191 protein-coding genes and 3 pseudogenes (2 of these 194 cut by a window edge) are annotated in these 229,638 nt (G+C 71.2%); 75 read left to right on the top strand and 119 right to left on the bottom strand.

Translation table 11 applies throughout. The features are described from left to right. Positions 1-513: the 5' portion of an SCO0930 family lipoprotein gene (locus ACIA8X_RS15450; RefSeq protein ID WP_393445593.1), read on the bottom strand. 468 nt of this gene lie to the left of the window's left edge; only the first 513 of its 981 coding nucleotides appear in the window; its start codon is at positions 511-513; its stop codon lies beyond the left edge, outside the window. Between the two features lie 237 nt (positions 514-750). On the opposite strand from ACIA8X_RS15450, the gene ACIA8X_RS15445 reads away from it, so the two are divergent. The 3 genes from ACIA8X_RS15445 (at position 751) to ACIA8X_RS15435 (ending at position 2,855) form a co-directional block, all read left to right on the top strand. Continuing rightward, complete coding sequence (locus ACIA8X_RS15445; protein ID WP_393445595.1) at positions 751-1,410, top strand: hypothetical protein; 660 nt, start codon at positions 751-753, stop codon at positions 1,408-1,410. 15 nt (positions 1,411-1,425) lie between these two features. Next, positions 1,426-2,190 (top strand): hypothetical protein, encoded by a 765-nt coding sequence (locus ACIA8X_RS15440; protein WP_393445597.1) that lies wholly within the window; start codon positions 1,426-1,428, stop codon positions 2,188-2,190. Positions 2,191-2,351: 161 nt separating this feature from the next. Beyond that, complete coding sequence (locus ACIA8X_RS15435; protein WP_393445599.1) at positions 2,352-2,855, top strand: hypothetical protein; 504 nt, start codon at positions 2,352-2,354, stop codon at positions 2,853-2,855. Positions 2,856-2,971: 116 nt separating this feature from the next. Here ACIA8X_RS15435 and ACIA8X_RS15430 read toward each other — a convergent pair whose 3' ends face one another. After that, the gene (locus ACIA8X_RS15430) at positions 2,972-3,478 is read right to left on the bottom strand and encodes a hypothetical protein (RefSeq protein ID WP_393445601.1); all 507 of its coding nucleotides are present in this window, start codon (positions 3,476-3,478) and stop codon (positions 2,972-2,974) included. A 331-nt stretch (positions 3,479-3,809) separates the two neighbouring features. Here ACIA8X_RS15430 and ACIA8X_RS15425 point away from each other — a divergent pair, with 331 nt between their 5' ends. Further along, positions 3,810-4,478 carry a class F sortase gene (locus ACIA8X_RS15425; RefSeq protein ID WP_393445603.1) on the top strand — a complete coding sequence of 223 codons (669 nt, stop codon included), beginning with the start codon at positions 3,810-3,812 and terminating at the stop codon, positions 4,476-4,478. A 75-nt stretch (positions 4,479-4,553) separates the two neighbouring features. Here the strand turns inward: ACIA8X_RS15425 and ACIA8X_RS15420 are convergent, their stop codons facing one another. Together ACIA8X_RS15420 and lysX are read right to left on the bottom strand one after the other, a co-directional pair. Next, a complete protein-coding gene (locus ACIA8X_RS15420; protein WP_393445605.1) occupies positions 4,554-5,408 on the bottom strand; it encodes a polysaccharide deacetylase family protein in 855 nt (284 codons plus the stop codon). 120 nt (positions 5,409-5,528) lie between these two features. Next, entirely contained in the window at positions 5,529-8,807 is a 3,279-nt protein-coding gene (gene lysX, locus ACIA8X_RS15415; protein WP_393445607.1) for a bifunctional lysylphosphatidylglycerol synthetase/lysine--tRNA ligase LysX, read from the bottom strand. Between the two features lie 98 nt (positions 8,808-8,905). On the opposite strand from lysX, the gene ACIA8X_RS15410 reads away from it, so the two are divergent. Beyond that, positions 8,906-9,367 (top strand): universal stress protein, encoded by a 462-nt coding sequence (locus tag ACIA8X_RS15410; RefSeq protein WP_393445609.1) that lies wholly within the window; start codon positions 8,906-8,908, stop codon positions 9,365-9,367. A 17-nt stretch (positions 9,368-9,384) separates the two neighbouring features. Continuing rightward, entirely contained in the window at positions 9,385-9,822 is a 438-nt protein-coding gene (locus tag ACIA8X_RS15405) for a pyridoxamine 5'-phosphate oxidase family protein (RefSeq protein ID WP_393445611.1), read from the top strand. 12 nt (positions 9,823-9,834) lie between these two features. Here ACIA8X_RS15405 and ACIA8X_RS15400 read toward each other — a convergent pair whose 3' ends face one another. Continuing rightward, complete coding sequence (locus tag ACIA8X_RS15400) at positions 9,835-10,662, bottom strand: alpha/beta fold hydrolase (RefSeq protein WP_393445613.1); 828 nt, start codon at positions 10,660-10,662, stop codon at positions 9,835-9,837. A gap of 57 nt (positions 10,663-10,719) precedes the next feature. Here ACIA8X_RS15400 and ACIA8X_RS15395 point away from each other — a divergent pair, with 57 nt between their 5' ends. After that, positions 10,720-11,193: a MarR family winged helix-turn-helix transcriptional regulator gene (locus ACIA8X_RS15395; RefSeq protein WP_393445615.1), complete on the top strand. Its 474-nt coding sequence runs from the start codon at positions 10,720-10,722 to the stop codon at positions 11,191-11,193. 20 nt (positions 11,194-11,213) lie between these two features. On the opposite strand, the gene ACIA8X_RS15390 is transcribed toward ACIA8X_RS15395, so the two are convergent. After that, the gene (locus ACIA8X_RS15390) at positions 11,214-12,356 is read right to left on the bottom strand and encodes a CapA family protein (RefSeq protein WP_393445617.1); all 1,143 of its coding nucleotides are present in this window, start codon (positions 12,354-12,356) and stop codon (positions 11,214-11,216) included. Positions 12,357-12,567: 211 nt separating this feature from the next. Here ACIA8X_RS15390 and ACIA8X_RS15385 point away from each other — a divergent pair, with 211 nt between their 5' ends. The 3 genes from ACIA8X_RS15385 to ACIA8X_RS15375 all read left to right on the top strand — a co-directional run bounded on the left by ACIA8X_RS15385 (position 12,568) and on the right by ACIA8X_RS15375 (position 14,583). After that, positions 12,568-13,116: a sigma-70 family RNA polymerase sigma factor gene (locus ACIA8X_RS15385; RefSeq protein ID WP_393445619.1), complete on the top strand. Its 549-nt coding sequence runs from the start codon at positions 12,568-12,570 to the stop codon at positions 13,114-13,116. Positions 13,117-13,262: 146 nt separating this feature from the next. Then, positions 13,263-13,778 (top strand): hypothetical protein, encoded by a 516-nt coding sequence (locus tag ACIA8X_RS15380; RefSeq protein WP_048580100.1) that lies wholly within the window; start codon positions 13,263-13,265, stop codon positions 13,776-13,778. A 151-nt stretch (positions 13,779-13,929) separates the two neighbouring features. Continuing rightward, entirely contained in the window at positions 13,930-14,583 is a 654-nt protein-coding gene (locus ACIA8X_RS15375) for a zf-HC2 domain-containing protein (RefSeq protein WP_393445621.1), read from the top strand. 11 nt (positions 14,584-14,594) lie between these two features. Here ACIA8X_RS15375 and ACIA8X_RS15370 read toward each other — a convergent pair whose 3' ends face one another. From ACIA8X_RS15370 to ACIA8X_RS15360, 3 genes are all read right to left on the bottom strand, one after another. Continuing rightward, the gene (locus tag ACIA8X_RS15370) at positions 14,595-15,458 is read right to left on the bottom strand and encodes an Fpg/Nei family DNA glycosylase (protein WP_399458449.1); all 864 of its coding nucleotides are present in this window, start codon (positions 15,456-15,458) and stop codon (positions 14,595-14,597) included. A 44-nt stretch (positions 15,459-15,502) separates the two neighbouring features. Beyond that, positions 15,503-17,596 carry a SpoIIE family protein phosphatase gene (locus tag ACIA8X_RS15365; protein WP_399458448.1) on the bottom strand — a complete coding sequence of 698 codons (2,094 nt, stop codon included), beginning with the start codon at positions 17,594-17,596 and terminating at the stop codon, positions 15,503-15,505. 90 nt (positions 17,597-17,686) lie between these two features. Further along, a complete protein-coding gene (locus ACIA8X_RS15360; RefSeq protein ID WP_399458447.1) occupies positions 17,687-18,961 on the bottom strand; it encodes a DUF6777 domain-containing protein in 1,275 nt (424 codons plus the stop codon). Positions 18,962-19,111: 150 nt separating this feature from the next. Here ACIA8X_RS15360 and ACIA8X_RS15355 point away from each other — a divergent pair, with 150 nt between their 5' ends. After that, on the top strand, positions 19,112-20,533 hold the full coding sequence (locus ACIA8X_RS15355; RefSeq protein WP_399458446.1) for a lipase maturation factor family protein: 1,422 nt from the start codon (positions 19,112-19,114) through the stop codon (positions 20,531-20,533). A 42-nt stretch (positions 20,534-20,575) separates the two neighbouring features. Here the strand turns inward: ACIA8X_RS15355 and ACIA8X_RS15350 are convergent, their stop codons facing one another. From ACIA8X_RS15350 to ACIA8X_RS15315, 8 genes are read right to left on the bottom strand one after another with little or no spacing between them, the layout of a single operon-like run. Continuing rightward, entirely contained in the window at positions 20,576-21,415 is an 840-nt protein-coding gene (locus tag ACIA8X_RS15350; protein ID WP_399458445.1) for an amidohydrolase family protein, read from the bottom strand. After that, complete coding sequence (locus tag ACIA8X_RS15345) at positions 21,400-21,714, bottom strand: L-rhamnose mutarotase (RefSeq protein WP_399458444.1); 315 nt, start codon at positions 21,712-21,714, stop codon at positions 21,400-21,402. Before ACIA8X_RS15345 ends, ACIA8X_RS15350 begins: the two co-directional genes overlap by 16 nt. Beyond that, positions 21,711-22,658, bottom strand: a complete 948-nt coding sequence (locus tag ACIA8X_RS15340) for an aldo/keto reductase (RefSeq protein ID WP_399458443.1) — start codon at positions 22,656-22,658, stop codon at positions 21,711-21,713. Before ACIA8X_RS15340 ends, ACIA8X_RS15345 begins: the two co-directional genes overlap by 4 nt. Beyond that, a complete protein-coding gene (locus ACIA8X_RS15335) occupies positions 22,655-23,410 on the bottom strand; it encodes an SDR family NAD(P)-dependent oxidoreductase (RefSeq protein ID WP_393445637.1) in 756 nt (251 codons plus the stop codon). Before ACIA8X_RS15335 ends, ACIA8X_RS15340 begins: the two co-directional genes overlap by 4 nt. After that, positions 23,407-24,792, bottom strand: a complete 1,386-nt coding sequence (locus tag ACIA8X_RS15330) for an L-fuconate dehydratase (protein ID WP_399458442.1) — start codon at positions 24,790-24,792, stop codon at positions 23,407-23,409. The genes ACIA8X_RS15335 and ACIA8X_RS15330 overlap by 4 nt, the downstream gene beginning before the upstream one ends. Before the next feature lie 37 nt (positions 24,793-24,829). Continuing rightward, positions 24,830-25,855, bottom strand: coding sequence for an ABC transporter permease (locus ACIA8X_RS15325; RefSeq protein WP_393445641.1), 1,026 nt, complete (start codon positions 25,853-25,855; stop codon positions 24,830-24,832). After that, the gene (locus ACIA8X_RS15320) at positions 25,848-27,362 is read right to left on the bottom strand and encodes a sugar ABC transporter ATP-binding protein (RefSeq protein WP_393445643.1); all 1,515 of its coding nucleotides are present in this window, start codon (positions 27,360-27,362) and stop codon (positions 25,848-25,850) included. The genes ACIA8X_RS15325 and ACIA8X_RS15320 overlap by 8 nt, the downstream gene beginning before the upstream one ends. After that, positions 27,359-28,429: a sugar ABC transporter substrate-binding protein gene (locus ACIA8X_RS15315; protein ID WP_393445645.1), complete on the bottom strand. Its 1,071-nt coding sequence runs from the start codon at positions 28,427-28,429 to the stop codon at positions 27,359-27,361. Before ACIA8X_RS15315 ends, ACIA8X_RS15320 begins: the two co-directional genes overlap by 4 nt. 196 nt (positions 28,430-28,625) lie before the next feature. Between ACIA8X_RS15315 and ACIA8X_RS15310 the strand changes: the two genes are divergently transcribed. Beyond that, a complete protein-coding gene (locus ACIA8X_RS15310) occupies positions 28,626-29,354 on the top strand; it encodes a FadR/GntR family transcriptional regulator (protein ID WP_393445647.1) in 729 nt (242 codons plus the stop codon). Positions 29,355-29,451: 97 nt separating this feature from the next. On the opposite strand, the gene ACIA8X_RS15305 is transcribed toward ACIA8X_RS15310, so the two are convergent. The 7 genes from ACIA8X_RS15305 to ACIA8X_RS15275 all read right to left on the bottom strand — a co-directional run bounded on the left by ACIA8X_RS15305 (position 29,452) and on the right by ACIA8X_RS15275 (position 39,928). Beyond that, on the bottom strand, positions 29,452-30,267 hold the full coding sequence (locus tag ACIA8X_RS15305; RefSeq protein ID WP_399458441.1) for an N-acetylmuramoyl-L-alanine amidase: 816 nt from the start codon (positions 30,265-30,267) through the stop codon (positions 29,452-29,454). 99 nt (positions 30,268-30,366) lie between these two features. Beyond that, a complete protein-coding gene (locus ACIA8X_RS15300) occupies positions 30,367-33,381 on the bottom strand; it encodes an alpha-mannosidase (protein WP_399458440.1) in 3,015 nt (1,004 codons plus the stop codon). Between the two features lie 26 nt (positions 33,382-33,407). Beyond that, a complete protein-coding gene (locus ACIA8X_RS15295) occupies positions 33,408-35,414 on the bottom strand; it encodes an endo-beta-N-acetylglucosaminidase (protein WP_399458439.1) in 2,007 nt (668 codons plus the stop codon). Then, positions 35,411-36,667, bottom strand: coding sequence for a glycosyl hydrolase (locus ACIA8X_RS15290; RefSeq protein WP_399458438.1), 1,257 nt, complete (start codon positions 36,665-36,667; stop codon positions 35,411-35,413). Before ACIA8X_RS15290 ends, ACIA8X_RS15295 begins: the two co-directional genes overlap by 4 nt. A gap of 230 nt (positions 36,668-36,897) precedes the next feature. Continuing rightward, positions 36,898-37,749, bottom strand: coding sequence for a carbohydrate ABC transporter permease (locus ACIA8X_RS15285; RefSeq protein WP_399458437.1), 852 nt, complete (start codon positions 37,747-37,749; stop codon positions 36,898-36,900). Then, entirely contained in the window at positions 37,746-38,633 is an 888-nt protein-coding gene (locus tag ACIA8X_RS15280; protein ID WP_399458436.1) for a carbohydrate ABC transporter permease, read from the bottom strand. The genes ACIA8X_RS15285 and ACIA8X_RS15280 overlap by 4 nt, the downstream gene beginning before the upstream one ends. A 2-nt stretch (positions 38,634-38,635) precedes the next feature. Continuing rightward, positions 38,636-39,928, bottom strand: a complete 1,293-nt coding sequence (locus tag ACIA8X_RS15275; protein ID WP_399458435.1) for an ABC transporter substrate-binding protein — start codon at positions 39,926-39,928, stop codon at positions 38,636-38,638. Between the two features lie 207 nt (positions 39,929-40,135). On the opposite strand from ACIA8X_RS15275, the gene ACIA8X_RS15270 reads away from it, so the two are divergent. After that, entirely contained in the window at positions 40,136-41,182 is a 1,047-nt protein-coding gene (locus ACIA8X_RS15270) for a LacI family DNA-binding transcriptional regulator (protein WP_393445663.1), read from the top strand. Positions 41,183-41,212: 30 nt separating this feature from the next. Here the strand turns inward: ACIA8X_RS15270 and ACIA8X_RS15265 are convergent, their stop codons facing one another. From ACIA8X_RS15265 to ACIA8X_RS15255, 3 genes are read right to left on the bottom strand one after another with little or no spacing between them, the layout of a single operon-like run. Then, entirely contained in the window at positions 41,213-42,319 is a 1,107-nt protein-coding gene (locus tag ACIA8X_RS15265; RefSeq protein ID WP_399458434.1) for a serine hydrolase domain-containing protein, read from the bottom strand. Between the two features lie 44 nt (positions 42,320-42,363). Further along, complete coding sequence (locus ACIA8X_RS15260) at positions 42,364-43,908, bottom strand: alpha-L-fucosidase (RefSeq protein WP_399458433.1); 1,545 nt, start codon at positions 43,906-43,908, stop codon at positions 42,364-42,366. Between the two features lie 51 nt (positions 43,909-43,959). Beyond that, the gene (locus ACIA8X_RS15255) at positions 43,960-45,795 is read right to left on the bottom strand and encodes a family 20 glycosylhydrolase (RefSeq protein WP_399458432.1); all 1,836 of its coding nucleotides are present in this window, start codon (positions 45,793-45,795) and stop codon (positions 43,960-43,962) included. A 248-nt stretch (positions 45,796-46,043) separates the two neighbouring features. Here ACIA8X_RS15255 and ACIA8X_RS15250 point away from each other — a divergent pair, with 248 nt between their 5' ends. Then, entirely contained in the window at positions 46,044-47,387 is a 1,344-nt protein-coding gene (locus tag ACIA8X_RS15250; RefSeq protein ID WP_393445671.1) for an amidase, read from the top strand. Here ACIA8X_RS15250 and ACIA8X_RS15245 read toward each other — a convergent pair. The 4 genes from ACIA8X_RS15245 to ACIA8X_RS15230 all read right to left on the bottom strand — a co-directional run bounded on the left by ACIA8X_RS15245 (position 47,384) and on the right by ACIA8X_RS15230 (position 49,996). After that, on the bottom strand, positions 47,384-48,586 hold the full coding sequence (locus tag ACIA8X_RS15245) for a GDSL-type esterase/lipase family protein (protein WP_393445673.1): 1,203 nt from the start codon (positions 48,584-48,586) through the stop codon (positions 47,384-47,386). The genes ACIA8X_RS15250 and ACIA8X_RS15245 overlap by 4 nt on opposite strands. 16 nt (positions 48,587-48,602) lie before the next feature. Next, entirely contained in the window at positions 48,603-49,181 is a 579-nt protein-coding gene (locus ACIA8X_RS15240) for a TetR/AcrR family transcriptional regulator (RefSeq protein WP_393445675.1), read from the bottom strand. Between the two features lie 93 nt (positions 49,182-49,274). Continuing rightward, complete coding sequence (locus ACIA8X_RS15235) at positions 49,275-49,769, bottom strand: GNAT family N-acetyltransferase (RefSeq protein ID WP_393445677.1); 495 nt, start codon at positions 49,767-49,769, stop codon at positions 49,275-49,277. 53 nt (positions 49,770-49,822) lie between these two features. Beyond that, positions 49,823-49,996, bottom strand: a complete 174-nt coding sequence (locus ACIA8X_RS15230) for a hypothetical protein (protein WP_003996074.1) — start codon at positions 49,994-49,996, stop codon at positions 49,823-49,825. A gap of 473 nt (positions 49,997-50,469) precedes the next feature. Here ACIA8X_RS15230 and ACIA8X_RS15225 point away from each other — a divergent pair, with 473 nt between their 5' ends. Both ACIA8X_RS15225 and ACIA8X_RS15220 read left to right on the top strand, forming a co-directional pair. Further along, entirely contained in the window at positions 50,470-50,859 is a 390-nt protein-coding gene (locus ACIA8X_RS15225) for an HD domain-containing protein (protein ID WP_399458431.1), read from the top strand. A gap of 25 nt (positions 50,860-50,884) precedes the next feature. Next, a complete protein-coding gene (locus ACIA8X_RS15220; protein WP_399458430.1) occupies positions 50,885-51,691 on the top strand; it encodes an SDR family oxidoreductase in 807 nt (268 codons plus the stop codon). A 60-nt stretch (positions 51,692-51,751) separates the two neighbouring features. Here ACIA8X_RS15220 and ACIA8X_RS15215 read toward each other — a convergent pair whose 3' ends face one another. From ACIA8X_RS15215 to ACIA8X_RS15200, 4 genes are all read right to left on the bottom strand, one after another. Continuing rightward, positions 51,752-53,269 carry an SDR family NAD(P)-dependent oxidoreductase gene (locus ACIA8X_RS15215; RefSeq protein WP_393445683.1) on the bottom strand — a complete coding sequence of 506 codons (1,518 nt, stop codon included), beginning with the start codon at positions 53,267-53,269 and terminating at the stop codon, positions 51,752-51,754. Positions 53,270-53,393: 124 nt separating this feature from the next. Then, positions 53,394-54,731 (bottom strand): wax ester/triacylglycerol synthase family O-acyltransferase, encoded by a 1,338-nt coding sequence (locus ACIA8X_RS15210; protein WP_399458429.1) that lies wholly within the window; start codon positions 54,729-54,731, stop codon positions 53,394-53,396. A gap of 145 nt (positions 54,732-54,876) precedes the next feature. Beyond that, complete coding sequence (locus ACIA8X_RS15205; RefSeq protein WP_399458428.1) at positions 54,877-57,501, bottom strand: PA14 domain-containing protein; 2,625 nt, start codon at positions 57,499-57,501, stop codon at positions 54,877-54,879. 156 nt (positions 57,502-57,657) lie between these two features. Beyond that, positions 57,658-58,260, bottom strand: coding sequence for a TetR/AcrR family transcriptional regulator (locus ACIA8X_RS15200; RefSeq protein WP_399458427.1), 603 nt, complete (start codon positions 58,258-58,260; stop codon positions 57,658-57,660). 75 nt (positions 58,261-58,335) lie between these two features. Here ACIA8X_RS15200 and ACIA8X_RS15195 point away from each other — a divergent pair, with 75 nt between their 5' ends. Together ACIA8X_RS15195 and ACIA8X_RS15190 are read left to right on the top strand one after the other, a co-directional pair. Further along, positions 58,336-59,247: a DMT family transporter gene (locus tag ACIA8X_RS15195; RefSeq protein ID WP_393445691.1), complete on the top strand. Its 912-nt coding sequence runs from the start codon at positions 58,336-58,338 to the stop codon at positions 59,245-59,247. Positions 59,248-59,406: 159 nt separating this feature from the next. Beyond that, positions 59,407-60,078: a hypothetical protein gene (locus ACIA8X_RS15190; RefSeq protein WP_399458426.1), complete on the top strand. Its 672-nt coding sequence runs from the start codon at positions 59,407-59,409 to the stop codon at positions 60,076-60,078. A gap of 52 nt (positions 60,079-60,130) precedes the next feature. Here ACIA8X_RS15190 and glgC read toward each other — a convergent pair whose 3' ends face one another. Genes glgC through ACIA8X_RS15175 form a run of 3 tightly spaced genes read right to left on the bottom strand, consistent with a single transcriptional unit; the run spans position 60,131 to position 63,352 of the window. Then, on the bottom strand, positions 60,131-61,351 hold the full coding sequence (gene glgC, locus ACIA8X_RS15185; protein WP_393445695.1) for a glucose-1-phosphate adenylyltransferase: 1,221 nt from the start codon (positions 61,349-61,351) through the stop codon (positions 60,131-60,133). Between the two features lie 51 nt (positions 61,352-61,402). Continuing rightward, a complete protein-coding gene (gene glgA, locus ACIA8X_RS15180; RefSeq protein WP_393445697.1) occupies positions 61,403-62,554 on the bottom strand; it encodes a glycogen synthase in 1,152 nt (383 codons plus the stop codon). A gap of 42 nt (positions 62,555-62,596) precedes the next feature. Continuing rightward, entirely contained in the window at positions 62,597-63,352 is a 756-nt protein-coding gene (locus ACIA8X_RS15175) for a (2Fe-2S)-binding protein (RefSeq protein ID WP_399458425.1), read from the bottom strand. A 210-nt stretch (positions 63,353-63,562) separates the two neighbouring features. On the opposite strand from ACIA8X_RS15175, the gene ACIA8X_RS15170 reads away from it, so the two are divergent. Beyond that, positions 63,563-64,708, top strand: a complete 1,146-nt coding sequence (locus tag ACIA8X_RS15170) for a DMT family transporter (protein ID WP_393445701.1) — start codon at positions 63,563-63,565, stop codon at positions 64,706-64,708. On the opposite strand, the gene ACIA8X_RS15165 is transcribed toward ACIA8X_RS15170, so the two are convergent. Next, complete coding sequence (locus ACIA8X_RS15165) at positions 64,698-65,903, bottom strand: transglycosylase family protein (RefSeq protein WP_393445703.1); 1,206 nt, start codon at positions 65,901-65,903, stop codon at positions 64,698-64,700. The two genes, ACIA8X_RS15170 and ACIA8X_RS15165, sit on opposite strands and share 11 nt — an antisense overlap. Positions 65,904-66,217: 314 nt before the next feature. Here ACIA8X_RS15165 and gndA point away from each other — a divergent pair, with 314 nt between their 5' ends. Continuing rightward, on the top strand, positions 66,218-67,657 hold the full coding sequence (gene gndA, locus ACIA8X_RS15160; RefSeq protein WP_393445705.1) for an NADP-dependent phosphogluconate dehydrogenase: 1,440 nt from the start codon (positions 66,218-66,220) through the stop codon (positions 67,655-67,657). Between the two features lie 673 nt (positions 67,658-68,330). Here gndA and ACIA8X_RS15155 read toward each other — a convergent pair. The 3 genes from ACIA8X_RS15155 to panD are packed head-to-tail and all read right to left on the bottom strand — an operon-like array spanning position 68,331 to position 69,790. Next, entirely contained in the window at positions 68,331-68,969 is a 639-nt protein-coding gene (locus tag ACIA8X_RS15155) for an aspartate/glutamate racemase family protein (protein ID WP_399458424.1), read from the bottom strand. Further along, on the bottom strand, positions 68,969-69,313 hold the full coding sequence (locus tag ACIA8X_RS15150; protein ID WP_393445708.1) for a GNAT family N-acetyltransferase: 345 nt from the start codon (positions 69,311-69,313) through the stop codon (positions 68,969-68,971). The genes ACIA8X_RS15155 and ACIA8X_RS15150 overlap by 1 nt, the downstream gene beginning before the upstream one ends. A 54-nt stretch (positions 69,314-69,367) precedes the next feature. Further along, positions 69,368-69,790 carry an aspartate 1-decarboxylase gene (panD, locus tag ACIA8X_RS15145; protein WP_362383386.1) on the bottom strand — a complete coding sequence of 141 codons (423 nt, stop codon included), beginning with the start codon at positions 69,788-69,790 and terminating at the stop codon, positions 69,368-69,370. Positions 69,791-70,056: 266 nt separating this feature from the next. On the opposite strand from panD, the gene ACIA8X_RS15140 reads away from it, so the two are divergent. Then, the gene (locus ACIA8X_RS15140; protein ID WP_399458423.1) at positions 70,057-71,304 is read left to right on the top strand and encodes an MFS transporter; all 1,248 of its coding nucleotides are present in this window, start codon (positions 70,057-70,059) and stop codon (positions 71,302-71,304) included. Between the two features lie 172 nt (positions 71,305-71,476). On the opposite strand, the gene ACIA8X_RS15135 is transcribed toward ACIA8X_RS15140, so the two are convergent. Next, positions 71,477-71,719: a DUF5302 domain-containing protein gene (locus ACIA8X_RS15135; RefSeq protein ID WP_393445713.1), complete on the bottom strand. Its 243-nt coding sequence runs from the start codon at positions 71,717-71,719 to the stop codon at positions 71,477-71,479. An 80-nt stretch (positions 71,720-71,799) separates the two neighbouring features. Beyond that, positions 71,800-73,215: a DEAD/DEAH box helicase gene (locus ACIA8X_RS15130; RefSeq protein WP_399458422.1), complete on the bottom strand. Its 1,416-nt coding sequence runs from the start codon at positions 73,213-73,215 to the stop codon at positions 71,800-71,802. Between the two features lie 409 nt (positions 73,216-73,624). Here ACIA8X_RS15130 and ACIA8X_RS15125 point away from each other — a divergent pair, with 409 nt between their 5' ends. Then, positions 73,625-75,508, top strand: coding sequence for an ATP-binding cassette domain-containing protein (locus tag ACIA8X_RS15125; RefSeq protein ID WP_399458458.1), 1,884 nt, complete (start codon positions 73,625-73,627; stop codon positions 75,506-75,508). Between the two features lie 24 nt (positions 75,509-75,532). Here the strand turns inward: ACIA8X_RS15125 and ACIA8X_RS15120 are convergent, their stop codons facing one another. Continuing rightward, positions 75,533-76,606, bottom strand: a complete 1,074-nt coding sequence (locus tag ACIA8X_RS15120; protein ID WP_399458421.1) for an alkene reductase — start codon at positions 76,604-76,606, stop codon at positions 75,533-75,535. Positions 76,607-76,722: 116 nt separating this feature from the next. Between ACIA8X_RS15120 and ACIA8X_RS15115 the strand changes: the two genes are divergently transcribed. Then, a complete protein-coding gene (locus tag ACIA8X_RS15115) occupies positions 76,723-77,100 on the top strand; it encodes a MerR family transcriptional regulator (protein ID WP_393445719.1) in 378 nt (125 codons plus the stop codon). A 47-nt stretch (positions 77,101-77,147) separates the two neighbouring features. Here ACIA8X_RS15115 and ACIA8X_RS15110 read toward each other — a convergent pair whose 3' ends face one another. The 3 genes from ACIA8X_RS15110 to ACIA8X_RS15100 form a co-directional block, all read right to left on the bottom strand. Further along, the gene (locus ACIA8X_RS15110) at positions 77,148-78,572 is read right to left on the bottom strand and encodes a Gfo/Idh/MocA family protein (RefSeq protein ID WP_399458420.1); all 1,425 of its coding nucleotides are present in this window, start codon (positions 78,570-78,572) and stop codon (positions 77,148-77,150) included. 221 nt (positions 78,573-78,793) lie between these two features. Continuing rightward, a complete protein-coding gene (locus ACIA8X_RS15105; protein ID WP_399458419.1) occupies positions 78,794-82,717 on the bottom strand; it encodes a glycoside hydrolase family 2 TIM barrel-domain containing protein in 3,924 nt (1,307 codons plus the stop codon). 94 nt (positions 82,718-82,811) lie between these two features. Then, positions 82,812-84,785 carry an ABC transporter ATP-binding protein gene (locus ACIA8X_RS15100; RefSeq protein WP_399458457.1) on the bottom strand — a complete coding sequence of 658 codons (1,974 nt, stop codon included), beginning with the start codon at positions 84,783-84,785 and terminating at the stop codon, positions 82,812-82,814. A gap of 174 nt (positions 84,786-84,959) precedes the next feature. On the opposite strand from ACIA8X_RS15100, the gene ACIA8X_RS15095 reads away from it, so the two are divergent. The 3 genes from ACIA8X_RS15095 to ACIA8X_RS15085 all read left to right on the top strand — a co-directional run bounded on the left by ACIA8X_RS15095 (position 84,960) and on the right by ACIA8X_RS15085 (position 88,190). Then, positions 84,960-85,925, top strand: a complete 966-nt coding sequence (locus ACIA8X_RS15095; protein WP_393445725.1) for a YbhN family protein — start codon at positions 84,960-84,962, stop codon at positions 85,923-85,925. Positions 85,926-85,971: 46 nt separating this feature from the next. Continuing rightward, positions 85,972-86,736: a crotonase/enoyl-CoA hydratase family protein gene (locus ACIA8X_RS15090; RefSeq protein WP_393445727.1), complete on the top strand. Its 765-nt coding sequence runs from the start codon at positions 85,972-85,974 to the stop codon at positions 86,734-86,736. 359 nt (positions 86,737-87,095) lie between these two features. Further along, a complete protein-coding gene (locus ACIA8X_RS15085) occupies positions 87,096-88,190 on the top strand; it encodes a mechanosensitive ion channel family protein (RefSeq protein WP_393445729.1) in 1,095 nt (364 codons plus the stop codon). Positions 88,191-88,205: 15 nt separating this feature from the next. Here ACIA8X_RS15085 and ACIA8X_RS15080 read toward each other — a convergent pair. Beyond that, positions 88,206-89,769, bottom strand: a pseudogene (locus tag ACIA8X_RS15080) (M1 family aminopeptidase). A gap of 232 nt (positions 89,770-90,001) precedes the next feature. Between ACIA8X_RS15080 and ACIA8X_RS15075 the strand changes: the two are divergent. Then, positions 90,002-92,221 (top strand): NADP-dependent isocitrate dehydrogenase, encoded by a 2,220-nt coding sequence (locus ACIA8X_RS15075; protein WP_399458418.1) that lies wholly within the window; start codon positions 90,002-90,004, stop codon positions 92,219-92,221. A gap of 138 nt (positions 92,222-92,359) precedes the next feature. Next, complete coding sequence (locus ACIA8X_RS15070) at positions 92,360-93,157, top strand: N-formylglutamate amidohydrolase (RefSeq protein ID WP_393445733.1); 798 nt, start codon at positions 92,360-92,362, stop codon at positions 93,155-93,157. A gap of 9 nt (positions 93,158-93,166) precedes the next feature. On the opposite strand, the gene ACIA8X_RS15065 is transcribed toward ACIA8X_RS15070, so the two are convergent. Genes ACIA8X_RS15065 through ACIA8X_RS15055 form a run of 3 tightly spaced genes read right to left on the bottom strand, consistent with a single transcriptional unit; the run spans position 93,167 to position 95,747 of the window. Next, positions 93,167-93,667, bottom strand: a complete 501-nt coding sequence (locus tag ACIA8X_RS15065; protein ID WP_393446405.1) for a hypothetical protein — start codon at positions 93,665-93,667, stop codon at positions 93,167-93,169. Between the two features lie 8 nt (positions 93,668-93,675). Further along, positions 93,676-94,251, bottom strand: coding sequence for an RNA polymerase sigma factor (locus tag ACIA8X_RS15060; RefSeq protein WP_217208097.1), 576 nt, complete (start codon positions 94,249-94,251; stop codon positions 93,676-93,678). A 59-nt stretch (positions 94,252-94,310) separates the two neighbouring features. Beyond that, positions 94,311-95,747 carry a S8/S53 family peptidase gene (locus tag ACIA8X_RS15055; protein ID WP_399458417.1) on the bottom strand — a complete coding sequence of 479 codons (1,437 nt, stop codon included), beginning with the start codon at positions 95,745-95,747 and terminating at the stop codon, positions 94,311-94,313. Positions 95,748-95,895: 148 nt separating this feature from the next. Between ACIA8X_RS15055 and ACIA8X_RS15050 the strand changes: the two genes are divergently transcribed. Next, positions 95,896-98,463 (top strand): CHAT domain-containing protein, encoded by a 2,568-nt coding sequence (locus tag ACIA8X_RS15050; protein WP_393446407.1) that lies wholly within the window; start codon positions 95,896-95,898, stop codon positions 98,461-98,463. Between the two features lie 51 nt (positions 98,464-98,514). On the opposite strand, the gene ACIA8X_RS15045 is transcribed toward ACIA8X_RS15050, so the two are convergent. Beyond that, on the bottom strand, positions 98,515-100,398 hold the full coding sequence (locus tag ACIA8X_RS15045) for a LuxR C-terminal-related transcriptional regulator (RefSeq protein ID WP_399458416.1): 1,884 nt from the start codon (positions 100,396-100,398) through the stop codon (positions 98,515-98,517). A gap of 97 nt (positions 100,399-100,495) precedes the next feature. On the opposite strand from ACIA8X_RS15045, the gene ACIA8X_RS15040 reads away from it, so the two are divergent. The 4 genes from ACIA8X_RS15040 (at position 100,496) to ACIA8X_RS15025 (ending at position 104,361) form a co-directional block, all read left to right on the top strand. Continuing rightward, positions 100,496-101,581 carry a M12 family metallopeptidase gene (locus tag ACIA8X_RS15040; protein ID WP_393445739.1) on the top strand — a complete coding sequence of 362 codons (1,086 nt, stop codon included), beginning with the start codon at positions 100,496-100,498 and terminating at the stop codon, positions 101,579-101,581. A gap of 225 nt (positions 101,582-101,806) precedes the next feature. Then, positions 101,807-103,036 carry an MFS transporter gene (locus ACIA8X_RS15035; RefSeq protein ID WP_399458415.1) on the top strand — a complete coding sequence of 410 codons (1,230 nt, stop codon included), beginning with the start codon at positions 101,807-101,809 and terminating at the stop codon, positions 103,034-103,036. A gap of 95 nt (positions 103,037-103,131) precedes the next feature. Continuing rightward, on the top strand, positions 103,132-103,521 hold the full coding sequence (locus ACIA8X_RS15030; RefSeq protein WP_399458414.1) for a VOC family protein: 390 nt from the start codon (positions 103,132-103,134) through the stop codon (positions 103,519-103,521). Positions 103,522-103,608: 87 nt separating this feature from the next. Next, positions 103,609-104,361: a maleylpyruvate isomerase family mycothiol-dependent enzyme gene (locus tag ACIA8X_RS15025; RefSeq protein WP_399458413.1), complete on the top strand. Its 753-nt coding sequence runs from the start codon at positions 103,609-103,611 to the stop codon at positions 104,359-104,361. A 17-nt stretch (positions 104,362-104,378) separates the two neighbouring features. On the opposite strand, the gene ACIA8X_RS15020 is transcribed toward ACIA8X_RS15025, so the two are convergent. After that, positions 104,379-104,768 (bottom strand): MarR family winged helix-turn-helix transcriptional regulator, encoded by a 390-nt coding sequence (locus tag ACIA8X_RS15020; RefSeq protein WP_393445746.1) that lies wholly within the window; start codon positions 104,766-104,768, stop codon positions 104,379-104,381. 84 nt (positions 104,769-104,852) lie between these two features. On the opposite strand from ACIA8X_RS15020, the gene ACIA8X_RS15015 reads away from it, so the two are divergent. Then, positions 104,853-106,331: an MFS transporter gene (locus ACIA8X_RS15015; RefSeq protein WP_399458412.1), complete on the top strand. Its 1,479-nt coding sequence runs from the start codon at positions 104,853-104,855 to the stop codon at positions 106,329-106,331. 73 nt (positions 106,332-106,404) lie between these two features. Next, positions 106,405-106,710, top strand: coding sequence for a DUF6332 family protein (locus tag ACIA8X_RS15010; RefSeq protein ID WP_393445750.1), 306 nt, complete (start codon positions 106,405-106,407; stop codon positions 106,708-106,710). On the opposite strand, the gene ACIA8X_RS15005 is transcribed toward ACIA8X_RS15010, so the two are convergent. The 3 genes from ACIA8X_RS15005 to ACIA8X_RS14995 form a co-directional block, all read right to left on the bottom strand. Then, positions 106,671-107,336 carry a response regulator gene (locus tag ACIA8X_RS15005; RefSeq protein ID WP_393445752.1) on the bottom strand — a complete coding sequence of 222 codons (666 nt, stop codon included), beginning with the start codon at positions 107,334-107,336 and terminating at the stop codon, positions 106,671-106,673. The genes ACIA8X_RS15010 and ACIA8X_RS15005 overlap by 40 nt on opposite strands. Next, positions 107,333-108,577, bottom strand: coding sequence for a sensor histidine kinase (locus ACIA8X_RS15000; RefSeq protein WP_399458411.1), 1,245 nt, complete (start codon positions 108,575-108,577; stop codon positions 107,333-107,335). The genes ACIA8X_RS15005 and ACIA8X_RS15000 overlap by 4 nt, the downstream gene beginning before the upstream one ends. Before the next feature lie 101 nt (positions 108,578-108,678). Next, the gene (locus tag ACIA8X_RS14995) at positions 108,679-109,374 is read right to left on the bottom strand and encodes a TetR/AcrR family transcriptional regulator (protein WP_393445756.1); all 696 of its coding nucleotides are present in this window, start codon (positions 109,372-109,374) and stop codon (positions 108,679-108,681) included. A 146-nt stretch (positions 109,375-109,520) separates the two neighbouring features. On the opposite strand from ACIA8X_RS14995, the gene ACIA8X_RS14990 reads away from it, so the two are divergent. After that, positions 109,521-109,970: a nitroreductase family deazaflavin-dependent oxidoreductase gene (locus tag ACIA8X_RS14990; protein ID WP_393445758.1), complete on the top strand. Its 450-nt coding sequence runs from the start codon at positions 109,521-109,523 to the stop codon at positions 109,968-109,970. A gap of 12 nt (positions 109,971-109,982) precedes the next feature. Here ACIA8X_RS14990 and ACIA8X_RS14985 read toward each other — a convergent pair whose 3' ends face one another. Beyond that, a complete protein-coding gene (locus ACIA8X_RS14985; RefSeq protein WP_393445760.1) occupies positions 109,983-111,224 on the bottom strand; it encodes a geranylgeranyl reductase family protein in 1,242 nt (413 codons plus the stop codon). A gap of 133 nt (positions 111,225-111,357) precedes the next feature. Between ACIA8X_RS14985 and ACIA8X_RS14980 the strand changes: the two genes are divergently transcribed. Together ACIA8X_RS14980 and ACIA8X_RS14975 are read left to right on the top strand one after the other, a co-directional pair. Continuing rightward, positions 111,358-112,713, top strand: a complete 1,356-nt coding sequence (locus ACIA8X_RS14980; protein WP_399458410.1) for a dipeptidase — start codon at positions 111,358-111,360, stop codon at positions 112,711-112,713. Between the two features lie 25 nt (positions 112,714-112,738). Further along, entirely contained in the window at positions 112,739-113,797 is a 1,059-nt protein-coding gene (locus ACIA8X_RS14975) for a protein kinase family protein (protein WP_399458409.1), read from the top strand. Here the strand turns inward: ACIA8X_RS14975 and ACIA8X_RS14970 are convergent. The 3 genes from ACIA8X_RS14970 to ACIA8X_RS14960 form a co-directional block, all read right to left on the bottom strand. Beyond that, on the bottom strand, positions 113,767-114,807 hold the full coding sequence (locus tag ACIA8X_RS14970) for an NUDIX domain-containing protein (RefSeq protein WP_393445766.1): 1,041 nt from the start codon (positions 114,805-114,807) through the stop codon (positions 113,767-113,769). The two genes, ACIA8X_RS14975 and ACIA8X_RS14970, sit on opposite strands and share 31 nt — an antisense overlap. A 146-nt stretch (positions 114,808-114,953) precedes the next feature. Beyond that, positions 114,954-115,283 (bottom strand): hypothetical protein, encoded by a 330-nt coding sequence (locus ACIA8X_RS14965; RefSeq protein WP_393446437.1) that lies wholly within the window; start codon positions 115,281-115,283, stop codon positions 114,954-114,956. 52 nt (positions 115,284-115,335) lie between these two features. Then, positions 115,336-116,322, bottom strand: coding sequence for a TIGR01777 family oxidoreductase (locus ACIA8X_RS14960; protein WP_399458408.1), 987 nt, complete (start codon positions 116,320-116,322; stop codon positions 115,336-115,338). Between the two features lie 212 nt (positions 116,323-116,534). On the opposite strand from ACIA8X_RS14960, the gene ACIA8X_RS14955 reads away from it, so the two are divergent. Next, positions 116,535-118,583 carry an NPCBM/NEW2 domain-containing protein gene (locus ACIA8X_RS14955; RefSeq protein WP_399458407.1) on the top strand — a complete coding sequence of 683 codons (2,049 nt, stop codon included), beginning with the start codon at positions 116,535-116,537 and terminating at the stop codon, positions 118,581-118,583. Positions 118,584-118,720: 137 nt separating this feature from the next. Here the strand turns inward: ACIA8X_RS14955 and ACIA8X_RS14950 are convergent, their stop codons facing one another. After that, on the bottom strand, positions 118,721-119,668 hold the full coding sequence (locus ACIA8X_RS14950; RefSeq protein WP_399458406.1) for an ROK family protein: 948 nt from the start codon (positions 119,666-119,668) through the stop codon (positions 118,721-118,723). A gap of 304 nt (positions 119,669-119,972) precedes the next feature. On the opposite strand from ACIA8X_RS14950, the gene ACIA8X_RS14945 reads away from it, so the two are divergent. Both ACIA8X_RS14945 and ACIA8X_RS14940 read left to right on the top strand, forming a co-directional pair. Next, positions 119,973-121,046 (top strand): LacI family DNA-binding transcriptional regulator, encoded by a 1,074-nt coding sequence (locus ACIA8X_RS14945; RefSeq protein ID WP_399458405.1) that lies wholly within the window; start codon positions 119,973-119,975, stop codon positions 121,044-121,046. Positions 121,047-121,052: 6 nt separating this feature from the next. After that, the gene (locus ACIA8X_RS14940; RefSeq protein ID WP_399458404.1) at positions 121,053-121,838 is read left to right on the top strand and encodes a hypothetical protein; all 786 of its coding nucleotides are present in this window, start codon (positions 121,053-121,055) and stop codon (positions 121,836-121,838) included. A gap of 45 nt (positions 121,839-121,883) precedes the next feature. Here ACIA8X_RS14940 and ACIA8X_RS14935 read toward each other — a convergent pair whose 3' ends face one another. Then, positions 121,884-124,244 (bottom strand): protein kinase, encoded by a 2,361-nt coding sequence (locus tag ACIA8X_RS14935; protein ID WP_399458403.1) that lies wholly within the window; start codon positions 124,242-124,244, stop codon positions 121,884-121,886. Between the two features lie 118 nt (positions 124,245-124,362). Then, positions 124,363-125,667, bottom strand: a complete 1,305-nt coding sequence (locus ACIA8X_RS14930) for a DUF6986 family protein (RefSeq protein WP_393445780.1) — start codon at positions 125,665-125,667, stop codon at positions 124,363-124,365. A gap of 204 nt (positions 125,668-125,871) precedes the next feature. Here ACIA8X_RS14930 and ACIA8X_RS14925 point away from each other — a divergent pair, with 204 nt between their 5' ends. Continuing rightward, positions 125,872-126,780, top strand: coding sequence for an endonuclease/exonuclease/phosphatase family protein (locus ACIA8X_RS14925; protein ID WP_393445782.1), 909 nt, complete (start codon positions 125,872-125,874; stop codon positions 126,778-126,780). A 58-nt stretch (positions 126,781-126,838) separates the two neighbouring features. Here ACIA8X_RS14925 and ACIA8X_RS14920 read toward each other — a convergent pair whose 3' ends face one another. The 4 genes from ACIA8X_RS14920 to ACIA8X_RS14905 form a co-directional block, all read right to left on the bottom strand. Further along, positions 126,839-127,801: an electron transfer flavoprotein subunit alpha/FixB family protein gene (locus tag ACIA8X_RS14920; RefSeq protein WP_393445784.1), complete on the bottom strand. Its 963-nt coding sequence runs from the start codon at positions 127,799-127,801 to the stop codon at positions 126,839-126,841. A 75-nt stretch (positions 127,802-127,876) separates the two neighbouring features. Next, on the bottom strand, positions 127,877-128,665 hold the full coding sequence (locus ACIA8X_RS14915) for an electron transfer flavoprotein subunit beta/FixA family protein (protein WP_393445786.1): 789 nt from the start codon (positions 128,663-128,665) through the stop codon (positions 127,877-127,879). 242 nt (positions 128,666-128,907) lie between these two features. Continuing rightward, positions 128,908-129,417 (bottom strand): flavin reductase family protein, encoded by a 510-nt coding sequence (locus ACIA8X_RS14910; RefSeq protein WP_393445788.1) that lies wholly within the window; start codon positions 129,415-129,417, stop codon positions 128,908-128,910. 209 nt (positions 129,418-129,626) lie between these two features. After that, positions 129,627-130,040 (bottom strand): thioredoxin family protein, encoded by a 414-nt coding sequence (locus tag ACIA8X_RS14905; RefSeq protein ID WP_393445790.1) that lies wholly within the window; start codon positions 130,038-130,040, stop codon positions 129,627-129,629. Positions 130,041-130,117: 77 nt separating this feature from the next. Here ACIA8X_RS14905 and ACIA8X_RS14900 point away from each other — a divergent pair, with 77 nt between their 5' ends. Continuing rightward, entirely contained in the window at positions 130,118-130,534 is a 417-nt protein-coding gene (locus ACIA8X_RS14900) for a DUF4395 domain-containing protein (protein ID WP_393445792.1), read from the top strand. 197 nt (positions 130,535-130,731) lie between these two features. Continuing rightward, a complete protein-coding gene (locus ACIA8X_RS14895; protein WP_393445794.1) occupies positions 130,732-131,460 on the top strand; it encodes a lysophospholipid acyltransferase family protein in 729 nt (242 codons plus the stop codon). Between the two features lie 100 nt (positions 131,461-131,560). Here the strand turns inward: ACIA8X_RS14895 and ACIA8X_RS14890 are convergent, their stop codons facing one another. The 5 genes from ACIA8X_RS14890 to ACIA8X_RS14870 all read right to left on the bottom strand — a co-directional run bounded on the left by ACIA8X_RS14890 (position 131,561) and on the right by ACIA8X_RS14870 (position 136,180). Beyond that, the gene (locus ACIA8X_RS14890; RefSeq protein ID WP_393445796.1) at positions 131,561-132,247 is read right to left on the bottom strand and encodes a B3/4 domain-containing protein; all 687 of its coding nucleotides are present in this window, start codon (positions 132,245-132,247) and stop codon (positions 131,561-131,563) included. Between the two features lie 8 nt (positions 132,248-132,255). After that, positions 132,256-132,849 (bottom strand): transglutaminase family protein, encoded by a 594-nt coding sequence (locus ACIA8X_RS14885; protein ID WP_393445798.1) that lies wholly within the window; start codon positions 132,847-132,849, stop codon positions 132,256-132,258. A 75-nt stretch (positions 132,850-132,924) separates the two neighbouring features. After that, positions 132,925-133,995: a threonine aldolase family protein gene (locus tag ACIA8X_RS14880; protein ID WP_393445800.1), complete on the bottom strand. Its 1,071-nt coding sequence runs from the start codon at positions 133,993-133,995 to the stop codon at positions 132,925-132,927. Next, on the bottom strand, positions 133,992-134,741 hold the full coding sequence (locus ACIA8X_RS14875) for an SDR family NAD(P)-dependent oxidoreductase (protein ID WP_393446409.1): 750 nt from the start codon (positions 134,739-134,741) through the stop codon (positions 133,992-133,994). Before ACIA8X_RS14875 ends, ACIA8X_RS14880 begins: the two co-directional genes overlap by 4 nt. Positions 134,742-134,782: 41 nt before the next feature. After that, complete coding sequence (locus ACIA8X_RS14870; RefSeq protein WP_393445802.1) at positions 134,783-136,180, bottom strand: DUF6421 family protein; 1,398 nt, start codon at positions 136,178-136,180, stop codon at positions 134,783-134,785. A gap of 388 nt (positions 136,181-136,568) precedes the next feature. Between ACIA8X_RS14870 and ACIA8X_RS14865 the strand changes: the two genes are divergently transcribed. Further along, positions 136,569-137,252, top strand: coding sequence for a glycerophosphodiester phosphodiesterase (locus ACIA8X_RS14865; protein WP_393445804.1), 684 nt, complete (start codon positions 136,569-136,571; stop codon positions 137,250-137,252). 18 nt (positions 137,253-137,270) lie between these two features. Here ACIA8X_RS14865 and ACIA8X_RS14860 read toward each other — a convergent pair whose 3' ends face one another. Continuing rightward, complete coding sequence (locus ACIA8X_RS14860; protein ID WP_393445806.1) at positions 137,271-137,822, bottom strand: GNAT family N-acetyltransferase; 552 nt, start codon at positions 137,820-137,822, stop codon at positions 137,271-137,273. Between the two features lie 82 nt (positions 137,823-137,904). Between ACIA8X_RS14860 and ACIA8X_RS14855 the strand changes: the two genes are divergently transcribed. Further along, the gene (locus ACIA8X_RS14855; RefSeq protein WP_393445808.1) at positions 137,905-138,297 is read left to right on the top strand and encodes a VOC family protein; all 393 of its coding nucleotides are present in this window, start codon (positions 137,905-137,907) and stop codon (positions 138,295-138,297) included. A gap of 235 nt (positions 138,298-138,532) precedes the next feature. Here the strand turns inward: ACIA8X_RS14855 and ACIA8X_RS14850 are convergent, their stop codons facing one another. Then, positions 138,533-139,447 (bottom strand): GNAT family N-acetyltransferase, encoded by a 915-nt coding sequence (locus tag ACIA8X_RS14850; RefSeq protein WP_399458402.1) that lies wholly within the window; start codon positions 139,445-139,447, stop codon positions 138,533-138,535. 203 nt (positions 139,448-139,650) lie between these two features. Between ACIA8X_RS14850 and ACIA8X_RS14845 the strand changes: the two genes are divergently transcribed. Then, complete coding sequence (locus ACIA8X_RS14845; RefSeq protein WP_399458401.1) at positions 139,651-140,421, top strand: VOC family protein; 771 nt, start codon at positions 139,651-139,653, stop codon at positions 140,419-140,421. 7 nt (positions 140,422-140,428) lie between these two features. Here the strand turns inward: ACIA8X_RS14845 and ACIA8X_RS14840 are convergent, their stop codons facing one another. From ACIA8X_RS14840 to ACIA8X_RS14830, 3 genes and pseudogenes are all read right to left on the bottom strand, one after another. Continuing rightward, positions 140,429-143,005: a cellulosome protein gene (locus ACIA8X_RS14840; RefSeq protein WP_399458400.1), complete on the bottom strand. Its 2,577-nt coding sequence runs from the start codon at positions 143,003-143,005 to the stop codon at positions 140,429-140,431. 136 nt (positions 143,006-143,141) lie between these two features. After that, positions 143,142-143,678 (bottom strand): MarR family winged helix-turn-helix transcriptional regulator, encoded by a 537-nt coding sequence (locus ACIA8X_RS14835; protein ID WP_393445816.1) that lies wholly within the window; start codon positions 143,676-143,678, stop codon positions 143,142-143,144. After that, a pseudogene (locus tag ACIA8X_RS14830) lies at positions 143,675-145,214 on the bottom strand (FUSC family protein). The gene ACIA8X_RS14835 and the pseudogene ACIA8X_RS14830 overlap by 4 nt, the downstream one beginning before the upstream one ends. Before the next feature lie 173 nt (positions 145,215-145,387). Here ACIA8X_RS14830 and ACIA8X_RS14825 point away from each other — a divergent pair. From ACIA8X_RS14825 to ACIA8X_RS14805, 5 genes and pseudogenes are all read left to right on the top strand, one after another. Continuing rightward, on the top strand, positions 145,388-145,945 hold the full coding sequence (locus ACIA8X_RS14825; RefSeq protein ID WP_393445818.1) for a DUF5134 domain-containing protein: 558 nt from the start codon (positions 145,388-145,390) through the stop codon (positions 145,943-145,945). Positions 145,946-145,964: 19 nt separating this feature from the next. Beyond that, a pseudogene (locus ACIA8X_RS14820) lies at positions 145,965-146,916 on the top strand (M56 family metallopeptidase); the annotation flags it as partial. Positions 146,917-147,071: 155 nt separating this feature from the next. Then, on the top strand, positions 147,072-147,743 hold the full coding sequence (locus ACIA8X_RS14815; RefSeq protein WP_393445820.1) for a phosphatase PAP2 family protein: 672 nt from the start codon (positions 147,072-147,074) through the stop codon (positions 147,741-147,743). Between the two features lie 94 nt (positions 147,744-147,837). Next, the gene (locus ACIA8X_RS14810; protein WP_393445822.1) at positions 147,838-148,584 is read left to right on the top strand and encodes an HAD family hydrolase; all 747 of its coding nucleotides are present in this window, start codon (positions 147,838-147,840) and stop codon (positions 148,582-148,584) included. A 152-nt stretch (positions 148,585-148,736) separates the two neighbouring features. After that, positions 148,737-149,423 carry a TetR/AcrR family transcriptional regulator gene (locus ACIA8X_RS14805; RefSeq protein ID WP_393445824.1) on the top strand — a complete coding sequence of 229 codons (687 nt, stop codon included), beginning with the start codon at positions 148,737-148,739 and terminating at the stop codon, positions 149,421-149,423. On the opposite strand, the gene ACIA8X_RS14800 is transcribed toward ACIA8X_RS14805, so the two are convergent. Further along, the gene (locus ACIA8X_RS14800; RefSeq protein ID WP_393445826.1) at positions 149,411-150,913 is read right to left on the bottom strand and encodes an LVIVD repeat-containing protein; all 1,503 of its coding nucleotides are present in this window, start codon (positions 150,911-150,913) and stop codon (positions 149,411-149,413) included. The two genes, ACIA8X_RS14805 and ACIA8X_RS14800, sit on opposite strands and share 13 nt — an antisense overlap. 135 nt (positions 150,914-151,048) lie before the next feature. Between ACIA8X_RS14800 and ACIA8X_RS14795 the strand changes: the two genes are divergently transcribed. After that, positions 151,049-151,666: a DUF305 domain-containing protein gene (locus ACIA8X_RS14795; RefSeq protein ID WP_393445828.1), complete on the top strand. Its 618-nt coding sequence runs from the start codon at positions 151,049-151,051 to the stop codon at positions 151,664-151,666. 51 nt (positions 151,667-151,717) lie between these two features. Here ACIA8X_RS14795 and ACIA8X_RS14790 read toward each other — a convergent pair whose 3' ends face one another. After that, entirely contained in the window at positions 151,718-152,176 is a 459-nt protein-coding gene (locus ACIA8X_RS14790; protein WP_393445830.1) for a DUF6214 family protein, read from the bottom strand. Positions 152,177-152,394: 218 nt separating this feature from the next. On the opposite strand from ACIA8X_RS14790, the gene ACIA8X_RS14785 reads away from it, so the two are divergent. Then, positions 152,395-153,738 (top strand): FAD-dependent oxidoreductase, encoded by a 1,344-nt coding sequence (locus ACIA8X_RS14785; RefSeq protein ID WP_399458399.1) that lies wholly within the window; start codon positions 152,395-152,397, stop codon positions 153,736-153,738. 106 nt (positions 153,739-153,844) lie between these two features. Beyond that, on the top strand, positions 153,845-155,254 hold the full coding sequence (locus ACIA8X_RS14780) for a nucleobase:cation symporter-2 family protein (protein WP_399458398.1): 1,410 nt from the start codon (positions 153,845-153,847) through the stop codon (positions 155,252-155,254). On the opposite strand, the gene ACIA8X_RS14775 is transcribed toward ACIA8X_RS14780, so the two are convergent. After that, complete coding sequence (locus ACIA8X_RS14775; RefSeq protein ID WP_393445836.1) at positions 155,174-155,527, bottom strand: ArsR/SmtB family transcription factor; 354 nt, start codon at positions 155,525-155,527, stop codon at positions 155,174-155,176. The two genes, ACIA8X_RS14780 and ACIA8X_RS14775, sit on opposite strands and share 81 nt — an antisense overlap. Before the next feature lie 120 nt (positions 155,528-155,647). Between ACIA8X_RS14775 and ACIA8X_RS14770 the strand changes: the two genes are divergently transcribed. After that, positions 155,648-156,727, top strand: coding sequence for an NADH:flavin oxidoreductase/NADH oxidase (locus tag ACIA8X_RS14770; RefSeq protein ID WP_399458397.1), 1,080 nt, complete (start codon positions 155,648-155,650; stop codon positions 156,725-156,727). Between the two features lie 3 nt (positions 156,728-156,730). On the opposite strand, the gene ACIA8X_RS14765 is transcribed toward ACIA8X_RS14770, so the two are convergent. Both ACIA8X_RS14765 and ACIA8X_RS14760 read right to left on the bottom strand, forming a co-directional pair. Continuing rightward, complete coding sequence (locus tag ACIA8X_RS14765) at positions 156,731-161,131, bottom strand: HAD-IC family P-type ATPase (protein ID WP_399458396.1); 4,401 nt, start codon at positions 161,129-161,131, stop codon at positions 156,731-156,733. A gap of 148 nt (positions 161,132-161,279) precedes the next feature. Further along, a complete protein-coding gene (locus ACIA8X_RS14760) occupies positions 161,280-162,593 on the bottom strand; it encodes a PHB depolymerase family esterase (protein WP_399458456.1) in 1,314 nt (437 codons plus the stop codon). Between the two features lie 431 nt (positions 162,594-163,024). Here ACIA8X_RS14760 and ACIA8X_RS14755 point away from each other — a divergent pair, with 431 nt between their 5' ends. After that, entirely contained in the window at positions 163,025-164,005 is a 981-nt protein-coding gene (locus ACIA8X_RS14755; RefSeq protein WP_399458395.1) for a polysaccharide lyase family 1 protein, read from the top strand. A 44-nt stretch (positions 164,006-164,049) separates the two neighbouring features. Further along, positions 164,050-164,832 carry a pectate lyase gene (locus ACIA8X_RS14750; protein WP_399458394.1) on the top strand — a complete coding sequence of 261 codons (783 nt, stop codon included), beginning with the start codon at positions 164,050-164,052 and terminating at the stop codon, positions 164,830-164,832. Between the two features lie 180 nt (positions 164,833-165,012). On the opposite strand, the gene ACIA8X_RS14745 is transcribed toward ACIA8X_RS14750, so the two are convergent. Next, a complete protein-coding gene (locus tag ACIA8X_RS14745) occupies positions 165,013-165,804 on the bottom strand; it encodes a PaaX family transcriptional regulator C-terminal domain-containing protein (RefSeq protein WP_399458393.1) in 792 nt (263 codons plus the stop codon). 74 nt (positions 165,805-165,878) lie between these two features. On the opposite strand from ACIA8X_RS14745, the gene ACIA8X_RS14740 reads away from it, so the two are divergent. After that, positions 165,879-167,585 carry an acyl-CoA dehydrogenase family protein gene (locus ACIA8X_RS14740; protein WP_399458392.1) on the top strand — a complete coding sequence of 569 codons (1,707 nt, stop codon included), beginning with the start codon at positions 165,879-165,881 and terminating at the stop codon, positions 167,583-167,585. 524 nt (positions 167,586-168,109) lie between these two features. Here ACIA8X_RS14740 and ACIA8X_RS14735 read toward each other — a convergent pair. Continuing rightward, positions 168,110-168,697, bottom strand: a complete 588-nt coding sequence (locus ACIA8X_RS14735; protein WP_399458391.1) for a hypothetical protein — start codon at positions 168,695-168,697, stop codon at positions 168,110-168,112. 278 nt (positions 168,698-168,975) lie between these two features. On the opposite strand from ACIA8X_RS14735, the gene ACIA8X_RS14730 reads away from it, so the two are divergent. The 4 genes from ACIA8X_RS14730 to ACIA8X_RS14715 all read left to right on the top strand — a co-directional run bounded on the left by ACIA8X_RS14730 (position 168,976) and on the right by ACIA8X_RS14715 (position 172,844). Then, positions 168,976-170,061 carry a WD40/YVTN/BNR-like repeat-containing protein gene (locus ACIA8X_RS14730; RefSeq protein WP_393445852.1) on the top strand — a complete coding sequence of 362 codons (1,086 nt, stop codon included), beginning with the start codon at positions 168,976-168,978 and terminating at the stop codon, positions 170,059-170,061. Between the two features lie 73 nt (positions 170,062-170,134). Beyond that, positions 170,135-170,812, top strand: coding sequence for a uracil-DNA glycosylase (locus ACIA8X_RS14725; RefSeq protein WP_393445854.1), 678 nt, complete (start codon positions 170,135-170,137; stop codon positions 170,810-170,812). Next, positions 170,809-171,801, top strand: a complete 993-nt coding sequence (locus ACIA8X_RS14720; protein WP_393445856.1) for an N-acetylglucosamine kinase — start codon at positions 170,809-170,811, stop codon at positions 171,799-171,801. The genes ACIA8X_RS14725 and ACIA8X_RS14720 overlap by 4 nt, the downstream gene beginning before the upstream one ends. Positions 171,802-171,920: 119 nt before the next feature. Then, the gene (locus ACIA8X_RS14715) at positions 171,921-172,844 is read left to right on the top strand and encodes a sirohydrochlorin chelatase (protein WP_393445858.1); all 924 of its coding nucleotides are present in this window, start codon (positions 171,921-171,923) and stop codon (positions 172,842-172,844) included. Positions 172,845-172,926: 82 nt separating this feature from the next. Here ACIA8X_RS14715 and ACIA8X_RS14710 read toward each other — a convergent pair whose 3' ends face one another. From ACIA8X_RS14710 to ACIA8X_RS14700, 3 genes are all read right to left on the bottom strand, one after another. Beyond that, the gene (locus ACIA8X_RS14710; protein ID WP_393445860.1) at positions 172,927-173,979 is read right to left on the bottom strand and encodes a lactonase family protein; all 1,053 of its coding nucleotides are present in this window, start codon (positions 173,977-173,979) and stop codon (positions 172,927-172,929) included. Positions 173,980-174,219: 240 nt separating this feature from the next. After that, the gene (locus ACIA8X_RS14705) at positions 174,220-174,948 is read right to left on the bottom strand and encodes an SDR family oxidoreductase (RefSeq protein WP_399458390.1); all 729 of its coding nucleotides are present in this window, start codon (positions 174,946-174,948) and stop codon (positions 174,220-174,222) included. Positions 174,949-174,987: 39 nt separating this feature from the next. Further along, positions 174,988-175,653 carry a nitroreductase gene (locus ACIA8X_RS14700; RefSeq protein ID WP_393445864.1) on the bottom strand — a complete coding sequence of 222 codons (666 nt, stop codon included), beginning with the start codon at positions 175,651-175,653 and terminating at the stop codon, positions 174,988-174,990. A gap of 145 nt (positions 175,654-175,798) precedes the next feature. Here ACIA8X_RS14700 and ACIA8X_RS14695 point away from each other — a divergent pair, with 145 nt between their 5' ends. After that, positions 175,799-176,449, top strand: coding sequence for an FMN-dependent NADH-azoreductase (locus ACIA8X_RS14695; RefSeq protein WP_393445866.1), 651 nt, complete (start codon positions 175,799-175,801; stop codon positions 176,447-176,449). Positions 176,450-176,543: 94 nt separating this feature from the next. On the opposite strand, the gene ACIA8X_RS14690 is transcribed toward ACIA8X_RS14695, so the two are convergent. Next, positions 176,544-177,029, bottom strand: coding sequence for a MarR family winged helix-turn-helix transcriptional regulator (locus ACIA8X_RS14690; RefSeq protein ID WP_393445868.1), 486 nt, complete (start codon positions 177,027-177,029; stop codon positions 176,544-176,546). 95 nt (positions 177,030-177,124) lie between these two features. Continuing rightward, positions 177,125-178,621: an FUSC family protein gene (locus ACIA8X_RS14685; protein ID WP_399458389.1), complete on the bottom strand. Its 1,497-nt coding sequence runs from the start codon at positions 178,619-178,621 to the stop codon at positions 177,125-177,127. A gap of 194 nt (positions 178,622-178,815) precedes the next feature. Here ACIA8X_RS14685 and ACIA8X_RS14680 point away from each other — a divergent pair, with 194 nt between their 5' ends. The 3 genes from ACIA8X_RS14680 (at position 178,816) to ACIA8X_RS14670 (ending at position 182,958) form a co-directional block, all read left to right on the top strand. Further along, positions 178,816-179,295: an Lrp/AsnC family transcriptional regulator gene (locus ACIA8X_RS14680; protein ID WP_393446413.1), complete on the top strand. Its 480-nt coding sequence runs from the start codon at positions 178,816-178,818 to the stop codon at positions 179,293-179,295. 19 nt (positions 179,296-179,314) lie between these two features. Then, on the top strand, positions 179,315-179,995 hold the full coding sequence (locus ACIA8X_RS14675) for an HAD family hydrolase (protein ID WP_393445872.1): 681 nt from the start codon (positions 179,315-179,317) through the stop codon (positions 179,993-179,995). A 119-nt stretch (positions 179,996-180,114) separates the two neighbouring features. Continuing rightward, entirely contained in the window at positions 180,115-182,958 is a 2,844-nt protein-coding gene (locus ACIA8X_RS14670; RefSeq protein WP_399458388.1) for a beta-L-arabinofuranosidase domain-containing protein, read from the top strand. A 52-nt stretch (positions 182,959-183,010) separates the two neighbouring features. Here ACIA8X_RS14670 and ACIA8X_RS14665 read toward each other — a convergent pair whose 3' ends face one another. Beyond that, the gene (locus ACIA8X_RS14665; RefSeq protein ID WP_393445876.1) at positions 183,011-183,799 is read right to left on the bottom strand and encodes a LysR family substrate-binding domain-containing protein; all 789 of its coding nucleotides are present in this window, start codon (positions 183,797-183,799) and stop codon (positions 183,011-183,013) included. A gap of 58 nt (positions 183,800-183,857) precedes the next feature. Here ACIA8X_RS14665 and ACIA8X_RS14660 point away from each other — a divergent pair, with 58 nt between their 5' ends. Then, positions 183,858-184,238 (top strand): DUF5997 family protein, encoded by a 381-nt coding sequence (locus tag ACIA8X_RS14660; protein ID WP_393445878.1) that lies wholly within the window; start codon positions 183,858-183,860, stop codon positions 184,236-184,238. Positions 184,239-184,295: 57 nt separating this feature from the next. Here the strand turns inward: ACIA8X_RS14660 and ACIA8X_RS14655 are convergent, their stop codons facing one another. After that, positions 184,296-185,246: a Dyp-type peroxidase gene (locus ACIA8X_RS14655; protein ID WP_393445880.1), complete on the bottom strand. Its 951-nt coding sequence runs from the start codon at positions 185,244-185,246 to the stop codon at positions 184,296-184,298. 168 nt (positions 185,247-185,414) lie between these two features. Between ACIA8X_RS14655 and ACIA8X_RS14650 the strand changes: the two genes are divergently transcribed. Continuing rightward, positions 185,415-187,580: a TerD family protein gene (locus ACIA8X_RS14650; protein WP_399458387.1), complete on the top strand. Its 2,166-nt coding sequence runs from the start codon at positions 185,415-185,417 to the stop codon at positions 187,578-187,580. A 102-nt stretch (positions 187,581-187,682) separates the two neighbouring features. Here ACIA8X_RS14650 and paaE read toward each other — a convergent pair whose 3' ends face one another. The 25 genes from paaE to ACIA8X_RS14525 form a co-directional block, all read right to left on the bottom strand. Then, positions 187,683-188,798: a 1,2-phenylacetyl-CoA epoxidase subunit PaaE gene (gene paaE / locus ACIA8X_RS14645; protein WP_393445883.1), complete on the bottom strand. Its 1,116-nt coding sequence runs from the start codon at positions 188,796-188,798 to the stop codon at positions 187,683-187,685. Continuing rightward, the gene (paaD, locus tag ACIA8X_RS14640) at positions 188,799-189,311 is read right to left on the bottom strand and encodes a 1,2-phenylacetyl-CoA epoxidase subunit PaaD (protein WP_399458386.1); all 513 of its coding nucleotides are present in this window, start codon (positions 189,309-189,311) and stop codon (positions 188,799-188,801) included. Next, complete coding sequence (paaC, locus tag ACIA8X_RS14635; RefSeq protein WP_393445887.1) at positions 189,305-190,132, bottom strand: 1,2-phenylacetyl-CoA epoxidase subunit PaaC; 828 nt, start codon at positions 190,130-190,132, stop codon at positions 189,305-189,307. The genes paaD and paaC overlap by 7 nt, the downstream gene beginning before the upstream one ends. A 10-nt stretch (positions 190,133-190,142) precedes the next feature. Beyond that, on the bottom strand, positions 190,143-190,436 hold the full coding sequence (gene paaB, locus ACIA8X_RS14630; protein ID WP_393446415.1) for a 1,2-phenylacetyl-CoA epoxidase subunit PaaB: 294 nt from the start codon (positions 190,434-190,436) through the stop codon (positions 190,143-190,145). An 8-nt stretch (positions 190,437-190,444) separates the two neighbouring features. After that, the gene (gene paaA, locus ACIA8X_RS14625) at positions 190,445-191,392 is read right to left on the bottom strand and encodes a 1,2-phenylacetyl-CoA epoxidase subunit PaaA (protein WP_393445889.1); all 948 of its coding nucleotides are present in this window, start codon (positions 191,390-191,392) and stop codon (positions 190,445-190,447) included. A gap of 139 nt (positions 191,393-191,531) precedes the next feature. Beyond that, the gene (locus ACIA8X_RS14620) at positions 191,532-192,419 is read right to left on the bottom strand and encodes a peptidoglycan-binding protein (protein WP_393445891.1); all 888 of its coding nucleotides are present in this window, start codon (positions 192,417-192,419) and stop codon (positions 191,532-191,534) included. Further along, positions 192,419-193,966: a DUF6519 domain-containing protein gene (locus tag ACIA8X_RS14615; protein ID WP_393445893.1), complete on the bottom strand. Its 1,548-nt coding sequence runs from the start codon at positions 193,964-193,966 to the stop codon at positions 192,419-192,421. Before ACIA8X_RS14615 ends, ACIA8X_RS14620 begins: the two co-directional genes overlap by 1 nt. A 78-nt stretch (positions 193,967-194,044) precedes the next feature. Then, on the bottom strand, positions 194,045-196,231 hold the full coding sequence (locus tag ACIA8X_RS14610; protein WP_393445894.1) for a hypothetical protein: 2,187 nt from the start codon (positions 196,229-196,231) through the stop codon (positions 194,045-194,047). Beyond that, complete coding sequence (locus ACIA8X_RS14605; RefSeq protein ID WP_399458385.1) at positions 196,231-200,043, bottom strand: putative baseplate assembly protein; 3,813 nt, start codon at positions 200,041-200,043, stop codon at positions 196,231-196,233. Before ACIA8X_RS14605 ends, ACIA8X_RS14610 begins: the two co-directional genes overlap by 1 nt. Next, positions 200,040-203,141, bottom strand: a complete 3,102-nt coding sequence (locus ACIA8X_RS14600; protein ID WP_399458384.1) for a putative baseplate assembly protein — start codon at positions 203,139-203,141, stop codon at positions 200,040-200,042. Before ACIA8X_RS14600 ends, ACIA8X_RS14605 begins: the two co-directional genes overlap by 4 nt. Next, the gene (locus ACIA8X_RS14595; RefSeq protein ID WP_393445899.1) at positions 203,138-203,530 is read right to left on the bottom strand and encodes a GPW/gp25 family protein; all 393 of its coding nucleotides are present in this window, start codon (positions 203,528-203,530) and stop codon (positions 203,138-203,140) included. Before ACIA8X_RS14595 ends, ACIA8X_RS14600 begins: the two co-directional genes overlap by 4 nt. Next, positions 203,527-203,871, bottom strand: coding sequence for a hypothetical protein (locus ACIA8X_RS14590; protein WP_393445901.1), 345 nt, complete (start codon positions 203,869-203,871; stop codon positions 203,527-203,529). Before ACIA8X_RS14590 ends, ACIA8X_RS14595 begins: the two co-directional genes overlap by 4 nt. Before the next feature lie 20 nt (positions 203,872-203,891). After that, complete coding sequence (locus ACIA8X_RS14585) at positions 203,892-204,428, bottom strand: phage baseplate assembly protein V (protein WP_393445903.1); 537 nt, start codon at positions 204,426-204,428, stop codon at positions 203,892-203,894. Between the two features lie 60 nt (positions 204,429-204,488). Next, positions 204,489-205,628: a hypothetical protein gene (locus tag ACIA8X_RS14580; protein WP_399458383.1), complete on the bottom strand. Its 1,140-nt coding sequence runs from the start codon at positions 205,626-205,628 to the stop codon at positions 204,489-204,491. Next, a complete protein-coding gene (locus tag ACIA8X_RS14575; protein WP_393445906.1) occupies positions 205,621-205,992 on the bottom strand; it encodes a hypothetical protein in 372 nt (123 codons plus the stop codon). The genes ACIA8X_RS14580 and ACIA8X_RS14575 overlap by 8 nt, the downstream gene beginning before the upstream one ends. Before the next feature lie 12 nt (positions 205,993-206,004). Next, a complete protein-coding gene (locus ACIA8X_RS14570) occupies positions 206,005-206,691 on the bottom strand; it encodes a hypothetical protein (RefSeq protein ID WP_393445908.1) in 687 nt (228 codons plus the stop codon). Continuing rightward, complete coding sequence (locus ACIA8X_RS14565; protein ID WP_393445910.1) at positions 206,688-207,353, bottom strand: hypothetical protein; 666 nt, start codon at positions 207,351-207,353, stop codon at positions 206,688-206,690. The genes ACIA8X_RS14570 and ACIA8X_RS14565 overlap by 4 nt, the downstream gene beginning before the upstream one ends. A gap of 15 nt (positions 207,354-207,368) precedes the next feature. After that, complete coding sequence (locus ACIA8X_RS14560; protein ID WP_399458382.1) at positions 207,369-214,277, bottom strand: DUF4157 domain-containing protein; 6,909 nt, start codon at positions 214,275-214,277, stop codon at positions 207,369-207,371. Next, positions 214,274-214,594, bottom strand: a complete 321-nt coding sequence (locus ACIA8X_RS14555) for a hypothetical protein (RefSeq protein ID WP_393445914.1) — start codon at positions 214,592-214,594, stop codon at positions 214,274-214,276. The genes ACIA8X_RS14560 and ACIA8X_RS14555 overlap by 4 nt, the downstream gene beginning before the upstream one ends. Continuing rightward, the gene (locus tag ACIA8X_RS14550) at positions 214,585-216,600 is read right to left on the bottom strand and encodes an ATP-binding protein (RefSeq protein ID WP_399458381.1); all 2,016 of its coding nucleotides are present in this window, start codon (positions 216,598-216,600) and stop codon (positions 214,585-214,587) included. The genes ACIA8X_RS14555 and ACIA8X_RS14550 overlap by 10 nt, the downstream gene beginning before the upstream one ends. 33 nt (positions 216,601-216,633) lie before the next feature. Next, entirely contained in the window at positions 216,634-217,629 is a 996-nt protein-coding gene (locus tag ACIA8X_RS14545; protein WP_393445918.1) for a DUF4255 domain-containing protein, read from the bottom strand. A gap of 33 nt (positions 217,630-217,662) precedes the next feature. Then, on the bottom strand, positions 217,663-218,409 hold the full coding sequence (locus tag ACIA8X_RS14540; protein WP_399458380.1) for a hypothetical protein: 747 nt from the start codon (positions 218,407-218,409) through the stop codon (positions 217,663-217,665). Then, positions 218,402-219,256 carry a hypothetical protein gene (locus ACIA8X_RS14535; RefSeq protein ID WP_399458379.1) on the bottom strand — a complete coding sequence of 285 codons (855 nt, stop codon included), beginning with the start codon at positions 219,254-219,256 and terminating at the stop codon, positions 218,402-218,404. Before ACIA8X_RS14535 ends, ACIA8X_RS14540 begins: the two co-directional genes overlap by 8 nt. A 26-nt stretch (positions 219,257-219,282) precedes the next feature. Continuing rightward, positions 219,283-219,807: a phage tail protein gene (locus ACIA8X_RS14530; protein ID WP_004003113.1), complete on the bottom strand. Its 525-nt coding sequence runs from the start codon at positions 219,805-219,807 to the stop codon at positions 219,283-219,285. A gap of 33 nt (positions 219,808-219,840) precedes the next feature. Beyond that, positions 219,841-221,706 (bottom strand): phage tail sheath family protein, encoded by a 1,866-nt coding sequence (locus ACIA8X_RS14525; protein WP_393445924.1) that lies wholly within the window; start codon positions 221,704-221,706, stop codon positions 219,841-219,843. 660 nt (positions 221,707-222,366) lie between these two features. Between ACIA8X_RS14525 and ACIA8X_RS14520 the strand changes: the two genes are divergently transcribed. Genes ACIA8X_RS14520 through ACIA8X_RS14500 form a run of 5 tightly spaced genes read left to right on the top strand, consistent with a single transcriptional unit; the run spans position 222,367 to position 227,750 of the window. Further along, complete coding sequence (locus tag ACIA8X_RS14520) at positions 222,367-223,701, top strand: ABC transporter substrate-binding protein (RefSeq protein WP_393445926.1); 1,335 nt, start codon at positions 222,367-222,369, stop codon at positions 223,699-223,701. After that, positions 223,698-224,618, top strand: a complete 921-nt coding sequence (locus ACIA8X_RS14515) for a carbohydrate ABC transporter permease (protein WP_393445928.1) — start codon at positions 223,698-223,700, stop codon at positions 224,616-224,618. Before ACIA8X_RS14520 ends, ACIA8X_RS14515 begins: the two co-directional genes overlap by 4 nt. After that, the gene (locus ACIA8X_RS14510; RefSeq protein ID WP_393445930.1) at positions 224,615-225,559 is read left to right on the top strand and encodes a carbohydrate ABC transporter permease; all 945 of its coding nucleotides are present in this window, start codon (positions 224,615-224,617) and stop codon (positions 225,557-225,559) included. The genes ACIA8X_RS14515 and ACIA8X_RS14510 overlap by 4 nt, the downstream gene beginning before the upstream one ends. A gap of 26 nt (positions 225,560-225,585) precedes the next feature. After that, positions 225,586-226,494, top strand: coding sequence for a 5-dehydro-4-deoxyglucarate dehydratase (locus ACIA8X_RS14505; RefSeq protein WP_399458378.1), 909 nt, complete (start codon positions 225,586-225,588; stop codon positions 226,492-226,494). Then, positions 226,491-227,750 (top strand): glucarate dehydratase family protein, encoded by a 1,260-nt coding sequence (locus ACIA8X_RS14500; protein ID WP_399458377.1) that lies wholly within the window; start codon positions 226,491-226,493, stop codon positions 227,748-227,750. The genes ACIA8X_RS14505 and ACIA8X_RS14500 overlap by 4 nt, the downstream gene beginning before the upstream one ends. Positions 227,751-227,761: 11 nt before the next feature. Here ACIA8X_RS14500 and ACIA8X_RS14495 read toward each other — a convergent pair whose 3' ends face one another. After that, positions 227,762-228,508, bottom strand: coding sequence for a dienelactone hydrolase family protein (locus tag ACIA8X_RS14495; RefSeq protein WP_399458376.1), 747 nt, complete (start codon positions 228,506-228,508; stop codon positions 227,762-227,764). Between the two features lie 7 nt (positions 228,509-228,515). Beyond that, on the bottom strand, positions 228,516-229,250 hold the full coding sequence (locus tag ACIA8X_RS14490) for an NADPH-dependent F420 reductase (protein WP_399458375.1): 735 nt from the start codon (positions 229,248-229,250) through the stop codon (positions 228,516-228,518). Between the two features lie 143 nt (positions 229,251-229,393). Between ACIA8X_RS14490 and ACIA8X_RS14485 the strand changes: the two genes are divergently transcribed. After that, positions 229,394-229,638, top strand: the beginning of a protein-coding gene (locus ACIA8X_RS14485; protein ID WP_393445940.1) for a TetR/AcrR family transcriptional regulator. It continues 349 nt past the right edge of the window; the window shows 245 of its 594 coding nt (coding positions 1-245); its start codon is at positions 229,394-229,396; its stop codon lies off the right edge, out of view.

The raw sequence follows: 229,638 nt of genomic DNA, 5'->3' as shown, positions 1-229,638 counted from the left end.
GACGTCGCCGGCTTGGGTGTCCTTCGCGAAGCGGTAGGCCGGCCAGCCGTCGATCGTCAGCTGCTTGGTGCCGTCGGTGCGGGTGACCGAGCCCAGCAGCGCGTCGTCGATGCCGGCGCCGGCCTTGGCGTCGTCCGCGGGGACCGGCGGCCACTTCTTCGCGCAGTCGCCGTCGCAGTTCGACTTGGGCGGCTCCGCGACGTCCTTGTCGAAGCGGTAGAGCGTCAGACCGGCGCTGTCGGTCAGCACCTCGCCGAGTTCCTGGTTGGTGGAAACGGACAGCTCACCGGCGTTGGCGCTCGGCGTGGCCGTGCTCTCCTGGCCGGCCGCTCCGGCGTCGTAGCCGGATCCGTTCCCAAGGCTCGTACCGCTTCCGTAATCGCCTGCCGCGGCCGTGGCACCCACGTTCTGGCTGCTCGCCGGCGGGGCGGTTTCCGAGCCGCAAGCCGTCGTCAGCGCCAGCACTGCCACGGCGCTCACCACGAGCGAGGCGCTCCGCCACGAGGTATTCATCGTCAACTCCCCATACTCACAAGGGTGTTGCAGCGCCCTGCTGCGCCGCCGCACGACAAGGGGTACGCACGGGAGCCACGCTCGTGTTCAACCGAGGCACAAATTTCTTTCCGAAAGCTGTGACACCACCCGCATCACAACGCGCATCACACCGGCGAGGAAGGTCCTGCGCGGTCGCACGGAAGTGCGCTTCGGCGGTCACACCCGCACCCGGCGGACAAACCTATCGAGGGCCAAATGTCCCCCGTTCGGAGCAATCTGCCCGCGCTCGGGTTCGCGCGCGCGGGGACTGGCCTCAAGATCTTCGTCGTGTATGGACTCGAACCGACCCAATCCACCCTGACGACAAGGGTGTTGACGGTGGTGACGCTGACCTGGCTTCTGATGGCGGCACCGGCCGAGGCGGCCGTGGCCACGGTCTGCGCGTCCGCCGACACCGGCCCGGACGGTGCGCATGCGGTGGCCGTGGTCGGAACCCTGACCTGGCCCACTCCCACGCAGTGCCCGACACCGACACCGACCCCCACTCCCACGCCGACTCCGACGCCCACACCGGACCCGGAGCCGAAGCCCACACCGGATCCCACGCCCACGCCGTCACCGACGCCCACCCCGAAACCCGAGCCACCGCCACCCGCACCTCCCCCGCCCCCGCCCCCTCCGCCGCCGGCTCCACGGCCCGCGCCACCGCGCCCGCAGCCGACGCCCACCCCGGCCCCCACGCCGAAGCCCTCGGTCAAACCGACCCCGAGTCCGTCCACGACCCCGGTCGACTACCCGCCCTACCGCGCCACCCCACACCGGCGGGCGGCCCACGACGCCCCGTCGCCCCTCACCTTCGTCCTGCTCATCGCGGCGCCCGCGATCGCCGCCGTCGCCGCGCTGCGTCCGCGCTGAACCTGGAGGCTTCCCTTGCCGGAATGGCTTGTTCTCACCCTCGCGATGCTGGCCGCCTGCTCCGTGGTGGTCATCATCACCCTCGTACGGCACCGCACGGCCCCCGAGGACGAGGATCCCTCCGAGACCCCTGACGTCATCGAGTACATGACGATGTGGATCGGTGTGGTGTACGCCATCGTCCTGGGCCTGGCCATCGCCGGCGTGTGGGAGGGCCGCAGCGCCGCCGAGGACCACGTCCAGGCGGAGGCCGTGGCACTGCACGAGGTCTCGGAACGCGTCCGGGTCTATCCGGCCGACATCCGCGACCGCATTCGGGACGATGTCAACGCCTATGTCGGACACGTCGTCACCACCGAGTGGAAGACGATGTCCGAGGACGGCCGGGTCACCGAGCGCGGCACCGAACTCCTGCAACGCGTGCGCGAGGACGTCACCGACTACGAGCCGAAGACGGACTTCCAGGCGCAGGCCTATCAACCGCTCCTCGACCAGGTGACCGCCGCCGACCAAGCGCGCAACGCCCGTGCGAGCTCGACCGGGGAGACCATGCCGGGGGTGGTGTGGTTCGGGCTGATCGCCGGCGGCATCGTCACCATCGGGATGGTGTTCGCCCTGCAGATCCGGCGCACACCCCGCGAGCTGATCCTCGCCGGGGTGTTCTCCGCGCTGATCGCCTTCCTGCTCTTCCTCATCTGGGACTTCGACGCGCCGTACAGCCGTGGCGTCACGGCGTCGGCGGAGCCGTTCCTGGACCTCTTCCCGCACATCAAGGGCTGACGGCCCTCATCGTCCCCTGAGCGGCCCAAGCGCTTGCCCCATTCGTACGACAGCGATCGCGCAGGCGGGCGCGTCTTCCTAGCGTTCCGACCATCGAGGTGCACTTCCGGCGCACACGGACAGAGGTCCGCGGCCGCTCCTCGGGGACCGGAGGGAACACCATGCGCCCGATACCCGTCGCTTCGGCCGTTGTGCTGAGCCTCAGCACCTTCGTCCTGTCCCCGCCCGCTGCCCAGGCCGGTGGGGACACCGAGGGTTTCCGGGTCGCGGTACTGCCTTCCACCGTCGCCCCCGGTGAACGGGTCGTGCTGCTCACGAGCGGCTGCGAGCAGAGTGTCAGCGTCTCGTCGGGGGTCTTCGACACGGTCATCATTCCCCGCGGGCGGACGATGGCCCGGTCCGTGGTCGACCGGGACGCCCGACCGGGTGCCGTGTACGAGGTGTCGTTCCACTGCGGCACCTTCTGGCAGGACGTCGACCTCACCATCGCCGGCGGCCGGGAGGCCGCTCCCCCGCACTGGCACAAGGGCGTGGACGCCGGTGAGGGAGGCGGCCCGGGCGACCTCGACCTCCGGCAGATCGGCATGGGCGCCGCACTGATCACGGCCTCACTGGGGACGGCGTACCACCTCTCGCGCCGCCGCGACGACGAGAACGCCGGCTGACACCACCGGCCGCACACACAGGACAGTCCGCACACACAGGATTTCGCCCCGGATCCCCCCAAGGGGGCCGGGGCGACGTCCTGTTGAACGCGTGAACCTGTCCGAGACGGCAACGATCAGATCCGCTTCTCCGCTCGCCGCCGCATCCAGAACACCCCACCACCGACCACGGCCAGGGCGATGAGCCCGCCTCCGATGGCCATGTCGGTCGGCGTCGCACCCGTGGAGGTGCTGCCGCCGAGACCGCCGCGGACACCGCCGATGACGGTGAACGCGTTCGGGTGGGTCAGGGGCCTGCCCGAGTTGCTGCAGCGGACCGTGACGCTGTGCGCACCCGGCCTCGCGCGGTTGTCGACCGTCGCGCTCCCCTTCGCGGTGCTGCCGCCCACGGGGAACAGCGACGTGCGCCGGAACGCGTCCGAGGTGGCGGTGCCGCCCTGCGGGCAGCCGTCGACGGTGATGGTCAGCTGCCCACCGCGCGCGATGACGCTGGGCAGGGCAACGATGTTGCTGGGTCCGACAGGTCCGACAGGCACGCCGTCCCGGGCCGTGGCCGCCGGGGCGGCGAGACCGAGAGCGGCGACCGCTGTGGCAGCGGCCGCCAGGGCTCGAGTAGTACGCATGTGATCCTCCGCGGAAGACACCCCGGGAACCGTCCCCGGTCGAGTCGGCGAGAAAGCGCCTCCCAGAAAAACCCTCAGATGCCGTGCCCCAGGCCGCATTTCGACGATGGTCCGTCCTGGTGAGACGACACGCCGACCGACAGCCCCGCAATCGGAATTGCCGCAGGTCACGGACCGTCAGATTTTTCCGGTCGATGGCAACTCGGATGGCGCACCGAACGGGAGCGGGCCACCCATTCGTATGCGCCCCGTCGCCGGTTTCCCGTGCGGGACTTAGCGTTTTACTATGCGCGATTTCCGGGGCGACGGCCGCGTCAAGAGGGGAAGTCGAATGTACGGGACCGAGCTGGCCGAAGACGAGGAGGAGCGGCGCAAGAAGCGCGCTCCTTGGGGCGTGCTGGCGCTTGTGCTGCTGACCGGTCTCGCGCTCGTCCGCAATGGCTCGGGGGAGTTCGACGTGGGGCCGCCGCAGCCCGCGTCGGCAGCCGCCGCCGCGGACGGCCAGGTGTCCGGCGGCATCTTCGCCGGTGCCGCGCAGCCGCTGCCGTACGCCCTGCCGGACCGGGTCAGGATCCCCTCGATCCAGGTCGACGCGCCGATGATCCCGGTGGGTCTGGACATGGACGGCTGGGTCGGCGCACCGCCGCCGGAGGACCCGAATCTGGCGGGCTGGTTCACCGGCTCGGTGTCGCCCGGGGAGAAGGGCACCGCGGTGGTCGTCGGCCATGTCGACAACGCTCTGGGCCCCGCCGTGTTCTACGGTCTCGGGGCGCTCAAGCCCGGAAGTCGCGTCGAGATCGCCCGCCAGGACGGAAAGACGGCCGTTTTCGAGGTCTACGGCGTGGAGGTGTTCGCGAAGAACGACTTCCCCGGCGACCGGGTCTACGCCTCCAAGGGGAGCGCCGAATTGCGGGTCATCACCTGCGGCGGCGGTTTCTCGAAACAGAACGGATATGACGGGAATGTGGTCGCTTTCGCCCGCCTGGTCGAAGTCCGCTGAGTCCGCTGAGCGTGACCGGCCGGTGAATGCGACCGGCCGGGCCGGCGAAATCCGTCCCGGCTTTTTCCGTTGCCGTCAGGTGTACTTCCGTTCGGGGACCGTGACGAAATATCCGGAGTCCAGCAGCTGCGGCAGATAGGCGCGCAGGGCCAGGACGCTCTGGGAGCGGTCGCCCCCGGCGTCGTGGGAGAGCACCACGACGCCGGGGGCTGCGCCGTCCTCGACCCGGTCGACGATCGTGCGGGTACCGGGGGTGGTCCAGTCGAGGGTGTCGACGGTCCAGGCCAGCGGCTCCATGCCCAGTTCCGCGCCGAGTTGGAAGGTGGCGCGGTTCCAGGCGCCGTAGGGCGCGCGGAACCAGAGGGGGCGCTCGCCGTACGTGCCCTCGATGACGTCGCAGGTGCGCTCCATCTCGGCGCGGATCCGGCGCCGGCTGAGCCGGGTGAGCAGCGGGTGGGACCAGGTGTGGTTGCCGACGACATGGCCCTCGTCGGCCATCCGCGCCAACAAGTCCCCGCCGTTGTCGGCGACCATCTCGCCGCACACGAAGAACATGGCGCGCACGTCGTACTCGCGCAGGGTGTCCAGGATGTACGGGGTGTAGCGGGCGTCGGGTCCGTCGTCGAAGGTCAGCACCATGGTGCGGCCGCGCCCGGACACGCGCAGGAGCGGCTCGCGCCGTACGAGGGTCCGCCGGGAGGCCGCGCGGGGCAGGCCGTACCCCGTCACGGGCTGGAGCCGGTAGGTGGAGGGCTTCAGCGCGCGGTGCGCCTGTGGGCCCGCGGCCGGGGCGGCGGGCCGGATCGGCTCCTCGCCCGCGACCGTCGCGAACAGTCCGGCGGTGGCGCCGGCGGCTCCGACGGCGGCGGCACCGGCGAGCAGCGCGCGGCGGCGCGTGAGCGGACGGATGAGCGACTGATCCTTCGTCATGAATAATCAGTCGCCCGGCGAGAGACGGACGCTGCTCGGCGACACCGGTACGGCGGCAGGAAAACGCCCGACCGGCCCACCCGGCGTGCACAGGGCCGTCGCAGGCCTTATGACGCCCTGTCAGCGACGGCGTACCAGCGGGAACGGCAGGGTCTCCCGGATGGTCAGGCCGGTGAGGAACATGACCAGCCGGTCGACTCCGATGCCGAGGCCGCCGGTGGGCGGCATGGCGTATTCGAGGGCGTCGAGGAAGTCCTCGTCGAGTTCCATCGCCTCGGGGTCTCCGCCCGCCGCGAGCAAGGACTGGGCGGTGAGGCGGCGGCGCTGTTCGACGGGGTCGGTGAGCTCGGAGTAGGCGGTGCCGAGTTCGGTGCCGAAGGCGACCAGGTCCCAGCGTTCGGCGAGCCGGGGGTCCACCCGGTGCTGGCGGGTGAGCGGGGAGACATCGGTCGGGAAGTCCTTGTAGAAGGTGGGCAGCTGGGTCTTCTCCTCGACGAGCCGCTCGTACATCTCCAGGACGACGTCGCCGGGGCCGTCGTCGGCGGTGTACGGCACGCCCACGCGGTCGCAGTGCCGGTGCAGCCTGAGCAACTCGGTGTCGGGGTCGATCTCCTCCCCCAGCACCTCGGAGATCGCTCCGTACACCGTCTTGACCGGCCACTGCCCGGAGATGTCGTGCTCCTTGCCGTCCTTGCGGGCGATCGGCGAGCCGAAGGCGGCGGTCGCGCAGCCCTGGATCAGCTCGCGGACGAGGTCGAGCATCACGTCGTAGTCGGCGTAGGCCTGGTAGGCCTCCAGGATCGTGAACTCGGGGTTGTGCTTGTAGTCGACGCCCTCGTTGCGGAAGGTGCGGCCCATCTCGAAGACCTTCTCCAGGCCGCCGACGCACAGTCGCTTGAGATACAGCTCGGGGGCGATGCGCAGATAGAGGTCGAGGTCGTAGGCGTTGATGTGGGTGGTGAAGGGGCGGGCGTTGGCGCCGCCGTGGATCTGCTGCAGCACCGGCGTCTCGACCTCCAGGTAGCCGCGCTCCAGCAGGCCCTGCCGCAGCGCCTGCACGGCGACGGAGCGGGCGCGGACGACGTCGCGGGCGGCGGGGCTGGAGACCAGGTCGAGGTAGCGCATACGGACCTTGGCCTCGGGGTCGGCGAGGCCGCGGCGCTTGTCGGGCAGCGGGCGCAGGCATTTGCCGATGAGCTGCCAGGAGGTGACGAAGACGGTCGGCTCGCCCTTGTCGCTGACGCCGGCCAGGCCCGTCGCGCTGATGAGGTCGCCGATGTCGGTGTCGGCGGTGAAGCGGTCGAGGGTGGCGCCGGAGTCCCCCCGGGTGAGGGCGAGTTGGTGGTCGCCGGACCAGTCGCGCAGGACGGCGAAGACGATGCCGCCGAAGTCGCGGACGAGCATGATCCGGCCGGCGACGGTGACCCGCTCGCCCGCGCGGACGTCGGCGAGGGTGTGGGTGCGGGCCGGGATGCCCACCGGGTAGGGGTCAAGGCCGCCCGCGCGCAGCCGGTCGAGGGTGTGGTGCCGGATGCGGACCTGCTCGGGCAGGCCCGCATCCGGCCCGGCCGCCCCGGCCTCGTCCCCTCCATCGAGACCGAGCGCCGCCAGCGAGGGAAGTCCTTCGGTGGTCGCCGGACGCGGTCCGTTCCTCGGGTGCCCCTTTCTGCGGAGTTTGCGCAGCGACGGTACGGAGACGAAGCCTTCGGCGATGGCGGAGGCGAGGCCGATACGGGCGAGGGAGGCGGCCTCGCCGTAGCAGAGGAAGCGGGGGAACCACTGCGGCCTGTACTTGGCGTTGGATCGGTAGAGGGCCTCCAGTTGCCACCACTTGGAGAAGAACAGCAGCAGGCGCCGCCACAGCCGCAGCACCGGTCCGGCGCCGATGCGGGCGCCCTCCTCGAAGACCGAGCGGAACACGGCGAAGTTCAGCGAGATCCTGCGGATGCCCATCTTCGGAGCCACGGCGCACAGTTCGTCGACCATGAACTCCATGACGCCGTTGGGGGCGAGGCGGTCCCGGCGCATGAGGTCCAGGGAGACGCCCTCCTTGCCCCAGGGCACGAAGGAGAGCAGGGCGAGCAGTTCGCCGTCCTCGCCGAGCGCCTCGACAAGGAGACAGTCGCCGTCGGCCCGGTCGCCGAGGCGGTCGAGGGCCATGGAGAAGCCGCGCTCGGTCTCGGTGTCGCGCCAGGCGTCGGCCTTGCCGGTCACCTCCTCCATCTCCGCCTCGCTGAGGGCCGCGTGGCGGCGGATACGGCAGTGGGCGCCGGTCCGGCGGACGCGGTGCACGGCCTGCCGGGTGACCCGCATGTCGCGGCCGTCGAGGTCGAAGTCCTGGACGTACAGGATCGCCTCGTCTCCGAGTTGGAGGGCGCCGAGTCCGGCGCGCGCGTAGGCCTTGGCCCCGTCCTCGGAGGCGCCCATCGCCGCGGGCACCCAGGCGTGTCTGCGGGCGGCGTCCAGCCACCCGGCGATGGCGTGCGGCCAGGCCTCCCGGTCGCCCACCGGGTCCCCGCTGGCCAGGCACACGCCGGCCTCGACGCGGTAGGTGACGGCGGCCTTGCCGCTGGGTGAGAACACGACGGCCTTGTCGCGCCGGGTGGCGAAGTAGCCGAGGGAGTCCTGGGCGCCGTAGGCCTTGAGGAGGGCGCGGATGCGCGCCTCCTCGTCGTCGTGCAGGGCGGCCTCCATGCGCTGTGAGCGGAACAGGGTCGCGGCGGCGTTCAGCAGGGCGAGGGCGCCGAACAGGCCCAGCAGGAAGTACAGGGGGCGCGGTGGCCGGCCGTCGTAGGTGGTGCCGGAGACGAGGCCGCCGCAGACCCGGTCGGCGGCCCAGGCCAGCCGCTGGCCGCGCGGCAGCGTGCCGGGGAACAGCTCGACGAGGCCCCAGCCGACGAGGATGCCGACGGCGAGACCGACGACCAGGACGCCGAGCGCCCGGCGCAGGGCGGCGCGGCGGGAGGCGGCGTAGAACTCCTTGCGGGCGACGATCAGCAGCGCCAGGGCGAGGGCGCACACGATGAGGGACGGGACGTTGTCCGAGTAGTCGCCGAAGGCCGTGCCGAGGGCGTCGGTCAGGACGAGCAGGCCCAGATAGACGACGACCAGCCACCAGGCGATCTTCTTGCGGGCGGCCGTCGCGGCGGCGAGCAGGAACAGGAAGACGGCGTAGGCGAGGTTGGCGCTGACGGGGACGATGATCTGGTCCAGGGCGTTCACGACCGGGCGCAGCGCGGTGCGCAGCGGCGGGATGAACGCCAGCAGGACGCAGAGCAGTCCGAGGGCGCCGAAGAAGGTCGCGAAACCCTCCGGCACTCTGCTTAGAAAGCGGTTCCCGGGCGGCCGTGTCCGGCCCGTGGTGTCCTTCGCCGGGGCGGCCTCCACGGTGGCACTCATGTTCCGACTGTAGGAAGCACTCGGCGTCCTCGCCCGTCGAGAGCCCCGTGCCTGCCCTCCCCGGCGGCGGGACCTGCGCTTCCGATAGCCTCCCTGCCGTGACGGAACAGCACGCGCACCGGTTCGAGCGGGGCACGGACGGGCCCAAGGTCATCGTGGTCGGGGTCGACGGCTCCGACTCCTCACTGCGCGCGGCGGCCTACGCGGCCGGGCTGGCCCGGCGGCAGCGCGCCCTGCTCGCCATCGTGTACGTGCAGCCGGTGATGGCGGCGGGCGCGGCCCTCGGGGTGCCGGTCGCGGAGACCACCGACGAGATCGCGGAGGACCTGATCGCCCAGATCCGGGACGCGACGGAGCGGCTCAAGGGGATATTCGACGTCCGCTGGGAGTTCCACACCTTCCCCGGCGACCCCTACAACGGGCTGGTGAAGGCGGCGGACGACCTCAAGGCCGACGCCGTGGTCGTGGGCGCCTCCGAGCAGGCCGGACACCGGATCATCGGCTCCGTGGCGGTGCGGTTGGTCAAGGCGGGGCGGTGGCCGGTGACGGTGGTGCCGTAAGGGCGTAGACCTGGGTGATGACTTCTCACGCCTTTGACGTGGAGGCCTTCCTCCGGCGGCCCCTGACCGCGCGCATCGCGACGAACGGGCCGACGGTGCGCCCGGTCTGGTTCCTCTGGGAGGACGGCGCCTTCTGGATCCTCACGGGGCCGTGGGCCCGGCTCCTGAAGCGGGTCCGGGACGACCCGGCGGTGGCCCTCGTCGTCGACGAGTGCGAGCCGGCGACCGGTCAGGTGCGCCAGGTGATCGCGCGGGGCCGGGCCGACGTCGTCCCGTTCGACGTCCCCCGGGGCCGGCGCAAGCTCGTCCGCTATCTGGGAGCGGACGAGAGCCATTGGGACCCGAGGTTCGTGCACTATCTGCACGACGACCCGGCCGAGCGCGGCACGGTGTGGCTGCGGCTGGAGCCCGCGTCGCTCAGTGTGCAGGACCTGAGTTACGCGGTCGCACACTGAATCGACGGCCCGTCAGAGCGTCCGGAGGAACTCCAGCAGCAGCTCGTTGAAGGCCTCGGGCCGCTCCAGGTTCGGGAAGTGTCCGGCGTCCTCGATCGTCACCGAGCGGCCGTCGGGCACGGTCCGGACGAGACGCTCGGCCATGTCGAGGGCGTCGGCCGCGTCGAGCGCGCCGTGGACGGCGAGGACGGGCACGGCGATCTCCGGCACCCGGCTCCAGGGATCGGCGAGGGGCACGTGCCAGTCCGTCTCGCCGACGGTGTGCTTGGCGACGGTGTGCGCCGCCATGTCGCGCATCCTGCGCACCGCGTCGGGGTCCACCTCGTCCACGGCGCGGTGCGGCCCGGCCACGTTCTTGGCGAAGGCCTCGACCCAGCCGGCGACATCGCCCGCGCCCAGCATGCGGGCCGACTCGGCGGCCCGCTCTCGCGTCCATGGATCGGAGTGCTCGAAGGCGCTGGTCCCCCCGCCGATGACAACCACCGCGCGCGCCAGCTCCGGGTACTCCAGCACGGTGTCGGTGACCACCGCCGCGCCCATGCAGGAACCGACCAGGACCGCGGGCCCGGCATCGAGGTGGCGCAGCAGTCCCGCGAGGTCGTCGGCCCAGCGGAACGGCTTGCTCGCGTTGGCGGAGAAGCCGTGGCCGCGCACGTCGGGCGCTATGACCCGGTAGCCGGCGGCGGCCAGGGCCGGTGTCTGGTCGTCGAAGACGCGGTGGTCGACGTATCCGGGGTGCACCAGGACCACGAGGTCCCCGGCACCCGTGTCGCGGTAGGCGATGTCGCCGTCGGCGGAGGCGAAGAAACGCAGATCCGAAGCTGTCGCTGCTGTCGTCATGACAACCAAGGTGTCATCTTCCGAGCAATTTGGCAACCAAGGTGTCATGATGGCCCGGTGAGCGACTCCGACAAGCCCCTCTCACCCGACGATCTCGGCCACCGGGTCAGCGAGGTGTTCGACCTGATCGGCGCCCTCTACCGACGCGGCCTGCGCAAGCTCGAACAGGGCGAGGAGATCGAGGGGGTGTCCGTCGGCGTGCGCTCCGTCCTGGTCCTGCTGCACAGGTACGGCCCCATGACGGTCCCTCAGATGGCCCGGGTCATGGCGCTGACCCGGCAGTTCGTGCAGCGCATGGTCAACGACGCGATGGCCAGGGGCTGGGCCGAGGCCACCGCCAATCCCGCGCACCAGCGGTCCTCGCTGATCCGGATCACGGCCGACGGCGAGGCCGTCATCACCGCGATCCTCGCGCGCGAGCACGCCCTGAACCGGCAGGTCGGCGGCGGGCTGACCGAGGACGAACTCCGGGCGTGCGTGCGCGTACTGAAGGAGATGCTGCGGACCTTCGACCACGCGGAGGGGGACTGACCCGCCGATCCACCGGCGCCCTACTCCCCCATCCGCAGCCCGTCCTCCGCCGCCCCCCGGCTCAGCACGACATCCCGGATCCGGTCCCGCACCCCGCGCAGCTCGGCGCCCTTCGCCAGCGCCCGGTTGAGGTTGATCACCCGGCCCGCGTCGATGTCGAACAGCTGCGGAACGAACTCGGCCTTCTCCACCTCCCAGCGACCGCCGGGCCTGGTGGGCGGGGCGAAGGAGAAGCGGGCGAGGGTTGACTGGTTGCCCCGCGGGTCCTGGATGCCCTGCTCGTTGTACATCGCGCCCGCGACCTGGTCACCCATGCCGTAGACCACCCAGGTGCCGTTGACCTTCTCGTACGCCTGCGGGACATGGGCGTGGGTGCCGAGGATCAGGTCGATGTCGGGGCGCTCGCCGTCGGCCGCGGCAGTGAGCTCACCGGCGAGGGACACCTGCGCGTTGTCGGGTTCGTCCTGCCATTCGGTGCCCCAGTGCAGCGATACGACGACCACGTCGGCGCCCCCTTTCCGGGCGGCGCGGGCGTCCGCCAGGATCTTGGCCTCGTCGATCAGGTTGACCGCCCAGGGCTGCCCCGCCGGCAGCGGGAAGCCGTTGACGCCGTAGGTGTACGCGAGATGCGCGACCTTGGCCCTGCCCGCACGCAGCACGGTCACGGAGCGCGCCTCGCCCTCGCTGCGAGCCGTCCCCGCGTGCCGTACGCGCGCCTCGTCCAGGGCGTTGAGGGTGCGCAGGATGCCGGCCGCGCCGTCGTCGAGGCTGTGGTCGGAGGCGGTGGAGCAGCCGTCGTAGCCGGTGGCGGCGACGCCCCGGGCCACTTCCTGCGGGGACTTGAAGGTGGGGTATCCGGTGTACTCTCCCGGCTCTCCGAAAACGGTTTCCATATGACACAGCGCCAGATCGGCGCGGGATACGACGGACTGGACGCCGGCCAGCATCGGGCGGAAGTCGTAGCCGGAGCCACCCGCGTCGAATCGCGCACGGTCGATGACCGAGGTATGCGGGAGGATGTCGCCGGAGGCGACGAGCGTGAAGCCGCGAGGGCCGGCGGAGGCACCCGGTTGCCCCGCCTTGCGGTTGTCGGCCTGGCAGGCGGCGCCCGCGGCGAGGGCGGCCGTCAGAGCCAGGGCCACAAGTCGACTGCGTGCAATCATCAGCTCACCCCGTGTGGTCGTATTACCCACCAATACGTATGAAACCGGGCCCGATCGCAAACAATCCGGCTGCTTCCGTTAGCCCGTCCGGCCTGTCCCGAATAGGCGGAAGGGACCGTTCGTCGTACCGTTCGCCGACGCGATCGACCGTCCGCCGCAGATCCGTGTGTGTGCTCTGTCCCACAGCGGCAGCCTGCGATGCCATACGGCCATGACGGCCGGAACCACCCTCACGAACGGGACGACGACCGCCGAGCACGAGCTCGCCGCACTGCAGCGCGAGCACGGCCGGCCCCTCTTCGCATTGCTGCTCCGGCTCTGCGACGGTGACCGGCAGCGCGCCGAGGACCTCGTGCAGGAGACGCTGGTGCGCGCCTGGCAGCATCCCGAGGCATTGCGCGCGGACGACTTCGACTCCGTACGGCCGTGGCTGCTGACCGTCGGGCGGCGGCTCGCGATCGACGCGCGCCGCGCCCGGCAGGCACGTCCCCCGGAGGTCGGGGACGCGATCCTGGAGAACGCTCGGGTGATGTCCGACCACGCCGAGCGGGCCGCGGAAGTGCTCGATGTACGCGAGGCTGTGAAGACACTCACTCCGGAGCACCGTGAAGTCCTGGTGCTCGTGTACTTCCAAGGGGCGAGTGTTGCGGAGGCCGCGGAAACACTTGGAATTCCGCCCGGTACCGTGAAGTCCCGCGCTTACTATGCGCTGCGCGCCCTGCGCAGGGTGCTTCCCGGATACGCGGCCGACCTGCGGTGAAACCGAAGACTTAGTCAAACCTCCGTAAAGCGCCTTGCTGAAGACACCGGTTGAGTAATCGGCTGTCCTCATCCGTGTTCCGGATTGGGCCAGGGCCCTCGGGTCCCGGGTCGGGCGACGCACTCACCGGAGGAAGGCAGGAAGGGATGCTGCACAGAGGTCAAGAGAGCACGGACGGCACCGGCGGCGGTGAACTGACCGTCCCCATGGCGTGGTTGTACGCCGAGTACATCGCCGACGAGCTGCTGCGGACCGGCGATCTCATGCCGCCGACGTCCTTCGAGTTCCGCGCCGGGCGCGATGCCCTGGCGCTGACCATCTTCCTGTCCGACACCGACGGCGAGCTGTCCGGCATCCGGGTCGTCACCCAGCTGGAGACCTGGCTGTCGCTGACGGCCTACGACCAGCCGTGGCAGGAGTGGGTGCGCGAACGCATGGCGGGCCTCGCGGCCGAGGCGGTCGAGTCCGGCGGGCCCGCGCCCGATCTGGAGCTGGCCGAGGCGGCCTGGCGTTGGCTGCAGGAGACCGAGCTGCTCGCGCCCGATCTGAACGCGGTGCCGGGCGGTGGTGCGCTGGTCGGCGAGGACGAGGGGCCGAAGGTGTGGACGCCGGCGTGGCAGCTCGGGCTGCCGCTCGGGCACCTCGCCATCCATCTTTTTTAAGTTCTTTTCTTCCCGGACCAATCCTCGGCACCGACCGCTCCGAATCCTTAGGTTGCGATTCTGTGTAGGCCTTGAGTGATTCGACTGCCTGGTGCGTACCTGTGGGCGCAAGGAGTAACACACCCCACACCCAACGGCACGAGGATTCGGCATGAGGTCCCTGGAGAGGCACCGCGACGTCGCCGCGTACGCGCTCGGCGTGCTGAACGAGGCGGAGGCATTCCGCTTCGAGGACCACCTCATGGAGTGCCCGCGCTGCGCGGCACACGTGACCGAGTTCGGGCCTGTGACCCGCCAGTTGATGCTGTACCGGCGGTCCACGCCCCAGTTCGTGCACCCCCTGGCCAAGCCCGGCCCGCAGCTGCTGACCCGGCTGCTGGAGGCGGTGGCGGCCCGCCATCGCGCCCTGCGCCGGCGCACGCTGTACGCCGTGGCGGCCTCGGTCGTGATCGCCCTGGCCGGGCCCGCCGTCGCGATGATGGCGGGCGGCGACGACGCGCCCGTCCAGGTCGTCCAGGCGACCGACGCACGGTCGGGTGTGTGGGCGCAGGTCACGACCGAGGACGAGGCCTACGGCAGCCAGGTGGAACTGAAGGTGAAGGACGGCGCGGGTCCGCGCGGCTGCCACCTGGTCGCCATCGCCCGGGACGGCTCGGAGGAGACGGTGACCAGCTGGCACGCGGCCGACCACGACGCCCGCGAGAACACCATGATGGGCGCCTCGACCATGCACCCCGACGAGGTCCTGCGCTACGAGGTGCGGACGACCGGCGGGGAGCATCTGGTGACGCTCAAGCCGCGCTAGCGGGTGCCTACCTACTTCAGCAGCCTCGACATCCTCCGGTCCGCCAGTGGCTTTCCGCCCGTCTGGCAGGTCGGGCAGTACTGGAGGGAGGAGTCGCTGAAGGAGACCTCGCGGATGGTGTCGCCGCACACGGCGCATGGTTCGCCGGTGCGGCCGTGGACGCGCAGGCCGCTCTTCTTCTCGGCCTTCAGCCGCCCGGCCGCCACCCCGCGCGAACGCTCGACCGCCTCGGTGAGGGTCGTCCGCAGGGCCTCGTACAGCCTCGCCGTCTCCTCGGATGTCAGTGACGACGCGAGCTTGAACGGGGACATCTTCGCCACATGCAGGATCTCGTCGCTGTAGGCGTTGCCGACCCCGGCGATGAGGCTCTGGTCGCGCAGGGCGCCCTTGAGCCGGCGGCGCTCGTCCTTCAGCAGGGCCGCGAACCGCGTCTCGTCGAAGTCCTCGGCGAGCGGGTCCGGGCCCAGCCGGGCCACGCCGGGGACCTGCTGCGGGTCCTGGACGAGGTAGACCGCGAGGCGCTTCTGCGTGCCGGCCTCCGTCAGGTCGAAGCCCGCGCCCGTCTCCAGGGCCACGCGCAGCGCGAGCGGGCCCTTGCCGGGGCGGGGCATGCCGCTCGGGAGTTGGTCCTTCCAGTGGAGCCAGCCGGCCCGGGCCAGGTGGGTCACCAGGTGGGGGCCGTCCGCCGTGGCGAGGTCGAGGAACTTGCCGTAGCGGTGCATGGCGGTGACCTCGTGGCCCTCGACGGCGGTGACCGGTGGGTCGTACGTCTTGAGGACGCTGATCGCGACGGGCAGCACGCGGACGATCTCGTGGCCGACCAGGTTCTCGGTCAGGAAGTCCTTGAGCGCTTCGACCTCGGGCAGTTCCGGCATAGGTCCAGAGTGCCACCCGGCACCGACAGCGCCAGGCGGTTCGCTCACAGGCCGGGGCGCTCCGGCGCCAGGAACTCGCACCACACCGCCTTGCCGCCGCCCCGCGCCTCCACGCCCCAGACATCGGTGAGCAGGTCGACGAGGAGCAGGCCGCGGCCGGAGACTCCGGACTCCCCGGCCTCCCGGCGGCGTGGCAGGGCGCTGGAGGAGTCCTCGACCTCGACGCGCAGCCGGCGCTCGGAGCCGGTGAGGACGCGCAGGGTCACGACGGCGGAGCCCTCGGTGTGCATCAGGGCGTTGGTGATCAGCTCGTCGGCGACCAGTTCGATCTCGTCGGCCCGGTCCGCGGCACCCCAGGCGCGCACGGCGGCGCGGATCATGTGCCGGGCCGCCGTGAGGGCCTCGGGATCGCCGGGGGCGACGTGCTGCTGGAGGCGGCCACCGGTCTGCGGGGCGTCCAGGACGCGGCGGCGCAGCAGGAGCAGGGCCACGTCGTCGTCGCCGCCGCGTTCCTCCGCCACGTCGATGAGGCGGTCCGCGAGGTCCCGTACGTCCTTCGGGCCGGTGGCGATGAGCGCGGTGAGGGTCTGCATGCCGTCGTCGAGGTCGGCGCCGGGCTGTTCGACCAGGCCGTCGGTGCACAGCAGCAGGGCGTGGTCGTGGTCCAACTCGATGGTGCCGACCGGGTATTCGAGCCGACCGAACTCCGCGGACAGCCCGAGCGGCAGCCCGCCCTCGACGGGGACGCGACGACAGGCGCCGCCGGGCTCCCGGATCAGCGGGTCGATGTGTCCGGCGCGGACCACCTGCATGACCCCGGTGGACAGGTCGGCCTCCGCGTACAGGCAGGTCGCGAAGCGGTCGGTGTCCAGCTCGTGCAGGAACACCGAGGCCCGGGCCATCACCGTGGCCGGGGTGTGCCCTTCGGCGGCGTAGGCGCGCAGGACGATGCGGAGCTGGCCCATCACGGCGGCGGCGTGGGTGTCGTGGCCCTGGACGTCCCCGATGACGGCGCCGACCCGGCCGCCCGGCAGCGGGATCAGGTCGTACCAGTCGCCGCCGATGTCCCGGCCGAGGGAGCCCGCGGCATTGCCGGCACGGTAGCGGACGGCTACGTCGGCGCCGGGCACGCTGGGGATGGTGCGCGGCAGCATGGCCTGCTGGAGGCCGGTGGCGAGGTCCTTCTCCTGCTCGTAGAACATGGCCCGCTGCAGGCTCTGCGCGATGCTGCTGCCGAGGGCGACGAGCACGTTGCGGTCCTCGGTGGAGAAGCCATCCCGGTCGCTGTAGAGCAGTCCGATGGCGCCGATCGGCCGGGCCTGGGCGATCAGCGGCAGATAGGCCGCGGCCGTGATGTTCAGGTCGGTGATGTGCGGCCAGAGGACCGGGTAGCGGTCGGCGAACTCCTCCGGCGACTCGATGAACCGCGGGATGAGGGTTCGTACGACCTCGCTCATCGGGTACTGCTCGTCTATTCGGGTGACCAGGGTCCCGGGCACGAAGCTGCCGGCGGGCCCCTCGGCGACCAGCCGGATCCGGCCGGCCTCGACCAGGCCCATCACCAGGCTGGTGGCGCCGAGGTTGCTCAGGCCGTGGGTGTCCTTGAGGACGTCGATGACGTCCTGGACGGTGCGGGCGTGCGCCAGGGCGGCAGTGGTGAGCTGGACGACGTTGGTCTGCCGGCGGCGGGCCTCGTCCTCGGCGGCCTGCTCGCCCCGCTCCTCGCTCTCGGCGAGTTCGTCGGTGGCGTCGCGGACGATGCCGATGATGCGGCGCGGGCGGCCCGTGTCGTCGCGGCGGATGTAGCCCTGGGTGTGGGTCCAACGCAGGGTGCCGTCGCGGCAGCGGATGCGGAAGTAGACGCCGTAGTTCTCGCTGCCGTCCTTCATCGCCTTGGAGACGAGGCCGTCCAGCCGGTAGGCCTCCGGCGGCGGGACCCGGATGGCCAGGGTCGCGGGGTTTCCGTCGTATTCCTCAGGGCGCAGATCGAAGACCTCGTGGGCCTGGGCGTCCATGTGGAACACACCGGTGTCAAGGTCCCAGTCGAACGTGCCCATGCGGTTGAGCGCCAGAATCGGGTCCGGGTGGGCGGGCCAGTCGTCCGGGAGAGACAGGGCGCTCGCTCCCCGATCAACCATGGGGCCACCTTGCCAGGATTTGCTGGAATCTTCGACTGGGGCGACGGAACTGGTTCCGCTCGGCTCCCGGGGCCTGTCCACTCCCGTCGGTCAGCCGTCGAAGACGTCGGTGGGGCTGCCGAAGACGCTGTCGGTGGTGCGCGGCTCGTCGGGGATCAGCCCGCCGCCGTCGGGCAGGTCGGGGGATTCCGGGACGGTTTCGGGGCCGGTCTTCTCCGGGGATTCGGAGGTGGCCGGGGGGTCCGATGCGGCCGGGGAATCCGGAGCGTCCGGTGGCTCTGGAGCGTCCGGTGACTTCGGGGACGGCTGCGGTTCGGTGCCGGGGGCGGAGGGGCAGCCCGATTCATCCGATGCATCCGACGTGCCCGACCTGCCCGACGCGTCCGACGTGCCCGACGCGTCCGACGTGCCCGACGCGATCTCGGTCAGCGAGTCTTCGGCGGCGCCCGGTACAGCGGGCGCCTTTGGAGTCACGCAGTCGGTCGGCGCCCCCTCCGGTGAGGTGCGCTCGCCGGGCGACGCGCTGTCGTCCGGGTGCGACGGATCCGGGACCGGTGTGGGCGTCACCGGCTGCGGTCGCGGCAGGACATGGTCGCGGTCCTGCCCCCGGTGGCCGACCGGGCGCTCGATCCAGGTGTTGTCGACGACGTTGATGATCGTGATGTCGGCGATCACCTGGGGTGTCGGGGCCACCACGACCACACGGTCCGGCCGGTATCCGGACCAGGGCCGACCACTGGTGCCGGGACTGCCCGAGCCGCCCGAGCCGCCCGAGCCGCCCGGCAGATCGTCGGCCGCCGGGGCGAGCGGGTTGCCGCAGGCGCAGCGGACGCGGGGCACACCGTGGCTGTCGACGAGGACGGCGGTGCCCGCCTGCAGGACGGACTGGTAGCCGATCCCGCGGCCGTCGCGGAAGCCGTGGTTGGTGACCCGGGTGTCCGCGCGCAGCACGACCGAGGTCAGCCCCCGCAGATAGCCGGGGATCGAGGCCTGGCCGATGCCGGACGCCTCCGCGAAGACACGACCCCTGACCTGGTCGGAGGTGAGGTGCTCGATCTGCCGCCGCACGTCACAGCTGCCGGCTCCCCGGGTGCCTCCGTAGAGGCCGGGCATGCCGCCGGACAGGTGCTGTGGCCCGGTCCGGCCCGACAGCGCGGGCTGTGGCGTCCGGGGGCCCGAGGACGCGGCGGCCGTCGCCGACACGGTGGAGCCCGTGAAGGGATCCGGTCCCTTGGCCATCGCGGGCTCAAGGAGGACTTCCGCGCTGGATGCCGTTCCCTTGTTCCCGGCATCGCCGCAGCCGGAGACGAGGGCCGCCGCCGAGAGCGCGCAGGCCGTGACGATGGCTCCGATGGATGTCCGCACCACGACCTCCCGCCTCTTTCGGGCAGTTCGGCACCATTGTCTGCTTCACTCTCTCGGGTTACGCAAGCGGAGGGGTGATATACGGAGAGTCACGCACATCTCGGCACGCCATGGTTCTCGGCGCGACAATGAGGAAGGGAGGAAAAGGCCGTGGACTGGTTCAGCGCACCGGACTTCTGGACGAGCCGGCTGGTCTTCCAGCAGGCTCTGGCCGGCGTGTACCTCGTCGCGTTCCTGACGGCCGCCCTGCAGTTCCGGGCGCTGATGGGTGAGCGGGGCATGCTGCCCGTGCCGCGCTTCGTCGCGCAGGTGCGTTTCCGGGCCGCCCCGAGCCTGTTCCAACTCCACTACTCGGACCGGTTCTTCGCGGCCTGCGCCTGGTCGGGCTGCCTGGTGTCGGCGGCGCTGCTGGCCGGGCTGGACGCGGTGGTGCCCCTGTGGGGCTCGATGCTGCTGTGGCTGATCCCGTGGGTGCTGTACCTGTCGATCGTGAACGTCGGCCAGACCTGGTACTCGTTCGGCTGGGAGTCCCTGTTGCTGGAGGTCGGGTTCCTCGCCGTCTTCCTGGGCAACGACGAGGTGGCGCCGCCGATCGTGGTGCTGTTCCTGCTGCGCTGGATCCTGTTCCGCGTCGAGTTCGGCGCGGGTCTGATCAAGATGCGCGGCGACGCCTGCTGGCGGAAGCTGACCTGCCTCGACCACCACCACGAGACCCAGCCGATGCCCGGCCCGCTGAGCTGGTTCTTCCACCACCTGCCCAAGCCCCTGCACCGCGTCGAGGTGGCCGCCAACCATGTCACCCAACTCGCCGTGCCCGTCCTGCTCTTCACCCCTCACCCGATCTCCACGGCCGCCGCCTGCCTGATGATCGTGACCCAGCTGTGGCTGGTCCTGTCGGGCAACTTCTCCTGGCTGAACTGGATCACCATCGTGCTGGCGCTGTCGGCGGTGCGGTTCCCGAGTGATCCGCCCGCCGTGGCGGACGCCCCGCTCTGGTACGAGGTCGTGGTCCTGGCGGTCGCCGCGCTGCTCCTGGTCCTGAGCTACCACCCGGTCGCCAACATGATCTCCCGCCGCCAGATCATGAACCGCTCCTTCGACCCGCTCCATCTCGTCAACACCTACGGCGCCTTCGGCAGCGTCAGCAGGATCCGCTACGAGGTCGTCATCGAGGGCACGGCCGACGACGTTCCGCGTGAGGACTCGGACTGGCGGGAGTACGAGTTCAAGGGCAAGCCGGGCGATCCCCGGCGCTGGCCGCGCCAGTTCGCGCCGTACCATCTGCGGCTGGACTGGCTGATGTGGTTCGCCGCACTGTCGCCCGCGTACGCCGGATCATGGTTCGGCGCGCTGGTGGAACGGCTCCTGGAGAACGACCGCGACACGCTGAAGCTGCTGCGCCGCTCACCGTTCCCGCCCGACGCACCGCCCCGCTACATCCGCGCCCGCCTCTTCCGCTACCGGTACACGACCTGGCGCGAGCTGCGGGAGACGGGCGCGTGCTGGGAGCGGACGTATGTGCGGGAGTATCTGCCGCCGACCCGGTTGGCGGGGGTGGCTCAGAGGTCGTAGCGGCCCCCCGGTGATTAGAGGTCGTAGCGCCCCCCCCGGTGCTCAGAGGTCGTAGACCCGGGTCGCGGTCCCCTCGAAGATCTGGGTGCGATCGGCGTCACCAGTCAACTCCTGTGCCGTGGCGAGCACTTGACCGTACGACGCCGCCAGGTCGCACACCGGCCAGTCCGAACCGAACATCAAGCGATCCGGCCCGAAGGCGTCCAGGACCACATCGGCGTACGGGCGCAGGTCGTCCACGGTCCAGGAGGCCAGGTCGGCCTCGGTGACCATGCCGGAGAGCTTGCAAACGGTGTTGGAGAGGGCGGCAAGGGAGCGCACCGCGGTCTCCCACGGTTCCCGCTCGCCGGAGGCGATGGGCGGTTTGCCCAGGTGGTCCAGGACGAAGGTGAGGTCGGGGTGGTCCGCGGCGGCCTTGACGCAGGCCGGCAGCTGATGCGGCAGCACGACCAGGTCGTAGACCAACCCCGCCTCCGCGACGGCGGACAGTCCGCGCCGTACGTCCGCCCGCAGCAGCCACTCCGGGTCGGGCTCGCCCTGCACCTGGTGGCGGATGCCCTTGAGGTACGGCCCGCCGGGCAGCTTCCGCAGCCGGGCCAGCTCGTCGGCCACGTCCGGTCGGGTGAGGTCGGTCCAGCCGACGACGCCCGCGATCAGGTCGTGTTCCGCCGCGAGCGAGAGGAACTCCGGGGTCTCCTCAGCGACCGTGATCGTCTGGACGAGCACGGTCCGGTCGACTCCGGCGGCGTGGGCCTCGGGTGCGAGGTCGTCGACCGTGAAGTTCCGCCGGATCGGGCTGTCCTCGGCGATCCAGTCCTGATCGCGTACCGACAGGTCCCAGACGTGATGGTGGGCGTCGACGACCGTCACGGCAGCTCCCATACGACGGGCAGCCCGGCGTCCGCGCCCTCGCCGGAGTAGTCGTGGACCACGTCGAGCAGCTCGGCCATGCGGGCCTGCCAGACCACGTTGACCGGCAGTTTCTCCAGTTCGGCGAGGAGGCGGCCGTAGTCCTCGCACTCCAGGACGTGGAAGAGGTCGGTGCCGCTGCGCCAGATCGTCCAGGAGGCGGCCCCGGCGCCGCGGATCGCATCGGTGAGCTCGACCGGCACCTCCCGGTGGGCGGCCTCGTACTCGGCGACGCGGTCCGCGCGGACCTTGGTGTGCAGGGCGACTCTCATGTCGGCTCCTCGGTGACCAGGAGTCCGGTGTCCCGCAGCTCCTGCCAGAAGGCGGCGGGTACCGGTGTGGCGAACTGATCGGCGCAGTCGTGGACTTCGTCGGCCGAGCGGGCGCCCACCAGCACGCTCGTCACCGCCGGGTGGGCCGCGCAGAAGGCCAGCGCGGCGGCGCGCAGGGTGATGCCGTGGCGCAGGGCGATCTCCTTCATGCGCAGGGCCTTGTCCAGCAACTCACCCGGCGCCTCGGCGTAGTTGTACGTCGCCCCCGGCTTCGGATCCGCGAGCAGACCCGAGTTGAAGGCACCGCCGATCACCACCGAGACGCCTCGCTCCACGGCCGCGGGCAGCAGTTCCGTGAGCGCGCTCTGGTCGAGCAGCGTGTAGCGGCCCGCGCACAGGACCACGTCGACGTCCGTGTCGCGGACGAAGCGGGTGAGCATCTCCGCCTGGTTCATGCCGGCGCCGATCGCGCCGACGACGCCCTCCGAGCGGAGCTTCTCCAGGGCCGGATAGCCCTCCCGGAAGGCCTGCTCGGCGTGGTCGTCGGGGTCATGGAGGTAGACGATGTCGACGCGGTCGAGGCCGAGCCGTTCCAGGCTGGCGTCCAGGGTGCGCCGTATGCCGTCCGCGGTGAAGTCCCAGACGCGGCGGTGCGTGGCGGGCACGGCGAAGCCGTTGGCCAGGTCGTCGCCGCCGTCGGTCTGTGGCTCCAGGCGGCGGCCCACCTTGGTGGAGAGCGTGTACTCCTCGCGCGGGTGCTCGCGCAGGGCCGCGCCTAGGCGGCGTTCGGACAGACCGAGGCCGTAGTGGGGTGCGGTGTCGTAGTAGCGGATGCCGCGCTGCCAGGCGGCGGACAGCGCCTCGTGCGCCTGCTCGTCGGTGACCTCGGTGTAGAGGTTGGCGATGACGGCGGCTCCGAAGCCGAGTCCGCGAGGGGTGCTCACCGGCCCACCGGCCGCAGGCGCAGCCCCTGCATACCGCCGTCCACGGCGAGGGCGGTGCCGGTCGTGGCGCCGGAGAGCGGGCTCGCCAAGTAGGCGACGGCGCCCGCGACTTCGGCGGCCGAGACAAGGCGGCCGGTGGGCTGACGGGCCTCCAGGGCGGCGCGTTCGGCAGCGGGGTCGCCGGCCGCGTCGAGCAGGCGCCCGACCCAGGGGGTGTCCACGGTCCCCGGGTTGACGCAGTTGACGCGGATGCCCTCGCGGACGTGGTCGGCGGCCATGGCGAGGGTGAGCGAGTACACGGCGCCCTTGGTCGCGCTGTACAGCGCCCGCTGCGGGAGCCCGGCCGTGGCGGCGATGGAGCAGGTGTTGACGATCGCCGCGTGCGACGACTCGCGCAGATGGGGCAGGGCGGCCCGCGCCACGCGCACCATGCCGACGACGTTGACGTCCATGACCCGGTGCCATTCGGCGTCGTCGTTGTCCTCGACGGTGCCCTGCGCGCCGATGCCGGCGTTGTTGATCACGACGTCCAGTCCGCCGAGGTCGGCCACGGCGGCGGCCACGGCCGCACGGACGGAGGCGTCGTCGGTGACGTCGGCCCGGTGCCCGAGCAGCGGCTTCTCGACCGTCGACGGATCCAGATCCAGTACGGCGACCAGGGCGCCCCGCTCGGCCAGCAGCTCGGCGGTGGCCCGGCCGATCCCGGAGGCGCCGCCGGTCACCAGAGCCCTCAGGCCTTCGAAGTCGGTCATGCCGCGTGCCCCTTCTTCTGCGTCTTCGTCTGCGTCGTCTGCGTCGTCTTCTGCGTCTGGAGGTCGGCGGCCCAGAAGTCTCCGCCGGGGAAGGTGTACCGCGCGATGGACTCGGGACGCATGGCGGCCGAGAAGCCCGGCGCGGTGGGTGCCGTGTAATGACCTTCCCTGATCACCACCGGGTCGAGGAAGTGGTCGTGCAGATGGTCGACGTACTCGATGACCCGGTCCTCGGTGGTGCCGGTGACGGCCACGTAGTCGTACATCGACAGGTGCTGGACGAGTTCGCACAACCCGACGCCGCCCGCGTGCGGGCAGACCGGGACGCCGAACTTGGCGGCGAGCAGCAGGATGGCGAGGTTCTCGTTGACGCCGCCGACGCGGGCCGCGTCGATCTGGAGGATGTCGAGGGCGCCGGCCTGGAGGAGCTGCTTGAAGACGACCCGGTTCTGCACGTGCTCGCCGGTGGCCACCTTCACCGGGGCGACGGCCTCCCGGATGGCGGCGTGGCCGAGGACGTCGTCGGGGCTGGTGGGCTCCTCGATCCAGTACGGGTCGAACTCGGCGAGGGCCTTGGTCCAGCGGATCGCCTCGGCCACGTCCCAGCGCTGGTTGGCGTCGATCGCCATGCGGATGTCCGGCCCGACGACCGAGCGGGCGACGCGGCAGCGCCGTACGTCGTCCTCCAGGTCGGCGCCGACCTTCAGCTTGATCTGCTTGAAGCCGTCGGCGACGGCCTCGGCGGCGAGCCGGGTGAGCTTGTCGTCGTCGTAGCCGAGCCAGCCGGCGGAAGTGGTGTAGGCGGGGTAGCCGCGCTCCAGCAGCCGGGCCGCGCGCTCGTCCGCCCCCTCCCCGCCCCGGCGCAGGATCTGCAGGGCCTCCTCGGGCGTGAGCGCGTCGGTGAGGTACCGGAAGTCGATCTGGCGCACGATCCACTCGGGGTCGGCGTCGGCCAGCAGCTGCCACAGCGGCTTGGCGGCGCGCTTGGCGGCGAGGTCCCACACGGCGTTCATGACCGCGCCGATCGCCATGTGCATCACGCCCTTCTCAGGGCCGAGCCAGCGCAGCTGGCTGTCGCCGATCAGGTCGCGGTTGAGGGTCCCCGGGTCGGCGCACAGCTCGTCGACGGACCGGCCCAGGACATGCCCGCGCAGCGCCTCGATCGCGGCGACCTGGATCTCGTTGCCCCGCCCGATGGTGAACGTGAACCCGTGCCCCTCGTGGCCGTCCGCCGCGTCGGTGCGCAGCACCACATACGCCGCCGAGTAGTCGGGGTCCGGGTTCATCGCGTCGGAGCCGTCGAGCTCGCGCGAGGTGGGGAAGCGGATGTCGTAGGTGTCGAGCGCGGTGACACGAACGAGGGGGTCGGGGGTCGGGGACACAGGGGGCCTTTCGGTCGATGGTGGGGACGGCGCCGGGTCAGTCCTGCGCCCGGCCCGTCGTCACGCGGGCGATCATGAGGGCCACCAGGATGATTCCGCCGTAGATGGCCTGGATCCAGAACGACGGGACCTGGGCGAGGGTGAGCAGGTTCTGTACGACGCCCAGGAGGAGTACGCCGGTGAGGGCGCCGAACATGGTGCCCTTGCCGCCGTCCAGGCTGATGCCGCCGATCACCGCGGCCGCGAAGACGGTGAAGATCATGTTGTTGCCCTGGTTGGCACTGATCGCGCCGACGTAGCCGGTCTGGATGATCCCGCCGACGGCCGCGAGGGTGCCCGCGACGACGAAGACGCCGAGCATCACGCGCTCCACCCGGATACCGGCGGCGCGGGCTGCGTCCGCGTTGCCGCCGATGGCGTAGAGGGCGCGGCCGATGCGGTGGTACTTGAGCACGAACCCGGCGATGGCGAAGGCCGCCGCCGCGAGCCACACCGACATCGGGATGTTGAGGAAGGTCGTCGTCGCGAGGGAGTAGAAGCTGTCGGGCATCCCGAACAGCGTCTTGCCCTTGGTCGCGCCGACCAGCAGGCCGCGCAGGACGATCAGCATCGCGAGCGTCACGATGAACGCGTTGAGCTTGAACTTCACGACCAGGATGCCGTTGAAGGCACCGACGGCACCGCCCACCACGAGGACCGCCAACAGGGCGAGCGCGGCGGGGAGTTCGGTGCCCCAGCCGGAGGAGGCGACGGGCAGCACCAGCAGTGCTCCGACGGCGGGCGCGATGCCGACGACCGATTCGAGGGAGAGGTCGAACTTGCCGGTGATGAGGACGAGCGACTCGGCCAGCACGACCATCGCCAGCGCGGCCGAGGCGCCGAGGATGGAGATCAGGTTCCGCTCGGTGAGGAACGAGTCGTTCACGACCGCACCGAGCACCATGAGGACCAACAGGGCTGGGACCAGGGCGAGTTCGCGGGCGCGGCGGAGCAGGACCGTCCTGGCGGCACGGGCGTCCGGCACCTTCACGGGCAGGGCCGGTGGGGCCTTGGTGTCAGCCATGGTTGTCCACTCCTTCAATGGAGGCGATCAGCTCGTGGTCGCGCCAGCCCGCCGGGTGCTCGGCGACGACACGGCCGTGGAACAGGACGAGGACGCGGTCGCAGCGGCGCAGGTCGTCGAGCTCGTCGGAGACGACCAGTACGGCGATGCCGTCCTCGCGGGCGCTGTCCACGCGGGCCAGCAGGGACTCCTTGGACTTCACGTCGACGCCCGCGGTGGGGTTGATCAGCACCAGCAGCCGGGGTTCGGAGGCGAGCGCGCGGGCCATGACGACCTTCTGCGCGTTGCCGCCGGACAGGTCCGAGACGGGCTGGTCCGGCCCCTCGGTGTGGATGTCGAGGCGCTCGATCAGCGCCGTCGCGAAGCCGCGCTTGCGTTCGGTTCCGACGAAGCCGAAGCGGCCGAGCCGGTCGAGGACGCTCATGGTGGCGTTGTCGCCGATGGTCATCCCGGCGACCAGGCCCTGGTCGTGCCGGTCGCGGGGGACGCAGGCGACACCGGACTTGAGAGCGGCCTGCACATCGCCGAACGGCAGCCTCTCGCCGCCCAGTTGGGCTGTTCCGCCGGTCGGGGTGTGCAGCCCCGCGAAGGACTCGGCGAGCTCCACCTTGCCGCTGCCGCTGATCCCGGCGAGTCCGACGACCTCGCCGCGCCGCACGGTGAGGTCGATGTTCTCGTACGACGGTGAGGTGAGCCCGCGGGCTTCGAGCAGGACGGGGGCGTCGTGGTCGACGTCCCTCGGGTCCACGGCCTGCTCGGCGATGGCCTCCAGGGACTCCCCCGCCATGGCCTCCACCAGCGCCCGGCGCGGGAGTTCGGCGACCGGCGCGGTGGTGATCCAGCGGGCGTCGCGCAGGACCGTGACCGTCTGGCAGACCTCGTACACCTCCTGGAGGTGGTGCGAGATGAACAGGAAGGTGACGCCGGAGTCCTGGAGCGCCCGCATCCGTGTGAACAGCCGCTCGATCTCGCGGTTGTCGAGCTGGGCGGTGGGCTCGTCGAGGATGATGAAGCGGGCGCCGAAGCTCAACGCCCGTGCGATCTCCACCATTTGGCGGTCCTCGACCTTGAGGTCGGCGGTGCGGGCCTCGGGGTCGACGTGCACGTCCCAGGTGGCGAGGAGTTCGGCGGCCTCGGTGCGCAGCCTGCGCCAGCTGATGAAGCCGCGCTGGAGGGGCTGCCGGTTGATGAACAGGTTCTCGGCGACCGTCAGCTCGGGGACGACGGTGGGCTTCTGGTAGACGCAGGCCACCTTGCGGCGCCAGGCGTCCCGGTCGGCCAGCGCGGGCGCGGGCTCGTCGTCGAAGCGGACCTCGCCCTCGTCGGCGGCCTGGAGTCCGGTGAGGATGTGGACCAGGGTGGACTTGCCGGCGCCGTTGCGGCCGACGAGGGCGTGGGACTCGCCGGGCAGGACGGTGAGCCGTCCGTCGGCGAGGGCGGTGGTGGGGCCGTAGCGCTTGACGACGGCCCGCGCTTCGACGAGGGGTGTGATCACGGCCGTACTCATTTGACCGTGTTGCCCCAGAGCTTGGGGTCGTCGACGTTGTCCTTGGTGACCAGCGGGGCGGGCAGCTGGTCCTCAAGGATGCCGCTGGGGAGCTTGACGATGGTCGAGTCGTGGTCCGTCGGGCCGGGCTTGAAGGTCTTCCCCTCCATCGCGGCCTTGATGTAGTACATGCCGTACTTGGCGTACAGGTCGGCGGGCTGGGAGACGGTGGCGTCGATCTCGCCCTTGCGGATGGCGTCGAACTCCTGCGGGATGCCGTCGTTGGAGACGATCGTGATGTGCCCGTCCTGCCCGGCCTTCTTCAGCATCCCCTTCGACTTCAGGGTCTGGAGGGTCGGCGCGAGGTAGACGCCGCCCGCCTGCATGTAGATGCCCTTGATGTCCGGGTTGGCGTTCAGGAGGGTGTCCAGCTTGGAGGCCGCGGTGTCGGACTCCCACTTGGCCGGTATCTCCAGGACCTTCAGCTTGGGGAAGTTCTTCTTCACGCAGGCGCGGAACGCCTCGGAGCGGTCGCGGCCGTTGACGGAGGCCAGGTCGCCCATGATCTGCACGACCTTGCCGGACGGGATCTGCTCGCCGAGGTACTGGCAGGCCTTCTCGCCGTAGGCCACGTTGTTGGCCCGCACCACCATCGCGACCTTGCCCTTGTCCGGCGCCACGTCGACGGCGACGACCGGCACGCCCTTGCGCTCGGCCTGGTCGAGGCCGGCCTCGATGGCGGCGCTGTCCAGCGGGGCGACGACGAGGCCCTTCACGCCCTGGTTGAGCTGGTTGTTGATGTCGGTGATCTGCTGGGAGGGGTCGCTGTTGGAGTTGACCGTCTTGAGCGTGTCGACGCCCTCGGAGTCGGCCATCTTCGGCACGTAGTCGTTGTACGACTGCCAGAACGGCGAGGTCAGCAGGGGCAGGATCACCCCGACCTGGCCGCTTCCGCCGCCTTCGGCGCTCGCGGCGCCGGTGTCCTTGGTGCTGCCGCACGCGGCGAGCACGAGCGAGGCACCGGCCACCGCACACACCGCCCTCACCATCCGTGACCTGTTCTGCTTCCGCGCTGTTGTGCCGGGCATCTGGCGGCTCCTCGTTGAGCGTGTTCGAGCACATGGTTCGAGCAGATGCCCGCATATTTATCAGACCACTTCGGCGATGCAACACCCTTAGGAGGCAGTTTTTCGCCGTATCCAGCCGTAGTGGTCGGACCACCTTGGTGATTACACTGCCGGTCACCGGGTGCCCGCAGGCACCTCGGGCGACGGGAGGAACGGCGTGGACGAGACAGCCCCGCACAAGGGCACCGCCGAGACGGCCCCGCAGAAGGGCACCGTGACGCAGCGCGCCATCGAGGCGGTCAAGGCGATGATCGCGGAAGGGCGTCTTGAGCCCGGCCAGCGCCTGCCGACCGAGCGTGATCTGGCGGCCCGGCTGGGCATCTCCCGCAGCTCGATGCGCGAGGCGATCCGCGCGCTGACGGTGCTGGGGGTGCTGGAGGCCCGGCACGGTTCGGGCATCTACGTCACCCAGCTGGAGGCCGGCGATCTGCTGGAGACGTTCGGCGTGGTCGCCGACCTCTCCCGGGGCCCGCGCCTGGTGGAGCTGCTGGAGGTGCGCCGCATCCTGGAGTCGACGGCGACCGCGCTGGCGGCGGCGCGGATCACTCCGGACCAGCTCGCCGAGGTCGAGAAGCACCTCACGGCGATGAACGCCACGGACGACCCCGAGGAGATCCTCGCCCACGACCTCGCCTTCCACCGCGAGATCGCGGCAGCCGCGGGCAACGACACCATGGCCGCCATCCTGGAGGGCCTGTCCTCCCGCACCTTCCGCGCTCGCGTCTGGCGCGGCTACCAGGAGGAGGGCGCCTTCACCCGCACCCGCCGCGAGCACGCCGCGATCCATCGCGCCCTGGTCGCCCACGATCCGGAGGCGGCCCGGGCCGCGGCAGCCGCGCATGTGGGCGAGGTGGAGGAGTGGCTGCGGACGCAGCTGGGCGGCTGAGCGCCGCCCAGGCGTACAACGTCGTTCTTCCACGGCTTCACATCGAAGCCGCGCTCCCGTCTTCTACGGCCTCACGTCGAAGCCGCGCTCCCGTCTTCTACGGCTTCACGTCGAAGCCGTACTCTCGTCCGAGCTTCTCCAGGGACGTCTGGCCGGGAATGCCGTTGGCGTCGTCACCCGAGAAACCGCAGCGCCGCTGCCAGGCGGCGTACGCCTCGACCGTCGTCGTGCCGAAATGGCCGTCCGCGAACTTCGATTCGAGCAGGCCCTCCGCGACGAGCGCCTTCTCCACGGTCTTCACTCCGGCGTACGACACAGGCGTGCCCGCCTTGGCAGGGTCGTGCGCGGCTGCGGCGATCACCTTGGACACGTCGATCACCGGGCGCGGCCCGGGAACGGTCGTCGAACCACCGGGCCGCGGGGCGCCCTTCTTCACCCACGCGTACAGGTGGTCGCCCGGGCAGGCCGTGGCGAGGCCGTCCCGGTGCCCCTTGATCTCGTCGCCGGCACCGTGCCGGCGCAGCAACTCGATGCCGTCGCGGATCGCGCCGAGCATCGCGTCCGTCGGCTCGGTCAGCCCCTTGTCGCCGACCAGGCCGACGATCGCGTAGTGGCCGCGGTTGAGGGCCTGGTTGCCGTTGGCCCCGGTGCGCTTGCCGAGGCCGCGGCCCTCCAGGAGGTAACCGTGCGGACAGGTGCCGTAGTTGTAGGCGATGTCCGAGTAGTTCTCCTTCTCGTTCGCCAGGTGTGACTTCCTGATCGACTTCCACTCGGCGATGCAGAGGTCGTGGTCGTCGAGGAGTTTGGCGCTGACCGTCGTGCCTTCGTAGTGGACTTTCACGCCCTTGGTCGACGTCTGCGTGGGTGCGGCGGAAGCGGGCCAGCCGAGCTGGGCGCGCGTGACAAGCTTCAAGTCTGCCTCCAGGACGCTTGCTGAACGCCAATCGCCTTGATTGTGAGTCCAGTTGCTGTCCGATTCACGACGACGCGCCGCAGCACTCCGCACGTGGCCCTAGGCCCGCCTCAGCCGCACCGTCACGAGCTCGAACGGCCGCAGACGCAGGGCGACTTGACGTCCGTCGTACGACGGCGTCTCGGGCAGCGGGCGCTCCAGCAGGTCGGTCGCCGTGACGTCCACGACCTCGAAGCCCGCCGTCAGCGTGGCCCGCGCCCGGCCGCCGTGGGCCTCGTGCAGGCGCACCACCACGTCCCCGCTGCCGTCGTCGGCCAGCTTGACGGCCGTGATCACGACCGCGTCCCGGTCCACCGTCACCAGCGGGGCCACCTCCCGGGCACCGGTGATCCGCCGCTCCGGCAGATTGATCCGCCAGCCCTCGCGCACCGCGTCCCCGATGCCCGCGCCCGGCACGAGGGCGTGCCGGAAGCGGTGGACGCCCTGGTCGGTCTCGGGGTCGGGGAAGCGTGGGGCGCGCAGGAGGGAGACGCGCACCGTGGTGGTCGTGCCGCGGTCGCCGTCGGTGCGCACCGTGCGGGTCACGTCGTGGCCGTACGTCGAGTCGTTGACGACGGAGACACCCCAGCCCGGCTCCTCCAGGTGGACGAAACGGTGGTTGCAGGCCTCGAACTTGGCCGCTTCCCAGCTGGTGTTGGTGTGCGTGGGGCGGTGGAAGTGCCCGAACTGGGTCTCCGAGGCGTACCGCTCCGCGTGCACGTCGAGCGGGAAGGCCAGCTTGAGGAACTTCTCCGTCTCGTGCCAGTCGACCTCGGTGTCGATGAGCAGCCGCCGCTCCCCCGGCGCGAGCGAGAGGTGCTGGGTGACACGCGAGGCGCCGAAGGACCGGACGATCCGCACCGAGGCCCCGTCGTCACCGGGGACGATCTCGTCCACGTCGGTCAGGTCGGTGACCGTGTGGCGGTAGAACTCGTCGACGTCCCAGGCGTCCCACATGTTCGGGAAGTCGGGGTGGAGCTGGAGGAGGTTCGCGGACCGGTCCGGAGCGATCGTCTCGCGGTCGGCCTCGATGTCGTACGCCGATACGACCAGGCCCTGGGCGTCGATCTCGATGCGCAGAAGGCCGTTGTCGAGGACGAAGCCACCGTCCCGGCGTTCCGTGCGTGCCGTCCGCCCGTCGGTCACCGGGGTGCGCGCACCGCCCGCCGGTACCCCCTCGCGCGCGTGCGGCGCGGAGTTGAAGACGAGCTCGGTCCCGCCTTCGCCCGCCAGGGCACGCTGGGCCGATTCGATGATCGCGGTCAGCTCCCCCGCGAGGCGCTCATACGTGGCGCGTGCCTCCCGGTGCACCCAGGCGATGGACGAGCCGGGCAGGATGTCGTGGAACTGGTGCAGCAGCACCGTCTTCCAGATGCGGTCCAACTCCTCGTACGGGTAAGGGAATCCGGCGCGTACGGCGGCCGTCGCGGCCCACAGTTCGGCCTCGCGCAGGAGGTGTTCGCTGCGGCGGTTGCCCTGCTTGGTCTTGGCCTGGCTGGTGAGGGTGGCGCGGTGGAGTTCGAGGTAGAGCTCGCCGACCCAGACGGGCGGGTCGGGGTACTCGGCCTCGGCCTTCCTGAAGAACTCCTCCGGGGTCTCCCAGACGACGGTGGCAGAGCCTTCGAGGTCCCGCAGCCGGGCCGCCTTGCCGATCATCTCGCGGGTGGTGCCGCCGCCTCCGTCACCCCAGCCGGTGGGAGCGAGCGAGTGCCGGGCCACTCCCTTGTCCTTGAAGTTGCGGGCCGCGTGGGCGATCTCGCTGCCCTTCATCGAGCAGTTGTAGGTGTCGACGGGCGGGAAATGGGTGAAGATCCGGGTGCCGTCGATGCCCTCCCAATGGAAGGTGTGGTGCGGGAACCTGTTGGTCTGGGACCAGGAGATCTTCTGGGTCAGCAGCCACTTGGAGCCCGCCGCCTTGATGATCTGAGGAAGTCCGGCGGCGAAGCCGAAGGTGTCCGGCAGCCATGCCTCGTCGTTCTCGATGCCGAACTCGTCGAGGAAGAACCGCTTGCCGTGCACGAACTGCCGGGCCATCGCCTCCGAGCCCGGCATATTGGTGTCCGACTCCACCCACATACCGCCAGCCGGCACGAACCGCCCCTCGGCCACCGCCTTCTTCACCCGCGCCCACACCTCGGGCCGGTGCTCCTTCACCCACGCCCACTGCTGGGCCTGCGACATGGCGAACACGAACTCGGGCTCGTCCTCGATCAGCGCCGTCATGTTGGACGTCGTACGGGCCACCTTGCGCACCGTCTCGCGCAGCGGCCACAGCCACGCCGAGTCGATGTGGGCGTGCCCGACGGCGCTGATGCGGTGGGCGGACGGGACGGCGGGCTCGGACAGCACCGTCTCCAGCCGTACCCGCGCCTGCGCTGCCGTTCCGTTCACGTCCTGAAGGTCGATCGCGTCCAGCGCCTTCTCCACCGCCCGCAGGATCTCCCAGCGCCGCGCCGACTCCACCGGCAGCTCGGCCATCAGCTCGCCGAGCACCTCCAGGTCGAGCACCAGCTGCCACACCGTCTCGTCGAGGACGGCCAGGTCCATGCGGGTGAGCGTGTACTGGGGTGCGCTGCCTGCGGTCTCCTTGTCACCCAACTGCGTGGGCAGGAAGGGGTGGTAGTCGAGGATGACCGGATTGGAGGCGGCCTCGATGTGCAGCCGCACCTCCTCGCCGCCCTCGACCGGTGCGCCGACGCGCACCCACTGGTTGCGCGGGTTGAGGCCCTTCACCGGGGTGCCGTCGGGCCGGTAGACGAGGCCCTCGCACTGGAAGCCGGGCATGTTCTCGTCGAACCCGAGGTCGAGCAGCGCCTCGACCGTCTTCCCGGCCCACGCCTCGGGCACGGTCCCGGTGACCCGGAACCAGCTGGTGCCCCACGGAGCACCCCAGCGGGCGCCCACCTCGATCGGCTCGGGTTCGGCCGCGAGTCCCTCGGCGACCGGCACCGGCTCGCCCGGCGCATGCCACACCGCGACGTCCAGCGGCACGGACTCGGGGTACACGGCGGGTCGGATGCGCTCGTCGAGGACGCGCTTGAGGCGGGCTTCGACCAGGCTGCGGTCGTCATGCATGCGGGGTGCTCCAAGGGTGAGGGTGGTTACCAGGTGTGCGTCACGGTCACGGGAGCCGACGAGGTGTAGAGCTCCCCTACGGCACGCAGTTCCAACCGTGTGGCCTGCTCTCCCTGTTCGGGTTGCAGCCCAGCGGCGAAGTAGGCCGGCTGGCAGGTGCCGCCGAGGAAGCGCCGGGTGCCGTCGGGCAGGACGCGGTACAGGGTGTGGTGGCGTACGTCGCCGGGGCCGCGGTTCCAGGCGAGGCGCAGGTCTCCGCCGGACGCCGCGGTGATCCGGAATCCGGTCGGCGCCGCCGGCGTGGCGACGGCCTCCCGGACCGCGATCCCGCCCAGCCGCCACTTCACGGCCCCGCCCGTCGCGGTGAGCCGGACGCCGATCGCGTGCGCGGTGCCGGTCAGGCCTGTGAGTCGTACGGTCGAGGTCTGCCACGTGCTGCCCGAGTTCACGGGGAAGTACGTGTACGGCGGTGTCGCCCCCGGAGTGCTCGGGTCGGCCGTGGCCACCGCCAACTCGACCCGCACGCTGCCCGCGTCGGTCCGATGCGTCAGCTCGACAACCGTGTCGGCGGTGATCGGCAGGCGCGTCGCGTACGCGTCCACGATCGCCGGCTCGTCCAGTTCACCGTCGACGAGCACACTGCTCCCGCCGCGCCACGCGTCCGCGAAGTCGAACGTCACGGCGGGGCGTTGTCCGTCGGTGTGCACGACCCAGCGCCGGGACGGCAGCCTGTCCTGGAGACCCAGATGATTCCACGGCTTATCCGACGTCACCTTCCCGTCCTCGTACCACCGCAGCCCGTGCCCGGTGTTGAACACGCTCGCGAAGGGGACCGCCATGACCGTCGACCGGTCGGCCACCGACACAGCTGGCGCCCGCCAGGCGTCCGCACCGTCCGGCCGCGACGGATCCAGCGACCGCCCGGTCCAGAACCGGTCGTCGGCGGCGTGGAACTCCCCCGGCCCCCGCCCGTCGGCCGGAAGGTGATTCCGCGTCCACTCGGGCCGATAGAAACCGACCGACACGACGTGCGCCTTGTCTCGCGGCACGATCGCGTCCCAGTTCACGGACGAGTTCCAGCCGTTCGCCTCGACATCGACCCCCGCCCACAACTCGTAGCGATCACGCCCCAGTTGAGCGGCCCGCTGCCCGGACGACGTGAGCTTCGCAGCCGTCCACCGGAAGTCGACGAACATGTCGTCGGCGGCCTGGAAGAACGCCTCGTTCTGGGAGTTGAGCGCTCCCTGCCAGCTCACGGACCCGTTCACGGTCATCGAGTCGTACCAGGTGACCCGCTGCCCCTTGGCCTTGGCGAGCGTCTTCAACTCACGCATGAAGCCGAGCATGTCCGCGCCCAGCGCGGCGTTCCCGCCACTCGTCTCGGCGTTCACGAACCACCCGTCGAAGCCGTACGCCTCCGCGACCGCGACGAGCTGCGCAGCCAGGGGATACCGCCCGGCCGCGTCCTTCTGCACCAGGTCACGGGTCCACTGCAACTGCCCGCCATAGGCGACGGGCGGCAGGAAGATGTTGCCGAGGACGGGCACTCCGTGGCGGTGGGCGGCGTCCACGATCGGTGCGTTCGGCGCCAGGATCAGTCCCTCGCCGGAGGAGCCGCCCCAGAACACCAGCTCGTCGATGTACGCCCAGTGGGCGAGGGCGTAGTAGTCGGCGGTGGCCGAGCCCTGGGAGGGGTTGGAGGCGGTGGGCCCGAAGGACACCAGGGACTGGATGCGGGCCTGGCCGGCGCGGGCGGTCGGGTTCGCCGGGGTCGGGGTGAAGCGCGGGGCGAGCGGGACGGTCGCGGCGTTGAAGGCGAGGTCCGGGTCGTCGGCCGGGCGCCAGGGCTTCAGGCTGCGCCAGGTGATGCCGGTGCCCGGGGTGCCGGAGGGCAGGGAGTCCGGGTACCAGTAGGAGGCGTACGGCTGGAGGGCCGCCGCAGCCTTCGGGGCCGCCGCAGCGGGCGGCGAGGGCAGCAGGGCGGCAGCGGCGCCGGCCCCTGCGAGCAGGACGGTACGTCTGGTGGGGTTCACGTGCGGGTGCCTCCTTGTGGGGTGGGGAGTACCTGGTCGGACGTGACGACTTCGGTGATGCCACGGGCGGCGAGGTGATCGGCGTCCGCGGCGCGCGTGTCGAGAACGGTGGTGGGGCGGGCGCCGTCGGCGACCAGCCGGAAGAAGGCGTCGTAGACGGGACCGCCCGGCGCGCAGACGGAGCGGACGCCCGGGTCGGCCGGGACGACGAGGGCGGTGGTCCGGGGCGCGGGCACGGGCGTGGGCCCGCTCGCCGCGCGGGCGAGCACCCGAGCGGTGTCTTTCGGCTTCCGGTCGTTGGTCAACAGGCCGAGCCCGTATTCGAGTTCGGGGAAGTCGGCCAGGTCGCGCGAGACGTCGTGGGAGCACCACCAGGTGATGCCCCACAGGTCGGGGCAGTCCAGGGCGTTCGCGACGGTCGCCTCGGTGAAGGCGGCGGCATGCTCGGGCGGGACCAGGGGCGCGGGTGCGCCGACCTCCTGGAGCCAGACGGGGCGGTGTGGGTCGTCGGCCCAGGCCTTGCTCAGCTCGACGAGGTACGCGGCGTGGTGCTCGGCCGGGACGGAGGTACGGCCGTGGCGCTGAGCGGTGCCGTTGAAGACCCAGGAGTGCACGGCCGTGACCGTGCCGAGGCGCGCCGCCTGGGCCGGCGTGAACGGCTGGTCGTCCTGGTACCAGGTGGCGTCGTACTCGGCGTGCAGGTGCAGCTTCCCGGGAGCGCCCTCCTCGCAGGCGGCGAGCATGCGCGTCAGCCAGCGGTCGATCTCGTCCTCGGTCGCGCGGTCGGGGTCGGGATGCGGGCCGGCCGAGAACTGGTTGACCTCGTTGCCGAGGGTCATGCCGAGGAAGTTCGGCCGGTCGTCGAGGGCGGCGGCGAGAGTGCGCAGGTAGGCGGCCTGGCCGTCGAGGACGTCGGGGTCGGTGAAGAGGTTGCGGCGGTGCCAGGTCCGGGTCCAGGCCGGGAGGAAGTCGAAGCTGCTCAAGTGCCCTTGCAGAGCGTCCACGTTGACGTCGAGGCCGCGTTCGGCGGCGGCGTCCACGAGCTGGACCAACTGCTCGACGGCCCTGGGTCGGATGAGTGAGCGGTTGGGCTGGAAGTACGGCCACAGCGGGAAGACCCGGACGTGGTCGAGGCCCAGCGCCGCGATGGAGTCGAGGTCGGCGCGTACGGAGTCGAGGTCGAAGTCGAGCCAGTGGTGGAACCACCCTTCGCTGGGCGTGTAGTTGACGCCGAAGCGCACGGCAGAAGGCATGCGGTGTCCTTGACTTCAGTGGGGGAGGTTCAGAGCCTGTGTCATCTCCCCGGCCGGGCGCGCGACGCCTGGCACGCACGCTCGCCGCGTTGCCGAACCGCCCACGTGGCTCCGCCACGAGGGCGCTCCGGCGCCTTGCGATCGCACGCGCCCCCACGCTCGAACAACCTCGCGCGGGGGGACCCCCATGACGCCGCGCGCTGATCCGGCCGGGGAGATGACACAGGCTCTCAGCCCTTCACCGCGCCCTCGCCGACGCCCCGGAAGAAGTACCGCTGGAGACAGGCGAAGAGGGCGATCAGCGGCGCCACCGCGATGATCGTGCCGGCGGCGACGAGGCGTTCGTCGTTGGCGAAGGTGCCGTGCAGATAGTTGAGGCCGATGGTCAGCGTGAACTTGGACGGATCGCTCAGCACGATGAGCGGCCACAGGAAGTCGTCCCAGGCGCCCATGAAGGCGAAGATCGCGACGACGGCGAGGGTCCCCTTCACGGAGGGCACTGCGATGCGCAGGAACCGCTGCCAGACGTTGGCGCCGTCGACGTAGGCCGCCTCCTCGATCTCGTAGGGCAGGTTGAGGAAGGCGTTGCGCATCAGCAGGACGTTCAGGGCGCTGACGCAGCCGGGCAGCACGACACCGACGAGGGTGTTGTTGAGGCCGAGCTCCCGCATGGTCGTGAACTGGGCGATGATGATGCCCTCCACGGGCACGAGCATCGCCAGGATGAAAGCGAGGGTGGCCGCGCGGCGGCCCCGGTAGCGCAGCCGGGCGAGGGCGTAACCCGCGAGTGCCGCACCGACGCAGTTGGTCACGACGTTGGCGGTGGCGACCTTGAGCGAGTTGAAGGCGTAGTCCCAGACGGGGATGGTGTCGGCGACCCGCTCGTAGTTGTGCAGCGTGGGCTCGCCCGGCAGGAACTTCGGCGGGGAGCTGAAGATGTCCTCGGTGGGGCCCTTGAGGGAGGTCGACAGCTGCCAGAGGAACGGGCCGACGGTGAGGGCGAGGACGCCGAGCAGGAGCAGGTAGCGCAGGGCGAGTTCCCAGAGCCGGACGCGGCGGCCGTGCTCGTCGGTGATGCTCACGCCTCGTCCCTCCGATCCGCCCGCAGCACGAGCAGCATCAGCGCGACGGTGACGACGAAGACGACGACCGAGATCGCGGAGGCGTACCCCACGCGGCCGGTGAGGCCCGTGCCGGTGCGCTGGACGAGCATCACGAGGGTGGTGTCCTCACCCGCGGGGCCACCGGTCGGGCCCGCCATCAGATAGACCTCCGAGAAGACCTTGAAGGCGGCCACCGACGAAAGAGCTCCGACCAGCACCATGGTCGACCGGACAGCGGGCACCGTGACCGTGAGGAAGCGGCGGATGGCGCCCGCACCGTCCACGGCTGCGGCCTCGTGCAGCTCACGCGGCACATTCGCCAGCGCGGCCAGATAAATGATCATGTAGTAGCCGAGGCCCTTCCAGACCGTCACGGCCATGGCGCTCAGCAGGAGCAGCCACTGATCGCTGAGGAAGCCGATCCGGCCGACCCCGATGCTCTCCAGCAGCGAGTTGACCAGTCCGCGTTCGTCGAGCAGCCACACCCAGATCAGTCCGACGACCACGATCGAGGCGACGACCGGGGTGTAGAAGGCGGACCGGAAGAAGGTGATGCCGGGGATGTTCTTCTGCACCAGGAGCGCGAGCAGGAGCGGCAGGACCACCAGCGCGGGCACCACTCCGACGACGTACAGCGTGCTGTTGCGCAGCCCGATCCAGAACATGTCGTCGTTCAGGAGCTCACGGAAGTTCGCCAGGCCCACGAACTCGCCCGGGATCAGGGTGCGGCGGTCGGTGAAGGCGTTGACCAGCGTGGAGACGAACGGGTACAGGATGAAGGCGCCGGTGATCAGCAGGCCGGGTGCGGCGAACAGCCAGGGACTCACCGGCAGCTGGCGCCGCACCCGGGTCATGGTGGACATGACTAACCCTGCTGCTGAAGCAGCGTGTTACAGGCCTCGATAGCGTTGTCAAGAGCTTGCTTCGGACTCTCCTTGCCCTGGAGCGCCTTGGCGACCTCGTTGCGCAGGGCGGTCTTCATCTGCTCGCTGAACAGCACGGGCGTGTAGTTGACGGCGTTCTTCAGCGACTTGGCGGCGGCGACCCGCACCCGCGTCTCGTCGGTGCCGTCCTCCTTCGTGAAGTAGGGGTCGTCCAGCGATCCGGCGGTGCTGGGGAAGATGGCGACCTGCTTGGCGAACGACATCTGGCGCTCGGCGTCGGTGACGAAGTGGGCGAAGGCGACCGCGGCGGGCGTGCGCTTGGTCTGCGCGTTGACCATCACGCCCATCACGTACATGTTGACGTGGCCGGTACTGGTGATCTGGTCGGTGATCCCGATGTTCTTGTACAGGTTCGGCGCCTGCTTCTTGAAATTGCCGAGGTCCAGCGCGCTGCCGGGGTTCATGGCGACAGCACCGGTGAGGAACTTCTTGCCGGACGACTCGGGGGTCGCGGTCAGTGCTTGCGGATCGAGTGCCTTCGCGTCGTACAACTCCTTGTATTTGGTGAGGAGTTCGACACCCTTCGCGTCGTTGAAGGTGAAGGCGGTGCCCTTCTTGTTCATCAGCTCGACGCCGTAGCGGCCGAAGTCCTCGATGGTGGGGACATTGGCGAGGGTGGCGACCTTGCCGTCGGTCTTCTCCGCCACCTTGAGCGCGGCGTCGAAGACTTCGTCGTACGTCTTCGGCGGCTGCTCGGGGTCGAGTCCCGCCTCCTTGAAGAGGGACTTGTTGTAGAAGAGCGGGCCGGTGTTGAGGTACCAGGGGAAGGCGTACGTGCCCGTCATGCCCGGTATCCGATGGCTGGCCCAGGCCCCTTCCAGATACTCCTTCTTGTACTGGCCGGCGGCCTTGTCAAGGTCGAGGGCGAGGCCCGCCTTGGCGAGCGGGGCGACCAGGTCGGGCGAGACGTTGACGACGTCCGGGAGCGTGCCGCCGGCCGCGTCGGCGCTGATCTTGTCGGCGTAGCCCTCGGCGGGCTGGTCGATCCACTTCACGTCGGTGCCGGGGTACTTCTTCTCGAAGTCGGCGATCAGGCCCTCGAAGTAGTCCTTGAAGTTGGCGCGCAGGTTCCAGGTCTGGAAGGTGATGTCCCCCTCGACCTTGCCGGAGGCGTCGGCCGAGCCGCCGTCGCCGCCTCCCGAGCCGCAGGCGCTGAGCGGCAGGACGACACAGACGGCGAATGCGGCAGCGAGGGCTCTACGGGAAACAGGCACGGCGAACCGGCCTCCTTTGCGGACGAGTTGGCGAACGAGGCAGACCCTGCACGCCGATCCGGCAGCCCGTCAATGCCTCTCGCGCAGCTAATTTCTTTAGTGACTAATACGCATTAGGATCACCAAGCTGAACCGCATTAGGTGTTCAGCCCTGAACCGCATTAGTGCATACTGCTCCGGAATGTGTCGCCGGAATGGGGAATCACCATGTCAGGCAAGCGGTCACCGGCCCGACGGCCGACGATGAAGGACATAGCGCGGCACGCCGGGGTCTCCCAGAGCGCGGTCTCCTTCGCCCTCAACGGCCGGCCCGGCGTCTCGGAGGACACCCGCGACCGGGTGCGGCGGGTCGCCGAGGAGCTGGGCTGGCGGCCCAGCACGGCGGCGCGGGCCCTGTCCGGGGAGGGTGCGGCGACGGTCGGCTTCGTGCTGGCGCGCCCCGCTGACACCCTCGGGGTGGACTCCTTCTTCCTGCAACTCGTCTCGGGCATCCAGCAGGTGCTGGCCGAGCGCCATCTCGGGCTGCTGTTCCAGGTGGTGGAGGACATCGCCGACGAGTGCGCGGTGTACCGGCGCTGGTGGGCCGAGCACCGCGTGGACGGCGTCCTGGTCGTCGACCCGCGCACCGACGATCCCCGCCCCGACCTCCTCGACGAACTCGGCCTGCCCGCCGTGGTGATCGGCGGCGCGCCCGACGACCGCCACCCCGGCCTGTCGACCGTCTGGGCCGACGACGCGGGCGCGATGGCCTCGGTCGTGGACGGCCTGTACGCCCTCGGCCATCGCCGGATCGTGCACATCGCCGGTCTGCCGGGACTCGCCCACACCGAGCGCCGTATCCGCACGCTGCGCGCCGAGGCGGGGCGCCGCGGCCTGTCCGAGGTGACGTCGGCGACGACCGACTACTCCGACGCCGAGGGCGCGGCGGTCACCCGCCGGGTCCTTCAGGGCCCCACTCCCCCGACGGCACTGATCTACGACAACGACGTGATGGCCGTCGCCGGTGCCGCCGCCGCGGCCGAACTCGGCTTCTCGGTACCGGCGGACGTGTCGGTGGTGTCCTGGGAGGACTCGGCGCTGTGCCGCATGGTCAAGCCGTGGCTGTCGGCGCTGTCCCGGGACAGCGTGGAGTTCGGGCGCACGGCGGCGCGGGAGCTGACCGCGCTGCTGGACGGTGGGGCGGCGCGGGCGGTGCGGGTGCCGGTGCCGCGGTTGGTCGAGCGGGGCAGTACGGGGGTGGCGCGGGGCGCGTGACGGCCCCGAGCCACCCCCGTCGAACGGATGCTAGGCGCGCAGCCCCTGAAGCCCCTCGTAGGCCGCCGTCACGATCTCCATGCCCCGGGTGTCCTCCGCGGGCTCACGCATCTGGTTCGTCACATACGCCACGACCATCCGGCTGTCGGGCTCGATCATCACCAGGGATCCACCCCAGCCGCCCCAGCCGTACGTGGTGCCGAACCGTCCGTACCCCAGGCCCCAGCTCATCGGCATGCCCAGGACCCGGTCGTCGCCGGTGAACTGCTCCTCCCAGGCACGGTCGCACCCAGCCCGGGAGAGCAGCCGTACCCCGCGTACCTCTCCCCCGCAGGCGAGCAGGGACTGGACGAGGGCCACCGAGCGGGCGTTGCCGTAGCCGCTGGCCGCGGGGATCTGGGCGCGGCGCCAGGCCAGGCCGTTGCCGTCCCGGACGCGCACGCCGTTCCCCGCCTCGGAGCCCTCGGGGTTGCCGGGTGCGCTCGCCGCGTAGTCCTCGCCCTGTCCCGTCGGCGGGATCGTGCGCGCGACGCGGTGGTCGTGTTCGGCGGCCAGCCCGATGTGGAAGTCGGCGCCCAGCGGACCGGCCACCTCCTCGGCGAGGAACTCGCCCACGCTGCGGCCGGTGATGCGCCGCACGACCTCGCCGACCAGGAATCCCTGGGTCATCGAGTGGTATCCGGCCGCGGTGCCCGGCTCCCAGCGGGGCGCCCGCGCCGCGAGCCGTGCCGTGACGGCGGGCCAGTCGTAGAGGTCCTCGACCGACCCGTCCCAGTCGGGCAGGCCGGCCGTGTGCGCGAGGAGATGCCGTACCAGCACCTTCTCCTTGCCCGCCGCGCCGAACTTCGGCCAGTAGCGGGAGACCGGCGCCGAGAGATCGAGTTCGCCCCGGTCGGCGAGGACGAGGGCGCACAGCGCCGTCATCGTCTTGGTCACCGACCAGACGTTGACGATCGTGTCGCGCTCCCACGGGACGGTGCGGCCCGCGTCGGCGTACCCGCCCCAGACGTCCACGACCGGCTCGCCGTCCACGAAGACCGCGACGGAGCCGCCCGCGTCCCCCGCGTCCACCATGGCGGCGAGCGCGTTCGGGACGGCGATGAACAAGTTGTCGTACGAGCCCTGGATGTCGGCCATGTGCCCCATCCAGCCCGCGCGGCCCCGCCCCGGTCAACCGAATTTCAGACCCGTGACCGGTACAGCCCGAACTCCACGAGCCGCGTCGCCGCCCGTGAACCGGTCACCCGGACCCGCCACCGCCGGGCCCGCACCGGAGCCGCCAGCAGCAGGATCCGGCTCGCGCCGATCACCCCGGCCCGGGTCACCTCCGTCCAGGCACCGTCGCGCTGCACTTCGACGACGAAGCTCTCCACCTGCTGGCCGAGCCGGATGTCCTCGGCCAGCCGGATCCGGTCCACCTCCCTCTCCCGGCCGAGGTCGACGGTTATCCGGCCGGGCGAGCTGGTCCGCCGCGCGTCGCGCGCCAGATCCTCGGGAAGCTCACGGTCCACGCGCTCGCGGAACTCCCGCAGCCGCGCCACGTCGGCGGCGGGCAGCAGGCCGTCCGTGTCCGGCGGGATGTTGAGCAGCAGCACCGAGTTGCGGCCCACGGACCGGAAGTAGATGTCCGTCAACTGCTCGACGCTCTTGGGCTGTTGGTCGGCGTGGTAGAACCAGCCGTCCCGGATGGAGACGTCGCACTCGGCCGGCCACCACTGGAGGAAGTCGGCCACCGGCTGGGCCTTGACGAGGGCGTCACGGCTGCCCATGTCGGCGGCGTCGTAGGAGAGGGCGTAGTCGGTCCGGCCGTAGTCCTTCTCCTGTACCGGTACGACGCTCCACTCGTCCTCCCGGGCCAGCCCGCCCTCGTTGCCGACCCAGCGCACGTCCGGCCCGGACACGGCGACCACCGCGTCCGGCGCGAGCGACCGGACGAGCGTGTACCAGCTGTCCCAGTCGTACTTCTCCACCTTGTCCGGCGGGATGTGCCCCTGGGCTCCGTCGAACCACACCTCGTCGATTGGCCCGTACTCGGTGAGCACCTCGTAGAGCTGGTTGAGCATATGGGCGCCGTAGTCGGTGCCCGGGAGGGTGTACGACCGTGACGGTGTGCGGTCGTCGCCCTCGACGAGGGTCGGGATGGTGTGGTCCGTGCGGGCGCTGCCGTTGGCGTAGACGCCGTGGAGGTATTGGTTCTCGTCGGCGGGTGAGACATAGACGCCGACCTTCAGTCCGTACCGGCGCATGGAGTCGGCGAAGGACCGCAGGACGTCGCCCTGGCCGTCGCGCCAACTGCTCGACGCCACCGAGTGGTCGGTGTAGCGGGACTGGTGGAGCACGAAGCCGTCGTGGTGCTTGACGGTGAGGATGGCTAGCTTGAAGCCGCCGTCGCGCAGGGCGCGGGCCCACTGGTCGGTGTCCAGGCCGGTCGGCTGGAACACGTCCGGGTCCTCGTCGCCGGTGCCCCACTCCAGACCGGTGAAGGTGTTCACACCGAAGTGCAGGAACGCGGTCCGCTCCAGTCGCTGCCAGGCGATCTGCCGTGCGGTGGGGCGGACTTGGGAGGCCTTGCGGACCAGGTCGGTCTGGGTGTCGTCGGGGCTGACGGGGATGCGGTAGTGCGGGTCATCCGCGGCGGGGGTGGGTGCGGCGAGGGCGGGTCTCGCGGCGCCCGTCACGGCGAGGGCGGCGGCTGTCGCGACGAAGACGCGTCTGGATACGGCCATGGGGGCGACTCCTCGGGTCCAATCCTCAGGGCAAGTCCTCAGTGCAAATCCTCAGGTCAGGTGCCATACGGCGGGCGTGCGCAGGTCCGGTGGATACTGCACGAGCCGCCCGTCGTCCGTCACGCTCACCGTCATGCGGGTGATGGCGTTGACGAGCCGGTAGCCGCCCCCGGTCGGCTCCAACTGCCAGCGCTGGAGGGTGTTCGCGGTGTCGCAGGTCTGCGGTGCCGCCTCCACTCCGGGCTGGAGAGGCACGTTGAGTGTGAGCTTTCCGCCGCGCACCTCAAGGCAGCCGTCCGCCGCCCGTACGGTCACGTAACCGTCGGCCGTGCGCCTGACCTCGGCGTCGAAGGACTGACCGCGCGTCCGGAAGGTGTACGACCCGTCCGACACCGGCACCCGGGTCAGGTCACGCCACCCGGGCGCGTGCCCGACCGCCGTGCCGCGTGCGGTGAACTCGGCGTAGGTGCCGTCGGGGTGCGGATCACCCCAGGTGGCCTGGGCGATGTGCCGGAGTGCGGGCCACAGGGCGACGGCGACCTCGTTCTCGGTCTCGCCCCGGCCGTTGTCGGGCCAGAGGCTGATCTTCGCGCCGGTGATGCCGTCGGAGGAGGCCAGCTTCTCGCCCTCGAAGCTGCGCGGGTCCCAGCTCTGGTCGTAGAGCCCCTTGGTGTCGCTGTGGAAGCCACCGCGGACCAGGTAGAGGGCGTAGGCGGCGTTCATCAACGGATATCCCTGAGCGCGGAGTCGGCTCGGTTTGGTCGCCACGTTCAGCCAGTGCTCGACTGTGGTCCCGGCGGTCACGGGGACGGTGTTGGCGCCGGTGAGCCCGTCGTTCCAGATGCGCAGCTTCTTGCCCTTGCCCGCCGCGTAGGCGTGCACGCGGTTGACGAAGTCGATGAAGGCGTCCTGGGGTGTGGCCTCGGGGCCGTACCGGTCCTGGGCGTACTTGAGGATCTGCGGGTACTTGGCGAAGTCGGAGCCGAGCATGTACTCGTCGGCGCCCATGTGCCAGGACGTGGCGGTGAAGACCTGGGCGTACTCGTCGATGAGGCTCGTGTAGTAGGCGAGGGCCTCCGGCCGGGTGATGTCGAGGCGCGAGGGCTGCTTGTTGCCGTCGGAGTCGGTGAGCTGCAGGTCGGGGCGGTTCTCGATCCACGGGTCCATATGGCCCGGGGAGTTGATCTCGGGGATGATCTCGACGTGGTAGCGCTTGCCGAGGGCGACCAGCCGGCGTATCTCGTCCTTGGTGTAGTAGCCCCAGGTGTTGGCCTCGGGATGGGCGTCGCTCTTCACCTTCAGTTCGAGGAGGAGCTGGTTGAGCTTGTGGTACGCCATCTCGCGGACCAGGTTCTCCAGCCAGGGCAGGGAGATGTTGATGTAGCAGGCGCAGACGCCGACGCCCCGCTCCTTGTAGCGCGGTACGTCGACCGTGCGGCCGGCGGGGATCCGGTCGCCCTGGGCGAGGAGCTGGAGGACGGTGCGGGTGCCGTAGAAGGCGCCGGTCTCGGTCGCCGCGGTCACCGACAGCCGCTGGTCGGCGCGGAGTTCGTAGCCCTCCGTGCCGAGGGAGGCCTGCGAGGACTGGACGTCGATAACGATGTCACCGGGCCGCGCGCCGCCCCGCACCACCGCAACCCTGCCGTGTCCCGCGTCGCGGAGATCGTCGGCGAGGGTGTCGGCCACCCGACGTTCGGTCGCGCTGTCGGCCACGAGGCGGGCGGAGCGCTCATACGTGTAATGGCCGGATGCCGGTGTCCAGTCGGCGAGGGCGGGCACCGTGACCGGCGCCGCGGCCTGCTCGTCGTCCGCGAGCGCCGGCACCGGCGCCGTGAAGAGCAGCATCAGTGCCGCCAGGACACCGGCCGATCTCAAGCGTCTCCTCATGAGGCACTCCCATTCATCGGATGTCTGATGATTGGGCGACCCCCAGGGGCTGTCAATGGAACGCGAAGTGAGCGGAGTTGGCTCATTGATCGGATGATGTGCAGGTCAGCAGGGCTGCACCGAGGGGAGGCGGCGTGAAAAGTCCAAGAAGACCTTCCCGAATATCCAAGCCGGGCGCCCTCTCGACTCCGGGCCCGCCGCCCGGCAGAGTGCTCCTACATACTCGCGAGTAAGCCCGAGGAGCGCCCGTGACCAGCTGGGTCGGCAGGACCGCCGCCGAGATCGCCACCGCCGTACGGGAGAAGCAGGCCACGCCGCGGGAGGTGGTGGCCGAGCACCTGGCCCGTATCGAGCGGCTCGACGGCCGCATCGGTGCCTTCCGCGTGGTCCGGGCCGAGGCGGCGCTCGCCGAGGCCGACCAGGTGGGCGCACGGGCCGACCTGGCCGAACTGCCGCTCGCCGGCGTGCCGGTGGCGATCAAGGACAACCTCGCGGTGCGCGGCGAGTCCAACCGCGTCGGCTCCACGGCCACGCCGGACACCCCGGCCGACGACGACCACATCACCGTGGCCCGGCTGCGGGCCGCCGGCGCTGTGGTCGTGGGGCTGACGAACGTGCCGGAACTGTGTGTCTTCGGCACCACGGAGGGGGTGCACGGCACAGCCCGCAACCCGTGGGACACCTCGCGCACGGCGGGCGGCTCGTCCGGCGGCAGCGCGGCCGCGGTCGCCGCGGGCATGGTGCCGATCGCCCTCGGCAACGACGGCATGGGCTCCCTGCGCATCCCGGCGGCCAACTGCGGCCTGGTCACCATCAAGCCGGGGCACGGTGTGGTCCCGGCCGGCATCAGCGACGGCGACTGGTTCGGCATGTCGGAGAACGGCCCGCTGGCCACCACGGTCGAGGACGCCCGCCTGATGCTGTCGGTCCTCGCCGACACCGAGGTCGCCGTGCCGGAACCGACCGGCACACACAGGATCGCCGTGTCCCTGCGCAGCCCGCTCGCCGGGGTCACCATCAGCAAGCCGTACGCGACCGCCGCCCGCGAGGCCGCCGGAGTGCTCATGAAGGCGGGTCACCAGGTACGACGCGCTGACCCGCCGTATCCGATGTCGCTGGGCGTCACCTCGCTGACCCACTGGACGGCGGGTACGTCGGTGGACGCCCAGGGCCTCGACCCACGGCAACTCACCCGCCGGACCCGGGTCCACGCCGCGGTCGGGAAGCGCTTCGTCGAGCGGGTGCGGGCAGGCGCGAGCCGGGAAGAGCTGCGCCGCCGGCTGGAGCCGTTCTTCGCCGAGTACGACGTGCTTCTCACCCCGGCCCTCGCCCGCCGCTCCCCCAAGTCCGAGCCCTGGCACGAGCGGGGCTGGCTGCGCAACGTGATGGCCAACACCAACTACTCGCCGCTGACCCCGCCGTGGAACCTCACCGGCTGGCCCGCGATGGCGATCCCGTTCGGCACGCTCCCGTCCGGCGCCCCCACCGCCGTACAACTGGTCGGGCGCCCCGGCTCGGAGGCGGAGCTGCTGGCAGTGGCGGAGCGGATCGAAGCGCTGCGTCCGTGGCGGCGGACGGCGCCGCTGGATTAAGGCCGTGTCCCACGTGGTGAGGCCGTCGCGGCGAAGGGACCGTCGGCGGTGAACGCCAGGTGCGCGAAGCGTTCGCCGATACGGCGGTGGGTGGCTGCGTCGGGGTGGAGGTCGTCGGGCAGGGGCAGTTCGGCGGAGTCGGTCTCGCCGTAGAGGTCTCGGCCGTCGAGGTAGTGCAGGTTCGGGTCGTCGACGGCCCGCTGCCGCACGATGCGGGACAGTTCCTCCCGGATGACGCCCAACGTCAGCTTCCCGCTCGCGCGTTCCGCCGGGTCGCCCATGGCGACGAACCGCAGTCGTCCGCCGCGAAGGCCGCTGAAGTCGGGGGCGCAGGGTCCGGGTGTGTCCTCGTGGATCGGGCACAGGATGGGCGACACGACCAGCAGCGGTGTCGTCGGGTGCCCTTCCCTGATGGTGTCGAGGAAGCCGTGGACCGCGGGGCCGAAGGCGCGCAGCCGCATCAGGTCGGCGTTGACCACGTTGATGCCGATCTTGACGCTGATGAGGTCGGCGGGCGTGTCGCGCAGGGCGCGGGCGGTGAACGGGTCGAGCAGGGCGCTGCCCGCCAGGCCCAGGTTGATCAGCTCCACGCCGCCGAGGCGGGCGGCGAGCACGGGCCAGATGCCTGTGGGGCTCGCGGCGTCGGAGCCGTGGCTGATCGAACTGCCGTGGTGCAGCCACACCCTGCGGCCCGGATCCCGTGCGGGCTCGACGGGGAGGTCGGTGCGCAGGGCGATCAGTTCGGTGGTCTCGTTGTGCGGCAGCCAGATCTCGACGTCCTTGTCGCCGTCGGGCAGCCCGGCGAAGCGGACGGTGCCGGCCGGGCCGGGACGGTGCTCGGCGGTGCCGGCCATCATGTCGATGGTCACGACGTTGCCGCTGGTCACGCTCCCCTGCCCGGCGGGGCGGCCGTCGACGATCAGGTCGTATACACCGTCCGGGCGGGGCGGGGCGCCCACGTAACTCCGTTTGGTGGGCAGCGTGTCGAGTTCGACGGCGGTGGCGCGGGTACGGAAGGCCAGCCTTACGCCGGAGGGCTGTGACTCGGCCATGGCCAGCTGGCCGTCGGTGTTCTGGGCGCGCGCCCTGGCGGGCAGCCGGTGCGGCAGCATGCCGTACTCGGTGCGCTCGACGTCGAGGGCGCCGCGCAGGAGGTCGGCGGTGACGGGCGTGGTGATCCAGTCGTGTGGGGTGTCCATGTCCTCGGCCGTTCGATCAGGGGGCGGGCGCGGTGGGCCAGTTGCGCAGCAGGGCGTCGAGGGCGTCCAGGATCCGGGTCCAGGTCTCCTCGGAGTCGGGCGCACTGTGGCTGAAGCCGCCCGCCGACTCCAGGCTGGCGTAGCCGTGGAAGACGCTGCCCAGCAGCCGTACGGCGTGGGTGGCGTCCGGTTCCGTCAGGTCGTAGCCGCGCAGGATCGCCCGCGTCATCTGCGCGTGCCGTACGCCCGCACTGGCGACCGCCGTCTCGGGGTCCAGCCGCATGCGCGCGGCGGCGGCGCGGCCGGGATGCTCGCGCTCGTAGTCGCGGTAGACGTTCGCGAAGGCGACCAGGGCGTCCTTGCCGGCCCGCCCGGCGATGGCGTCGGCGGCCCGGTCGGCCATTTCCTCCAGCGCGAACAGGGCGATCCGGGTCTTGAGGTCCTGGGAGTTCTTCACATGCGAGTACAGGCTCGCGACCTTGACGTCGAACCGCCGGGCGAGCTCCGAGGCCGTCACCTGCTCGAAGCCGATCTCGTCGGCGAGCTCCGCACCCGCCCGGACCAGACGTTCCGTGGTCAGCCCCACACGCGCCATAACCATCCCCTCGATTGCCATAACCGAGTATGCATTCACCTAAAGCCTTTAGGCAAATGCCGATGGTGCAGTGTCAGGCTGCCAAAACTCCCGCTAAAGCTCCCGGTACATGACGTGCAGCCCCACCGGCCCGTACCGGGGATGGTCGTACGCGCCCGGGACCGTGCCGAGGATCGTGAAGCCGAGGGAGGTCCACAGCCGCACGGCCGGGTTGGTCTCGACGACGGCGTTGAAGACCATGCCGCGGTAGCCGTCGGCCTTCGCCGCGGCCAGCAGGTACTCGGCGAGGGCGCGGCCGATGCCACGGCCGCCGTGGTCGGGGTCCACCATGAAGCCGGCGTTGGCGATACGGGCGGCGGGGCCGCCGTAGTTGGGGGTGACGTAGGCGGAGGCGACGACCGTCCGAGCCTCGCCCTCGTTCTCGTCCTCGACGACGAAGACGTGCTTGGCCGGGTTCATCCACAGATCCCGGGCGGCTTCCTCGGAGGTGTCCGGATCCCAGGCGTAGGTCTCGCCGGCGGCGACGATCCGGTGCCAGAAAGGCCAAATCCGCGGCCAGTCGTCGGCCGCGGCTTCTCTGATCAGCATGGGCGTGAGTCTCGCACGCCCATGCGGTCGGCGATCGCGAAGCTTCTGCCCCGTCAGTCGACGCTGGGCAGGATGTGGGGCTCGGCGAGGTCGTCCTCGTAACCGGCCAGGCGAATGGGGGCGGACCTGGCCCACACATCGAGACTGCCGATCTCCTTGGACCGGCGGCCCGAGCGCTCCGTGCGTTCCTTGGGGCGCTGTTCGCGATTCGTCTTCTCAGGTGTCACCGCGCACTCCTTCTGTGTCGGATCACCCTCGGGGCGGGCCGGGCCAGTCTGCGGTCCGGTACCTGACGCCCGCTCGGGTCTTGCTCAAAGTCGGCTCGGACGCGGTGGCGCCGGTAACTGGTGCGCAAGCAGGCCGTTGTGCACCGGCTTGTCCCGGGACGGACCATGGGTGTGGGTTGGGACCCGGTAGTGATGTCCGTCCGCTACAGATTAACCAAATGAGCGGGTGCCCGCTCGATGGGGCTGCAAACAAGCTGTAACTATCCGGAGTCAAGCAGCATTCGGCCATTCCGTTATTCACGTGTTTGTTACGGAATGCGGTGATTACAAATCACTCGTTCGGCCCAACATCATCTTCCCGCCCGACTAGCGACCCCGTCACGCCGGGCAGTTCAAGTCCCGTTGGCCGATTCGCAAGGCGGCCATGATCTGCTGACGAACGGCAACGGCTTGTCCGGCGGGAGGACTGACGCATGGAGCTGCGCAGTGTCGAAGAGCTGATGGATCTGCTGTACGCATGCCCGCACCAGCGCGCGCTGCGGACCGCCGCGCTGCTGCGCCGCAGCCGCCCCGCCGACAAGGAACTCCAAGTGGCGGGGCTGGTACACGACATCGGGGAGCTGCTGCGCCCCGGCGACGAGATCCGCCGCACCGAGAGCGCGGCCGAAGCCGTACGGCCACTGCTGGGCGAGCGCGTCTACCGCCTCGTACGCGGCCACGGCACCGACGAGGACGTGCTCCGCCTCAGCCTGGCGGACGAGGAGAGCCGGGCCACCAGGTTCGACGCCGGTGTGCTGGAGGACTGGCGCACGGTCCTGGAGCTGGTGGCGGCACGGCACTCGCGTCTTGGGGCTGTCGACTGACGGTCCGTCATGAGACGGTACGGCGATGAGGCCGTCGTACGGACTTCAGGGCAGGGCCGCCGTCGTCACCGGCGCCACGCGCGGCATCGGGCACGCCGTCGCCCGGGAACTGGCCGCCGCGGGGGCGCTGGTGTGCGTGACAGCGCGGGACGCCGACGAGGTTCGGCGGACAGCTGCTGAGCTGGGCGGTGTGGGGGCGGCGGGCAGCGTGGCCGACCCGGACCATCTGCGGGCGGTCGTGGACCTGGCCCTGCGCGAGTTCGGCCGGATCGACGTCGTGGTCAACAATGCCGCGACGAACCTGCCGTACGGCCCCCTCATGGACGTAGATCCATTGGCATGGCGCGAGGCCTTCACCGTGAACGTCGAGGCACCGCTGCGACTCGTGCAGTGCGCCTGGCGGGCCTGGATGCGGGAACACGGCGGCGCCGTGATCAACGTCTGCACGGAGGGCGCCACCCATGTCGGCCCCAACATCGGCGCCTACGGCACCAGCAAGGCGGCCCTCCTCCACCTGACCCAGCAGCTCGCGGGCGAACTGGCCCCGAAGGTGCGGGTCAACTCGGTGTCCCCCGGCCTGGTCCGCACGGAAATGGCACGGTTCGTGTGGGAGCCGGGCGAGGAGGAGATCGCCGCCGGCCTACCGCTCGGCCGCATCGGGGAACCGGAGGACGTGGCCCGGGCGGTGGCGTGGCTGGCGTCGGACGCGGCGGAGTGGGTGACGGGGGCGGACCTGTTGGTGGACGGCGGGACAAGGGTGCGGGCGGCACAAACGGCAACGGGATACGCAGTGCACGAGCACTTACGATCACACGGTCCTGCAACCCCCTAGGGGCGCGGGGAACTGCGCGACCAGCCCCCACCCACCCGCAGACGCACCACCGGCCCCCGCCTACCACTTACCGGGCGCGTAATCCTTCAAGAAGACCCCGTACAGATCCTCACCCGCCTCACCCCGCACGACCGGGTCGTACACCCGAGCCGCCCCATCCACGAGATCCAGCGGCGCATGGAACCCCTCCTCCGCAAGCCGCAACTTGTCGTAGTGGGGCCGCTCGTCCGTGATCCAGCCGGTGTCGACGGACGTCATGAGGATGCCGTCGCTCTGGAACATCTCCTGCGCACTGGTCCGCGTGACCATGTTCATCGCGGCCTTGGCGGCATTCGTGTTCGGATGCCCCGCACCCTTGTAGCCGCGCCCGAAGACGCCCTCCATGGCCGAGACGTTCACGATGTACGCCCGCCCGCTCGCCGCCTTCTTCGCGGCCTCGGCCATGGCCGGCCGCAACTTGCTGATCAGGATGAACGGCGCCGTGTAGTTGCACAGTTGGGTTTCGAGGAGCTCCACCGGGGAGATCTGCTCGATGGTCTGCACCCAGGTGTTGGTGTCGACGACGTCAGGAACGAGCCCGCCCGCGTCGATCGCGGTGCCGTCGAGGTGCCGGGCGACGCTGGCGTTGCCCGCGACCAGGGCGAGGTCGGCGACCTGCTGGGCGTCGAGGCCGGAGATCCCGACGGGCAGCGCGGCCAGGCCGTCGACGGCACCGGAGCCGAAGGCGCCGATGACATGGTGGGCGGGCAGCTCACCGGCGGGCAGCGGCGCGCTCTCGCCGTCGACCAGGGCGGCGTAGGCGGCGGGCAGCCGGCGTACGGTCTGCGTCGCGTTGTTGATCAGGACGTCCAGCGGGCCCGCCTCGGCGACCTGGTCGGCGAGGGCCACGGCCTGCGCCGGGTCGCGCAGGTCGATGCCGACGACCTCCAGGCGGTGCAGCCAGTCCGCCGAGTCGTCCATGGCCTTGAAGCGGCGGATGGCGTCCTTGGGGAAGCGCGTGGTGATCGTCGTGTGCGCGCCGTCGCGCAGCAGCCTCAGCGCGATGTACATGCCGATCTTGGCGCGGCCGCCGGTGAGCAGGGCGCGCTTGCCGGTGAGGTCGGCGCGGACGTCGCGCTTGGCCCGGTTCAGGGCGGCGCAGTCCGGACAGAGCTGGTGGTAGAAGTAGTCGACTTCCACGTACCGGGCCTTGCAGGTGTAGCAGGAGCGCGGGCGCTGGAGTATCCCCGCGATCTTGCCCGCCTCGGTGACCGACGACGGCAGGATGCCTTCCGTCTCGTCGTCGATGCGCTGGGCGGAGCCGGTCGCCGTGGCCTCCGTGACCGCCTTGTCGTGGGCGGTCTTGGCGGCCCGGCGCTCCTGGCGGCGGCGCTGCTTGACCGTGCGGTAGATCCCCGCGGTGGCGCGGCGTACGGCGATCGCGTCGGGGTGGTCGACCTCCAGCTTGTCGAGCTCGTCGAGCACGCCGAGGCAGACGGCGAGCCGTTCGGGGTCGATGCCGGGGCCGTGGACGACCTCGTCGCCGGGCTCGTACGCGACCTCGTCCGTGGTCGCCGGGCCGTCCTCTGTCACCGTCATCGCGCTGCCGTTTCCCTGATCACCCGCGCGGCGCTCCGACCGCGCCTGCTTTCGAACGCGGAATTCTACGGAGCGCCGGGCCACTCCTCCAAAATCCGGCGAAAGGAGAGCCGAGAAGTGGGGCTCAGGGAGCGCAGGCGGTGATCAGCGACCGCACCTCCTCGGACACGGCCTTGGCGAGAACCTCCAGGTCCGGTACGGCCTTGGCGTCGGCGACGAGCCCGTAGTGGACGCGTCCGCGGTACGTCGAGATCGCGATCGCCAGGGACTGGCCGCGGGCCAGCGGGGCGAACGGGAAGACCTCGGTGACCTGGTGGCCGCCGAGCTTCAGGGCGATGCCGGGCAGCGGCACGCTGGTGACCAGGATGTCGAACCAGAGCCGGGCGGCCCCTCCGACCAGCGGTCCGCCGAGCCGGTGGCCGAGCGCGGGGACGTGATCGGCGAGCAGGGCGACGGCACCCGCGCCCCGGTTGGGGCCGGCGTCCTTGTTGCGGTCCATGGCGGTGCGGACCGTGGCGAGGCGGCGCAGCGGGTCGGGGTCGTCGACAGGGAGCCGTATCAAGTAACCGGAGAGCCGGTTGCCCTGAGGGTGCGCGGTGCGCGGGCGGCGCTTGGAGACGGGGATCAGGGCACGCGGCGCGACGCCCTCACTGCCGTCGCCGCGCTCGTCGAGCCAGCGGCGCAGGGCGCCCGCGACGACCGCGATGAGGACGTCGTTGACGGTGCCGCCGACGGCCTTTCGGATCACGTGCACGTCGTCGATGTCGACGACGACCCCGGCGGTACGGCGGGTGCCGCTCGGCTCGGCGGTCAGCGCGGACGACGACTGCATCCCCAGGGTCGACACGGCGACGGAGGCGCCGATGTCGAGGGCCCGGCCCACGTCGGACAGAGCGCCGCGCACCAGCCCCGACAGCCTGCGCACATCCGGAAGCCGGCTGCGTCGGGGCTCCTCGGGGCGGGGTTTGCGGGCGGGCATGTCCATGGGGTCGAGGACGGCGGCGGCGAGCGTCAGCGCCCGCAGTCCGTCGGCCAGGGCGTGGTGGAACTTGAAGAGCACGGCGAACGACACACCGTCCTCGCCCGGCAGCACATGCGCCTCCCACGGCGGCCGGCCGCGCTCCAGCGGGCACTCCATGAGGCGGCCCGCGACCGTCTGGAAGTCGGCGGTCGGGGCGTGCAGCCGGACGTGGTCGAGCGGGTCGAAGTCCGGGGCGGGCTCACGGGTGGCGCCGCCGAAGGAGAACGGCTGGAGGAGGCCCTGCGGCTGCCATGCGTCGCGGATGCGCATCCGCAGCCCCGGAACGGCTGCGGCACGCGCGGCGAGCAGGTCGGCCGCGTGGGCGCCCGCGGTGGGCGAGTGCGCCGTGAACACGCCCAGCGCGCCCAGGTGCATGGGGTGTTCGGCGGACTCGATGTTCCAGAACGCCAGGTCGAGAGGTGCGAGCAGGTCAGACGTCAATGGCTTGCCTCGCGTCGGCGACGGGTGGATCAGCAGTCAATCGCCCTTGAGCGATTACGGTCAAGTACGATCAAGCTACGCACAGTTAACAGCAGATTAAGTCCCGCCCCTGATGAAAGGGGCGGGACTCATGGTGCATATGAGGTCACTTCAACACAGGTTGCGGCGCCGGGCATCCCGTGGGAGTCACCCGGGAGGCGTCACGGATCAACGCCTCGTGCGCGGCCTTGAGCCGTGCCGTGTCCGGTTTCAGTACTGCCCGGTCGTAGGTCAGGAAGCCGTTCAGCTCCCCCTCGACATCCGAGATCTGGGTGTACACGGCGCCGTTGCTGCCCCGGCAGACCAGGGCACGCACCTCGTCGAGCTTGGTGAGGTAGTCGTCGGTGTAGGCGGCCGGGTCGACGTCGACATACGACATCTGCACCGACCAGGCGTGCCCGGGCACCGCCAGACCGAGGCCGCCGTACTCGCCGCTGACCAGTGCCCGTTCGCCGTCTGGGCGCGGTGGCAGTGCCGGGCTCGGATAGCCGTGCTCGTCCATGATGTCGCCGGCGTCGCCGTCGGCCCCGAGGTTCAGACCTGACTGGTTGTTGACCAGCCGGGTCGGGTCCCAGGCCTTCGCCTGCTCGGCGACGCGACCGACGTCGTACTGGCCCCAGCCCTCGTTGAAGGTGACCCACATGACCACCGACGGGCTGCTGATGTGCTCGTCGATCATCTGCTTCATCTCGCGCTCGTACTGGGCGCGCGCCCCGTCGCCCGGGTTCACGCCAGCGGTCATCGCGGGCATGTCCTGCCACACCAGCAGGCCCAGCCGGTCGGCCCAGTAGAACCAGCGGTCGGGCTCGACCTTGATGTGCTTGCGCACGGCGTTGAAGCCCAGTTGCTTGTGCACCTTCAGGTCGTAGGCCAGGGCGTCGTCGGTCGGCGCGGTGTGCAGACCGTCGGGCCAGAAGCCCTGGTCGAGGGTGGCCATCATGAAGATCGGCTCGCCGTTGAGGACGGTGCGCGGCACACCGTTCAGCTTCTCGACGGCGATGGAGCGCATACCGAAGTAGCTGCCGACCCGGTCGGCACCGACGGTCACCTTCAGGTCGTACAGGAACGGGTCGTCGGGCGACCACAGGTGCGGATCGTCGATGGTCAGGGTCAGCGGCCGGCCGGTGCGGCCGCTCGCGGTGGCGACCTTGCGCCGTCCGTCGTACGCCGTCGCCGTGACGGGTAGGCCGTCGCGCACGCCCTGCGGCTCGACGGTCAGGGTGCCCGCTTCGATGTCCGGGACCAGCTTGAGCCCGTCCACGTGATCGGCGGCGACCGGCTCCATCCACACCGTCTGCCAGATGCCGGAGGACGGGGTGTACCAGATGCCGCTGGGGTCCAGGCGCTGCTTGCCGAGCGGCGGGTTCTCGCCGTTCGCCGCGTCGGTCGGGTCGTACACGCCGACGATCAGCTCCTGGGTGCGGCCGGGCTTCAGCGCGTCGGTGATGTCGGCGCCGAACTTGTCGTAGCCGCCGGTGTGCTCGGTGACCTTGGTGCCGTTGACGTAGACCTCGGACCGCCAGTCGACGCCGCCGAAGTTGAGCTTCAGGCGCTTGCCGGAGCCGATGCGCCAGTCGGCCGGGACCGTGAAGGTGCGGCGGTACCACATGCGGTCCTCGTGCCGCTCCAGACCGGAGAGCTGGGACTCGACCGGGTACGGGACGAGGATCCGCTCGGCGAGGTTCCTGCCGACCGGGGGCCGCTCCCCCGCCTCGGCCGCCGCGAACTGCCAGCGGCCGTTGAGGTTGCGCCAGGCGTCCCGGATCAGCTGCGGTCGTGGGTATGCGGGGAGGGCGTTGTCCGGGCCCACCTCGTCGGCCCACTTCGTGCGCAGCTGGTGCGTCGACCGGTTGGGGCCGCTGCTCCAGAAGGCTTTGACAACGTTGCCTTCGGCGTCGGCGAGGGCGCCCTGACCGTCGTAGCGGACATCCGCCGTGCCCCGTGCCGTCCCGGTCTTGTTGCCGACCACGGGCTCCTTGAGCGCGATTAGCAGGGCCTTGGCGTCGGCCGGGTCCACCTTGGCGGCCCCGAGCGGCCAGGCCGCCCCGCCGATGACCGCGTCCAGGTGGTCGGTGACGTCGGGCGGGGGCGCGGCGAGCCTCCGCGCGAAGTCCAGCTTGAGCGTACGGCCCTCGCCGAGGACCGTGGCCGCGATCGCCCCGTCGTAGTCGAAGCCGTCGGGGAGCCGGAACGCGGACTGCGGGACGGGCTCCTTGCCGCCGCCGGGCTCGGTCCAGCGGAGGTGGAGGTTGGAGCCGCCGTAGTGCTCGAAGTACTCGACCTTGATGTCGTGGGCGGTGCCGGCGGTCAACTCGACGGGGGCGGCGGTCTGTTCGCGGTCCCAGTCGTCGACCCAGTGGTCGATGGCGAGCCTTCCGTCGATCCAGAGGCGGAAGCCGTTGTCGCCGATGATCGAGAAGGTGTGCGGGCCGGTCTTCTCCGGCACGATCTTTCCGGTCCAGCGGACGCTGACGTCGTCCGACCGGCCGGTGGCGAAGGCCAGACGCGGCTCCAGGTCGTCGAAGTCGAGGTCGGGGTCGAATGCGGTCGCCTTCAGCTCGTGGAAGTCGAAGGCGCCGGGGGCGGACTGGGTGTAGTACTCGCCCTTCAGACCGTGGATCTCCACGGGGTCCTCCCCTGCGGCGCGGGCGGGCGTCGCGCTGAGCCCCGCGACGCCCAGGGCCCCGGCGAGCAGTAACACGAGTCGGTTTCTGAGACGTTGTATGCGCACAGAGCCTCCATAACAACGTTGTCATGGACAGTAGTTGGCATAACAGCACGGATTCCAACACCCGTCCAGGTGCATGACAAGAGGGCCCACCTCGTGACGCGCGGGAGTCCCGGTGCCGCGCAGGAGCCCCAGTGCCGCGCAGGAGTCCCGTCAGCCTCACGTCACCCGCGCTTCGGCGGCCGCCAGGAGGGCCTGGGCCTGTTCGCCGGCGTGACCGATGGGGTCCGCGAAGACGTTCAGGCCGTGGGCGACCAGCGCTCCTTCGTGAAGGAGCATGAGCGTCCGGCCCACTCGGTCGGCCCCGTCCGGGGTGACGTCCCTGGCGAGGTCGGTGAACAGGGCGAGCATCCACTCCTTCTGCCCGGCGATGATCGGGTAGGCCGGATGGGACGGATCACTGATCTCGGCGTGCGCGTTGACCATGCTGCACCCCTTGGAGCTGTGCTGCGCCGACCAGGCGCGCGAGGCCTCGAAGACGGCCTTCAGACGTGCGGCCGGAGTCGGCCGGGCGGCGCCGAGGCGCTGGGCGAGGAAGGCCCGCCAGCGTTCATCGCGATCCGCGAGGTACTCCACGACGATCTGCTCCTTGGAGCCGAACCGGTCGTAGAGGGTCTTCTTCGTCACCCCGGCTTCGGCGGCGATCAGGTCCACCCCGACGGCATGGATGCCGCGCTCGTAGAACAGCCTCCCGGCGGCCTCCAGGGCGCGCCGTGCACCAGGCGTCATCGTGATCCGTCGTGGCGTCTCGGTAGTCCCCATACCCAGCGAGTATACCGATCTGTATAGTGGACGGAAGTAGACCGATCTGTTTAGTCGAGTCGAGGAGGGTGAGCCGTGAACTTCCTGCTCTCGATCGCGTTCGTGCTGTGCTGGAGTTCCGGGTTCATCGGCGCCAAGCTCGGCGCGGGAAGCGCGTCCGCGGTCACGATCCTGATGTGGCGGTTCCTGCCGCTGGCCGTCGCCCTGATCGGCGTGGCCATCGCCTCCAGAATGTCGTGGCGGGGACTGTCGGCGCGGGACGTCGCCCGGCAGGCGGCGATCGGCGTGCTGTCGCAGAGCGGCTACCTGCTCACCGTCTACTACGCGATCCAGCTCGGCGTCTCCAGCGGCACCACCGCCCTGATCGACGGAGTCCAGCCCCTCGTCGCCGGTGCGCTTGCCGGGCCGTTGCTGCGTCAGTACGTCTCGCGCAAGCAGTGGCTGGGCCTGTGCCTGGGGGTGAGTGGCGTCGCCGTCGTCACCGCGGCCGATGCCACGGCCGGTACCGGTGCGGCCTGGTGGGCCTATCTCATTCCCTTCGTCGGCATGTTGGCGCTGGTGGCGGCGACGTTTGTGGAAAGCCGCTCCCGCGCGCGGGTTGCCCCCACGGTGTCCATGACCATCCACTGCGCGACCAGTGCGGTCATCTTCACGGCACTCGCCGTGGGCGCCGGAGCCGCGGCACCGCCCGCCGAGCTGTCGTTCTGGACCGCGATCACCTGGCTGGTGGTCCTGTCGACCTTCGGCGGGTACGGCCTGTACTGGCTCATCCTGCGGCGCTCCGGGGTGACCAAGGTCAACACGCTCATGTTCCTCATGGCTCCGGTCACAGCGGTCTGGGGAGCCCTCATGTTCGGCGAACCGTTCGGCCCGCAGACCGCTCTCGGCCTGGCCGTCGGCCTCGCGGCGGTCCTCGTCGTCCATCGCGGCGACACCACCTCGACTCGCCCCGCGCCAGCCAATTCGCCTCATTGCAAAGCTAATTGACGGTTCACCAGTTGCCGAATCAAGTACAACTTTACGAGTTCTTGGTGTAGCTCGGCCGTGGACTACGTGAGCCTCGTGGGCACCACGAGGTGACTGCGGGCCCAGTGAGAACAACGGGCGGCGTCACCGTTCCCCCACGTACGGCGAGAGGCAACAACCATGACGAGGAACCGCGCCCTGCGGTACGGCGGCCGCACCCTGGTGCTGGCGGCCACGGCGTTCGGGATGATCGCGACGGCCGTGCCCGCTGTGGCCGACGACCAGCCCACCACGGAGCAGATCATGGCCGACTGCGCTTCCGGGGAAGGCAAGTGCAGCTTCAACTCCCCGGAGATCGGCCAGGCTTACCTCGGCGCGCCCCGTCAGGTCTCGGAACTGCTCTACAACTGCACCGCCTCGCCCGCCGCCCAGACCATGTCGTGGGCCGACACCGTGGGCTCCTCCCAGTCGGTGGGCGGGTCGGTGACCGTCGGTGGGGGAATCGAAGGGATCATCACCGCCAGCGTGACCGCGACGTTCGACTACACATGGCAGAGCTCGCACACGGAGACGAGTTCCTTCACCGTGAACGTCCAGCCGGGAGAGGTGGGCTGGGTCTCCCGCGCCCAGGTGATGCAGCGGATATCCGGCACATGGCAGACGCACTACGACGACCCCAAGTGGGGCCACTACTACTGGTTCGTCCCCGACGTGATCACCGGCCCGGCCCCGAACGGCACCGACGGCAAGCACAACGCGGTCGTGGTCAAGTCCCGCAAGATGACGGCCGACGAGAAGAAGCTCTGCTCCGACGGCTCCACCCGGGGCGAGGTCTTCACCCGCGCCAGCTGACGAGCCGGCCCGCCGCTCTCCTTCGTAGCGGCGGGCCCACGATCGCCGACGGCTAGGAGACCTGCTGCCCCTTCCCCAGCGCGATCACTCCGCCCTTGGAGACGGTGTACAGCTCGGAGTCCCGGTCCGGGTTGACGCCGATCGTCGCGCCGGGCGGCACCTCGACGTTCTTGTCGAGCACGGCCCCCCGCACCACCGCGCCCCGCCCTATGCGCACGTTGTCGTGCAGCACCGCCCCCTGCACCACCGCCCCCGGGTCGACCACCACCCCCGGCGAGAGCACGGACCGCGTGACCTGCCCGCGGATCAGGCAGCCGGCGCTGATGATGGACTCACTCGCCATGCCGCCCGCGTTGAAGCGGGCCGGGGAGAGCTGGTTGGAGTGGGTGTAGATGGGCCAGCTGCGGTTGAAGAGGTTGAAGGCGGGGCGCTCGGCGATGAGGTCCATGTGGGCGTCGTAGTACGCGTCCAGGGTGCCGACGTCCCGCCAGTAGCCGCGGTCGCGGTTGGTCTCGCCGGGGACGTGGTTGGCGCTGAAGTCGTACAGCTGCGCCTCGCCCAGGTCGGTAAGCTGGGGCAGGATCGAACCGCCCATGTCGTGCACGGAGTTGCGGTCCTCGGCGTCCCGCTGGAGCGCTTCGATGAGGGCCTTGGTGGTGAAGATGTAGTTGCCCATCGAGGCGTAGACGGTCTCCGGGTCGTCCGGGAGTCCGGGCGGGTCGGCGGGCTTCTCCAGGAAGCGTTCGATCGTCTGGCCGTCCGAGCCGGGGCTGATCACGCCGAAGGACGACGACTCGACGCGCGGCACGCGTATGCCCGCCACGGTGACGCCCGCGCCGTTCTCGATGTGCTGGGCCAGCATCTGGCGCGGGTCCATGCGGTAGACGTGGTCGGCGCCGAACACCGCGACGTACTCGGGGCGTTCGTCGTAGATCAGGTTCAGGGACTGCAGGATCGCGTCCGCGCTGCCCAGGTACCAGCGCGGGCCGAGGCGCTGTTGGGCCGGGACCGGGGTGACGTAGTTGCCGAGCAGGCTCGACATCCGCCACGTCGTGGTGATGTGCCGGTCCAGCGAGTGCGACTTGTACTGCGTGAGGACGCAGATGCGCAGGATGTCGGCGTTGACGAGGTTGGAGAGGACGAAGTCGACGAGACGGTAGGTGCCGCCGAAGGTGACCGCGGGTTTCGCGCGGTCCGTGGTCAAGGGCATCAGGCGTTTGCCTTCTCCGCCCGCGAGTACGATTCCGAGCACCGAAGGTCCGCCACGACGCATGGCCGCTCCCCTCACCGTGGTTGCTCCCAGCCTGCCCCTGTGCAGCGCGCACTAAGCCTGTTTGAGGATCTCCCCGTAGAGCCGGACCGTTCGCCGTGCCACCGCGTCCCAGCCGAACTCCCCCACCGCGCGCTCCCGTCCGGCCTCGCCCATCCGGCGGGCGGCCTCCGGGTCGCCGACGACCGAGTCCAGGGCCTGCGCGAGGCCGGTCTCGAAGTCGTCGTCCAGTGGGACGAGCAGGCCCGTCTTGCCGTCCTCGACGACCTCGGGGATGCCGCCGACCCGCGAGGCCACCACGGGAGTTCCGCAGGCCATCGCCTCCAGGTTGACGATGCCGAGGGGTTCGTACACCGAAGGGCAGACGAACACGGCGGCGTGCGTGAGGAGTTGGATCACCTCGGGCCGCGGCAGCATCTGCGGGATCCAGTGCACGCCCTCGCGGACGCGGCTCAGCTCCTGGTAGAGGTCGCGGAACTCCTGGTCTATCTCGGGGGTGTCGGGCGCGCCCGCGCACAGCACCACCTGCACGGCGGGGTCGATGTGCCGTACCGCGCGGAGCAGATGGGGCACGCCCTTCTGGCGGGTGATGCGGCCTACGAACAGCACGTACGGGCGGTCGGTGTCGAGGCCGAACCGGTCGAGGACGTCGGTGCCGTGGTCCGGTCGGTACAGGGAGGTGTCGATGCCGTTGTGCACGACGTGGACCCGCCCCGGATCCAGCGCCGGATAGCAGCCGAGGATGTCCTCGCGCATCGCTCCGGAGACGGCGATCACCGCGTCGGCGGCCTCGATCGCGGTGCGCTCGGCCCAGCTGGACAGGGCGTATCCGCCGCCGAGTTGCTCGGCCTTCCAGGGGCGCAGGGGCTCCAGGGAGTGGGCGGTCATCACATGCGGGATGCCGTACAGGAGTTTGCCGAGATGGCCGGCGAGGTTGGCGTACCAGGTGTGGGAGTGGACGAGTTCGCGGCCTTCCAGGCCGGCGGCCATGGCGAGGTCCACGGAGAAGGTGCGCAGCGCGTCGTTGGCGGTGTCGAGCGCGGACCAGGGGCGGTGCCGCAGCACGCCGACCGCGCGTCCCTCACCCCAGGTGTGCACCTCCAGGTCGACGAGGTCCCTCAACTCCCGGGCGAGGAACTCGACATGGACGCCCGCGCCGCCGTACACGTCCGGCGGGTACTCCCGGGTCAGCAGTCCCACACGCACCCGGAACCCCCTGTTCTCAGCGGCTGGTTGCCCTTTCCATGGTCACCCAGATGGGGCGCGTGGGGAAGAGCGCGGGGCTCGTGTGAAGCAACAGTCACCGCATACGCCCCCGCCCGGCACCCGGTAGTAGAGGCAGCAGCTGCGGCGCCGGAACGCGGTTCCGGTGAGGGTGCCGGTGCCGGCGAGGAGGGGGTGGGTGAACAGTTCCGCGGTGAGGGCGCGGGCCCGGTCGGCGGTGTCGGTACGGCCGTGGGCGCTCGCCCACTGGTCCAGTTGCCGGGCGGCGCCCGCGAGCGCGGAGCCGGCGTTGCCCCACAGGAGGCCGGTGGCGACGCGGTACCGGGTGTGCAGGGCGGCGGTCAGGGGCTCCAGGTGGCCGTGCAGGACGACGTCCGCGAGGGTCGCCGGGTCCGCGGACAGCGGGCGCACCTCGGTGAGCCACAGGTCGTCGGGGGCGCTGCCGTCGGGATCCCAGTGCAGCAGGCGCGGGTCGAGGTCGGGGATACGGCCCTGCAGGGCGGCGCAGCCGAGCGTCACCGACCACAGGCGGGCCGCGAGTCCCTGCTGGGCCACCGAGGCGGCGATGCGCAACTCGGGGGCGCGCAGGGCGTTCGCGACTTTCCGGACGCGCAACCCCAGGGGGTCTTCCTGAGGGTCCGCCGAGGGCTCGGCGTACGCCTGAGCCAGGGTCGGATGTGGCCGACTTGCTTCCCCTGGTGTGCGTAGTACGAAGAAGCCCCCGAGGGGCCTGAGCGCGACGAGTTCGGGGTCGAGGTCCACGAAGAGCAGTAGTACCAAGGCCGGTCGGGGTTTTCACCTGGGGGTCTGCACCCGGGGTCACCCGACCAGAGGATGAGATGGGCCCCCGGATACTCCATCGGCAGTACGACACGGTGGGTGCTCTGGTACGACGACGGGAAGAGCTTTTCGCGGCATCGTGTTGATTATGAGAGCCGACCGTTCGCCGCGCCGGGGCCTCCGCCCCCGCCTCACGCAGAGGAGCAGCTCATGAGCGCCCTCGCGTTGTCCGTGCTCCTGTCGCTCGTCTCCGCCGTCGCGTACGCGGGCGGGGCGATCGTGCAGGAGCGTGTCGCGGTGTCCTCCCCGGGTCAGCAGTTCGCGCCGATGCGCCGGCCGGGCTGGTGGGCGGCGGTCGCGCTGAACGGCCTCGGTGGTCTGCTGCACGTGGTGGCGCTGGCGTTCGGTCCGCTGAGTCTGGTGCAGCCGCTCGGTGCCCTGACGATCGTGTTCGCGCTGCCGATGGCGGCGCTGTTCGTGGGCCGCAAGGCCGGGTCGACGGCCTGGCGCGGCGCGATCATGGCGACCGTGGGTCTCGCCGGGCTGCTGTCCCTGGTCGGCTCCTCCGAGTCGCAGTCGCTGGCCACGGCGGAGCGGGCCGGCGTGGCCCTGGTGACCGGCGCCATCGTCGTGACGCTGATGGTCGCGGGCCGCGCGGCCCACCGGCACCCGGCGGTGCGCAGCATGCTGCTCGCGACCGGCTCCGGCATAGCCTTCGGCATGTCCTCGGTGTTCACGAAGCTGGTCGCGGTCGACTGGAACGGCGGGGTGTCGGCGGCCGACATTCCGGCCCTGGCCACGATAGGCGTCTTCGCCACGGCCGGCCTGCTGCTGTCCCAGGCCGCCTACCGGGGCGCGGGCCTCGCGGCACCGCTGGCCACGCTGACGGTGGTGAACCCGGTGGTGGCGGCCGCGGTCGGCATCACGATGTTCGGCGAAACCTTCCGCTACGGCACCACGGGCACCGTGCTCGCGCTCGGCTGCGGTGTGGTGGCGGCGGGCGGCCTGATCCTGCTGACGACGGAGCGGATCGCACGCACCGAGGCGCAGGCCCCGCAAGCCCTGCCCGAGATGGTCACCCCGGCCGAGCCGACGGTGGCCCCGGTGGGTGCCGAGGAACTGCTCGCCGGCCTTCCGGAGCAGCCCGCGGCGCTGCCGATGCCGCGCGAGGAACTCCTCGTACCCGACCGGATCGACGACATCCTCATCCCGGCCCAGGTCGCGGACAGCGCGTACGGAGACGGCGAGCCGCCGCACCCCGACAGCGCGCCCCCGAACCTCTACGGCCCCTTCTACGGCGGCCCGTACGTACCGATGCCAGTCCTGGACCGGCACCGTACGCGCGTCAAATCCTGACGCCGCCGGCCCGGAGATAGGCGACCGGGTCGATGTCCGCGCCGAATCCGGGCCCCGTCCGCACCTCGAAGTGCAGATGCGGGCCCGTGCTGTTGCCCGTGGACCCCGAGCGGCCTATGCGCTGCCCGGCGCCCACCGACTGCCCGGACTTCACGGAGATGGCCGAGAGGTGGGCGTACTGGCTGTAGCGACCGTCGGTGTGGCGGATCACCACCTGGTAGCCGAAGGAGCCCTCCCACCCCGCGCTGACCACCTGACCTGCCCCGACGGACTTCACGGACGTGCCGGTCGGGACGGGGAAGTCGACGCCGGTGTGGTAGCCCTTCGACCAGGAGGAACCGGCCTTGCGGTAGGGGGTGCCGGCGGCGGAGCTCACCGGGGCGACCAGCGAGCGAGTGGTGGTCGCGGCCTGCTCGTCGCGGTCCGAAGAGGTCTTCTCGGGCGCGGACTTGGGTGGGGTCTTGGGCGCCGACTTGGGCGGGGCCTTGGTGGCGGCCTTGGGCGGGGCCTTGGTGGCGGTCTTGGGGGCGGACGTCGCCCCGGTCCCCGTCGTGGGGGCCTTGCCGCGCAGCGCGAGCCGCTGGCCCGGCAGGATCAGGTCGGGGTCCGCTCCGACGGCCTCGCGGTTCGCGGCGTACAGCCCCCGCCAACCGCCCCGGACCTTCTGCGACTCGGCGATCCCCGAGAGGGTGTCGCCGCGGACGACCGTGTACATCTCGGCGGTGCCCGCCCGTGACTGCGGTGTGGTCTGCGGCTGGACGTCCTGGACCGAGGTCTTCTTCGGGCTGCCGGCGGGGTGGACGTCGGGTGTGTCCCCGCCCTGGGTCAGCCCCGCCCGCACCGAGCACACCGGCCAGGCGCCGGGCCCCTGCCCGTCCAGCACCTTCTCCGCCACGGCGATCTGCTGGTCCTTGGTGGCCAGGTCCGCCCGGGCCGCGTACCGCGCGCCGCCGTACGCCTCCCAGGTCGACTGGGCGAACTGCAGGCCGCCGTAGTAGCCGTTGCCGGTGTTGACGTGCCAGCGGCTGGTCGACTCGCACGCGGCGACCTTGTTCCAGGTGTCCAGGTCGGCCGCCTGCGCGACGCCGGTGCCGATGAGGGGGAGCGCCATTCCGGCGCCGCCCGCGGTGACGGTGAGTGAGGCGCGGTTGATCCTGTTCGGCTGGTACCGGCGGTGCCGGCCGCGTGCGGCCATGTCGGAGCCTCCCCGTCGACCATCGACATGCGTCAGGAGGGGCAAAAGTAAGCGCTGCGAACAGGCCATGACAAGACGGCAATTCAGCCTCCCGTTCATGCCAAGTGGCGAGGAATCGGCGTACGTTGCCCGTCGTCTCCGTGTCGACGGGCGGGACGGCTGAGTGCGGCGGGGCCTTCCGTGCGTATCTGCCTGCGACATCACGCCACCCCGGATGTGCGGTCGGACAACCAGCACGTCAGGATGGACGATGGGGCAATACTGGCGGGCATGACCGGCACCGCTGATATATCGAGGTCACTAGGAGCCAACGCATGAGCACTTCGGCGCAGATCGGCGTCACGGGTCTCGCGGTCATGGGCCGCAATCTCGCCCGTAACTTCGCCCGCAACGGATACACGGTCGCGGTGCACAACCGGACGTCGGCACGCACGCACGCGCTGGTGGAGGAGTTCGGGAGCGAGGGCGACTTCATCGCGGCCGAGACCGCCAAGGACTTCGTGGCGGCGCTGGAGCGCCCGCGGCGGCTGGTCATCATGGTGAAGGCCGGTGAGCCGACCGACGCGGTGATCCAGGAGTTCGCGCCGCTGCTGGAGCCCGGCGACATGATCATCGACGGCGGCAACGCGCACTTCGCCGACACCCGGCGCCGCGAGCGCGACCTGCGCGAGCAGGGCATCCACTTCGTCGGCATGGGCGTCTCCGGCGGCGAGGAGGGCGCGCTGCTCGGGCCGAGCATCATGCCGGGCGGCCCGAAGGAGTCGTACGACTCGCTGGGCCCGATGCTGGAGAAGATCTCGGCGAAGGCGGCGGACGGGGCGCCCTGTGTGACGCACGTCGGTCCGGACGGTGCCGGGCACTTCGTGAAGATGGTGCACAACGGCATCGAGTACGCCGACATGCAGCTCATCGGCGAGGCGTACCAGCTGCTGCGGGATGTCGCCGGGTACGAGCCCGCGCAGATCGCCGAGATCTTCCGGACCTGGAACACGGGCCGGCTGGACTCCTACCTGATCGAGATCACCGCCGAGGTGCTGTCGCACGTGGACGCGGCGACGGGCAAGCCGTTCGTGGACGTGGTGGTCGACCAGGCCGAGCAGAAGGGCACGGGCCGCTGGACCGTGCAGATCGCGCTGGACCTGGGCGTGCCGGTGTCCGGCATCGCGGAGGCGGTCTTCGCCCGCTCCCTGTCCGGGCACGCGGCACTGCGGGATGCGTCCCGCGGGCTGGCCGGGCCCAAGGCGTCCCCACTGAGCGAGTCGGAGGCCGCGGCCTTCGCGGACCGGGTCGAGCAGGCGCTGTACGCCTCGAAGATCGTGTCCTACACGCAGGGCTTCCACGAGATCGCGGCCGCCCGCGAGGAATACGACTGGGACATCGACCTGGGCGCCGTCTCCGCGATCTGGCGCGGCGGCTGCATCATCCGCGCGGCCTTCCTCGACCGCATCCGTGCCGCCTACGACACGCGGGCCGACCTGCCGAGCCTGCTGTCCGACGAGACGTTCGCCCGGGAGATCGCCGACGCGCAGGACGACTGGCGTGAGGTGATCATCGCGGCGACGCGGCAGGGTGTGCCCACGCCGGGCTTCGCGGCGGCCCTCGCCTACTACGACGCCCTGCGCGCCGAGCGGCTCCCCGCAGCGCTGACGCAGGGGCAGCGGGACTTCTTCGGAGCGCACACCTACCGGCGCACCGACCGGGACGGCTCGTTCCACACGCTGTGGGGCGGGGACCGCTCGGAGGTCTCCGCCTGAGCGCTCCGCTGGAAGTGCGGTGATGAGGCTGCGGGCCGGTGGGGGCCGGCCGCGCCCACGCGGCGGAGCCGCACATCGATACAGCCCCGCGCCCCTTACGGGGCGTGGTACCGCACCGGAATTCGGCAGGCCGCTCAGGACCTGTCCGGTCCGTCCTGTCGACCGCCCCGTGCCCGGTCCTTCACCTGGGCGCGGGGCGGCGTGCTGTCCGGATGCGTGAGGGCCATGGCAGACAGCCCTCACGTCAGGTGAGCGGCGGACCGGGTTCGGGGTTCGGCACCGGATCCGGGCCGGGCGGGATCGGGGACGGGGAGGGTTCCGGGGGAGGGGTCGGACCCGGTGGCGGGGTCGGCGTCGGACCCGGTGGTGGGGGCGGTGTCGGGGTCGGGCCCGGGGGTGACGGCGGGGGCGGTCCCGGGGCCGGAGGCATGGGCGGGACCGGCGTGGGGGGTGGCTCGGGGGTCGGCGGTGGCTCCGGGGGCGGGACCGGATGAGGCTCCGGGGGCTGCGGATCCGGGCCCGGCGTCGGCCCCGGGGAGACGGGGTCCGGGAACGGGTTCGTCATGGCGTCCTCCAGCCAATCGGTGCGCGTCGGCTCTGGACTACTCCCCCGCGTACCCGACGGCCGCGCCGCCAGTCACTCACCCGCGTCAATGCCGAGGCCCAGGTGGGCCTACCTCGGGTGCGCCGCCCGCGCTCCCGCAGCCAGCCCCGGGCGAGGGCTGGACAGTACGGGCACCTGTGTCGTGACCAGCTGCTGGGCCGGGGCGATGGAGACCTGGGCGAGGACGATCGCGTCGGCGTCCGTGACCTCGTCCGCGGTGGCTGCCACCAGCCGGGCGCAACCGTCGACGTCACCCGCGTCGAAGCGCTCCCACGCGCCCGCGACGAGGCGCGCCCGCACCTCCACCGGTCGTCCCGTACGCCGGGCCTCGTCCTCGATCAAGGAGGCCGTCGGACCGAGCGTGCTCTCCACCGTGGCGAGGACGACGACGCGCTCCCCCTCGGCCACCGCGGCCGACGCCATCGGGCGGTCGACGCGCAGCACCGGCACCCCGGCCTCGGCGGCGGCCACCTCCGCGACGCCGCCGATGGTCGAGCAGGTGCACAGCACGGCCCGCGCCCCCTCGGCGACGGCCCTGTGCAGCTCCTTGCGGACGTCGTCCGCGACGGCTTCGGGCCCCTCGCGGCGGGCCCGGGCCAGTAGTTCCCCGTCGACGAAGTGCCGTAGTTCCAGGTCGGGGTGGTGCTCCTGGCGAAGGGCCTCGAAGACCGGGATGTGCAGCGGTGAGGTGTGCAGGAGGGCCAGCATCAGAATCGCCCGGGGTGTGCCCTCAGCCAGTCCTCGGCCGCCGCCAGCAGGGCGGGGGCGGCCGCCGGGGCCTCGTCGGGGTGGCGTTCGGCCCACTTCACGACGTACGGGCACAGCGGCGCCACGACGACTCCCTCGCGCGCCGCCATGCCGTACAGCTCGCGTGCAAGGGAGCCCGCGACGCCCTTCCCCTCGTGGGCCGGTTCGACGATGGTGTGGACCGGGACGAGAGCGCGGGCCGGCGCTTCGAGGACGAAGTACTCGATGTGGCCGGTGACTTCGCCGCCTTGGAGGGCCTCCAGGCGGCCCGCCGCCCGGTCGTCGCGGATCTCTGTCTCGCTCATGGCACCCTCCTGGGCGGTCTTCCGTTGTTCGTTCGCGCTCGGGGCGGAGTGCCGTCAGGCCACCGGCACGGCCTGCGGGCTGCGCTCCTGGTCGGAACCCGGCACCGGCTCGGACGGATCTGCGCCCAGCGCCACGATGCGGTTGGCGCCGTCCACGTGCACGACCCGCGGCTCGAACTCCCGCGCCTCGGCGTCGGTCATCTGAGCGTAGCTGATGATGATCACCAGGTCGCCGGGGTGGACGAGATGGGCGGCGGCGCCGTTGATCCCGATGACCCCGGAGCCGCGCTCACCCTCGATGACGTAGGTCTCCAGACGGGCGCCGTTGGTGATGTCCACGATGTGGACGAGCTCGCCGGGCAGCAGGTCGGCGGCGTCGAGCAGATCCGCGTCGATGGTCACCGATCCCACGTAGTGCAGGTCGGCCTGGGTGACGGTGGCGCGGTGGATCTTGGACTTGAACAGAGTACGCAGCATTTGGACTCCTGGAAGACGGCTCCCTGCCTGCTTGGCGCAGGTCAAAGGCGTGCCTCACTGTACAACGGCATGCGGCGGCAGGGCCTGGGCCTGGTCGGGGAGCTGCTTGTCCAGCCCGCGGTGGCCGTCGTCGACCTTGGCCTGGACGTCGGTGAACTGTTCGAACGGGTCGGCGATGCCCTCGGTGCGGGCAGCCGCACACCTGGCCCGGTGCCAGTCCTATAACTCGTTGACCGGCGCCCCGCCCAGCTCCGACGATCAGGCGCATGCCTGCCGCCCTGGCGCCTTTGCGCCACCGCCCGTTCCGTCACCTCTTCATCGGTACGACGGCCAATCTGCTCGGCAACGGGGTGGCGCCGATCGCCCTGGCCTTCGCCGTGCTCGACGCCACTGGCTCGGTCGGCTCGCTCGGGTTGGTGGTCGGCGCCCACTCCCTCACCAGCATCCTCTTCCTGCTGTACGGCGGAGTGCTGGCGGACCGGCTGCCGCGCGGTCCGCTGCTGGTCGGCAGCAGCGTGGTCAGCGCCGCGAGCCAGGCGGTGATCGCCGCCCTGGTCCTCACCCACAGCGCCGCCATCCCCCTGCTCATGGCGCTCGCCGCGGTCAACGGGGCGTCAAGTTCCTGCTACCAGCCCGCCGCCCAGGCCCTGCTGCCCCAGACCGTGCCGGCCGAATCCCGCCGCGCCGCCCTCGCGCTCTCCCGGATCGCGGGCAGCAGCGCGACGATCGTGGGCGCCTCGCTGGGCGGCGTACTGGTCGCCGCGGTCGGCCCCGGCTGGGGCCTGGCCGTCGACGCGCTCAGCTTCGCGCTCGCCGCCGCGTCCTTCGCGCTGGTCCGCGTCCAGGTCGCGCCGCCCGCGCCCAGCCCCGGCGTCGTGCATGAACTCCGCGTCGGCTGGCGGGAGTTCACCTCCCGCACCTGGGTGTGGGTGATCGTGGTGGCCTTCTGCTTCCTCAACGCAGGCATCACCGCCTCGTTCACCGTCCTCGGCCCGGCCGTCGCCGACAGCACCGGTATCGGCCGCACCGGCTGGGGCCTTGCCGTCGCCGCGGGCTCGCTAGGCGCGGTCGCCGGCGGCGTACTGTCGCTGCACTGGCGGCCCCGGCGCGCGATCCTGGTCGGCTGCGCGCTGATGAGCCTGACGGCGATGATCCCGCTGCTGCTCGCGCTCGCCCCTTACACCTGGGCGCTGGTCGTGGCCAACTTCGTGGCGGGCGTGGGTATCGAGCAGGCCGGCGTCGCCTGGTACTCGACCCTCAACGAGCAGATCCCCGAGGACCGCCTGGCCCGCGTCTACGCCTACGACGACCTCGGCTCCTACCTCGCGCTCCCGCTCGCCCAGTTCGCCGCCGGCCCCGCCGTGCTTCTCCTCGGCCTGCACGCCACCCTCTACGCGGCCGCCGCGCTCATCCTCCTCGCCACCCTCGCCATGGTGGCCACCCCCTCCATCCGCGCGCTGGTCCCGAAGACCGCAGAACCGCTGCCCGCCTCCGAAGATCCGGTGCCGCGCTGAGCTCGACTCGGGTCCGGGCCGCAGTTGGGCGCTCCCACAGGCGAGACCGCCGACTATGCCTCGCCCGCAACGCGCACACGGACATGCGCACGTTGCGGGCCACGGCACCGGGCGCGCGCGTGGTCAGCGCGCAGGGTGCCGGTAAAGCGGCCGGACCGCGGGACTGATCGACTCAGCCGCCGCTCTTACGCCTGAACGACCGCTGGCTCGCAGCCGGACCGTGCGCCGCACGCACCTTCGACGCATCCGGGTTGGCGGCAACGTCGGCCGCGTCCGCCTGCGCACCGCGCTTGCGCGCCAGGGCTTCACGGAACTTGCGCTTGAGGTCGTAGTTGCCTTCGCTGTCCGGCGCCAGAGGGGACGTCTCGGGGTCAGCCGGCTCCGAACCTTCCGTAGTGACGGGCTCTGCGGTCATGGTGACCTCCTGGGTTCGGGGGTGGGCCAGCACAGCTTGTCATGCCGGGCGCAGTGCTGAGCGCCGGCAACATCATGCTCTCAGCCGTTGCGACGCACCTGGGCGGCCTTGCGGGCCTCGGCGAGCTTGCGGGCCTCGCCGGCCTTTCGGGACTTACCGCCGGCGCCGCGGGAGGTGTCCTTGCTCGTGCCGAGGCCGCGGAAGGGAGCGTTGCCGTTCTTGGGTCGAGGGACGGCGGGCCCGCCGTCGAGCGGGGTGCCGGAGGGAGCCTTGGCGCCGGTGATCCGGCTCAGCTCCGCCTCGCCCGAGCGCACCTTGGTGACGGTCGGCTCGATGCCGGCCCCGGCCATCATGCGGCTCGTCTCACGGCGCTGGCCCGACAGCACGAGCGTGACCACGGTGCCGGACTCACCGGCGCGGGCGGTGCGGCCGGCCCGGTGCACGTAGTCCTTGGGGTCGGTGGGCGGGTCGACGTTGACCACGAGATCGAGGTCGTCGACGTGCAGGCCACGGGCCGCGACATCGGTCGCCACCAAAGCGGTGATCTGGCCGTTCTTGAACTGCGCCAGGGTCCGTGTGCGCTGTGGCTGGGACTTGCCGCTGTGCAGGGCCCCGGCGTGCACCCCGCTGGCCCGCAGATGCCGGGTGAGCTGGTCGACGGCGTGCTTGGTGTCGAGGAACAGCAGTACGCGGCCGTCGCGGGCGGCGATCTCCGTGGTGACGGCGTAGCGGTCAGGGCCGTGGACGACCAGAACGTGGTGTTCCATCGTCGAGACCGTGCCCGCGGACGGGTCGACCGAGTGGACGACGGGGTCGTGGAGGTAGCGGCGGACCAGCTGATCGACGTCGCTGTCCAGAGTGGCCGAGAAGAGCATCCGCTGACCGTCGGGGTGCACCTGGTCGAGCGCGTCGGCGACCTGCGGCAGAAATCCCAAGTCGCACATCTGGTCGGCCTCGTCCAGCACGGTGATCCTTACCCGTCCCAGGCGGCAGGCGTTGCGCTCGATCAGGTCGTGCAGGCGTCCGGGGGTGGCGACGACCACCTCGGCTCCCTGGCGCAGCGCGGCGACCTGCCGGCCGATCGACATGCCGCCGACGACCGTGACCATCCGCAGCCGCAATGCCTCGGCGTACGGCGCCAGCGCCTGGGTGACCTGTTGGGCCAGCTCCCGGGTGGGCACGAGGATCAGAGCGTGGGGCTGCTTCGGTTCGGCGCGCCGCCCGGCCGTACGTGTCAGCAGCGGCAGGCCGAAGGCGAGCGTCTTGCCCGATCCGGTGCGTCCGCGCCCCAGGACGTCGCGCCCCTTCAGGGCATCAGGCAGTGTGGCGGCCTGGATCGGAAAGGGTTCGCGTACCCCGAGTTCGCTCAGTGTCCGCAGCACCTCCACCGGCAGTGCCAAGCCGGCGAAGGAGACGGCCGGGGGCAGCGCCGGAGTCGTGGCCTCTGACTGGGCGGGACCGCCGTGAGCGATGCCGGAGTCGTCGGGATGCTTCATGAACAGCCTTCCGCAGGGGGACGTACCGAGGAAGGCCCGGCAGGATTGGACAGCCCACGCACCAGCGGAACCGAACAGGCAGATCGCCCACCGCGACGACCACGCAAACGCATGACACTAACACAGGGCATTTCATCGCGCCGTGGTAGCGATCGCCCCACCCACATCGGGGCTCACGCACGGCGAGATCGTGACGGCCGTCACTCGCGTTTCAGGCAACGGCGATTCGGCCAACCCAGGGCGTTCGCCGACCGCCCCAGCACCGCGTCTACGCGTTCGAGCCCTTGCTGTGTCCGGGATCGCACACGTCCGGAATCGAGTGCGTTCGATTCGCGCGTCACGTCGTTATGCCGTGCACCGCCGAGCCATCCAGGTGCGGCACCCGACCCCAGGAGGGATCCCGGTGACAGTGACTGACGCCTCGACCAATAGCGCGGAAACACCGCCCCCTCCGCCTCCGGCCACCATCAACTTCGAGGGCAAGTTCGGGAAGAACCCGCTCGCAGACGCCAGTTTCGGAGCCATGTGCCGACGCCTTCCCGCCGTGCTCGGCCACACCGCGCGGATGGCCTGGGCCGTCGACCGGACCGGCGTCCTACTGCTCCTCGTCTGCCAGGCGCTGACCGGCATCGCGGCCGCTGTCGTCCTGGCGTTCACGGCACAGGCGATGACCCACATCCTCGGCAACGGCACCGTGCCCGAACGCCTGCACGCAGCCCTTCCCGCCCTGATCATCGTGACGGCGGCCGCAGCCGTCGGCCGCATCAGCAGCGCCCTGTCCTCCTACGCCGACGGTCGCATCACGCCCCTCCTGACGAGCGAGGCGGACATCGCGCTCGTGACCGCCGTATGCCGCGTCGAGTCGAGCGCGTACGGCGAGGACGGGTTCGCCGACCGGCAGGAGGCCGCCGAGATCGGCGTCACCCGGACCCGGCTGATGGTGCAGGACGCCCAGCGGTACATGTCCGCCCTGATCCGCATGATCGCCGCGAGCGGAGTCATCACCACGCTGCACCCGTTGATGCTGCCCCTTCTCCTGCTGGCGGTCCTCCCGGCCGGCGCCGGGGCCGTCCTGTCGGCACGGGTCGACTACGAGACCCACTATCTCAACGTCGGTGACAGGAACGTCAGGTCGATGATGCGCTGGTGGGCGACCTACTCCCGCTTCGGCGACGAGGTCCGCGCCAACGGCATGACGAGCTATCTCACCTACTGGTACCGCGCCCTGTCCGACCGGATCGACCAGCGCACCCTGACCGCCGCCCCACGTATGCTCCGCATCACGCTGACCACCAACGCCCTGGGCGGCGTCTTCCTGCTGGGCACCTGGGCCACCCTCGCCTGGCTGGCCACGACCGGCCGGGTCGCCCTGCCCGTCGCTGCCACCGCCGTGGTCGCCGTCCAGAGCACACTGGCCGCGCTCTCCCAGTTCGTCATCCACGGCGCCGCCATGTTCCACACCTCGCTCTACCTGGCCGACATGCGCTCCTTCCTCGACATGGCCGGTGAACGCGCCCCCAGGCGCGGCGAGTCGACCATCCCTGAACGCGTGGACGAGATCCGTCTCGACGAGGTCGTGTACCAGTACCCCGGCAAGGAAGAACCCGCCGTCGCGAGCGTTTCGCTCACCCTGCGCCGCGGCGAGATCCTCGCCATCGTCGGCGAGAACGGCTCCGGCAAGTCGACCCTGGCCAAACTCATCACCGGCATCCTGCTCGCCGACAAGGGCCGCGTCCGGTGGGACGGCACCGACCTCGCGCACGCCGATCCCGACGCCGTGTGGAAGCGCACCGCGCTGGTCCCCCAGAACTTCGCCTGCTGGCCCCTGCGCGCACGCGAGAACATCACTCTGGGCCAGCCACGGACGTACGACGACGCACCGGTGTGGGACGTCGTCGACGCCGTCGGTATGCGCGAGGCGATCGAGAAACTGCCCCAGCAACTGGACACTCTCCTCGCCAAAGAACTGTGGGGCGGGGCCGAGTTGTCCGGCGGGCAGTGGCAACGCCTGGTGTGCGGCCGCGCGCTCTACCGGCAGACCCCGCTGCTGATCCTGGACGAGCCGACCTCGCAGATGGACGCGCGTGGCGAGCACGCCATTTTCCTGGAGATCAAGCGGATCGCCGCCGAGCGCATGACCATCGTCGTCACCCACCAGCTCGAGAACACCAGGCTCGCCGACCGCATCCTGGTGATGGACAAGGGCCGCGTCATCGAACAGGGCACGTACGACGACCTGGCCGGCGGCGGGGGTCTGTTCGCGGAGCTCGTCGCTCTGGCTCAGGACCGGTGACGCCCGGGTACGAGCGTGAGCTGATCACGCCGAGTACTGGTACGCCGAGTAGGTGAGATAGCCGTCGTCGCCGCCCTCGAAGTACGTGGCCTCGTCGCCGGGAGCGAGCGGGAGATCGGCGCGCAGGCGTTCCACCAGGTCGGGGTTGGCGAGGAAGGCGCGGCCGAAGCTGATGAGGTCGGCGCCGAGGCCGAGCCAGTGGTCCGCGTCGGCGCGGCCGGTCTGCTTGGGGCCCAGCGGCAGGACCGGGTTCATCACGAGGGTGCCGGGCCAGGTCCGGCGTAGACCGAGGAGGGTCTCTTCGTCCGTCGTGGCCTCCAGGTGAACGTAGGCCAGGCCGAGCCGGGACAGTTCGGTCAGGAGCGCGGTGTAGAGCTCGGCGATGTCGGTCTCCTCGATGCCCCAGAAGGGGCCCCCGGGCGAGAGCCGGATCCCGGTCCGCTCCGCGCCGATGGCCTCGGCGGTGGCGGTCGCCGCCTCGACGGCGAAGCGGATCCGGTTGGTCACCGGGCCTCCGTAGCGGTCCGTGCGCAGGTTGGCGTTGGAGGAGAGGAACTGCGAGATCAGGTAGCCGTTGGCGCCGTGGAGTTCCACTCCGTCGAAGCCGGCGTCGACGGCCCGGCGCGCGGCATCCGCGTAGGACTGGGCGTGGTCGGGCACCTCGGCGGTGTCCAGGGCGCGCGGAGTCGGCGCGGGCTGCGGGCCGTTGGGCGTGAACACCTCGCCGACGGCCGGGACGGCCGAGGGCCCGACGGGCCGCAGCCCGGTGGTGTCGGGGTGCGAGACGCGTCCGCCGTGCATGATCTGGGCGAAGATCCGGCCGCCGTTGGTGTGCACCGCGTCGGTCACCGGGCGCCATGCGGCCACCTGCTCGTCGGTGTACAGCCCCGGAGTGCCGGGGTTGGACTGGCCGATCAGGCTCGGCTGCACGCCCTCGGCGACGATCAGCCCGGCCGTGGCCCGCTGGGCGTAGTAGCGCGCCATGGACGGCGTCGCCAGACCGCCCGCGGCGGCTCGTACCCGCGACATCGGCGCCATCACCACGCGGTTGGGCAACGCGAGTTCGCCAAGCCGGTAACCGGAGAAGAGGGTCGTCACGTCATGTCTCCTTCGTGAACCGTCGTGCCCGCGTCCCGGGCACGACGGTTACGCTAAAACCTGACATTGACGTCAGAGGCAAGGGTTGTGCTCCGGATCACAACGGGGAGGGCGGCATGCGTATCGGCGAGCTGGCGGCACGGGCCGGAGTCAGCGTCCGGTCCCTGCGCTACTACGAGGAACAGGGCCTGCTCACGAGCGCCCGCAGCGCGAGCGGGCAGCGGCACTACACGGAGGCCCACGTCGAGCGGGTCGCGTTCCTCCAGCGGATGTACACCGCGGGTCTGTCCAGCCGGACGATCGCCGAACTGCTGCCGTGCGTGGACTCACCCAGCGAGGCCACGTCCGACGCCGCGCTGGAACGGATGGCCGAGGAGCGGGACCGCCTCTCCGAGCACATCGAGGACCTCGTACGTACCCGGGAGGCGCTCGACCGGCTGATGGCCACGAATCGGGCGCACCGCGCGAGCCTGAGGCCGACGGTGCCGGGGTGACCCGACGACGCTCCCGCCCCTGAACCTTGGGCTCGACCGGACCCGGGTCAGCCGACGGGCGGCATGTCCGTGGGGCTGGAGTCGAGTCCGGGTCGTTTGCCCGCCCAGGCGCCGCGGGTGAAGTCCGGGATCTCGACCGGGCGGCCGCCCCTCGCAAGGGACGCGGCGCTCAGCGGGACCGCCGAGCACCAGGCGGCCGAGTCGTACACGTCGATGTCGGGCACCAGGCCGGCGCGCATCAGCTGGACGGTGCGCCACTGCAGGACGTAGTCCATGCCCCCGTGACCGCCGTTGTTCGCGGCGTCGTCGCCGACCTTCCGCCACAGCCAGTGGTCGTACTCCTTGCGGTAGTCGGCGAAGTCTCGCCAGGAGTGGCCGGCGTGGTCCGGTTCCAGGTAGACGCGTGCGCCGGTCGGGGTGGGACCGGCGTAGTCCTCGACGATTCCGCGGCTGCCGGCGAGGGTGTTGATCCTGCTGTACGGCCTGGGCGAACTCACCTCGTGCTCGGCCCGGATGATCCTGCCCTGCGCGGTCTCGATGAGGCAGGTGACCAGGTCACCGTTGATGTACGTCTCCTTCCAGGACGGGTGGTCCCGGGGGATGAAGCGCTCGCGGTAGTCGGCCAGTCCCTTCGGGGCGGTCGCGGTGGCGCTCAGGGTGGTCATCCGGTCGCCGCGGTTGACGTCCATGGCCGCCGCGATGGGGGCCAGCCCGTGCATGGGGTAGAGGGACGCGGTGCTGCGGGTGTGCCACAGGCGCCGCCAGGAGTCGGTGTAGTAGGTGTCGGAGAAGAGGAGTTCACGCAGGTCGTGGAGGTAGCCGCCATGGCCGTTGGTGATGTCTCCGAACAGGCCGGCGTGCGCCATCCTCAGCATGGCCAGTTCGTTGCGCCCGTAGCTGCAGTTCTCGGCGAGGAGCAGGTGCCTGCGGGTGCGCTCGGAGGTGTCGACCAGGTCCCACAGCTGGCGCAGTTCCGTCGCGACGGGGAGCTCCACCACGGCGTGTCTGCCGCTCAACAGCGCGGCTCTGCCGTGTTCGTGGTGGAACTCCCAGGGCGTGGCGACGTACACCAGGTCGATGTCGTCGCGCCGGAGCATCTTGGCGTAGGAGTCGGCTGATCCGCCGTATTCGGCGGGTCGGGGCTCGCCCTTGCTCACCAGCCGGTCGGCGGCGCTTCGCGCGCGGTCGGCGCGGATGTCGCAGACGGCGGTCACGGTGCAGCCGGGCACGGCCGCCCAGCCCGCGACCATGCCTCCGCCGCGGTTGCCCAGGCCGATGACTCCGACGCGGACGGTTCTGTGGACCTCGAACGGCACGCCGATCATCGACTTCTGCCCGGGGCGGCGGCGGGGCGCCTGCTCGGTCGCGGCGGACACGGCCGGAGCCGCCGCGGTCATCCCGGCCGCGAGCGCGCCGGTGGCGACGGCTCCGCCCAGGAGCAGTCGGCGTGAGACAGCGGGTATTTCGGACATGACGGCAACACTCCTCGATGGGGTGGCTTGCATCACTGCCGGTGCACTGTCGGGACAGCGGGGACTTTCGGGGCATGACTCTGGGGGCTCCGACCGCGCATGTCAATATGTGCTCGATAGAGGGGAGTTCCGAGCACGATCAAGCATCAGCAGATTGCTGACGGATCATCCGTCGAGGAGTGGCGTGCCGCGCCGGGCACACCCCGAGAGTCATGCGGGGATCACTCCACCGCCGTCGGCCTCCGCGACGCCGCCATCGCCTCGTCCACGTCGGTCAGCGGGCGCAGCCGGTACGTGTACGAGTAGTCGCGGCTCGCGAACAGCTTGTACTCGTCGTGGGTGTGGGCGCCCCAGCTGTTGTCGCCGCCCAGGCCCATCTGGCGGTGGTTGACGCGCAGGACGACCTCGTCGCGCGGGGTGAGCTGGTAGTCGTGGCGGACGCCGGACGACAGGTCCTCCGGGGTGAAGTGGGAGGCGTTGACCTCCAGCAGGGGTTCGCCGGAGACGAGGAGACCGGTGCCGCCGGCGTCGGTGAGGGCGATCCAGCGGACGTCGGTCTTGTTGCCGTTCTCCTGCGGGCGGATGTACGGGGTCCACTGCTCGGAGACGGTCCCGGAGTACACGCCCACGTCGGTGGCGTCGTTGCGGTCGACGTAGTTCTCCTCGGGCCCGCGGCCGTAGTACCGCAGCCGCTCGAAACGTCCGGGCAGGCACAGCAGCGTGCCGACCTCCGGGATGTATGGCAGGGACGCGGCACCGGGGCGCAGGGTGTTGTCGACCTTGATCTCGCCGTTGCCGAACACCGTGTAGGTGGTGGTGTACGTCGACTCGACGGAGGTCGGCAGCGTGCCGCTGACCTTGATCTCCACCGCCTTGTCGCGCAGGGCGCGCACCGCCACGGCGGCCACCTTGCGGCCGGTGCCCGCGTCGCGCCAGGTCTGGTTGCGGGTGTGCTGGCCGTTGCCGCGGTCGTTCTCGGTGGGCGCCCGCCAGAAGTTCGGCACCGGTCCGGAGGTGATGAGCCGCTTGCCGGAGGCCTGGTACGAGGTGATGACGCCGCTCTTCTTCTCGACGGTGACGGAGAAGGCCTGACCGGTGACGGTCACCGCCGCGGCGGTGTCCTCGAACGTCAGCGCCGGGACGCTGTCCAGCGGCGCCGGTGTCACGGCCGGACCGCCCGCGTCGACGGCGAGTTGCTGCTTGGCCACCTCGAAGCCGGCCTTCGCCCAGGGGGTGGATTCCTTGGTGGTGAAGGACAGTTGGAGGAAGTACTCGGCGCCCGGTGCCGGGTCGTCCGGCAGCTTCACCGGCACGGTGATGTCCTTGCTGCCGAGCGGCGGGACGTCCAGCTGGGCGCGGCTCAGCTTGCCGCGCCGCACCACCTCACCGTCGGCGACCAGCGCCCAACGGCCGTCGAACTCACGGAGGTTGGTGAACAGGTACTCGTTGGTGAGGGTGATGGCCGCGTCGGCGGTCAGTGAATCGCCCGAGGCCGGTGCGGCGTTGACGGCCTGGTAGATCTGCTTGATCTCGGCCGCCTTGCCGGTGTGGCGGCGGTCGGCGGTGACGATGCCGTCGGCGTTGGAGGTGCCGTCGTTGGGGTTGTCGCCCCAGTCGCCGCCGTAAGGGAAGAACGTCTTCGCGCGGGGCCGCTTCTCCGTGACACCGGCGGTGGCCGCGTCGAACCAGAACCGTACGCCCTCGTCGGCGGGGCCGCGGCCGCCGGAGTCGAGCTCGTCGGCGCTCAGCGCACGGGCGTACACATGTGCCCGGCGGATCGTGCCGCTGAACTCCCGGGTGGTGTTGTCCACGTCGGTGGCGAGGGCGAGGGGCGCGGTGTTGGAGGCGGGCCTGCGCGTGGTGGTGCGGGTGGCCTTCACCGCGCCGTCGACGTAGAGGGTCAGTGTGCCCGCGTCCGCGTCGAAGACACCGGCGATGTGGTGCTCGCTGCCGGTCCAGTCGGCCGGGAGGGCCCAGTTGGCGGTGATCCACTGGCCGCCGCCGTAGATGAAGAACTCCAGGGTGCCGTCGGACTGCTTCAGGGCGTACTGGGTGTCGCCCTTGGCGAGAATCGGCTGGTGGTAGCCGGTGTAGTGCGGGGTGACCCAGGCTTCCAGGGTGAGCGAGCCGGTGAGGTCGAGGCGCTCGTCGCGGGGGAAGACGGTGGCGCCGGAGACACCCTTGGCACGGTCGAAGGTGCCGCTCGCGGTGAGGACCTCGCCGCGCAGGCCGCCCGGCCCCGACTCGGTGAGAAACGTGCGCGCGGGCACGGGCCAGCTCAGCGACTGGTCGACGAAGTCCCAGATCCAGCCGCCCTGGAGGACGTCGTAGCCGCGGACGAGGTCCCAGTATTTCCTGAGGTTGCCGTTCGAGTTCCCCATCGCGTGCGCGTACTCGATCATGACGTACGGCCGGGTGTCGGCTGCGTCCTTCGCGCGCTGCTCGACGCGGGACGGGCTGTCGTACATCTCCGAGCGGATGTCGCTGATGGTCGGCCGGTCGTCGCCCTCGTACTGGATGACGCGCGTCGTGTCGTAGGACTTGATCCAGTCGTGCATGGCGACGAAGGTGCTGCCGCCGCCCGCCTCGTTGCCGAGCGACCAGATGACCACCGAGGCGTGGTTCTTGTCGCGGTGGACCATGCTCTGGGCGCGGGCCACGCAGGCCTTGGTCCAGTCGGCGTGGTTGCCGGGGTACTCGCCGCGGATGCCGTGGGTCTCCAGGTTGGTCTCGTCGACGAGGTAGAGGCCGTACTCGTCCGCGAGTTCGTACCAGATCGGGTTGTTGGGGTAGTGCGAGGTGCGGACGGAGTTCATGTTCATCCGCTTGATGATCTCGATGTCCGTGACCATGTGCGCGCGGGTGAGTGCCATGCCGCTGTCGGGGTGCATCTCGTGCCGGTTGGCGCCGCGGAAGGACACGGGCTGCCCGTTGATCCGCATCAGGCCGTCCTTGAGCGCGAACTCGCGCAGGCCGACGCGGTGCGAGAGGGTCTCGATGACCTTCCCGGCCGGGTCGCGCAGCCGCAGCACGGCGGTGTAGAGGTTCGGGTGCTCGGCGGACCACAGCTTCGGCTCGGGCACGGCTCTGCTCGCCCGGACGGTCACGTCCTCACCGGCGGGGGCGGACGCGAGGTCGACGGCCTGCTGGAGGGGCCTGGACCAGACGGCGTGGCCGCGGGAGTCGTACAGCTGCGTCTCGACGGAGTAGCCGCCCTCGCTCGCGCCGCCGTACGAGCGCACGCTCGCGGTGACGGACAGTTCGGCGGCCGTGTAGTCGTCGCTGAGCGGGGTGTCCAGCTTGAAGTCGCGCAGCCGGACTTCGGGCGTGGAGTAGAGATAGACCGAGCGGAAGATTCCGCTCAGCCGGATCATGTCCTGGTCCTCCAGCCAGTCGCCGTCGGAGAAGCGGTAGACCTCGACGGCGATCTGGTTGGTGCCGGGCTTGAGGTGCGGGGTGATGTCGTACTCGGCCGGGGTGAAGGAGTCCTCCGCGTACCCCACCAACTCCCCGTTGATCCACACGTAGTGCGCGGACTTGACGCCCTCGAAGTGCAGGAAGGTGCGCCGCCCCGACCAGCCGCGCGGCACGGTGAAGGTACGCCGGTACTGCCCGACCGGGTTGAAGCGGGTGGGCGCGGCCGGGGGCTGCGCCTCCTCGCCGAGGCCGTTCGGCCCCCACCAGGGGTAGGTGATGTTGACGAAGATCGGGCGGTCGTAGCCGTGCATCTGCCAGACGGAGGGGACGGGAATGGTGTCCCAGTCGCTGTCGTCGACGTCGGTGCGGTGGAAGTCGGCGTCCCGGTCGTCGGGGCGGTCCGCGTAGGCGAACTTCCACTTGCCGTCGAGGCTCAGCCGGTACGGCGAGCGGGTGCGGTCGGCGTCCAGCGCCTGCCTGACGTCCGCGTACGGCATGAGGGTGGTGTGCGGCGGCTGGGTGCCGATCCGGAAGACGTCGATGTTGCCGTTCCACTCCGGGGTGCCGGCCGCCGCCCCGGCGCCGTCGGCCGCGTGCACCGTGGCGGACGATCCGGAGACGGCGAGCGCCCCGAGCAGGGCGGCTCCTCCCTCCAGCAGACGGCGGCGGCTGACCGGCATACCCGGCGAGCGGGACGGGCCGACGGGGGGCACGGGAGAGAGCGGCATCGACGGTGGCCTTCCTCGGGACGACGGTGCGGCGCTGCACGGCATTGAGGGAGCGTCAGATCATGTGCGGTGCTGTTGGGAAACCGAACGCACACTAGGTTGTGAACACCTGTGAAGCAATGATGTTGTCGATGTTTGTGTGTTCCTGATGGCTACGGTCGTCATCCTTGGCCGAATCCGGCTGCTCAGCCGAATCCCGCCGCTCGGCCGGATCCAGCTGCTTGAACTGTGTCCGGTACAGCTCGGCGTAGCGTCCCTCGGCCGCCAGCAACTCCTCGTGCGTGCCACGTTCCACGATCCGGCCGGCCTCGACCACCAGGATCTGGTCCGCCGCCCGCACGGTGGACAGCCGGTGGGCGATGACGACCGCCGTCCTGCCCTCCAGCGCCTCGGTGAGCGCCTCCTGGACGGCGGCCTCCGAGGTGTTGTCGAGGTGGGCGGTGGCCTCGTCGAGGATGACGACGCGCTGGCGGGCCAGCAGCAGCCGGGCGATGGTCATCCGCTGGCGTTCGCCGCCGGAGAGCCGGTAACCGCGCTCGCCGACCACGGTGTCGAGGCCGTCGGGCAGGGACCGCACGAGTTCGTCGAGGCGGGAGCGGCCCAGGGCGTCCCAGAGTTCGGCGTCGGTGGCGGTGGGGCGGGCCAGCAGCAGGTTGGCGCGGACGGTGTCGTGGAAGAGGTGGCCGTCCTGGGTGACCATGCCGAGGGTGGCCCGCAGGGACTCGGCGCCCAGATCGCGGACGTCGACGCCGCCCACGCGTACGGCACCTTCGTCGACGTCGTAGAGCCGCGGGAGGAGTTGGGCGACGGTCGACTTGCCCGCGCCGGACGAGCCGACGAGCGCCACGGTCCGGCCCGGCTCGGCGCGGAAGGAGACGCCGTGCAGCACCTCGGCGCCGCCGCGCGTGTCGAGGGACGCCACCTCCTCCAGGGAGGCGAGGGAGACCTTGTCGGCGGAGGGGTAGCCGAAGCGGACGTTCTCGAACTCGACCGCCACCGGGCCCTCGGGGACCTGCCGCGCGTCCGGCTTCTCCTCGATGAGCGGCTTGAGGTCCAGCACCTCGAAGACGCGCTCGAAGCTGACCAGGGCGCTCATGACCTCGACGCGGGCACCGGCGAGCGCGGTGAGCGGCGCGTACATACGGGTCAGCAGCAGAGCGAGCGAGACGACGGCGCCCGGCTCCAGCGTGCCGCGCAGGGCGAACCAGCCGCCGAGGCCGTAGACCAGGGCGAGGGCGAGCGCGGACACCAGGGTGAGCGCGGTGATGAACACCGACTGGGCGGTGGCCGTCCGTACGCCGATGTCGGCGACCCGGCGGGCCCGGGCCGCGAACTCCTCCGACTCCTGCCCCGGACGCCCGAACAGCTTGATCAGCGTGGCGCCGGGGGCCGAGAAGCGCTCGGTCATGCGGGTGCCCATCGCGGCGTTGAGCGCGGCGGCCTCCCGCTGCATACCGGCCATGCGGTGGCCCATCCGCCGGGCCGGGATCACGAACACCGGGAGCAGGACGAGGGACAGCAGGGTGATCTGCCAGGACAGGGTGAGCATGACGGCGAGGGTGAGCAGCAGCGTGACGAGGTTGCTGACCACTCCGGACAGCGTGTTGCTGAAGGCGCGCTGGGCGCCGATCACGTCGTTGTTGAGACGGGAGACCAGCGCTCCCGTACGAGTGCGTGTGAAGAACGCGACCGGCATGCGCTGCACATGATCGAACACAGCCGTCCGCAGATCGAGGATGAGACCCTCGCCGAGAGTCGCCGACAGGCGCCTCGCGAGGATCCCGAGGGCCGCCTCGGCGACCGCGATCAGGGCGATCAGCAGGGCGAGGCGGACGACGGTGCCCTCGTCGCCGCCCGTCACGATCGCGTCGACGACGCGTCCGGCCAGGACGGGGGTCGCGACGGCGAGCAGCGCGGTCACCACCCCGAGCACGACGAAGAGCGCGATCCTGCGGCGGTGCGGGCGGGCGAACGCGCCGATACGGCGCAGCGTCGCGCGGGCGAAGGGGCGGCGCTCCTGCTCGGCGTGCATGACGCTCTGGAGCTGCATCCAGGCTGTGGTCTCCATACTCATGAGAGGGACCGTAGAACCTCAAGCATTGTTGAGGTCAACATCAGCGGCAGTGGGGGCGGCGATATCGTCGGCTTCGCGAAGATCGACAGTCGTCCGCAGCCGGTCCGTAAGGCCCCGTCTCCGCTGCCGCAACCCGCCGTTGGCGCAACGCGGAGAACCTCTCCGAATGTGACAGCGGTACGACTCTCCCTGGGACGCCTGCTCCGGCGCGTCCCGCTCCGCCAGATACTGGTCCTGCTTCCGCTCGCCCTCGTCGTCGTGGTCGCGGTGCGGCACCGGGCCGTGCTCGCCGAAGGCATCGGCCATATGGCGACGGCCAAGTGGCCCTGGCTGCTCGCCGCGGCCTGCGCCACCTGCCTCACCTGGGTGGCGGCGGCGGTGACCCGGCAGGGTGCCGTGGTCGACCGGCTGCCCAAGCTGCGGCTGCTCGTCACGCAGTTCGCGGCGGGCTCGGCCAACCACCTGCTGCCCACGGGGCTCGGCGCGAGCGCGGTCAACCTGCGCTTCATGACGGTGTGCGGGCTGCCGCTCGCCCGCTCCTCTGCCGCGCTGGCGCTGTATCTGCTCGCGGAGAGCGTGGCCCGGGTCGGCCTGCTGGCCGCGCTGCTCATCGCCTTCCCGCACGCGCTGCAACTCGGGCCCCTCCTGCCGGAGGGTGCCTGGGGCCCGCTGCTGCTGGTCATCGGCGCGGTGGCCGTCCTGGTCGTGGTCGTCTTCGCACTCGTACGACGGCTGCGCGCCGCCGTGACGTCGTTCCTGCGCACCGCGCTGGGCGAGGCCCGCTCGGTGCACACCCGCCCCTCCCGGGCGCTGGCGCTGTGGGGCGGCTCGCTGGCCTTTCCGGCGCTCCAGGCGTCCGGGCTGGTCCTGGTCGGGCTCGCGCTGGGGCTGGATGTGCCGCCGGCCCACATGGCGCTCGCGTATCTGGCGGCGACCGTCGCCGTCGCCCTCGTGCCCACGCCGGGCGGCCTCGGCTCGGTCGACGCCGCGCTGATCGTGGCCCTGGTCGCGGCGGGCGGCCCGGTCGCGGTGGCCACGGCGGTGGTGCTGGCGTACCGGATCATCACGGTGTGGCTGCCGCTGCTGCCGGGGGCGTTGACGCTGGGGGCGCTGGTGCGGTGGAAGGTCATCTGACCGATCAGTAACGTTCGGGGTCCGACCCACCGAAAGGACCCCCGCCATGCCGGTCCGCGTCGAGCGCCAGGGACCCGTCACCACCGTCGTCCTCTCCCGCCCCGAGGTCCGCAACGCGGTCGACGGCCCGACGGCCGCCGAACTCGCCACCGCCTTCCGGGAGTTCGACGCGGACGACGAGGCGCGGGTGGCGGTGCTGTGGGGTGAGGGCGGCACGTTCTGCGCGGGTGCCGACCTCAAGGCGCTCGGCGGCGAGCGGGGCAACCGGGTCACCGAGGACGGTGACGGCCCGATGGGGCCGACCCGGCTGCGGCTGTCGAAGCCGGTGATCGCCGCGGTCGCCGGGCACGCCGTGGCCGGAGGCCTGGAGCTGGCACTGTGGTGCGATCTGCGGGTGGCCGAGGAGGACGCCGTCTTCGGGGTGTTCTGCCGCCGCTGGGGCGTACCGCTGATCGACGGCGGCACGGTACGGCTGCCCCGGCTGATCGGCACGAGCCGCGCCTTGGACATGATCCTGACCGGGCGGCCGGTCGAGGCACGCGAGGCCTACGACTTGGGGCTCGCCAACCGCGTCGTGCCGACCGGACGCGCCCGCGCCGAGGCGGAGGAGCTGGCCGCCGTGATCGCACGGTTCCCGCAGGGCTGCCTGCGCGCCGACCGGGCGTCCGTGCTCGACCAGGACGGGCTGGACGAGACGGCCGCGATGCGGGGTGAACTCCGGCACGGCATGGGCGTGCTGGCGCAGAGCCTGGAGGGCGCGGCCCGGTTCGCCTCCGGTGCGGGGCGGCACGGGTCGTTCGGGGACCTCTGAGTCGACGGGCGACGCACGCAGGCCGGTGTGCCCTGTTCGGCCGCCGGTGCGCGCCGGCGAGCGACCCGCGTGCGGCGCTCACGCATCAAGCGCGCCTCGGCGGGCGGTCGTTCACCCCTCACGGCGGTACGAGTCCGAGGGAGAATGCCCGAAAGTGGCCGAAGAGGCCGTCCGCCCGACGGTCCTGGTGCGAACACGTGTACCCGATACGGCAGGATGAGCCCTCGCGTCGGTCACGGGGGATGGGGTGGCCGGCGCGACGGCACATCGCGGAATCGAGCAGGTGACAACGTGACGAGACTTCACATCCGGCCGTCGGCGAAGGGGTTCGCCGCCGCTTTTCTCCCCGGAGGTGACCGGTGAACCGGGCGCTCACTGTGGACGACCTGGTCGTCGCCGGGATCGCGCTGGCGGCGGGCCTGCTGGCGGCCTTCCTGCTGCGGATGCTGCTGCGCTGGCTGGGCAAGCACGCCGACCGCACCCGCTGGAGCGGTGACGACCTCATCGTGGACACGCTGCGGACGGTCGTACCGTGGGCGGCGTTCCTCGGCGGCGCGGCCTCCGCCGGAGCGGCGCTGCCGCTGACCCGGACGGTGCAGCACAACGTCAACCAGTGCCTGACCGTGCTGCTCATCTTCGTCGTGACGCTGGCGGTGGCCCGCGGGATCGCCGGACTGATGCGGACCGTCACCCAGTCCCGCCCCGGTGTCGCCGGCTCCGCCACGATCTTCGTCAACATCACCCGGATCCTGATCCTGGCCATCGGTTTCCTGGTGGTGCTGCAGACCCTGGGCATCTCCATAGCGCCGCTGCTCACCGCCCTGGGCGTCGGCGGTCTGGCGGTCGCGCTGGCCTTGCAGGACACGCTCGCCAACCTCTTCGCGGGCATCCACATCCTCGCCTCCAAGACCGTCCAGCCCGGCGACTACATCCGGCTGAGCAGCGGCGAGGAGGGCTACGTCGAGGACATCAACTGGCGTCAGACGACCGTGCGCGCGCTCTCGAACAACCTGATCGTCATCCCCAACGGGGAGCTCGCCAAGACGAACATGACCAACTTCATGCGTCCCGAGCAGGAGTTGACGATCCTGCTCCAGGTCGGCGTCGCCTACGACAGCGACCTCGACCACGTCGAGCGGGTGACCAACGAGGTCATCGCCGAGGTGATGACCGAGGTCGAGGGCGCCCTGCCGGACCACGAGCCGATCATCCGGTTCCACACCTTCGGCGACTCCCGGATCGGCTTCACAGTCATCCTGGGCGTCGGCGAGTTCAGCGACCAGTACCGGATCAAGCACGAGTTCATCAAGCGCCTGCACAAGCGCTACCGCAAGGAGGGCATCCGTATCCCGGCACCCACCCGGACGGTGGCGATCCAGCAGGGGGCGCTGGCGATACCGCAGCAGCGCGGCCCCGAGGAGGCAGACGAAGTGGCCTCCGTCCGCCTCGACTGAGCGACCCGAACCTCCCTACAGGGTGGCCGAGTTGTCGTGGTAGTGGCCGCCCCGCAGGCTGTGCGGCGCGACGAGCGAGGTGTTCACCGGGGTGACCGTCCAGTCCGGATGCCCCGGCATCCGCGGCGTCTTCGTGCCGTACAGCCAGTCCCGCAGGAATCCGGACAGATCCTGCCCCGAGACCTCCGAGGCGACGGCGATGTAGTCCTCCGTCGTCGCCGAGGAGTTGCGGTACCGGGCGAGGAAGGCGCGCTCCAGGGCGTTGAAGGCCGCCTCGCCGACGAGGTTGCGCAGCGCGTAAAGGACCAGGACGCCGCCCAGGTAGCGCTGGCTGTCGAAGAGGTTGACCGCGTTCGGCGCCGCGACCGGTCCCGAGTCGTGGCGCCACTGGTCGCCGCGTGCGTAGGTGTCCTTCATGCGGGCTTCCATGGTGGTGAGGCCCAGGGAGTCGGCCCAGCCGCGCTCGTAGCGGTAGAGCAGTCCGTAGAAGTCGGCGTGGCCCTCGTTCAGCCACAGGTCGGCCCAAGTGGTGGGCTGAGCTGTGGCTGAACGAGGAGCAGACCACCTTGTACATCACGTGCAAGCCGACGCTCTTTCCTGCCTGGAGCAGGAAGTTCGGCTTTTGGAGCTCTCTCCCGAGTAACCCCGGGAGACTCCCTCCTGGATTGCTCCGGTGGGTTTGACGGCGCTTACGTCCGTCCGGCGACGATCCTCCCGACCGCCGGGCAGGTCTGTGACCCACCAAGTCTCGGCGGCTTGGTTGTCGCCGCCAGACGCCGTAACGCTACCGGGTAAGGGCGACGCTCTGCGCCACAGCGCCAAAACTCACCGCCCGCCGGTCCCTGACCGCGTAATGGCCGACCATGATCTGCACGAGCTCCGTGGCCATCGGCTCGCGTGAGCGGTACGTGTACGCCGTCCGGTCGCCGCCCAGGGTCTCGGTGCGCACGAGGAGGCCGGTCGCGACACCGCGCAGGCCGCTGGGGACGGTGAGGCGGAAGGAGAAGTCGGCCTTGTCGGACGGGTGGTCGTTGCAGGGGAAGACGGTGTGCGCCGAGTTCGGCTGGCAGCAGACCGCGAACCCGTCCGGCGTGTCGACCCAGCCGGTGTGCGCCAGGTCGCGGCGCGGGTCCGCCGAGTACTCCACGCGGAGGGTGACCGAGGCCTTCGCCGGGAGGGCCCGTGCGGGCGTGATGCGCAGCTTCTCGGCCACCTGCTCGAACGTCGCCGTGCGGCCGCCGACGCGGACGGCGCGGATGTCGAGGCCGAGGGCGTCGAGGGAGAGGCGGGTCAGGGCCTGGGGGGTGCAGATCTTCAGGGTCGCGGTGGCTTCGACGAGCCGCGTCGTGGCGTCGTAGGTGAAGTCGAGGTGGTAGGCGGCGACGCGGTAGCCGTCGTTGCCGAGGTCCGGGAAGACCGGGTCGCCGAGGGTCTCGGGGCCCGGGGTGCCGGAGGTCTTGGCGGCCGGCGACGTCCCCGTCGGTGCCGGCGTCGCGTGGGCGGAGGGGGCGGCGGTCAGGGCCGCCGCCGTGCCGATCAGGGCGGCCGCGGGGGCCGTCACTCGGGTGCGATATCTCATGGTCCGCTTTCGCTCGGGCGGCCGGATGGTCAGTGCCGGCCGCCGGATCGGTGATCTCCCTACATGACTGTGGGAGCAGGCGATCAGGTTGCACGGAAGCGGCAGCTCCGTTTGCGTGGATCCAAGATCTCGGCACACATCCCGCACCACTGTGCGGACCCCTGTCGAGCCGAGGTCGATCACGAGATATCTTGATGTCGAGCAATGTTGCAGACGTGGAGCGGAGCACCCGGTGACTGACTCGACCATCATCTATACGCACACTGACGAGGCCCCGGCCCTGGCGACGTATTCCTTCCTGCCGGTGGTCCAGGCGTACGCCTCGCAGGCGGGTGTCGACGTGAAGACGCGTGACATCTCGCTGGCCGGCCGCATCATCGCGGTGTTCCCGGAGTACCTGACCGAGGACCAGCGCATCCCGGACGCGCTCGCCGAGCTCGGTGAGCTCGCCAAGACGCCCGCGGCCAACATCATCAAGCTGCCGAACATCTCGGCGTCGATCCCGCAGCTCAAGGCCGCCGTCGCCGAGCTGCAGGGCCAGGGCTACGCGCTGCCGAACTACCCGGACGACCCGAAGACCGACGAGGAGCGGGACATCCAGGCCCGCTACGACAAGATCAAGGGTTCCGCCGTGAACCCGGTGCTGCGTGAGGGCAACTCCGACCGCCGCGCCCCCGCCTCGGTCAAGAACTACGCCAAGACCCACCCGCACCGCATGGGCGCCTGGACCCCCGAGTCCAAGACGAACGTGGCGACCATGGGCGAGAACGACTTCCGCTCCACCGAGAAGTCCGTCGTGATCTCCGAGGCCGGCGCGCTGAAGATCGAGCACGTCGCCGCGGACGGCACCACCACCGTCCTGCGCGAGTCCGTACCGGTCCTCGCCGGTGAGGTCGTCGACGCCTCCGTGATGCACGTGGCCCAGCTGCGCGAGTTCCTCACCGCGCAGATCGCCCGGGCCAAGGCCGAGGACGTCCTGTTCTCCGTGCACCTCAAGGCCACGATGATGAAGGTCTCCGACCCGATCATCTTCGGTCACGTGGTGCGCGCCTTCTTCCCGAAGACCTTCGAGAAGTACGGCGAGACGCTCGCCGCCGCCGGCCTGTCCCCGAACGACGGGCTGGGCGGCATCCTCAAGGGCCTGGACGCCCTGCCGAACGGCGCCGAGATCAAGGCGTCCTTCGAGGCGGAGATCGCCGAGGGCCCGGCGCTGGCCATGGTCGACTCCGACAAGGGCATCACCAACCTGCACGTGCCGTCCGACGTGATCGTCGACGCCTCGATGCCGGCCATGATCCGCACCTCCGGCCACATGTGGGGCCCGGACGGCCAGGAGGCCGACACCCTCGCGGTGCTGCCGGACTCGTCGTACGCCGGTGTCTACCAGGTCGCGATCGACGACTGCCGCGCCAACGGCGCCTACGACCCGTCGACCATGGGCTCGGTCCCGAACGTCGGTCTGATGGCGCAGAAGGCCGAGGAGTACGGCTCCCACGACAAGACCTTCGAGATCAAGGCCGCCGGCACGGTACGCCTGGTCGACCAGGCCGGCAACGTCGTCATCGAGCAGCCGGTCGCCGAGGGCGACATCTTCCGTGCCTGCCAGACCAAGGACGCGCCGATCAAGGACTGGGTGAAGCTGGCCGTCACCCGCGCCCGCGCCACCGGCGACCCGGCGGTGTTCTGGCTGGACGAGACCCGCGCCCACGACGCCAACCTGATCGCCAAGGTCAACGCGTACCTGCCGGAGCACGACACCGAGGGCCTGGACATCCGTGTCCTCGCCCCGGTCGACGCGACGAAGCTCTCGGTGGAACGCATCCGCCGCGGCGAGAACACGATCTCGGTGACGGGCAACGTCCTGCGTGACTACCTCACCGACCTGTTCCCGATCCTGGAGCTGGGCACCAGCGCCAAGATGCTGTCGGTCGTCCCGCTGATGGCGGGCGGCGGCCTGTTCGAGACGGGCGCCGGCGGTTCCGCGCCGAAGCACGTCCAGCAGCTGGTCAAGGAGAACTACCTGCGCTGGGACTCCCTCGGTGAGTTCTTCGCGCTGGTCCCCTCCCTGGAGCAGTACGCGACGGCCACCGGCAACCCCAAGGCCAAGGTCCTCGCCGACACCCTCGACCGTGCCACGGCGACCTTCCTCAACGAGGACAAGTCCCCGACCCGTCGCGTCGGCGGCATCGACAACCGCGGCAGCCACTTCTTCCTGTCCCTGTACTGGGCGCAGGAGCTGGCCAGGCAGACCGACGACGCGGACCTGGCGAAGGCCTTCGCCCCGCTCGCCGAGACGCTCACCGCGAACGAGCAGAAGATCGTCGACGAGCTGAACGCCGTCCAGGGCAAGCCCGCCGAGATCGGCGGCTACTACCAGCCCGACCCGGCCAAGGCCGCCGCGGTCATGCGCCCGTCGGCCACCTGGAACGAGGCGCTGGCTTCCCTGAGCTGACGCCCGTGGCCTGAGGTCCCGGCCTCCCGGCCCGACGGCCCTGAAGTCTCCGCCCCGGCAGGCACACGCCCGCCGGGGCGGAGCCGTCTGAGCCGATGGTGCACCACCCCACCCACCACGCCCCCGGAGCCGCCCCCCATGCCCCCTGCCGTGCCGTCGTTCGAGTTGCTCCCCGGGGCCGAGGAATCGCCGGTGATCCTCCATGTGCCGCACTCGGCGCGGGAGATGCCGCCCGAGGCGCGCGCGGGGATCGTGCTGGACGACTCCGCGCTGGAGCGGGAGCTGGACCACATCGTCGACGCGCACACCGCGCGCCTCGCCGAGGAGGCGGCCGGGGCGTCGGAGGTCACCCCGTGGCGGTTCGTGAACCGGCTGTCGCGGCTGGTCGTCGATCCCGAGAGGTTCCCGGACGAGCGGGAGGAGATGCTCTCCGTCGGGATGGGCGCCGTATACACGCGCACAACGCATCGGGAGGCGCTGCGGCCCGACGACTTCGACCCCGCGCCGCTGATCTCGCGCTATTTCGAGCCGTACGCCCGCGCGATGACCGACGCCGTCATGCAGCGCCTGGCCGCCACGGGGCGGGCCGTGATCATCGACGTGCACTCCTATCCCACCGCGCCGCTCCCCTACGAGCTGCACGGCGAGGGCCCGCGCCCGACGGTCTGCCTGGGCACCGACTCCTTCCACACGCCGCCCGAGTTGCTCGGCGCGGCCCGGGAGGCGTTCGCACCGTGCGGGGAGACGGGGCTGAACAGCCCGTTCAGCGGTACGTACGTGCCGCTGGAGTTCTACGGCGGCGAACCGCGCGTCAGTGCCCTGATGATCGAGATCCGCCGGGACACGTACATGGCCGAGCCGGGCGGTCCGGCCCATCCCGGACTCACCCGGCTCGCGCAGGCGCTGGCGGCGCTGGTGGACGTCGCTTCACGCTGACCGGGTGGGTCAGGCGCGCAGCCACTCCGTGACCACGACCTCGCCGCCGGTGCGCAGCCGTAGGGCGAAGGGGCCGTTCGGCGGGGCGTCGCTGGTGAAGCGGCCCATGGCGTCGGCCTCGACCGGCGTGGCCGACTGCGGACCGACGAGCACCTCGATCCGCGCCTGCTGCGGGGGCAGCACCTGCCCCATCAGCCCCTGCGCGGTCACCTCCACGTCGACGGTCACCTCGCCCGCGCGGAAGGTCAGCATCCGCGGCACGTCCGTCGCTCCTCTGACCGGAATGGCGTCCACCACCGAGTCGAACGTCAACTCGGCGATACGGGCGTCGAGGTCGTGCAGCGCGAACGCCTCGACGGCGAGCTGCCGCAGCTGGGCCGGGACGGGGTCCAGGATGGCGGCGGCCTGCCGCAGCTCCTCCTCCAGCAGTTCGATGTCGAACCCGTCGTCGCCGAGGGGCTCTTCGCCCGACCCGCCCGTCACTTCCTCGCCCGTCACTTCGTCGTGCATGTCGTCGTTCACAGCGCTCCCCGTGCGTCGAGTCGGGCCCGAAGTCGGCGCAGACAGCGTTGGCGCAGCGGCCCGATGCTGCCCACGGCGATGCCCAGTGCGGCGGACACCTCCTGGTAGCTGGGCGGCGGCGAGGCCATGAGCACGCGCAGCAACTGGCGGCAGCGGTCGCCGAGTTCCTCGAACTCCTGCCACATCCAGCGGATGCGCTCCGACTCCGCGGCGGCCTCCTCCGAGTCCAGGACCGACTGTTCGGGCGTACGGTCCTCGCTGACCCGGTCGAGCAGTTGCGGATCGCTCGTCACCGTCAGCCGCCTCAGGCTCTTGAGCACCTTCAGGCACTCGTGCCGTGCGGTGCTCGCGAGCCATGACCCGGCCTTCTCGGGTTCACGGATGCGCCCGAGGTGCTGGGCGAAGCGGAACCAGACGGTCTGATAGACCTCATGGGCGTCGGCGTCACCCAGCCGGTGCGCGCGCACGACCGACCACACCAGTGGGCTCAGCCCCTCAACGAGCGCCTTCCAGGCCGCCGCGTCGCCGTCGACGGCGGACTGGACCAACGCACCGACATCTGCTCGGTCCACAGTCCCACCCCTCGTGTACGGCAAGTCATCGTACGCCGCGGAGGGGACGGTTCCGACCCTCATGACCGAGGAGCCGACGGTACGACGGGGACAGGGCGCCAGGTCGGGGGGCGAAGTGCCGGCACATGCGCCCCCCGCACCTCCGCGTACCCGGAGTTCGCCGCGAGCATCTTGTACCGGGCGACACGCGGGTCGGTCTCCTGCTGTGCGGTCATGTGGGCGGCGATCATGCCGGCGACGAGCGGGGTGGCGAAGGAGGTGCCGCTCCAGTGCGCGAACCCCTCGAACATCACCTGGTCGGGCTCGGTGGTGCCGCCCTGCTCGCTCAACACGCCAGTGTGGCGCGGGGACACGCAGGTGCAGGAGTAGCCGAAGCCGTAGCGGCAGGTGTCGTAGGTGGAGTGCTGGTAGACGTACGGCATGGGCGCGTCGAAGCCGGTGAGGACGCTGGTGAGCCGCTCGCCGGGCGCGTAGGCCTTCACCCAGGCGCCGTGGTTGCTGAAGCAGGCGCCGAACTCGCCGTCGCCGCGCAGCGCTCCGACCGACAGCACGACGTCCTGGTAGTCGGGCAGGTCGGCGTAGGCGGCGGGCCAGAACGGCGTGGCGCTGCCGTTGTTGCCGGCTGCGGCGACCAGCAGGGTGCGCTGTTCGCGCAGCTCCCGCATGAAGGCCTCGACGCCGAGCAGGCCGTCGGTGCGGCCGTTGGAGGTGCCGGCGGAGAGGCTGAGGATGTCGGGCCAGCCGCCCGCGTCGACCGCCTCGAAGAGCTTCTCGCCGAACTCGGACTCCAGGATGGCGCCCGCGTCGTTCAGGGAGTTGCGGACGGTGATGTTCGTGTTGGGCGCGACGGCGGCGACGAGTCCGGCGATGAACGTGCCGTGACCGACGTACTGCTGGAGGACGCCGTCGTCGTCGCACTCCTTGATCTGCGCGTCGCCGTCGGTGTGGGCGAGCAGCGGGGAGGAGCGGAAGTCGCGCATGAGGCCGGTGTCGATGACCAGGACGCCGACGGCGCTGTCCGCGTCGTGGGTGCCCTCGGCCGCCGTGGGGTTGGTGCCGTCGGCGAGCGGGGCGGGCGCGGGTTCGTCGCCGGGACAGGAGTTGACGCCCCCCGTGATCCCCACGAGGTGGTTGCGGCTGACGAGCCGTCGTCCGGCCCGGCCCTCGGTCTCCCGCAGGGCGCGCAGGGCGTGCACGACGGTGGGGTCGCCGCTGCGGTCGCCCTCGCCGGGGTCGCCGACCCGGATGCGGGTGATGCCCGAGCGGTTGGTCTGCGGGCTCGCGCGGCGCACGTTGTCCTGCACCAGGTCGGGGTCGGCGGTGAAGTGCGCCCGCACGGTGTCCTCGACGATGCGGGCGTCGTCGCCGTCACGGACCAGCACATAGCCCTTCTCGTAGATGAACTCGGCGGAGTCGTCCGGTCCCATCGCGAGGGGGACGTCGGGCATGGAGCGCTGGATCTGGTCGAACTGCTCGTGGAATCGCTGTGGTGCCATGGCGTGTCCTCCCACTGAGGCGACGGTCGTCAGTCAGAGCCGCGGGGTGGCTGATTGATACAGCACCAAACCCGTGTGGCACGGTCCCGCGGCAACTACCATCCGTGGAGTGACAGCGGGAAGCGACTCGGTTCTCCAACTGCTGCCGATGGTGTTCGCCGCCCCGAACGACGCGCTGGCGAAAGCGGAACGGGTGCTCGACGCCGATCCGTCGCCGTTGCACGCCTCCGTCGCCCACCAGGTGATTGGCATCTGGCAGCGGGACTGGGGCGACATGCGCATCGCCCTCCATCATCTGCGGCGTGCCCGGGATCTCGCGGCACGGGCGGAATCGGCCGACCGGGAGGCGGACGTCCTCGCGGCGCTCGGGGTCGCGTTGGTGCATGCGGGGCGCACTCAGCAGGGGCTGGCCGCGCTGGAGCGCGGGGTCGAGCGCGGGAGCGGACACACCCGCGCGCGCGTGCTGTTCCGCCGGGCCTACGCCCGCTGGGTCCTGGGCCACCATCGCGAGGCGCTGGACGATGTGCGCAAGGCGATTCCCGTGCTGCGGCAGGCCGAGGACGTCATCTGGACGGCGCGGGCGCTGACGCTGCGGGCGACCGTGCATCTGGCGGTCGGCGCCGTCGACCGCGCGGATGCCGACTTCACGGCGGCCGAGGCGCTGTGGGACACCACGGGCCAGGAGCACGACAAGGCCGACGCGGTGGAGAGCCGGGGGCTCGCGGCGTTCCGGTCGGGCGACATCCCGGCGGCGCTGCGGCTGCTCGACGAGGCCGAGGAGCGGTACGCCAAGCTCGGCACGCCGACCTTCATGCTCAACATCCGCCGCTGCGAGGTGCTGATGGCCGCGGGGCTCGCCCCGGAGGCGCTGGCCGAGGCCGACGCGGCGATCGCCGTGCTCGACGGCATCGGCGGCCAGTCCACCCGCAAGGCCGAGCTGCTGCTGGCCGCGGCACGTGCCGCCCGGCTGGCGGGCGAGGCGCACACCGCGATCGCGCGCGCCGACATGGCCGTACGGCTGTTCGCGGGGCAGCGGCGCGGCTGGTGGGAGACGCATGCCCGGCTGGTGCTGATCGAGGCGCGGGTCGCCGCCGGGCGCAGTTCGGGCCGGCTGGTGGCCGACACGGCGGCGGTGGCCGAACGGCTGGCCTCCTTCGGTGCGCCGGCCGCGCCGGAGGCCTCGCTGCTCGCGGGCCGGATCGCCCTCGGTCTGGGCTGGCGGGCCGACGCCGAGCGGCATCTGGCCGTCGCCGCACGCAGCAGGCGCAGCGGGCCGCCGCTGGCCCGGATGACGGGCTGGGCGGCACAGGCGCTGCGGGCACAGGCGGCAGGTTCGGGGCGGGGTGTCCTGGAGGCCTGCCGACGCGGCCTGGACGTGCTCGACGCCCACCGGATGACGCTCGGCGCGTCGGAGCTCAGGGCCCGCGCCACCGCGCAGGGCGCTGAACTGGCCGCGCTGGCCCAGCAGGCGAGCCTCGACTCCGGCAGTCCGCGGCGGCTGCTGGTGTGGAGCGAGCGCTGGCGGGCCACCGCGCTGTCGACGCCGCCGACCCGGCCGCCGGCCGATCCGGAGCTGCAGAGCGACCTGACCGCGTTCCGGGAGATCGCGGCCCGCGCGGAGGCCGCCCGCATGGAGGCCCGGCCCGTTCCGGCGCTGGAGCGCGAACAGCGGCGCCTGGAGCGGGAGATCCGCTCCCGGACCCTGCACCTGCGCGGCGACACGCCCGGCGACGGCTACCGCTTCGATCCGCGCCGGCTGCTTCAGCGGCTGGGGGACGACGTACGGCTGGTCGAACTCGCCGTGCTGGACGGGCGGGTTCAGGTGCTGCTGTGCGGGCAGGGGCGGGTGCGCCGGTTCGAGGCGGGGCTGCTGGCCGAGGCGGAGACCGAGGCCGAGCACGTCCAGGCCGGGCTGCGGCGGCTGGCCCACCCGGGTGCGGAGGGGCGGCTGCCGGTCGTCGAGGCCGCGGGGCGGCGCCTGGAGGAGTTGCTGCTCGGTCCGGCCGCGGCTCATCTGGGCGACGGACCCGTCGTGGTCGTACCCCCGGCCCGGCTGCACCGGGTGCCGTGGGCGCTGCTGCCGTCGCTGCGCGAGCGGGTGCTCAGCGTGTCGCCGTCGGCGAGCAGCTGGCTGCGCGCGCGGGAGACCGAACCGCCGCCCGGTGGACGCCAGGTGCTGGTGCGCGGGCCGGGTCTCGCGACCGGCGGCGCGGAGGTGCCCCACCTCGCCTGCCGGTACGGCGGCGCTGTCGTCCTGGAGCACGCCGACGCGCGCGTGCCGCGGGTACTGGAAGAACTGGACGGGGCCGAACTGGCCCACATCGCGGCCCACGGCACGTTCCGCGCGGACAGCCCCCTGTTCTCGTCGCTGCGGATGGCCGACGGGCCAATCGTCGTGCACGACTTCGAGCGCCTGGACCGCAGCCCGTACCGGATCATCCTCTCCTGCTGCGACACCGCCCGCTTCGCCTCCGTCGGCGCCGACGAACTGCTCGGCCTGGTCACCGCGTTGCTGCCGCTGGGCACGGCGGGCGTGGTGGCGGCCAGCGCGCCCGTCAACGACGCCGCGGTGGTGCCCCTGATGCTGGCCCTGCACAAGGGCCTGAGCGAAGGGCTCTCCCTGGCGGAGGCACTGCGCGACGCCCGGGCGGCACTGCCGGGCGACGCGCTGCACCAGGCGACGGGGTGGGCGTTCTCGGCGTTCGGGGCGGACTGATCGGTCGTAACCGAGGGGCGTGCCCATGGGTGCCTTCCCAGCTCAACTCCCTTACGCCGACTGCGTGTCCGGCAGTTCCACCAGCCACGGCAGCGCGCCGCGGTCGCTGGCGCCGAGGCGGGCGTAGGCGCTGTAGAGGTGGTTGCCGACCGTGCGGACGGACAGGGTGAGCTTCTCGGCGATCTGCCGGTTGCTCAGTCCGGCGGCGGCCAGCGTGACGATCTGCCGTTGCCGGACGGTCAGTTCGCCGAGGACCAGCCCGGACAGTGCCGGGGTTCGGGCGCCCTGGCAGCGGCGGGCCAGGGCGACGGCACGCGTGCGTGCGGTGCGGGCGGCGCGCGGGTCGCGGTGGGCCCGTACGGCCTGGGCGTGCGCCTCGGCAGCGAAGAGCAGGAAGCCGCGCTCCTCGAACTGTGCGGCGACCCGGTCGAGCGCGGCGCCGTCGCCCTGGGCGAGCGCGTCGGCGTGCGCGGCGAAGACGCCGGTCAGGCGACCCTCGGCGAGCTGGGGGGTGCCAAGGCGGACGGCGTCGTAGGCGTCGCCGGAGAGCGCCTCGACAGCCGTGCCGCCACCGCCGGTGAACGCGCCCACGGCCCCGCCCGCATCACCGGTGCTCGCCGGGGCACCCCCGTCGGCGCAGCGAGCCGTGACAGGCCGGGTGACCGCCCCACCCCCGTGGGGGCGGCCACCCAGGATCTCGTGCGCGGCCGTTGTGTCGCCCGACTGCGCTGTGGCGAGGGCGAGTTCGAGGCGACAGGACGGATCGCCGCCGCCGTCCCGCAGCCCCTCCCGCGCCCACGCCGCCGCCTCCCGCAGCGCGCCGCGCAGCCGCGCGAACCGGGCGCGTACGGCCGCGTACCCGGCCGGCACCGGCGCGCCCTCCGCCACCAGCCACTCCCCCACGGGCGCCGGCATCTCCCGTACGTCCGCCCGCTCGATGCATCCGGCCAGCGCGGCCCGCTCGGCGTCCAGAGCGGGACCGCACTGGTCCGGCGTACGGGACAGCCGCCTCGCCCGGAGCCTGCCGGCCGCGGCCCGCAGCACCGGGCCGTGCAGGGGGTGGGCGAGGCGGACGGCGCCCTGGTCGTCCACGTGGACCAGGGCGTCGGCCTCCAGGTGTTCCAGGGTGTGCAGATCGAGCCGGTCCCGGGCCAGGTCCAGGGGCAACGGCTCGGCGAAGGCTAGGCGTTCGAGGGTCTCGCGCTCGTCGGGGCAGGTGCGGTCGAGGACCTGTGCGGTGCGCTCGCGCACGGTCGCGGTGACCGGCACCGGGCCGCGCCACGCCCATTCGTCCGACTCCGGAACCGGGGTCAGCAGCCCGCGCTCGCGCACCGCGTCCACCAGGTCGCGCAGCAGCCGCAGGTCCCCTTGGCACAGGCGGTAGAGCCGGTTCACGGTGAGCGGTTCGAAGGCCGCCCCGCCGGCTCCGCCCGCCAGCAGGTGGGCGGTCTCCTCGCGGGGCAGCGGCTCCAGGGTGAGGCGGGGCAGGAGTTCGCCGGTCCACAGGCGGGAGATCGCGCCCGGGACCGGGGCGCCGTCGGTGGTGACGACCAGGAGCCGGGTGCGTCCGTGCACGGCCAGTTGGTGGACGAGGGCGGCCGAGGCGTCGTCAAGCAGATGCGCGTCGTCCACGAGCAGCAGCCGTACGCCGGACAGGTGCTGGAAGGCGCCGTGCAGGGAGGCGGTCTCGGGTACGAGGTGCGCGAACGCGGCGAAGCGGATCCGGCGGGTCTCGGGGGTGCCGGCCGCCCTGGCGCAGTCGGTGCCGCGGACGGCCTCGGTGACGAGCCGGGTCTTGCCGCAGCCCGCCGGTCCCGTGATCACGATGCCCTGCCGGCCGGCGGTCGAGGCCCCTCGGACCAGTTCGAGTTCGTCCTCCCGGCCGGTGAACGGCCAGGGCATCTCCAGGGTCTTCGCGTCACGTTCCCAAGTCATCACGGCAATAGGAGTGCGGTGACTCACCCTTGATACACGGGTACTTGAGTAGCCCCCGACTCAGGCGCCCGCGGCGGGTCGACGGCACCCTGTTCGCATGACCGCACGCTACTGCTCCCTCGCGCAGGCGTCGGCCCCCGCCTTCGCGCCGGGGCTGGCCGCCGAGCGGCTCAGTGCGCTCATCGGCGGAAGCCGGATGTGGGTCAACGGCACCGTGCTGCACTACCACTTCTTCGACCGGGACTCCGACGGGTCCGTGATCTCCGACCCGGAGACCGGCAAGGCCCGGCATGTGTCCTGGGTCGGCGGCAAGGAGCAGCGGGACGTCGTGCGCGAGTGCTTCCAGGAGTGGCAGGGCCTGGGCATCGGGCTGTCGTTCGTGGAGGTGGCCGACCGCTCGGAGGCCGAACTGCGCATCGGGTTCCAGCTCGGTGACGGCTCCTGGTCGCACGTGGGCAAGGACGCGCTCCAGGTCGGCCTGAACGAACGCACCATGAACTTCGGCTGGGACCTGACCGTGCCCGGGGAGCGTGGCACGGCCCTGCACGAGATCGGGCACGCGCTCGGCCTGCTGCACGAGCACCAGAGCCCGTTCGCCGGGATCCACTGGGACGACGAGGCCGTGTACACCGATCTGGCGGGCCCGCCGAACTTCTGGAGCCGGGACAAGACGTTCTTCAACATCCTGCGCAAGCTGGACCCGAACGAGGTCAACGGTTCCGTCTGGGACCCGCACTCGATCATGGAGTACCCGTTCTCGGCCGGGCTGATCCTGGAGCCGGAGCAGTTCCGCGGCGGCCTGAACCCGCCCGGCACGCTGTCCCAGGCCGACAAGGAGTTCGTCCGCCGCTGGTACCCGTCGGCCGAGCCGCCCAGGGCACAGGACCTGGTGCCGTTCCGCTCGGTACCGCTGCGGCTGGGCCCGGCGCAGCAGGCCGACTTCGTCGTCGAGCCGCCGGAGACCCGCGAGTACACCGTGGGCACCTTCGGCGACGGCGACACGGTCGTCGTGGTCTTCGAGGAGCGGGACGGAGAGCCCCGCTATCTCACCGCCCAGGACGACGGCGGTACCCCGCACAACGCCACGGTCAAGGCCCGCCTCGTCAAGGGCCGCCGCTATTTCGTCCGGGTGCGCCTGTACTCCAGCTGGGGTTCGGGGGAGACGGCGGTCATGTGCTGGTGACAGCACGGATCCGCTGACGCGCACGGGCGCCACAGTCCACTGTCCGGCGCCGGGGGAAGTGAGCGGGACGCCACCTTCGGGGGAGGGTGACGTCCCGCTCACGCCATGTGTGGGCCCGGCGATGGAGCTTGTGGGCCCGGCGACGGGTCGCAGCCACCAGGCCGGTCGGTAGCCAACGGTCGCACTCCCCTTGCCTCGCCCGCGACACACCCCTAACCTGACTTTGTGCCGCTAATAAACAAAACCCGAACGCACAACGCCGTGCCGGGCAACGGCAGCACGCTGACCCGCCTGCGCATCGCCCTCACCGCCTTCTTCGCCCTCGACGGATTCCTCTTCGCCGGCTGGGTCGTCCGTATCCCCGCCATCAAGGAACAGACCGGCGCCTCCGCCAGCGCCCTCGGCCTCGCCCTCCTCGGCGTCTCCGCCGGCGCCGTTCTCACCATGACGCTCACCGGTCGGCTCTGCCGTCGCTACGGCACCCACCAGGTCACCGTCGTCTGCGCGGTCCTCCTCTCCCTCAGCGTCGCCCTGCCCCCGCTCACCCACTCCGTGCTCGCCCTCGGCGCCGTGCTCGTCGTCTTCGGCGCCGCCTACGGCAGCATCAACGTCGCCTTCAACAGCGCAGCCGTCGACCTGGTCACCGCCCTGCGCCGGCCCGTGATGCCCAGCTTCCACGCGGCCTTCAGCCTGGGCGGCATGGTCGGCGCGGGCCTCGGCGGGCTGGTCGCGGGGGCCCTCTCCCCGACCCGGCATCTGCTGGGCCTCACCGTGATCGGGCTGCTGGTGACGGCCGTGGCTGGCCGTACGCTGCTGCGCCACGAACCGCCGACCGGCGCGAACGCCGTACGCGCCGAGAGCGGCGGCCCGCGTCGCCTGGACACCAGGACACGCGGACTGGTGATCGTCTTCGGCCTGATCGCCCTGTGCACGGCCTACGGCGAGGGCGCCATGGCCGACTGGGGCGCCCTGCACCTCGAACAGGACCTGGACGCCTCGCAGGGCGTCGCCGCCGCCGGCTACTCCTGCTTCGCGCTGGCCATGACCATCGGCCGCCTCAGCGGTACGGCTCTCCTCGAACGGCTCGGCCACGGCCGTACCGTCATCGCGGGCGGCGCGACCGCGGCGGCCGGAATGCTGCTCGGCTCTCTCGCGCCCTCCCTATGGGCGGCGTTGCTCGGCTTCGCGATCACAGGGCTCGGTCTCGCCAACCTCTTCCCGGTGGCCGTCGAGCGCGCGGGCGTCCTCGCCGGCCCGAGCGGAGTCGCCACCGCCTCCACCCTCGGCTACGGCGGCATGCTCCTCGGACCGCCCGCCATCGGCTTCATGGCCGACTGGTTCTCCCTGCCCGTCGCCCTCACCAGCGTCGCCGTACTGGCCGCGATCGCCACGCTGATCGGCATCGCGACCCGCCGCGCGACGCCGAACCGACCGGGGTCGCCGTCCGGACCGTGACCCGCCTCGCCCTGGCACTCCGGCACTTCGTCACGGCGACCGACTGCGCCCCTCCGACCGTTGTCCGCACCGCGCTGCGCCCGCATCATGACCGGATGGCACGACTCCACGACATCGTCATCGACTGTGCCCGCCCGGCCGCCACGGCCCGCTTCTGGGCCGCCGCCCTCGACGGTTACGCCGTCGCCCCCTACGACGACGCCGAGCTCGCCCGGTTGCGCGCGCAGGGCATCGACGGCCCGGAGAACGACCCGACCGTGCTGGTCGAGCCCGAAGCGGGCGGCCCTCGCCTGTGGTGTCAGCTCGTACCGGAGCCCAAGCGCGGAAAGAACCGCCTGCACCTGGACCTGGCCTCCCCCGCCCCGCAGACCGAGATCGACCGACTCACCGCCCTGGGCGCGACCGTCCTGGCCCGCCACGAGGACCACTGGGTCCTCGCCGACCCCGAGGGCAACGAGTTCTGCCTCTTCCCCACCCGATCCTGAGCACCCTCCTCTTCAGCGCGGGCCCTGAGGAGGGCCCGTCGAAAGCCACTTCCCTTCGACCCCGCTCCATCCGGCACACTCACCCGCATGGAGACCGCTGAGTTCGTTAGAACCCTGGACCGCGAAGGTCAGCTGCTGGCCGCGGCCGCCGAGGAGGCCGGGGTCGACGCAAAAGTGCCTACCTGCCCGGACTGGCAGGTACGGGATCTGCTGCGGCACACGGGGGCGGTGCACCGCTGGGCCACGGAGTTCGTCGCGCAGGCGCTCACCTCGCCCCGACCCCTGGGTGACGGCCCCGCCCTCGACGGCCCCGAGCTCGTGGCCTGGTACCGGGACAGCCACCGCCACCTGGTCGACACCCTCGCCGCAGCCGCGCCCGACGTGCAGTGCTGGACCTTCCACCCCGCGCCCAACCCCTCACCCCTGGCCTTCTGGGCCCGGCGGCAGGCCCATGAGACGACCGTCCACCGCTTCGACGCGGAGTCGGCACGCGGCGGCACGCCGACCGGCATCGCGACGGAGTTCGCGGTGGACGGGATCGACGAGCTGCTCCGCGGATTCCACGCCCGCTCCAGGAGCAGGGTCCGTACGCAGGAGCCGCGCGTACTGCGGGTGCGGGCCTCGGACACGGACGCGGACACGGACGCGGTGTGGACCATACGGCTGTCGGCGGAACCGCCCGTGACCACGCGGGACGCGTCGGGTGGGGACGTGGACGCCGAAGTGAGCGGTCCTGCCGCGCAGTTGTATCTGGCGTTGTGGAACCGGCTGCCGGTGCCGAGCGTGACGGGTGACGCCTCGCTGGCCGCACTGTGGCGGGAGAGGTCGGCGATCGGCTGACGCCGGTTGACGGGCGGTCAGCCTGCCTGGCCGACCGCCAGCATCCGGGTCAGCACCGCACGTTGCACGGGCAGCACCTCACCGTGCAGCGTGCGGCCCTTCACCGTGAGCGCCACCTTCACGCCCCGCCGGTCCTCCGCACACATCCCGCGCTCGACGAGCCCGTCCTTCTCCAGGCGGGCGATCAGCCGCGACAGCGCGCTCTGGCTCAGATGGACGCGCTCGGAGATCTCCTGGACGCGGTAGGCACAGGTACCGTCCGCCAGCACGTCAAGGACCTCGAAATCGCTGGCGCACAGCCCGTGTTGGTTCAGAGCGCGGTCGAGTTCGCACTGGGTGCGCGCATGCAGCGCAAGGATGTCCCGCCACTGGTCCACGAGCGCCTGTTCGGCCTTCTTCGCCGCCATGGCCGCACCGTAGCAGAGTTCACAGCTCATTGCGCTGACATTAAATGCGCTTGCATTCGATGCATGCGCATGTACTGTCTTCGCATGACCTCTCCGCTCACCCACCCCACGTCCGAGGGCCGTTGGACGCCCCGTCTGTGGGGCACCCTCCTGGTGCTGTGCGCCGCGATGTTCCTGGACGCGCTGGACGTGTCGATGGTCGGTGTCGCCCTGCCGTCCATCGGCGCCGACCTGGGCCTGTCCACCTCGACCCTGCAATGGATCGTCAGCGGCTACATCCTGGGCTACGGCGGCCTGCTCCTCCTCGGCGGACGGACCGCCGACCTGCTGGGCCGACGCCAGGTCTTCCTGGTGGCCCTGGCCGTCTTCGCGCTCGCCTCCCTGCTCGGCGGGCTCGTCGACTCGGGTCCGCTGCTGATCGCCAGCCGCTTCATCAAGGGTCTGGCCGCCGCCTTCACCGCGCCCGCCGGCCTGTCCATCATCACCACGACCTTCGCCGAGGGCCCGCTACGCAACCGCGCGCTGGCCATCTACACCACCTGCGGCGCCACCGGCTACTCGATGGGGCTCGTCTTCTCCGGCCTGCTGACCGAGGCCAGTTGGCGCCTCACCATGCTGCTGCCCGCACCCGTAGCGCTGATCGCCCTGTTCGCGGGCCTGAAGCTGCTGCCGCGCACGGAGCGCGAACGGGCCACCGGCGGCTACGACATCCCGGGCGCCATCCTCGGCACCGCCTCGATGCTGCTGCTCGTCTTCACCGTGGTCGAGGCACCCGAGGTGGGCTGGGGATCGGCCCGCACGGTCCTGTCCTTCGTCGCCGTCGTCGTCCTGCTGACGGCGTTCGTCCGCGTCGAGCGCCGCAGCCCGAGCCCGCTGATCCGACTGGGCGTGCTGCGCTCCGGCGCCCAAGTGCGGGCCCAGCTGGGCGCGTTGACGTTCGTCGGCAGCTACATCGGCTTCCAGTTCCTGGTCACCCTGTACATGCAGCAACTGCTCGGCTGGTCCGCGCTGCACACCGCGCTGGCCTTCCTGCCGGCGGGCGCGCTCGTGGCGCTGTCCGCGACGAAGGTCGGGGCGATCATCGACCGGTTCGGCACGGCACGCCTGATCGCGATCGGCTTCGCCCTGATGGTCGCGGGATACGTCCTGTTCCTGCGCATCGACCTCGACCCGGTCTACGCGGCGGTGATCCTGCCCACCATGCTGCTGGTCGGCTCGGCCTTCGCGCTCACCTTCCCGTCGCTGAACGTCCAGGCGACGAACGGCGTCGACGAGCACGAGCAGGGCATGGTCTCGGGGCTGCTCAACACCTCCGTCCAGGTCGGCGGCGCGCTCTTCCTGGCTGTGGTGACGGCGGTCCTCACCGCGAACACCCCCGCGGAGCCCGCGTCCCCGCAGGCCGTCCTCGACAGCTACCTGCCCGCCCTGGTCGTGATCACGGTGATCGCGGTCGCGGGCCTGCTGATCTCCCTCACGGGGCTGCGCACCCGTCGTAGGCAGCCGACCGTGGTGGTCGCCAAGTCCACGTCCCAGGAGGCGGAGCGCGTCAGCGTACGCGACTAGGGGACGCCTCCTACACCGTGCGCCCGGCGGAGCCCGCTTGCTCCGCCGGGCGCACTCCTGTGAAACTCCCTGTATGAGCACGTATGGGGGACGGCGCAGTCAGGCCGAGCGGGACGCGATCACCGTCGAGATCGGATACGCGCTGTGCAGTGCGGCGTTCGCGGCGGCCGTGCTGTTCGGGGCCGTGGCGGGACCGGCGTTCGTCTTCGATCTGTGGGACGGGGCACGCGGCACGCTGGTACGCGTGGGGGCGACCGTGGCCGCCGTGCTGTTCCTCGCCCGCGTCATCAGCGTGCTGGTCCGTTTCGGGCAGCGCAAGGGCGCCGGGGACGGGGCGACTCAGCCCAGCCAGCCGGGGCGCACCAACCCCGACTCGTAGGCCAGGACGACGAGTTGCGCCCGGTCCCGGGCGCCGAGCTTCACCATCGTGCGGCTGACGTGGGTCTTCGCGGTGAGGGGGCTGACCACCAGGCGGCGGGCGATCTCCTCGTTGGACAGTCCGATGCCGACCAGCGCCATCACCTCCCGCTCGCGTTCGGTGAGGTCGGTCAGGGCGTCGGCCGCGGCGGGCTCCTTGGAGCGGGCGGCGAACTCGGCGATGAGGCGCCGGGTCACACCGGGCGAGAGCAGCGCGTCGCCCTCGACCACCGCCCGTACGGCGCGCAGGAGTTCCTCCGGCTCGGTGTCCTTGACCAGGAATCCGGAGGCGCCCGAGCGGATGGCCTCGAAGACGTACTCGTCGAGTTCGAAGGTGGTGAGCATGACCACCTTGACGCCCTCCAGGGCTCCGTCCTCCGTGACCCGGCGGGTCGCGGCGAGTCCGTCGAGGACCGGCATGCGGATGTCCATCAGGACGACGTCGGGCCGCAGTTCGCGCACCTTGCGCACCGCTTCCTCGCCGTCGGACGCCTCCCCCGCCACCTCGATGTCGGGCTGCGCGTCGAGCAGCGCGCGGAAACCGGCCCGCACCAGCGACTGGTCGTCGGCGAGCAGTACCCGGATCACCGGTCCTCCTTGGTGTCGGCAGAAGCCTTCAACGGCAGTACGGCGAGCACCCGGAACCCTCCGTCGGCGCGCGGGCCCGCCTCGATCGTGCCACCCAGCGCGGCCGCCCGCTCCCGCATTCCGGCGAGTCCGTTGCCGCTGCCGCCCGCGTCGGCGCCGCCCGCCGGACCGTCGTCGTCGATACGCAACCGTAGCGTCGCTCCGTCGTCGTGATCGAGGTGCACGCGTGCGTGCCGCGATCCCGAGTGGCGTACGACGTTGGTGAGGGCCTCCTGAACGATCCGGAACGCGGCGAGGTCGGTGCCGGGCGCGAGGCGGGGCGCTTCGCCCTCGACCTCGACGGTGAGGCCCGCGCTCGCCGCCTCCCGCACCAGTTCCGGCAGGCGGTCGAGTCCGGGTGCCGGGGTGCGCGGCGCGTCGCCCGGCGTGCGCAGCGTGTCCAGGACCTGGCGGACCTCGCCGAGCGCCTCCTTGCTCTTGGCCTTGATGGTGGTGAGCGCCGTGCGTGCCTGCTCGGGGTCGCTGTCGAGGAGCGCGAGGCCGACGCCCGCCTGCACATTGATCACGCTGATGCTGTGCGCGAGGACGTCGTGCAGTTCGCGGGCGATCCGCAGCCGCTCCTCGTCGGCCCGTCGCCGCGCCGCCTGCGCCCGCTCGGCCCCCTCCCGCACCCACTGTTCGCGCCGCGTCTTGGCCAGCTCCGACACCGCCAGGATGGCCGCGACCCAAGCGGCGATCACCCCCTCCTGCCCCCAGGGCGCCGCCGAGTCACCGGACGGCGGCAGCCACTGGTACAGCCAGTGGGCCACCAGCGCGTGCCCGGCCCAGAACACCCCGATCGCGGCCCAGGCGGCCCTGCGATGCCCCCTGACGATCGCGTTGAAGCAGGCCACGGCGACGGCCAGGAGGACCGGCCCGTACGGATAACCGGCGCCCAGATACACGGTGGCGGCGACCGACGTCCCGAACACGACGGCCACCGGATACCGCTTGCGCCACAGCAGCAGTCCCGCCGCCACGAACAGCAGCACGCGCGCGAAGGGGTCGAGAGCGGCCCGGTCGTCCAACTGGCCCCGGGCCGCGAAGTTCGAGCCGGCCATCACGAAGAGCGTGATCAGCACCGTGGAGCGCCAGGGCCAGCCAGGGGCACGCTCCTCCCCGTCCCACCGGTTCCACCACGGCGGCCCGTGTCGCCACCACATCGGCGGACCGCCGCCCCGGCGTGCCTGCTGCTCGTCCATGTCCGCCACGCTAGACGCGACGACCACCGAGCGGCGTCACCCGCGCGTGGTGATCACGACTACTCCCCGCGAAGTACGTCCTCCCCCACGGCCGGCGCGGCTCACACCAGACCGACACCGTGGGCGAGGCGGACCACCGCATGCCGGAAGAACGCCTCCCTGTCCTCCACGACCCGGTGGAACTGCCCGAACAGCTCGAACCCGACGAGACCGAAGAGCTCGGCCCAGGAGGCGACGAGGGCCACGACCGTCGCCGGAGGCAGATCGGGGGCCAGGTCGGCGGCCATGCGCTCGGCCTCGGCGCGCAGGTCGGCGGGCAGGGGCGGGGGTTCGGTGAGGGCGGAGCCGCCATGGGCGTCGCGGACGATGCCGATGAAGACGAGCCCGACGCGGGAGGCGGGCGGGACGGTGGTGTCGGGGGCGGTGTAGCCGGGCACGGGCGAGCCGTAGATCAGCGCGTACTCGTGCGGATGCCGCAGCGCCCAGCCGCGTACGGCCTCAGCGACCGCAGTCCAGCGCTGTACGGGGCCGGCGCCCTTGGCCTTGTCGTGCGCTGCTTCGGCGCTCTCGCCGAGGGAGTTGTAGGCGTCGATGATGAGAGCGGTCAGCAGGTCGTCGCGGCTGGGGAAGTAGCGGTAGAGCGCGGAGGAGACCATGCCGAGTTCCCGGGCCACGGCGCGCAGGGACAGCTTGGCGGCGCCCTCGGCCGCGAGCTGTCTGCGCGCCTCGTCCTTGATGGCCGCGGTGATTTCCATCCTGGCGCGGGCACGTGCGCCCTGTGCGGTGCTGCTGCTCATGTGAGGCAGTCTCCCACGAAGAACGGAGCAGTGCACACAATCGAGAGCACTGCTCTTGCTTTGGATCAGCGATCTCGTGCACACTGCTCTCAAGCGAGAGCACCGCTCTCGCAATCCTTTCTCAACCGAAGACACCGGGAGTCAGCATGTCGTCGCCGTACTACCTCAAGGGCAGCTCGCTGAACGTCCGCCTCAACAACATCATCGGCTGGCTGGCCCGGCGCGGGCTCAGCATCGCGGGCACGGCGGAGATGTCCGTACGCGGACGCAAGAGCGGACAGATGCAGCGCATCCCCGTCAATCCGCACACCCTCGACGGCACGCAGTACCTGGTCTCGGCGCGCGGCCACTCCCAGTGGGTACGGAACATGCGCGCCGCGGGCGGCGGGGAGCTGCGGGTCGGGCGCAAGGTGCGTGAGTTCACCGCGGTGGAGCTGCCCGACGAGGAGAAGCTCCCGATCCTGCGGACCTACCTGGAGAAGTGGGGCTGGGAGGTCAACCAGTACTTCCAGGGGGTCACCGCGACGTCCTCCGACGAGAAGATCATCGCGGCCGCCCCGGATCACCCCGTCTTCCGGATCACCGTCAAGAAGTGACTCGGGTCGCCGTCAAGAGGTGGCCTCCTCGCCGCCCGTCACCGCCTGGCGGCGGTCCAGCGCGGTCAGGGCGCGGTGGGCCATCGGGTGGGTGCGGACGATCTCGGCCAGTGACGTGGAGCCTCGGGTGATGTCCGTGAACGCCTTCCAGGCCGGCCGCAGACCGGTCAGCGCCGCGTGGAAGAGACCGGGGCGGCGCTCGAACACCGTCAGCAGCCGCTTGCCGACGCTCATCTCGACGCCGAGGCCCGCCTTGACCGCGAAGGCGTAGTTCAGCGCCTGGCGCCGGGTGTCCACCGCGTCATGCGCCTCGGCGATCCGCACCGCCCACTCCCCCGCGAGCCGCCCCGACCGCAGCGCGAACGAGATCCCCTCGCGGGTCCAGGGCTCCAGCAGACCCGCCGCGTCACCGCACACCAGCACGCGCCCGCGCGACAGCGGCGAGTCGTCGGCGCGGCAGCGCGTCAAGTGGCCGGAGGAGACGCTCGGTTCGAACCCGGCGAGGCCGAGCCGCCCGATGAACTCCTCCAAGTACCGCTTGGTGGCGGCGCCTTCACCGCGCGCCGAGATCACCCCGACCGTGAGCGTGTCGCCCTTGGGGAACACCCAGCCGTAACTGCCGGGAATCGGCCCCCAGTCGATCAGCACCCGCCCCTTCCAGTCCTCGGCGACCGTCTCCGGCACCGGGATCTCCGCCTCCAGGCCGAGATCGACCTGGTCGAGCTTCACCCCGACATGGGCTCCTATCCGGCTGGCGCTGCCGTCCGCGCCGACCACGGCCCGCGCGAGCAGCGTCTCGCCGCCCTGCAGGACGACGGCGACGCTGCGCCGGTCCGGCACCGCCGAACCGTGCTGCTCGACGCGCTGCACGGTGACGCCCGTCCGCAGCTCGGCGCCCGCCTTCTGCGCGTGCTCGACGAGCTGCTGGTCGAACTCGGGCCGGTTGATCAGCCCGAACAGCATCTGCTTGGAGCGCCGGGTCCGGGTGAAGCGGCCGTTGTTCGAGAACGTGATCGCGTGCACCCGGTCCCGGAAGGGCAGCTCGAAGCCGGGCGGGAGCGAGTCGCGCGAGGGGCCGATGATGCCGCCGCCGCACGTCTTGTAGCGCGGCAGTTCCGCCTTCTCCAGCACCAGCACGCGCCGCCCGGCGACCGCGGCCGCATAGGCGGCCGAGGCCCCCGCGGGTCCCGCGCCCACCACGACGACGTCCCACACCTGCCGCACGTCGTCCGCCGAAGAGTTCTCGCTGCTCACGATGGTCTACTGCTCCCGATCAAGCCGCCTACGCCTGCTGTCCCCCGCATCCTACGGCGGGCATCGTCGCAGGCTGCTGTGGGAGGATCACAGCACTCATACGTACAACGTCGCACCCACAAGGAGCGTGCCCATGTCGTCGAATCCGGTCGCCGAGACCGTCGCCTCGCTGATGCCCAGGGCGAAGGCGGAGCTCACCGAACTGGTGGCATTCAAATCGGTGGCGGACTTCGACCAGTTCCCGAAGAGCGAGAGCGAGGGCGCCGCCCGCTGGGTCGCCGACGCACTGCGCGCGGAGGGCTTCGAGGACGTGGCCCTGCTGGACACCCCCGACGGCACGCAGTCGGTGTACGGCTACCTGCCCGGCCCCGAGGGCGCGAAAACGGTCCTGCTGTACGCCCACTACGACGTGCAGCCCCCGCTGGACGAGGCCGCCTGGCACACCCCGCCCTTCGAGCTGACCGAACGCGACGGCCGCTGGTACGGGCGCGGGGCTGCCGACTGCAAGGGCGGCCTGATCATGCACCTGCTGGCGCTGCGCGCGCTCAAGGCCGACGGCGGCGTGCCCGTGCACGTGAAGGTCATCGCCGAGGGCTCGGAGGAAGTGGGCACGGGCGGCCTGGAGCGGTACGCCGAGGAACACCCGGAACTGCTGCAGGCCGACACCATCGTGATCGGCGACTCGGGCAACTTCCGCGCCGGCCTGCCGACGGTCACCTCCACCCTGCGCGGCATGACCCTCGTCCGCGTGCAGATCGACACGCTCGAAGGCAACCTGCACTCCGGCCAGTTCGGCGGCGCCGCGCCGGACGCGCTGGGCGCGCTGATCCGCGTACTGGACTCGCTGCGCGCCGCGGACGGTTCGACGACGGTGGACGGGCTGACCGGCGAGTCGTCGTGGCAGGGACTGCAGTACGAGGACGAGCAGTTCCGGCAGGACGCCAAGATCCTCGACGGCGTCGAGCTGATCGGCTCCGGCACGGTCGCCGACCGCATCTGGGCGCGCCCGGCCGTCACGGTCCTCGGCATCGATTGCCCGCCGGTCGTCGGCGCCACCCCGTCCGTGCAGGCGAGCGCTCGGGCCCTGATCAGCCTGCGGGTCCCGCCGGGCGTGGACGCGGTCCAGGCGACCAAGCTGCTCCAGGCGCACCTGGAGACCCACACCCCCTGGGGCGCCCGGGTGCGCAGCGAGCAGATAGGCCAGGGCCAGGCGTTCCGCGCCGACACGACCAGCCCGGCGTACCAGGCGATGGCGGACGCGATGGCGGTGGCGTACCCCGGCCAGGAGATGCAGTACGCCGGCCAGGGCGGTTCCATCCCGCTGTGCAACACCCTCGCCGCGCTCTACCCGCACGCGGAGATCCTCCTCATCGGCCTGAGCGAGCCGGAGGCCCAGATCCACGCCGTGAACGAGAGCGTGTCGCCGCAGGAGCTGGAGCGTCTGTCGGTCGCCGAGGCGCTGTTCCTGCGTAATTACGCGGCGAGTTGAGGGGCCGGGCGGTGACGATGCGGGCATGACCCGCGCCGATCGCCTCGCCGCCCACACGGACATCGCCACGTCCCTGGCGCTTCTCTCCGACCACGAACTCGCGGAGTTGGTGGAGTCGGGCGCGCCGCTCGCCACGGGCATCGGCGGCCGCTCGACGCTGATCGAGGTGGACGGCAGACGGGTCTTCGTGAAACGCGTCCGCCTCACCGACGTCGAGCTGCGGCCGGAGAACGTCCGCTCCACGGCGAACCTCCTCGGCCTGCCGGCCTACTTCCACTACGGCGTCGGCAGTCCGGGGTTCGGCGCCTGGCGGGAGCTCGCCGTACACACCATGACGACGAACTGGGTCGTCGCCGACCGCTTCGCGGGCTTCCCGCTGATGCACCACTGGCGGGTCCTGCCACAGCCGCCCCAGCCCCTTCCCGACCAGCTGGCCGATGTCGACGGGGCCGTCGCCTATTGGGGCGGCAGCCCGCAGGTGCGCGAGCGCATCGAGGAGCTGCGGACGGCGTCCGCGAGCCTGGCACTGTTCCTGGAGTACGTGCCATACACCCTGCACGAGTGGTTCGACACCCAACTGCGCACGGACGGCGCCGAGGCCGCGTGCACCCTGGTGGAGCAGGGACTCAGGGCCACCACCGACTTCCTCCACGAGCGCGAACTCCTGCACTTCGACGCCCACTTCGCCAACATCCTCACCGACGGTCGGCAGCTCTACCTGGCCGACTACGGCCTCGCGCTCTCGTCCCGTTTCCCGCTCACCCCGCAGGAGCGCGAGTTCTTCGACCGGCACCGCGTCTACGACCGCTGCTACACCGCCGCCCACCTGGTGAACTGGCTGGCCACCGCGCTGCACGGGTACGGCCACGAGGAGCGCGAGGCCTTCGTGCGGAATTGCGCCGACGGCAGGCGGCCCGAGGGCATCCCACGGGCCGCCGCCGACATCATCGTCCGGTACGCGCCCCTCGCCACCGTCGCGAACGACTTCGTCGGGCGGCTGATTCACGACAGCAAGCTCACGCCGTACCCGTACGAGGCGCTGCGCGGGCTGCTTCAGGACGTGGGGATCCCGGCCTCCAGATAGAGGGCCGCCCCGCGCTCCCGCGCCCGCAGCGCCCAGCGCAACCGCTCGTAGCGCACCGGTGGCAGCAGATCGGCGGCCTCCTCCTCGGTCACGAAGCGCCAGTCGCGCAGCTCCGGGCCGGGCAGCATGAGGCGTTCGGCCTCCGCGGAGCCGAGGCGACCGCCGTCGAAGAGGAGGCGCAGACCGCCGTAGCCGGGCGGCGCGGGCCGCTCCCAGTCGACGACGAGCAGCCGCGGCACGTCCTCGAGCCGTATCCCCGTCTCCTCGGCGACCTCGCGCATGCCCGCGCGCGCGGGCGCCTCACCGGGTTCGACGACACCGCCCGGGAACTCCCAGCCGGCTTTGTAGGTGGGGTCGACGAGCAGTACCCGGTCCTGCTCGTCGAAGAGGAGGACCCCCGAGGCGAGGGTCTCGGAGGTGGGCTCCGGGGTCTGCACGATGTCGCAGACGGGGACCGCACCGCCGCCGACCGCCTCGGCGATCCGGACGGCGGTCTCGTACGGCGTCAGGGCGCTGTTGTCGACGGGGTGGGCGTCGGCGGTGAGCCAGGCGGCGAGCGCGGCGCGGTACGGCGCTATGTGGTCGTACGACCACTGCCGGATCCGTATGTCGCCGTCGGGCAGGTCGGGCGGGAGCTCCCGCCCGGCTATTCGCTCCCGCAGGATCGTTTCCGCCGGGGCGAGCAGCACGTGCTGGACAGTGATACGGCGGGCGGCGAGGCCGCCGAAGATCTCGTCGCGGTACTCCTGGCGCAGCAGCGTCATCGGCACGACGAGGGTCCCGCCGAGCTCGGCGTGCAGTGCTGCCGCCGTGTCGATCACGAGACGTCGCCAGATCGGCAGGTCCTGGAAGTCACCGACCTCGGTGAGGTGTTTGGGCGGGAGCAGGTGGGTGAGTGCTCCGCCGATGACCTCGGGGTCGAAGAGCGTGCTGTTCGGGATCAGCTCGATCAGGTCCCGTGCGGTGGTGGTCTTCCCCGCACCGAACGCACCGTTGATCCAGACGATCACGTTTCCCCCTCTTCTGTTGGCCCCCTGTGGCTTGCCCGCTCCACACTGCCACGGAAACCACGTCCAGTAGAGACCGCATGACCACGGCGCCGGAGCCCCCTCGAATCCAGGGGCTCCGGCGCCGTGTGGTCGGGTCGGTGGGGTCGTCAGCGCTTCTTCCCGTGCGGGGCGTTGTTCACGGCCTTGTCCGTCTCGCGGTTGATGGCCCGGCCGAAGGTGTTCAGGGCCTGGTCCACGTTCACGCCGGCGACCTTGGTCTCGCTTCCGGCGAGCTTCGTCCCGCCGGTCTCACCGCCGGTGAGCTTCATCCCCCCGGCCTCACCTCCGAGGAGCTTCATTCCTCCGCCGCCGAGGCCAGGGGTCTCCGTGGAGGGGGTCCCGGTGACAGGGGCCTCGGCGGCGTGGGACGGAGTGACCGCCGCGACGACGAATCCGGTGGCCAGGGAGGCGATGGCGAGCATGCTGCGCTTCTTCATGGCCGGTTCAACTGCGAAACGGGAGCGGGAGTCACGCCCCACCTCAGGACAATCAGGACAGCGCCGGAACCTCGGCCCCGGACCGCCGCCGCTCGACCCGGCGCAGCCGCACCCGCTGTGCGAGGTCATCGGCGGCCTCCGTCCAGCGGCCGTACTCGAAGGTGAACCCCTCGTCGAGCAGCCGGCCAGGGACGACACGCCGGCTCTTGAGCAGCAGCTCGGTGTCGGAGCGCAGGGCGAACGCGCCGAGCTCCGCCATCCACTTCGTCGCGGGCAGGCCCACGGGGGCGCCCCACGCGGAGCGCAGCGCCCGCATGAACGCACGCTGCGGCAGCGGTTCGGGGGCAGCGAGGTTCACCGGCCCGGTGAGATCGTCCCGGTCGACCAGGAAGTCGACCGCACGGACGAAGTCACGGTCGTGGATCCAGGAGACGTACTGCGCGCCGCCCGCGACGGGGCCGCCGAGCCCCAGCCTCGCCATCCCCAGCAGGACGTCGAACACGCCACCGCGATCGGGGCTCATCACCATGGCGGAGCGCAGGGCGACCTTCCGGGTGTGCGGGGTGTCGGCCTCCTCCTGCGCCCGCTCCCAGGCCTTGGCGATCTCGATGCTGTACGCCCAGTAGTCCGGCACATCGGGTTCGCTGCCGCCGATGACGCCCGTCGCCTCGTCATTGGGTGCGTCGAAGCGGTGGGCGTAGACGGTCGCCGTGCTCATCTGCAGCCAGACCCGGGGCGGCCGGGCGGCCCGCGCGATGGCCTCGCCCACCACCTGGGTGGAGTGCACCCGCGAATCCATCATGGCCTGCAAATTGGGGGCGGTGTAGCGGCAGCTGACGCTGCGCCCGGCCAGGTTGATCACGATGTCGCTGCCGTCGATCAGCTCGGCCCACCGACCCAATGTCTCACCGTCCCAGCGGACTTCCCGGTCCCGCGTGGGCCGCCTGGTGAGGACCACGACGTCGTGGCCCGCGGCGGTCAGCGCGCGGTTCAGGATGGTGCCCACCTGCCCGGTTCCCCCGGGGATCACTATCTTCATCGACTCCCCCATCTCGTATGGGTACGAGCGTACCGCAGATATTGAACACGTTCAAAACCTCTCCGGGGAGGACTTTCAAGCCACTCGGGACCTCACTCACCACCACGGACCACCACTCGACTTCCAACGCGACGCACCGGCCTCTACCGTGGGGGCGCTCATGACGCGTACATGCAGTCATCCCACCTTTGCTGGTTCGGAGGAACGTAACGATGCGTCACCTTCACACCCGCACAACCCGCAAAGCCCGCACATCCAGCACATCTCTCAGAAGAGTGGTCGGGGCCCTCGTCGCCGGCCTGCTGTGCGCGGCGGGACTCGCCGTCCCCACCGCCACCGCGGCCGCCGCGGCCCCCGTGGCGGCCACCCTTGACGACGGTCTCGCCCTCACCCCGCCCATGGGGTTCAACAACTGGAACTCCACGCACTGCCGTGCCGAGTTCGACGAGGCCATGGTCAAGGGGATCGCTGACCTCTTCGTCCAGAAGGGCCTCAAGGACGCCGGATACCAGTACGTCAACCTCGACGACTGCTGGGCCCTGCCCTCCCGGGACGCGAACGGGAAGCTCGTGCCGGACCCGGTCCGCTTCCCCGGCGGCATCAAGGCGGTCGCGGACTACGTCCACTCCAAGGGCCTCAAGTTCGGCATCTACACCAGCGCGGGCACGAAGACCTGCGACAGCGCCGGTTTCCCGGGCTCGCTGGGCCATGAGTACAGCGACGCCCAGCAGTTCGCGGACTGGGGCGTGGACTACCTCAAGTACGACAACTGCAACAACCAGGGCGTGGACGCCAAGCTGCGCTACACGACCATGCGCGACGCCCTCAGGGCCACCGGCAGGCCCATCGTGTACAGCATCTGCGAATGGGGCACGAACAAGCCCTGGGAATGGGCGTCCGACGTCGGCCATCTGTGGCGCACGACCGGTGACATCAGCGACAACTGGGGCTCGATGCTGTCGATCCTGAAGCAGAACCTGCCGCTCGCGCCGTACGCCGGACCCGGCAACTGGAACGACCCCGACATGCTGGAGGTCGGCAACGGCGGGATGACGGACACCGAGTACCGCTCGCACTTCTCGATGTGGGCGATCATGGCCGCGCCGCTGCTCATCGGCTCCGACCTGCGGTCGGCCACCGCGGAGACCTACGACATCCTCGGCAACCGCGAGGTCATCGCGGTCGACCAGGACCCGCTGGGCAAACAGGGCGCGGTGGTCTCCTCCGAAGGCGGACGCTGGGTCGTCGCCAAGGAGATGCGGGACGGCAGTCGCGCGGTGGCCCTCTTCAACGAGTCCGGCACCGCCCAGCGCATCACCACGACCGCCGAGGCGGTCGGCCTGCCCGCCGCCGACGGATACACGCTGCGCGACCTGTGGCAGCACCGGAGCCTCAACACCGCGGGCACGATCTCGGCGACCGTCCCCGCACACGGCACGGTCCTCTTCCGCGCCTGGGCCGACCCCCAGTGGGCCCAGCACCCGCCCGCCGTCGACCTGGGCCTGGAGGGCAGCCCGATGGTCGAGGCGGGCCGGACGGCGACGCTGACGTCGACGGTGACCGATCTGGGGCGTACGACGGCCAGGCGCGTGTCCGTCACACTGACCGGACCCCAGGGCTGGACCGTCAAGGCAACGTCCCCGACCGCCTCACCCGCACTCCCGACGGGCCGCACCCTGCGCACGAAGTGGGCGGTCACCGCGCCACAGGGGACGCCGACGGGTTCGTACGACGTAGTACTCAGGGCGACTCACCACTCCCCGACCGGTATCCGCGTCGTGAGCACACTGCCCCTGACCGCGACCGTGGTGACACCACCGCCCTCGGGGACGTCCGGCCTCGGTGACCTCCCCTGGCTGTCGGCCACCAACGGCTGGGGGCCCGTCGAACGCAACACGAGCAACGGGGAGAGCGCCGCGGGCGACGGCCGTCCGATCACCCTCGGAGGCGTGGTGTACGACAGCGGACTCGGCGTCCACGCCGAGAGTGCCGTCGAGTACTTCACCGGCGGCGTGTGCGAGACGGTCACCGCTGACGTCGGTGTCGACGACGAGGCGGGCGCGGGCGGGACCGTCGCCTTCGAGATCTGGGCCGACGGCACCAGGGCCGCCTCGACGGGCACCCTCACCAACGCGATGCCGGCCCAGCCGATCAATGCCGAGGTGACCGGGGCCCAGGTGGTCCGGCTCGTGGTCACCGACGGTGGCGACGGCATCGACTCGGACCATGGGGACTGGGCGGGGGTGCGGGTGAGTTGCTGAGTTGGTGAGTCGCCGAGGGGGTAGGTCGGCGGCCCGCCCGGGCCCGACGGTCGCCCCGGGGCGGGACCCGACCGGCGTGCTCTCAGCACGCGGTGCACGTGGCCCGCCCACACGCGGGAACGTTCCTGCCCGCCCCCTCAGACCGTCGCCGCGTCCGTCCTCCTCGCCAGCGCCGCCGCCGCGGCCCCCACCAGCCCCGCGTCCGTTCCCATCTGGGCCGGCGTGATCGCCAGCCGCTGCACGAAGGACAGGGTGGCGTAGTCGGTCAACGCCTTGCGCAGCGGCGTGAAGAGCACGTCGCCCGCCTTGCCGACGCCGCCGCCGATCACGGCGATGTCGATCTCGACGAGGGTCGCGGTGGCCGCGATCCCGGCGGCCAGGGCCTGGGCGGCGCGCTCGAAGGAGGCCACGGCGACCGGGTCGCCGGCGCGGGCGGCGGCGGCCACCGCGGCGGCGGACGTGTCGCCGTCCGGGCCCGGCTGCCAGCCGTTCTCCAGCGCCCGCCGGGCGATGTTGGGGCCGCTGGCGATGCGCTCGACGCAGCCGCGCGAACCGCACGGGCACGGGTCGCCGTCCAGATCGACGCTGATGTGGCCGATGTGGCCGGCGTTGCCGGTGGGGCCGGGGTGCAGGCGGCCGTTCAGGACCAGGCCTCCGCCGACGCCCGTGGAGACGACCATGCAGAGGGCGTTGTCATGCCCCCGGGCCGCGCCCTGCCAGTGCTCGGCCGCGGTGATGGCCACGCCGTCGCCGATCAGCTCGACGGGCAGATCGCCGGCCGCCTCCCGGACCCGCCGGACCAACGGATAGTCACGCCAGCCGGGCACGTTCACGGGACTGACGGTGCCCGCCGAGGCGTCCACCGGACCCGCGCTGCCGATACCGAGGGCCGTCGCGCGCTCCCACAGGGGCGACGCGGTGAGCTCGGCGACGACCTCCTCGACGGCCCGCATCACCGTCTCGCCGTCCTCCCGCGCCGGCGTCGCGCGCTGAGCGCGGACCACGATCGTGCCGTGGCCGTCCACCAGCGCTCCGGCGATCTTGGTGCCGCCGATGTCGAGCGCAGCCACGAGGTCGGTGTGCATCTGATTCAGTTCTCCCGGTCAACCATTCGGATCTCCCCGCCAGCCACGGGAATTGGACGAGCCGGTCTCGCGGTGGGGGCGCAGGCCGGAGAATGCGGTGGACAGTGTCTCCCGGATCTGACAACGTTGTCCAGGCTCTATGCTCGACGCCACATCCTCATACAAACCCATGGACCGACGCACCCCCATGGGCCGACGCATCCCCGTGGATCGACGTATCCCATGGACCGACGCCTCCCGCAGCGGGACGAATCGCCATGGACCGCCGCACCCCGTGGACGACGACAGGACAGGACACCGCATCGTGCCCGAAACCATCCGCCGATCCGACCACCCCGCTGACCGCCACTCGGACCGCCTCTCCGGGACTCGCTACGGCAACCGTCCGACCATGAAGGACGTCGCCGCGCGTGCCGGAGTCGGTCTGAAGACCGTCTCGCGTGTGGTCAACGGGGAGCCGGGGGTCACCCCGGAGACGGAGCGCCGCGTGCAGGAGGCCATCGACGCGCTGGGCTTTCGACGCAACGACAGCGCGCGGGTGCTGCGCAAGGGCCGTACGGCGAGCATCGGCCTGGTCCTCGAGGATCTCGCGGACCCTTTCTACGGTCCCCTCAGCCGGGCGGTCGAGGAAGTCGCCCGGGCGCACGGCGCCCTGCTCATCAACGGCTCCAGCGCCGAGGACCCGGACCGCGAGCAGGAACTGGCGCTGGCGCTGTGCGCGCGGCGGGTGGACGGGCTGGTGATCATTCCGGCCGGTGACGACCACCGCTATCTGGAGCCCGAGCTCAAGGCGGGCGTCGCCACCGTGTTCGTCGACCGCCCAGCGGGCAAGATCGACGCCGACTGCGTCCTGTCCGACAACTACGGCGGTGCCCGGGACGGCGTCGCCCACCTCATCGCCCACGGCCACCGCAGGATCGGCTTCGTCGGCGACATGCCCCGCATCCACACCGCCGCCGAGCGACTGCGCGGCTACAGGGCCGCGATGGAGGACGCGGGCATACCGGTGGAGGACTCCTGGATGTCCCTGGGCGTCACCGACCCGGAGCGGGTGCGCGACGCGGCCGAGGGCATGCTCTCCGGCCCCTCCCCCGTCACCGCGATCTTCGCGGGCAACAACCGGGTGACGGTCACCGTGATCCGTGTCCTCGCCGAACAGACCCGTCGCGTCGCCCTCGTCGGCTTCGACGACATCGAACTCGCCGACCTGCTGGAGCCCGGCGTCACCGTCGTCGCCCAGGACGCGGCGGCGATCGGCCGGAGCGCCGCCGAGCGGTTGTTCCGCCAGCTGGACGGCACCCTCATCACCCCGGAACGCATCGAGCTGCCGACGCGGCTCATCACCCGCGGCTCGGGCGAGCTGCCGCCGACGGACTGAGCGCCCGTGGCGGACCACACGAGCGGGTCGTGGCTGCCCCGGCGCGGGCGCACCTTGGCGGCGCTCGGCCTGGCCGAGGCGCCGCGCGATCATCCGCTGCTCTACCCAGGCGCCTGGCCGTCGGACTCCGGGCTCCTCGACGGGGACCGGCTGCTGCCGCTCGACCGCCTGGTGCACGACGACCGCGTGCCCGTCCTCGCGGTCGGCTCCAACGCCTCTCCCGGCCAACTGCGGCACAAGATGGACGAGTTCGGGATCGTCTCCCCCATCCCGATGGTGCGGGCGCGGGTCACCGGCATCGAGGTGGGCGTCTCCGCGCATGTGAGCCGCATGGGGTACGTGTCCGCGTCACCGTTCCACGCACCGTGCCGCGTACGGGAGTTGTTCGTCATCTGGCTCGACCCCGAGCAGCTCGCGGTGATCGACGCGAGCGAGGGCGTGCCGGTGCCGGGCGGCAACTACGACCGCGCCTGGCTGCCGGCACCCGACGTCCGGATCGGGCTGGCGGACGGCAGCACGCTCCCGGGCGCCTTCGCGTACGTCAACCGCCACGGCGTCCTGCACGACGGCGCCGAGGCACCGCGCACCCACCCCGGCCAGCGGCCGCTGCTCACCGAACTCCTGCTGGGCTCGGCCCGGTTGAGGGAGCTGTTCGGTGTCACGGCCGAGGAGTTCTGCGCGCGGGCGCGAGCCGATGCGAGGCTGTGTGAGCGGGGCACCCGGCTGTTGGTGGAGGAGAAGCTGGTGACGGCCTCCGGGCTGGAGGGCCATGTCCGGGTTCAGGGCACCTGATTGCGGAGAACGCGGGGAGCCGTGGATCGCCTGGGCCGCCTGGATTCAGCAGACCGGAAGCCCCGGCACCGGTTCGTCGTTGTTGCCGCCCTCCAGGTAGACGTCACTGATGAAGACGTTGGTGTTGCCGCTGTCGTCGTCCGTCTTGGCCCACCAGACGTTGGTCCACTCGCCGTAGGTCTCGCGGCGGCCCAGATTCTGCTGGCAGTAGAAATAGTTGGTGCCTTGGTTGAGTTGGCCGACCTCGCTGCCGGAGGCGGTGTAGGACTTGGCGGTCCGCCAGACCTGGCAGTTGTACTTGCCGCCGCCGATGGAGGTACAGGCCGGTGCCTGTGTGGTGGCGCCCCCGCCCGTCGTGCCACCGCCGCCCGAGGTTCCTCCGCCGCCCGTCGTACCGCCGTCGCCGGAACCGCCGCCCGTGGTGCCACCGTTGCTGCCACCACCGCCCGAGGTCTTGGTCGGCGACGAACTGGGCCCGTCGGTGCGTCCGGTGTCCGCCGAACGGCTCGGCGTCTTGGACGCGTCGGGGTCCTTCTCGTCGTCCTTCTCGGTGAGACCGGATTCGCCCGAGGGGCCGTCGTCGGGGCTGCCGCTCCGCGGGGCGGACGCGCCCGGGGAGGTGGCGGACGACGACGTGGCCCGCGCCTCGTTCTTGCTGTCGCTCGTGTTGTTCACCAGGGCCACCGTGCCCCCGGCCGCCGCGAGCACGACGGTGACGGCCACGGCGGCGAGCAGGGCACGGCCCTTGCGCCGGGTGGCGGTGTCGGAGGACGTGGTCATCGGGCCGGTGGGGGCCGAGTCGTGCGGCGACGGGGTGGGGACGCCGTAGCCGTGCGGGGGTTGGCCGGACGGCACCGGCGCACCGCCGTACGGCGAAGGGGTCGGCTGACCGGGGACGGGGTGTCCGTTGCCATGGCCGTGTCCGTGTCCGTATCCCGCCGGGCCCGGTTGGCCGACGGGACCGACGCTCTGGGCGGGCGGCGTGCCCTGCCCGGGAGTCGCGGGCCCTTGCACCCAGGCCGCGCCCAGTCCTGCGGGGCCTGGTGCCCCCTGTCCCGCGGGCCCCTGTGCGCCCGGAACACTCTGCCCCGCAGGCCCCTGTGCTCCCGAAGCTCCGGACGCCGCAGACTCAGGCACGCCGTGCCCCACGTGCCCCTGCCCTGCGGACCCAGGTACCCCCTGCCCCGCAGGCCCCGGCGCTCCCTGCCCCGCGGGCCCCTGCGCCCCGGGCGCACCCTGCCCCACATGCCCAAAGGGCGGCGCCCCGGGCACACCCGACGCGGGTACGCCCTGCCCCGGCGCTGCGAAGCCCTGAGCCCCCGGTGCCGCCTGTCCCGGGCCGCCGTACGCCTGACCGGCGGGCGCCGTCGGCGCGGATGGCGTGTGGCCCTGCCCGTCCGCCTGCCCAGCGGTCGCCGTCGGCGCGATGGGCGTCTGTCCTTCCGGCCCCGTGGGCCCGGCCCCGGGCGCCGGAGCGCTGCGCTTCGTCTCGTCCGGCACGGGTCCGGCTCCCGCCGATCCCAGCAGCGCCGCCGTCGGCGAGTCAGGACCGCCCGAGTCGGCCACCGCCTGCAGGAGTTCTCGCGCCTCGTCGGCCTCGGGGCGGGACTCGGAGCGCTTGTCCATGAGCCGTTGGAGGACGGGGCCGAGGGGACCGGCGTTGCGGGGCTCCGGCAGGGGCTCGGAGATGATCGCGGTGAGCGTGGAGAAGGTGGACGTGCGACGGAACGGCGCGGAGCCCTCGACCGCCGCGTACAGGGTGGCGCCCAGGGCCCAGACGTCCGAGGAGGGACCCGGATCGGCACCCTGGGCGCGCTCGGGGGCCAAGTAGTCGAGGGAGCCGACGAGATGGCCGGTGCGGGTCAGATGGGTGGCCGAGCCGTCGCCCGGGTCGTCCATGGTGGCGATGCCGAAGTCGGTCAGGACGACGCGGCCGGAGGGGTCGAGCAGGATGTTGCCGGGCTTGACGTCACGGTGCAGGACGCCTGCGCGGTGGGCGGCGGCCAGCGCATCCATGACCTTGGCGCCGATTCCGGCCGCCTCGCGCGGGTCGAGGGTGCGCTCGCGCAGCACTCTCTCCAGGGAGGGGCCGTCGACCAGTTCCATGACGATGAGGGGGCGTCCGTCGACCTCGGCGACGTCGTGCACCGCGACGACGCCGGTGTGCCGCACCCGGGCCGCCGCGCGGGCCTCGCGCTGCATCCGCAGCCGCAGATCCGCGAGTTCGGGGCCGTCGGCGTCGTTGTAGGTGCGCAGTTCCTTGACGGCGACCTCGCGGCCGAGGACCTCGTCGACGGCCTTCCAGACCACGCCCATGCCGCCGCGCCCGAGCTGTGCGACGACGCGATAACGCCCGGCCAGAAGTCGACCGGCCTCGTCCGGCTGTCCGTTCTCCCCCGATGACACCGCTGCCCCGTTCCTGTGACACCTCAATGAGTCCGTACAGACTACGGGGCGGCGGTGACGACACCAGCCGGTGGTGGCCGCCGTGACAGGCCCGCCACGTGGAGGTCCTGTGTGGAAACTACTGGGCGGAGACCGTCAGGTCGCCGCGCCTGGGCGCCGCGAAGCCCTCCAGATCGGCGCGGGTCAGGCCGGTGAGCCGGGCGACCTCGCCGATGTCGAGGGCGCCGCAGTCGAGGCCGCGCAGCAGATAGCCGCTGAGGGCCTTGGCGGTGGCCGGCTCGTCCATGACGTCGCCGCCGGCGCGGTTGGCGTATCGGGCGAGGCGGGCCGCCGCCTGCTCGAAGCCCTCGCGGTAGAAGGCGAAGACGGCCGCGTAGCGGGTGGGGATGTGACCGGGGTGCATGTCCCAGCCCTGGTAGTAGGCGCGGGAGAGCGCCCGCCGGGTCAGGCCGTAGTGCAATCGCCAGGCGTCGTGGACCTTCGCGGTCGGGCCGACCGGCAGGACGTTCGTGGAGCCGTCCGAGACGCGTACGCCGGTGCCCGCCGCCGCGACCTGCATGATCGCCTTGGCGTGGTCGGCGGCCGGGTGGTCGCTGGCCTGGTAGGCGGCGGAGACGCCGAGGCAGGCGCTGTAGTCGAAGGTGCCGTAGTGCAGGCCCGTGGCCCGGCCCTCGGCGGCCTGGATCATGCGGGCCACCGTCGCCGTGCCGTCGGTGGCGAGGATGGACTGGCTGGTCTCGATCTGGATCTCGAATCCGATCCGGCCGGGCTCGAGACCGCGCGCCTTCTCGAAGGCCTCCAGGAGCCTGACCATCGCGGTGACCTGCTCGGGGTACGTCACCTTGGGCAGGGTGAGGACGAGTCCGTCGGGCAGGCCGCCGGCCTCCATCAGGCCGGTGAGGAAGATGTCGAGGGTGCGGATGCCCCGGTCGCGTACGGGTGCCTCCATGCACTTCATGCGGATGCCCATGTACGGGGCCGCCGTGCCGTTCTCGTAGGCCTCGGCGATCAGCCGTGCCGCGCGGGCGGCCGCCTCGTCCTCCTCGGCGTCGGGGCGGGGGCCGTAGCCGTCCTCGAAGTCGACGCGCAGGTCCTCGATGGGCTCGCGCTCCAGCTTGGCCCGCACGCGCGCGTACACGGGCTCGGCGAGTTCGTCGGACAGACCGAGGACGGCGGCGAAGGAGGCCGCGTCCGGCGCGTGTTCGTCGAGGAGCGCGAGGGCCTGGTCGCCCCAGGAGCGGAGGGTGTCGGCGGCGAAGGCGTCGCCGGGGACGTAGACGGTGTGGACGGGCTGGCGGCTGCCGGGGTCTCCGGGATAGCGGCGCTCCAGCTCCGCGTCGACCGGCGCGAGGGAGGCGCTGATCTCCTCGCTGACGGCGCCCGCGAGGCTCGTCGCCACCTTCTCCTGCTGGCCCTGACCCATCCCACATCCTCCTGATTTCCGCGATACGGAATCAACAATCCGTATAACGAAGTTATCCGGGGACCTTCCGCCTGGTCAACACCATGTCCACGGGGAGTCACTCCACCATCTCGTCATGTTCACGCTCATCTCAGGATGCGGTATCACACTTCCATACGCACGCCCCGCACGACTCGTCCGGCAGTTCCCAGCGAAGGAGCCCCCGTGCCGAAGCACAGCCGAGTCACGCGCCGTCTGGGCCTGAAGGCCGCGTTAGCCGCGGCGGTCACCGCGCCCCTCTCCAGTACAGCACTGCCCACCTCCTCCGCCTCGGCGGGCGAACGCCCGGCCCGTCGACACCTTCAGGTCATGTCCTTCAACCTGCGCTTCGCGAGCACCACCGAGCCCAACAGCTGGACCGTGCGCAGACCGGTGATGCGCGAGCTGCTGCGCCGCGAGGCCCCGCACGTCATCGGCACCCAGGAGGGCATCTTCTCGCAGCTGCTCGACATCGACGCCGATCTCGGCCCGCGCTACGACTGGGTGGGCACCGGCCGGCTGCACGGCAGCCGCGACGAGTCCATGGCGATCTTCTACGACTCCCGTCGTCTGCGCCCGACCGAGTACGACCACTTCTGGCTCTCCGACACCCCGGACGCGATCGGTTCCAACACCTGGGGCGCGGCCTTCGCCCGCATGGTCACCTGGGTCCGCTTCCGCGATCTCACCGACGGGGCACGGGAGTTCTACGTCCTGAACACCCACTTCGACCACGTGAGCCAGTACGCGCGCGAGCGCAGCGCCTCGCTGATCGCCGAGCGGATCGCCGGCTTCGACCGCACCCTGCCGGTGGTGGTGACCGGGGACTTCAATGTCGCCGCGCACAAGAACACGGTGTACGACACGCTGCTCGGCGCCGGTCTCGTCGACAGCTGGGACACGGCCGACGAGCGCAGCGCGCTGTACGCGACCTTCCACGGCTACAAGCCGCTGACTCCGAACGGCGACCGCATCGACTGGGTCCTGACCACTCCCGGCGTCACGGCACACCGGGCGACGATCAACACGTTCGCCGCCGATGGCCAGTTCCCGAGCGACCATCTGCCCGTCCAGGCGTCCCTGACCCTGGGATGAGACGAGGCCCCCGTGACCGTCTGCACGGTCACGGGGGCCTCGGTGCGCCCGGTCGGGATCAGCCCTTGCGGGCCTTGATCTCCTCGGTCAGGGCGGGGACGACGTCGAAGAGGTCGCCGACCACGCCGTAGTCGACCAGCTCGAAGATCGGGGCCTCGGCGTCCTTGTTGATCGCCACGATCGTCTTCGAGGTCTGCATGCCGGCCCGGTGCTGGATCGCGCCCGAGATACCGGAGGCGATGTACAGCTGCGGGGACACGCTCTTGCCGGTCTGGCCGACCTGGTTGGTGTGCGGGTACCAGCCGGCGTCCACCGCGGCACGCGAGGCGCCGACGGCCGCGCCGAGGGAGTCGGCGAGGGCCTCGATGATCGCGAAGTTCTCCGCGCCGTTGACACCACGGCCACCGGAGACCACGATCGCGGCCTCGGTCAGCTCCGGACGACCGGTCGACTCACGCGGCGTGCGCGCGGTCACCTTGGTGCCGGTGGCCTGGGCGGAGAAGGACACCGCGAGGGCCTCGACCGCACCGGCGGCCGGGGCGGCCTCCACGGCGGCCGAGTTCGGCTTGACCGTGATGACCGGGGTGCCCTTGGCGACACGGGACTTGGTGGTGAAGGACGCGGCGAACACCGACTGGGTGGCCACCGGACCCTCGTCGCCGGCCTCGAGGTCGATGGCGTCGGTGATGATGCCGGAGCCGATGCGCAGCGCCAGACGCGCGGCGATCTCCTTGCCCTCGGCGGAGGAGGGGACGAGAACGGCGGCCGGGGAGACGGCCTCGACGGCGGCCTGGAGGGCGTCGACCTTGGGCACGACCAGGTAGTCGGCGTACTCGGCGGCGTCGTGGGTGAGGACCTTGACGGCGCCGTGCTCGGCGAGGGTGGCGGCGGTGTCGGCGGCGCCGTTGCCCAGCGCGACGGCGACCGGCTCGCCGACGCGGCGGGCCAGGGTCAGCAGCTCCAGGGTGGGCTTGCGGACGGCACCGTCCACGTGGTCGACGTAGACGAGAACTTCAGCCATGGGAATGCTCTCCTGCGGATTGCGAAGGCTTAAGGGGCGGGAGGGGTGTTGAGCCTCAAGCGGGCCAGCGGACCCTTAGACGAACTTCTGGCTCGCGAGGAACTCGGCGAGCTGCTTGCCGCCCTCGCCCTCGTCCTTGACGATCGTGCCGGCGGTGCGGGCCGGGCGCTCGGCCGCGGCGTCCACGACGGTGTACGCACCCTCGAGACCGACCTCCTCGGCCTCGATCTCCAGGTCGGAGAGGTCCCAGGACTCCACCGGCTTCTTCTTGGCGGCCATGATGCCCTTGAAGGACGGGTAGCGCGCCTCGCCCGACTGGTCGGTGACCGACACGACGGCCGGCAGGGAAGCCTCGAGCTGCTCGGAGGCGGCGTCGCCGTCCCGGCGGCCCTTGACCGTGCCGTCCTCGACGGAGACCTCGGACAGCAGGGTGACCTGCGGAACGCCGAGGCGCTCGGCGACCAGCGCCGGGACGATACCGCCGGTGCCGTCGGTGGAGGCCATGCCGGAGATCACCAGGTCGTAGCCGGCCTTCTCGATCGCCTTGGCCAGCACCAGGGAGGTGCCGATGGCGTCGGTGCCGTGCAGGTCGTCGTCCTCGACGTGGATCGCCTTGTCGGCGCCCATCGACAGCGCCTTGCGCAGCGCGTCCTTGGCGTCCTCCGGGCCCACCGTCAGGACGGTGATCTCCACGTCGTCGTCGGAGTTCTCGGAGATCTGCAGCGCCTGCTCGACCGCGTACTCGTCGAGCTCGGAGAGCAGACCGTCCACGTCGTCCCGGTCGACGGTCAGGTCATCGGCGAAGTGCCGGTCGCCAGTGGCGTCGGGCACGTACTTCACAGTGACAACGATCCTCAAGCTCACGCCGGCTCTCCTACTGCGTCGACATTTCTCTGCTGCCTACTTGCAGGCAGCATAGGCGCCCCAAGCGGCCGATCCCGATCGGGGCGACCCGCGCTCCGAGCGAAATATTACTCGTCAGTACACCCAGTTCGTGCCCGCTAAGCAAGCGCTTTGAACTGTGACCTTTGCAACGCAGCGTAATCGGAGTCGGACGGCTCCGCAGAACGGCGGAGGGGCTGATCGGTCACATCGGCCCGGTGACGTCAGTCACGCAGGCCGTTGAACCGGCCCTGGTGGTACACGAGCGGACGTCCGGCACCCGTGGGGTCACCGAGGACGACCTCGGCCAGCACGATGCGGTGATCGCCCGCGGGCACCCGCCCCACGACCCGGCACACCATCCAGGCGAGGACGTCGTCGAGCACGGGAACACCTTCAGGACCCTCGCGCCAGGCCGTGGACGGGCCGAAGCGGTCCGCTCCACTGCGGGCGAAGGTGGCGGCCAACTCCTGTTGGTGCTCGCCGAGTATGTGGACGCCGACGTGGTCCGTGCCGGATATCGCCGGCCAGCTGGAGGCGCCGGTGCCGATGCCGAAGGAGAGCATCGGGGGCTCGGCGGAGACCGACGTGAGGGACGTGGCGGTGAAGCCGACCGGGCCCGACTCACCGCGGGCGGTGATCACGGCCACTCCGGCGGCATGGCGTCGGAAGACGGAGCGGAGCAGGTCGGGAGAGGCGAGCCGGGTGGCGCCGAGGCCGGACGTGGCCGTCATGGAGTTGTCCTTCTGCAAGGGGAGGCGTGCGGACCGGTGACTGCTCAACAGCCCGGACAGCGCGCGCTCGCGGTGCGGGCCAGGTCGACATGGGCCCGCCCGAAGAGAAGGAGTTCCTCTGGCATACGGTCAGGCTGACGATAGGTGGTGCGCACAGTCAAGTAGGTTCCGGCATGTGGGAGATGACTCACCCTCGGCATCACGGCCCCTCAGACCGCTTCGCCCAGCGCGGCGATCACGTCCGCCTTGCGCGGCTGGCCGGTGGCCCGCCGTACGACGTTGCCGCCCGCGTCGAGTACCAGCACGGTCGGCGTCTTGAGGATGTCGAGCCGACGTACGAGGTCCAGCTGGTCCTCGGCGTCGATCTCGACGTGGGTCACGCCCGGGACCAGGCCGGCGACCTCGCCGAGGACACGCCGGGTGGCCCGGCAGGGGGCGCAGAAGGCGCTGGAGAACTGCACGAGGGTGGCGCGCTCGCCCAGCGCCTGCCCCAACTCGGCCGCCCCGAGCCGCTTTCCGTCGTCGCGCCCGCGCACCCGCACTCTCCCGCTCCGCCGCCGCTGCAGCACTCCGTAGACACTCGCCGCCACGAGCACCACCGCACACACCACAAGTCCGCTCATCACCCTGCTCAAGCGTTCACGAGACTGCAAAGATTCCCGACTCCCGGAAAGCCTTTCCACTGCGGAATGCTTGATTCATGGACATCGACGTAAGGGGGCCGCGCTTCGGTGCCGCCCTGACGACCGTGGTGCTCGCGGTCGTCCTGGTCACCGGAAGCGCCTGGCTGCTGGCCTGGCAGACGCTGGCCTTCGCGCTGGGCGCGGCGGGCGGGGTGTCCCGTTCGCCGTACGGGTGGCTGTTCCGCACGGCCGTGCGTCCCCGGATCGGGCCGCCGACGGAGTTCGAGTCGCCGGAACCGCCGCGGTTCGCCCAGGCGGTGGGGCTGGTCTTCGCGGGCCTGGGACTGGTCGGCTTCACGCTCGGCCCGGTCTGGCTGGGGCTCGCCGCGACCGGCGCGGCGCTCGCGGCCGCTTTCCTGAACGCCGTCTTCGGCTACTGCCTGGGGTGCGAGATGTACCTGCTGGTGCGGCGGGTGACGGTGCGGGCCGAGTGAAGCAGAGTAAAGGGCGGTACAAAATCCGAGGTGGATCACGGGGCGACGTGACGAGGATCTCGCCGTTCCCCGGCACTTAGGCTTGGCCGTCGGCCGTTCTTGGGGCACGATCTGCGACATGCCGTAAACCTACGGCTGCGTAACTTTTCCACTGGGAGCCCCCTTCCCAGGCAGAGAAGGAAGGGTCCACCCCGTCCATGGCAGAGCTTGTCTACCGTCCCGTCGTCGGTTTCGCCCAGACGTTGTTCAAGGCGTGGGACCTCAAGATCGACTGCAAGGGGTCGGAGAACATTCCGCGCTCGGGCGGCGCTGTGCTGGTGAGCAACCACATCAGCTACCTGGACTTCGTCTTCAACGGACTGGCGGCGCTCCCGCAGAAACGTCTTGTTCGCTTCATGGCGAAGGAGTCGGTCTTCCGGCACAAGATCTCGGGCCCGCTGATGCGCGGCATGAAGCACATCCCCGTGGACCGCAAGCAGGGCGAGGCGGCGTACGCCCACGCGCTCGACTCGCTCAAGTCCGGTGAGGTCATCGGCGTCTTCCCGGAGGCCACGATCTCGCAGTCCTTCACGCTGAAGGGCTTCAAGTCGGGCGCCGCGCGGCTGGCCCAGGAGGCGGGCGTGCCGCTGATCCCGATGGCCGTGTGGGGCACGCAGCGGCTGTGGACCAAGGGCCAGCCGCGCAACTTCAAGCGCAGCCACATCCCGATCACGATCCGGGTCGGCGAGGCGATCGAGGCGTCCAAGGACAAGTACGCGGGCGCGATCACCCGCCAGCTGCGCGAGCGCGTCCAGGAACTCCTGGAGGCCGCTCAGCGGGCGTACCCCGTGCGCCCGAAGGACGCCAACGACACCTGGTGGATGCCGGCCCACCTCGGGGGCACGGCGCCGACGCCGGAGCAGGTGCGGGAGGCCGACGCCCGCTAGGCGCTCCGCTGGTAGTGCCGGGTACGTTGTGGGTCGTCTGCGGCGCCGTCGTGGCTGGTCGCGCAGTTCCCCGCGCCCCTGGGGGTTGCAGTGCCGTCCGCTACGAGCGCACCGTGATCTTCGCCCCTGGACTGAACTTCTCCAGTAGTTCGGCAAGTTCGGCTGCCGCCCCCTCGACCTCGATGACGGGCATCGGGGCCAGGCTCTCCAGCAGGAAGATGGCCGACGTGGTCTCCTCGGTGAGTCGCGTGCGCGGTCCCTGGCGCCAGTTCCAGCGGCGGCAGGTCACGCCCACGCCGTCGCACCACACCACCTCGCCGGGATCAGGGTGTTCGACGACCTCCTCGCCTCCCGCGACGGTGACGAAGTCCTCGTCCCCGGTGGCCCGCACCAGGCGCATACCGCCCTCGATGCGGTCGATGTCCTCGCCGCCGACAGGGATCAGGTGGGCGACGCTGATGGCGTTGTAGACGTCGACGAGCAGGTTGATCCGGGGCATCCCCGCGTCCGACAGCGCCCTCTTGGCCAGCGCCTCCGCGGAGTTGCGAGTGCGGGACGGCTTCGAGCCGAACGCCGTGTAGACCTCCCGCCAGGCCGCCATGTGCGGGTCCTCGTGCGGAGCGCGTCCTTCCAGGCGTACGGCGAGACGGCGGGCCGCGTCGTCGAGGAGCGCTGAACTGGCCTCGGTGGTCGGGCCGTTGACCAGGCCGTGTGCCTCGATCGCCAGGTGTGTGAAGCCGGGTGCGAGGGTGCGCACTTCGTCGGAGACGGTCAGGGAGAGAGTCATCGCCTGCCTCAGAGCGCGGTGGGGAGCGTCTTCCAGAGATACGGCCGGTCGGGGGCGGCTTTGAGAACGCGCAGCACGACCGGATGGGGTTCAGCGTACAGGACCGGGTAGTCCAGCTCGCTGGACCGGGACTCGGGCACCCAGGCCAACCGCTCGCCGTCGAGCGAGAATTGGGCGTCCACGCCCGGCTTGTTGCCCCGTGGATCCTGCCGATGCCAGGCACCGTTGAACCGGACGGCGATCAGGCCGTGCACGGCGTGTCCGTCGCCGTCGTCGTGCGCGAGGCGTTGGTAGCACAGCGCCGTCGGGATGTCCTCGGCCCGCAGCAGGGCGGTCAGCGCGTGGGCCTTGGCGTAGCAGATACCGCTCCCCTGCTCCAGGACGTCGGAGGCACGCCAGGTGACACGCATGTCTGAGGAGTCCTGCGAGTGCGGGATGGTGTCACGCACGAACTCGAAGGCCAGCCGCGCATAGGCATACGAGTCTTCCGCGTCAGCGGCGAGGCGTTCCGCCGTTTCCCGGACGATCGGATGGTGGTGATCGATGGCCTCGTCCGCAGCCAAGTATGCAGAAAGGTCAGGGGTGTTCTGGATCAGTTCCATGGCCTCAGAGCATAGGAAAGCGATCACCCGACAGTCAATGACTTTTCAGGTGACCGCATACCTATGCATACACTCCTAGCCGGCCATCTCCTGCTTCACCGCCGCCACGAACGCGTCCACGTCCTCCTCGGTCGTGTCGAACGCGCACATCCAGCGCACGACACCCGCCGGCTCGTCCCAGAAGTAGAAGCGGAACCTCTTCTGCAGGCGCTCGCTCACCTCGTGCGGGAGCTTGGCGAAGACGCCGTTGGCCTGCACCGGGTAGAGGATCTCCACGCCGTGGACGGCACGCACGCCCTCCGCCAGCCGCTGGGCCATCTCGTTGGCGTGCCGGGCGTTGCGCAGCCACAGGTCCTTGGCGAGCAGTGCCTCCAACTGCACCGATACGAAGCGCATCTTGGAGGCAAGCTGCATGGACAGCTTGCGCAGGTGCTTCATATGGCGGACGGCGTCCTGGTTGAGGACGACGACCGCCTCGCCGAACAGGGCGCCGTTCTTGGTGCCGCCGAGGGAGAGGAGATCGACGCCGACCGCGTCGGTGAACGTCCGCATGGGCACGTTCAGCGAGGCGGCCGCGTTGGCTATCCGGGACCCGTCCAGGTGCACCTTCATGCCGTGCGCGTGGGCGTGGTCGCAGATCGCGCGGATCTCGTCCGGCGTGTAGAGGGTGCCGAGTTCGGTGCTCTGGGTGATCGAGACGACCTGCGGCATCGCCCGGTGCTCGTCGTCCCAGCCGTACGCCTGCTTGTCGATCAGCTCGGGCGTGAGCTTGCCGTCGGGCGTGGGCACGGTGAGCAGCTTCAGCCCGCCGACCCGCTCCGGCGCCCCGCACTCGTCCACGTGGATGTGCGCGCTCTCGGCGCAGATCACCGCGCCCCAGCGGTCGGTGACCGCCTGCAGCGCGACGACGTTGGCGCCGGTGCCGTTGAACACCGGGAAAGCCTCCGCCGTGGCGCCGAAGTGGCTGCGGACGATCCGCTGGAGGTTCTCCGTGTAGTCGTCCTCGCCGTACGCGACCTGGTGCCCGCCGTTGGCCAGGGCCAGGGCGGCGAGCACCTCCGGGTGGGCACCGGCGTAGTTGTCGCTGGCGAAACCGCGGACGTCCGGGTCGTGGTGGCGACGGGCGTCGGTCTTCGGAGGGTTCACGGCTTCTCGGTCAGCCACAGGCGGTTTCCGTTCACTTCGGCGGCGGGCTTGTCCCAGACGCCGACGACGGCGTCGGCCAGGTCCTTGACGTCCGTGAAGCCCGCGAACTTCGCGTTGGGTCGCTCGGCGCGCATCGCGTCGTGCACCAGCGCCTTCACCACCAGGATGGCAGCCGCGGACGTCGGCCCCTCGGCGCCCCCGGCCTTGCGGAAGGCGTCGGCCAGCGCGAGCGTCCAGGCCTCGGCGGCGGCCTTGGCGGCGGCGTACGAGGCGTTGCCCGCGGTCGGATTCGAGGCACCGGCGGCGCTGATCAGGACGTACCGTCCGCGCTCGCTGCGCTGGAGGCCCTCGAAGAAGGCGAGCGAGGTGTGCTGCACGGTGCGGATGAGCAGCAGTTCCAGGAAGTCCCAGTCGTCGAGGCTGGTCTTGATGAAGGTCTCGCTGCCGCGCCAGCCGCCGACGAGGTGGACCAGGCCGTCGACCCGGCCGAAGTCCTTCTCGATGTGGTCGGCCCACTCCTGGGTGGACTGCAGGTCGAGCAGGTCGACGGGTTCGCCGGTGACGGTCGCGCCGCCCGACGCGTAGCGGGCCGCGTCCACGGCCTCCGCGAGCCGCTCGGGATCGTTGTCCGCGGCGGCGACGGTCGCCCCCGCCTCGGCCAGCCGCAGAAGCGCCGCCCGGCCCGCGGGTCCGCCCGCGCCGGCCACCGCGATCACCGCACCGCTGAGAGCTCCGTTCCCCGCCATGTTCTTCGCCTCCTGAGCAGTGTTCTGGGTACCGCGGTCGCTCACGCGGCGATCCGCTCGGCGCTGTCCGCCGTGATGCCCTTGGTGGAGGCGATCACGTTCTTGAGCTTCTTGGACAGGGCCTCATAGAACATGCTCAGCGGAAACTCGTCCGGAAGCACGTCATCGACGAGTTTGCGCGGCGGCTGGGTCAGGTCCAGGGCGTCCGGGCCCTTGGCCCAGCGGGAGCCCGGGTGCGGGGAGAGGTAGGTGGAGACGAGCTCGTAGGCGGCGAACCAGTGGACGAGCTTCGGGCGGTCGATGCCGTCGCGGTACAGCTTCTCGATCTCGGCGCACAGCTGGTTGGTGACCTGCGGGGCGCGGTCCCAGTCGATGTGCAGCTTGTTGTCGGTCCAGCGGATCACGTCGTGCTTGTGCAGGTAGGCGAAGAGGAGCTGGCCGCCGAGACCGTCGTAGTTGCGCACCCGCTCGCCGGTGACCGGGAAGCGGAACATCCGGTCGAACAGCACCGCGTACTGCACGTCACGGGCCTGCGGGACGCCGTCCGCCTGGAGCTTCACGGCCTCCTTGAAGGCGGTGAGGTCGCAGCGCAGCTCTTCGAGGCCGTACATCCAGAACGGCTGGCGCTGCTTGATCATGAACGGGTCGAACGGCAGGTCGCCGTGGCTGTGGGTGCGGTCATGGACCATGTCCCACAGCACGAAGGCCTCCTCGCAGCGCTTCTGGTCGTGGACCATCGCGGCGATGTCCTCGGGCAGGTCGAGGCCGAGGATGTCGACCGCGGCGTCGCTCACCCGGCGGAAGCGGGCGGCCTCGCGGTCACAGAAGATGCCACCCCAGGTGAAGCGCTCCGGGGCCTCGCGCACGGCGATGGTCTCCGGGAAGAGCACGGCGGAGTTGGTGTCGTAGCCGGCCGTGAAGTCCTCGAACGTGATGCCGCAGAACAGCGGGTTGTCGTAGCGGGTGCGCTCCAGCTCGGCCAGCCACTGCGGCCAGACCATGCGCAGGACGACCGCTTCGAGGTTGCGGTCTGGGTTGCCGTTCTGCGTGTACATCGCGAAGACGACCAGGTGCTGAAGGCCGTCCGCGCGGCCCGCGGCCGGCTGGAAGGCCAGCAGCGAGTCGAGGAAGTCGGGCACCTGGAAGCCGCCCCCCGCCCAGCGGGTCAGGTCCTTGACCAGGGCCTCGTGGTACGCGGCGTCATGCGGCAGCAGCGGGGAGAGCTCCTCGACAGCGCCCACGACACGCCGTACGGCGGCCTCGGCGTCCGCGCGGGCGGGGGCGCCCTCGGCCTCGAAGTCGATCGATCCGTCCTTGGACTGCCAGGGCCGGATCCGTTCCACGGCGTCCTTGAGCACCGGCCACGCCGGGTGCTCGACCACCCTGATCGCGGGAGGAATCCGCTCCTCCGTAGCCGCCTGCACAAGAATTTCCGTCATGTCCCATCCTCCACGGGAGAACCTCGCGTATGGACACCGTATGCGTACGACGTTTCTCCCAGCAAGAGGATACTCGGGAAATTATCCTGCCGACCTTCAAGGTCACAGAACTTTTTCCTGTCGGACATCGCGGCGGCGAATACTTCGGCACCTCATGGGCATACGCGGGGCCGACCCGCGCCGGCGGGTCAATCGCCGCGGGACTCGCCCACGCCAGGGTGACCATCCGGAGGCACGTGATCCAGGTGCGACATGTCCACTGCCGCAAACCCCGTGTACACGTGGGGTTCATCACGCGCCCGGGCCACTAGGCTGCGGCACTGCCGCGCGAACAGTCCGCTCCGGTTCGTGCGCTGCCGAGCCGCCGTCGACGGAAGCGAGTTGAATCTTGAACTTCCTTACCATCGGTCACCGCGGAGTCATGGGTGTCGAACCCGAGAACACCCTCCGTTCCTTCGTCGCCGCCCAGCAGGCCGGCCTCGACGTCATCGAACTCGATCTCCACCTGAGCAAGGACGGCGCCCTCGTCGTCATGCACGACACCGACGTGGACCGCACGACCGACGGCACCGGCCCGATCGCCGACAAGACCCTCGCCGAGCTGCGCGCCCTGGACGCGGGCCGCGGCGAGCGCGTGCCGGTCTTCGAAGAGGTCCTGGACGCCGTGAGGTCACCGCTCCAGGCCGAGATCAAGGACGTCGCGGCGGCCCGGGCGCTCGCCGAGATCATGACCAGCCGGGACCTGGTCTCGCGGGTCGAGGTGTCCTCGTTCCACGACGACGCGGTCGCCGAGATCGCCCGCCTGGTGCCCGGGGTCCGGACCGCGCTGATCGCCAGCCGCTACGGCACCGACATCGTCGACCGCGCCGTCGAGGCCGGTGCGGCGACCGTCTGCCTGAACATCCGCCGGCTCAGCCTGGAAGTCGTGGAGCGGGCCCGCAAGGCGGACCTCAGGATCATCGGCTGGGTGGTCAACACCCAGGACCACCTGCGTCTCGTACGGGCCCTGGAACTGGACGGCGCGACCACCGACTACCCGGAGATCAAGCGCACCGGCCGCTTCACGGCGTGACCGCCGACGGCATGAACGTCACGCCAGTTCCTTGACCAGCAGCTCGAACTGCAGGTCGTCGCGCTGCGGGATGCCGAAGCGCTCGTCGCCGTACGGGAACGGGGTCATCCGGCCCGTACGGCGGTAGCCGCGCCGCTCGTACCAGGCGATGAGGTCGTTCCGTACGGAGATCACGGTCATGTGCATCTCGCGCACGCCCCAGGTCTCGCGGGCCAGCCGCTCCGCCTCCGCGATGATCACCTTGCCGTGGCCGGCGCCCTGGAGTGCGGGGCTGACGGCGAACATCCCGAAGTAGGCGTGCTCGCCGCGGTGTTCGACCTGGCAGCAGGCGACGACCTGCCCGTCCAGCTCGACCGTCAGGAGCCGGCTGTCGGGCGACTTGATGACCTCCAGCACGCCCTCCGGGTCCGTCCGCTGCCCTTCGAGGATGTCCGCCTCGGTCGTCCACCCGGTCCGGCTGGAGTCCCCGCGGTAGGCGGACTCGATCAGCGCGACCAGGGTGTCGACGTCGGCGTCGACGGCGTCGCGGAAGACGAGTCCGGAGGCGGCGGGGGTCGCGGCGGTTTCCATGGGGCGCTTCTCCACTTCTCGGGCGGGGCTCGGGCGCGGCTCGGGCACCGCTGAGCGTAACGCGCGATTAGGCTCCGGCTGCATGGTGCATGTACTGAGCGGACGGACCCTCCTCCACCCCACCGACCCCGAGCGCTCCCGGCTCTTCTACGGCGAGCAACTGGGCCTGGCCGTCTACCGTGAGTTCGGCACGGGGCCGGAGCGCGGGACCGTCTACTTCCTCGGCGGGGGCTTCCTGGAGGTCTCGGGGCGATCGGAGACGCCGCCGTCCCCGGCCGTGCAGTTGTGGATGCAGGTCGAGGACGTGACGGCGGCACACGACGAGCTGCGCGCCAAGGCCGTCGAGATCGCGCGGCCGCCCGTGAAGGAGCCCTGGGGCCTGGTCGAGATGTGGATCGCCGACCCGGACGGGACGCGGATCGTGCTGGTGGAGGTGCCCGCGGACCACCCGCTGCGCTATCGGCCCGGAATCTAGGGCCTGTCCGGCGGATCAGGCCGGCCCCGAGAGACAGTTCCTGGCGGCGGACCCGAGCGGGGCCATGGAGGTGCCCCCGCGCGAGGTTGTTCGAGCGTGGGGAGCGTGCAGCTGCAAGGCGGAGGAGGGCGCCGACGCGGAGCGTCGGCAACCGACGACAACGCGGCTGGGGGTCCCCCCTCTGGGGGAGCGCGTGCCAGGCCCCGCGACGCCGGCATGATCCGCCGGACCGGCCCTAGGGCCGGTGCTCCCAGCCCCGGTCGGTGCGGGTCAGCTCGCGGAAGCCGGTCGAGGTCAGGCGGTCGGTCATCGTGCCGTCGGCGGCCGTCTCGTAGGCGAGGAGGCGGTCCACGCCGCACAGGCGCAGCCAGTCCGCGGCCTGCCCCAGCAGCCGGTGCTCCAGGTCCTGGCCGTGCGCCGACGGGTCGATGTGCAGGTTGCCGATGTCGGCGAGGCCGGTGCCACGGGTGTGGCGTTCGGGGCGGGACAGGGCCGTGTCGACCTCGATGAAGCCGAGGGCGCGGCCGTCGGCGTCGTATGCCGTGAAACGGGTGCCGCACTCCCCCAGCGTGCGGTCGACGGTGACGCCGGGCCACGGCTTGGCGGGCGGCAGGTCGGTCACCCGCGCGATCAGGATCACCTCGGTGTCGCCGACGTGCCGGAAGCCCGAGCGTTCGTAGAGGGCGCGGATGTGCGGCCAGTTGGGGGGCAGGCCGTAGACGGCCGGGGCGGGGATGTCGCCGCTCGCCCATCGGGCGCGTACGTTCCAACGGGCCAGCTGGGCCAGGCAGGCGCTCATCAGCAGGTCCGCGGCCTCGCCGGAGTCCGGCCAGAAGGAGGCCGGCGGACGGTGGACGAGCCAGCCGATCTCGCCGATGTCGCGGTAGGCCGGGCCGACCTCGTCGTCCGCCCGGTAGCGCAGCAGATGGGCGGCGGCCACGACGTGGTCGCGCTGCTCGGCGACGAGGGTCACGCGCTCGCTCACCCAGGGGTCGGTGATGAACTCGTCCGGCTGCCGTTCCAGAGCGCTGAGCACCGTGTTCACGGAGACGGTGACGCCGGGGACGACGGCGGCGACGTGCAGATTGATCAGTTCGGTGAGCTGGTCGCGGTCGGCGCGGCGGAAGGGGCGCACTTCGAGCGCGGGCATGCGGGACCTCCGGTCGGAGAACGGTGTCGGGAGGCCGCCATGCGGTGCGGTACGCGGTCGAGGGTACGGCGTCGGCGGCGCCGGGCTCCAGTGGGTTTCGCTGGATGGCCGGGGCCGGGGAGCCGGGCTTAGCGTGCTGGGAGGAGGTCTCCCAGCGATCCGCGCGACCGCGATGATCCAGCGATCCCGGCGAAAGGAACGCCATGAAGCTCGACAAGCCGGTGCCCGGCGGGCCCTGCTGGGCCGAGGTGGGATGTCCCGATCTGGAGGCCGGCCGGCGGTTCTACTCCGCTGTGTTCGGCTGGCGCACCGAGTCGGACACCCGCGAGGAGATGGGCGGCTACACGATCGCGTATCTGGCGGACGCCCCGGTCGCCGCGCTCGTCCCGCTGGGCGAGGAGTCGCCGTCGCAGCCCGTGGTCTGGTACGTGACGTTCGCCGTGGCGGACCTCGACGCCACGGTGGCGAAGGTGCGCTCGGCGGGCGGCTCCGTGGTGTACGAAGCCGGGGACGTCCCCGGCATGGGCCGCTTCGCCTCCGTCACCGACCCGCAGGGCGCCGCCTTCCAGCTGTGGCAGGAGCGCGGCTTCGCGGGCGCCGGTGTGTTCAACGCACCTGGTTCGCTGGGCTGGGTGGAGCTGCTGACCCGTGCGCCCGAGGAGGCGAAGGCCTTCTACACGACGGTGTTCGGCTGGAGCGTCAACGCCTCGGAGCGCTACACCCAGTGGGGCCTGGACGGCGCCGACTTCGGTGGCATGGTGACGATGGACGACAAGTTCCCGCACGAGGTCCCGGCGCACTGGCTGCCGTACTTCGCCGCGGCCGACGTGGACACCACGGCGGCGGAGGCGACGCAGGCCGGCGGCACGGTCCTCATGGAGCCCACCTCCGTCCCCGACGGACCGCGCATCGCCGTGCTGAGGGACCAGCAGGGGGCGATGTTCGGCGTGTACGACGCGGCCTACGAGCGCTGAGACCGGCCTACCGTCGTGCGGTCAGCGGCGTCACCGTCACGCGGTCGATCACCGGCGCGTACGCGGAGCGTTGACCGTGCGCGTTCCTGGACTCCCCGTCGAAGTTGGGGAGTTCGTCGGCGGTGAAGGTGAGGGTGTTTTCGCCCCGGTCGAGGGTGACGGGGACGGTGAGGGTCCGGAAGGCGTTGAAGTGGAAGGTGGTGGGGAACAGGACCCGGTGCGACTCGCCCCCGTTGACCGTGATGTCGGCGTGGCGGCAGATCGGGTCCGGGTTGTAGTGGGTGGCCGGGGCCTGCTCGCCGTTGGAGTAGCGGATCGTCAGGGCGTGGCGTCCGGCGTGCTCGGCCGTGACCGTCAGGGTGAGGGCGTTCCCGGGGCCTGCGCCTATGCCGTCGACGGCCTTGCCGCCCGTGGCGTACGCGAACCCGGTCACCTTCGCGGTGCCGGTGAGGGTGCCGTCCTCGGCGGCGTACGCCGTGCCGGGCAGCAGCCCACGGGACGGGCCGACCCGCAGCCGGTCCACGATCAGCAGGTCCGAGACGCCGGTGACCGTGATCTTGTTGATGCCGCCGGCCAGGAAGAGCGGCAGTGGGCCGTCCTCGACGCGTCCGGCCGCCTCGCCGTTGACCGTCACCACGCCCTCGCCGGGCCCGAGCCGGTCCACGGTGACCGTAGCCTCGCCGTCGTCGGCCGCGTGCACCCAGAAGGTCGCGGTGCCGCCCCGGGGCAGTACGGCGACGCCGGGGCCCGAAGCGCCGCGGTGGGCGTGGCTGACGCGGGCGCCGTCGCGCAGGTCCGCGTACTCGGCGTCGTAGAGCGTGGGGCCCTCGGTGTCGCGCAGGGTGAGGTCCAGCTTGTCGACGACCGCGTCGCCCTTGGTGGCGCCGAGGTCCGGGTCCTGCGCGGCCAGGGTGATCCGGTGCGTGCCCGCGGTGAGTTCGGCCTCGGTGTCGGTGTGGCCCCACACCGCCCACTTGTAGCCGAGCGGCAGCAGCAGTTCGCGCGGTCGCTCGCCGTCGATGCGCAGGAAGACGTTGGTGGGACCCTGGTCGCGCACCAGGTCGGCCTCGTTGTGGGAGTTGGCGTACACGCTGATCTCGTACGTCCCGTCCTGCGGGACCTCCACGTCGAAGGCGAGCACGCCGTCGGAGCCGGTGCGCAGGCCGCCCACGTGGTGGCCGCCGGAGGTGGCGAACCTGTCGACGGCGGACGGGGAGCCTTCGGGACCGTTCCTGGAGTAGCCGGTGCCGGTGTACGTCGCGTCCTCGGCCTCGTACGTCCGCCGCCAACGCACCGCGGGCGGCAGGCAGTCGGCGCCGTGGCCGCCGGGCGACAGGATCACCTGGTACGCGGACATCTCGTCCAGGCCGGTGACGGGCAGGGTCACCGTGCCGTCCACGACGGGCAGTTCGTCGTCGCGCAGCCGCAACGGCGGTTCACTGGCGCCGACTTGCCCCGTCCAGCGGATCTCGTCGAGCCGCACATGCACCGTCGCGCCGAAGACCTCCGGGTCGACGTTCGCGAAGACGATGTCCGCGACACCACCCGATCCGCCGAACAGCAGCCGGGACTGCCGTTTCGCGGCATCCAGGGTGGCGACGCCTTGCAGGGTGTACTGCGCGTTCGGCTGCGGAGCGGTGACCTCCACCGTGTTGCCCGTCATCCGGCCGTAGGCGTTGAACAGCCACCACTGACCGTTGCCCTTGTTGGCCTCGACCACCGAGTCGTTGAGATTGCCGGCGATGTTCCAGTACGCCATGTCGGCGTCGACCTTGGACTCCTCGATGGCGGAGATCCACTGCACCATCTGGCCCGGCACGGACAGGTGATAGTTGTGGGCGTACTCATTGAGGTTCACGGGCAGCGGGCCGATGCCCAACTCCCGTTCCCACGCACGGTACTTGGCGACGTTCGTGCGCACCTCGGCGGGCGAGGACAGCTCGTGCCAGGTGATCACGTCGGGGAGGACGCCGTGCTCCTTGGCGAACTCCAAGAAGCCGCGGACCTCGGGATAGAGAATGCAGGTGTTGGGTCCGGCGATGCGCGCCTCGGGGTGGAGGCCCTTGATGAGGTGGTAGGTCTCCTGCCAGGCCGCGAAGTAGGGGCCCGGGTCGGTGTGCCAGGAGACGCGGTCGTGGCTCCACTCCCCCTCGCCGAACATGTTGCCCTCGGGTTCGTTGAACGGGACGTACACGATGTGCTGGGCCAACTCGCCCAGCGTGAGGGCGTGTTCGACCTGGCGGCGGACGACCTCCTTGAATCCGGCGAACCGCTCCTCGCCCGTGGCGCCGGGCCACTCGTAGGGGAAGCCGCGGTAGAAGTCGGGCAGGTAGACGTAGACGTCCTTGCCGCCCGCCGCGACGAAGGACGGCAGGATCTCCAGGGCGTCGGCGCCGGGGTGCTGGATGCCGTCCTGGGCCTTGGTCGCGACCGTGCGGACGTACATGCCCTCGACGACAGCACGGCTGGGTACGCCGTCACCGTACAGGCCGTAGAGCGTGCCGCTCGCGCCACCGTGGAAGGGGCCCGTCTCGGTGCCCAGGTCGACGGTGAGCGTCTGCGGGCCAGGGGCTTCGGCTGCCACGGCGTCCCTCCCATGGTTCGACATGCCGTACGTACGTCGGTGATCCGAACCGACCCGGTCGAACTTAGGAAGATCGCGTATGCCGCGTCAACAGGGATCCCGCTTCGAAACTTCCGAAAACCCGCAGCTCGGGGGCTCAGACGCGCAGCGCGCCCAGCCGTCCCTCCAGCTGGCTCAGCAGCTCGCCGAGCAGGGAGGCCAGTTCGTGCTGCCCCTGCGGGCCCATTCCGGACAGTACGGCCGTCTCGTACGCGAGCTGCTCGGGCAGGGTGCCGTCGACGAGTTCCCGGCCCGCGTCCGTGAGCCTGAGGTGGGCGACGCGGCGGTCCCGGCTGTCACCGCGGCGCTCCACCAGGCCTCGTTCGGCCAGCAGCTTGAGGCGCTTGGTGACGGCGGCGCCCGAGGAGAACGTCTCCCGGGCGAGCTCGCTGGGCGTCAGCTCGTGGCCGGTGCGGCGCAGCGCGCCGAGCAGGTCGAACTCGGGGCGGCTGAGACCCGCACGGCGCAGGGGGGCGTCCTCGGCCTGCTGGAGGAGGGCGGCGCAGCGGTTGATGCGGCCGATGATCTCCATGGGGGCGGTGTCGAGGTCGGGGTGGACGCTCTGCCACTGCCTGACCACGGCGGCCACCGTGTCCTGTCTCGTCCCGGTCGGCCCGCCGTTGGTCGCCGTCATGGCCGTACGCCCTCCGTCGATTCGCTGCCCGTGCGCTGATCCGGGTGCGGCCCTTGGCTCCGCCCCGTAGGCCCTGCCGTTTGGATCACCCCGGTGTCGGGCCTAGGCCCTGTCGTTTGGATCATCCCGGCGTCCAAGAGACGATCCTCACAGCCGAGCTGATCCAAACGACAGGGCCTAGCCGCGAGGGTACGGGGTGCGCTCCACTCGCCGCGCACGACCCGCTGCCGGCGCCGGTCAGGTACGGCCACGGCGGCGACGAGGCCGACCAGCGTGCCGACCAGGGTGTCCACGATCCGCTCGGTGATCAGCCGGCCGGGCTCCTGGAACCCGGCGAACTCCGTGACCAGCAGTGCCATCGGGGTCACGCAGACACTGCCGAGCCAGTAGTTGCGGCCGATCAGCGCCTCCGCACCGAAGTTGAGGGCGAGGCAGCACAGCACCAGGGCGACCTCGCCGGTGTGGGCCACCGGGACCACCGCGGCGAAGAGGAGGACGCCGAGCAGGTTGCCCACGACGCGCTGGACACCACGGCCCCAGGTGAGCGTGAGGTTGGCCTGGTACAGGGATGCCGCGGTGACCAGGGCCCAGTAGGGGCGGCCGACCCCCAGGGCGAGGGAGACATAGCCCGCGAGGGCACAGCCGAGAGCCACGCGTACGGCGAGCGGGGCCAGGGGGCGCAGGCGGCGCCAGAGCGGGCCGGGGGGGCGAGGCCGGTCCGGTTCGGAGGCCTGCCAGGTCCTCGGCCTCCGGCACCGGGCGGTTGCCGCGCACCTGCCGGGCCCAGGTGCGCAGCAGCCCGGGGTCGGCGTCGGCCGGCGCCGCGAGGGCGACCTCGGCACGGACGAGGAGGCGTTCGAGGGCGCGGCGGGTCTCGGCAGGGCGGCCTGCGGAGAGCAGGGCTTGCCGGGCGGCGTGGACGGCGGGGGTGGCGGCGTGGGGGCGGGCGGCACCGCCCGTCTCGACGTACCCGGCGACCGCGTTCAGGGCACCCGCCACGGCCCGGCGTTCCGGTCCGTGCGGACGCAACACTCCCGGCGCCATGCCGACGAGCCAGGCCCAGGCACCGGACGCGGCGGCCAGCGCGACATGGCCGGGGACCTGGGCGAGGGACTGCGGGGCGAACAGGGCGGCGGAGCTGACGAAGGTGAGGACCACATTGCCGGGCGGACCGATCCGGGTCGCGTCGCACAGCACTTTCTGCACGGCGGCCAGCAGCGCGCCCACCGTGACCAGCACGACAGCGCTGGTGGTGAGCGATGCCGCGAGCAGGGCGGCGGCCAGACCGCCGAGCATGCCGAGCACCACCCAGGCCAGGGCGCGGGCCCGGGCGGCGTAGGGCCGGTTGTGGGCGTAGAGCGCGCACAGGGACCCGCCCATCTCGTACATGGCCAGGTCGAGGCGGTCCAGCACCAGCAGGGCGAGATTGGGCGGGGCGACGGCGACGACCACACTCAGGGCGGGCTTGAACCAGATGTCGGAGGGCCGGCCGAGGCGCAGCACGCCGGCGAGCGGGATACGACTGCTCATACCCATCAGCTTAGCAAGTGTTTTACTCGTAAAACATACCGCTGGATGGCGGGGGCGGCGGCGCGATGGCCTGCCGCGCTCCGCCGAACGCTCCCCGTGTACACCCTTGCGCTCGCGTGCGCGCCGCACGGCCGGGGCATCGACGGACTGTCCGAGACCGTCGAGCGGGGAGGGTGCGCGTGCACGGACCGGCTTCGCACGGCTGGCTGCTGGTCGCACTGTGTGCGGCGACCGGGGCCTACTGTCTGCTGCGGATGCGCAGCCACGTCGAGGAGCAGCGCCGGGCCGCGGGCGGTGAGGCGCTGATGGGCTTCGGCATGGCGGCGATGGCGGTGCCCGGCGCGGTGTTCACGCCGCCGTCGTGGGCCTGGCCCGGCTACGCGGCCGTGTTCGGCGTGGCCGCCCTGCACGCGCTGTGGTCGGCGCGGGCGGGCGCCCACCATCTGCACCACCTGGTGGGAGCGTCGGCCATGGTCTACATGGCGGTCGCGATGGCCGCCTCGCCCGGGCGCGAGGGAGGGCACGGCGGTTCCGGGATCCCGCTCGTGACGGGCGTCCTGCTCCTGTACTTCACGGGGTACGTGCTGCTGTCCGGCGTCCGGCTGGTGCCCGTCGCCGCTGGAGGTGGAGGCGTCGGGGGTGTCGGGGCCGTCGGCTGGGGTGACCGGCCGGAGCTGGCGCGGGCCTGCCGGCTGTCGATGGGGATCGCGATGGTGACGATGCTGCTGACGCTGTGAAGCAATAGGGGTGCTGCCCATGATGGTCCCCGCGGCACTGTTGCTGCTCGGCGCCCTGACCGCCGTTGTCGCCCCTCGGCTGCTCGCGCGGGCCGACTGGCCGGACCGTGAACCCGTGGTCGCCCTGTGGGTGTGGCTGGGGGTACCCCCTCTGGGGGAACGTGGTGGCGGCCGTTCTCCTGTGCTGTGCGCTGTCGATGACGCTCAGCGCGGCGGCCGCGTGGCAGGCCGTGCGCGGCCATGTGTTCGCCCCGGCGCCGCGTGCCGCCGTGGAGGCGTACGCGCTCGGTGTGGGCGGTCCGTGGGCGGCGACGACCGCGGTGGCGCTCGCGTGCGGGGGCCTGTGGACCGTGGCGATGCTGGTGCGGGAGGTCGTACGCGCGCGTGCCCGGCGTCAGCGGCGACGGGCCGAACTGCTCGTGCGCGTCCCGGTGTTGCCCGGCGAGGAGCCCCGGAACGACCGGCTGGTGATCCTGGAGGGCGAGCGGCCGGACGCCTGGTGGCTGCCCGGCGCGGCGCCCCGGCTCGGCATCACGACCGCCGCGCTGCGCCGCCTGAAGGGGCGGCAGTTGAACTCCCTGCTCGCCCATGAGCAGGGCCACGCACAGGCCCCGCACGACTGGCTGCTGCACTGCTCGGCGGCGTTGGCGGGCGGGTTTCCGCAGGTGCCGGTGTTCGCGGCGTTCCGCGACGAGATGCACCGCCTGGTCGAACTCGCCGCCGACGACATGGCATCCCGCCGCTTCGGCCGGCTGACGACCGCCCTCGCCCTGGTCGAACTCAACGAGGACCGGGGCGTGTTCGGCCCCAGTCCGACCGCACAGGCGCAGGTGCCGCAGCGGGTGAACCGCCTGCTGACTCCCCCGGCCCGGCTCACGGCGGGCCGTCGACTCCGGCTGACGGCGGCGGCCGCGCTGGTGCCGGTGGTGCCGGTGCTGGTGGCGTTCGGACCGGGGGCTGCGGGCACTGGGGTAGACGGGACTGCTGCCGGGTACCCGGATCCCCGCCCCCGGTGGCCCTTCTCCGAGGTGTTTCTCCCCGGAACAGCCGGGTTCTCGTGTGGCGGGCGTCGCAAACCCGACCCCGGCATTGGCCTCTCGCCCCATCAGTCGGCGAGGATCTCTCTATGCACACCCAGTCCGTCGAATCCCCGCCCCGCCCACCGGCCGAGCGCGGCATCGCCCGCTGGGCCGGTGCCCTGGCCGTCTGCTCGGCGCTGCTGCTCGCCCTGGTCGCGGTGCGCTGGTACCCGCTGATGACCCTCGACGGGGACATCGCCGAGACCACACACCGCTGGGCGGTCGACGAGCAGGGCGTCACGCACGCGTTCCGCATCCTGACGGACTGGGTCTGGGATCCCTGGACGATGCGCATCCTGGCCGCTGCGGTGGCGATCTGGCTGGTGTGGCGCAGAGCGGCCCGCTGGACGGCCGTATGGCTGGTGGCCACGTGCGCGCTGACCACGGTGGTCCAGCAGTCCCTGAAGGCCCTGCTCGACCGCCCCCGCCCCGTCTGGCCCGACCCCGTCGACTCCGCGCACTACGCCGCGTACCCCTCCGGCCACGCCATGACGGCCACGGTGGTGTGCGGCCTCCTGCTGTGGCTCCTGCACCGCTACGGCCCCGAACGCGCCCTGTGGCGTACTGCCGTCGCCCTGGCCGCGTTCTCGGTGGCCGGCGTCGGTCTGACCCGGGTGTGGCTGGGTGTCCACTGGGCCACGGACGTGGTCGGCGGCTGGCTGCTGGGCGCGCTGGTGGTGGTGCTGGCGGTGCAGGTGCACACCCGGTGGCGGGGGTGAGCGGGCCTGAGCGCCGCTACCGCCAGGTCATCTGTGTGTCCCCGTAACGGCGATCTTCCCGCGCGAGGGAACGCGGCCCCGTAGGATCCGCCCCATGACCGCAGTCCTGTTCGATTTCTCCGGAACCCTCTTCCGTGTCGAGTCCACCGAGTCATGGCTGCGCGGAGCGCTCGCCGAGGTGCCGATGGAGCTCGACGAGGCGGAACTGGGCGAGGCCGCGCAGGCGCTGGAGGCGATGGGGGCGTTGCCGGGCGGGGTCGATCCCTCATGGCTGCCCGAGGACGTCGCGAGTGTGTGGGGAGTGCGGGACAAGAGCGCCGAGCTGCACCGGGCCGCCTACACCGGGCTCTCCCGGCACGTCCAGCTCCCCGACGACCGGCTGCACGACATCCTCTACGACCGCCACATGGCGCCGGCCGCGTGGATGCCGTACCCGGATGCGGCCGAGGTGCTGCGGATGCTGTGTGAGCGGGGCATCGCTGTCGGGGTCGTCAGCAACATCGGCTGGGACCTGCGGCCGGTGTTCCGGGAGCACGGTCTCGATCCGTACGTGGACGCCTACGTGCTGTCCTTCGAGCACGGCATCCAGAAGCCGGACCCCCGGCTGTTCACGGTCGCCTGCGCGGAACTCGACGCCGATCCCCGGGACGTCGTCATGGTCGGCGACAACCGGCGGGCGGACGGCGGCGCCGCGGCCCTGGGCTGCGCGGTGCACTTCGTGGACCATCTCCCGGCGGCACAGCGACCGGACGGCCTGCGGCCGGTGCTGGATCTCGTGGGCGCCACCGCCGACCACGCCGCCCCGCGGGCGAACGGTTCCGGCCCCGTGCCGGGCAAGTAGTCTCCGGCCCCGTCGTTCAGGGCGAACGCCGTCGCCCTGGACGATCCCCCGCGTCGCCCAGGGCGACGGCACCCTCGACCAGGCCGGATCGTGGCCCGGCCGGAAGCGCTGAGTATAGTTGGCTGGCAGCCAGTCAACGCAGGAGTTACAGCATGTCCCCGCGCAGCGCCTCGGTCAATGAAGAGCTGCGCAGGCGATCCCGGGAGCGGCTTCTGCAGGCGGCCGTCGAGCTGGTCGGCGAGCGGGGCTACGACGCCACCACGCTGGGCGACATCGCGGACCGGGCGGGCTCGGCGCGCGGTCTGGTGTCGTACTACTTCCCCGGCAAACGCCAGCTGGTCCAGTCCGCCGTGCACCGGCTGATGCACCGCACGCTTCAGGAGGCGCTGGAGCGCGAGCCACGTAGCGAGGACGGCCGGGAGCGCATGGCCCGGGCCATCGACGCGGTCCTGGGCCTGGCCCGGGACCGGCCGGTGCTGATGCGCCAGCACATGGCGGGGATCCTGCAGGACGAGGGCTTCGTCCAGTGCCCGGAGCAGCGGCGCCTGACCGAGCTGCTGCGGGACGTCTGCGTACGGCACGGCTCGCTGGACGTCGACACGGACTACCCGATGCTGCGCGCCCTGCTCATGGGTGCCGTCTACGCGGCGCTGGTGCCCGGTGTGCCGATGCCTGTGCCGGTGCTGCGGGCCGAGTTGTTCAAGCGCTACCGGCTGGAGTGGGAGATGGGTGTCCCGCCGGACCCGGGGGCTGGCTCCGGCGGGACGTGCGACACGGATCTGTCACGGTTCTTCGCGACCGGGTCGGCGCCCGGCTGCCCGGACGGTCAGTCGAAGTAGTCCGGCTGCGTCTGGACGTTGAGTTCGCGCAGCTTGACCCAGCGGGCCGGGTCCGTGCGCCGGTCGTCGATCTTCAGGACGTCGAAGCCCCGGGCCATCTCGTTCGAGTAGATGTAGCCGTTGTAGTAGTACGCCGACCACGAACCGCCCGACCTGAGCGTGTCGGTGCTGATCGGGCCCCGATCGAAGTACGCGATCTCCTGCGGGCGGGCCGAGTCGGTGAAGTCCCAGACGGAGACGCCGCCCTGGTACCAGGCCTGGACCATGATGTCCTTGCCCTTGACAGGGATCAGCGAGCCGTTGTGGGCCACGCAGTTCTCGGTGTCGGCCTGGTGCCGGGGGATCTTGAAGTAGCTGCGGAAGACGAGCTTGCGTTTGTCGCCCTTGCCGACGATGTCGTAGATGCCGTCCGCGCCGCGGTCCGGGCCGATCTCCGCGTTGCAGGTGGCCGCGCCGCCGCCGCCCAGCTCGTCGGTGAAGACGACCTTGTTCGCCTTCTGGTTGAAGGTCGCCGAGTGCCAGAACGCGAAGTTGACGTTGTCCTGGACCTGGTCGATGACCTTCGGGTGCTCGGGATCCTCGATGTTGAACAGGATGCCGTCACCCATGCACGCTCCGGCGGCGAGGTCCTTCTCGGGCAGGACGGTGATGTCGTGGCAGCCGGTGGTCTTGGACACACCCGGGTTGGTGGGCGAGCCCGGGTTGCCGCCGCCGTCGGGGCCTTCGCCGGGGAAGAGCACCGGGAAGCCCACGACCGCCGCCTTCTCGGGATGGCTGCGCGGCACCTTGATGACGGAGAGGCCGTCGTGCGGCGGCTGGCAGTCGGGGTACGTGGCGTTGGGCGAGTAAGAGGAGACGTAGACGTAGACGTTCCTGCGCTCGGGCACCAGCGTGTGGGTGTGCGAGCCACAGGCGGTCTCGACCGCGGCGACGTACTTCGGGTTGGCCTTGTCGCTGATGTCGAAGACCTTCATGCCCTCCCACGAGGACTTCTCGGTCGCCGGCTGCGTGGTGCTGTTGCAACTGCTGTCGCTGCGCGAGGAGTCGGTGGACAGGAACAGCAGGTTGCCGGAGACGGAGACATCGTTCTGCGAGCCGGGGCAGAGGACCTGGGCGACCGTCCTCGGGGCCCTCGGGTTGCTGATGTCGAAGATGCGGAAGCCGTCGTAGTTGCCGGCGAAGGCGTACCTGCCCTGGAAGGCGAGGTCCGAATTGGTGCCCGGGAGCACGTCCTTGGGGATGTTTGCCAGGTGCTTGATGTTGGCGGAGTGGACGATCTCGTCCTGGCCGGGTATCTCGCCATCGGCGAGTGCCTCCCGCACCTCGGCCCGGGTGCTCTCCGAGACCTCCTTCTCCGCCACGGGGCCGTCCCCCGGATCGGGGGTCGCGACAGCCGGCTGCGCGGTGAGCAGCGCGGCGAGGAGTCCGGCGGCGGCAGCGGCAACGCCCAGACGTCTGCGCCGCGTTCGGGAATCACTGAACAGGATCACTGTTTTTCCTCCCTTGTCCGTCCCACTGGAACGGTTGATGCACGCCCGAGTATCGTCTTCACCATGCACATATCAATAGGGGGCAATGAACATGTAACGAAGACGCCCTTTCGCCGGACACCCGTCCTCGCCGCGATGTTGGCCGCCCTGGCCGTGCTCACGCTGAGCGGCTGCGACTCCGAACCCGAGGCGGCCGAGGAGAGCGGGCCTTCGGTGATCGTGCCCGGCAAGCCCGGCGAGGAGAACCGGAAGCTGTCCGCCGAGGAGGCCGCACGGCAGCGCGCCGAGGACGACTCCCCCAACTCCGCGGACGTCTCGTACGCGCGCATGATGATCGAGCACCACACCCAGGCCCTGGAGCTGACCGAACTGGTCCCGGACCGCGGTGAGTCGACGAAGGTCAAGGCCCTGGCCGAGCGGATCGCCGCCGCGCAGGGCCCGGAGATCAGCGCGATGAAGGGCTGGTTGAAGAAGCACGGCAAGTCCGAGAAGGCCGAGGAGGGCGACGGTCACGAGCAGCACGCCGCGATGCCCGGCATGGCGACCGAGGCGCAGTTGAAGAAGCTGCGCGCCGCACGCGGGAAGGCGTTCGACCAGCTCTTCCTCACGTTGATGATCACCCATCACGACGGGGCGCTCACCATGGCCACGGACGTGAAGGGACAGGGCAACAACATCGCGATCGAGGAGATGGCCGACGAGGTGGTCGCTCAGCAGACGAGCGAGATCAACCGGATGCGGGACCTGCGCTGACGGACCGTCAGATCCGATCCGCCTCCGAGGCCACGGTCCCCGGGGGCGGGCTCAGCGGCGGGCGCGGCGCGGCGTCAGGAAGCCCGCGTCGCGCGCCTGCCCGATGAGCCTGAGCGACCTCCGGCGACTGTGCCCCGTCGCACGCATCACCGCGAGGACGGGGTCGGCGCCCAGCTCCTGGGCCGCGCGGTACTCCTGCGCGACGAGCCACTGCCCCTCGACGCCCAGCGGCCAGGCCGGCCGGGCCCGGCTGGACCCGGCGCCCTCGCCGTCCGGTGCGGCCACGACCCCGCACGCCTTGGAGAGCGGATCCTCGATCCAGTCGGCGAGCGCCGCCAGGTCCTCCAGGGAGAGCGCCGGACGGGCGCGTACGTCCTCGATGGAGACGCCCCCGTCGGACACCACGGCGACCGCGTCGACCCGGGCGCCGTCGCCGAACTCCAGTCGGACGCCCAGCCACGCCGTGGCGCCGACACCGTCCCGCACTTCCCACGCGGGCCACACGGACACGAGGCCGTCCGAAGCACAACGATCGGAAAGATTAAGAAAGGATGCTTCCAGCACACACGCAACGTAACCGCATGATCACATTCCATACTGAACGAACACGCCTCGCTTGCGGCGCACAGCACCCTGTCAGCGGAGCGGCCACGGTGCGATGCTGGACTCGAGAGCGACTCCTGAAGACCCCCGACGCCCCCGACCACCCTCGTCCAAGGAGTTCCGCCGTGCTGCATGTCGCCGTCGTCGGCTCCGGGCCGAGCGGGTGCTACACCGCCCAGAGCCTCGTCCAGCAGGACCCCGATGTGGTGGTCGACGTCCTGGACCGGCTGCCGTGCCCGTACGGCCTGGTGCGCTACGGGGTGGCGCCGGACCACGAGAAGATCAAATCCCTCCAGAACAACCTGCGGACGGTGCTGGAGCACGAGCGGGTGCGTTTCCTGGGCGGCGTCCAGATCGGCCCGGGCGCGGTGCCGACCGACCGGCTGCGGGAGCTGTACCACGCGGTCGTGTACTGCGTGGGCGCCGCCACCGACCGCCACCTCGGGATTCCCGGCGAGGACCTGCCGGGCAGCTGGTCGGCGACCGAGTTCGTGTCCTGGTACAGCGCCCACCCGGACGCCGTGGACGACGGCTTCGTGCACGGGGCACGGTCGGCGGTGGTCATCGGCGTCGGGAACGTCGCGGTGGACGTCACGCGGATCCTGGCACGGGGCACGGCGGAGCTGAGCCCCACCGACATGCCGCAGGGGGCGCTCACCGCCCTCGCCGCGAGCCGGGTGACCGACATCAGCATGGTGGGCCGCCGCGGCCCCTCACAGGCCCGCTTCACCACCAAGGAACTCCGGGAGCTGGGCACCCTGCCGGACACGGCGGTCACCGTGGACCGGACCGAACTGGCACTGGACCCGGCCTACGCCGACCCCTCCAGCTTGCCCGCTCCCCAGCGCCGCAACATCGAGGCGCTCCGCACCTGGGCCGAGTCCCCGACCCAGGACGCCGGCCACCGCATCCGGCTGCGCTTCTTCCTGCGCCCCGTCGAGCTCCTCGCCGAGGCGGGACACGTGGCCGCGGTGCGCTTCGAGCGGACGGCACCCGACGGGCGGGGCGGCGTGACGGGCACGGGCCACTACGAGGACGTCGAGGCCCAGCTGGTGCTGCGCTCGGTCGGCTACCGCGGAGTGCCACTGGAAGGCCTCCCGTTCGACCCGACGACCGGCACGGTGCCGCATCTCGCCGGCCGCGTCCTGCGCGAGGGCCTCGTGGCGCCGGGCGAGTACGTGGCCGGCTGGATCAAACGGGGCCCCACAGGCGTCATCGGCACCAACCGCCCGTGCGCGAAGGAGACGGTGACGTCCCTGCTGGAGGACGCCGCCGCGCTCGTACGCAGAGAAGTGCCCGAGGATCCGCTGACGGCGCTGCGCACCGAGGGGGTCGAGCCGGTGGAGTGGCCGGGTTGGTGCGCGATCGAACGGGCGGAGGCGGAGCTGGGCGCGTCGCTGGGCAGGGCTGTGGTGAAGCTCCCTGATTGGGGGTCACTACTGGACGCCGCGCACAGCAGCGCCCCTTAAGGGGCGCGGGGAACTGCGCGAGCAACCACACTCAACCCGCACCGAGCAACGAACCGGCAACACCCCCGAAATCAACAATCTGTTCAAGGAGCCTACGGTCTCGCCCATGACAGAGAGCACACCCGCACACCCCGTCGACGAGATCCCACCCAAGCGCCAGCTGGCCGCCTTCGGCCTCCAACACGTCCTAGCGATGTACGCCGGCGCCGTGGCCGTCCCCCTCATAGTCGGCGGAGCCATGAAGCTCCCGCCCGCCGACCTGGCCTACCTGATCACCGCCGACCTGCTGGTGTGCGGCATCGCGACCCTGATCCAGTGCATCGGCTTCTGGCGCTTCGGCGTCCGGCTGCCCATCATGCAGGGCTGCACGTTCGCCGCCGTCTCCCCGATGGTGCTGATCGGCACGACCGGCGGCGGCCTCCCCGCGATCTACGGCTCGGTGATCGTCGCCGGCCTCGCGATCATGCTGCTGGCCCCGGTCTTCGGGAAGCTGCTCCGCTACTTCCCTCCCCTCGTCACGGGCACCGTGATCCTGATCATCGGTCTCTCACTGCTGCCGGTCGCGGGCAACTGGGCGGCGGGCGGCGCCGGTTCGGCCGACTTCGGGGAGCCGAAGAACCTCGCCCTGGCCGCCTTCGTCCTCGCGGTGGTGCTCGGCGTGCAGCGCTTCGCTCCGGCGTTCCTCAGCCGGATCGCCGTACTGATCGGCATCGTGGTCGGGTTGGCCGTCGCTGTTCCGTTCGGGTTCACGGACTTCGGCGGAGTGGGGGACGCCGACTGGGTCGGGATCAGTACGCCGTTCCACTTCGGGGCGCCCACCTTCGAGTTCTCGGCGATCGCGTCGATGCTGGTGGTGGCGCTGGTGACGATGACCGAGACGACCGGTGACCTGATCGCGGTCGGCGAGATGACCGACCGCAAGGTCGAGCCGCGCTCCCTCGCGGACGGTCTGCGCGCCGACGGTCTTTCGACGGTGCTGGGCGGCGTGTTCAACACCTTCCCGTACACGGCGTACGCCCAGAACGTGGGTCTCGTCGGCATGACCCGGGTGCGCAGCCGCTGGGTGGTGGCCGCCGCGGGCGGCATCCTCGTGCTGCTCGGCCTGCTGCCCAAGCTGGGCGCGGTGGTGGCGGCCATACCGGCTCCCGTGCTGGGCGGTGCGGGGCTGGTGATGTTCGGGACGGTCGCCGCGAGCGGGCTGCGAACCCTGACCCAGGTGGACTTCAAGGGCAACAACAACCTGACGGTGGTGGCCGTTTCGGTGGCCGTGGGCATGTTGCCGGTCGGCGTGCCTACGGTCTACGAGAAGTTCCCCGACTGGTTCCAGACAGTGATGAACAGCGGCATCAGCGCGGGCTGCCTGACGGCGATCGTGCTGAACCTGCTCTTCAACCACCTGCCCTCGAAGGGCGGTTCAGGCGCCGCGGAAGCGGATTCAGGCGCCGCCGAGCCGGACGGCCTGCCGGGCGACGGCGTCGAGAAGGGCGTCGAGAAGGCCCGGGAAGAGGCCGTCTAGGTCGTCCTTGCGCAGGCCGTTCATCTTGGCCGTGCCCCGGTAGACCTGCTGGATCACACCGCTCTCGCGCAGCACCCGGAAATGGTGCGTGGTGGTGGACTTGGTCACCGGCAGGTCGAAGTGCGAACAGGAGAGCTCGTCGCCGACGGCGGCGAGCTCTCGCACGATCTGCAGCCGCAGCGGGTCGGACAGCGCGTGCAGCACGCCTTCCAGACGGATCTCCTCGCGGGTCGGGTGCGGGAGGTCTCGGCTGCTGACAGCGGGGCTGGTCACGGCGGCTCCACTTCGTCGGGTTCCCTCATTGTACGAGAACTCTCGTAGTTTGACACTTCCCGTACTACGATGCCTATCGTACGAGTCGATCGCTGATCCCCGTGACGAATGGAGTCCGCCGTGAGTGCGCTCTTCGAGCCCTACACCCTGCGCGATGTGACGATCCCGAACCGCGTGTGGATGCCCCCGATGTGCCAGTACTCGGCCGCACCGGAGGGCCCCGACATGGGCGTCCCCAACGACTGGCACTTCGCGCACTACGCCGCCCGCGCGGCCGGCGGCACGGGGCTGATCATCGTCGAGGCCACCGGTGTCAGCCCCGAGGGCCGGATCTCCCCGTACGACCTGGGCATCTGGAACGACACGCAGGTCGAGGCGTTCCGCCGGATCACACGGTTCCTGGCGTCGCAGGGCACGGTCGCGGGCATCCAGCTCGCCCACGCCGGCCGCAAGGCGTCGACCGACCAGCCCTGGAAGGGCGGTGCGCCGGTGGGGTCGGACGCGCACGGCTGGCAGCCGGTGGCGCCGAGTCCGGTCGCGTTCGCCGACGGGCACCCGGTGCCGACCGAGCTGACCGTCGCCGAGCTCCAGGAGATCGTTGGTCAGTTCGCGGACGCCGCCCGGCGCGCCCTCGCCGCCGGCTTCGAGGTCGCCGAGGTCCATGGCGCCCACGGCTATCTGATCAACGAGTTCCTCTCCCCGTACTCCAACCACCGCACCGACGAGTACGGCGGCTCGTACGAGAACCGCACCCGCTTCGCCCTCCAGGTCGTGGACGCCGTACGGGAGGTGTGGCCGGACGACAAGCCGCTGTTCTTCCGTATCTCGGCGACGGACTGGCTGGAGGAGAACGGCTGGACCGCCGACGACACGGTCCGCTTCGCCGCCGACCTCCAGGCCCATGGCATCGACCTGCTCGACGTCTCCACCGGCGGCAACGCCGCGCGCGCCCGCATCCCCGTCGGCCCGGGCTACCAGGTGCCGTTCGCGGCGCGGGTGAAGGCGGAGACCTCGCTGCCGGTCGCCGCGGTGGGGCTGATCACCGACGTCGAACAGGCCGAGAAGATCATCGCCAACGGCGAGGCGGACGCCGTCCTGCTCGGCCGCGAGCTGCTGCGCAGCCCGTCGTGGGCACGGCACGCGGCGCGGGAGCTGGGCGGTGACGTGCACGTGCCGGACCAGTACCACCGGTCCGTCTGAGCATCACCGGAGGTGAGTCGGCAGGTGCCGGGTCACCATCCGCTCCAGATACGGCACGGCCCGCTGGCCGGACACCGCGAGCGCGATCGACGCGGCGACGCCCGCCCAGGCGATCGGACCGAGCGGCGTGCAGCCGAAGAGGTGGCTGACGCCCGGCGTCTCGACCAGTACGAAGAGAACGGCCCCGGAACCGAGGGCGGTGACGCGGACCAGCGGGCTTCCTCGACGGTCGGCCAGCGTCTGGGCCAGCTGCGTGCCGACCACCGCGCACAGGGCCATCGTGGTCGAGCGACGGGCGGTGCCCGGGGTGAAGCGGCCGAAGAGCCAGGCGGACGTTGCGCCCAGCGTGGTGGTCAGGGCACGGTGCCGGATCTTGCGGATCAGTGGCGCGCCGAGGAGTGAGGTGCCGAGGGGTTCGGTGCCTGTGGGGGCGACGCGGGTGCCCTGACCGGGCTCACCGCCGTCCGTGCCCGAGTCACCGCCGTGGTCGGGCCGGTCGGGCTCCTCCGTCTCCTCCGACTCCTCCGACTCCTCCGACTCCTCCGTCTCCTTCGGCGTCACCGCCACCGCCATCGCCGGGAACAGGTCCGTGAACAGGTTCACCAGCAGCATCTGGCGGGTGGACAGGGGCGCCGCGCCCGACAGGAGGGTGCCGAGGAGACCGAAGCCCACCTCGCCCGCGTTGCCGCCGATCAGGATGGCGATGGCGTCGGCGACGCTGTGCCACAGGGCCCGGCCCTCGGCGACCGCGTCGACCAGGACCGTCAGGTCGCCGTCGGTGAGGACGAGGTCGGCCGCGTTGCGGGCGGCGGCCGAGCCGCGGGCGCTGATGCCGACGCCGATGTCGGCGGCGCGGATGGCCGCCGCGTCGTTGGCTCCGTCGCCGACCATGCCGACCACCCGGCCGGCATCCCGAAGCGCCTCGACGACCTGGAGTTTCTGCTCGGGCGCGACCCGGGCCACGACGCCCATGTCGTCCAGCATCCGGGCGCGTGCCTCCCGGTCCGCGGACGCCAGTTCGTCACCGGTGACCACGCCGGTGTCCTCGGGCCAGCCCAGTTCGGCGGCGATCGCCCGGGCGGTCTGCGGATGGTCGCCGGTCAGCATGACGGGCCGTACGCCCGCCGTCCGCAGCCCTTGGACGAGGGCCGTGGAGGTGTCGCGCGGCATGTCGGCGAGGGCCAGCAGGCCAGTGAACTCCAGCTTCTCCAGGGGTTGTTCGAGTACGTCCGCCCCCTCGTCCGGCGCGTCGAGGCGGCGCCGGGCCACGGCCAGGACGCGCAGTCCGTCGCCGGCGAGTTTCTGCGCCACCTCGGTCGCCGACGAGGGCAGACCGGAGCAGGCGGGCAGCACCGTCTCGGGGGCGCCCTTGACCACGAGCACCGGGGTGTCGTCCTCGGCGGCCCGGCCGACGGCGGCGGCGTAACCGCGGCCGGCCTCGAAGGGCAGGCCCTCGGTCTGGGACCACTCGGGGTCGGGGGCGGCCGCGTCCAGGACGGCCTCGTCGGTGGCGTGCACGGGCCGGTCCGAGCCGCCGTCGAGCTGGGGGCAGGCACGGGCCGCGATCCGCAGCGTGGCGTCGGCCGCCTTCTCGTCCGGCTTACGGACGGTGCCGTCGGCTTCGGTGAGCCGCACCAGGCGCAGCCGGTTCTCGGTGAGCGTGCCGGTCTTGTCGAAGCAGATGGTGTCCATCCGGCCGAGCGCCTCCAGGGTGCGCGGGGCTCGGACGAGGACTCCCCCGCGGCTCAGCCGACGCGCGGCCGCCAGCTGTGCCACCGTTGCCACCAGGGGCAGCCCCTCGGGCACCGCGGCCACGGCCACCGCCACTCCGCCGCTCACCGCCCGGCGGACGGGTGTGCCGCGCGCCAGCGACAGAGCGGTCACCCCGGCACCGCCCGCCAGGGTCAACGGCAGCGCCTTGTCGGTGAGTTCCCGCAGCCTGGCCTGTACTCCGGCGGACGGCGGGGTGCGGGCGGCGAGGGTCACGGCCCGCGAGGCCTCCGTCCGCTCGCCGGTGTCCACCACGACGGCCCGGGCGTGCCCGGCCACCACGGTCGTCCCCTCGAACACCATGCAGCTGCGGTCCGGCACGGCGGCGTCCGGCGTCGGGTCGGTCCCCTTGTCGGCCGACAGGGACTCCCCGGTCAGCGCGGACTCGTCCACCTCCAGGCCGTCCTCCCACGTCACCCGCGCGTCGGCGGGCACCACGTCGTCCGCCCGCAGCTCGATCACGTCGCCGGGACGGAGCTTGGCGGCGTCCACGAGGTGCCCTGGGGGCGGCGACTTCTCCTCGGTCGTGACCCGCGCCTTCTGCTTCTGCTTCGCCAGCAGCCCGGACAGCGCCCGCTCGGCCCGCATCCGCTGGACGCCGCCGACCAGCGCGTTCAGGTCGAGCGCGCCGACGACCAGCAGGGCGTCCACGACGGAGCCGAGAATCGCCTCGGCGGCCGAGCCGACGGCCAGCACCGGGGTGAGGGGGTCGTCGAGTTCGCCGCGCACCGCCTTCGCCAGCCGCAGCGGCCCGCTCACCGGTGCGAGGGCGCGCTGTCGGCCCATCGTGCGGAGCGCCTGACGCGCACGGTCGGTGACCTGCTCGGACAGGGTCGTCTCCGGGTCCTCCTCGTGCTCCAGCCGGTCGCGGACCTCGGCGGGTTCCAGTTCGTGCCAGGCCACCCGTCCACGAGGGTGCGGGGCTCGGGCGACCGCCACGCCGAGGGCCGCTCGCACGCCGGTCAGCAGCGCCCATGCCGCGCTCAGGTCGACCGGTGTGTGCCGCAGCCCGGGCCAGGGCGTACGGCGGCCATGCCGGGACTTGCCGACGGCTACCAGGAGCCCGGACAGGGCGGCGCCGGACCGGGCCAGGGTCTGCGACCTGCCGCCGACGCCGCGCGCGGCGGGGACGGCCCGCAGCAGCCGCCACACGTCGGCGAGGCCGTGCGGGGCCAGCACGTCCGCCTCCCAGACGACGGCCCCGTCCCGGTCGGTCAGGGCGACGGCCACATCGCCGGCGAGCAGCCCATCGAGCACGTCCTCGTCGGCCGCATCCGGCCGGGCGACCGTGACGACGACGCCGTCCGCGCCGCGCGCCGCGCCCACCACGTCGCTCAGCGACCGGTCGTCGCCCACCACCTGGTCGGCGAGATTCGTGAAATCGGCCAGCGCGGGGTCGTCCACCATCACGACCCGCAGGCCGGCCCGCCGCGCCGCGTCCAGCACGGCTTCGGCCCACGGGTCCGCGTCGGCACCGGGCGTCCGCAGTGCACTCGGATGCAGGACGACCGTGTCGGCCATCTCCAGCTGCCGCAGCCGTTCGGTGTCGCGCACCAGGACGCCCGTGCGGGACAGCGCGGAGCTCAGTACGGCGTGGAAGGCGGCGGGCCCGTAGCGTGCGGCCTTCGGCGAGCCCGCCAGCACGGCCTCCGCCGCCTCGGTGCCGTCGTGCTTGACCAGCAGCGTGGCCACGGCGCCGACCAGGCTGCCGGCCTCGGCGTGACCGGCGTACTCCTGGGCCGGAGAGGTGCGCAGCGGCGGGCGCGGGCGGCGATCCCCGGCCCTGGCGGCCCGCTCCGGCGCGCAGACCTCGTCGTGGACCTTGTCGAACGCCGCCGCGCGGGCCACCGTGTCCGCCAGCTGAAGGGTGCGCAGCGCGCCGTCGAGCACCAGAGCGGTCGGGGTGCGGCCGGCGCCGTGGGCGGCCGCGTTGGCGATGGCCAGTGCCATGTCCATGCGGGAGCGGCCGATCCTCGCGCGCAGCCATCCGCGGAAGCGCGGATTCTCTCGCAGCAGCGTCACCAGCGCGGTCACCGACCGGGGCGAGGCGGGCAGGCGCAGGACGTATCCGGTGAACGCGGTCGCGATACCGATCCCGTCGGCGGCGAGCGTCGTGGCGGCGGCCCGCACTCCGGCGGGGTCGGCCGGGTGGGGGACGTCGTCCACCGCCTCGTCCGCCGGGGCCAGCCCGTGCCGGGCCGCGATCTCGGTCGCCTTCTCCAGCACCCGGTCGCCGGCCGACTCCTCGACGGCGGTCACCACCAGTCGGCGCAGCCCGCCGTCCCAGTACGCGAGGGCCACGTCGGGCCGCTCCGCCAGCGCCGCGGCGACACGGCGCGCCGCGCGCTCGGTCCCGCCCTGCCGCCGTACGCGCTCCGGCGCCTCGGGCCGTAGCGCGAGGTGGGTCCGGGTGCCGGACCGCCAAGGGTGCGGGCCGACGGGCAGCGTGTTGCGGGCGACCCGCACGACACGCGCCGCGGCGTCAGCGGTACGTACCCCGGCCCGGGCCGTCGAGGCCACAGCACCCGCGGCGGCTCCCACCGCGGGTGCGGCTGCGCCGACCAGGAGCCGGGGCCCGGCCACGACCAGTCCGGCCGCGGCGGTGGTCGGACGTGTGAGGAGTCCCAGAACCATGGCTCGCCCTCGCTGCACCTCGCTCGACAACGCCTTCCGTGCGGCCCGGGTTCCCGCAAAACGCCATGTCATCCGCGCAGAGGCGCCCCGGCAGGGCATGCCGGGGCGCCCATGGGCCGAGGCTCGTCGCTCGGGCCGTGGGATCGCGTCAACCGGCCGTGCAGGCCGTCCCGTTGAGCGTGAAGGTGCCCGGTGCCGCGCTGTTGCCGGTGTGGTTCGCCTGGTAGCCGATGCTGACGCTCGCTCCTGACGCGAGAGACGCGTTGTACGAGGCGCCGGCCGCCGTCACCGTGCCGGTGGCCGGGGTGTAGGTGGCTCCCCAGCCGTTGGTGATGGTCTGGCCGGTCGGCAGGGTGAAGCCGAGCTGCCAGCCGTTGACCGACGTCGTGCTCGTGTTGGTGATCGTCAGCGAGGCTGTCAGGCCCGTGTTCCAGGCGTTGGTGGTGGCGGTCACCTTGCAGGCGCCGGGCTGGGGCTGGGGTGCGGGGCCGCCGCTGTCCAGGCCGAAGAAGGTGAGGACCCGGGCCGCCATGCCGTTGCTGTAGAGGTTGTGGCCGACGCCCTGGAGACTGATCGCCTCGACGGGGGCCCGGTCGCCGGTGCCGCCGTAGCGGGTGCGGGTCCAGCCGGACTGGGGCGTGTCCGTGGCGGCCGGGGTCTGGCTGACGCCGTGGACGTTCGTCCACTGCTTGATCATCTCCCCGAAATTGGGGTAACGCAGGACGTCGTCCTCGGTGCCGTGCCACAGCTGCATGCGGGGCCGGGGCCCCGTGTAGCCGGGGTAGGCGGCACGCGCGATGTCGCCCCACTGCTGCGCGGTGCGGCTGACCGTGCCCTGTGCGCACGCGCTGTTCCACTCGGAGCCGTCGGTGGTGGCGAAGCAGCCGAAGGGGACTCCGGAGAAGGCGGCGCCGGCGGCGAACACGTCCGGGTAGTCGCCGAGCAGGACGTTGGTCATCATCGCGCCGGAGGAGATGCCGGTGGCGAAGACCCGGCTCGTGTCGGCGTCGTAGGTGCGGGTGACCCAGTCGACCATGGACTTGATGCCGACCGGGTCGCTGCCGCCGTCGCGCCTGAGCGCCTGCGGCGAGGAGACGTCGAAGCACTTGCTGCTGCGGGTGACGGACGGGTAGACCACGACGAAGCCGTACTGGTCGGCGAGCGTGTCGTACTCGGTGCCGTTGTACATGTCGGGACCGGAGCCGGTGCACCAGTGCACGGCCACCAGGACGGCCGGGTTGGCGGTGACACGGTCCGGCACGTACACGTACATCCGCAGGTTGCTGGGGTTGGTGCCGAAGTCGGTGACCTCGGTGAGCGTCGCGGTCGGGACGACGTCGGCGGCCTCGGTGCGGGCGGCGGCCGTAGGGGCGGCGACGAGCAGCGCCGCGAGCAGCGGCAGGAGGGCGGCGAGTAGCGTCCGGAGCTGTCTTGTCACGGTCGTGCGCAGGGCGGTGGGGATGTGGATGGGCGTGGGGGTGGGGGATGGCACGTCCTTGTCCCTTCTGGTCGCGGCTCGTGGACGTGGTGCGGCGGTGGTTCAGCAGGAGCTGTTCGTCCGGGTCAGCAGGCCGGGCTTCCAGGGGAGTTGGGAGCCGTCACCGCTCGATGCGGGGTCCACCCGGAAGGGGCATCGTGGCATGCGCACGCCCATCATGGAAGCGCTCCCACGCAAGGTGCGAGGAGAGCCCTTGCCCACCACCAGCGCTGACTGATTTCTTCTGCGCAAAGCGTTGACTAGAAAGCGCTTGCCCCCTACGTTCCGTTCAACAGTGTGACCGAGCCGCTCCGCAACACCCCCCACATGGCCGCACTGTCCGCGCACGGCGTTCAAGATGATGCACATCGTTCACGTACACGATCGAGCAGGTTCTTCCGAAGGGACGCACCCGCATGCGCACTCTCCCCCCACGTGCACGCCCGCAAAGAACCGCACTGGTGACGGCCGCCGCAGCCGCTCTCGCCACTGCGGCTGTCATGATCCTGCCCAATCCGGCGGGGGCGGCCGAGACCTCGCCGATCGGTTTCGGCGCGGGGACGACCGGCGGCGGCAGCGCCTCGGCGGTCACCGTCTCGACGCTGGACGCCTTCAAGTCGGCGGTCACCGGCAGCTCGGCCAAGGTCGTCCGGGTCAACGGCCTGATCTCGCTGAGCGGTCAGGTCGACGTCGGCTCCAACACGACGGTGCTGGGCGTGGGTTCGTCGTCCGGGTTCACCGGGGGCGGGCTGCGGCTGAAGGAGGTCACCAACGTCGTCATCCGCAACCTGAACATCAGCAAGCCGGTGGCACCGGCGGACGGTGTGACGGTCCAGGAGTCGACGAAGGTGTGGATCGACCACAACTCCTTCTCGGCCGACCGCGATCACGACAAGGACTACTACGACGGCCTGCTGGACATCAACCACGGCTCGGACAACGTCACGGTGTCCTGGAACACCTTCAAGGACCACTTCAAGGGCTCACTCGTCGGCCACAGCGACAACAACGCGAGCGAGGACACCGGGCACCTGAAGGTGACGTACCACCACAACCAGTTCAGCAACGTCTACTCGCGCATCCCCAGCCTGCGCTTCGGCACCGGGCACTTCTACAACAACTACGTGGCCGGAGCGGACACCGCCTGCCACTCGCGCATGGGCGCCCAGATGCTCGTGGAGAACAACGTCTTCCGCGACACGAAGATCGCCGTGACCACGAACCGCAGCAGTGACGTCGACGGCTACGCCAATCTGCGCGGCAACGATCTCGGCGGGGCCGCGACCGAGGTCTCCCAGACCGGCACCTTCACCGCGCCGCCCTACAGCTACACCGCCGAGCCCGCGTCCACAGTCGTCGCCTCGGTGACGTCCGGCGCGGGCGCCGGAAAGATCTGATCCCCCACTCCGATCACCCCCAACTGGAAGAAGGCATACGGGACATGACTTCACCAGCAAAGCCGCGCCCCCGCCGGCGCGCACTGACGGGCGGTCTGACCGCACTCGGACTCTCGTCTGTCATGATCACGACAGTCGGAGCGCCGCCGGCAAGCGCCGCCACCTGGCCGACGCCCAGCAGCAGCCAGCCGGTGAGCTCCACGATCTCCGTGTCCGGTGTCCGGGACGGCGGCATGGTCCGCTACTACGGCAGCGGCGACCTGGCCGGTGACGGCCAGGAGGAGGGCCAGGACCCGATCTTCAAGCTCGCGGCCGGCGCGACGCTGAAGAACGTCATCATCGGCGCGCCCGGCGCCGACGGCATCCACTGCGAGGGCAACTGCACCCTGCAGAACGTCTGGTGGGAGGACGTCGGCGAGGACGCCGCCACCTTCCGCGGCGGCTCCACCTACACGGTGACCGGCGGCGGCGCCAAGAAGGCCGCCGACAAGGTCTTCCAGCACAACGGGCCGGGCACGCTGAACATCTCCAACTTCGCGGTCAGCGAGTTCAAGACGCTGTACCGCTCGTGCGGCGACTGCTCCACGCAGTACACGCGCAAGGTCAACCTCAGCAACATCGAGGTGACCGGCACGGGCTCCACGGCGCGCCTCGTCGGCATCAACGTCAACCGGGGCGACGTGGCGACACTGCGCGGCATCACGATCCTCAACGACGCCTCCCGCAAGGTCGTTCCGTGCCAGAAGTACAACAACAACACGGCCGTGGGTACGGGGCCGGACAGCACCAACTGCCTGTACTCCAGCTCGGACATCACCTACAGGTAGGCCCCGGCAGCAGGTAGTCCCCCCACGGTGAAGGCGGTCGTACGAAGCGTCCCCGCACGGCGCTTCGTACGGCCGCCGTGGCGTTCTCGGGCGGTTTTCCTTAAGGGCGGTTTCTGCAGGCCGGTGGCTGTGCCGACGATGACGGCTTCTGAGCCAGGACTCCGGGGCCCCTACGGTCGGCTAGCGGCCGCCACGCGTGCGTGCGTCCTCGGTCACCTCACCGGCGCCCCGCACCCGCACCGCCTCGGCCACCTCCACCCGGTAGTCCGCGTAGGCGGCGCGCAGCGGTTCGCCCGGCCAGTCGGGCAGCAGGAGTTCGGGCGGCAGCACCGGATCGGCGAGCAGATGCCGTACGACGGCCGCGAACGCGGTGAAGCGGTCGGAGGGGCGTCGCGCGCGGGCGACCTGGGCGAGCAGGGCGTGGCCCGTCCGGCTCCACGCGTCCAACGGCCACAGGCTCGCGGCCAGCTCGCGCGCGGGGCGGTCGGGGCGAGCCGTGCAGCGCTCGGCGACCTGGCCGAGGGCGTCGGGCAGGGGGCGGAGCAGGTTGGCAGGCCGGAGCCAGACACCCTCGCGCAGCTCCGCGAGCCGGAGCCGGATCAACTCGGTGCGCAGTTCCGCCCGTTCGGCCGGGCCCCGGCCCGTGGCCGTGACCACGAGCATCTCCCAGTCGTCGGTCCAGGGCAGGGTCTCGGGGTGGACCGCCTCGTCCTGGCGGCGCTGGCGGTCCAGCAGCCGGTCGCTGAGCCCGTAGACCGTGTCGGCACGCCGTAGGTCTCCGGCCGCCACCATCCGGCTGAGCGCGGCACGGAGGGTGGATCCCGCGATCCCGAACGGCTCCACGCCGCGCACCAGATCCTTCACCGGCAGCTCGGGCGGATGCAGCCCCAGCAGCAGGCTCAGCACGACCGAGCGGGCGGACAGCGGGCGCAGGTCCACCTCGCCGGCCTGCGGTGACGCGTTGTTCGGCATGGCCACGACTGTACGTGACAGGGCGACGTATTACAGGATTGCTGCAATCACAGAGATGGTGCAACACTGGCGGCATGGTCTCGATACTCGCCCAGGAGCCGTCCGGAGCCGCTCACGAGCAGTCGTCCGGGCAGTACGCCACCCATGACGTCACCAACCAGCCCCCTCCCTCGACTCCGTACGACGCGTCCGAGGACACGGCCCTGCTCGAAGGGCTGCGCCGGGAGGGCGCCGGGTGGGCCGAGGAGGACATCCGGCGGCTCGGTCGGCGGGCCGGGAGCGTGGAGGCGCAGGAGTGGGGTGAGCAGGCCAACCGGCACGAGCCCGAGCTGCGTACGCACAACCGGTACGGCCATCGTGTCGACGAGGTCGAGTTCCATCCGAGCTGGCACCACCTGATGCGGGTCGCGGTCGCGGAGGGGCTGGCTGCGGCGCCCTGGGCGGACGACCGGCCCGGAGCGCACGTCGCGCGGACCGCGGGCGGGCTGGTGTGGGGGCACACCGAGGCGGGGCACGGCTGTCCGACGTCGATGACGTACGCCGCCGTCCCCGCGCTGCGCAAGCAGCCCGAACTCGCGAAGGTCTACGAACCCCTGCTGACCAGCCGGGAGTACGACCCGGGGCTGCGCGTGCCGACGGCGAAGCGGGGTCTGCTCGCGGGCATGGGGATGACCGAGAAGCAGGGCGGCTCCGATGTCCGTACGAACACGACCACGGCCTGGCCGTCCGCCGAGCCCGGCGTGTACACGCTGCGGGGGCACAAGTGGTTCACGTCGGCGCCCATGTGCGACGTCTTCCTGGTACTGGCGCAGGCCCCGGGCGGCCTGTCCTGCTTCCTCGTGCCGCGCGTCCTGCCCGACGGCAGCCGCAACACCTTCCGTATCCAGCGTCTGAAGGACAAGCTCGGCAACCGTTCCAACGCCTCCTCCGAGCCCGAGTTCGACGGGACCGTCGCCTGGCTGGTCGGGGCCGAGGGGCGGGGCGTCAAGACGATCATCGAGATGGTCAACTGCACGCGTCTGGACTGCGTGATGTCGTCGGCGACGCTGATGCGCAAGACGCTCGTCGAGGCGGGGCACCATGTGCGGTACCGCAGCGCGTTCGGGGCTCGGCTCATCGACCAGCCGCTGATGCGCAACGTCCTGGCCGACCTGGCGCTGGAGTCCGAGGCCGCGACGACGCTCACGCTACGGCTGGCCGGTGCGGCGGACCGGACGGTGCGCGGGGAGGGCGCGGAGGGTGCGGACGGGGGTGAGGCGGCCTTCCGCCGGATCGCCACCGCCGTCGGCAAGTACTGGGTCACCAAGCGGGGTCCGGCCTTCACCGCGGAGGCGTTGGAGTGTCTGGGCGGCAACGGCTACGTCGAGGACTCGGGCATGCCCCGCCACTACCGCGAGGCTCCCCTCCTGTCGATCTGGGAGGGCTCGGGGAACGTCAACGCCCTCGATGTGCTGCGGGCGTTGGTCAGGGAGCCGGACACCGCCGAGGCCCTCTTCGCCGAACTCGCCCTGGCCCAGGGAGCGGACCCTCGACTCGACGCGTCCGTCACCCGCCTGAAGGCCCTACTGACCACCACCTCCGAGCCCGGCGCCCGCCGCCTGGTCGAACTGATGGCCCTGACCCTCCAGGCCTCCCTCCTGGTCCGCCACGCCCCCGCGGCGGTAGCCGACGCCTTCTGCGCGACCCGACTGGGCGGCGACTGGGGGCATGCGTTCGGAACGCTGCCGGATGCGGCGGACGTGGACGCGATTCTGGGGCGGGCGCTGCCGGGTGGGGAGTGAGGTTGGCGGGGGTGGCCGAGCGGGGAGAGCGACGACTCCGTTCGCCGGGCGGGTGCCGACGGGCGCGGCGGGCGGGAAGCGCGGCCAGCTGAGCGGGGGCCGCGCCGGGCCGGCCGCCATCGCGCGCCGTGCTGACCGTGGATCTGGTCAGCCATGGGAGGCGCGGACCTGACCGTCCGACGGTCAGCGCGGCCATCGAAGGCGCAGACCCGACCGTCCGACGAGTCACCCATCGAAGCCGCAGCACCGACCGCCGAGCCAAACACCCATGGCAGTCGCCGCAGTGACCGCCGCAACTACGGTCCGGGGCCGACGGCCGCCCCCGGTTCATCGGTCGCGGCACCGGACCCGCAGCGCCTGGCCCCCTGCCCGGCTGCACCACGAAACCTTCCGGCGCGGAGTCAGCAAGCCTGGTCGGTACCGACGGCAATGCTGCCCACGAAGGGGTACGGCCGGTGCTGCGAGAGCGTGCCCCGTGCCTCGCGGCCACGACGCGCGCCGCCCGCCCACTCCCCCCGCGCCCGTCACCCCGTCGTCCGCCCACCCCACAACGGCCCGAAGCGCGCCCACTCATAGCCCCACTGGTCGATGCGCCGGCTCTCCAGGCGGGTACGCAGGGCGCGGCCTGCGAGGAAGGGGACGGATGCGGCGCACAGGCCGGCGAGGCCGCCGACCAGGGCTGCGCGTGAGCGGGCCTCGGTCGGGGAGGCGGGCTTCGTGACCAGGCGGCCCTGGGGGTCCGTCCAGACGGTGACCGGTGTGCCGACGCCGCTGCCGGGGCGGACGCGAGCCTGGCCGGTATGCGGGGAACCGTCCTGCGCGCTCCAGCGGACCTTGGCCCAGACGGTCGCGCCGCTCGACGTACCGGTGCGCGAGTCGGTCGGGCCGGGTGCCTGCTCGGTGAGCAGGGCAACGACCGGACGCCACTCGACGCGCTCTCTGGCCATGCCCTGTTCGACCGTGCCGGCCGTCCCCAGGCCGGCCAGCACTCCGGCGAGGACGGTGAGCCCCCAGGCGGCGAGCAGTACCCAGGCCTCCACCACATCGGTCCGGCGCTTGAGCGGATTGCGCCGCCAACGCCACAGCCACACCTTCGGACCACGGAACGCCATCGAAGGCTTCCTCCTCATGAGCACACGAACATGCCGGACCGACCGCTCTTCCATACGGGAGACGGCAGCCGGTTGCTCACGGCACGCACCCTCGGAGTCGAGCGTCACACAGGCCGGGCGGCTGCCGCGGGCGACTTCGCGAAAGTGCCCCGCGGTTCGCGGCCCCGAGCTATCCTCGCCGCGCTGACCTGCGACGTACGCCTTTCCAGAGGTGACTGTCAGTGCCGGGGTGCAGACTGGCCGGTGTTCGGGACAACGACGTCGCGGAGGTGATCGGCATGACCGAGGTACTGCTCGCCGTGGGCACGCGCAAGGGACTGTTCCTGGGGCGGAGGCGAGGTGGCACCTGGGAGTTCGACGAGAGCCCGTACTTCAACGCGCAGGCCGTGTACTCGGTCGCCATCGACACCCGGGGCGAGCGCCCGCGGCTGCTGGCGGGCGGCGACAGCGCGCACTGGGGCCCGTCCGTGTTCCACTCCGACGACCTGGGCCGCACCTGGACCGAACCGGCGCAGCCGGCCGTCAAGTTCCCGAAGGACACGGAGGCCTCCCTGGAGCGGGTCTGGCAGCTGCACCCGGCAGCCGCGGAGCCGGACGTGGTGTACGCGGGTACGGAACCGGCCGCGCTGTACCGCTCGGAGGACCGCGGCGAGACCTTCGAGCTGGTCCGCCCGCTGTGGGAGCACCCGACCCGGTCGAAGTGGGTGCCGGGCGGCGGCGGTGAGGGCCTGCACACCGTGATCACCGACAAGCGCGACCCACAAGCGGTGACGGTCGCCGTCTCGACCGCCGGGGTGTTCAAGACGACCGACGGCGGCGCGAGCTGGGCGCCCTCCAACTCCGGTGTCTCCGCGGTGTTCCTGCCGGATCCCAACCCGGAGTTCGGCCAGTGCGTGCACAAGATCGCGCAGGACGCCACGAGCCCGGACCGTCTCTATCTGCAGAACCACTGGGGCGTGTACCGCAGCGACGACGCGGGCGCGCACTGGACGGACATCGGCGAGGGCCTGCCGTCCACATTCGGCTTCGCTGCCGCCGCCCACCCCCACCGCGGCGAGACGGCGTACGTGTTCCCGATCACCGCCGACTCCGACCGCGTACCGGCCGACCGGCGATGCCGCGTCTTCCGTACGGCGGACGCGGGCAAGACCTGGGAGCCGCTGTCGGCGGGCCTGCCGCAGGAGGACCACTACGGCACGGTGCTGCGCGACGCGATGCGCACGGACGACGCGGACCCGGCGGGCGTGTACTTCGGCAACCGCAACGGCGAGGTGTTCGCGTCGGCCGACGACGGCGACAGCTGGCAGCAGTTGGCGTCGCATCTGCCGGACGTGCTGTGTGTACGGGCCGCGGTGATCGGATGAGCCGTCAGCGCTTACGGGCCGGCCTTGGCCACTGGTTGATCGCCACCGCCGCTACGGCAGTAGGGTGACGCCCGTGGCACCACGACCCTTGCATGAAATCGTCGAACCGGGCTGGGCGAAGGCCCTGGAGCCCGTTGCCGAACGGATCGCCGGAATGGGCGACTTCCTGCGCGCGGAGATCGGCGCGGGACGCACCTATCTGCCGGCCGGGCCGAATGTCCTGCGGGCCTTCCAGCAGCCCTTCGACGACGTCCGGGTCCTGATCGTCGGACAGGACCCGTACCCGACGCCGGGACATGCCGTCGGGCTGTCGTTCTCGGTCGCACCCGACGTACGTCCGCTGCCCGGCAGCCTCATCAACATCTACCGGGAGCTGAACACGGACCTGGGGTTGCCGCAGCCGTCCAACGGCGATCTGACGCCATGGACCCAGCAGGGCGTGCTGCTGCTCAACAGGGCGCTCACCACGGCCCCGCGCAAACCGGCGGCCCACCGCGGCAAGGGCTGGGAGGAGGTCACCGAGCAGGCCATCCGCGCGCTGGCCGGACGCGGCAAGCCGCTGGTGTCCATCCTGTGGGGCCGCGACGCCCGCAACCTCCGCCCTCTGCTCGGCGACCTTCCGTCGGTCGAGTCCGCGCACCCCTCCCCCATGTCCGCCGACCGCGGCTTCTTCGGCTCCCGCCCGTTCAGCCGGGCCAACGACCTGCTGATCCGGCAGGGAGGACAGCCGGTGGACTGGCGTCTGCCGTGACCGACGCCTCCGGGTTCCTCGCCGTCGACTCCGGGGGGTCCGGGATGCGCGTCGTCGTCGGGACCGTCGACCGGGGCGCGATGGCCGGGCGGGAGTCCCGCGAGCCGGTGCGTACCGGTGATCGGGGCATCGACCCCGGGCACCTGATGGAGCAACTGGTCCCCATGGTGCGGGCGTTGGTCGCCGAGACCGGTGTCGACCGGCTGGGGGCGGCCGGGATCGGGGCCGCCGGGCTCGCCTCGCTGGGTGATGCCCTGCGCGCCGACCTGCCGGGCGCGCTGGAGCGGGAGTTCGGCATCGGGCGGGTCGCTCTCGTCGCCGATGCCGTCACCGCCTATGTCGGCGCCCTCGGGCCCCGGCCCGGTGCGGTCGTCGCCGCCGGTACGGGGCTGATCGCGACGGGCATGGATCTGACGCGCTGGCGTCGTGCGGACGGTTGGGGGCATCTGCTCGGCGACTGCGGCGGCGGTGCCTGGATCGGGCGGGCGGGGCTGGAGGCGGCGCTGCGCGCGTACGACGGGCGGACCGGCGGGTCGGCCGGACTGCTGGCCCGCGCCGAGGAGCTGTTCGGCCCGATGCAGGGGCTGCCCGGCAAGCTGTATCCGCGCCCGGACCGGCCCGCCGTCCTCGCCTCGTTCGCTCCCCACGTGGCCGTCTGCGCCGACGGCGACCCGGTCGCCGCGGACATCCTGCGCGCCGCCGCTCGGCACATCGCCGAGTCCGCTGCAGCCGTGTGCCCCGGCACCGGAGAGCCCCAAGTCGCGCTCACCGGCGGCCTGTTCAAGATGGGCGACCCTCTGGTCGTACCCCTGGAAGAGGAGTTGTCGAAGCGGCTGCCGCACGCACGGCGGGTGCCGGCCGCCGGGGATCCGTTGCTGGGGTCGGTGCGGATCGCCACCGATCTGGCGACGGGCGAACTCACTCTGCCGAGTGACGACAGGCTGCTCCATGTGGCGACCGAGAGAGCGGTGACCGGAAAGGGGGACTGATCCCCCACGCCGTTCGGATCCGCACTACAGGTAACTCAATCAGACAAAAGCGGACGGATACCGCTCACCTGCACCCTCCCCGAACAGGGGAGCCCAAGAAGCCAGTAACATGCGTCGCCATGAGCTCCCCCACTGGGCCCGCGTCCGGCCTGCCAGTACGAATGCCGCGACCTCGTCAGCCCGGGCGGCACCGCCGACCCGAGCCCCTGGCGGCTCCCGAGGGCGCGCCCGCGCTCGTTCTCGCGGTGCCGGGGACGCCGAGCGCCGCCACCCGCGGTCTCGCCGAGGAGGTCGTGAGCATCGCCCGCTCCGAGCTCCCCGGTCTCGACGCCCGGATCGGGTACGTCGACGGTGACGACGCGGAGTTCCCCACGCTCCAGTCCGTGCTGGTGCACGCGGCCGAGGAGCGTGCCGCGCGCTATGAGCAGGCGCTCGCCGCAGGGGTGGAGGCCAAGGAGCCGGACGGCCCCGTCGCCGTCGTCGTGCCGCTGCTGGCCGGCCCGGACAACGCGCTGCTGCGCGTCATCCGCCAGGCCGTGATGGACAGCCGGATCGCGGCCGACCTGACCGATGTGCTGGGCCCGCACCCGCTGCTCGCCGAGGGGCTGCACGTGCGTCTGTCGGAGGCCGGTCTGGCCCGCGCCGACCGCGCCCGTCTGTTCACCGTGGCGACCGCCGCGGACGGCATCATCCTGGCCTCCGTCGGCGGCGACGAGGCCGTGCAGGCGGCCGGGATCACCGGCATGCTGCTCGCCGCGCGTCTGGCCGTTCCGGTGATGGCGGCGGCTCTGGACCAGGACGGCTCGATCGCGGACGTAGCCGCGCAGCTGCGGTCCTCGGGCTCGCAGCAGCTGGCGCTGGCGCCGTACCTGATAGGGCCGGAGATCGACCCGAGCCTGATCGCGGAGGCCGCGCAGGAGGCCGGCTGCTCCGCCGCCGAGGCGCTCGGCCCGTACCCGGCGATCGGCAAGCTCGCCCTGTCGAAGTACACGACGGCGCTGGGCATCGCCCCGCAGCAGGCGCAGGGCACGCCGGTCCGCTGACGCCCGCGTCGGAGCCACAGTCGTCACGCCGAAGGCCCGCCCCCTGGAATCGCCCAACGGGGAGCGGGCCTTCGGCGTACGGTCACACCCTGGCCGGGTCCGGGCCGATGACCACGCAGGATGCCGCGGGCACCTCGATGGAGCCCGCGTAGCGCGGAAGTCCCCGGTCGGGGTCCAGGGTGAACCAGGACACGTCACCGGAGCGCTCGTTCGCGACGTACAGGAGCCCTCCCGCCTCGGTGATCGCGCGCGGCCAGTGGCCGGCGCAGGTCACCGTCCCGGTCAGCCGCAGCTCGTCGCCCTCGACGGCGAACGTGGACAGCACGTCCTCGCCGCGGGTCGCGGTCCACACGAACCGGCCGTCGGGCGAGGCGACGATGCCCGAGGGGTAGGCGTCGCCGGCCGGGGCGCCCGGCAGGACCGGTGTCTCCGTCAGGGGCTTCAGCGTGCCGTCGTCGGCGTCCCAGTGGCAGACGGTGACGGTGGGGGTGAGTTCGTTGAGGACGTAGGCGTAGCTGCCGTGCGGGTGGAAGGCCAGGTGGCGGGGCCCGGAGCCCGGCCGCAGGGCGATCTCCCGGTACAGGTCGAGCGGGCCGTCGGCCAGGGTGCACACCCGCACGGAGTCGGTGCCGAGGTCGACGCTGACGGCCCAGCGGCCGCTCGGGTCGGGTTGGACCTGGTGGGCGTGCGGGCCCTGCTGGCGGGGCGTGTGCGGGCCGGAGCCGGTGTGGCGCAGGACGGCGGAGGGGCCGTCCGCGAGGGTGCCGTCGGCGCGGACGGGGACGGCGGTGACGCTGCCGGAGCCGTAGTTGGCGGTCAGGACGTGACCGGCGAACAGGCTGAGGTGCACGGGCCCGCTGCCGTCCACCGGTACCGGCGGTCCGAGCGGCTGTGGGGTGTCTCCTGTCACGCGGTAGGCGGCCACCGCGCCGTCGGCCGTCTCACTTACGGCGTAGAGCGTGTCGCCGCCGGGCGACAGGGCCAGATAGGCGGGGTCGGGCAGGTCGTCCACGCCGCTCAGGACGGTCAGCGCGCCGCTGTCCCTGTCCACGGTGGCCATGGTGATGCCCTGGCCACCGGCCGCCGTGAACGATCCGATGTAGGCCCGTCCTCCCCGCCTGCCGATGTCTGCCACCGCTGTCCCCTTCCGGTCGGGTGCCGTCGGGGGCGACGCTAGCAGTGGATCAGTATCGGTCTAGACCAAGAATTCGGGTCGGCGGGGGAAGTTCCACAGGGCACACCCCGCCGGGCTCACCCGCGGGCCGCTCCCGCACGGCTCGCGGGTTCCGTGACGTCCGATGGCCCGGAGTTACCCGGCGGGGCGGCTGATCCACCCTCTGGGTGGCCGATGAAGCGACTTCACCGTGCGAACGGGTCAGGCGAGCCAGTCGCTGTAGCGGGTGGCGGCGAGGTGGGCGTTCTTGTCGGTGAGGACGTCACCCTTGACGGCGGCGAACATGCCCGCCGTGGGGTCGGTGACGACCGTACGCTTGTCGCCCTTGTGGGACAGGGTGATCCGGCCCAGCTCGTCCAGGGTGAAGATCTCGGGGCCGCCGACGTCGCGGATGCCGTTCAGCGGGGAGCCCATGGCCACGTCCGCCACCGCCTGGGCCACGTCCTTGGCGGCGATCGGCTGGATCGGCGTGGCGGGCAGCCGGACGGTGTCGGCGTCGGCGGTCCAGGTCAGCACGGCGTCGATGAACTCCATGAACTGCGTAGCCCGGACGATCGAGTAGGGGACCGGCCCGGCCACGAGGAGGGCCTCCTGGAGCGTCTTGGCCTGGTAGTAGTCCAGCTCCGGCACCTGGTCCACGCCGACGATCGAGAGGATGACGAAGTGGCCTGTGCCGCCCTTGTGGGCCGCGGCCAGGAGGTTGTCCATCGAGGTCCGGAAGAAGGCCGGGGACGCTTCGTCGAAGGTCGGGGAGTTCGTCAGGTTGACGACGACGTCGGCTCCCGCCACCGCCTCGTCCACTCCCTGGCCAGTGATGACGTCGACCCCGGTGGATTTCGAGTGCGGCACCGCCTCGTGCCCGGCGGCGTTCAGGATGCTGACGACCTGCGAGCCGATCAGCCCGGTGCCGCCGATGACTGCGAATTTCATGACATGCCTTTCGTGGGGGTCTGAGGGCGCGCGGTCCTCTCAACCATCGACGAACGTGAGCGTCTCGTCGAGCGGAGCCCGGCCCGTGCGGACGTGGTCGACGGAGACGTCCTCGAACCCGATCGACATCCCGCAGAAGAGGATGAGCTCGTCCGGGGGCACCAGGACCTCGCCGACGGTCCGGTGGAACTTCGCCCAGGCCATCTGTGTGCAACTGTGCAGCCCTTCGGCGCGCAGCAGCACCATGACGGTCTGCAGATACATGCCGACGTCGGACCACTGGGCCGGGCCCAGATCACGGTCGATGTAGCAGAACAGCGCGGCGGGCGCGCCGAAGCAGTCCCAGTTCGCGGAAGAGGCCCGCTGGCGCGCCTCGACGTCCTCACGCGGGATGCCGAGTGCGCCGTAGCGCTGCTCACCGAAGGCGGATCGGCGCTCGCGGTACGGGGACTTCAGCTCGGGCGGGTACTGCTCGTACTCCGGCTCGTCCCAGGGGTCGCCGCCGGCCAGGCGCTCACCGGCCCGCTTCTTGAGTTCGGCCAGTGGCGCGCCGGTCACCACGTAGGCGTGCCAGGGCTGAAGGTTCGATGCGGACGGCGTCCAGGCCGCCGCGGAGAGCACGCGCTCCAGTGCCTCGTGCGGGACCTCCCGGTCGGTGAATCCGCGTACCGCCCGCCGGCTGGTGACCGCCTCATAGACGTCCAAGATCGTCTACCTCCCGTTTGCTGAACTTGTCCATCTGCGTTGCAATCGCGATTGTATCAGTCGATACTTTCTCGTGCTTAACTATGGATGAGAACAAGACATCGGTTCCGGGACCCCACTCGGACCACACCCTTGGGAGAAAGCCATGGCCACGCTGCTGCACATCGACTCCTCCGTACTGCCCGGCGAGGCGTCCTCGTCCCGTTCGGTCGCGGCCGCCTTCCGCACGGCCTGGGAGGAGCAGCACCCGGAGGGCACGGTGATCTACCGCGACCTCGCCACCGACCCCGTCCCGCACATCACGGCCGTCGCCTGGTCCGCCGGTTATGCCGCCCCGGCCGAGCGCACGCCGGAGCAGTCCGCCGCGTTCGCCGCGCGCGAGATGCTCATGGAGGAACTGGAGCAGGCGGACGCCATCCTGATCGGCGCCCCGATGCACAACTTCTCGATCCCGTCGACCCTGAAGGCATGGCTGGACAACGTGCTCCTGCTCGGCCGCACCGCCGGCGAGAACCCCTCCGCCCAGGGCACACCGGTCGTCGTCGTCGCCAGCCGCGGCGGCTCCTACGCGCCGGGCACCCCGCGCGAGGGCTTCGAGTTCGTCCAGAACTACCTGGAGGCCGTCCTTGAGCGCACCCTCGGTCTGGACCTCGACTTCATCGTCCCGGAACTCACCCTGGCCCCCCGCAACCCGGCCATGTCACAGCTGATCCCGCTCTACGAGGCCTCCCGCAAGCGTGCCTTCGAGGACGCGGCCACCAAGGCCAAGGAACTGGCGGAGCGCCTGGCCGCGTAACCCTCAGGGCCTCGCAACCCTCGGGCCGTAGACCCGCAAAGCGCCCGCGCGACAGGCAACCGTCGCGCGGGCGCGCTCATGCCTCGCTGTCTGCCTAGCTGTCTGCGGGATGGGCGAATCGGGTCAGGAGATCCATCAGCTGCTCGGTCTCGCCGGGCGCCAGTCCGGCGACCAGCCCGTCGGCCAGCGGTTGCGCCGACGCGTGAGCCGCGTCGAAGAGTTCGAGCCCCTTGGGTGTGATCTCCACCGACCGAGCCCGCCGGTCCCCCGGGACGGCCTTGCGGACGGCCAGCCCCTTGCGCTCCAGGTCGTCCACGACCCGCATGATTCCGGCCTTGTCCGAGCCGGTCGCCGCCGCCAGATCCCGCTGCACCGTGGGTCCTGAGTTGACCAGCACGATGAGCACGGCGAAATGCCGCAACTCGACGCCGAGCGGCCGGAGCGCCTCGGTCATCACCGCGGCCGCGCGCCAGTGCGCCCGGCGCAGCAGCAGACCGAGTGCGAACGGCGAGCCGTCGCCGGGGCGGTCGGTGGCACGCGGGGTGGGAGTGGAGGTAGGAGTGGGGACGTCGGCGGTCATGAGGTCACCGTACCGTCGGCCACACATTCGATACGGTATCGGCTGAAACCAAGTGTTGAAGCCACATGGTGCCGCCCCATGCCGAAGCCGAATCTCTACGACTGCTGCGTCGCGAGCCGCGATCCGGACGGCGTGCGCAGCGGCTGGGCCAGCTCGGCCAGCGCCCGCTCCAGGCCGTGCAGGTGAGCCAGTGCCGGGTTTGACGCGGCCGACTGCACGGTGGGGGCGCTGACGTCCGTGCCGCCGGTGAGCGCCTCGACCGCGGCCTCGACCCGCCAGCACGCGGCGGCCAGGCGGGCGTCGTGCGAGGCCTCCGGGTCGGCGGCGACGGCGGCCAGGCCGCGGATCTCGCGGGCGCAGTCGTCGAGCAGCGCCAGGACGCGGCGGGCGCGCCGCTTGCGGGCCGGCATCGGGTTGAGCGGGTGCACCAGCGGGGCGACCGAGAGCCGTACCCGAGCCAGCAGTTGCTCCAGCTCGGCCACCCGGGAGGCCGGGTCGGCGCTCTCGTCCCCGGCGAGGCGTGCGGCGGCCTCGGCGGTGGCCGCGTGGACACAGCGCAGGGCCCGCTGGATCCAGGCGTCGGTGATGGTGTGGGTGGTGACGGGCAGGACGAACAGCACCGCCAGCACGGCGCCGACCGCCCCGACGCCGGTCTCGGCGAGCCGCAGCGCCAGCAGGGCGGGATCGAGGACGCCCAGGAGGCCGTAGAGAAGCTCGGCGAGCACCGTGACGCAGAGCATCATCCAGGTGTAGGAGACGGCTGCGGTGTAGAAGATGCCGAAGACGCAGACGGTGAGGAGCACGGCCGTCGGGATCCCCGCGCCGTTCAGCGGGACGGCGACGAGCAGGCCGAGGCCGATGCCGATCACCGTGCCGAGGACCCGGCGGAAGCCGCGGACCAGGGTCTCGCCGCGCGAGGCGGTGTTGACGAAGATCCACCAGGTGGCGCCGACGGCCCAGTACCAGCGCTGTCCGGACACCAGCTGTCCCACGACGAGGGCGAAGCCCGCGCCGGCGGTGGCCTGGACGGCCTGGCGGGTGGTCACACGGGCCAGGCCGCTCCCGCCGGGCGGTGCGGGTACGGGCGCCGGGGGCAACCGGCGCTCGTAGCACCACAGCCCGAAGCGCACCGCGGACGCGGTGAACAGGGAGAGCAGGACGGCGGCGTAGAGCTCGGGCAGCTGCCGCGGGGTCGCCTGGAGGAACTGCGCCACGAAGAAGGTCATGAACGCGAACACGCCGAGGCTGTGCCCGCGCGGCCCCCAGCGGCGGGCGTAGACACCGGCGCCGACGACGGCGAGGAAGGTGAGGTCGCGGGCGACCGGGTGGTCGTGCAGCTCGGCCGCAGCCGCGAGGACGGGGAGACCGACGAGCGGCAGCAGCGCGGTGGTGACCGCCTGTCCGCGGACCGTGGCGTCGGTGACGGTGAACAGAGCGAGCAGGGCGGCGAGCCCGCCGGTGACGGCGCCGACGAGGGAATGTCCGGCCAGGGCGCAGACGACGACCGCGAGCCCGATGCCGAGGACGGCCCGCACGGCGAAACGCAGCCGCGCCCGCCCCGGGTCCGACGCCACGAACACCCTCTTCAGCACTGCTTCCCCGCCCCTTCGCACCGGCATGAAAAAGGCGCCGCGGGGTCCGCAGCGCCATCGACCGGTCCATTGCAGCATCATCGAGGAGACTGGCTCAAGTGCCGCCTAATATGCTGGGCCATTGGCACAGGAATATCGGTCCTGGTACGTCCATCAGCGGGCCAACGGACCACATAGGCGGAAAGGCCGGATACATCGCCGTCGACGAGCTCGACACCCGAATCCTGCGGCTGCTCCTGGAGCAGCCCCGCACGAGCGTGCGCGAGTACGCCCGCATCCTGGGCGTCGCACGCGGCACGCTGCAGGCCCGGCTCGACCGGCTGGAGCGGGACGGCGTGGTCACCGGCACGGGGCCGACCCTCTCCCCCGCCGCCCTCGGCCATCCGGTGCTGGCGTTCGTGCACATCGAGGTCACCCAGGGCCACCTCGACGACGTGGGCGACGCACTGGCCGCCCTACCGGAGATCGTCGAGGCCTTCTCGATCACGGGCGGCGGGGATCTGCTGACCCGGGTGGTGGCCCGCGACAACGCCCACTTGGAGGATGTGATCCAGAAGCTGATCAGCCTGCCCGGCGTGGTCCGCACCCGCAGCGAGGTGGCCCTGCGCGAGCGCGTCCCGCACCGGCTGCTGCCGCTGGTGGAGTCGATCGGGCGGGCGGCGGCCCGGAAATGACCTTTGACATGCTGGGGCCATGAGCGGTCTCAGCGGCACTTCGGTCATCTTCGATCTCGACGGAACACTCGTGGACAGCGAGCCCAACTACTTCGAGGCGGGCCGCCAGGTCCTGGCCGAGCACGGGATGCCCGGTTTCACCTGGGCGGATCACGAGCGGTACGTCGGCATCAGCACCCTTGAGACGGTCACGCTCTGGAAGCGGGAGTACGGCCTGGAGGCCACCGTCGAGGAGCTACTCGCCGCCAAGAACCGCCGCTACTTGGAACTCTCCCGCACCGCCACGCGCGCGTACCCCGAGATGCGCAAGTTCGTGGAGCTGCTGGCGACCGAGGGCGTCCCGATGGCCGTCGCGTCGGGCTCGTCGCTGGAAGCCATCACGGCGATCCTGGCCGGCACGGGCCTGGACGCCCATCTGCGCACCGTCGTCTCGGCCGACGAGGTCGACCGTGGCAAGCCCGCCCCCGACGTCTTCCTGGAGGCGGCCCGCCGACTGGGCGTCGCCCCGGGCGACTGCGTGGTCCTGGAGGACGCGGCCCCCGGCGCCGCCGCGGCGCACGCGGCCGGGATGCGGTGCATCGCGATCCCGTACGTGGCCGCCCAGGCCGACGCCCCGGAGTTCGCGACCGCCGGTCTCCTACTGCGGGGCGGGCAGGGAGAGTTCACTGCGCGTGCGGCGTACGACTGGCTCCGCAGCTGACCGGAATTAAAACGCTCCAGACCCATTGACCCCCACTCGTCCCATCCCTATCGTCTGGTCGACCATCCGCACGCCGTTCGTCATACCGAACGAGCATCCCCCCGCGTGGAGGAGCACCCATGGCACCGCCCCTCTCCAGACGATCCCTTCTCCAGGCCGCCGCACTGGCGGCGGCAACCCCCGCGGTCTCGCTCGCCGCAACGGGCCGGGCCTCGGCCGCCGTTGAGGCCCGGCAGGCCGCGACCGCGACCGCCGCCGCTGCCGCCGCCGCTCCGGCCGCCTGGACCGTCCGCCCGTTCGCCCTCGACGAGGTGGCTCTCCGCCCCGGCATCTTCGCCACCAAGCGTCAGCTGATGCTCGACCACGGCCGCGGCTACGACGTGAACCGGCTGCTCCAGGTCTTCCGCGCCAACGCCGGGCTCTCCACCGGCGGCGCGGTCGCCCCGGGCGGCTGGGAAGGGCTGGACGGCGAGGCCAACGGCAACCTCCGCGGCCACTACACCGGGCACTTCCTCAGCATGCTGGCGCAGGCGTACGCGAGCACCGGGGACCAGGTGTACGCCGACAGGATCGGGACCATGGTGGGGGCGCTGAACGACGTGCGCGAGGCGCTGCGCCGCGATCCGCGCATGCTCAGCGTCACCGGGAAGTTCGGCACCGCCCAGGAGAACGTGCGCGGCTCGTACCAGTACGTCGACCTGCCGTCCGCCGTGCTCGGCGGTGCCTCCGCGATCACCCTGTCGGCCTGGGTGAAGCCCACCCACAACGCCAACTGGGCCCGCGTCTTCGACTTCGGCAACAACAACACCCGGTACATGTACCTGGTCGGGCGCAACGCGGGCGGCGTCCCGCGGTTCGCCCTCACCACCAGCGGCCCCGGCGGCGAGCAGGGCCTCGACGGCACCGCCGCGCTGCCGCTGAACCAGTGGAGCCACCTGGCGGTGACGATCGGCGGCAGCACCGGCACGCTCTACGTCAACGGCACGGCCGTCGCCACGAACACGTCGATGACCCTCAACCCGGCGGCGCTGGGCACCCTGGCGAACAACTGGCTCGGCCGCTCCAACTTCTCCGGCGACCCCGTGTTCGCGGGCGCCTTCGACGAGTTCAACGTCTGGTCGCGGGCCCTGACCGCCGCCGAGATCACGGCGTTGCAGAGCAACCGGGCCTCCGCGACGTCGGCCGGTCGGGGCAACCTGGCGTCGTACGACTTCTTCGAGACCGCCGGCGGCACCTTCGCGGACGCCTCCGGCCGCGGCCTGACCGCCGCCCTGCGCCGCACCTGGGGCGGGCCGAGCCACCCCGGGTTCCTGGCCGCGTACCCGGAGACCCAGTTCATCGAGCTGGAGTCGATGACCAGCGGCGACTACACCAAGGTGTGGGCGCCGTACTACACCGCGCACAAGATCCTCAAGGGCCTGCTGGACGCCCACCTCGCCACCGACGACGCCCGCGCCCTCGACCTCGCGTCCGGGATGTGCGACTGGATGTACTCCCGGCTGTCCAAGCTGCCCGACGCCACCCTCCAGCGGATGTGGGGCATCTTCTCCAGCGGTGAGTTCGGCGGCATCGTCGAGACGATCGTCGATCTGCACTCGATCACCGGCAAGGCCGAACACCTCGCCCTGGCCAAGCTGTTCGACCTCGACCGGATCATCGACGCCTGCGCAGCGAACACCGACATCCTGGACGGTCTGCACGCCAACCAGCACATCCCGATCTTCACCGGCTACGTCCGGCTGCACGACGCGACGGGCGAGGCCCGCTACCTCACCGCCGCCAAGAACTTCTGGGGCATGGTCATCCCGCCCCGCCTGTACGGCATAGGCGGGACGAGCACGGCCGAGTTCTGGAAGGCGCGCGGGGTCATCGCCGGGACGATCAGCGACACCAACGCCGAGACGTGCTGCGCCCACAACCTGCTCAAGCTGAGCCGGATGCTGTTCTTCCACGACCAGGATCCGAAGTACATGGACTACTACGAGCGGGCCCTCTACAACCAGGTGCTCGGCTCCAAGCAGGACAAGGCCGACGCGGAGAAGCCGCTGGTCACCTACTTCATCGGCCTGAAGCCCGGGCATGTGCGCGACTACACCCCCAAGCAGGGCACGACCTGCTGCGAGGGCACCGGCATGGAGAGCGCCACCAAGTACCAGGACTCGGTGTACTTCAAGAAGGCCGACAACTCCGCCCTGTACGTGAACCTCTACAGCCCCTCGACCCTCACCTGGTCCGAGAAGGGCGTCACGGTCACGCAGACGACGGACTACCCGAGGGAGCAGGGCTCCACCCTCACCATCGGCGGGGGCAGCGCGGCGTTCGAGCTGAAGCTGCGCGTGCCGTCCTGGGCGGCCGGCGGCTTCAAGGTGACCGTCAACGGCAGTGCGGTCAGCGGCACTCCGGCCGCGGGCAGCTACTTCACCGTGTCCCGGACCTGGCGCAGCGGCGACACGGTGCGCGTCACCCTGCCGTTCCGGCTCCGCGTCGAGAAGGCCCTGGACGACCCGTCCCTGCAGACCCTCTTCTACGGCCCGATCAACCTGGTCGGCCGCAACTCCTCGACGGACTACCTCCAGTTGGGCCTGTACCGCAACGCCGGCCTCTCCGGTGACCTGCTCCCCTCGCTCACCCCCGTGTCCGGCAAGCCGCTCCACTACACCCTGAACGGCACCGAGTTCGCCCCCTTCTCCGAGGGCACCGAGGACCCGACCCACGCCTACTTCCGGCGCTCCGAGCCCCGGGCGGTCTTCGGCACCACCGACTCCGGCGTCGCCAACCCCGCGAAGTCCGACGGCACGACGCTGCTGGACGAGATCTGGGCCGGGGCTCCGTTCGCCAACAAGGGCGCGCTGGTCACGCGGGTGCGGTCCACCGTGAACACGTGGGTGAGCGCGGGTCTGCTGAGCCAGACCGACGGGGCGACGGTCGTGCGTACGGCGGAGCAGGCGACGTACGCCCCCTGAGCCGTCGGCCGTCCAAGGGCCCCGGGAGCGGATCCGGGGCCCTGTGCCAGGCTCAGCGGTTGCGGGGCTTGCCCCGGCGGGTGCCCTTGGCGCCGCCCTTCGTGCCCTTGGCACCGCCCGAGCCGCCGCGCCCGCCGCGTCCACCGGCTCCGGGCTGCCGCCGTGCGCTGCCGCCGCCCTCGGGGCGGCCCCGCTTCGGCTGGTCCTTGGTGGCCGATGCCTCGGAGGTCGTACGACCCCGGGTGCTGTTGACCGTGCGGCCGCGGACGACGCCGATGAAGTCCTCGACCTGGTCGGTGGTGGCGTCCTCGGGCCAGGACAGGGCGATGCCCGACTGGGGGGCGTCCACGAGGGTGCGGTAGGTGAGGTCCTTGCGGTGGTGGAGGCGGGCCAGCGACTGGGGCACCACGAGCAGGCCGACGTTCGCCGCGACGAGCTCGACGGCGTCCGCGGTGGTCGCGGGGCGCTCGAAGGCGGGCTGCCCCGGGGGCCGCTCCCAGTCGAGGACGTCGTCGAGGGGGTGGAAGACGACCTCGTCGGCCAGGTCCTCGGCGGTGACCTCGTCCACGGCCGAGATGACGTGGTCCTTCGGGACGACGACGACCGTGGTCTCGGTGTAGAGGGGGATCGCGCTGAAGACCGTACGGTCGACCGGGAGCCGTACGAAACCGGCGTCGGCGTCGCCCGCGCGCAGCACGTCGGGCGCCTCTGCGGCGGTCACCGAGTGCAGGGTGAGGGGGATCTCTGGGAAGCGCTCCTCCCAGATCCGCACCCACTTCGCGGGGGTCACGCCCGGGACGTACGCGAGCCGAAACGAAGAGGGGATTTCCGAGCCTGTCACCTGGCCAGGTTACCGGCCGTGGTCGGCGACCGTTCACCCAGTCGATACCCTGGGGACCATGACGTCGCACCAAAGCACCCAGACCATGAAGCCCGCGACCGCGGCGAAGAAGCTGGGTGTGTACCTCGAAGCCACCCCCGCCGACTTCCGGGAGGGTGTCGTCACGCGCGCGGAGCTGAACACTCTCCAGGCGGACCCGCCCCAGTGGCTGCAGGACCTGCGGCGCAACGGCCCGCACCCCCGCCCGGTCGTCGCGCAGAAGCTGGGCGTCTCCATCGCCGGGCTCGCCCGCGGTGGTGTCACCGAGGCGCTCACCACCGAGCAGATCGAGTCGCTGAAGCAGGACCAGCCCGAGTGGCTGCAGAAGGAGCGCGCCACTCAGGCCGAGGTCCGCAAGGAGGAGGCCCGCCTGAAGGCGCGGGACGCCGAGCGCTCCTGACCTCCGCGTCGCCGGTGGGGCGAGCCGCCCGTGCGACCCGCCTCACCGCCAGAGGGGTCAGTCCGTCACCGAGCGTTCCGGAATGGCCTCCAGGAAGGTGACCGAGGGGATGAAGAACAGGCTTCCGGTGACGGCCTGGGAGTAGTCCAGGATCGGGTCGGGGCCGGATTCCGGGCCGCCCAGGAACATCTTCCTCAGCATGGCCTCCGGGATCTCGGGCGTACGGGCGTAGGCGATGAAGTACGTGCCGAACTCGCCGTGCCCCGGCCGGCCGAACGGCATGGCGCCGCGCAGTATCTCCAGCTCCTCACCGTCCGGGCCGGTGACCGTGTTCACGTCGATGTGGGAGCCGGGCACGTCGAGTTCGATGTTGGTCAGCTTGGAGCGGCCGATCACCTTCTCCTGGGCCTCGACCGCCAGGGCCTCCCAGGCGTCCACGTCGTGCAGGTACTTCTGGACGATCGCGTAGCTTCCGCCGGTGAACGCGGGGTCCTCGTCACCGACGATCGCCGCCTCGGCCGCCGACTGGCCCACCGGGTTCTCGGTGCCGTCGACGAAGCCGAGGACATTGCGCGAGTCGAAGTAGGCGAAGGCCTGGACCTCGTCCTGGACGGTGACCGCGTCGCGCAGCCGCTTCATGATCTCGGCGACGAGGGCGAAGCACAGGTCCGTGCGGGCGGCACGGATGTGGAAGAGCAGGTCGCCCGGGGTCGCCACGGCGCGGTGCCGGGACCCCTCCAGTTCCGTGAAGGGGCGCAGTTCCTCGGGGCGGGGGCCGCCGAACAGCCGGTCCCACGCGGACGACCCGACCCCCGCGACACAGCACAGGCCGCCGTCGGGGCTCGGGAACCCGACGGCCCGGACGAGTCCCGCGAGCCCGGCGAGCAGATCGCGCACCTCGGGTTCACGGCCGGGCCTGATCGTGACCACCAGGAAGACGGCAACGGGCGCCGGTGGACTGAGCACCGGCTGTGGCTGTGCTCCGGCCCACCGTATCGACGACGGCATGGTTCCCCTCTCACCCTCAAACCCCGCCAACTAACGATGCCCGGCCGAACGGCGAGCGATACCCGCCAAATTCCGCACATCCGGCGAGTGCGACGAGTGAGGAGAACCGGGGTTCGACGCGGGAAAACCCGCATGCGAACACGCGTATGGGTCTGGGACCATCGCGGCATGGTCCACCGACTCGAACCCCTGGTCATCCGGCATGCCCACCGCCTCCCCAACCCGACGGGACCCGCCGGGGAAGGCGCCGTCGCGGCACGGCAGTTCGACGCCGCGCTGATGTCCGTGGGCTTCAAGCTCTCGGCGGAGCTGCTGACCCGGCTGTCGGGGCTGTCCGAGGGCACGGTCGTCGACACCGCGGTGCGGACGCTGGGCACGGTCCGCGAGTTGGTCGGCGACCATGTGCGGCACAACGTGTACTTCGTCGACTTTCCGGCCAACGTGCCGGACACCTACGACTTCTGGATGCGCTGCATCTCCGAGGCGCTCGCCGAGGACGCGACGCGGGGGAGCGTGCTGGAGCAGTTGAGCGACGGCGTCGTCAATCTGCTCACCCTGCCGTCGTACGGCCGCTACCAGCACACGTACGCCGAGATGCTCGGCCACCACCAGGAGCTGATCGCGGCGGCGGGCGACCGGATGACGGTGCTGCACCTGGGCGGCGACGCTGACGCCGAAGTCACCGCGCTGTACCTGGCGTTGGCGGGCAGCGGCACCCCGCTCGGCGAGGATGCGCTGCGTGATCTGGAAGTGCTAGCCGAGGCGTGCGTCGGTGGGCCGCAGCCGGAGGCCATCCCGGTCCGGGAGAACCGTGCCGTGCTCAACCGGGCGCGTCTGCGGGCCGGTTCGGAGCTTCTGCTGGACACGGTCACCGATGTGCTGCGGCTGGCCTGCGCGCTGTCGGGCGGTGACGTGACGCTTCTGGAGCCGACCCGGTTCCGGGGGCTGTCCCGGCCGGTGCGCCGTGCTCTGCTGGCGGGCCTCGACTCGGTGGTCGCCGCCGCGCCCGCCAAGCTCGCGGACGTGCCCGCGTACCGCGAGGAGTTCAAGCGGCTGGGCGAACGGCTGCACCCGCACGAGTACCCGCAGTGGCCGCACGCCGCCGATGTGTTCGCGGTCGCCCGGGGTGAGAAGGAGGCGCGTTCCTTCGACAGCCTGGTCGAGGAACTGCTCGGCGCGCAGGACGTCACCGGCGCGGTGAAGCTGCTCAAGTCCGCGCCGGGCAGGCTGTTCCGCGCGCTGGACCGGCTGCTGCGCATGGCTCGTACGCAGGAGGAGCGCTTCGCGGTCGTGGCCGCCGCCGAGGAGGTTGCCCCGCAGGTCGCCGGACGGGTGCTGCTGTCGGTGCGTGAGCACCTCCACAACCGGGCTAAGGAAACCGGCGAGCGCCGCGTGTTCGTCAACCGTCTCGGCCGTGCCTGGGTCACCGAGGACACCCGTCAGGCGGTCCTGCCGTCCTTTCGGCTGCGCGGGACCACCATGCTCGACGCGGAGTTGCGGCGCCGTCTGCCGGCTCCGGGTCATCTGCTGATCGATCCCGCCGTACTCGACGTCGCGCTCCCGCTCAGCGGCAAGGCGGTCTCGTCCGGTCTCGGCGTGCTGCCGCGCGGCTCCTTGTCGACGATCGACGGCGAGCTGCTGCGCTTCTTCGTGTACTGGAAGCAGAAGAGCCGCGACACCGACTACGACCTGTCGGCGCTGATGCTGGACGACGCTTACCGGACCGTCTCCTGGCTTTCGTACACCAACCTCACCGACGTCGACGGCGAGCACTCCGGTGACATCACCGAAGCGCCCGACGGTGCCTCGGAGTTCATCAACCTGCGGCTGGGCGCCGTGCGGGGGACGTTCATCGTGCCGCAGGTCAACCTCTTCTCCGGGGAGGGCTTCGAGGAGGTCGAGGAGTCGTTCTTCGGGTTCATGCTGCGCGAGGGTGAGCAGCAGGGGCGTCCGTTCGAGGCGCGTACCGTGCGCATGAAGTCGGAGTTGCGCGGTCCCGGCCGGGTGGCGCTGCCGCTGGTGTTCTGGCGCGGGGAGGACGGGCAGTGGCGTGCCAAGTGGCTGCACCTGTATCTCAAGGGCAGCCCGGCGGCCAACCGGGTCGAGGGCAACCAGGTGTCGGTGGCGACGCTCCTGCGCGGCATCGTGGAGCGCGAGCAGCTGACGGTGCGCTATCTGACGGGCTTGATGGACGCCACGACGACGACCCTGTGGGACGGCGAGAAGGTCCCGGACGGCCCGGTCACCTTCATCGGTCTGCAGCGCCCGGACGGGCTGCACCCCGAGTCGCGGATCCTCACTCCCGAAAATCTGCGCGACCTGATCCCGGCCTGAGTGCTAGCGTTCGTCGTGGCGAGGCCATGAAGGGGCTTCCTTCTCAACCTCCTTGAATCTAGTCCCTTCGCTTTCCTCGCCACTCAAGCTTCTTCAGCAGGTTCAGCTGTCGTAGTCGACCGTCAGCGTCTCGGACACCGGATACGACTGACAGGTCAGCACATACCCCGCGTCCACCTCGGCCGCCTCCAGCGCGAAGTTGCGCCGCATGTCCGCCTTGCCGTCGGTGACCAGCGCCCGGCAGGTGCCGCAGACGCCGCCCTTGCAGGCGAACGGCAGGTCGGGGCGGGTGCGTTGGGCGCCGTCGAGGAGGGACCGCTCCCTCGACAGGGTGGCCGTGGTGGAACGGCCGTCGAGGGTGATGGTGACCTGGCTGACGGGTCCTTCCTGGCCGGCCTCCTCGTGACGAACCTCCCGCACGGGCTCGTCGTCGGCGTAGAACAGCTCCTGGTGCACCCGCTCCGCCGGAACCCCGAGCCCCTCCAACACCCCCTGTGCGTCCCGGACCATGCCGTGCGGTCCGCACAGCCACCAGTGGTCGGCGCTGCGTACGTCGACCAGCGCGTCGATGAGCATGGCGAGCCGGTCGGCGTCGATACGGCCGGACAGCACCTCGGCCTCGCGGGGCTCGCGGGACAGGACGTGGGCGAGCTGGAACCGGGTTGGATAGAGGTCCTTCAGGTCTGCCAGCTCGTCGGCGAACATCACCGTGTCGGTGCGGCGGTTGCCGTAGAAGAGGGTGACCGAGGAGCGGGGGTCGGCGGCCAGGACGGACTCGGCGATGGACATCATCGGCGTGATGCCGGAGCCCGCCGCGATCAGCACGTGATGGCCGGGCATTGTGAGGTCGGGGGTGAAGGCGCCGGTGGGGGCCATGACCTCGATGGTGTCGCCGGGGCGTACGTCGCCCACGAGCCAGGAGGAGAAGATGCCGCCGGGCACGACCCGTACGCCGATCCGCGGCCCCGACCCGACCGGCGAGCAGATCGAGTACGACCGCCGCTCGTCCCGGCCCTCGATCTCGCGCCGCACCGTCAGCGACTGGCCGGGCTCGAAGGCGAACTCGTCGGCCAGCTCCGCCGGGATGTCGAAGCCGACGGCGACCGCGTCCGAGCACAGCGGCTGGATGGTGGCGACGGTCAGGGTGTGGAAGGCCGGACGGCGGCGGGTGCGCGGGCGGGCCGCGGCGGCCGTCTGTGCTTCCCTCAGGCCTTCCATTCAGATCTCCTTGACGTACTCGAACGGCTCGCGGCAGGCGCGGCAGCGCCACAGTGCCTTGCAGGACGTGGCGGCGAAGCGGGAGGTCTCCTCGGTGTCCGCCGAGCCGCAGCGCGGGCAGGTCGCCGCGTGCCGGGTGGGGGACAGCACGAGCGGGACGGGGCCGCCGGCGCGCGGTGCGGGTCCGGGCGGGGCGATGCCGTGCTCGGCGAGCTTGCGGCGGCCGGCCGGGGTGATCCAGTCGCTGGTCCACGGCGGGTCGAGGACGGTACGGATCTCCACGCGTGCGTACCCCGCGTCACTCAGCCGCGCCGCGACGTCCGCCCGCATCTCCGCCATCGCCGGGCAGCCCGAGTAGGTCGGCGTCAGGCTCGCGACGACCGTGCCGTCCTCGGTCAGCTCGACGCCCCGCAGGACGCCCAGGTCGGCCAGGGTGAGCATGGGCAGCTCGGGGTCCGGCACCCGCGCGGTGATGTGCCGGGCGCGCCGGGCGTCGAGCAGGGTGGTCACCATGTCGCCTCCGGGTGGGCGCGGGCCACGCCCTGCAACTCGGCCAGCAGCGGGGCGAGATGCTCGGTGTGCTCGCCGTCGCGGCCGGAGCCCGGCAGCGGGCGGTACACCGGCATGGGCAGTCCGGCGGCGTGGGTGACCTGGCGCAGGACGGCGACGACCTCGTCCCGTACGTCGTACGCCGTGAACAACTCGCCTAGGAACGGGGCGACTTGCTCCTGGGCCCGGCGCATCCGCCGGTGCGACTCGTCCGTGCCGTCGCCCAGGCGAACCGCCCACTCGGCGGCGTACTGCCGGTGGTAGGCCAGCTCCTTCACGCCCTTCGCGGTGATGGCCGCGAGCACGGGGTCCGGGTGCGACGCCAGCCGCTCGAAGTGCGCGAGACGCCAGCTGGAGAGCACCAGCAGCCGCACGATCGAGAACGCGAAGTCCGCATTGGGCAGTTCGGCCAGGCGTACGTTGCGGAAGTCGCCGGCGTCGCGGAAGTAGGCGTAGGCGTCCTCGCCGCGGCCGGTGCCGTCGACCTGGCCCGCCCGGGAGTAGAGCAGGCGGGCCTGGCCGAGGAGGTCGAGGCCGATGTTGGCCAGCGCCACCTCCTCCTCCAGCTCGGGGGCGCGGGTGACCCACTCGCCCAGCCGCTGGGCCGAGACCAGGGCGTCGTCGGCCAAAGCCACGCATAGGGCGGCCAGTTCGCCGGAGTCGATGCCCTCGGGCACGGTGGTGTCGACGCCGTGCAGCGGGTCCTCGAAGCCGGTGCCGTAGGCCCAGCGGGTGTCGTCCTCGTGTCCCTCGGCGAGGGTCAGGTAGACGTGGTCGTCGCTCATGCCCTCTCCTTCAGATGTGCGGGACGTCGTCGGGGATGTCGTAGAACGTCGGGTGGCGGTAGACCTTGTCGGCGCTGGGCTCGAAGAACGGGTCCTTCTCGTCCCGGGTCGAGGCGGTGATGTGCTCGGACCGCACCACCCAGATGGACACGCCCTCGTTGCGCCGGGTGTACACGTCGCGCGCGTGAGTGAGCGCCATCCGGTCGTCGGCGGCGTGCAGCGAGCCCACGTGGACGTGGTTCAGCCCGCGCTTGCCGCGCACGAACACCTCGTACAGCGGCCAGCCCTGCTTGCCGGAGGACATTTCGGAGGTCATGCCACCGCTCCCTTCTCCGCGCGGGCCGCCTGCTTGGCCGCGTGGACGGTGGCCGCCTCGCGGACCCAGGCGCCCTCCTCATGGGCGCTCCTGCGCCGCTCCATCCGTTCGGCGTTACACGGCCCGGCGCCCTTGATGACCCGCATCAGCTCGTCCCAGTCGGGCGTGCCGAAGTCGTGGTGGCCGCGCTCGGGGTTCCAGCGCAGCTCGGGGTCGGGCAGCGTGACGCCGAGCTTGTCGGCCTGCGGCACGGTCATGTCGACGAAGCGCTGACGCAGCTCGTCGTTGCTGTGCCGCTTGATCTTCCAGGCCATCGACTGCGCGGAGTTGGGCGAGGCGTCGTCGGGCGGACCGAACATCATCAGGGACGGCCACCACCAGCGGTCCACCGCGTCCTGCACCATCTCCCGCTGGGCCTCGGTACCCCGCATCATCGTCATCAGCAGCTCGTAGCCCTGCCGCTGGTGGAACGACTCCTCCTTGCAGATCCGCACCATCGCGCGCGCGTACGGCCCGTACGAGCTGCGGCACAGCGGCACCTGGTTGCAGATCGCGGCGCCGTCCACGAACCAACCGATCACACCGACGTCGGCGAAGCTCAGGGTCGGGTAGTTGAAGATCGACGAGTACTTCTGGCGGCCCTCGATCAGCCGGTCGGTGAGGTCCGCGCGGTCGGCGCCCAGGGTCTCCGCAGCCGAGTACAGGTACAGCCCGTGCCCGGCCTCGTCCTGCACCTTCGCGAAGAGGATCGCCTTGCGGCGCAGGGACGGCGCCTTGGTGATCCACTCGCCCTCGGGCTGCATGCCGATGATCTCCGAGTGGGCGTGCTGCGCGATCTGGCGGACGAGCGTCTTGCGGTAGCCGTCCGGCATCCAGTCGCGCGGCTCGATGCGCTGGTCGCGCGAGATCGTCGCCTCGAAGTGCTCCTGCAGCTGCTCCGTCATCGATACCAGCTTCCCCAACCGACCATTCGTTCGGTATCCAGTGTGACGTGTTTCCGCCAGGCGAGCAAGACCCTTTCACCGCGCGAAAACGGCCCAGGACACCCCCGAGGGGTACCTGGGCCGCTTCAGCGAAGGTCCGTCACACGCTGGGCACCTTCAGCTTGTCCCAGCTGACCTTGCCGGGGATGCCGTCCGCGTCCTTGCCCTTGAAGCCGAGCTTCTGCTGCCAGGCGGCGTAGGAGCGACGGTCGGCCTCGGTCCACTCGGGGCTCGGGCCCTCCTCGTAGCGACCGCACCCCTCGGCGACCAGGCGGTGCCCCATGGCTGTGATGATCGGGGACTTCTGGCCGATGTGGAAGAAGCCGCTTCCCGGGAACGGCGCCAGCTTCGGCTTGGGCGCGGGCTTCGGGTCCGGAGTGGGATCCCCTCCCCCGCCGCCCTTCAGCCGCTGCGCGATGCGCCCCCGCATCCCGTCCATCGTGAAGCCGCGCGGGTCGGTCTTGCCCGGCTGCCACTCCTTGTGGCCGATGACCGAGCGCTCGCTCCAGCCGTGGTGGCGGCAGATCGCGGCCGAGACCTTCTCGATGGCCTCCTTCTGCGCCTCGGGCCAGGGATCCTTGCCGTCGCCGAGGTTGATGCACTCGAAGCCGTAGAAGCGGGCGTTGCCGTCGGTGTCGGCCTCGTTGTCGTGCGGCAGCTTGGACTCGTTGATCACGGCGCGCAGGACGTCGCTGTCGCCGAGGCCGGCGTGGTTGGCGCGGCCGTTGCCGACGAGGTGGATCTCGCCCTTCTTGTCGATCACGCCGTGGCAGAGCGGGCCCGGCAGGCCGGAGTAGCCGTTGTAGCAGATGTTGACCGAGGACTCGGTGCCCTTGGTGACGGTGTGGTGGATCATCACGCCGTTCACCGGGCCCCAGGCGCCCTTGCTGTTGCGGTTGTGCGTACGCCAGCTGCGGACCTCGTGGACCGTCAGGCCCTCCGCCCGCAGTATCTCCACCATCTTGGACGCGCTCAGGGGCTTGGCCATTACCGGTCTCCCTCCGCCGCCGCCTCCGCATCAGCCGTGGTCTGCGACCTCCCGCCCGACGGGTCCTCCGCCAACTGCTCCTCGCGGCGTGCCTGTTCCTCCGCCGCGAGCGTCGCCTCGTCCGCGGCCGGGATGCTGCTGGCCAGCGGGTTGAAGGCGAGGCGCAGGTCGACGGTGCCGCCCTCGCCCTTGACCAGGGCCAGCGGGGCAAAGCTGCGGACGATGCCGGAGGGGCCCTGGAGCAGCGGGCGGCGCGCCGCGTCCGTGGCCCACTCGACGCTGCCGGTGGCGGTGCGGGCGGGGATGATCCAGTGGTCGCCGGTGCGGTAGGCGGCGCCCTTGGCGAAGTACACCTCGACGCCGTCCTCCAGCGGCAGCCACTCCCCCTCCGCGACCGGCACGGCACCGCCCTTGAGGGCGGTCGTACGGCCCTTGCGCCTGGGTCCCTCGTGGTGGTCCCAGCGGCGCAGGAACGGGTGGAGGTGGGGCAGCCGGCCGACGGACTCGTCGGGCTCGGCGCTCAGGCGGACGCGGCGGCCCGGCAGGTCCAGCTCCTCGACCCGGAGCAGGGGCAGGGGCTCAAGGCGGGAGGCGTAGGCCGTGTCGACGAGCTCCACGTGGTCGCCGACGTCCAGGTCCAGCTTGTCGTCGTGGCCGAGGGACGCCAACTGCACCCAGGTGCCGTCGAGTTCGTCGACCGGGAAGACCACCGAGCCGTTCTCGCGGGACCACTTGAAGGTGGCGTCCTTGGCCTCGCCGCCCGCGTGCACCTCGACGCGGTACAGCTGGTTCTCCTGGCCGCGGTAGCGGGCGTCCGGCTTGACCAGGCAGGGGTCCTCGTCGGCGTGGTCGGGCCGCTCGCTGCGGGCGGCGAGGCGCGCGCTGGGCGTGGCCTGCTTCTGCGCCCACTTGTCGAAGGCGGCCCGCACGACCTCCTTGGACGGGTCGGTCTCCTCGATGTCCAGCGCGGCCAGCGACAGCGGCAGCACCTGCCAGACGACCTTCACACGGGCGGCGGTGTCCGGCATCGCGGCGCCGAGCGCGACCTCGCGCAGCGCCGGGTCCTCGGCGGCGGAGACGGCTCGCTCCCACACCTTCAGGTAGACCACGAACGGCGACGTGGCGGGCGAGGGCAGCCGGTCGCCGGGCTTCTCCGGGTCGCGGAACCCGTCGGGCTGGTCCCAGTAGGTCCAGTACGTGGGCGGGGCGGCGGTGTCCTGCTCCGCGGCGTCCTCGTCCGGGACGGGCACACCGGTCTCCGGGCGGGTCGCGTCCAGCAGGATGCCGTCGACGTAGTAGCGGCCGCCGCGGATGTGGAGCGTGTCGATGTCGTGCTTGCCGCCCACGTACTCGACCTTGAAGCCCGCCGCGCCTTGCGGGCCGCCGTACCGGCCGATCAGGTCGGCGGCGAGGGTGCGGGCCTGGTGGAGCTGGATCGCGGTCTGCTCGTTGATGTCCGCGTCGAGCTGGACGCGCCCCTGCTGGGCGATGACCGCCGAGTAGCGCCGCTGCGGGCGGAACGTGAGGCGGGAGAGGTCAGCGTGCATGAAGGGGGTCCCCCTGGTTCAGGAAAGTGCGGGTAGGGCTTACGGCGGCGGAGTGCGCGTCATGGCTCATGTCTCGCCTCACGTCACGAAGAAGATCCCGGCGTCCGTGCCCGCCGGGGTGTACTCCGCGAGCCGTGCCCTGAGGCCGTCCTCGCGCTGCGGCCGGTACAGGTCGTGGAAGGCGCCCATCTCGGCGCCGTCGTCCGAGCCGCGCCTGATCTCCTCGGCGCACCGGTCGGCCAGGAGCCCGTACCAGGGCGTCCCGTAGCGCTCGGAGGTGCACAACGGCCGTACGCGACCGGCCTGTTCGGGCCCGGCGAGGTCGGGCTGGCAGCGGTACCGGCGCGGGGTGCGCGAGCCGGGCGGCACATACGAGTACCGCAGGCAGCCGACGCCGCGCCGGGCCACGTGGAGCCTGCCGGTGAGGATCGAGTTCTCGGCGATCTTGACAGCGTGGGTGTGGATCTCGCCGATCACGGTGGTGCGGTGCAGATGCAGCACCGCGTGGGCGTGGCGGCAGTCCGGTGCGGACAGGGCCTCGCGGTCACTGCCCGTCGCGTCGAGGATGCTGTCGCGCAGGTGGATGTCGAGGGGCTCCTCGCTCACCTCGTCGCCGATGACCTCGATGGTGCCGAGGATGCTGTGCTCGATCTGGACGCACGCGGTGGTGCGCTCCAGGACGATGCTGGGCTCCTCAGGCGAGTGCGGATCGCACTCGGGCTCAAGGGACCAGCCGGGCACGAGCGTGGAGTGCCGTACGACGACCGCGCCCATGGGACCGGTGACGTTGATGCCGCGTCCGGCGACCAGCAGACCGTCGAGCACGATGCGCGGACGCTCGTGCGGGGCGCAGTCCTCGGACACCGCACGGATGTTGAGGGCGTCCGGTCGGTTGCTGTACCAGTCGAGCAGGCGTATCACCGGCCGAGTGCCCTCGGCGGCCCGGACTTCGAGGCGGTCGCCGGGGTCGAGGTCGAAGTCCAGCTGCTCCTGGTAGGTACCGCTGTGGGTGATCTCGATGATGCCGTCGGGACCGGTCCGGTCGGCGCGGCGGTCGTGCTGCCAGGCGCGGTAGGCGTCCATGATCTGGCGGTACGGCTGCCCGGGACCGACACGGTAGACCTCGGCGTCGGGACGCGGCTCGCGGTCGGGGCGGTCGTACTCGCCGCCGCCCATGTCCGCGGCGAACGCGTACTGGTAGTCCACCCACACGCCCTGCCGGGGCGCCGACCGCGACCCGAACGCGATCCGCCCGAGTTCGGGATCGACGGCGACCTGGCCGCGCTTGGGCCGGTAGCGCCACTCCGACAGGTCGGCGACCACGATGTCGGAGGGCGGTACGGGCTGGTCCTCGCCGTCGCGCCGGATGACGAGGCTCTTGCCGGGACCGTAGTAGTCGGTGAGCCGGTCGTGGAGCTGACGCCGCGTGATGAACGCCGGGACGTTGTCGATGGTCGCGATGTGCGTGGGCGACGGCTCCGGGAAGGGCTTGGTGACCAGCGGGGTGTCGTTGCCCAGGATCGAGAAGGTGTAGAGGTTGCGGGCGCGGTCGATGCAGTACGCCGGGGACTGGGTGAGCGAGTGCGCCTTCAGCCGCCAGACGAAGAGCGCGACCCCGGCCGGGCTCCAACCACCTTGCTGACGGCTGGAGTTGGCCCTGCGCACGTCGACCGTGCGGGCCGTGGCGCCGAACGGACCGCCCGCCAGGTCGAGGGCGGAGTTGTCGCGCAGGTCGACGAGCCGGCCGCGGGTGCCACGGTGGACGCCGGTGTCGCCGTACAGCTTCACGGGCTGGGTGTGGGCGACCTGCCGGGACAGCTCGACGGCTCGGGCGGGCCAGCCCGCGACCTGCTCGGAGAGCTCCTCCAGGAGGTGGAGGGTGCCCTTGCGGCGGCGGTTGGCGACGGTGGCGGCCACGTCGGCGCGCGGGGCGACGGCCTCGGCGAGGGCGGCGCGGCCACCCTCGTGCAGGCCGGTCGTCAGGACCCGCTCGTAGCCGGGCAGGGTGCGGTAGCCGACCAGGTCGCCGAGGTACGGCAGCACCCAGGGCGCCGCCGTCTCCACGAACAGGTCGTCGTAGCCCTGCTGGACGCCGTCGCGGACCCGGTCGAGCTGCTCGGCGATCACCGCGAGCAGCGCGCGCAGCGGCTCGCCCTCCTCGGCGTCGCGCAGCAGATGCCAGCGCGGCAGCAGTTCGGCGAGCCCGTCGGGTTCCCTGGACGTCGTCGCCGGGGTCGCGGTCTCCAACTGGACGTCCGGGGACATCACTTGACCTCCGTCAGAATCAGGGTGTCCGCCGCCCTCGGCGACAGCATCGCGAGCTGGGCCGGGCGGATACCGCGGAAGACGAACACCGAACGGCCCTTCGCCAGGCGCCGGGTGTCGGTGATGTCGGGGTTCAGGCGCAGGAGTTCGGCGAGCGGGACGCCGTACCTGGCGCAGATCTCCGACAGTGTCTCGCCGTTCGCGGCGCGGACCGTGTGGACCTTCTCGTCGTACGTCGCCGGGTGGGCCGGGACGGACGACTTGGGCGGGCCGGGGTTCGTGAGGATCCCGGTGAGTTCGTCGGGGGTGGCGGACGCGGGGACGCCGGTGAAGACGTCCACGTCCACGTAGTCCACGCCGGGCACGGTGTGGGCCGTGGCCAGGACGTCCGAGAGACGAGCGGGTCGCCCCAACTCCCTTCCCTCGTAGCCGAGTCGGCGGAGCAGGGCCTGACGCAGTCGCGGCTCGACGATCTCCCACGCATGGTCGGGAGCGACCTTCACCTTGGCGGCGATCAGCAGCAACACCAGCTCGCGCACGTCCACCCGGACGGTGAGGTTGAGGTCCCCGTACTCGGTCAACGCGCCCCGCAGAGCCCTCAGCGTGTCCGAGTCGCCGTCGATCGGCACGTCGTCCGTACCCGCGACCGTCACGTGCAGCACACGCCGCCGCCCGTCGAAGAGTTCGCGTGCGGCGGCCCGGCCGATGCCGGCCCGGGAGCGGGCGAAGTCCTCGTAGTCGGACGCGGAGACCAGGCGGTCCAGCGCGGAGACGGCGAGCGGGATCGTACGGCGGGTCAGGCCGGGGCCGTCCGCGTCCGCGCCGCCCTTCGCCGGGCGCGGGTTGGTCACCTGGGTGACGCCGAGCGGGCGGGTGAGGGGCTGGGTGACGCGGTCGGCGGCGACGTTGGCGGCCTTGCCGGTGCCGAAGCGGTAGCGGGCGCGGATGTTCTCGTGACCGCTCGGCAGTCGGGCGCCGTTGACTCCGTCGCCGAACGTCACCGTCGTACGGCCGTCGGCGGTGGAGCCGGTGATGTAGACCCGCTCGACCGGGCCGCGTCCGGCGAGGCTGTCGACCTCGTGCCACAGGACGCCGTCGACCCGGATCTCCAGCACCGGGGTGGCGCCGAGGGGGTTGTCGTCGGCGAGCCAGGTGAGCGGGGACTGCCAGAGCGCGAACGTCTGGTTCACCCGGTCCGAGTCACCGCTGCCGATGGCCTCCTCACGGCTCTCGCCGTGGGTGGCCTCGACCACGTTGCCGAGGATGCTGACCGTCTCGCGCCGGTAGCGGTGGGCCAGGTCGGCGGTCAGGGTCAGCCGGGTGTGGACGTGGTCGCCGGGCAGTTGCGGATCGACTGCCGGGTCGGCGGCGGCGATCGTGACCACCTCGGTGGCCTGGACGCCCACCGTGCCCGGGATGTCGCTGCGCTCACCGCTGACGACGAGGGTGCGGCCGGCCCGCAACCCGTCGTACAGCTGGGCGAGTTCGATCTCGTTGCCGTGGACGTCCTCGCCGAGCGGTTCGTCCGCGAGGCGGAGCGGCTCGCCCGCCGCGTGCACCGTGGTGTCGCGGATGTGCGACAGCAGGACGTCGAACTCGTCCAACCACGCGTCGGCGAGGGTGAGTTCGGTGCCCCGTCCGGTGATGCCGTAGTTCGTGTACGCCGCCGTACGCGCCGCTACGACCTGGGTGGTGACGAACGCGAGCTTGGCGTCGCCGGGGATACCGTCCTGGGCGCCCTTGGCGGGACGCTGGATCGCGACCCAGCTGCCGACGGTGATGCCGGTGTGGACCGTGTCCAGCTGCAGGATGCGGCGGTTGAGCGGCTCGGGCTTGCTGGCGATGACGACCTCGACGTTGGGCTCGGTGGAGCCCACCGTGTACTTGAGGCTGACCTCGTACTCGCCGTGCGTGAACTGCTCGCTCGCGTTCGGCCGCAGCGCTATCTGCTCGGACGTGCCGTTGTGGACGCCGACGTGGATCAGGCCCTCGTCGTCGGGCCGGGACACGAAGAGCGTGCGCTCGGGCAGGCCCGAGTGGAGGCGGGCCGTGACACCGGGGTCCTGGGAGTCGGTGGGACGGCGGTTCAGCCAGCTGAGGTCGCGGTCCTGGCCGGAGCGTACGGACAGCTCGACCTGGCCCGTGCCGAGCGGAAAGTTGACCGGCTGGGTGACGGGCAGGTTCTCGGCGCGCTGGTCGGAGCTGCTGCCCTCGACGTACTGGAACTCGGCCCGGATGGGCGTGCGGCCCGCCGTGTCGTACACGACCCGCATGGTCGCCAGCACGGCGCCGGTGAGCGGCCAGTCGGCGGTGCGGATGACGCGGCCGCGGTCGTCCTGGACCGGCTTGAGCGGGGCCGTGGCGCCGAAGGGGGCGGTCGTGACCCGCATGGCGAGCAGTTCGCGCAGGAGCTGCGGGGTGCCGGGGGCGGCGGCCCTGCGCCAGGCCGGGTAGAGGGTACCGAGCCCGGGGTTCAGGGCGGACAGCAGGCGGGCGGTGTCGCTGCCCGGGCGCCGGGAGCCGGTTCCGCCCTGAGCTGCGGGGGTCGCCGCACGCAGGGCGGGCAGGACGGCGCTCAGGGTGTGGAGGGCGGCGGCGCGCGGGTCGGCGGCGGTCTTGGCGGACTGCAGCACCGGCTCGGCCGGGGCGTTCTGCGCGGGCGCCAACTCCAGTGCACGTTCGGCGAGTTCGGCGAGCACCGCCTCCAGCTGCTCGAACCACGCCGCCACGTCCTCGTACGGCTCGGCCAGCACCTGTGCCTCGCCGAGCCGTGCGACGGGCTCCGCGAGCCGGGCCGCGAGCCGCTCGGGGGTCTTGATGCCGTCCAGGTCGTCCCGCAGCGGCGCGAGGACCTGGTCCTCGAAGTCCTCGATCAGCCGGCTGACCGGCCGCGGGTTGGGGACCTCGGGCGCGGGCGGCTCGTCGCCGGGCTCGCCCGGGGCCGCGGGGGCCGCGGGGGCCGCGGTCCAGCGCCGTACCTCCTCGACGAGTTCCTTGAGGGTCGGCGGGGCCGACTTCGGCAGGGAGATCGCGGTGATCTCGTCCTCCCGGTCGACGCGCGCCTTGGCGACGGGCAGCAACTTGCGCTCGCCGCCCGCCTGTTCACCGAAGACGAAGAGCAACTGCTCGCCGGTCTGCAGTGAGTTGGCCGTGCCCTCGACGAAGATCTCCGAGCGGCGCTCCAGGTCCTCAGGCGTGATGAGGGAGGGGCGCCGGCGACGTACCTTCAGCTCGTTCCAGTCCCAGCGGGCCGTCAGGTCACGGCTGGTCTCGAAGGTCAGGGACTGCTCGTCGGCCGACGCGGGCACGCTGTGGCTGCGGGCACCGCGCGGGATCAGCACGGGCAGCGCCTCGGCGCGCGGGTCGCGTTCCAGCGTGTACGCCAGGTGCGTGGCGGCGGCGACGCCGGGGCGCGGGCGGTGGCCGACGAGACGGCCGAGCAGGACCAGGGAGCGGTGCTCGTTGGCCGTACGGATGTAGGCCTCGTCGGCGATGCGCTCGGAGTGGAAGGTGAGCAGGTCACCCAGGACGGCGGTGGCGTCGAGCAGGCCGATCGCCGGGTCGTCCGGGGTGCGGACGGTGAGGCCGCCCAGTGCCGGGTACGCCGGCGAGGCGAGCCGGTCGAGGAGGGCGGCCCGGAAGGAGCCGTACTCGCCGACGCGGTAGTCGAGGGCCGTGCGGCCGGGCGGGTTGTGCACGGGGGCCGGGGCGAGGCGCTCGTCGTGGCCGCCGCGGCAGGCGCCGCCGCAGCTGCAGTCGTCGGTGATCGTGCCCTCGGTGGTCGGGAACTCGGTCGTCGGGAACTCGGTCATCGGGCACCTCCCAGGGAAATCGCCAGCCGGCCGTTCTCCGGCCGGTCCGGGTCGTTGTCGCAGGTGGCGATCTCCAGCGGGCCGAGCCGCAGCACGCCGTCCTCCCTCTCTCCTCGGTCCGGCTCGAACAGCCTCTGCAGCCGGGTGACTTGGACGCTCTCCACGCCGGGGACCGCCGCCGCGACGGCGACCAGCCGGCTGAGCCGTACCGGTTCGCCGAAGGTCAGCGCGTCCGGGTGGAAGAAGCCCCGCACGCCACTGCCGAGCACGCGGTACAGCTCGGCCAGGATCTGCCCGTGCTGGTGGCCCGGCTTGGCGCACACGGTCAGCGCGATGTCCAACGGGACGAGCCGCGCGCCGCCCACGACGAGGTCGTGGCCGATGCGCCGGTACGGCTCCAGCGCCTGGGCGACCGATGCCAGCAGCTCGGCCGACGGGGCGCCGGTGCCGTACGCGTCGACCGCGACGTGCGCCTCCTGGACGCTGCCGGTCCAGCGCAGCTCCGCCGCCGCGCGCTGCACGCCGGGCAGGGCGGAGGCGAGGGCCGCGTAGTCCTCGGCGGTGACCGCGCGCAGCCGGGTGCGGCGCAGGTCGAGCGGGGCCAACTGGCGTACTTGGTCCACGGGTTCGGGCTCGATGCCGCCGGTGGCGGGCAGCGGGTTGCGGACCACGGCGGCGGGCGGCTGCTCGCAGTCGGACTGGACGACCAGGTGGTTGATGGCCTCCGCGCCGACGTTGCCCGCCGTCCCTCCGCCGAGCCGGTAGTGCAGGGCGAGCCGGGATCCGGGCTTCGGCCGCGCGCCGTGCCGCCCGTCGCCGAAGCGCAAGGACAGTCGGCCGTCGTCCTCCAGTTCGCCGACGAAGTGCCGGTCGCGGGGGCCGCTGTCGAGCAGGTCGCGGCGCGGTTCCCAGATCTCGTCCTCGCCGGTGTGCGCGCGTACGGCGGGCAAAGCGCGACGCGGATCCTGATCGAGGGCGGCGGTCGCGGAGCCACGCAGCGCCAGCTCGTCGGGGTGCAGTCCGGCCGCGTACGACGGGCCCCAACTGTGGGCGATCTCCCAGGCGATGTGCCCGTCCAGGACGGTGCCCGCGCGGGCACGCGCCGTGAGGACCTCGATCCGGCGCAGCTTGGCGTCGAGCAACTGGTCACTGCGGTGCAGGAGTTCACGCAGCGCACGGACGGGATGGCGGCGCAGCTCGATCCGCTCCAGGATCCTCAGCCCGTAGATCACCGCGAGTTCGGCGATCTCGGCATCGGCGAGGCCGTCCCGGTCGCGGGCGCTGCGCCACAGCTCGACGAGCCGCTGCCGCACCCGTCCCGGAATCGCGGCGATCCGCCCGGCCTGCCCGGCGGCGACGGTGCCGAGGTCCGGGAACGGCGCCGCCTGCACCACGGGCGCGCGGCCGAGGACCGGCCGGAAGCGGGGCTGGATGCCCGGGTAGACGGACTGGGCGAGCAGCGTGCGCAGGCCGGCGGCCTGGGCGTATGCCGTGCCGGGCACGACGCGCTCATGGCGCTGACCGGCGCGCTCCAACCCGATTCCGGCCCTCGCGGTCGCCCCTTCGCCGACCACCTGGAACAGCTCGCGGACGTCGTCGGGGGTGAGCGCCTCACCCGACTCCGCCTTGTCCGTGAGGGAGTTGATGAGCCGGGCCGGGGCGTTGCCCTCTTCCCGGTCGTAGCAGCCGAAGGCGGGCGGGTCGCAGGGTGCGATCTCGGCGGGCACCTGCGGGACGGTGAACGTCTCGGGCAGCCCGTGCAACGTACGGCCGTGGTCGACGAGGACGACGTTGCCGCGGGCGAGGCTCACGTCCTCGACGGGCAGACAGTCCCGGCCGCCGCGGGTGGTGAGGCAGAGCGGGAAACGCAGGGCGTCCCCGGCGGCCCAGGTGACCTCAAGGACCGGCTGGTCCTCGATGCGGTCCACGGCCGGGGTGACGGAGGTCAGGCGGACGGCCTGGCGATGGCTCGGGTCGGCATCGCCGGGGGTGCCGGTGCGCGGGCCCTTGACCTCCTCCAGGATCAGCAGGTCGCCGGGCCGTAGGTCGAGTTGCCGTTCCCGGCAGGTCTCAGGGTCGACCCATACGTCACGCAGGGTGGCGGAGGTGGCGCCCTTGGGCAGGGTGCGGACCTCGCCGCCCCACGTCCACAGGCGGATCGCGTTGTGCGCGACGCGCAGCTCCAGCGGGTCGGCGGTGACGACGGGTTCGAAGACCTCCACCGAGCCGCGCTCGTCCAGGTCGCCGAGGTCGGCCTCGTCGACGACCGTGCCGGGCTCCGGACGGTCGTGCGGGTCGAGGGTACGGACGTCGACGGAGGCGAAGCGGAAGGTGCCCGGGGCCAGCGTGCGGTCGCCTGCGGTCTCGACGGCCACGTACGCGCGGGCGGTGCACCCATCATGCATCGCGTAGTCGATGAGCCGGACGTGCCGCCGTACGGAGACCCTGCGGCGCGCGGTGTCGAGGTAGGCCTCGGTGGCGACCGCGTCCTGCTGGTAGCTGATCTGGTCGCCCGTGTAGGCGAGCAGCTCGACCAGGGTCATGCCGAGGTCGGCGGGGTTGCGCTCGACCCAGTCGGGGGTGGTGAGCGCGAGCCGGTCGAGGAGCAGCTTGCGGATGGTGTCGTAGTCGCGGGCCGTGTAGTCGATGACGGGCGCGGCCGGAAAGTCCGTGCCGTTCTGCTCATCTTCCTTGCAGTCGAAGGGAGTTGGGCAGTCGGGCCGGAAGACGAAGGTCGCGCTGTGGTAGCGCTGGTCGAAGCCGCGGTACGGCTCCGTCCCGGGCCGTCCGTACGGGTCGGTCTCGACCAGGGACAGCCGGTAGCGGGAGGAGTCGCCGGCCTTGTCGAGGGTGACGTAGAGGCGGTCGTCGAGCTCGGGGTCCTCCTCGCGCTCCACGCTGACGTCGACGGCGGTGATGCCGGTGATGCGACGGCCGCCGTCGATGCGGACGTTCTCGGGGACGAGGCCGTGCGGGGCCTTGCCGAGGAAGGTGACGGTGAGCAGCAGTCCGTCGTCGCCGACCTCGACGGAGTCGACTCCGCCCAGCTGGGCGGCGCGGACCTTGGCCCGGCGGGAGGTGGTGGTCGTACCGGTCATGCCGTGGCCCTCCCTTCGAACACGTCGTCGCGCCGGGCGCCGTCGGCGCGTATGACGTACGACAGATACACACGGACGACGTTGTCCTCGCTGACCACGTCGAGGGCCTCCACGTCGATGAGATCGCCGAGCCAGCGCTGGAGCGAGGCCTGGACGGAGAGTTCGAGGGTGCTGATGAGTTCCGGGCTGGTCGGCGCGAAGACCAGGTCGAGGAGCCCGCAGCCGAAGTCGGGACGCATCACGCGTTCACCGGGGCTGGTGAACAGCAGCTGCTCGATGAGGTCGTGGACGTGCTCGCCGCGGGTGGCGTGCGCGGTGCGGCCCCGGCGGTCGGGGTGGAAGGGGAACGCGATGTCGCTGCGCGGGCGCTGGCTGGTTCGGCGGCTCATCGGACGGTGACCTTTCGCTGCGCGGCCTGGACGACGGGCGGCCCCTGCGGCACGAAGGCGGCGGTGAAGCACTCGGCCGCGGCGGTGTCGAGCAGTACGGCCGCGCCGTCGACGGTGATGCCGGTGCCGCCGGCGGTCCAGCGGACCGTCACGCAGGGCGTGGGCACGCCGTTCACGGTGTGCGGGCAGCCGGTGACGACGTAACTGTGGGCGGCCGTGGCGACGGCGGCACCCGCGATGCGCACGCCGCCGGACGGTGAGCTGGCGGCGGTGACACGGCCGCCGTGCGGGCAGCCGATCACGGCGCTGGCGTCGAGCAGACTCCCGGATGTCCCGGACACGTTCTTCCTTCCCCCGGTTCTTATCGCTTGGACGCGATGGTCAACTGGCCCTCGTTCACGTCCACTTGGTTTCCGCGCAGAATGACCTCCGCGCCGAGGCCATTGGAGATCACGATGGTTTCCTTGGTGATGCGGATGTACGCCCCGCCCTGGGCCTGCAGCAGAATCCCCTGATCGGGGCCCGGCGGGTCGCTCATCACGATCTTGTGCGCCTCGGGTGTCTGCACCACGACGGGCTTGGCCTGCGACGCGGGCTGCACGAGACGGCGGGCATCGGGCGGCAGCTCGCCCTGGTCCCCGTACCAGCATCCCGTCCACACCGGAAAGCTGGGATCGCCCTGCTCGAACTCGACCCACACACCGGCCCCCGGCGAAGGCACCACGAACTGGCCCGCCTGCGGCCCGGTGAACGGCAGACAGGGCAGCGCCCACGTCGACGGCTCGTCACCCAGGACGTCGGGTACCTCGACGGTGATCCGGCCGATGTGCAGCGGATCGTTGTTGTCCACGACTCGGCCGCGGAACTTGCCGAGGTAGCGATTGCTGGGTGCCGCCATGTGAACTGCTCCTGGTCGTGACTGGTCGTGATGGTCGGTTCGGGGTGGATCAGGGGTGGATCAGGGCCTGACGTAGGCGCTGCGCGCTTCGAGCCCCTCTCGCGACAGCGTGAAGTTCTGCTGGAAGGACCCCGGCCGCAGGATGTGCGTGACGGACTTGACGAAGTAGTCGCCGTCGTACGTACGGCCCGAGCCGCGCACACCCACCAACTGGCGCGGCTGCAGGATGTAGCCGTGCCGGTTCACGTCGAGGGAGCCCGAACCGGAGACGACGTCGGCGGACACGGCCGCGCGCGCGAGGAGCTCGGCCTCGGCCTGTTCGCGCTGGTGCTTGGCGGTGCCGGCGAGGGTCCTGCGCTTGAGGGCCGGGGTGGGGCGTTTGCCGAGCGGCGGGCGCAAGGGGCTGATCGGCGGCTGGGGCAGGAGGGTGGACTGCCGGGTGCCGGGGTCCTGCCAGCGGGCCTGCGGCTCCTCGCGGGCCGTTCCGTCGTAGGCGAACGTGAGCTGGTCGACGGTGGAGTTGGCGTCCATGTTGACGTTGAGGGCGTGCTGGCGGATGCCGAGGCGCACTTCGGGGCCCCAACGGGCCGAGGACTGGCCGGGGTTGGGGCCCGGCTCCAGGTAGAACGTGTAGCCGTTCGCGCGGGCGAGCTCGTTGATGTACCCCAGATCGGTGCTCGTCTGGTAGTGGACGCGGAGGTCCTGGTGCGGCGGCTGGCTCACCTTCTCCGTGTAGACGTCGGGCCGGATGCCGTAGTCGGAATAGCGGCCCAGGATGGCGAGGACGCGCTGGGACGGAGGGAGGTTGGGGTAGCGGTCGGTGCGCTCCTCCAGGTCCATCAGGAGGCTCAGGTCCTCGCCCGTGACGGTGAGCGTGGAGTGCCCCGGCTGGTTGCTGGCCCCGACCTCCTGGCGCACGACGAGCCCGTCGAAGAGCACCTCGGGGGTGCCGCGGACGGTGACGGTCACGATGAGCCGCGTCTTCGGGTCGAAGAATCCCTCGGGCAGGAGGGTGCGGCTGATCAGCCCGTTCTTGGTGAGGTCGAAGGCGAGCTGGAAGCCGGAGCGCTCGCCCGCGGTGGCGGTGATCTGGGCTGAGAGGAGTGCCTCAGCGACCTCCGCGGGCACGGGCTTGGCCAGCTTCGGCCCCATGTGCAGGGTGATGTGAACGGGGCCGCGCCCCACGGGCAGTTCAGCCACGCCGCACTCCCTGCCGGAAGTGCCCGACGAGCGGCACCTCGACCTCGCGACCGGGCTCGTCGGTGAGTTCCCGCGGATCCAGTACCGGGTTGGCGTCGGCGATCTGCCACCACTGGCCGGGGTCGCCGAAGTAACGCTGCCCGAGCAGGTCGGGCCGCTCACCGGTACGGACGATATGCGTCTGCGTGTCGTCGCCCGCCTCCTCGATGGGAGGCAGCAACCGTCGCTTGGCGTACCGGACCTCGGTACCGTCCGGCAGCCGGTGCACGCCGATCTCGGCATCGTGGTACCGGCTCGTCCGGGGGTATGGATGGGCCCCCGGTATCGCGTCCAGCGCGTTCTCGTACGGCTCGATGTCAGCCATGGCGTTCGCTCCTCAGCCCCTTCCCACCCCGATGCCACTGGAGCCGAGCCCCAGCGACCCGATCCCCGCGGTGCGCGCGGCGGCGGCGAGGCGCTCCTTCTGCGCGAGATGCGCGTAGTACAACTCGGCACCCGGGTGCCCCATCGGCAGATCGCTCACGGTGAGCACCTTGAGCCCGATGCTGAGCGAGGCCCGGATCGGGTTGAGGTTGACGTCGAACGCGGACTCATTGATGGACAGTTCGGTGAGCCGCACAGGCATGACCCGCTTGCTCCCCCAGGTGAAGAGAGTGAGCGGCATCTCGATCGGAGAGATCTCGATGGTCCCCTTCTGCGACTGCCGGCTGGCTTCGCGGAGTTGAGAGGACGTCGGCTGCACGAGCATTTCGAGCACGGCCAGTTGGGGGTGGATGCCGTCGGGTGCGGCGATCTCGAACTGGTCGGTGGCGTCGATCTCGGCGGTGAACTTCCAGGTCTCCTGGGCGGGGCCCTTGAGGCGGAGTGCCTCGTTTCTGTCCCCGCTGCCGCTGCCTCCTCCGCCGGAGTCTCCGCTGCCTCCTGCGGACTGGGGCGAGAGGCTGCGTTCCAGGGTGTCCGGGTTGAACTGGAGCACGATGATGCGTTGGGGGGTGCCTAGTTCGGGGTCGACGAGGACTATTCCGGAGCGGATGGGTTTGGGGATGTCGGCGTAGCGGGTCACAGGCGGGCCTCCAGACGGTCCCTCAAAGCGTCATAGTCGTGCTCTGGGAACAACTGGGGCAGGTAGTTCAACATCTCCTTCAGGTCATTCACCGTGGAGCGGAACTCGTCACTGCGCAGGTCATTTTCAACGAACAGGTGCTGCCACCCCGGAACTCCTTTGGTGGTCAGTAAAGCATCGAGATATGCAGTGAAGCCGATGTCGAGTTTCTCCATCCTGGGTTGCGAGATGTCGTAGAGCCAGATCTCAGGAGGGGCTGCAGAATCCGGAATGCGCAAGCCAGTCATGCGCCCGTTTCCCGGCGTCTCCTCGAATATCTTGAGTTCGCCCATAATTTCCCGCTGCTCCGCAGTGAGCCGGGAATCCTCGAACGTCAAATTCTCTGAAGCCAGGCATGAGTGGAGGCTTTTGACGGCAAATTCTCCGGCTAGTCCATAATCGTCCCGGAACCACCCGATGTGGATTCGCTCGGACTCCATGAGGTAGTTGCCGGCGATTCCCGAGGGGATGTTTTCGTTGATCCCTTCCAACTCCTGTACGGATTCCACGTAGTCAACGGGTGCTCTTGGTGAGATTTTCTCTCGAAGCGTTACCGTGATTCCGTCCGCGTCTTCCATGGAATCCAGGAAGGAATCCAATGCCGATTCGAATTCGAATGTCACGGCGGTCCACTCTCCTCAGATGTCCCAATTGATCTTGCCGTCTTTTTCGAGCTCCCTGAGCCTGGTCAATACGCGCTGGATTCCCGAAATCGTTTTTCCGGCCATTTCGCTGTGCCTGGTTTTCAGGTATTCTTCGATGTCGTCAACACTGTTGTACTTGGGGTGTGGATCCGCCACATCCCGCCCATCCACTTCCTTCTTCTTCTGCACGCCATCGCTGTCCATTCCTGCGATGTATCGCGGAATGGTGTTGGTGAACTTCTGGGTTTCCGTGTTGAGGAACTGGTGAATGCTTTTTTCTCCGGCGGAGTTGATGAGGAGCTGATTATGCTCCTCCGTGGTGGGCAGGGGTATTCCGGAGAATGTTTTTGAATCCTCGGCTTCGTCGATTTTGTCCCAGTGCTTCCTCTCGTCCCCCGGCTCTTTCAGTTTCGTGTAGTAGCCGTATGAGGACGTGATGCTCTCTGGGTAGCCTTCGAGGGTTTCGCCGTTGATGTCCTTGGTGTCATCGTGGATGGTCACCTTGGATTCGTACCATATCGGCTTCTTAGGTCCGATGGCGTCGTAGGCGTCGTCCTCAAGGGCGGCCCTCATCTGAATGTTCACCGACGGGCCTCGCGCAGGAACGAGGTTGTTGTTCGTCGGCATCCCGCCCATGCGGTCCGGGAGTAGATGCATGCGCACCCACTTCGAGTCTTCGGACATGCCGTGCCGTGTGATGTAGTCCCAGCCGTCAGGTTTGCTCCAACTCTGCGGAGCCTTCCCGGTGCCTCTTACCTTCGGGCTCAGGAACCCGGCTTCTATCTTGCTGGCGCGAGCGCTGCCCCAGGTCGGCATGTCCGGCTCCGGAAGGTTGTCCTCCTCTTCGCTCTGTTCATTGTCGTAATCGACTTCGGCTTCCTGCGACGACGTCTCGTCCTGTGATTCATTTTCCTGGTGCAGGTCCTCGAACTGCCTGGTGGGGCTGAGCCCGGCGTAAAGCTCGATTTTGGGGGCGCCAGTGCCGTACAGCCGCTTCAGGCGATACTCCAGACGCATCCTGGTGAGCATGTCCCGGACGTCTTCGTCGGGCATCCCGTGCTTCGTTTTCGCTTTGATGATCGGCCTGATCCTCGCAATGATCAAGGCCAAGCGCTTGGATTTTTCGGTGTCGGAGTCCTCTTCATCCTTCCTTTCATTCTTGGTTTCGAGGCTCTTCGGCCTTCCCGGTGTGTCCTTGTCCTTGCCGGGGTTGGTGCGTGACGGGGTGTTGTCTTTGCCCTTGTTGTCGGTGTCCTTCTTTCCAGGCCCGTCCGGGTCCTTTTTGTTGCTGCTGTCGGTATCGGACTTGTCTTTCTTCGGATCGGGGTCCGGACGCTTTGTGTTGGGGTCCTGCCCCTTGCCCCCGCTGTCCTTGTCGTCCGGGTCCTTCTTCGTGCCGTCCGGCCCGTCCTTCTTGCCCGGGTCCTGCTTGGGCTTCGCCGGTGGAGTCGGCTTGGTGTCCTGCTTGTCCTTGTCCGGCTGCTGGTCCTTGTCCTTCGGATTGCCGTTCTTGTCCTTGGACGTCGGGGGCGTCGGCTTCGTGGACGTGTCGCTCGGGGTGTTGTTCTTCTTGTCGTCGGGCTTGCCGTTGTCCTTACCGGGCTTGTTTGTGGGGCCCTTGGGGTTCGTCGGCGTGGGGGACGGGGCGTCGGTGTCCTTGTCCTTCGGCTTTCCGGGCTTCGTCGTCGCCGGCTTCTTGTCCTGGGGCTTGCCCGGTGCGTCCTTGTCCTTCGGCTTGGCAGGCGCGCCCTGGTCCTTGGGCTTGGCGGGAGCGCCCTGGTCCTTCGGCTTTCCGGGGCCGCCCGTGTCCTTGGGCTTCGTCGGGGGCGTGACCTTGGCCGGGGGCGTCTGCGTCTTTTCGGGAGTCGACGAGGGTTTGTCCTTGTTGGAAGCCGGCGGGTCGCCCCCGCCGTCCTTCCCCTTGTCCGTGCCGCCGCCCTTGTCCTTGCCCAGGTTCGCGGCCACGCCCTTCAACCGCGTGCCCACCTTCGACACGTACTTGCCGATCCCGCTGAGGATCAACTCGTAGGCCATCTCCAACAGGACCACGATGCCTGCCGCGATCGCCTTCGCGAACAGCACCCCCGCACCGCCCTGCCGTACGGACTTGAGCCACGTGATGACCGCGCCGATGGCCTTGAGGATCTCGCCCAGTGAGCCGATCGCGGCCTGGATGGCCTCCAGGATGGCCGCGCCCCAGCCGGCGCCGGGGATCAGCTTCGCCAGGACCTTTGTGATGACGATCTCGCCGATGATGAAGGGGAGTTGGGGGACGATCGCGTCCCACACCTCCTTGGCGATCTTCTCAATGGTCCAGCCGCCCTTCATGAGCTTGTTCCAGACGGCCTCGGTCAGGCCGGTGATCTCCTTGACCTTGTCGTTGAACCACTGCTTCACGGCGCTCTTGACCTCGTTGAAGAGGTGGTTCTTCGCACCGTCGTACGCGGAGTTCTTCGCGCCGCTCAGCCAGCCGCCGGGGTCCGAGAGGATGTCGACCAGGATCATCATGAACTCGCCGAAGGCGGCGATGAACTTCGTCGCGAAGTCGAGGACCGCCTTGAGGGCGTCCTTGCATGCCTTCAGGACGTCGAGAAGCATCTTCTTCAGGACGTTCAGGATGTCGCTGAGAAGCTTCGCGATGGACTCCAGCAGATCCTTCATGATCTGCTTCAGGGCCGCGGCGAGCTGGGTGACGAACGCGAGCGCCGCATTGATCAGGTCCGTGATGAACTTGCGGATACGGCGGGCGATTTCGATGACCGCTTCCACCAAGGACGTGACGAACTCGATCAGGTCCTCGATGAACTTCTTGATCATCTCGACGATGCCCTCGCGGGCCGCGTTGATCCAGCCCTCGACCGTCTCCTTGAACTTCTTCAGGGCCCCGATGATCGCTTCACGGGCGTCCTTGATGATCTTGACGATCTTGTCCCGCAGCGCGATGAACTGTTCCTTGATCCAGTCGAGCGCCTTGGACAGCCAGTTCTTGGAGTCGTCGGTCTTCTCGTCCTTCTTCTTCTCCGCGTCCTCCTCGGCCTTCTCACCCTTGTCCTTGACGTCCTTGTCGCTGGTCTCCTTCTCCTTCTCGACGTCCTTGTCGGTGTCTTCCTCTTCCTTCTTGACGTCTTCCCGGACCTTCTTCTCCCGGTCCGACTTCTTCGTGCCGAGCTTCTTCAGCTCGCCGTCCTGCTCCTTGGTCCAGTCGGAGCGCTGCTTGTCCACGTCCGTCAGGACGCCCTCGCGCTTGCCCGTCTGCTCCTTGGTGTTGGACTGGACTTCCTTGTCGACCTGCCGCTTGTGCTTCTCCTGGGACGTACGGGTGTCCTGGGTCTTCTTCTCCCGGCCCTTGCCCATGTCCTGGCGGCCGTCACTGAGCGCCTTCTTGAACTGCGGCTTACGCTCGTGCTCGGCCACTTCCGAGGCCGCTTCGGGTGGTACGGCACCAGTGCTCGCACCGCCTCCGCCGACGCGCGACTTGCCGCCCTGCTCGGCGGGCACCTTCCCTTCGAGCCGTTCCTTCGGCGCGTCCGGATAGACCTGGTCCTCGCCCATCTTCCGACCGGCGTCGTCGGCCCCGGTCTCGGCGGCCTCCTGGCTCTTGTCGTCGGTGTTGCCGCCCTGTTCCTCGGCCTTGTCGTCGGCCTGGCCCTGCATCTCCACGCCCGGCGCAGTACCGTTCTGCGCCTGCTTCATGGCCTCGTCCTTGGTCGGCATCCCGGCGAACTGCGCGGCGAGATCCTCCGCCGTCACATCGAGGCCGATCAGGTCGCCCGCCCAGCCGAGGGCATAACCCGCCATCATCCCGACCTGGTCGAAGAAGTCGGGCTCCTCCATCTCCTCGGCCTCGATCTTGCCTTCGGGCTTCTTCTCGCCCTTGACCTCGGCCTTCTCGTCCTCGGCGTCCTCGGCGCGCGCGGCCTTGTCCTCGTTGTACTGTGCCGCTTCCTCGGCGTCCGGCTTACCGTGCAGGGTCTTCGGGGCGCCGGTGGGACGGTCCATGGCGGGCGGCTTGGACGACAGCTGCTTGTGTTCCTTGCCGACGTCCTTGTCCACGGCGCCGCCGACGCTGTCCATCGCCTCGACGGCCTGGTGCGGCTTGAGGTTCGACGCGGTGGCAAGGCCCTCCTCTGGAGAGCCCCCGGAGAGGTCCGGCGCCGCCTTGGCCGTCTTCTTCGCCTTGGTCGCGGAGGCCTTGCCTCCACCCGTAGAGCCGCCCTTCGAGGCGCCGCCGCCACCGCCGCCTCCGCCGCGTGCCGGCGCGGGAGCGGACCGGGAGCCGGAGTCGGCCCCGCCCCCGGAGTCGGCCGCGCTGTCCGCCTTGCTCTCCGGCTGCGGTGCCTGCTCCTTGGGCTTCTCCGTCCGCGGTTCCTGGGCCCTCGGGCCCGGCTTCTCCGTACGGGAGGCAGAGCGCGACTCCGTACGTGAGGATGAACTCGCCGTGTCCGAGCCGGAGTTGTCACTGCCCGAAGGCTGGCTGGAGGTCGAGCCGGACGACGGTGTCGTACCCGTATCGGCCGAGCTGTCGGAGTCGGTCGTCCCGCCGCCGGACGCGGACCCGTCCGAAGTGCCGCTCCCGCCCTGGTCCTTGGGTCCCTTCGACTCCTGCGGGCCTGGGGACTCCTCAGCCTTCGCCGCTCCCGTCGCGCCCTCGGCGGAGGCCGTCTTCTCCCCCTCCGCGCCCGTCTTGGCCGTGTCCGACGGGGACTGCGTGGCCGAGGTGTCGGAGCGGGACTGCGCGGAGCCCTTGTCACCGCCCGACGCCTTGTCGCCCGGTCCGCCCGCGGTCGGCGTGCCCTTCTCGTCCTTGGCGGCCTGCTCGGCCGTACCGCCGCCGGTCTCCTTCGAACGGTCCTTGGCCTCCTGCGTGTTGGCCTCGGCCGCGGCCGGACCCGCCTTGGGGTCGTCGCCCAGTTTGGGGTCCTTGGAAGCCACGCCCGGTCCGGGCTTCGGCTCGGACTTCTCCTCGGGGTCGAGCTCGCTCTCCGTACGGCGGCCCTGCTCCGCCGCCTCCTCCTCTGCGCCCGGCACGGGCGGGGAGTCGTCGGTGCCCGGGTCGTCCTTCTCCGCCGCCGCCTCGCGCTCGGCGTCCTCCTCGTCCTCCTGCTGACGCTGTGCCTGCACCTTTTCGGCCCTGGTCGGCGGCGGGGCAGAGAAGGAGGGAGTGGGCGAGGCGGAGTTCCCGGCGGCCTCGTCGATCTGGTCGGAGGTCGGCACGTTCGACACGTCGAGGTCCTGCTCGGGAAGGAAGTCCTCCGGCCTGAGTTTGATGTCCCAGGCGCTCGGCTCCCCGCCGCCGACCTCCACCTCGGAGTCGCCGCCCTGTCCGGGGGACTCCTCCCGCTCCTCCTCGCCCTCCTGGTCCTGGGCGCGGGCCCCGTCCAGCGTGCTGGCACGGCCGGGGAACCCGTCGTCCTTCCCCGTGTCCGTAGCGGTGCCCTCGTCGCGGCCCGGCTCGTCCTTCTTGGCCGCCTCGGTCGCGGCGGCGCTCTCGCGGGCCTTGGCGGCCTCGTCCTCGGCGTCGGCGCGCGGGCCTGCCGCCTCCTCCTGGCCGGCTTCCTTCCTGGCCTTCTCCTCGGCCTGCTTCGCCCCGGCCCGGTCGCCGTCCTTCCCGCCGCCCTGCTTCCCCTTGTCCCCCTTGTCCTGCTGCTGCCCCTGCTGTCCGCTCTTCTCCGCGCCGGACTTCTCGCCCTGCTTCCCGGCGGCCTGCGCTCCGGCATTCCCGCCGGCCGCGGCCTCCTGCTGCCCCGGCTTCTGCTCGGACTGGGCGGCGGGCGAAGTGGGCTGCTCGCCGTCCCCCTTGGGGCTGGACGCGTCCCCGCCCGTCCGCGGGTCGGACTCCTTGTCGTCCTCCGCCTTCCCGGCGTCCGCCCCCGGAGTACCGCCCTGCGGGATCGTGCCGCCCGCGTTCTCCGGCGTACTGCCCGCGGCGGGAGCGGTGTCGCCGGCCCCGGCCCCGTCAACGGACTGCTTCTCCGGGCCGGGAGCGGGCCCCGTCCGCTCGGTGCGCTGCTGCTCCTCCTGGGCGGCCTCCTGCTCCATCTCCCGCTCCGCCTGTACGTCCTCGGCGGTGTCCTCCTCGACCTCCGGGGCGAGGAGGCCCCGCTGGCGGGCGGTGGCCTCACTCTCCGCCTGGCCGTCCTCGGCGATCTCCGTGACGAGGTCCACCACGAAGTCGTGCTCGGAGGTGAGCAGCCGGTGCTCCAGGCGGTCCAGTACGCGCTCCTGGAGCTCCTCCGAGAGCGGGGCCAGGGAGGCGCGGACGCGCTGTGCGCTGTCCGTCGGGTCGGTACGGAGGGACCTGATGACCGTGTTGGCGAGGCGGTCGACCAGCGTGGCGGGGTCGAGGTGTTCGAGCCGATTACGGTCGGCGTGGACGGTGGTGTAGCGCATCCACGCCGGAGTGCTGGCCTCCGGGGCGACCTCGGGTGCCTGCTCGCCGCGCGCCACGGCCTGGGCGGCGTCCTCGGCGGCGCGCTCGGCCGCCTCATGCGGCGCGCTGACCTGACCCAGGTCGCGGCCCGCCGCCAACGCGCCGCTGGCGAACGGGTGTTGGATCGTGTGCAGCAGCTCATGCGCGAGCAGGGCACGGCCCTGCTCCGTGCCCGGCTGGTACTGGCCCTCGCCGAAGAAGATGTCCCGGCCCACCGCGACCGCGTCCGCACCCAGCATGCCGGTGAGAGCGCTCGCGTCGCGGTCGGTGTGCAGGCGTACGGAGCCCAGGTCGTGGCCGAGCTGCTCCTCCAGCTCCCGGCGGACACCGGCATCCAGCGGCTGCCCGGCCCCGCTGACGATGCTCTTCGGCTCGGGTGCACGGTTCTTCGCCGCGCGCTCCTTGCGCTTGCGGCGGCGCTCGGCGGCGGCCTGCTCGGCCGCCTGGGAGTCCTGAGCGGCGGAGTTCGTCATCGCGTCACCTCCCCACGGCCCGAAAGCCCCGCATGCACCGCGCGGGCCAGCTCCTGGCCTAGGCGGCGCGCGGACAACCCGGCGGGCATCGGGGGCAGCCCCGACACCCCGTCCACCGACACGGCACCGTCCGCGGCCAACGGCACCCCGTGTTCCCGCACGAGACGGGTCAGCTCCCGCTCGAACGACGCCGACACACGCCCCGGGTCCACGGACGGGCCGAAGCCGTCCAGGACCAGCTCGCCGATGTCGACGCGGATCTCGCGCGGCTCGGGACGACCGGGCGCGCTCTCCCGGTATGGCCTGTTCACACCCATCCGCGGACCTCCGTCGGCGTCAAGGAGCGTTCCAGCTTGGAGTATTCGGTGCGGGCCGCGGCGAGCATGTGCCGCATCTGCAGCCGGTCGCCCTCCTCGGCGGCGAGGAACGCGCCGGACAGGGCGATGTTGCGGATCGAGCCGCCTGCCACGGTGAGTTGGGCGAGGAGCTCGGGTTCGATGCCCTTCGACGGGGTCTGCGCCGGAAGCACCCGGCGCCAGATCTCCGCACGCTCCTGCTCGGCCGGGAACGGGAAGTCGACGACGAAGCGGATACGGCGCATGAAGGCCGTGTCCAGGGCCTTCTTCATGTTGGTGGTGAGGATGGCGAGGCCCCGGTAGGCCTCCATCCGCATCAGCAGGTAGCTGACCTCGAGGTTGGCGTACCGGTCGTGGCTGTCCTTCACCTCGCTGCGCTTGCCGAAGAGCGCATCGGCCTCGTCGAAGAGCAGGAGTGCGCCGCCGGCTTCGGCGGCGTCGAAGACCTTCCGGAGATTCTTCTCCGTCTCGCCGATGTACTTGCTGACCACCTGGGACAGATCGATGATGAACAGGTCCAGGCCCAGCTCCTTGGCCATAACCTCGGCGGCCAGGGTCTTGCCCGTGCCGGAACCGCCCGCGAACAGTGCGGTGACGCCGAGGCCGCGGCGCAGGGTCGCCGCGAACCCCCACTCCTGGTGCACGGTCGCCCGCTGCCGCACATGCGCGACGATCTCCCGCAGCACACTGGTCTGCCGCTCGTGCAGGACGAGATCGTCCCAGCCCGCCTCGGGCTCGATACGGCGGCCCAGTTCGTCCATCCCGATCCGGGCTTCGTTCAGCCCTGCCCGCCAGGCGAGTCCGGCGGCGTCCAGCTCGTCCTCGCCGGGCAGATCACGGCGTACGGCGGCAGCGGCGGACCGTACGACATGCGGTGGCAGCTGGAACTGTGCGACCAGCGACCGCAGTTCGCCCTCGCCGATGTCGACGACGTCCCGGAACGCGCCCACCCACAGGCCGAGTTGCTCCTCGTCGTCCAGGCGCGGCACGGCCACCCGGTCGCCGTGCGGCCGGTCCGACTGCCGCGGATCGCGGCTCGACACGACGACGGGAACGGCGGCCCCGGTCAGGAACGCGTCGGTGGCCGCGTGCTGGTCGCGGTCGAGCTCGCCGATCTCGACGAGCAGCGCGGCGGGCAGCAGGATCGCCTCGCGCTGCCACAGCCGGGCAAGCCGGTCGCGCTCCGCGGCGTCGGTGGGGATGTCCTCGGCGCTCATCGCGTACAGCCCGAGTCCGGACCGGGCGGCCGCCGCGGCGGCGATGTCCGCCCGGCTGCGCAGATCGCCTCCGACGACCTCCACGAGCAGGGGCGCCTCCGGGCGTCCGGCGGTGGTCCAGCCGGCGGCGACCCGGCTCGCGGCCAGGTCGTACGACGGCGGCAGCTCCTCCGGCACCGACGTGCGGCGCAGTTGGCCGTGCAGCCGGGCGTCCAGGTAGGGCGAGCCGAGCAGGAAGTGCAGGATGCGTTCGTCGAGCCGCAGCCGGGACAGCGTCAGGCGCGACTCGTCGTCCAGCTCCACCATGCGCCAGCGCCGCAGCGGTGCCACGGGGGTCAGGGCGCTCCAGTGCGGTTCGCCGAGTGCGGCCAGGGCCAGTGAGAAGGTGGGGTACGCACGCTCCGGGTCACCGCTCGCGGCGGCGCAGCGGGCGGCGGTCGTGGCGTCCAGTTCGTAGGCCGCAGTGAGGAGTACGAGGTCCCGTTCGAAGGCCGTGAGGCCGAAGCAGGTGACGAGCGCGTCGAGGGGCGCGGTCGCGGGGGCATCCGGGTCCGGTACGTGTTCGACGTCGGCGGCACGACCGCGGGAGCCGTCATCGGGCTCCGCTGCCGTGTCCGTACCGGCGGCCGTGGCCGGTTCGGCCGCGCGCGCCGCGTGGGCGTCGACACGGGCCAGGACGCGCCGGATCTCCACGAGCAGCGTCGGGCTGCCGCCCGGTGCGTTCACGGCACCCGTCCGATGCGTCCCCATGTCCTCACCTGCCCCCGTCGTCCCCATTCCGCCTCAGCTCTCCGCGCCCTCGGGGCCACCCGCCGGGGAGGAGCCCGGTGACGAGTCCGACGAGGAGCCCGAAGAAGACGCGGCACCCGTGCTTCTGGCCGCGCCACGCGCGGACTTGGCCGCCTGCGCCGCCTTGCCGGGCTGGGCTTCCTTCCGGACGCGGGCAGGTACCTTGGCAGGCGCCTTTGCCGCGGTTTTCGCGGGCGCCTTGACCGAAGCCTTCGCCGGCGCCTTCGCGACCGACTTGCCGGGCGCCTTCTCAGACTCCCTCCGGGCCGGTTCTTCCGCCGACGTCCGGCTCTCCGCGGGACCGGACTCGGAAACCGGTGCACCGCTCCCGCTCTCCCGCGACGCCTCCGCCCCGCTGCCCGGCGGCACCGGCGCACCGGGCGCCCCGAAGGGGAGCACCCGCGCCGTGTACCGCTCCACCGGCTTCGCCGGCACCGGCGTCTCGCGGCCCTCGATGAAGACGAGGGCCGCCTGGTAGACCACCGAGAGGGCGTACGGCGTCTGGTGGAGCATCCCCCACAGCTTCGACGTCTCGTCGATGTCCATGACCGTCGGCGTGAACCGCACGCGCTGCGCCGCCTCGGCGAGGTCGCTGCCCACCAGGTAAGGCTTCTCTCCGGCCTGTTCGATGACGTCCTTCGGCAGGATCGGGATCTCGTGCAGGGTGCGCACCACGGCACCGATCAGCCGTTGCCCGACCAGCTCCGACTCCTCGCCGTACGCGCTGATCAGGTAGTGCAGGTCCAGTGCCGCGGCGGGCCGCTTGCGCAGGGTGCCGTCGGTGGCGCGAGTTGGCAGGTCGTTGCCCCGCTGCGAGACGTTGGGCGTGACCTGGTAGCAGAACACCGAGATGGTGGGCTCGGACGGCGGTTCCGTCGGCGGTTTGCCCAGCTCCATCTTGACGGCCTCGTCGAACTCCGGCAGCAGATTGGATGCGATCAACACGGAGAGGGCCTGGGTGACATGCGCGATGGCGAGTGCGTTGCTCATGGCGTCGGTTCCTCGGTTCCTCGGTCTGTCATGTCACTCCCGCCCTCGCGCCAGGTAGTCGGCCAGACTCACGGTCGCCCCGGCGCGCCCCGCCGCGGGCGTGCGCTGTCGGCCGCCGCCGGAGGGCGACGGTCCGGCCGTCACCTCCAGCCGCCCGATCTGCACCTGAACCACCTGCTCCGGTGCCTTGCCGGGCCGCCGGGCCGCGGCCTGCCGTACCGCGTCCCGTGCCGCCGCCGTGTCCGCGGCGCTGGGCCGCAGGGGGGTGGACACGGCGGCGGGCGAAGCGGCGTCCCGGCCCGGGGGGTTGGGCATGGGCGCCGCGCTCTGGGTGGAGTCCCGTTCCTGGCGCCCCCGGCCCACCGCCCGGTGCGCGGCGTCGGGCGTCGGGCGCGGTCCCGTCGCGACCGGTGCGACGGGGCGCAGCAGCGGCGCCTCGGGCAGGGCCCTCGGGGCGGGCCGCGGTGCCGGGTCGGACGGGGCGCGTTCGGTGCGTACGACCGTCCGCTCCAGCTCCGTGTGCGGCCGGGCGGCGTGCGGACCGGGGCGCGGCGCCTGGACCGGCCGTACGTCCGACGGCGGGGTGGAGGGCCACAGCAGGTCGGTCCCGTCGTCCGGGCCCGGTGTCGTGGCCCGGACCGCCTCCACCCGTTCGAACGGGCCGGGCTGCCGGGGCCGTACGCGCACCACGCCCGGGCGCGATCCGGCGGTGGCCGGGGCGTGCCGGGCGATCAGCCGGTCGAGGAAGTCGGGAACCGGCGCCCCTTCGGCGTCAGACATCCGCACACAGCTCCAGGTAGTAGCGGCGCCGCAGCGGGCTGAGCGCCAGGATCTCCGGCTCGCTCCAGCCGTAGGAGGTGGCGAGCAGATGGACGTCGAGCAGCAGGTCCCGGGCCCAGGTGTCCAGTTCGGTCCACAGGTAGGAGGCGATGTCGAGTTCGGCGCGGGTGGCCTCGCCGCACTCGGGGCAGGCGATGTTGAGCGTCACGTCGGCCCCGGGGTCGGCGGCCTCGACGGCCTCGGCGATCCGGCGCTGGACCGGGACGGGCAGGTCATCGGGCCCCGCGTCCGTTCCGTCGCGCACCGCTGAGACGAGGCACCGGGAGAGCAGGGCCGCGCGCGGGTCGGCCGCCCGGGCCGCCGCCGTCAGGTCGGCGACACCGGGCAGCCGGAACACGACGTCCCAGCCGTCCTGCCGGACCCGCACGACGGCCCCGGCGAACGAAGCCGACCCGACAGACGAGGCCGACCCAGCGAACGAAGCGTCCCCGGCGGACGAGTCGCGCCCGCCCACCGAACCGCCCGGCCCACCCGCCGAACCGCCCGCCCCGTCCCCCGACCCGCCCCGCCCGCCCAGCGACCGCGCGAACTCCCCGGCGTCCAGGTCGAACTCCATGTCCTCCCCGCACGCCGAGCACGCCAGCCGCACCTGCATCCGCTCCCCGAACAGGGCGCGGCGCAGCGCGAACAGGTCGGCCTCGCGCTCGCCCACCGGCAGCACCGGCAGGCTCGCGACGTCGACGTCCGGACGGGCCGTGCGGTGCAGCAGCAGGGCGCGCCCAGAAGGTGCCTCGGCGAGGCCCGCCTCCCAGGTGGCCAGCAGCTCGACCGCCCCCGTGATCGCCATCTCGTCCCCCCTCAACTACCTACTGTTCAGGCAGGGTTGAGGAACGACGGCTCCTCCGGCTCAGGTACCTCGTAGTCCCGCTCCCAGCCCTCGCACTCGAGCTTCAGCGACTGGATGGCCACCGCGTTGGCGTTGGCGTCCAGCTCGCCGAGGACCTGGTACTCACTCGGCCAGGTCCGGTACAGCTTGTGCGAGACGGCGACCTGGCCGGCCTCGTTGAGGACCTGGATGACGATGTCCTTGCGGAAGTCCGCGAGGGACACCTCGGAGCCGAGGCCCGCGCCGACCTGCCAGACCTTGTTGGCCCAGCGGTCGAACTCGGGGTCGTGGGTGACTCCGCGCTCCAGGGTGATGCCCTCGAACTCGGAGCGGCCCGGCGACTTGCGGGGCGACGAGGGGTCGCCTCCGTGCCGGTGCTTGACGACTTCCGTCGTCCGCTTCAGCGGACTGATCTTGCTGATGCCGGCGACCGTACGACCGTCCCACAGGACCAGGAACTTGAAGTTCTTGTAGGGGTCGAAGCGATGCGCGTTGACCGTGAACTCAGCCATCGGATTCCTTCAGTTCTCCACGATTCCCGGCGCTTAGAGCGCGAACTGCCCGGACGTCTGCTGGATTTTGACGATCACGAACTCCGCCGGCCTGACCGGTGCGATGCCGACGAGGACGTTGACGATGCCGTTCTCGATGTCCTCGGCGGTCGTCGTGTCGCTGTCGCACTTGACGAAGTACGCCTCGCGCGGGGTGCCGCCCTTGAAGGCGCCCTGACGGAAGAGCGTGTGCAGATACGAGGACGCGGCGAGCCGGATCTGCTGCCACAGGTTCTCGTCGTTGGGCTCGAAGACCACCCACTGCAGGCCCCGCTGGAGGCTCTCCTCGACATGCAGCGCGAGGCGGCGCACGGGCACGTACTTCCACTCGCTGTCGAGCGCGTCCGAGCCCTCCAGCGTGCGCGCGCCCCAGACGACCGGGCCGGTGACCGGGAAGGTGCGCAGGACGTTGACGCCGAGCGGGTTGAGCAGCCCGGCCTCGCGATCGGTGAGGTTGACCGTGAGCGAGTGCACGCCCGCGAGCCGCGCCTCGGTGCCGGCCGGGGCCTTCCACACACCGCGCTCGGAGTCGATGCGCGCGATGACGCCGGCGATCGCGCCGGACGGCGGGAAGGAGCGCAGCCGGCCCGTGAGCGGGTCGGTGAGCTGCAGGTGCGGGAAGTACAGGCCCGCGTGGTTGCCGCGTACGGCGTCGAAGGCGGCGAGCCCGGCCCGTGCGGTGTCGACGCTGACCCAGGTGCTGGGGGCGTCGACGAGCAGGAAGATCCGGCGCTCGGCGGCCAGTCGCTGGGCGGCCGAGATGACGGTGAGCGCGTCCTCGACCTTCTCGTACGCCGCGAGCTCCGGCAGCGCCAGCAGGTTGACGTCGGCGACGCCGCGCAGGGCCTGGATGCCGGTCTTGTCGGCCTCGGAGCCGATGAGGTCGCGCGGGCCCGGTGCCTCGCCGTCCTCGCCGCCCTCCAGCGGGAAGACCGGCGGGTTGACGGAGGCCTCAAGGCCGAGGTCGTTGGCGCACTCTCCGAGGAAGCGGACGATGTCCTCGGGGTCGGTGGAGCCGGCGACGACCTGGATACGGCGTCCGAAGGCGGTGACCTCGGCGCCGGCGAAGGCGTGCTTGCCGGGCGCGTCGGGCAGGGCGCGCAGCTTGCGCTCCAGCAGCAGCGCCAACTCGGCGACGCTGCACGGGGCTTCGCCGTCGCAGTCGGGGTCGTAGAGCTTGAACTCGCGCTCCACCTCACCGATCTTGACGGTCAGGTCGACTTCCAGGTTGGGCAGTTCGTCACCGAAGGGCTTGGAGACGGTGCCGGACGGGTCGGGGCGGCCCTCGCCGACGACCTCGACACGGATCAGCTTCGAGCCCGCGTTGATCACGGTCTGCGCGTAGCGGCCGTGCGAGGGGTCCATCGACAGGCCGGTGAAGCTCTCACGGGCGTCGCCCTTGGCGTCGTAGACGCGCAGATTGAACGTCTCGTCGGGGCACGGTGTGTCGTGGTCGACGGCGACGCGCAGGCCGTTGCCCCAGACGCCGGGCTCCTTGGCGTGCACCTCGAGGACCGGGCCCTCGCTGTGGCCCTCGGTGGACTTGAGGGTGACGCAGGCGGCCTTGCCACTGCCGGCCTTGGCGACGCGGACGATGACCGCGATGGTCCCGCCGTTGCCGAAGAACTGGTGGACGGCGTAGCCGACGGCGCTCTGGGCGCTCAGCCCACCGAAGCGGCGCTCGAACTCCGCGAAGCTGTTGACGCGTACCGGCTCGTTGAGCGGACCACGTCGGGTGTGGCCCACAAAGGCGGTCACAGACGTGGTCAGGGTCGAGATGGTGCGGGTACTGCTGGGAAGTTCCTCTACGTATACGCCGGGATACGTCGGCTTGGCGGCGCTGACCGCGCTCATCGGCATTCCCCCTCCTATCCCTGTCTCGGGTACCGGACAAAGGCACCAAGAGATGGCAGAGGGAGGCATTCCCGACCCGGGGCACGAAAACGCCACTCACACGAGCGACGCGGACACGTGCACCGCACCAGTTCCCCCGTCATCACCGTGGGCGATCGACCGCACGGCTCAAGCAAACGCGCTTGTGACTCCTGATGCTCAAGTGCTCAACCCACCTTCACGTGTTCGAAGTTGACCGAGCAAGGCGCCTTCAGGCCACCCCAGGAGGGGGTTTGGTGAAGACGCCCTCGCGGCATCCACACGTCACGCCTGCGCGCCCCGGCCAGGTGGTTCACAGATTCCGCACGCAAGGGGGGCGCCGCGAACCCCGAGCGGGCCCCCGGACACGCCGAAGGCCTGCTGGCAACACCGTTCGACTGGTCGCACGCCCGTACGCCTCCCCCAGTCGTACACAACGCACCGTGGCTGGTTTTCCAGGGGTGACGCGAATCCACACCTTCGGTGATCGCACTTATAGGGCCGGTGAAATCTCTCGGCCATGTCTTGACATACGGCCGAAATGATTCGTAGCTTGGCCGATCATTTAGATGCGTGAAGTGAGTTCATACATGTGAACCACGGAAACAGGACAGCACCAGAACCACCTGGGATCCACGGAGTGTGCCCATGCTCGAACGCCGACGAAGTCGCCGCCCGGCCGCCCTGCTCGTCGCCGCGGCGCTCGCGTTCGGAACGGCCGCGTGCGGCTCCGGTTCCGGCAGCGCGGGCGGCGACGATCCGAACACCCTGGAGGTGTGGACCCGGAGCAATCCGGACTCCGCCGCCACCTACGACCGGGTCTTCGCCGCCTTCACCAAGAAGACCGGCATCAAGATCGACTACCAGCCGGTCATCAACTTCGACCAGCAGCTCCAGAGCCGGGCGTCCACCAAGGACCTCCCGGACGTCATGATCAACGACACCGCGTTGATGGGCAGCTACCAGAGCCAGGGCCTGCTCAAGCCGATCGACCCCGCCTCGATCGCGGGCGGCGACCAGATCACCGACAAGTCCTGGTCCTCCACGGTGGGCGTCGACGGGAAGCACTACGGCATCCCGTACTCCCGTCAGGCCCAGACCCTGATGATCCGCACGGACTGGCTGAAGAAGCTGGGTCTCAAGGCGCCGACGACCTGGCAGGAGATGCTCTCCGTCGCCAAGGCGTTCGCCACCGAGGACCCGGACGGCGACGGCAAGGCCGACACCTACGGCATCGTCGCGCCGGGCAGCGCCCAGAACGGCTACGCCGCCTGGTGGGGCGCGAGCTTCCTGTGGCAGGGCGGCGCAGAGATCATCGAGTCGGACGGCAGGGGCAAGTACCGCCCGGCCATGGACTCCGCCGCCGCGGTGAACGCCGTGACCTGGATGAAGGACAACCTCTTCTGCGGCGAGAAGGGTGTCCTCCAGCCCGGCGCGATCACCGCCGTCACGTCGACCGCCACCAACTTCCAGGACGGCAACGCCGGGATGTACATGACCGGCCCGTACAACATCACCACCTTCGACGGCACACTCGGCAAGGGCAAGTACGAGGTCGTCCCCGCCCCGGCGGGCCCGGCAGGCGGCGATGTGCTGGCCGACGGCGAGAACGTCTACCTCGGCGCCAAGACCGGCAAGGACAGGCAGGAGCGGGCGCTGGCCGCGTTCCTGGTCTCGCCCGAGGGCCAGAAGATCGCCATGACCAGTGTCGACGGCCACCAGCCCGTCGTCCGCATCCCGGTGAACTCCACCCTGGACGCGGCCAAGGTCCGCGGCGACGCCCGCTGGAGTGTCGTACAGAAGGCCTACGAGGACGCCTCCCAGCAGTTCCCGAACGCGCCGGACTTCGCCCCGATCAAGCAGGACACCGCCGACGCGCTCAACTCGATCTTCACGTACTGCGGCGGTGACGTCCGCTCCCAGCTGGGGGAGCTCAACGAGACCCTCGCCGGTGACCTCAAGGACCAGGACCTGCTGAAATGACCGCTACCGTCCCCGCGCCCGCGGCGCGCAGAGGCCTCGGCAAGAGGGCCTTCGACAAGAAGGCCGTCGTCCCCTGGCTCTTTCTGGCACCCGGTCTGCTGCTCGCCCTCGTCTTCAAGTTCTGGCCGATGGCCAAGGGCGTCTGGCTCAGCTTCTTCGACGTACGGCCCTTCCTCGGCGACCGGTGGATCGGCCTCGACAACTACACCCGGGTCCTGACCGATCACCGCTTCCAGGACGCCATCGGCCACACCCTGGTCCTGGGCATCGGCCAGTCGCTCGGCGCCATCCTGCTCGGCTTCGTCCTCGCCCTGCTGCTGGAGGGCCAGGCCCGCTCGCTGAAGATCATCCGTACCGCGGTCTTCCTGCCCGCCGTCACCGCCACCGCGGTCGTCGGTGAGCTGTGGCGGCTGATGTACTACCCGACCTCCGACGGCCTCCTCAACAGCGGTCTGCACCTGCTCGGGCTCGGCCCCGTCCAGTTCCTCGACAACCCGGGCATCGCGCTGTATTCGACGATGGCCATGGGCATCTGGATCTGGGCCCCGTACAACATGGTGATCATCCTCGCCGGTCTGGCGGGCGTGGACCGCTCGCTGTACGAGGCGGCGGCGATGGACGGCGTCTCGTTCCGGCAGCGCCTTCGGTACGTCACGCTGCCCGCGATCCGTCCGGCGCTGATGATCGTGCTCACGCTCGCCACGATCCGCGGACTGCGCGTGTTCACCGAGGTCTACGTCCTCACCGGCGGCGGCCCCGCCGGGTCCACCGACGTCTGGATGACCCGCGCCTACACCCTCGGCTTCACCCGCAATGACATCGGCGGCGCCTCGGCGGCCTCCGTCGTGCTGCTCTGCGTGACGCTGCTGCTCACCGTCACGATCAACTACCTCCGCAAGAGGGGAGAAGCGCGATGAGCGCCCCCGTCATCGACCCCGTCCGGCCGGCGGCCCCTGACACCCCGGCCGGACGGAGCACCAAGGCACAGCGGACCACCCCGGCCCGCTTCGACACCGCCCTCGGCTGGAACGACAAGCCCGGCCTCGCCTGGGCCCTGCGCATCCTGCTCTGTCTGATCGCCCTCGGCGTCTTCGCGGCGCCGTTCCTGACGATCTTCTCGGGCGCCCTGACCACCAACCCCAGCGGCTCCTCGCTGTCCTTCCTGCCGCACGACAACACGCTGCTGAACTTCAAGGTGGCGGGCGAGCGCGGCATCTGGGACTACTTCGGCAACTCGCTCGTCATCGCGGGCGGCGGGCTGTTGCTCCAGCTCGTGGTGTGCACGCTCGCCGCGTACGCGCTGGCCCGGCACAGGTTCCGCGGCCAGGCGCTGATCATGATGCTGTTCATGATGACGCTGATGCTCCCCGAGGAGGTCATCGCGATCCCCCTGTCGCTGGTCCTCGGCGACGTTCCCGTGGTCCACCTGGACCTCAAGGGCACGGTCTGGGGCGTCATCCTGCCGCTGGGCGCCTGGGGTTTCTCGGTGATGATGCTGACCGAGTTCATGCGGGACATCCCCGACGAGATAGAGGAGGCCGCCCGCCTGGACGGCGTCGGCGAGCTGAGGATGCTGTGGCAGATCGTCCTGCCGCTGTGCAAGCCCGCGCTCGGCGTGGCCGGCGTCCTCGGCTTCATCATGATCTGGGACCAGTACCTGCTGCCCCTGATCGCCTCCAAGGACCCCACCGACTACACGGTCACCGTCGCCCTGTCCATCCTGCGCACCGACCCCGAGGTCGGCTCCGGCGTGGTGCTGGCCGGCGCGGTCATCGCCTTGATACCCAGCCTGATCGTCTATCTGCTCCTCCAGCGCTCGCTGGTCACCGGCATCGCCGCCGGGGCCACCAAGGGCTGAACCAACCCCCCACGTTTGAGGGAGACATGAAGTTCCAAGGAGTGCTGTTCTTCCCGGTGACGCCGTTCGCAGCGGACGGTTCGCTGGACGAGGAACGGCTCGCCCGGCACGTCGAGAACGGCGTCGCGGCCGGTGCGGGCGGCGTGTTCGTCGCCTGCGGCACCGGTGAGTTCCACGCGCTGACGCCCGACGAGATCGAACGGGCCACGCGCGTCGCCGTCGAGACGACCGCCGGACGCGTCCCCGTCCTGGCCGCGGCCGGCGGCCCTCCCCCGGTCGCCCGCGACCAGGCCGCCCGCGTCGGACGCGCCGGCGCCGACGGCATCCTGTTGCTGCCGCCGTACCTGGTGACGGCGCCGCAGCGGGGCCTGGTGCGGTACATCGAGGAGGTCACGGCCGCGACGGACCTGCCGGTGATCTTCTACCAGCGCGGCACCGCCCGCCTCACCGAGACCACCGCGGCCGAGATCGCCGCCCTGCCGAAGGTCGTCGGCCTCAAGGACGGCATCGGCGACATCGAGCGGATGCACCGCATCGTCCGCGCGGTGCGTGCCCTGTCGGGCGGGGCGGACTTCCAGTTCTTCAACGGCCTGCCAACCGCCGAGATGACGGCGCCCGCCTACCAGGGCATCGGCGTCGACCTGTACTCGTCGGCGGTGTTCGCCTTCGCCCCGGAGATCGCGCTCGCCTTCCACCGGGCGCTGGCACGTGGGGACCAGGAGGTGGTGACGACCCTCCTCGACGAGTTCTACGGCCCCCTCGTCGAACTCCGCGACGAGGTCCCCGGGTACGCCGTGGCCCTCGTCAAGGCCGGAGTGACCCTTCGGGGCCTGGACGTCGGCGGCGTACGGGCGCCGCTGCTCGACCCCACGCCGGAGCACATCGCCCGGCTGGCGAAACTCATCGACCACGGCCTGGAGGCGGTCCGCGCATGAGCACCACCGTCGGCACCCGGATCCGCGAACTGATCGTCACCCCGATCGCCTTCCGCGACCCGCCCCTGCTCAACTCGGGCGGCGTCCACGAGCCCCTCGCCCTGCGCATCATCCTGCAACTGGTCCTGGAGGACGGCACGGTGGGCCTCGGCGAGTCCCCCGGAGGCGTCGCCCGGCTGGAGCGGCTTCAGGCCGCCGCGAAGGTGGTCGTGGGCATGGACGTCTTCGACACGACGGCCGTCTCGGCCGCGATCGACGCCGCCCTGCTGCCCACGGTGCCCAGCTCCCACGAGCGCGGCTGGACCACCTCGGCGGTGGAGGTCGCCTGTCTCGACTCCCAGGGCAAGCTGCTCGGCCGTCCGGTCAGCGATCTGCTCGGCGGGAAGGTCCGGGACTCGGTGCCCTTCGCCGCGTACCTCTTCTACAAGTGGGCCGAGCACCCGGCCCTCGACGGCCGCCCGGCGGTCGGCGACGACTGGGGCGAGGCGCTGGATCCCGCCGGGGTCGTCGAGCAGGCCCGGCTGATGCAACAGCGGTACGGGTTCGAGTCGTTCAAGCTCAAGGGCGGCGTGTTCCCGCCCGACGAGGAGATCGCGGCGATCAAGGCGCTGGCGGAGGCCTTCCCCGGGCAGCCGCTGCGCCTGGACCCCAACACGGCCTGGACGGTGGAGACCTCGAAGTACGTCGCACGCGAACTGGACGGCGTGCTGGAGTACCTGGAGGACCCGGCCGAGGGCATCGACGGGATGGCCGAGGTCGCGAAGGACTCGCCGCTCCCCCTCGCCACCAACATGTGTGTGATCGCCTGGGAGCACCTGAAGCCCGGGATCGAGCAGAACGCGATCCAGGTGCTCCTCACCGACCACCACTACTGGGGCGGGCTGCGCCGCACCCGTGAACTGGCCGCCGTCTGCGAGGCGTTCGGCATCGCCCTGTCGATGCACTCCAACTCGCACCTGGGCATCAGCCTCGCGGCGATGACCCATGTGGCGGCGGCCATCCCGAACCTCGACCATTCCTGTGACACGCACTACCCGTGGAACTCGGCGGACGAAGTGATCGTCCCCGGCGTCCTGGAACTGCGCGACGGGGCGGTCGAGGTGCCCACGGGACCGGGCCTCGGCGTGGAGCTCGACCACGACGCCCTCGACCGGCTGCACCGGCTGTACGTCGACTCGGGGATGCGTTCACGCGACGACACCGGGTACATGCGGCGGATCCAGCCGGAGTACGAGCGCCTGCTCCCCCGCTGGTGACCGACTGATCGTCACAAGGTGCGGCCCAGCAGCTCCAGCAGGGCCGCCCAGTGTCGCTGAGTCGCCTCGGCGTCGTACATCGCGGTGTCCGCCTGGGTGAAGCCGTGGTGGGCGCCGGGATAGATCTCGCCGCGGTGGCGGACTCCGGCCGCGGCGAGGGCCTTGTCGAGGCGGTCGATCTGCTCGGCCGGGTTGGTCGAGTCCTGGTCGGCGTGGCCGAAGTAGAGCTCGGCGGTGATGCGGTCGGCGAGCAGATGCGGGCTGTCCGGGGCGTCCGTCGCGAGGTACGCCCCGTGGAAGCCGGCCACGGCCGCCACCCGGTCCGGATACGTCCCGGCGGTGCGCAGGGCAAGTCCGGCGCCCATGCAGTAGCCGGTGACGCCCACCGGGCCGTCCACCGTCAGCGGGGAGTCGGCCAGCCAGTCGAGGTAGGCCCCGGCGTCCCGCATGGCCGCCTCGGGTGTGAGGGTCTGGGCGGCCGGGCGAAGGCTCTGGAAGATCTCAGGCCGCTCGGCCGGGTTGATGAACTCGGGCAACTCCACGACGGGCGCCGGGCCGTGGCGGTAGAAGACGTTGGGGACCAGGACGGTGTACCCGGCCGAGGCGAGCCGGTCAGCCATCCCCTCCAGGTGCGGGCGCAGGCCGAAGGCGTCCATGTACATCAGCACGGCCGGGTGCGGGGCGCTGCCCTCGGGCCTGGCGAGATGGGCGTCGACGGTTCCGTCCGGAGTGGGGACGGTGACGAGTGTTCCCTGCACGGCGGCCTCAGTTCTCGGGTGTCGTGGCGTCGAGGGTCGCGGCGTCGACGAGTTCCCGGACGCGGTCCGCGGAGACCGGGACGCCCGGGGTCCCGAAGAACCAGCGCTGTGCCTCTTCCTGGCTCAATCCCTCGGGCCGCGGCGCCAGGTACGGGTCGACGTAGACCGGCGTACCGGGCTGGCTGCGCCGGCTGTCGGCGAGCGTCCCGATGTCCACGGCGTCGTAGCCGAGGGTGTCCAGCAGCCGGGCCACGTCGGCCTTGGCTCCGGGGTCGTCACCCGCGATGGGCAGCGCGCTGCGCTCGGGGGCGCCGGAGGGCCGGGCGGAGGTCGCCAGCCGGTGGAAGTCGATGTTGTTGAAGGCCTTCACCACTCGCGAGTCGGCCAGGTGCCGCTGGACCAGGGCGCTGGAGGTCAGCTCGCCCGAGTCCAGTTCGGCGAGGCGGCCGTCGCGGTCCGGGTAGTAGTTCATGGTGTCGATCACGGTCCTGCCCGCGAGGGCGGCGGCCGGAAGGCGGTCGTATGCCTTGAGCGGGACGGTCGCCACGACCAGGTCACCGGCTCGCGCGGCCTCCTCGGGCGTGCCCGCGCGTGCGGCGTCGCCGAGTTCGGCGACGAGGTCGGCGAGGGTCTCGGGACCGCGGGAGTTGCTGAGGACGACGTCCAGTCCGGCGGCGACGGCGAGGCGGGCCACCGCTTTGCCGATCATGCCGCTGCCGATGAGTCCGAGGGTCTTGGTCACGGTGTGCGTGCCTCCGTCGCTGTGCCGGGGGGAGTCTGTGCAATGAAGTGTGAAGTGAAGTTTCGTATGTGAAACTGAGTGTCACGTTAGTGACCGAGTATCGGAACTGCAAGTCGGATCGGACGGCGGGATAGGGTCACGAGGTGAGCGCAGCAGCACGTACCACCACCAGAGACATCGCACGGGCCGCCGTACGGGCCCAACTGGCCGAGGTGGCCTTGGAGTTGTTCCAGCGCGAGGGCTTCGAGAAGGTCACCCTCGACGACCTGGCAACGGCGGCCGAGGTGTCCCGCAGCACCTTCCTGCGCTACTTCGGCACCAAGGAGGAGGCCGTCCTCGCCGCCTTCGACGCCCATGGCGACCAGGCCGCCGACGCCCTGCGCGCCCG

It is taken from the genome of Streptomyces sp. NPDC051738 (assembly GCF_044453205.1).
GTDB lineage: Bacteria > Actinomycetota > Actinomycetes > Streptomycetales > Streptomycetaceae > Streptomyces.
The sequence above is the reverse complement of the archived record's forward strand: the minus strand, read 5'-3'. Positions and strand labels throughout refer to the sequence as shown.

Coding starts and splice junctions, on each gene's coding strand:
- ACIA8X_RS15435 (WP_393445599.1), top strand. CDS start 2,352: ATGCGCCCGATACCCGTCGCTTCGGCCGTTGTGCTGAGCCTCAGCACC.
- ACIA8X_RS15105 (WP_399458419.1), bottom strand. CDS start 82,717: ATGCCGCTCTCTCCCGTGCCCCCCGTCGGCCCGTCCCGCTCGCCGGGT.
- ACIA8X_RS14930 (WP_393445780.1), bottom strand. CDS start 125,667: ATGGGTCAGGGCCAGCAGGAGAAGGTGGCGACGAGCCTCGCGGGCGCC.
- ACIA8X_RS14815 (WP_393445820.1), top strand. CDS start 147,072: ATGCACACCCAGTCCGTCGAATCCCCGCCCCGCCCACCGGCCGAGCGC.
- ACIA8X_RS15040 (WP_393445739.1), top strand. CDS start 100,496: ATGACCGCACGCTACTGCTCCCTCGCGCAGGCGTCGGCCCCCGCCTTC.
- ACIA8X_RS14955 (WP_399458407.1), top strand. CDS start 116,535: ATGCGTCACCTTCACACCCGCACAACCCGCAAAGCCCGCACATCCAGC.
- ACIA8X_RS14870 (WP_393445802.1), bottom strand. CDS start 136,180: ATGACGGAAATTCTTGTGCAGGCGGCTACGGAGGAGCGGATTCCTCCC.
- ACIA8X_RS15225 (WP_399458431.1), top strand. CDS start 50,470: ATGGAGCTGCGCAGTGTCGAAGAGCTGATGGATCTGCTGTACGCATGC.
- ACIA8X_RS14990 (WP_393445758.1), top strand. CDS start 109,521: ATGTCGTCGCCGTACTACCTCAAGGGCAGCTCGCTGAACGTCCGCCTC.
- ACIA8X_RS14545 (WP_393445918.1), bottom strand. CDS start 217,629: ATGAGCAACGCACTCGCCATCGCGCATGTCACCCAGGCCCTCTCCGTG.
- ACIA8X_RS14980 (WP_399458410.1), top strand. CDS start 111,358: ATGTCGTCGAATCCGGTCGCCGAGACCGTCGCCTCGCTGATGCCCAGG.
- ACIA8X_RS14750 (WP_399458394.1), top strand. CDS start 164,050: ATGACTTCACCAGCAAAGCCGCGCCCCCGCCGGCGCGCACTGACGGGC.
- ACIA8X_RS14885 (WP_393445798.1), bottom strand. CDS start 132,849: ATGGAACTGATCCAGAACACCCCTGACCTTTCTGCATACTTGGCTGCG.
- ACIA8X_RS15235 (WP_393445677.1), bottom strand. CDS start 49,769: ATGCTGATCAGAGAAGCCGCGGCCGACGACTGGCCGCGGATTTGGCCT.
- ACIA8X_RS15115 (WP_393445719.1), top strand. CDS start 76,723: ATGCGTATCGGCGAGCTGGCGGCACGGGCCGGAGTCAGCGTCCGGTCC.
- ACIA8X_RS15290 (WP_399458438.1), bottom strand. CDS start 36,667: ATGCCTTCTGCCGTGCGCTTCGGCGTCAACTACACGCCCAGCGAAGGG.
- ACIA8X_RS14705 (WP_399458390.1), bottom strand. CDS start 174,948: ATGAAATTCGCAGTCATCGGCGGCACCGGGCTGATCGGCTCGCAGGTC.
- glgC (WP_393445695.1), bottom strand. CDS start 61,351: ATGCGTCGTGGCGGACCTTCGGTGCTCGGAATCGTACTCGCGGGCGGA.
- ACIA8X_RS15030 (WP_399458414.1), top strand. CDS start 103,132: ATGGCACGACTCCACGACATCGTCATCGACTGTGCCCGCCCGGCCGCC.
- ACIA8X_RS14755 (WP_399458395.1), top strand. CDS start 163,025: ATGCGCACTCTCCCCCCACGTGCACGCCCGCAAAGAACCGCACTGGTG.
- ACIA8X_RS15260 (WP_399458433.1), bottom strand. CDS start 43,908: ATGGCCGTATCCAGACGCGTCTTCGTCGCGACAGCCGCCGCCCTCGCC.
- ACIA8X_RS15375 (WP_393445621.1), top strand. CDS start 13,930: ATGAGGTCCCTGGAGAGGCACCGCGACGTCGCCGCGTACGCGCTCGGC.
- ACIA8X_RS14670 (WP_399458388.1), top strand. CDS start 180,115: ATGGCACCGCCCCTCTCCAGACGATCCCTTCTCCAGGCCGCCGCACTG.
- ACIA8X_RS14890 (WP_393445796.1), bottom strand. CDS start 132,247: ATGACTCTCTCCCTGACCGTCTCCGACGAAGTGCGCACCCTCGCACCC.
- ACIA8X_RS15370 (WP_399458449.1), bottom strand. CDS start 15,458: ATGCCGGAACTGCCCGAGGTCGAAGCGCTCAAGGACTTCCTGACCGAG.
- ACIA8X_RS14520 (WP_393445926.1), top strand. CDS start 222,367: ATGCTCGAACGCCGACGAAGTCGCCGCCCGGCCGCCCTGCTCGTCGCC.
- ACIA8X_RS14950 (WP_399458406.1), bottom strand. CDS start 119,668: ATGCACACCGACCTCGTGGCTGCGCTCGACATCGGCGGCACCAAGATC.
- ACIA8X_RS14730 (WP_393445852.1), top strand. CDS start 168,976: ATGACCGAGGTACTGCTCGCCGTGGGCACGCGCAAGGGACTGTTCCTG.
- ACIA8X_RS15140 (WP_399458423.1), top strand. CDS start 70,057: ATGCCTGCCGCCCTGGCGCCTTTGCGCCACCGCCCGTTCCGTCACCTC.
- ACIA8X_RS14740 (WP_399458392.1), top strand. CDS start 165,879: ATGGTCTCGATACTCGCCCAGGAGCCGTCCGGAGCCGCTCACGAGCAG.
- gndA (WP_393445705.1), top strand. CDS start 66,218: ATGAGCACTTCGGCGCAGATCGGCGTCACGGGTCTCGCGGTCATGGGC.
- ACIA8X_RS14675 (WP_393445872.1), top strand. CDS start 179,315: ATGAGCGGTCTCAGCGGCACTTCGGTCATCTTCGATCTCGACGGAACA.
- ACIA8X_RS15220 (WP_399458430.1), top strand. CDS start 50,885: ATGAGGCCGTCGTACGGACTTCAGGGCAGGGCCGCCGTCGTCACCGGC.
- ACIA8X_RS15045 (WP_399458416.1), bottom strand. CDS start 100,398: ATGACTTGGGAACGTGACGCGAAGACCCTGGAGATGCCCTGGCCGTTC.
- ACIA8X_RS14605 (WP_399458385.1), bottom strand. CDS start 200,043: ATGACCGAGTTCCCGACGACCGAGTTCCCGACCACCGAGGGCACGATC.
- ACIA8X_RS15150 (WP_393445708.1), bottom strand. CDS start 69,313: ATGAGCGAGACAGAGATCCGCGACGACCGGGCGGCGGGCCGCCTGGAG.
- paaD (WP_399458386.1), bottom strand. CDS start 189,311: ATGGTGACCACCCTGCTCGACGCCCGGCGCGCCCGGCACATCACCGCG.
- ACIA8X_RS15280 (WP_399458436.1), bottom strand. CDS start 38,633: ATGTCCACCATGACCCGGGTGCGGCGCCAGCTGCCGGTGAGTCCCTGG.
- ACIA8X_RS14660 (WP_393445878.1), top strand. CDS start 183,858: ATGACGTCGCACCAAAGCACCCAGACCATGAAGCCCGCGACCGCGGCG.
- paaC (WP_393445887.1), bottom strand. CDS start 190,132: ATGAGCGACGACCACGTCTACCTGACCCTCGCCGAGGGACACGAGGAC.
- ACIA8X_RS15170 (WP_393445701.1), top strand. CDS start 63,563: ATGAGCGCCCTCGCGTTGTCCGTGCTCCTGTCGCTCGTCTCCGCCGTC.
- ACIA8X_RS15065 (WP_393446405.1), bottom strand. CDS start 93,667: ATGCACGACGAAGTGACGGGCGAGGAAGTGACGGGCGGGTCGGGCGAA.
- ACIA8X_RS15010 (WP_393445750.1), top strand. CDS start 106,405: ATGAGCACGTATGGGGGACGGCGCAGTCAGGCCGAGCGGGACGCGATC.
- ACIA8X_RS14535 (WP_399458379.1), bottom strand. CDS start 219,256: ATGGCGATCACGGGGGCGGTCGAGCTGCTGGCCACCTGGGAGGCGGGC.
- ACIA8X_RS14550 (WP_399458381.1), bottom strand. CDS start 216,600: ATGGGGACGCATCGGACGGGTGCCGTGAACGCACCGGGCGGCAGCCCG.
- ACIA8X_RS14855 (WP_393445808.1), top strand. CDS start 137,905: ATGGTGCATGTACTGAGCGGACGGACCCTCCTCCACCCCACCGACCCC.
- ACIA8X_RS14575 (WP_393445906.1), bottom strand. CDS start 205,992: ATGGCTGACATCGAGCCGTACGAGAACGCGCTGGACGCGATACCGGGG.
- ACIA8X_RS15100 (WP_399458457.1), bottom strand. CDS start 84,785: ATGGAGACCACAGCCTGGATGCAGCTCCAGAGCGTCATGCACGCCGAG.
- ACIA8X_RS15365 (WP_399458448.1), bottom strand. CDS start 17,596: ATGGTTGATCGGGGAGCGAGCGCCCTGTCTCTCCCGGACGACTGGCCC.
- ACIA8X_RS14715 (WP_393445858.1), top strand. CDS start 171,921: ATGAGCTCCCCCACTGGGCCCGCGTCCGGCCTGCCAGTACGAATGCCG.
- ACIA8X_RS15300 (WP_399458440.1), bottom strand. CDS start 33,381: ATGCATGACGACCGCAGCCTGGTCGAAGCCCGCCTCAAGCGCGTCCTC.
- ACIA8X_RS14845 (WP_399458401.1), top strand. CDS start 139,651: ATGAAGCTCGACAAGCCGGTGCCCGGCGGGCCCTGCTGGGCCGAGGTG.
- ACIA8X_RS14960 (WP_399458408.1), bottom strand. CDS start 116,322: ATGAAGATAGTGATCCCCGGGGGAACCGGGCAGGTGGGCACCATCCTG.
- ACIA8X_RS15200 (WP_399458427.1), bottom strand. CDS start 58,260: ATGGGGACTACCGAGACGCCACGACGGATCACGATGACGCCTGGTGCA.
- ACIA8X_RS14850 (WP_399458402.1), bottom strand. CDS start 139,447: ATGCCCGCGCTCGAAGTGCGCCCCTTCCGCCGCGCCGACCGCGACCAG.
- ACIA8X_RS14860 (WP_393445806.1), bottom strand. CDS start 137,822: ATGGAAACCGCCGCGACCCCCGCCGCCTCCGGACTCGTCTTCCGCGAC.
- ACIA8X_RS15050 (WP_393446407.1), top strand. CDS start 95,896: ATGGTGTTCGCCGCCCCGAACGACGCGCTGGCGAAAGCGGAACGGGTG.
- ACIA8X_RS14795 (WP_393445828.1), top strand. CDS start 151,049: ATGTTGGCCGCCCTGGCCGTGCTCACGCTGAGCGGCTGCGACTCCGAA.
- paaE (WP_393445883.1), bottom strand. CDS start 188,798: ATGGAAGGCCTGAGGGAAGCACAGACGGCCGCCGCGGCCCGCCCGCGC.
- ACIA8X_RS15380 (WP_048580100.1), top strand. CDS start 13,263: ATGCTGCACAGAGGTCAAGAGAGCACGGACGGCACCGGCGGCGGTGAA.
- ACIA8X_RS15265 (WP_399458434.1), bottom strand. CDS start 42,319: ATGGCCGACATCCAGGGCTCGTACGACAACTTGTTCATCGCCGTCCCG.
- ACIA8X_RS14690 (WP_393445868.1), bottom strand. CDS start 177,029: ATGACCGCCGACGTCCCCACTCCTACCTCCACTCCCACCCCGCGTGCC.
- ACIA8X_RS15055 (WP_399458417.1), bottom strand. CDS start 95,747: ATGGCACCACAGCGATTCCACGAGCAGTTCGACCAGATCCAGCGCTCC.
- ACIA8X_RS15345 (WP_399458444.1), bottom strand. CDS start 21,714: ATGAGAGTCGCCCTGCACACCAAGGTCCGCGCGGACCGCGTCGCCGAG.
- ACIA8X_RS15390 (WP_393445617.1), bottom strand. CDS start 12,356: ATGATTGCACGCAGTCGACTTGTGGCCCTGGCTCTGACGGCCGCCCTC.
- ACIA8X_RS14805 (WP_393445824.1), top strand. CDS start 148,737: ATGTCCCCGCGCAGCGCCTCGGTCAATGAAGAGCTGCGCAGGCGATCC.
- ACIA8X_RS15255 (WP_399458432.1), bottom strand. CDS start 45,795: ATGAGGAGACGCTTGAGATCGGCCGGTGTCCTGGCGGCACTGATGCTG.
- ACIA8X_RS14875 (WP_393446409.1), bottom strand. CDS start 134,741: ATGGCGGGGAACGGAGCTCTCAGCGGTGCGGTGATCGCGGTGGCCGGC.
- ACIA8X_RS14585 (WP_393445903.1), bottom strand. CDS start 204,428: ATGGCGGCACCCAGCAATCGCTACCTCGGCAAGTTCCGCGGCCGAGTC.
- ACIA8X_RS14810 (WP_393445822.1), top strand. CDS start 147,838: ATGACCGCAGTCCTGTTCGATTTCTCCGGAACCCTCTTCCGTGTCGAG.
- ACIA8X_RS14780 (WP_399458398.1), top strand. CDS start 153,845: ATGACAGAGAGCACACCCGCACACCCCGTCGACGAGATCCCACCCAAG.
- ACIA8X_RS15350 (WP_399458445.1), bottom strand. CDS start 21,415: ATGGGAGCTGCCGTGACGGTCGTCGACGCCCACCATCACGTCTGGGAC.
- ACIA8X_RS15325 (WP_393445641.1), bottom strand. CDS start 25,855: ATGGCTGACACCAAGGCCCCACCGGCCCTGCCCGTGAAGGTGCCGGAC.
- ACIA8X_RS14695 (WP_393445866.1), top strand. CDS start 175,799: ATGGCCACGCTGCTGCACATCGACTCCTCCGTACTGCCCGGCGAGGCG.
- ACIA8X_RS14835 (WP_393445816.1), bottom strand. CDS start 143,678: ATGACGGCGACCAACGGCGGGCCGACCGGGACGAGACAGGACACGGTG.
- panD (WP_362383386.1), bottom strand. CDS start 69,790: ATGCTGCGTACTCTGTTCAAGTCCAAGATCCACCGCGCCACCGTCACC.
- ACIA8X_RS15020 (WP_393445746.1), bottom strand. CDS start 104,768: ATGGCGGCGAAGAAGGCCGAACAGGCGCTCGTGGACCAGTGGCGGGAC.
- ACIA8X_RS14995 (WP_393445756.1), bottom strand. CDS start 109,374: ATGAGCAGCAGCACCGCACAGGGCGCACGTGCCCGCGCCAGGATGGAA.
- ACIA8X_RS14975 (WP_399458409.1), top strand. CDS start 112,739: ATGACCCGCGCCGATCGCCTCGCCGCCCACACGGACATCGCCACGTCC.
- ACIA8X_RS14610 (WP_393445894.1), bottom strand. CDS start 196,231: ATGTCCCCGGACGTCCAGTTGGAGACCGCGACCCCGGCGACGACGTCC.
- paaB (WP_393446415.1), bottom strand. CDS start 190,436: ATGTCCTCCGGCAAGCAGGGCTGGCCGCTGTACGAGGTGTTCGTGCGC.
- ACIA8X_RS14615 (WP_393445893.1), bottom strand. CDS start 193,966: ATGCACGCTGACCTCTCCCGCCTCACGTTCCGCCCGCAGCGGCGCTAC.
- ACIA8X_RS14595 (WP_393445899.1), bottom strand. CDS start 203,530: ATGAGCCGCCGAACCAGCCAGCGCCCGCGCAGCGACATCGCGTTCCCC.
- ACIA8X_RS15110 (WP_399458420.1), bottom strand. CDS start 78,572: ATGTCCGAAATACCCGCTGTCTCACGCCGACTGCTCCTGGGCGGAGCC.
- ACIA8X_RS15215 (WP_393445683.1), bottom strand. CDS start 53,269: ATGACGGTGACAGAGGACGGCCCGGCGACCACGGACGAGGTCGCGTAC.
- ACIA8X_RS15190 (WP_399458426.1), top strand. CDS start 59,407: ATGACGAGGAACCGCGCCCTGCGGTACGGCGGCCGCACCCTGGTGCTG.
- ACIA8X_RS14515 (WP_393445928.1), top strand. CDS start 223,698: ATGACCGCTACCGTCCCCGCGCCCGCGGCGCGCAGAGGCCTCGGCAAG.
- ACIA8X_RS14530 (WP_004003113.1), bottom strand. CDS start 219,807: ATGGCTGAGTTCACGGTCAACGCGCATCGCTTCGACCCCTACAAGAAC.
- ACIA8X_RS15425 (WP_393445603.1), top strand. CDS start 3,810: ATGTACGGGACCGAGCTGGCCGAAGACGAGGAGGAGCGGCGCAAGAAG.
- ACIA8X_RS15135 (WP_393445713.1), bottom strand. CDS start 71,719: ATGACCGCAGAGCCCGTCACTACGGAAGGTTCGGAGCCGGCTGACCCC.
- ACIA8X_RS14745 (WP_399458393.1), bottom strand. CDS start 165,804: ATGCCGAACAACGCGTCACCGCAGGCCGGCGAGGTGGACCTGCGCCCG.
- ACIA8X_RS15400 (WP_393445613.1), bottom strand. CDS start 10,662: ATGACGACAGCAGCGACAGCTTCGGATCTGCGTTTCTTCGCCTCCGCC.
- ACIA8X_RS14650 (WP_399458387.1), top strand. CDS start 185,415: ATGGTCCACCGACTCGAACCCCTGGTCATCCGGCATGCCCACCGCCTC.
- ACIA8X_RS14735 (WP_399458391.1), bottom strand. CDS start 168,697: ATGGCGTTCCGTGGTCCGAAGGTGTGGCTGTGGCGTTGGCGGCGCAAT.
- ACIA8X_RS14540 (WP_399458380.1), bottom strand. CDS start 218,409: ATGTCTGACGCCGAAGGGGCGCCGGTTCCCGACTTCCTCGACCGGCTG.
- ACIA8X_RS15000 (WP_399458411.1), bottom strand. CDS start 108,577: ATGGACGAGCAGCAGGCACGCCGGGGCGGCGGTCCGCCGATGTGGTGG.
- ACIA8X_RS15405 (WP_393445611.1), top strand. CDS start 9,385: ATGACTTCTCACGCCTTTGACGTGGAGGCCTTCCTCCGGCGGCCCCTG.
- ACIA8X_RS15385 (WP_393445619.1), top strand. CDS start 12,568: ATGACGGCCGGAACCACCCTCACGAACGGGACGACGACCGCCGAGCAC.
- ACIA8X_RS14900 (WP_393445792.1), top strand. CDS start 130,118: ATGGACATCGACGTAAGGGGGCCGCGCTTCGGTGCCGCCCTGACGACC.
- ACIA8X_RS14620 (WP_393445891.1), bottom strand. CDS start 192,419: ATGGCCAAGCCCCTGAGCGCGTCCAAGATGGTGGAGATACTGCGGGCG.
- ACIA8X_RS15165 (WP_393445703.1), bottom strand. CDS start 65,903: ATGGCCGCACGCGGCCGGCACCGCCGGTACCAGCCGAACAGGATCAAC.
- ACIA8X_RS15025 (WP_399458413.1), top strand. CDS start 103,609: ATGGAGACCGCTGAGTTCGTTAGAACCCTGGACCGCGAAGGTCAGCTG.
- ACIA8X_RS15070 (WP_393445733.1), top strand. CDS start 92,360: ATGCCCCCTGCCGTGCCGTCGTTCGAGTTGCTCCCCGGGGCCGAGGAA.
- ACIA8X_RS14525 (WP_393445924.1), bottom strand. CDS start 221,706: ATGCCGATGAGCGCGGTCAGCGCCGCCAAGCCGACGTATCCCGGCGTA.
- ACIA8X_RS14655 (WP_393445880.1), bottom strand. CDS start 185,246: ATGCCGTCGTCGATACGGTGGGCCGGAGCACAGCCACAGCCGGTGCTC.
- lysX (WP_393445607.1), bottom strand. CDS start 8,807: ATGAGTGCCACCGTGGAGGCCGCCCCGGCGAAGGACACCACGGGCCGG.
- ACIA8X_RS14895 (WP_393445794.1), top strand. CDS start 130,732: ATGGCAGAGCTTGTCTACCGTCCCGTCGTCGGTTTCGCCCAGACGTTG.
- ACIA8X_RS14505 (WP_399458378.1), top strand. CDS start 225,586: ATGAAGTTCCAAGGAGTGCTGTTCTTCCCGGTGACGCCGTTCGCAGCG.
- ACIA8X_RS15090 (WP_393445727.1), top strand. CDS start 85,972: ATGCCGGTCCGCGTCGAGCGCCAGGGACCCGTCACCACCGTCGTCCTC.
- ACIA8X_RS14555 (WP_393445914.1), bottom strand. CDS start 214,594: ATGGGTGTGAACAGGCCATACCGGGAGAGCGCGCCCGGTCGTCCCGAG.
- ACIA8X_RS14920 (WP_393445784.1), bottom strand. CDS start 127,801: ATGGCTGAAGTTCTCGTCTACGTCGACCACGTGGACGGTGCCGTCCGC.
- paaA (WP_393445889.1), bottom strand. CDS start 191,392: ATGACGGAGCAGCTGCAGGAGCACTTCGAGGCGACGATCTCGCGCGAC.
- ACIA8X_RS14500 (WP_399458377.1), top strand. CDS start 226,491: ATGAGCACCACCGTCGGCACCCGGATCCGCGAACTGATCGTCACCCCG.
- ACIA8X_RS14905 (WP_393445790.1), bottom strand. CDS start 130,040: ATGAGCGGACTTGTGGTGTGTGCGGTGGTGCTCGTGGCGGCGAGTGTC.
- ACIA8X_RS15445 (WP_393445595.1), top strand. CDS start 751: ATGTCCCCCGTTCGGAGCAATCTGCCCGCGCTCGGGTTCGCGCGCGCG.
- ACIA8X_RS15320 (WP_393445643.1), bottom strand. CDS start 27,362: ATGAGTACGGCCGTGATCACACCCCTCGTCGAAGCGCGGGCCGTCGTC.
- ACIA8X_RS14965 (WP_393446437.1), bottom strand. CDS start 115,283: ATGAAGAAGCGCAGCATGCTCGCCATCGCCTCCCTGGCCACCGGATTC.
- ACIA8X_RS14510 (WP_393445930.1), top strand. CDS start 224,615: ATGAGCGCCCCCGTCATCGACCCCGTCCGGCCGGCGGCCCCTGACACC.
- ACIA8X_RS14600 (WP_399458384.1), bottom strand. CDS start 203,141: ATGACCGGTACGACCACCACCTCCCGCCGGGCCAAGGTCCGCGCCGCC.
- ACIA8X_RS15240 (WP_393445675.1), bottom strand. CDS start 49,181: ATGGCGCGTGTGGGGCTGACCACGGAACGTCTGGTCCGGGCGGGTGCG.
- ACIA8X_RS15245 (WP_393445673.1), bottom strand. CDS start 48,586: ATGGACACCCCACACGACTGGATCACCACGCCCGTCACCGCCGACCTC.
- ACIA8X_RS15430 (WP_393445601.1), bottom strand. CDS start 3,478: ATGCGTACTACTCGAGCCCTGGCGGCCGCTGCCACAGCGGTCGCCGCT.
- ACIA8X_RS15420 (WP_393445605.1), bottom strand. CDS start 5,408: ATGACGAAGGATCAGTCGCTCATCCGTCCGCTCACGCGCCGCCGCGCG.
- ACIA8X_RS15130 (WP_399458422.1), bottom strand. CDS start 73,215: ATGAAGCATCCCGACGACTCCGGCATCGCTCACGGCGGTCCCGCCCAG.
- ACIA8X_RS15155 (WP_399458424.1), bottom strand. CDS start 68,969: ATGCTGGCCCTCCTGCACACCTCACCGCTGCACATCCCGGTCTTCGAG.
- ACIA8X_RS15015 (WP_399458412.1), top strand. CDS start 104,853: ATGACCTCTCCGCTCACCCACCCCACGTCCGAGGGCCGTTGGACGCCC.
- ACIA8X_RS14560 (WP_399458382.1), bottom strand. CDS start 214,277: ATGACGAACTCCGCCGCTCAGGACTCCCAGGCGGCCGAGCAGGCCGCC.
- ACIA8X_RS14910 (WP_393445788.1), bottom strand. CDS start 129,417: ATGACGGCCACGTCCGGCCTCGGCGCCACCCGGCTCGCCTCTCCCGAC.
- ACIA8X_RS15315 (WP_393445645.1), bottom strand. CDS start 28,429: ATGCCCGGCACAACAGCGCGGAAGCAGAACAGGTCACGGATGGTGAGG.
- ACIA8X_RS15270 (WP_393445663.1), top strand. CDS start 40,136: ATGTCAGGCAAGCGGTCACCGGCCCGACGGCCGACGATGAAGGACATA.
- ACIA8X_RS14765 (WP_399458396.1), bottom strand. CDS start 161,131: ATGGTTCTGGGACTCCTCACACGTCCGACCACCGCCGCGGCCGGACTG.
- ACIA8X_RS15335 (WP_393445637.1), bottom strand. CDS start 23,410: ATGACCGACTTCGAAGGCCTGAGGGCTCTGGTGACCGGCGGCGCCTCC.